The organism is Streptomyces humi (assembly GCF_001005085.2).
In the GTDB taxonomy this organism is placed as follows: Bacteria; Actinomycetota; Actinomycetes; order Streptomycetales; family Streptomycetaceae; genus Streptomyces; species Streptomyces humi.
In genome coordinates this window covers 57,672-240,393 of record NZ_LBMU02000021.1, presented here as the reverse complement: position 1 = coordinate 240,393, position 182,722 = coordinate 57,672, and the positions used below count along the sequence as shown (strand labels likewise).

Below are 182,722 nucleotides of genomic sequence, written 5' to 3'. Positions count from 1 at the left end.
CCACGCCATATGGCGTGGGCCTTTTCGCGTTTATGCTCGACCCCATGCGCTACGACCTGGTCATCTTCGACAATGACGGCGTTCTCGTGGACAGCGAGCCCATCTCCAACCGGCTGTTGGCCGCCTATCTCACCGAGTTGGGCCACCCCACCTCCTACGAGGACTCCATACGGGACTACATGGGATCCGCGATGCACCGGGTTCATGAGCTGGTGGAGGAGCGCACGGGACAGCGGCTGCCGGACCACTTCGACGACGTCTTCCACGCACGGGTGTTCGCGGCCTTCGAACGGGAGTTGAAGCCCATCACCGGGGTCGCGGAGGTACTGGAGAGGCTGACGGCGAACGGGGTGCCGTACTGCGTTGCCTCCTCCGGCAGTCATGAGCGGATCCGGGTGGGGCATCGCACGACCGGGCTCGACCGCTGGTTCGACGAGACGCGGGTGTTCAGTTCGGAGGACGTGGGGCGGGGGAAGCCGGCGCCGGATCTCTTCCTGTACGCGGCCGAGCGGATGGGGGTCGCGCCCGAGCGCTGTGCCGTCGTGGAGGACAGCCCACTGGGAGTACAGGCCGCCGTCGCGGCCGGGATGGACGTGTACGGGTTCACCGCCATGACGCCGGCCGACCGGCTGCGAGGGGCCACCCGACTCTTCTCCGAACCGGGGGACTTGACCGACCTGCTGGAATGACCGAGTGCACCGGGGCGGCGCTGACAATTGTCATGCCGAGCTCCGGACGATCGTTTCTACTGGGGAACCCCGCCCGGACGCGAAGCTGAGGGCATGACGAAGACGACGAACACCGGGTCCCAGAGCAAGCAGCAGCCCGGCGCGCTGGCGAACCTCCGGCCGCTGGTCGTGGATGTGGCGGTACCCCTCGGGTCGTACTACTTCCTCAAGGAGGCCTTCGGGACGAGCACCTTCGCGGCGCTCGCCTGGAGCAGCGTGGTGCCGGCCGCGCGGACGGTGTGGAGCGTGGTCCGGGAGCGTCAGGTCAACGCGTTCGCGGGGCTCGTCCTGCTGGTGAACGTGGTGTCGTTGGGGCTCAGCCTCGTCTCCGGTGACCCCCGGCTGATGCTCGCCAAGGACAGCGGGGTCAGCAGTGTCATCGGGATCGCGATCCTGGTGTCGGCGGTGCTGGGCCGGCCGATGATGACCGAGGGACTCAAGCCGTTCATCCTGAAGGGCGACCCGGCCAGGGCGGCGGCCTTCGAACGGCTGCGGTCCGGGTCCGCCGCGTTCCGGCGGGCGGAGCGGATGTACTCGCTCGTGTGGGGCGGGATCCTGCTCGCCGAGTGCGTGGTGCGGGTCGTGGGCGCGTACACGCTGCCCGTGGACACCATGGTCTGGCTCGGCTCGGTCGTCCTGGTGAGCGCGATCGGGATCGGGATCGTCGTCAGCGGCGGGCTCGCCGCGGAGCCGATGGCCCGGATGATCACCGCTGAGAACAGGGTGCGGCCCGAGGTGGCTGTCGCCGCCTGACACCACGTGAGGTAAAGCTGAAGGAAATTCATCTTTGGCTGGATCTACCCACGAGTACGCCGGGGCCCTACGCTCGCCGCCATGACAGATGTGCTGCGGCGCGGTAGGGCCTCGTTGGCGTTCAGCTTCTTCACGCAGGGCGCCACCTTCGCGCTGCTGGTGACGCGCATCCCCGCGATCCAGGACCGGTACGGCGTCTCCGACGCGCTGCTGCCGGTCTTCCTCGCCGCGGTGCCCATCCTGGCCGGCGTCGGCAGTGTCACCACCGAGCAACTGGTGAAGCGGGTACGGCCCAGCAGGCTGCTGCGCTGGTCCCAGCCCGTGGTGATGCTGGCGCTGCTCGGGGTCGGGGCCGGCGGGCACCTGGCCGAGCTGGCCGTGGCGCTCGGCGTGTTCGGCCTGGCCGTCGGGGCGCTGGACGCCTCGATGAACATGCTGGGAGTGAGCCTTCAGCGGACGTACGGGCGGAGCATCATGCTCAGCTTCCATGCCGCGTACAGCCTCGGCGGGATACTCGGGGCCTCGCTGGCGTGGGTGGGCGCGCACTGGCACCTCGCGCTGTGGGTGTCGTACCTGCCGGTGGTCGCGGTGCTGTTGCCGGCCGCGCTGGTGGGGAGCCGCTGGTACGTGGACGGCGGTCCGGCGCCGGTCGAGGAGGGGGCGCCCGCGGGTGGGGGCGGTGTCGTCTTCAAGCTGCTGCTGCCGCTGTGCCTGGTGATGACCTTCGCCTACATCGGGGACTCGACGGTCTCCAACTGGAGTGCGAAGTACCTGAAGGACGTGCTGGGCAGCAGTGAGCAGCTCGCGACCGTGCCGTACAACGTGTACATGGTGACCACGCTGGTCGGGCGGGCCATCGGGGACTTCGGGGTGCGCCGGTTCGGGGCGGTGACCGTCGTACGGCTGGGGGCGCTGGTGGCGGCGGTCGGGTTCGCCGTGGTGGCGGCGGCGCCCGGGGCGTGGGTCGGGATGGGCGGGTTCACTCTGCTGGGGCTCGGGTTGTGCGTGCTGGTGCCGCAGACCTTCGCGGCGGCGGGGCGGCTGTTCCCGGGGGCTTCGGACGCGGCCATCGCCCGGCTGAACATCTTCAACTATGTCGGTTTCCTGATCGGTTCGCCGTTGGTGGGGGCGCTGGGCGACGCCTGGAGCTATCGCGGGGCGATGCTGGTGCCGATGGTATTGGTGCTGGTGACCTTGGGGTACGCCCGTTCGTTCGCGACCGGCTCGGACCGATACGGTGGCGGGCATGAGCGGCCGCGCACAGCTGATGTGGGACGAGGCAGTAACGGGCTATGACTTCGGTCCGGGCCATCCGATGGACCCGGTCCGGCTGGCGTTGACCCGGAGTCTGGTGAACGCCTTCGGGCTCGACCGGGCGGTGGACGTGGTGGCGGCCAAGCCGGCCGGCGAGTCGACGTTGCGGCTGGTGCACCGGGAGGACTACGTCGAGGCAGTGAAGGCGGCTTCGGCGGAGCCCGCGGCGGCCGACCAGTCGTACGGCCTCGGGACGGTGGACGATCCGGCCTTCGCCGGGATGCACGAGGTGGCCGCGCTGATCGCGGGGCAGACGGTGGCGGCCGCGGAGGCGGTGTGGCGCGGGGACGCCGATCACGCGGTGAACTTCGCGGGCGGTCTGCATCACGCGATGCCGGGGGCCGCGTCCGGGTTCTGCGTCTACAACGATCCCGCGCTGGCGATCGCGCGGCTGCTGGAGCTCGGTGCCGAGCGGATCGCCTACGTGGATGTCGACGTGCATCACGGGGACGGCGTGCAGGCCGCGTTCTGGGAGGATCCGCGGGTCCTGACGATCTCGCTGCACGAGCACCCCCGGACGCTGTTCCCGCAGACGGGGTGGCCCGAGGAGACCGGGGCCGGCGCGGGGGAGGGGGCCGCCGTGAACGTGGCGTTGCCCGCGGGGACCGGGGACGCGGGGTGGGTGCGGGCGTTCCACGCCGTCGTGCCGGAACTGCTCGCCGACTTCCGGCCGCAGGTGCTGGTGACGCAGCACGGCGCGGACACGCACTTCGAGGATCCGCTGGCGCATCTGGCCGTCTCGCTGGACGCGCAGCGGGCCGTGCAGGTGGCGTGTCATGAGCTGGCGCACGAGTACGCCGGTGGGAAGTGGGTCGCGCTGGGGGGCGGGGGGTACGAGGTGGTGGACGTCGTTCCCCGGTCCTGGACGCATCTGGTGGCGATCGCGGCCGGGCGGGAGATCGAGCCGGAGACGCTGGTACCGGAGGGGTGGCGGCAGGAAGTGTTCGCCCGGACCAGGCAGTTGGGGCCGGGGCGGATGACGGACGGGCGCTGGCCGGTGGGGTGGGCGTCGTGGGACGCCGGGTACGATCCCGCGGACCGGCTGGACCAGGCGGTGCTGGCCACCCGACGGTCCGTGTTCCCGCTGCGCGGGCTGCTGGCCTAGGGGTTTTCCGCCCCCGCCGCCCCTACCCGTCCCGTCCTCCAGGGGGCGAGCCCCCTTCGACCCCTCGGGCAGGCGGGTCCGGCCGGTCCTGGGGGCTGCCGCCCCCAGCCCCCCGCTTCGGCCTGGACGGCCTCGTCCTCAAACGCCGGACGGGCTGGAGAGCGGGTGCCCGTCAGGCGGGCCGGGCAGCGAGCGGCCGTCGGACGGGCTGGAGAACGCGCGCCTGCCGAGCGGGCCGGCCGGCGAGCGGCCGTGGGACGGGCCGGCGAGCGGGTGTCGGACGGGCTGGAGAACGCGCTCCCGCCGAGCGGGCCGGCCGGCGAGCGGCCGTCGGACGGGCTGAAGAGCGGGTGTCCGTCGGGCGGGCCGGGCAGCGAGCGGGTGTCCGTCGGGGGGGTTGGGCAGGTTGGGCCAACCGTGGGGTGTTGGGGCGTTTTCCGGTTCTTTCGGGGGTGGGTCCGGCACCATCGCAGCCGTGTTGAGCGTTGGTGAGCTTCGTGCGTATCTGGTGGCCGTCCGGCTTGCCGGGGCGGTGGCCACTCCCCGGGAGCGGAGTCGGCGGAACTACCGGTTGTTCGCGGCTCGGGACCCCCGGGTGCTGATCGGGATCGATCCGCAAGGACGCTGGGGCGAGGCGGAGTTGGTTCGGTTGATGGCGGCCAAGTGTGGGGTTTCGGACGATCCCCGGTGTGTTTCAGGGCATGATGTGATCGATCCGGCACGTACGGTGGCCGCTCTGGACGCCTTCGCCGAGCGGGTGCGGGAGGTCGCCCGGCGGCGTGGGCCCGTGCTGTTCGGGACCGGGCATCCGCACCGGCTGATCGGCTTCTACGCCGGTCTCGCGGACGCGCTGTCGGCGGCGGGCTGTGAGGTTCTCACCCCGGCGCAGGGTCGCTGTGTCGACATAACGACCCGGTTCGGTCTACGTACCGGCGACCTCGATTACGTACAAGGTGTCGGGTTGGTGCGGGAGTCGGGAGGCGAACGCCCCGGTTGTGCGCCGGGGACGCACACGCATTCGCCGCTGCCGGTTCGGCTGGCCCTGGAGGCCGCGGCGAGGGGTGACGGGCCGTTGCCCGAGCTGGTGGTCGGCGACCACGGATGGGTCTGCGGTGCAGGTCAGCTCGGGTTTGAGGCCATTGGTCTGGCGGATACGGATGACCCCGCGGTCTTTGTGGGAGAGGCCGAGGGGGCCGTGTCGGTGGCCGTTCCGGTTGATGACGGCGTGCGGTCTGAGTACTACATGCCTCTCACCCGCTACGTACTCAATCGAGCGTGTCTGTCACAGTAGGCCGCCGATGGGTGCACCTCTTCCCCACTCGCATCACCCGCCCCTACATTGGGGAGTGAGCACGCAACGACGAAGAGTCACCGGAAGGGGAAGCCGGTGGCCCGTCGAGTGCGGAAGGTTCGGGTGTGTGACATGGGTGCAGACCAGAGGCCTCTGAACGAGGTTGTGTTCCTTACCGTGGCGGAGGTCGCCGCGGTGATGCGAGTGTCGAAGATGACCGTGTACCGGCTGGTGCACAGCGGTCATCTGCCCGCGATCCGGGTGGGGCGGTCCTTCCGCGTCCCCGAGCAAGCGGTACACGAGTACCTTCGCGAGAGCTACGTGGGGGTCGAGACCGCCTGACGGCGTGTTCCGGGGCACCCCGGAACACCTCGATTACGACCTCAGCGCTCGGGCGGGTAGGCTAGCCCCTCGTAGGTCGTATGGGCCCATGGCGCCCAGCACCGAGTGATGAGAAGTGAGCGAGGGTAGTCGTGGGCTCTGTTATCAAGAAGCGGCGCAAGCGGATGGCCAAGAAGAAGCACCGCAAGCTGCTCAAGCGCACGCGCGTTCAGCGCCGTAACAAGAAGTAAGTACGGCGCCGAGCCGCGAGAGCTTGTGTGTGGCCCCCCACCAGTACGGTGGGGGGCCACACGCATTTTCCGGCCGTTGCGGCGCGTCGTGGCCTGTCGGGGGTCATGCCGGCGCAACACCGACCCGCTAAGTTGGCCCGCGTACGGGAACACGGAAGAAAGGCGCTGATCTTGGGGAAGGTCGTGCTCGTGACCGGAGTGGCCCGTCAACTGGGGGGCCGGTTCGTACGACGCATTCAGCGTGACCCCGAAGTGGACCGCGTCGTCGCCGTGGACGCGGTGCCGCCCGAGCACCATCTGGGCGGGGCGGACTTCATCCAGACCGACATCCGGCAGCCGTCCATCGCCCGGGTGCTCGCCGAGAGCGGGGCGGACACCGTCGTCCACATGGACGTGACCGGGACGCCGCTGGGGAGCGGCAGCCGGGCCAGCGTCAAAGAGACCAACGTCATCGGGACCATGCAGCTGCTCGGCGCCTGTCAGAAGTCGCCGAACGTCAAGCGGCTGGTGATCAAGTCCAGTACGAACGTGTACGGCTCCGCGCCGAAGGACCCGGCCGTCTTCACGGAGACGACCCCGCCGAAGTCGCTGCCCAGCGGCGGGTTCGCGAAGGACACGGTGGAGGTCGAGGGGTATGTGCGCGGGTTCGCCAGGCGGCGGCCCGACGTGGCCGTGTGCGTGCTGCGGTTCGCCAACATCCTCGGCCCGACCGCCGACACCCCCCTCGTCTCCTACTTCTCGCTGCCCGTGCTGCCGACCGTGCTCGGCTACGACCCCCGGCTTCAGTTCGTGCACGAGGACGACGTCATCGACGTCCTGCGGATCGCCGCGCACGAGCCGGCCCGGGGCACGCTCAACAGCGGCACGTTCAACATCGCCGGCGACGGCGTGCTGCTGCTCTCGCAGTGCTCGCGGCGGCTGGGGCGGCCCACCGTGCCGTTGCTGCTGCCGGCGGTCACCTGGGCCGGCTCGCTGGTGCGGACGCTCGGCATGAGCGACTTCTCGCCCGAGCAGATCCGGCTGCTGACGCACGGCCGGGTGGTGGACACCGTCCAGATGCGCGAGACGCTCGGGTTCCGGCCCAAGTACACGACGGCGCAGACCTTCGCGGACTTCGTGCGGGCCCAGGCCCCCGGGCTGCTGCCGCCCGGGGCGGTGGCCGCGGCCGTCGACCGGATCGCCGCGTTGCCCGCGCTGCACGGCGGGCACACGGTGCCGAAGGACCCGACGAGGACCGCGACGAAGTCTTCGCCGAAGACCCCGTCCCAGAGCGCCAACTGAGGAGCGCAGCAACGATGGCGGACGCCAAGGTCATTCCGTTCGACGACGACCGGTCCCGCGGGGCCGCCGCGCAGCGGCCTGCCCGGCGCCGGAGTGCGGGGAGCCGCCGTAAGGGCGGCGGCGAGCAGGCGGCGGTGCGGGAGCAGGCGGGGGCGCGGGAGCAGGCGGGGGCGCGGGAGCCCGGGGCGGTGCGTGAGTCCGGGGCGGTGCGGGAGTCCGGGGCGGTGCGGGAGGTCCAGCCTCTCGCCGGGCGGATCCCCGCGCAGGAGGATGTGCATGTGACCCGGGAGAACACTGAGACGGGTGCGGAGCGGCAGCCGCACGACGAGGCCGGCCTGGAGCGGCGCGTCGCGCGCGGACTGGCGTTCCTGCGGCGGCGGCTGACCGGGGACTACGAGGTCGACGACTTCGGCTACGACGAGGAACTGACCGACCAGGTCCTGATGTCCCTGCTGCGGCCGGTGTACGAGAAGTACTTCCGCGTCGAGGTGAAGGGCATCGAGAACATCCCGGCCGAGGGCGGTGCGCTGATCGTCGCCAACCACTCCGGGACGCTGCCGCTCGACGGCCTGATGATGCAGGTCGCCGTGCACGATCACCATCCGGAGAATCGTCACCTCAGGCTGCTCGCGGCGGACCTGGTGTTCGTGCTGCCGGTGGTGAACGAACTGGCCCGCAAGCTCGGGCACACGCTGGCGTGCGCGGAGGACGCCGGGCGGCTGCTGGAGCAGGGGGAACTGGTCGGGGTGATGCCGGAGGGGTTCAAGGGCATCGGGAAGCCGTTCGGCGAGCGGTACAAGCTCCAGCGGTTCGGGCGGGGCGGGTTCGTGTCGACCGCGTTGCGGCAGGGGGCGCCGATCATCCCCTGCTCGATCGTGGGGGCCGAGGAGATCTACCCGATGATCGGCAACGCGAAGACGCTGGCGCGGGTGCTGGGGATCCCGTATTTCCCGTTGACGCCGACGTTTCCCTGGCTGGGGCCGTTGGGGGCGGTGCCGTTGCCGACGAAGTGGACGATCCAGTTCGGGGAGCCGATCGTCACGGACGGGTATCCGCCGGAGGCGGCGGAGGATCCGATGCTGATGTTCAACCTCACCGATCAGGTGCGGGAGCAGATTCAGCACACGCTGTACAAGCTGCTCGTACAGCGGAGGTCGGTGTTCTTCTGAGGGGTGCGACTTGTCTGCGGGCCGGTGGGGGCTGGTCGCGCAGTTACCCGTGCCCCCGGGGCGGCGGCTTCGCCGCCCCGGGGGCACGGGGATTCCTAGTTGCTGCTGTCCTCGCCGTCGATGCCCAGGCCCGGTAGCAGGCCGGGCAGGAGCGGGGGCAGGGTCACGTTCGGTTCGCTGGACGTGGTCTTCGACGGGGCCGGAGTGCTCGTGCCCGTCTTCGGGGGGTCCAGGAGGCCGCCCGTGGTGCCGCCGATCAGGCTGTCGTCCGCGCTGCCGGTCGCCGAACCGCTGGGTGTCCCGGTGCTGGACTCGTGGCCCGTGGACGAGCTGCCGGAGGACGTCGGAGCCGTCGACCGGTGGCGGCCCGAGGTGCCGGTGGACGCCGTACCGGAGTCCTGCTTGCCGGTGCCGCCGCCGGTGTTCTGGGGCGGCTGGGGAAGCAGGGACTGTAGCGGGCCGACCTCTTCGTCTATGGCCGCGAAGCCCGCCGACACCTGCTGGCTGACGTCCCCGAGCTGGACGGGGAGCCGGTCGCGCAGGGCGCCCCAGGCCTCGCGGTGGGACTGGGCGAAGGCCGACAGGGCCTGGATGGGTCCCAGCGAGTTCGGGTCGCGCTCGTAGGCCTCGTGGAGCAGCCGGTGGCCCTCGGTGACGTCGTGCTGCATGCCGGACAGCGTGCGGCGGATCTCACCGATCGACTCGTGGTCGAGATGGCCGCCGCGGTCCCGCTCCATCAGCCGGCGGGCCTCCATCAGCCGGGTCGAGGCCTGGTCGAGGTAGGTCTGGCCGCGCTGGTCGTCACCGTTGGACAGGTAGTTGAGCTGGAAGTCCTCGATGCCGCGCTTGAGGCCGTACAGCGAGTCGCCGGGCAGCGCGTCGGAGCTGGCGGCGGCGACCCCGCCGAAGGCTCCGGCGGCCACGCCGACGCTCAGGCCGCCCGCGGCGAGCCCCTTCGTGAGCCGGGAACGCGGTCGCAGTTTGCCCAGGGGACTGGCCCGGTGCGCGCCCTTGGACCGGCCGGCACGCTGCTCGGGCAGTGCCGTGTCCGCCGCCCCGCCCAGGGTGCCCTCCGCCAGCATGGCCTCCATCGCGGCCACCAGCTGAGCCCGCTGCACGACCTTGACCTCGGGGTCGAGCTCCGGTTTCGGCAGTGCGGCGAGATCCGTCGCCAGGGCCAACAGCTCGCCCCGCTCGGTCCGTTCGGCCCGGTCCGCTGTGACCGGTGGATCGCCCACCGGTCCCTCGGACGGCTCGGCCGCCGGATCCCGGCCGGGCTGCTCCTCCAGGGCCTGGGCGAAGGCGTTCGCCCGCCGGTGTGCCGATACGTTCGCGATCACTGGCGGCACCTCCTCTCGTCATGACGGTCGACTCCCCAGGGGGTCCTGAGGGTTGCACGCCCTCGACCGGACCACACGATCGTGTGATCAGGGTCTTGCTGGACGTGACCACAGGGAGCCTGTATCCCGCACAACGAGCGGCTCGGCACTTGGGTTACGGACGAACGGAGATCGGCTGAGAATGGCAACGGGCCTTCACGGAACGTGAGTTGAGTGTCGCCCGGAGTGCCCGCCTCAGCGGGCGTCCTCCGGGAGGAGCCGGGCGAGGGTGCGCACGGCCCGGTACTGGAGGGTCTTGATGGCGCCCTCGTTCTTGCCCATCACCCGGGCGGTCTCGGCCACCGAGAGGCCCTGGAGGAAGCGGAGCGTCACGCACTCCTGCTGCTGGGGGTTGAGGCGTCGTACGGCCTCGAGCAGGGCCGCGTTGGAGAGGGACTCCAGGACGGAGTCCTCGGGGGAGCGCTCCACCTCGTTGGCGTCGAGCATCTCGCCGGTGGTGACCTCCAGGCGGAAGCGGCTCGACTTGAAGTGGTCGGCGACCAGGTTGCGGGCGATGGTGACCAGCCAGGCGCCGAAGTCGCGGCCCTGCCAGGTGAAGGTGCCGATCCTGCGGAGCGCGCGCAGGAACGTCTCACTGGTGAGGTCCTCGGCGGTCGCCTTGCCGCCGACGCGGTAGTAGATGTAGCGGTACACGGTGTCGCTGTACTGGTCGTAGAGGCGGCCGAAGGCGTCGGACTCGCCGGCCTGCGCGCGCTCCACGAGATCCATCATCCGGGCGCTGTCGCTGTCCGCGGCCGGACGGCGGGCGGTGGTGGCGGTGCCGGTCGAACGGCCGCGTCTGCCCACCGCGGCGCCGCCGTCGGCCAGTGCGTAGCACGGGCCCACGGGGGCGGCGGTGGCGAAGGCGGGGACGGCGTACGCGGTGGGGACGAGGCCGCGCAGCGTCTCTTTGACCGTTGCGACTGTTGCGCGCAGCGTAGCCAGGCCCGAGGCGTCAACCCCGACGTGTGGGTACACGGGACTCCCAGAGGCAGAGCTTTCATCACGTGCAGTGCGGAACCGTTCACCCGTCGTAGCGACGGAGGGGTACCGGTTTGCGTCTGAGGAGAATAACGCTTCGTGCAGGCACTGCTACACCGAGTTGCTCAAATCGTCGATTGCGTCGCTTCTCTTACCGATTTGAGCCGGTTCAAGTGCCGCAGAGTGATTGATTGGTGATCAGAAAGGTGCGTGTTCCGGCGGAGTCGAGGGCGTGTTGGGGCACCCGCGCGATAATTCGGGCGCGCGGGGTCGGCCGCGGGTGTTCGGGTGCGTCCGGTCGCCGGGCATGGCCGGGCAGCGCCCCCGTCAGGGGCGCGCGGTGAGGTCCCTCCGGGTTACCGGCGCCGCCGGCTCAGCGCGATCGCCGCGGCGGTGCCGCCGGCGACCGCTCCCACCCCGGCCGCCGCCGGGATCCCCACCTTCGCCGCCTTGCGGCCCGTCCGGTAGTCGCGCAGCCGCCAGTCCATCTCCCGGGCGTGCTTGCGCAGCTTGGTGTCCGGGTTGATGGCGTACGGATGACCGACCAGGGACAGCATCGGGATGTCGTTGTGGGAGTCGCTGTAGGCCGCGCAGCGGGACAGGTCGAGGCCCTCGGCCGCGGCCAGCGCGCGTACCGCCTCCGCCTTGGCCGGGCCGTGCAGCGGCTCGCCGACCAGTTTGCCGGTGTAGACGCCGCCGACCGACTCGGCGACCGTGCCGAGCGCGCCCGTCAGGCCGAGGCGGCGGGCGATCACGCCGGCGATCTCCACCGGCGCCGCCGTGACGAGCCAGACCTTCTGGCCCGCGTCCAGGTGGGCCTGGGCGAGGGCGCGGGTGCCGGGCCAGATCCGCTCGGCCATGTACTCGTCGTAGATCTCCTCGCCGATGGTCTGGAGCTCGGCGACCCGGTGGCCCTTGACGATGGACAGGGCCGAGTCACGGGCCTCCTGCATGTGCTCGGGGTCCTCGACCCCGGCCAGCCGGAACCACGCCTGCTGCCAGGCGAACCGGGCCAGGTCGCGGGTCTCGAAGAACTTGCGCTTGTAGAGGCCCCGGCCGAAGTGGAAGATGGCGGCGCCCTGCATCACCGTGTTGTCCAGGTCGAAGAACGCGGCGGCCTTGTCGTCGCCGAGCACCGGGAACTCCGGTTCCGCGGCTTCGTCGACGGGCGCCGGCGCTTCCTGGTTCTTGCGCGCGGCCTCTGCCGAGGCCTCGCCTGCCAACACGCTCCGCGCCGTGGCGGAGCGCCTACGGGGAGTGAGCCATCCGAGAGCGGCCATGTCGTGAGCATAGCCAGTCCGTTCGGCGGTTCCGGAGTCACGGGAGTTCGATGGGTGTGAACTCTGCGCGACCGGGTCGTGAAGGCTGATGCGGAACGCGTGCAGAAGGCGGCGGGCGTGCCCTGCCAGGGGCGGGACAATGGACGACATGAGTCCCCTCTTCGGCCGGAAGGTGCCCGCGCCCCGTGTGCGGCTGGTCACCCTCATCCGTAAGCCCGGCTGCCATCTGTGTGATGACGCACAGGCCGTGGTCGAGAAGGTGTGCGGTGACCTCGGCGTCCCCTGGGAGCACCAGGACATCACCCAGGACCCGCGGCTGCACGACCTGTACTGGGAGCAGATCCCGGTCGTACTCGTCGACGGTGAACAGCACACCTTCTGGCGCGTGAACGAAGAGCGGCTGCGCAAGGCACTGACCGACTAGTCCAAACCGGCGGGAAAGTGGCTTAGGATCGACGGCGGCTTGGTCTCGGGGGGCGGGATTCGTAAGGAGCGTGTACGGTTTTGCCCCCATCGGAGAGGGAGCGCGAGAGGGAGCGCGAGAGGGAGCGCGAGCGGGTGTGCGCCGGTTCCGTGCGACTGCGCCGGGGGCGCGTGACCCCGGTCACGTTGGCCGGGCAAATCGGACACCATCTTTGTGCACGCGTTCACAAAGACATAGCCTGCTGTCGACGGGGCGGTCTGGGTACGAGTGACCGTCCGCAGCCCCGCTCAACCCGTTGGAGCACCGTGGCAACTGGCCGAACTCACCGACCGGCGACCCGCAGCCGAGGTATCCCCGAGGCCACCGTCGCCAGGCTTCCGCTGTACCTCCGGGCGCTGACCGCACTGTCGGAGCGCTCGGTGCCCACGGTCTCCTCCGAAGAGCTGGCCGCCGCCGCGGGGGTCAACTCCGCCAAGCTGCGCAAGGACTTCTCCTACCTGGGTTCCTACGGAACGCGCGGTGTCGGCTACGACGTCGAGTATCTCGTCTACCAGATCTCCCGTGAGCTGGGCCTCACGCAGGACTGGCCGGTCGTGATCGTCGGTATCGGTAACCTCGGCGCCGCCCTCGCCAACTACGGCGGGTTCGCCTCCCGTGGCTTCCGGGTCGCCGCGCTGATAGACGCCGACCCGGCGATGGCCGGCAAGCCGGTCGCCGGTATCCCGGTGCAGCACACCGACGACCTGGAGAAGATCATCCAGGACAACGGCGTCAGCATCGGCGTGATCGCCACCCCCGCCGGTGCCGCGCAGCCCGTCTGCGACCGGCTGGTGGCCGCCGGTGTCACCTCCATCCTGAACTTCGCGCCGACCGTGCTGACCGTCCCGGACGGCGTCGACGTGCGCAAGGTCGACCTCTCCATCGAGCTACAGATCCTCGCCTTCCACGAGCAGCGCAAGGCCGGCGAGGACCACGGGGGCACGGTGCCGCCGGCCGCCGCCCACCAGGAGCCCGGCGAGCAGGGACCCGACGGGGACGTACCCGCCGTGATGCCGGCATGAGTCTCCTCGTCGTCGGGCTGAGCCACCGCAGCGCCCCGGTCAGCGTGCTCGAACGGGCCGCGCTCGCCATGGACGCCCAGGTCAAGCTGGTCCAGGACACGGTCGCCGCCGAACCGGCCTCCGAGGCCGCGGTGCTCGCCACCTGCAACCGCATCGAGCTGTACGCCGACGTCGACAAGTTCCACGCCGGGGTCGCCGAGCTGTCCACGCTGCTCGCCCAGCACAGCGGGGTCGGGCTGGACGAGCTCACTCCTTATCTCTACGTGCACTACGAGGACCGGGCCGTCCACCACCTGTTCTCGGTGGCCTGCGGGCTGGACTCGATGGTCGTCGGCGAGGGGCAGATCCTCGGCCAGATCAAGGACTCGCTGGCCCGCGCGCAGGAGCTGCACAGCGCCGGGCGGCTGATGAACGACCTGTTCCAGCAGGGCCTCAGGGTCGGCAAGCGCGCCCACTCCGAGACCGGCATCGACCGGGCCGGGCAGTCGCTGGTCACCTTCGGTCTCGAGCAGCTGGCCGCCGGTGCCGATGTGCAGACCTGGGCCACGGGCAAGAAGGCGCTGGTCATCGGCGCCGGTTCGATGTCCTCGCTGGCCGCCGCGACGCTCGCGCGCGCCGGGGTGGCGGAGATCGTCGTGGCCAACCGGACGTACGACCGGGCCGAGCGGCTGGCGCGGATCCTCACCGAGGGCGACGACACGGACGTGACGGCCCGCGCGGTACCGATGGACGCGGTGCCGGGCGAGCTGACACGTGCCGACGTCGTGGTCTCATGCACCGGGGCGACGGGGCTGGTGCTGACGGCGGACGCGGTTGCGGCCGCCGTCGAGGGGCGCACCGGTGAGCCTGTCACCGAGATCGTCGCACCGGCGGCGCCGAAGCAGCCGGTCGCGGGCACGAGCCTCGGCGCCGACGAGAACTGCCCGCTCGACCTGGCCGCCGAGCAGAGTGGTTTCTCGGTGCTCGGCGAGGCCGCCGTCGCCGGGATGGCCGCCGCCGAGCTGGAGCAGCACGCGGCCTGGGTGGACAACGGGACGGTGGACATCCGGGAGGCCGGCCGCCGGACCCCCGAGACCGTCGAAGCCGACGCCGAGCTGATCGGCGCGCTCGCCGCGACCGCCGCCCGTACCGGCCGGATCCCCGAGCGGCGCAGGCCGGAGCCGGTCGCCGGGTTCACCCGTCCCGCCCCCGCGCTCTTCCTCCTCGACCTCGCCATGCCCCGTGACATCGACGCGGCCGCGCACCGGCTGGCCGGGGTCCGCCTGGTGGACATCGAGTCGCTGGCGGAGGCCTCCGCGGACGCCCCGATGGCGGCCGACGTGGACCAGGTGCGGCGGATCGTCGCCGACGAGGTGGCCGCGTTCGGCGCCGCCCAGCGGGCCGCGCACATCACACCCACCGTCGTGGCCCTGCGGACCATGGCCGCGGACGTCGTCGCCGGCGAGATCGCCCGGCTCGACGGGCGCCTGCCCGACCTGGACGAACGCCAGCGCGGGGAGATCCGCCAGGCCGTGCACCGGGTCGTCGACAAGCTGCTGCACGCGCCGACCGTACGGGTCAAGCAGCTCGCGGCCGAGCCCGGCGGCGCCGGGTACGCGGACGCGCTGCGGACCCTGTTCGACCTCGACCCCGAGACGGTGGCCGCCGTCTCCCGGGCCGTGGACAGCACGACCGAGAAGGACCGACCGGTATGAGTGACAATCCACTGCGACTGGGGACCAGGCGATCCAGACTCGCCATGGCCCAGTCCGGGCAAGTGGCGGAAGCCGTGAGCCAGGTGACCGGACGGCCCGTCGAGCTCGTCGAGATCACCACCTACGGCGACACCTCCCGCGAGCACCTCGCGCAGATCGGCGGCACGGGTGTCTTCGTGACCGCCCTGCGGGACGCGCTGCTGCGCGGCGAGGTCGACTTCGCGGTTCACTCGCTGAAGGACCTCCCGACCACCCAGCCCGAAGAGCTGGTGCTGGCCGCCGTGCCGGTGCGCGAGGACCCCCGGGACGTGATCGTCGCCCGGGACGCGCTGAAGTTCACCGACCTGCCGCGCGGGGCCCGCATCGGCACCGGTTCGCCGCGCCGCGCGGCACAGCTCAACGCGTACGCCCGCGCGCACGCGCTGGACATAGCGACCGTCCCGATCCGGGGGAACGTCGACACCCGGATCGGATACGTGCACGACGGCGAGCTCGACGCGGTGGTGCTGGCCGCGGCCGGCCTGAGCCGCATCGGGCGCATCGACGAGGTGACCGACTTCCTGTCGGTCGACACGGTTCTGCCCGCCCCCGGCCAGGGGGCACTGGCGATCGAGTGCGTCGCGGACAACGCGTCGCTGATCGCCGCGCTCGGGGAACTCGACGACCCGTTCACGCGGGTCGCCGTGACCGCCGAGCGGTCACTGCTCGCCGCCCTGGAGGCCGGCTGCTCCGCCCCTGTGGGCGCGCTGGCCGACCTTCTGGCCGACGGGCAGACTGTCAAGGAAATGCGCCTGCGGGCAGTCGTCGGCACGACCGACGGCACCCGGACGGTGCAGATGTCCACCACCGGTCCCGTGCCCGAGACATACGACCAGGCGACGGCGCTCGGTCGCGAACTCGCCACCGAGATGCTTGCCCAGGGCGCGGCCGGTCTGATGGGGGAGCGAGCACAGTGAGCCCCACCAACCTTCCCGCCGGCCTCGATCACGGGCACGTCACCTTCCTGGGTGCCGGACCCGGGGATCCGGGACTGCTGACCTTGCGTGCCGTGGAGGCACTGTCCAGCGCGGACGTCCTGGTCGCCGAGCACGACGTGCTCGACGTGATCAGGAGCCACGCCAGGCAGGGTGTCTCCGTCGTGCCCACGAACCCGGATCCCTCGTCGGATCCGTATCCGGGCACAGGCACGCCTCAACTCACGGTTGTTGACGGCGTGTCAGCAACCGCTTCCCTCCCGCCCGCGCGGGATGCGGCTCATCTTGTCATGGAGGCCGCGCGGGGTGGCAGGCGGGTCGTCCGTGCGGTGTCCGGGGACCCGGGACTTGATACGTACGCGACCGAGGAAATGCTCGCCTGCGCCGCCGCCGGTGTGCCCTTCGAGGTCGTGCCGGGTGTCGCGGCCGTGGTCGGGGTGCCGGCGTACGCCGGTGTGCCACTGCGGGACGCGCAGGGCACGGACGTCCGGTTCGTGGACGCCCGGACCGCCTCCGACCGGTGCTGGACCGAGGTCGGTGCCTCGGACGGCACGGTCGTGGTCTCCACGACGCTGGACTCGGTGGCCGCGGCCGCCGGGGAGCTGGTCGCCGCGGGCCGCAAGCCGGACACCCCGCTGACGGTCACCGTCGCCGGTACGACGACCCGGCAGCGGACCTGGACCGCCACCCTCGGCACCATCGCGCAGGCGCTCAAGCAGGCGAAGGTGCTGCCCTCGCCCGACGGCGGCCGGCCGGTGATAGCCGTGGTCGGTGAGCGGTCCTCCGCCGCCCAGCGCGACCAGCTGTCGTGGTTCGAGTCCAAGCCGCTGTTCGGCTGGAAGGTGCTCGTGCCGCGCACCAAGGAGCAGGCGGTGTCCCTCTCCGACCAGCTGCGGTCGTACGGGGCCGTACCGCACGAGGTGCCGACGATCGCCGTCGAGCCGCCGCGCACGCCCCAGCAGATGGAGCGGGCGGTCAAGGGGCTCGTCACCGGACGGTACGAGTGGATCGCCTTCACCTCGGTCAACGCCGTCAAGGCGGTCCGGGAGAAGTTCGAGGAGTACGGCCTGGACGCGCGCGCCTTCGCGGGCATCAAGGTCGCGGCGGTCGGCGAGCAGACCGCCAAGGCGCTGGTCGCCTTCGGCGTGAAGCCGGACCTGGTGCCGAGCGGCGAGCAGTCGGCCGCGGGCCTGCTGGAGGACTGGCCGCCGTACGACCCGGTCTTCGACCCGATCGACCGGGTCTTCCTGCCGCGCGCCGACATCGCCACGGAGACCCTGGTCGCCGGGCTGATCGAGCTGGGCTGGGAGGTCGACGACGTCACGGCGTACCGCACCGTGCGGGCGTCGCCGCCGCCGGCCGAGACCCGCGAGGCGATCAAGGGCGGCGGGTTCGACGCCGTGCTCTTCACGTCGTCCTCGACCGTGCGGAACCTGGTGGGTATCGCCGGGAAGCCGCACAACGTGACGGTCATCGCGTGCATCGGCCCGGCCACCGCCAAGACCGCGGAGGAGCACGGGCTGCGGGTGGACGTGATGGCTCCGGAGCCGTCGGTCGGCAAGCTGGCCGAGGCGCTGGCCGAGTTCGGCCTGCGGCGGCGCGCGAGCGCGCTGGAGGCCGGGGATCCGGTGACGCGGCCGAGCGAGCGGCGGCCGGGGGCGCGCAGGAGGCGTACCACTACGTGAGGTAGGGCGAGACACCACGTGAGGTAGGGCGAGAGGGGTCCGGGGCTGAGCCCCGGGCCCCTTTTCGACCATTCGCTGCGGGCCCCCGCGGGCCGGTGGGGCTGGTCGCGCAGTTCTCAGCGTCCCTGACGGGGCGCTTCCCCTTACGCCGTGTCGTTGGCGAGGATCTTTTTGAGGTCCGCTACCACCGTGGGGATCTCACGGTCGAAGGCCAGGCCGTCGATTCCCTCGTCCGTTACCACGGCCAGGAGGGCTCGGGTGCCCACCGCCGTGACGATGACGTGGCCGGCGCCGCACTGGGCCGTCAGCTGGCGCAGGGTTCCCGTGCCGCCCTGCTCCGCGAGGCGGTTGCCCAGGGAGAGGGCGGCCGAGGCCAGGGCGGCCATGGACTCGGGGTGGGTCTTGTCGGCGTCGGCGGCCACCACCAGCCCGTCGACGGTGGCCAGGACGGTCTCGGAGACGCCCATCACCCGCTCGCGCAACGAGACGAGGATGTCCTGCACGGGGTCGTTCATGGTGGCTTCTTCCTGTGCGGTCGTGCTCGGTGGTGCGGAGGCGACGGCCTCCCCGGGGCTCAGCGCTTGCGGCGGGGGAGCGGGGCCGCCGTGGGGTGCGGTGCCGCCGCCGTGGCGGCGGGTGAGGTGCGCGGGGCCGTGCTGGGGCGCGGAGCGGGAGCGGCGGCCGGGGACCGGAGGAACCCCTCGGCCAGCAGGTCGCGGAGGTCCAGCAGCACGGCGAACAGCCCGCGGCCGAGGGTGAAGGCGATGTCCCGGGGGGTCCGGCGGCCGTCGGCGGCGGTCAGTACGGTGCGGTGCCGGGCGGAGAGCCGCGCGACGCGTCGCGGGTCGCGGGCCTCCGGGGCCGGTTCCAGGCGGTCGCGGGCGAAGCGGGCGGTGGCGCCGCGCTCGTTCGCCAGCAGCCGGAGCCGGCGGGCGTTCTCGGTGACCAGACGGTCCGGGGACACCGCGGTGCCGGTGTCGAGAAGAGACCGGGGAGCGGTCACCTCCCAGCCGTCCGGGCTGGTCAGGGCCAGCGCGAAGGCCGCGTCGAACAGGGCGGCCCGGCCGGTGATCTCCAGTTCCGCGGCGCCCAGCAGACCTCCGGCGACCAGTTCCAGGGCCACCCGCGCGGGGTCGGCGCCGGTGGCACGGACGGCCGTCCAGTCCTCCTCCGCGATCCGGTGCGACTTGAGGAGGAGCACCTCCACACCGGGGGCGCCGGGGGTCTCCATGCCGACGACCATGCCGTCCCGGACGTGGATGGCACCGCCTGGCGTGCCCGACACCAGGACGGTCGCGGTGGCCTTCTCGGTGTGCAGACCGGCCAGCAGCGCAGGAACGTTTCGGGTGGTGGGTGCGTCCGGGGTCATGCGAGCAGCCGGCCCGTGTGCTCGGCCAGGTCCCGCAGCGCCCAGGTGATGTTCGTACGGTGCCGGTCCACCAGGGCGAACAGGAGCAGCGGGTCGCCCTGCCGCTCGACCCGGGTCGTCACATGATGGTGGGCGGTCGTGGTGACGACGATGCTCTCCAACTCGCCCGTGAAACCGGCGCGGTTGAGGTGTGTGCTCACCAAGTGGGCCGTTTCCTGGGCGTCCTGGGCCGGTCCCGGCTCGCCCCGCTCGGCGTAGGAGAGGCCCGTCACGCCGTCCAGGAGAGCCGCGGCGGTCACGCCGGGCGTCCCGACGACGCCGTCCAGGACGGTGTCGAGCGAAGCCATGAGTTCCCCCTCCTGACGCTCGCTTCGCACAGTACTTTATTGCCAACTCTTGCAACACTGGCCAAAGATGAGGCTTATTCGGACTCGGAGCGTTCGGGAAGCAACCCCTGTGGAGCTGCTTGCGTCCGAGTCGACCCACGCAAGGAATCGAGGGCAGCAGCGTGAACATCGAGACGACGCTCAAGGAAGCCATGGGCATCGACGGGGCCCTCGGAGTCGCCCTCGTCGACTACGAGAGCGGCATGTCCCTCGGCGTGCTGGGTGGCGGCCCCCACCTGGACCTGGAGCTGGCGGCGGCCGGGAACACCGAGGTCGTCCGCGCCAAGCAGCGCACCCTGAAGTCCATCGGCCTCGACGACGAGATCGAGGACATCCTGATCACGCTCGGCGGCCAGTACCACCTGATCCGGCCCCTGACCGGCGTCGGTGGCTCGCTCTTCCTCTACCTGGCCCTGGACCGGGCCCGCAGCAACCTCGCCCTGGCCCGCCACAGCCTCAAGAAGCTGGAAGGCCAGCTGGAGGTCTGAGGTCTGAGGTCTGAGGTCTGAGGTCTGGGGCTGAGGTCTGGGGCTGAGGTCGGAAGTCTGAGGCCTGAGCCGGTCCGGCGGTCCGGCTTCCGCGCGGGCGGGGAACGGGCGGGGAAGGGGTCGGGGCGCCGACGTCCCGTCGGCAAGCGGGGGCCGGGGACGGGCGTAGCGTGGAGGCCATGACGACGTACGGCTCCTTTCCCGGTACCCGGCCGAGGCGGCTGCGGTCCACCCCCGTCATGCGGCGCATGGTCGCCGAGACCCGGCTGCACCCCGCCGACTTCATCCTGCCCGCCTTCGTGCGGGAGGGCGTGAGCGAACCCGTGCCCATCACCGCGATGCCCGGGGTCGTCCAGCACACCCGGGACAGCCTGAAGAAGGCGGCGGCGGAGGCCGTCGAGGCGGGCATCTCCGGGATCATGCTGTTCGGGGTGCCGGAGGAGGGCAAGAAGGACGCCCTCGGCACACCCGGGACCGACCCGGACGGGATCCTCCAGGTCGCGCTGCGGGACGTGCGCGCCGAGGTCGGCGACGACCTGCTCGTCATGTCCGACCTGTGCCTCGACGAGACCACCGACCACGGGCACTGCGGGGTGCTGGACGCCGAGGGCCGCGTCGACAACGACGCCACCCTGGAGCGGTACGCCGAGATGGCCCAGGTGCAGGCCGACGCCGGCGCCCACGTCGTGGGACCCAGCGGGATGATGGACGGGCAGATCGGCGTCGTCCGCGACGCGCTCGACCAGATCGGGCGCGAGGACGTGGCGATCCTCGCCTACACCGCGAAGTACGCCTCCGCCTTCTACGGCCCGTTCCGGGAGGCCGTCGGCTCGTCCCTCAAGGGGGACCGCAAGACGTACCAGCAGGACCCGGCCAACGTGCGCGAGTCCCTGCGGGAGCTGGCCCTCGACCTGGAGGAGGGGGCCGACATGGTGATGGTCAAGCCGGCCGGGCCCTACCTCGACATCCTCGCGCGGGTCGCGGACGCCGTGGACGTGCCGGTGGCCGCCTACCAGATCTCCGGCGAGTACTCGATGATCGAGGCCGCCGCCGAGAAGGGCTGGATCGACCGCGACCGGGCGATCCTGGAGACGCTGACCGGCATCAGGCGGGCCGGCGCGCGGAACATCCTCACGTACTGGGCGGTCGAGGCCGCACGCATGCTGGACTGAGGGCGTTTCCACAGCAGTTGGGTGTTGGGTTGGCGGGCGTCCTCGCCGCCGCCCCGCACCCTTCGCCGACCGCGCCGCGGCCGCCGCCGGCCTCGCCGTCAAGGCCTGAGCGCTCCGGCCCCGTTCACCAGTCGAGGGCGTCGGCGCGGTTCTGCTGCCAGTACGTCACCTGGAGCGAGCTGTCGTAGTACACGCCCTTCGCCGGCAGCGACGGGAGCGCCGACGCCCCGCCGCTGCTGTTCGGCGTCATGCCCTGGAAGGCGACGGTCAGCTTGTGGCCGGTGGTGCCGCCGTCGCCGCTGCCGTCGGCCGCCGACAGCAGGACACCCGCGTACCCGGACTCGCCCGGCGCGAGCGTCGTGACCGCCTGCGGCTGGGTCTCCTTCGCGCCCTGCGGGGCCCACTGCATCTCGTCGAAGCGGAGGATCGGGTAGTACGTCAGGTCGCAGAGCTTGCTGCCGGTGTTGGTGACCGTGATCAGCATGTGGTTCAGGGGGCGGGAGAGCGACTGGACCCTGACGGCCGTGTTCGAGCCGTTGCAGAGGACGCGGTCGGCGGAGGCGTCGTCCTGGCCGCCGCCGGACTTCTTGGCGGTCGTGGTGCCGGCGGGGGTGCGTGCCGACTTGCCCGCACCCGTGCCCGTGCTCGTACCCGTGCCTGCCCCGGTGCTCGTTCCGGTGCCCGTCCCGGTGCTCGTACCGTCGGCCCCCTCCGAGGCCTTCGGCGTGGCCGCGGCCGACGCCGTGGTCGACGTGGCCGTGGCCGAGCCGGCCGTGCCCTCGTCCTTGGTGCCCGTGCCGTCCTGGCAGGCCGTCAGGGCGAGGGCGGCGACGGCCGTGCCGGTGGCGGCGAGCAGACGGAGGCGGCGGGTGGTGCGCATGGCGAATCCTCTTTCGAGTGACGGCGTGCTTGGATGGCCACAGCCTGTGGGCCGCCCCGTCCCGTCCGCCACAGCCGCCGGACGATCCGGGACACTGGAACGCCCACACCGGCTTTGACCTGGGAGAACAGCCCTTCCCTGGAACGGGGGAACGGGACGCGGGGGGACGGAGGAACGGTGTCGGACGGCACGGCTGGAAGCGGTTTCGCGGAGCTGCTGCGGGAGTTGAAGGACCGCTCGGGGCTCAGCTACGGCACGCTCGCCAAGCGGTTGCACATGAGTACGTCGACCCTGCACCGCTACTGCAACGGGGACGCGGTACCGACGGACTACGCGCCCGTGGAACGCCTCGCCCGGCTCTGCAAGGCAGGACCCGCGGAACTCGTCGAACTGCACCGGCGGTGGGTGCTGGCCGACGCGGACCGGGGGCGCAAGCAGGAGGCGGCGGGCCGGCGGGAGGAGCGGGCGACGCGGAACACGCGGGACGCGGGCCCGATGCCGGTGGCCGACGCCGAACCGGAGGGCGACGCCGCAGCGACGGTCGGCGCCGAACCCGCGGTGCAGGCCGGACCGTTGGCGGAGTCCGCACCGTCGGCCGAGTCCGAGTCCGAGTCCGATTCCGAGTCCGAGGCCGATTCCGAACCCGATCCCGAGTCCGAGTCCGGGGCCGGGGCCGGGGCCGAGTCCGGGATGGGGGCCGGAGGTGCGGTTCGGGCGGGTGGCGGTGGGCGTTCGCGGTGGGCTCTGCGGCCCGTGCTGCTCGCCGGGACCGTGGCCGTCGCGCTGCTCGGGGCCGCCGTGTTCGCCGTGGGGCTGCCCTCCGGCGGGAGCGGTGACGACAAGCACGCGGGCCCCGCGGGTGCCGCGACCCCGCTGACCCACGGCCCGCGGACGGCCACGCCGTCTTCCTCGGGCACGCCGTCCGGCGCCACCCCGTCCCGGTCCGCGTCCGCCTCCGCCTCCGTCACCGACCGGGCGACCGAAGCCGGTACGGCCCCCTCCTCGGCCGCCGGCGGGACCGGGACCGGCACGTCCGCCGTGCCGCCGCTCACGGTCAACACCCAGCCCTACTCCTGGGAGAGCCCCTGCTCCCAGCGCTACCTGATCGACCGGCCCCCCGCCGACGTGGCGCCGCCCCCCGTGGAGTCCGACGCGGCCGCCTGGGTGGCCGCGCACCAGGCCGTGTCCTCGGGAGAGCAGTACGTCACGCTGACCGTGCAGGGCACCGGCTCCGAGTCCGTGGTGCTGGAGAGCCTCACGGTCCGCACGGTGGACCGCGGCGCACCCCTCGCCTGGAACGACTACGCCATGGGCTACCCGGGCGTCGGCTGCGGCGCGGGCGTCCCCACCCGCTCCTTCACCGTCGCCCTGGACGCGATGCGGCCGGCGGTCGTGCCGGAGTCGGGACACCGGGACTTCCCGTTCAAGGTGAGCGAGTCGGACCCCGAGGTCTTCTACGTCAGGGCCGACGCCTCCGCGTACTCCGTGGGCTGGTACCTGGAGCTGGCCTGGTCCAGCGGGTCGCGGCACGGGACCCTGCGGATCGGCGACAAGGGGCGGCCGTTCCGCACGAGTGGCAACAACGGGCGGCCGGCCTACGAGTTCCCGCTGGGCGGCGAGGCCTGGCGGTCCGGTTCGCCGGCGTCGGCGGGCTGAGCGCGGACGGTCCCGGCGGCGCGGTCCGCGTCGCCGTCGGGCCGCAACCGGGCGGCGGCGGACGGACCTTCGTCGCGTACGCCCTGGCCGTCCCGGCATCCGCTCAGGGTGGTCACGGCGACCAGCGCCAGGGCGGCCGCCGTCAGGAGACGGCGCCTGGCGACGGCCGGGGTGCGGTGCGTGGCGGACATGCGGGTGCTCCCTTGACGATCTCGGCGCGGTCGAAGTGGTCGAGGTGGTCGACGTGGTCGGTGATCCCGAAGTGCCCTCAGCCTGCGCGGCGGTCGGCCCGAACCGCCAGGGCACCCCGGGAATTCGGGACGCCCGGACCTGGTCCACGCCGGTGACCTGCACGGATCCCGCCCCCTGGGACGGCGGTACGGGACGTTCGAGGACCGTCGGGAGGGTCTGGGAGGCGTCCGTCCGGATCGCGGAATCACAGGTGTAGACGGCATCTACCTCTCTAGGCTCCGGCCAGGACGACGATCAGCCCGAGGAGCCCGAGGAGCCCACCATGACCGCCACCCCAGCTTCCCCCGCCCGTGCCTCCGCCCCGCCTCCGCCGCTCGCGGCCAGGGCCCGGGCCGTCGGTGGTTCGCCGGTCCGGGAGATCCTCGCGGTGACCGCGCGCCCCGAGGTGATCAACTTCGCGGGTGGGCTGCCGGCTCCCGAACTGTTCGACCGGGAGGGCATAGCGGACGCCTTCCGGGCGGTCCTGGCGGAGACCCCGGAGCGGGCGCTTCAGTACTCCACGACGGAGGGCGAGCCCGCGCTGAGAGCCGGACTGGCCGCCCGTCTCTCCGCCCGGGGCCTGCCCACCGACGCCGACGACCTGCTCATCACCACCGGCTCCCAGCAGGCACTCTCACTGCTGGCGACCGCGCTGGTCGAACCCGGGGACACGGTCCTCGTGGAAAGCCCCTGCTACCTGGCGGCACTTCAGGTCTTCGGGCTGGCCGGCGCACGGGTGCTGGCGGTGCCCTGCGACGCGGACGGCGTCGACCCGGCGGCCCTGGCGGAGCTGATCCGCAGCGAGCGGCCCAAGCTCCTCTACCTCGTCCCGACCTTCCAGAACCCCACCGGCCGCACCATGCCGGCCGCCCGCCGCGCCGACCTCGCCGAGACCGCCGCCCGGCACGGCCTGTGGATCGTCGAGGACGACCCCTACGGCGAACTCCGTTACGACGGTGAGCCCGTCCCCTGGATCGCGTCCCTGCCCGGCGCCGAGGACCGTACGATCCTGCTCGGATCCTTCTCCAAGGTGATGGCCCCCGGTCTGCGCCTGGGCTGGCTGCGCGCCCCCGGCGGGCCGCGCCGCGCCTGCGCGGTCGCCAAACAGGCGGCCGACCTGCACACCCCGACCCTCAACCAGCTGGCCGCGGCCCGCTACCTGGACGTCCTGGACGGGCACGTCGCCAAGGTCCGTGCCGTGTACGGCGAACGCCGGGACGCCATGCTCGCGGGTCTCCCCGACGCCCTCCCGGCCGGCTCGGTGTGGAACCGGCCCGAGGGCGGCATGTTCCTCTGGGCGCGGCTCCCGGAGCCGTACGACACCACCGCGCTGCTGCGGCGCGCGGTGGACCACCTGGTGGCCTACGTCCCCGGCGAGCCCTTCTACGCCGCCGACCCCGACCGCTCGACCCTGCGCCTGTGCTTCGTGACGCAGACCCCGGAGGAGATCGGCGAGGGCCTGGACCGACTGGCCGAGGCCCTCAGGGCCTGATGCCGGTCAGTCCCACCAGAAGTGCCAGTACCGCTCGCCGAGCAGTTGCTCGGCGTACGACGTGAGGGTGTCGTCGGTGCCGGGCAGCACCGTGTAGGGGCAGAACGCGAAGTGCTCGACGGCGATCGCCTCCGCCGCGTCCAGGTCGGTGGGCGGGGAGGCGACGGAGACGGCGAGGTGGTCCAGGCCGAGGGCCACCACGCGTATCCCGAACCGGTCCTCCCAGGAGCGCAGCACCGAGCACAGCCGGGCCACGTCCTCCTCGTGGTTGACCGGGCCGCTCCAGCCGAGCGCCGCCGGTATGTCCGCGCTGCGCCGCGCCGGCACCAGCGCCAGGTGCGGCTCCTTCAGCCAGGGCCGCCCCTGGCTGAGCGCGTCCGCGACCTCGGCGGCCCGTGCGTCCGGGGCGGCGACCAGTGCGCCGGCGGGGGCCAGTCCCGGCCACTCCTCGTCCTCCGGAGGGTCCTCCTCCCAAAGGTCCTCCAGCACGTCCTCGGCGTGGTGGTCACCGGGGTACGAGGTCTCGGCGGGTGCGAAGTCCCAGTCGTCCAGCTCGGACACGTCGACGAGGACCGGCAGCAGGCCCGCCCGGCCGGCCTGCGCACCCAGCGCCGTCCAGGTGCCGGGCCCCGCGGGCTGACCCGCGTGCCACAACAGGGGTTCGTGCCAGGGCCCGTGGAGTGTCGCGTCGATCAGTCTCCCGGGCGGGAGCTGCAACCCCAGGGACCGACCACTCGGATCGGTCGCCAGCTTGGGCAGCGGGTTGGGAAGAGTCGCCATGGCAGTGAACTGTAGAGCCGCCCACTGACAACGCCGCCGGGCACGGTCACTTGAGGGCGGCGGTGAAGGCGGCCCAGGGAGCGGGACCGAGCGCGAGGGCCGGTGCGTCGGGGGAGGGGCCGTTCTTGGAGTCCCGGACGTGGACGACGTGGGGACAGGCGGCGACTTCGACGCACTGGCCGCCTTCGCTGCCGCTGTAGCTCGACTTCCGCCAGGCGACGGCCACTTCGAGGCAGGCGTCACCTTCCGGACCGCTGTAGCTGGACTTGAACCACTGGGGGGCCACGCTGGTCATTGCTCTCCTAGCAAGCGGTCAAGCAGGTCCATCGAGTCCTGGGTTGTCAGGGCCTGGGTCCGCAGCATCGCATACTTGCGCGCGAGCCTGGAGACCTCGTCCGCGTCGGAGACCCACTGGCTGCCGCGCTGGGATTCGGCGTACGCGAGGTGCTGGTGGTCCGGGGTTTCGAGGAGAGTGAAGGGCCCGTCGACCCCGGCGTGGTAGGGGCTGCTCAGAAGCAGGAACTGCAACGAGACGCAGGGCAGTTCGGCGATCCCGCGCAGGTGACGGAGCTGGGCCGTGCGCACCTGCGGTCCACCGAGTGCCATCAGCAGCACCGGTTCCCAGACGACGAAGCTCAGCGTCGGCGCGTTGCTGCGGTGCAGGATCTCCTGGCGCTCGAGCCGGGCCGCCGTCCGCGTCTCGACCTCGTCCCCGTCGTAGGCGGGCACGCGGTTGCGCAGGACGGCCCGCACGTAGGCCTCTGTCTGGAGCAGGCCGGGGAGGACCGCGTTGTCGTACCAGGACAGGGCGATCGCCTCGCGTTCGTGCTCCATGTAGACCTCGGCCCACATCGGGAACTGGTCGACGTCCGGCAGGTTGGCCACCCCCGCCGTCAACACATCTTTCGTGTCCAGCACTTCGTCCAGCAGGGCCGCCGTGTCCGGTTTCAGTGCCCGCCTGCCCTGTTCGATGGACGCGATCGTCTGGTCGTCGAGGCCCACCCGGAGACCCAGCTCGGTCTGTGTCAGACCGGCCGCCCGGCGGGCCGCGCCCAGTTGCTTGCCGAGCATCTTCAACGACGTCTGGTTCTTCGGCCGCGGTGGCTTCTTCGCGCTCATGTCGGTCTCAATCCCCTGGGGCACGCGTACGTCACCGGGTCGGGGCCCGTACAAAAAATCCGTACGGGTCCACTCCCTGCACCAGGCTGGTCACTCTGCGCGACATTCGTCCCGTGAACGACCGAAACGAACTCCTCTACCCGCGCGAACAGTTCTACGCCCGGGAGCGCCGATCCGTGCCCGCTGCCAGGCGGTTCGCCGGGCAGTCGCTCAGGTGCTGGGGGCTGGCGGGCTGGGTCCGCGCCGACGACATGTCGCTGTGCGTGAGCGAGTTGGCCACGAATGCCCTCCTGCACGGCGTGCCGCCCGGCCGTGGCTTCCTCCTGCGGCTGCGGTACGACGGTGAGGCCGTCCGCGTCGAGGTGCACGACAGCGGGCCGGGCCTGCCGACGGCCGCCGGGCAGGCGGACACCGTGGACGAGGGCGGCCGCGGGCTGCTGCTGGGCGGGGCGCTCGCCGACAAGTGGGGGGTGACCGAGCGACAGCTCGGCAAGGTGGTGTGGGCCGAGTTCGAGACCCCCGTCGTCGCGGGCGTCACCGCGGCACGGAGGTGACGCACTCCCGGCCGCCGTCCCCGGCGGGGCGGAAGCAGGTCCGGATCGTGGTGCCCGGGGCGGTCGCCGTCATCGGGGTGTACACGAACGCGTCCGCTTCGGCGGCCGTCCTGATCTCGGCGCCGTGCACCCGGCCGCCTGCCGTCACCTTCAGCCGGTCACCGACCCGCGTGCCCCACATGCGCGCCCAACTCGTCCCGCACTCCTTGCTGTAGCGCACCTCCAGCCAGGCGCCGCCGGCCGTGTGACGGGTGGCCAGCGTGACGGGGGAGGCGGCGCACCGCATGGCCATCGGGCTACGGCCCTCGCAGGCCGCGCCCCGGCAGTGCGGGGCGGACGGTGCGGGGTCCTGGTGCGGGGCCGCCTCCGCGGACGCGCGCGAAGCGCCGTCGGCGCCCGACGGCAGCAGTGCGACCGCCACCGCCACCGCGCCCACGGCCACCGCGCACACCGACGCCAGCACCGCCACGGCGACGACGCTCCGGTGCCCGGCGAGACGGGAGGCGGGCGCGGGCGCCGCGGTGGGCACCGCACCCGTGGCCGGGCCCGCGGCAATGGTCGTGGGCGAGCCCGTGGCAGTGGTCGTTGGCGTGGTCGTGGTCGTGGCAGTGGCAGTGGCAGTGGCAGTGGGCGTTGGCGTTGGCGTGGTCGAGGGCGTGGGTGTCGCCGTCGGTGCAGTCGGTTCCTTTCCCCGGCCGCTCCACTCCGATTCCGCGATCTCCCACAGGGCCAGGCAGCGCCCGTCCGGTTCGCCGGCCAGTCGGCACAGTTCCTGGACCGCCTGGCGCGGGGGCAGGGACTTGCCGTTGAGATAGCGCTCCCAGGACGACTTGCTGAAGGCCGTCTTCGTCGCGAGCGCCGCCATGCTCAGGCCGGTGCGGGCTCTCAACTCCCGCAGCGAGGCGGCCAGCCGGGTCCGTTCCGGGGTCATCCCCGCAGCGCCTTCCAGGTGCGCGGGCCCACGATGCCGTCGCCGACCAGCCCGGCCCGTTTCTGGAACCGCACCACCGCGCCCCGCGTCAGCGGGCCGAACATGCCGTCGATGCCGCCCGGCGAAACACCCGCCCGGCGCAGCAGGCACTGCACCTCCACGACGTCCGGCCCCGACTCGCCGTACCCCACGGTGGCGTCCCCGGTCCGGCTGCTGCCCGCGTACCAGGCTCCGTCGACCCGCTTCAGACGGCAGCCGTACGAGGGTGTCGAGGCCGGTGCCGACGCGGCGAGCGGAGCCGTCCGCGGCGTCTCGTCGTCGTCGGCGCCGGAGCGCCCGGTGAGCCATGAGGTCACCAGCACGGCCGACGACACCGCGAGTACCAGCGCCACCGCCCCGGCCGCGAGCGCGAGCCGCAACGACCGTACGGAGAGCCGTATTTCCCCGACGGGGCCGGGGGGATCGGCGGGAGCGGCGGGGCGGGCGAGTTCGGCGGGAGCGGCCGGTTGGGCGGGAGCAGCCGGTACGGCGGTTCCGCCGCGGTCCTTCCCGTTCTCCCAGGCCTCCGCCGCCACCTCGCGCAGCGTCAGCAGGCGGGTCGGATCATCCCCGCCGATCCGGGCCAGTGCCGCCACGGCCTCCCCGGGCGGCAGTGACCGGCCGCCCAGATACCGTTCCCACGACTTGGGGCTGTACCCCGTCCGCGCGGCGAGCTGCCGCACGCTCAGCCCGCTGTGGTCCTTCAGCCGGCGCAGACGCACCACCAACTGCCGTACGCGCGGATCCAGTTCAGCGGGCAGTGCTTTCCAGCGCGACATGTCCCCCCCCGATGCGGTCACGAACCGTGGTCAGCGGCCCCCCGCTCCGACCGCATTCTGCATGAGCATGGCCACCCCTGTACGGCCGTCCCGTCACTCCGTCCCGCGGGAGGGTGTCAGTGCAGGTCAGAGAAGGTGGCGTCCCAGGATGCCGCCACTTCGCCGACAGCCGTGGCGGGGCCGGCCGGGCGGCCCGCACCGTGGTGGCGGCACCGGCTCGCCGAACGGGCCGGGCGCCGGCCCACGACCTGAAAGAGGAACGCATGCGACCGAACGTTCTGGCCCGGACCCTCGTCGGAATCACCGCCGTCGCCGGTCTCGCCGCCGGTTCCCTGGCGACCGCCGGCACCAGCTTCGCCGCGCCGGTCTCGCAGCCGGCGGTGAGCGCGCAGGCCGCCACCCTGGCCTCCTACGAGAACTTCGGCCTGACCACCGCCGAGGCCAAGAACGTGCAGAACTTCCTGGCGGAGTACTGGGGCTACACCGACGGCATCGACGGCCAGCTCGGCCCCAACAGCTGGAAGGCGTTCCAGCGCTGCCTCACGAAGTACTGGGGCTACACCGGGGCCATCGACGGCGACCCCGGCACCAACACGATCAAGGCGCTCCAGCGGCTGCTGAAGGCCGACTACGGCTACACCGGTGACATCGACGGCATCGCCGGCTCGGGCACCCGCGCCGCCTTCAAGCGCTTCGCCGCCTGACAGCCGCGACAGCCGCACCATCCGAACAACGGCCTGTGGCCGCTCCTCCCCCGGGAGGAGCGGCCACAGGCCGTTGTCGCGGTGCAGACGCTCAGAGCCGCTCGGGCGTCCGGATGCCCAGCAGGGACATGCCCTGGTGCAGGGTGCGGGCCGTCATGTCGCACAGGAACAGGCGGTTCTCCACCTGGGCCGGGGTGTCGGCCTTGAGGACCGGGCACTTGTCGTAGAACGACGTGTACAGCGAGGCCAGCTGGTACAGGTACGCGGACAGCTTGTGCGGGGCGTACTCCGCCGCCGCCTCGAAGACCGTGTCACCGAACGCGTCCACGTGCAGGCCCAGCGCCCGCTCCGCCGTGTGCAGCGCCAGCTCGGGGTGGGCGGCGGGCCGCACCTCTCCCGCCTTGCGCAGGATCGACTGGATACGGGCGTACGCGTACTGGAGGTACACGGACGTGTCGCCGTTCAGCGAGACCATCTGGTCCAGGTCGAACTTGTAGTCCCGGTTCGCGGAGGTCGACAGGTCGGCGTACTTCACCGCGCCGATGCCGACCTGGGCGGCCCGCTCCTGGATCTCCGCCTCGGTGAGGTCCTGGGCCTTTTCGCGTACGACCTCCGCCGCCCGCTGCACGGCCTCGTCCAGCAGGTCCTCCAGCCGGACGGTCTCGCCCGCACGCGTCTTGAACGGCTTGCCGTCCGCGCCCAGCACCGTGCCGTAGCCCATGTTGTGCGCGGTGACGTCGTCGGTGAGCCAGCCCGCCCGCCGCGCCGTCTCGAAGACCATCTTGAAGTGCAGCGACTGGCGGACGTCCACGACGTAGATCAGGGACGTGGCGTGCAGGCCGGCGACCCGGTTGCGGATCGCGGTCAGGTCGGAGGCCGCGTAGCCGAAGCCGCCGTCCGCCTTCTGCACGATCAGCGGGACCGGCTGGTCGTCCTTGCCCCGGATGTCGTCGAAGAAGACCACGAGCGCGCCCTCGGAACGGACCGCGACACCGCTCTCCTCCAGGATGCGGGCGGTCTCCGGCATGCCGTCGTTGTACGCCGACTCGCCCACGATCTCGTCGTCCCGGATCTCCATGTCCAGCTTCTCGAAGACCGAGTAAAAGTAGACCTTCGACTCGTCCACGAACCGCTGCCAGAGGTCGAGGGTCTCCTTGTCGCCGGACTGGAGGGCGACCACCCGCTTGCGGGCCCGCTCCTTGAACTGCTCGTCCGCGTCGAAGACCGCCCGGGACGCCTTGTAGACCCGGTTCAGGTTCGACATGGCCTGCTCGCCGTCCGTGTCGGTCTCCGCGGACAGCTCGCCCGGGTTCTCGATCAGGTACTGGATGAGCATGCCGAACTGGGTGCCCCAGTCGCCGATGTGGTGCCGGCCGATCGTCTTCTCGCCGGTGAAGTCGAGCATGCCGCGCAGGGCGTCGCCGATCACCGCGGAACGCAGGTGGCCGACGTGCATCTCCTTGGCGACGTTCGGCTGGGCGTAGTCGATGACCGTGACGCCCGGGTCGGCCTTGGCGGCCACGCCGAGCCGGTCGCCGTCCGCGTACCGCGCGGCCAGGTTCTCGGTGATCGCCCGGTCCGCGAGGGTGATGTTGAGGAAGCCGGGGCCGGAGACCTCGACGTCCTGGATCAGGTCCGCGCCGGTGGTGATGTGCGAGACGACCTGGGTGGCCAGCTCCCGGGGGTTGGCCTTGGCCTTCTTGGCGGCGGCGAGGATGCCGTTCGCCTGGTAGTCGGCCCGGTCGCTGCGTCGCAGCAGGGGGTCCACGGAGGCCTCCGGCAGGGTGGCCGAGAGGGCGTTCGTGAGCTGCTGGTTGACGGAGTCGCTGAGGGACGTGACCGAGGCCATGGGGTGGGAGCCGTTCTCCTCGTGGGTGCTGGTAGACGGATCCAGTATTTCACGGGGGGTAAAGGGGTTTTTGCGGCTACGGGTGTGGGGGGCTCCGTACGCGGCCGGATGCGGGTGCGTCGTGGCTGGTCGCGCGGTTCCCCGCGCCCCCGGACGGCGGCTGTGCCGCCGAGTGGGGGCCAGGGGAACCTCGCGGTCCTTACAGGGCTCTTGTGTTATGGCGTTTTCATGGAAGGCGTAGTCCCTGGGACAATGGACGCGCCAGCCGTGCGACCGTACCGGCTGCCCCGTGTCTGAAAGAAGGACGTGCCGATCGTGGCTCAGAGCACCGAGACCACCGACTGGGTCTCCCGTTTCGCGGATGAGGTCATCGAGGAGTCGGAGCGTCGGGCCCCGGGCAAACCGGTCGTCGTCGCGTCCGGGCTGTCCCCCTCCGGGCCGATCCACCTGGGGAACCTCCGCGAGGTCATGACCCCGCACCTGGTCGCGGACGAGGTGCGGCGGCGCGGTCACCAGGTCCGGCACCTGATCTCCTGGGACGACTACGACCGCTACCGCAAGGTGCCCGCGGGCGTCGCCGGTGTCGACGAGAGCTGGGCCGAGCACATCGGCAAGCCGCTCACCTCGGTGCCCGCCCCGAAGGGGTCCGCCCACCCGAACTGGGCCGAGCACTTCAAGGCCGCGATGGTCGAGTCGCTGGCCGAGCTGGGCGTGGAGTTCGACGGGATCAGCCAGACCGCGCAGTACACCTCGGGCGTCTACCGCGAGCAGATCCTGCACGCCATGAAGCACCGGGGTGACATCGACGCGATCCTCGCCCAGTACCGGACCAAGCCGAAGACCGGCAAGAAGCCCCAGCAGAAGGCGGTCGACGAGGCCGAGCTGGAGGCCGAGGAGGGCTCGGGCGCGGCCGCCGAGGACGACGGGTCGTCCGGGTCCGCCGGGTACTTCCCCTACAAGCCGTACTGCGGCGGCTGCGGCAAGGACCTGACCACCGTCACGGCGTACGACGACGACACCACCGAGCTCACGTACACCTGCACCGCGTGCGGCTTCTCGGAGACCGTCCGGCTCAGCGAGTTCAACCGCGGCAAGCTGGTCTGGAAGGTCGACTGGCCGATGCGCTGGGCCTACGAGGGCGTCGTCTTCGAGCCGAGCGGTGTCGACCACTCCTCGCCCGGGTCCAGCTTCCAGGTGGGCGGGCAGATCGTCGGGATCTTCGGCGGCAAGCAGCCCATCGGGCCCATGTACGCCTTCGTGGGCATCAGCGGCATGGCCAAGATGTCCTCGTCCCGGGGCGGGGTGCCCACCCCGGCCGACGCGCTGAAGATCATGGAGCCGCAGCTCCTGCGCTGGCTGTACGCCCGCCGCCGGCCCAACCAGTCCTTCAAGATCGCCTTCGACCAGGAGATCCAGCGGCTCTACGACGAGTGGGACAAGCTGGACGGCAAGGTGGCGGAGGGATCCGCGCTGCCCGGCGACATCGCCGCGCACTCCCGTGCCGTGCGCTCGGCCGGCGGTGAGCTGCCCCGCACGCCCAGGCCGCTGCCGTACCGCACCCTCGCCTCCGTCGCCGACATCACCGCCGGGCACGAGGACCAGGCGCTGCGCATCCTCAGCGAGCTGGACCCCGCGAACCCGCTGACGTCGGTGGACGAGGCCCGCCCGCGGTACGACAAGGCCGAGGCCTGGATCAACACCCAGGTGCCGGCCGACCAGCGCACCATCGTCCGCGAGGAGCCGGACGCCGAGCTGCTGAAGTCCCTCGACGAGGCGTCCCAGCAGTCGGTACGGCTGCTGCTCGACGGCCTCGCCGAGCACTGGTCGCTGGACGGCCTCACCCACCTCGTGTACGGCGTGCCCAAGGTGCAGGCCGGGTTCTCCGCGGACGCGACGGCGAAGGAGCTGCCGGCCGAGATCAAGACGGCCCAGCGTTCGTTCTTCGCGCTCCTGTACCACCTGCTGGTGGGCCGGGACACCGGGCCGCGCCTGCCCACGCTGCTCCTCGCCGTCGGGCAGGACCGGGTCCGGCGGCTGCTCGGGGAATAGGCGGTACGGAAAGGGGGCCCTCCTCGGCGGAGGGCCCCCTTTCCGCTGCCGCGTGCCTCTCGGGCGGTGTGCGCTCAGGCGGTGTGCTCTCGGGCGGTGTGCGCTCAGGCGATGTGCTCGTCCGCCAGCTCCGCGTTGAGGCGGTTCGAGAAGCGGGTCACCATGCGCTTGGACTCGGTCTCGTCGAGGACGACGCCGTAGGTGGCCTCGACGTCGGCGATGAACCCGCGCGGGGTGGGCGCTCCGTTGCCGGTCTTGATCGACTCACGGAAGACCAGGTAGTAGTCCTCCTCCGACGGCGCCGGGGGCTCCGGGGGGCCGCCGCCCTCACCCAGCTCGCGGGTGCGGCCCGGGCCGGAGGGGATGGGGAAGCTGCCGGTCGTCTCCGACAGGGACTCCTCGGGGAGGGGCTGCCGGTCCTGCGGGAACTGCTCCTGCGGGAACTGGCCCTGGGGGAATTCCCCCTGCGGGAACTCGCCCTGCGGGAACTCGCCCTGTGGGAACTGCTGGTACTGCTCCTGCTGGTACTGCTGCTGCTGTGCCAGCCAGGCGGCGTACCGCGGGTCGTACGTCGGGTCGTAGCCGCCCTGGTACTCGATCTGCTGCGGGTCCCTGGCCTGTAGCCACGGGTTCGCCGGCTGCTCGGGTGCCTGCTCCGGCCCGTCCGCGGGCCGCTCGGCGCGGGGAGCGGGGACCAGCTCCGCGCGCTGCTCGCCCTGCGCAGCCGCCGCCGGGGCGGCGGACACCGGCGTGGCCGCCGGGGCCGGCAGGAGCACCGGGAGGTCTATGCCCGCCGCCGCCAGACCTTCCGGGGCCGTGTCCGCCAGCGGGACGCCGTAGCGTGCCAGGCGCAGCGGCATCAGGGACTCGACGGGGGCCTTCCTGCGCCATGCCCGGCCGAAGCGGGAACGCAGCCTCGCCTGATAGACGAGACGTTCCTGCTCCAGCTTGATGACCTGGTCGTAGGAGCGCAGCTCCCACAGCTTCATCCGGCGCCACAGCAGGAACGTGGGCACCGGGGAGAGCAGCCAGCGGGTGAGGCGGACCCCCTCCATGTGCTTGTCCGCGGTGATGTCGGCGATCCGGCCGATCGCGTGCCGGGCCGCCTCGACGGCGACCACGAACAGGATCGGGATCACCGCGTGCATGCCCACGCCCAGCGGGTCCGGCCAGGCCGCCGCGCCGTTGAAGGCGATCGTGGCGATGGTCAGCAGCCAGGCCGTCTGCCGCAGCAGCGGGAAGGGGATGCGGATCCAGGTCAGCAACAGGTCCAGGGCGAGCAGGACGCAGATGCCCGCGTCGATGCCGATCGGGAAGACATACGAGAAGTTCCCGAAGCCCTTCTTGATGGCCAGCTCACGGACGGCCGCGTACGAACCGGCGAAGCCGATACCGGCGATGATCATCGCGCCGGTCACGACCACGCCGATGAGAACGCGGTGCATCCGAGTCAGCTGCATTGGCGCGGCCACCCGTACTCCCCTCCCCTTGCGTGTTGTTGCGCGCAACAGGGTGGCACATGTGTGCGGCGCCCGTGTCGCCGGTCAGCTCTTCTTGGCCGACGACTTGCTGGGCGACGCGGAGGCGGAGGGGGACTCCGAGGCCGACTTCGAGGGTGTCGCCGCAGGTGAACTCGCGGGCGCACCCGAGCCGTTGGCGCTGGAGACCGATGTCACCGCCTCCTTCACGGCCTGCACCGCCGCCTTCGTGAGCGTGTCCGCGTCCGGCGTCTTCTCACCGGCCAGACCCGCGCCGTTGTAGTCGACGGTGACGACCACGTTCGCGACGCGCGCCACGACCGTCTGCTGCTTGAAGGCGCCTTCCTTCTTCTTCAGGTCGTAGCGGACGGCGGTGGCCTGGTCGCCGGCCCCGCTCACCGGCTCCGACCTGGTGTTCTTGGCGCCGGTCACGGACTGCGCCTCCCGCACCTGGCTCGTGTAGTACGTCTCGGCCTGCTTGTCGCCGCTGCCCCGGCCGGCGTCCGAGTCGAAGCGCAGGAAGGACACGTTCAGCCAGCGGAACTGGGAGCCCTTCACGCCGTTGTTGTCCAGGCTGCTCCAGGAGCAACTGCCGCGCGTGGCCACATCGTCCGACGTGCCCTCCTTGCCCGACTTCACGCCCTTCGGCACGAGTGAGGTGAGCGTCTTCTTCGACAGCACCGCGCACGGCTCGGGCAGCTTCTGGTACTTGGCCGCCTGGACGGTCGGGGAGGCGGCCGTGCCGCCGGCGGCCGTGGTGGCCGGGGTCGAGCCGGTGCCGGTGCCGGTCTCCTTGGCCGCGTTGTCGTCCGAGCCGGAGGAGCAGGCGGTCGCGAACAGTGCCACGGCGGGGACGGCGGCCGCGCAGACGAGGGAGCGGCGGAGGCGCCCGGTCCGTCGCTGTGCGTTCCGTTCGTTCCGGGCGCGCTGGTCGTCTCGCTGGACTGCTACTCGCTGCATGGTTCCTTCACTCATACGTTCGGGGTTCCTGCGGTCGGATCGGGTCCGAGGGGCCACGGTACGCGGTGAGGGAGCTGTGCGGTTTTGGTTCGCGTGCTTTGCGGGCGGGGTGCGCGGGGTGTGTCCGGGCCGTCAGCCGTTGAGGGCCTCGGCCAGCTGTGCGGCCAGATTCTGCGCCCTGTCCTGCATTTCCTTGCTGTCCGGGACCGTTCCGGTGGCCATCGGCTGCTCCTCGTACTCGATGGTCACCACGACGTTGGACGTGCGGAACACCACAGTCACCGTCCGCTGTTCGGCCGTCGAACCGGAGCCGTTGAGCTGGTCGTCGAGATACGCCTCGTCACCGAGGTCGGTGAGGACGCGGGGCTGTAGGTCGGCCGGGGTGGCCGACGGGGAGGCGGACGCGGAGGCCGAGCCGGCGGGGTCGCCGGACGCGGCGGAGGAGGTGGAGGCGGAGGCCGAGGGGGAGGCGGTCGAGGAGGGGGACGAGGAGGCGGAAGGGGACGGGGAAGCGGAGGAGGAGCCGGACGGCGACGGCGATTCCGTCGCGCTCGGAGGCGCGGACTCGGGGATGTCGGCCGCGGTCTCCAGCTGCGTGTAGATGGTCTGCGCCTCGTTGTCGTCGCTGACCGAGTTGTCGTACGACACCACGCGTTCGAAGTCGACGGACAGCCGGTCCGTGGCGTCGGTGGACTCGACCTTCCAGCGGCAGCCGACCTTGCGGTCCGTGTCGTAGGTGAGGGTGGCGTCGCCCTGGTAGGCCTTGTCGCGCTGGTCCGTGTCGGTGATCTGGGCGATACCGGGGAGCAGGGAGTCGAGGGTGTCGTGGCTGACCGCGCCGCAGGGCTCGGGGAGGGTGCGGTACTTGCCGGGCTGGGCGGCGGCGCTGGCGGTGCCGGTGTCCGCGTTCTTGTCGCTGGTGTCGTCCCCGCCGCTGGAACCGCTTGTGCAGCCGGCCAGCAGAGCCGCGAGAAGGGCGGCGGTGCCGGTTACGTACGCCTTCCGCTGCACGGTCAGGCTCCTTTCCGTTCACTGGGTCGCTCGGTCCTGCTCCAGTGTCCCCGCTGGTTAATCGCTTGCCGCAGTGGGGCGCCCGCTGGAGACAATGTGTATCGCACGCACTGCCGTGAACGCCGGTCCCCTGTCTGCTTTGGGTGTCCGTGGCCATGCATTTGCGCTCTGCCTGATTAATCACTTTTGTTCTTTTTGTCGTGCTGCCTGCGGGGGAATGAGGAAGTCATGTCGTACGTGGAGATACCGGGCGCGCAGGTACCGATCCGGATGTGGACCGACCCGGCGACCGTCGAGGACGTGGCGCTCCAGCAGCTGCGCAATGTCGCGACGCTGCCGTGGATCAAGGGCCTGGCGGTCATGCCGGACGTGCACTACGGGAAGGGCGCCACGGTCGGCTCGGTCATCGCGATGCGGGACGCGGTGTGCCCGGCGGCGGTCGGTGTCGACATCGGCTGCGGCATGTCCGCGGTGCGGACCTCCCTGACGGCGAACGACCTGCCGGGCGACCTGTCCCGGCTGCGCTCGAAGATCGAGCAGGCGATTCCGGTGGGCCGGGGGATGCACGCGGAGCCGGTGGAGCCGGGTGACTTCCACGGCCTGGCGACGGCCGGCTGGGGTGAGTTCTGGGGCCGGTTCGACGGGGTCGCGGACGCGGTCAAATTCCGTCAGGAGCGGGCGCACCAGCAGATCGGAACGCTCGGATCCGGAAATCACTTCGTCGAGGTGTGCACGGACACGACCGGTTCCGTGTGGCTGATGCTGCACTCCGGTTCCCGCAACATCGGCAAGGAGCTCGCCGAGCACCACATCGGCGTGGCTCAGAAACTCCCGCACAACCAGGGCCTGGTCGACCGCGACCTCGCCGTCTTCGTCGCGGACACACCGCAGATGGCGGCGTACGAGCACGACCTCTACTGGGCCCAGGAGTACGCGAGGTACAACCGGTCGATCATGATGGCCCTCCTCAAGGACGTGGTCCGCAAGGAGTTCAAGAAGGCCAGGGTCACCTTCGAACCCGAGGTGAGCTGCCACCACAACTACGTGAGCCGCGAGCGGTACGAAGGCATGGACCTGCTCGTGACCCGCAAGGGTGCGATCAGTGCCCGAGCCGGCGAGTACGGCATCATCCCCGGCTCCATGGGCACCGGGTCGTACATCGTGAAGGGCCTCGGCAACGAGAAGTCCTTCAACTCCGCCTCGCACGGCGCGGGTCGGCGCATGAGCCGCAACGCGGCCAAGCGGCGCTTCTCGACGAAGGACCTGGAGGACCAGACGCGGGGCGTGGAGTGCCGCAAGGACTCCGGGGTCGTGGACGAGATCCCCGGCGCCTACAAGTCGATCGACCAGGTCATCGACCAGCAGCAGGACCTGGTCGAGGTCGTGGCGAAGCTCAAGCAGGTCGTCTGCGTCAAGGGCTGACCGCGCGGTCCGTCACTTCGCGTGGCGGACCGCGTAGATCATGACGAAGGCGATGACATGGATACCGAAGAGGAAGTAGCCCAGGAAATACCAGACCTGGCGTTCGTCCTTCGTCTCCTGTGCCAGGCGGGCCTTCTCCAGGTCCGCCTGCGGGGCCTTCGTCGGGTCGTCGTCCGGGGTCACAGTTCCCGGTGGACCTTCGTGTTCGAGGCCTGGGCGCGGGGGCGCAGGACCAGGAGGTCGACGTTGACGTGGCTCGGGCGGGTCACCGCCCAGGTGATGGTCTCGGCCACGTCGTCCGCGGTCAGGGGCTCGGCGACGCCCTGGTAGACCTTCGCCGCCTTCTCCGCGTCGCCGCCGAAGCGGGTCAGCGCGAACTCGTCCGTCTTGACCATGCCCGGTGCGATCTCGATCACCCGGACCGGCCTGCCGACGATCTCCAGGCGCAGCGTCTCGGCGAGCACGTGGGAGCCGTGCTTCGCGGCGACGTAGCCGCCGCCGCCCTCGTAGGTGCCGTGGCCCGCGGTGGAGGAGACGACCACCACCGTGCCGTCGCCGCTCGCCTCCAGCTTGGGGAGCAGGGCCTGGGTGACGTTCAGGGTGCCGATGACGTTCGTCTCGTACATCGTGCGCCAGTCGGCCGGGTCGCCGGTGGCCACCGGGTCGGCACCGAGGGCGCCGCCCGCGTTGTTCACCAGGACGGCGATCGACTGGAACGCGGTGGCGAACTCGTCCACCGCGGCGCGGTCCGTCACGTCCAGCGGGAAGGCCGTGGCCTGGTGACCCGCCTCGGTCAGTTCCTTGGCCAGTGCCTCGATGCGGTCCTCGCGGCGGGCGGTGAGGACGACGCGGTAGCCGGCGGCGGCGAGGCCGCGGGCGGTCGCGGCGCCGATTCCGCTGCTCGCGCCGGTGACTACCGCGATGCGGGAGAGGGCCATGGGGGAGTGCTCCTCAGGGGGTTCGAGTGTGCGGGCCTGTTGGGGCAAGGATAGGTGGGGTGGCATTTCGGTCGTCGCGCCGGTGCGGGTGTGTGGGGGTTGATCGCGCAGTTCCTCGTGCCCCTGAAGGGGCGCTTTCCTCAGGTCAGTTTCGTGGGGCCCACATGATGAGTGCCATTCCGGCCAGGCAGATCGCCGCGCCCGCGAGGTCCCAGCGGTCCGGGCGGTAGCCGTCGGCCACCACGCCCCACAGGATCGAGCCCGCGACGAAGATGCCGCCGTACGCCGCCAGGATGCGGCCGAAGTGGGCGTCCGGCTGGAAGGTGGCGACGAAGCCGTACGCGCCGAGGGAGAGGATGCCGCCGGCGATCCAGAGCCAGCCGCGGTGTTCCCGCACGCCCTGCCAGACCAGCCAGGCGCCGCCGATCTCGAAGAACGCGGCGACGACGAACAGGGCGGCGGAGCGGAGGATCAGCATGTCCGCAGACTGTCACGTCCGGGCGGTGTCACCTGATGGAGGGCGCCTGCGGCGGGGGTCCGGTGGCATACATCCGTACGAACGGCCGGAGTCGGACCGGGCGGCACGGATGGAACGGACGGGTGGCATGGACGTACGTCGTTGGGGGTTCGCGGTGGCCGTGGGGGCGCTGGTGCTGGGCGGGGGCGGGACCGCCTGGGCCGGTGACGCCGACCTGGAGGTCCACGGGTCCGTCGTGATGAGCGAGGACCTGGCGGAGGTCCGGGTGACCCCGCTCGACCACGGGCCGGACGCGGTGACCGGTGCCAGTGTGCGGCTGCGCTGGTCGGCGCCGCTCGCGGACGACCAGCGGCTCCCGGACCGGTGCGCGCGCACCGGTGACCGGGAGGTGGTGTGCGGCACCGGTCCGCTGGCCGTGGACGTGCCCGGCGAGCAGCTGGTGGTTCCGGTACGGCTGCGGGAGCGGCCGGCGGAGGTGGTGCTCGAGGTGGACCTGGTGTGGGGCGGGGGCGCGGTCGACCACGACCGTACGAACGACTCGCAGCGGGTGCTGGTGCTGGCCACCGGGGACCCGTACGCCTTCTGACGCACGGGACCGGGGCGGCCGTCAGGTGCCGTTCGTGGTGCCGAAGGTCACCCGGTAGTAGCACTGGTGCTTGCAGGACATGGTCGCCGCGTCGTCGAAGGCGTACGAGTAGGCGTAGGGCGCGGCCAGTTCGAAGACCTGGGTGTAGTCGACCGGCCACTTGGCGGGGACGCAGTTCTCGCGGCCCGCCCAGGCGCCCCGGCAGCAGTAGGTGTCGCCGCCGAACGCCGCGCACGGGGGTTCGCAGCCGATCTCCTGGCCGTTCAGGAGGGCCCGCATCGCCTTGGGGCACTTGACCTCGGTGGTGCAGCGGCCCTGGTAGCAGCCCGCGGAGCTGACCGGGTCGACGGTCGTGGTGTGGGAGACGTTGATGTACATGGGCAGGTTCGAGCCGTCGACCATGCTGACGTCGTAGAAGTCCATGTCGTCGAAGGCGGCGAAGGTGAACTCGCCGAGGGTGGTGGGCGGGTCGGCGCCGGAGCAGACGCTGGTGCAGTCCCCGGAGGCGCACATGCCCGCGGCCGTGGTGGCGCAGCCGGTGCGGCCCCAGACGCGGCCGCCCCAGTCGTTCGCCACGGTCACCGACATGCTCTGGCCGGGGGCCAGCCTGTGGCCGGCCGGGTAGACGGCGGTGTTCGTGACGACGGCCCAGATCGTCTTCCGGGTCTTGTTGACGACGGTGATCAGACGTTTGCCGGCCGGGGCCGTGGTCGGCTGCTGCCCTGCTCGGCCCGGGGTGCCCGAGCCGGTGGCCGGTTTCCCGGTGGTCCGCGCCGACGCTCCGGCCGATGCCGTCGGCCTCGCCTTCGCCGACCGTGACGCGGAGGGCTCGGCGCTGCGGCTCGGTGCGGCCGACGGGGTGGGCGGGGCGGTCCGCGATCCGGACGGCAGCGCCTCGGTGGTCCGGGCGCGGTCCGCGGTGCCGAGGGTGCCGCCGCCGGACGGCGTCCAGGCGTTGTGGACGATCAGTACGGCCGCGACCGTGACGAGGGCCGCCACCGCGGCGTGCCACCAGCGGGGGCCTCGCGGTGGCCGCGCACCGTGTCTCCTGCGTCCTCGTGCCATCCTTGTGCCTTTCTCGGGCCGTGCCGGATGTGTGCCTTCCGCTCGGAGACCCCGTGGACGGGGTCCGTACAACACGAATTCCGGAGCCGGAACGGGTTCCGACGCCGATCCGCCGTTTTTCTGTTGTCCCCGTGAGCCTCGGGCGGTCTCCGTTCCGACAGCCGGATCCCTGCGTGGAGGAACAGACCCACATGATCGAGAACCATCGGAGGGGGCCCGACCCCGGCTTGGTCACGGCCGCCCGGGCGGGTGACGGACGGGCCCTGGAGGACCTGGTGAGCCGTTGCCTGCCGCTGGTCTACAACATCGTCGGCCGCGCCCTGAACGGTCACGCCGACGTCGACGACGTCGTACAGGAGACGCTGTTGCGCATGGTGCGCGGGCTGCCGAAGCTGCGGGATCCGTCCGCGTTCCGGTCCTGGCTGGTGGCGATCACGATCCGGCAGGTACGGAACCGGGAGCAGTCGCGGGCCACGGACCGGGACCGCAGGGCGCATCTGGACGACGCGGAGACGATCACCGATCCGGCCCTGGACTTCGCCGGGCTGACCATCCTGCGGCTGGGGCTGACCGAGCAGCGCCGTGAGGTCGCCGAGGCGACGCGCTGGCTCGACCCGGACGACCGGGAACTGCTGTCCCTGTGGTGGCTGGAGGAGACCGGCGAGCTGGAGCGCGCGGACCTCGCCGGCGCGCTGGGGCTGTCCGACCGGCACGCGGCGGTGCGAGTGCAGCGGATGAAGAAGCAGATGGAGATATCGCGGGGCGTGGTGCGGGCGCTGGGCGCCGAGCCGCGCTGTGCGGAGCTGGACCGGATCGCCGCGCCGTGGGACGGCACGCCGAGTCCGCTGTGGCGCAAGAGGTTCGCCCGTCATCTGCGCGGCTGCGGGGTGTGCGAGGGCCTGGAGCGGGGGCTGCTGCCGATGGAACGGCTGCTGGGCGGGCTGCCGCTGGTGGCCGCGCCGGCCAGTCTCGATCCGGCGCGAGTGCTCGCCCATGTCCGAGCGGCAGTCCGCGGCGCCCGTGCGGATCGCGTCCGGTGCGAAGAAGGGGGTCGGGGTGTGGACGTTCGACGGGGTGAGCCAGGCGCTCGCCGCGAGCGGGGCGAGCTGGTACTACACCTGGAACACCCAGCACCAGGGCGTGACGACCCCGGGGCCGGCGTCGTTCGTGCCGATGATCTGGGGCGCCGCGTCCGTCACCGACACGGCACTGGCGCAGGCCCGGGCCGCGGGGCCGTACCTGCTGGCCTTCAACGAACCCGACTTCGCGCAGCAGTCGAACATGTCGGTCGACCAGGCGCTCCAGCTGTGGCCGAAGCTGATGGCGGCCGGGAAGATCCTGGGCAGTCCCGCGGTCGCGACGGGCGCGGCGACGCCCGGCGGCTGGCTGGACCGGTTCATGGCCGGGGCGTCGGAGAAGGGGTACCGGGTCGACTTCGTCACGCTGCACTGGTACGGCGGTGACTTCCGCACCCCGCAGGCGGTCGGGCAGCTGAAGTCGTACCTGACGTCGGTGTACGCGCGCTACCACAAGCCGATCTGGCTGACCGAGTACGCGCTGATCGACTTCTCGCAGGGGACGCGGTTCCCGTCCGCCGCGCAGCAGGCGGCGTTCGTCACGGCGTCCGCGAAGATGCTGGACAGCCTGCCCTACGTGCATCGTTACGCGTGGTTCGGGCTGGGCGCGGACCCGTCGAAACCGAGCAGCGGGCTGTTCACGGCCGGTACGACGGCCACGGCGGCGGGCCGGGCCTTCCAGGCGGCGCGCTGAGCCGAGGGGGCCGGTGCGGCGGGTCGCGCGGTTCCTCCCCCAGCGTTCGGCCGGGGGTACCCCCAGCGCCCTTGCCGGCGCGCTTCCCCTGGGGGAATAGGTGGCGGTGGGGTCTCGTTCTGTGGGTATAGTTGAATCGTAAACAACCTGGAGGGTGAGCGAGCATGCAGTTCGGGATCTTCACGGTCGGCGACGTCACGCCGGACCCCACCACGGGGCGCACTCCGACCGAGCGGGAGCGCATCAAGGCGATGGTCGCGATCGCGCTGAAGGCCGAGGAGGTCGGGCTCGACGTCTTCGCGACCGGTGAGCACCACAACCCGCCGTTCGTGCCGTCGTCCCCGACCACCATGCTCGGCTACATCGCCGCGCAGACGGAGAAGCTGGTCCTCTCCACCTCCACCACCCTCATCACCACGAACGACCCGGTGAAGATCGCCGAGGACTTCGCGATGCTCCAGCACCTCGCCGACGGCCGGGTGGACCTGATGATGGGCCGCGGCAACACCGGTCCGGTCTACCCCTGGTTCGGGCAGGACATCCGGCAGGGCATCAACCTCGCCATCGAGAACTACGCCCTGCTGCGCCGGCTGTGGCACGAGGACGTGGTGGACTGGGAGGGCAAGTTCCGCAGCCCGCTTCAGGGCTTCACCTCCACCCCGCGCCCGCTGGACGGCGTCGCGCCGTTCGTCTGGCACGGCTCCATCCGCTCGCCCGAGATAGCCGAGCAGGCCGCCTACTACGGCGACGGCTTCTTCCACAACAACATCTTCTGGCCCGCCGACCACACCAAGCGGATGGTCGAGCTGTACCGGGCCCGGTACGCCCACTACGGGCACGGCACGCCGGAGCAGGCGATCGTCGGCCTCGGCGGCCAGGTGTTCATGCGGAGGAACTCGCAGGACGCGGTGCGCGAGTTCCGGCCGTACTTCGACAACGCCCCGGTCTACGGCCACGGGCCCTCCCTGGAGGACTTCACCGACCAGACCCCGCTGACCGTCGGCTCGCCCGAGCAGGTCATCGAGAAGACCCTGGCGTTCCGCGAGTACGCCGGTGACTACCAGCGTCAGCTGTTCCTCGTCGACCACGCGGGGCTGCCGCTGAAGACGGTCCTGGAGCAGCTCGACATGCTGGGCGAGGAGGTCGTACCGGTGCTGCGCGAGGAGTTCGCGAAGGGCCGCCCGGCGGACGTCCCCGAGGCGCCCACCCACGCCTCGCTGGTCGCGGCCGCGGCCGCCACCGCGGAGAAGGAGGAGGTCCAGGCATGAAGCTCGTCGTCGTCTCGGCAGGGCTGAGCGTGCCGTCGTCCACCCGGCTGCTGGCCGACCGGCTGGCCGCCGCCGTGGGCCGCGCCCCGGCCGGTGCCGGGGTGGAGGTGGAGGTCGTGGAACTGCGCGACCTCGCGGTGGAGATCGCGCACAACTTCACCAACGGGTTCCCGGGGCGGAAGCTGGCCGCCGCCCTGGACGCGGTGACGCGGGCCGACGGCGTGATCGCCGTGACCCCGGTGTTCACCGCGTCGTACAGCGGGCTGTTCAAGTCGTTCTTCGACGTGCTCGACAAGGAGGCGCTGGTCGGGAAGCCGGTGCTGATCGCGGCGACCGGGGGCACGGGCCGGCACTCGCTGGTCCTGGAGCACGCGCTGCGGCCGATGTTCGCCTACCTGCGGGCCGTGGTCGTACCGACGGGCGTGTACGCGGCGTCGGAGGACTGGGGCGCGGAGGGCCTGGAGGACCGCGTCGAACGGGCGGCGGGGGAGCTGGCGGCGCTGATGGCGGGGCTGTCGGGGACCGAGCCCCGGAAGCCCGACGGCGACGACCTCCAGGTGATCCCGTTCGCGGAACAGCTGGCGCGGCTCAGCGCTCCGTAGCGGCGCTGGAGGCACCCCCGGCTGAATGTCGGGGGGAGCCCGGGATAAACGCCGGGGGCACCCCGGGATGAACGCCGGGGGCACCCCGGGATGAATGCCGGGGGGCTCCCCGGGATGAACGCCGGGGGGAAGCCCGGGATGAACGCCGGGGGGGAAGACCGCGCGACCGGTCCCCACCCGGCGGCAGCCGAAGTCCGGCCCCACCGGTTGCCTCTGTGACGGTGAGAGGCAGGTAAAAAGGGTGATCGTAGGCCCGCTCACCCCGGCCGAAGCCCCGACGCCTTGGCAGACTGGGGACGTGCCCCAGACTGTGCTGCTCGCCGAAGACGACCGCGCCATCCGCCACGCCCTGGAGCGTGCCCTCAGCCTGGAGGGTTACGAGGTGACCGCGGTCGCGGACGGCGTGGAAGCCTTGGCGCACGCCCACCGCACCCACCCCGACGTCCTCGTCCTCGACGTGATGATGCCCGGCATCGACGGCCTCCAGGTCTGCCGGGTGCTGCGCGCCGAGGGCGACCGCACCCCGATCCTCATGCTCACCGCGCTGGTCGAGACCGCCGACCGGATCGCCGGCCTCGACGCCGGCGCCGACGACTACGTGGTCAAGCCCTTCGACGTCGAGGAGGTCTTCGCCCGGCTGCGCGCGCTGCTGCGCCGCACCTCCCCGGTCCCGGCCGGCGGCGGCGGCACCGGTGGCGGCGCCACCGTCGGCGCCGACCCGGGCCGCGAGCCGCAGATCTCCGACCGGCAGGTGGAGGCGGCCGGCCTGCGGATGGACCTCCAGGCCCGCCGGGCCTGGCGCGGCCGGCGCGAGCTGGAGCTGACCCGCACCGAGTTCGAACTCCTCGAACTGCTCGCTCGCAACGCGGGGATCGTCCTCGACCACTCCACGATCTACGACCGTATCTGGGGCTACGACTTCGGCCCCGGTTCCAAGAACCTCGCCGTCTACGTCGGCTACCTGCGCCGCAAGCTCGACGAGCCCGGTGCCCCGCAGCTGATCCACACCGTGCGGGGCGTGGGTTACGTGCTGCGGGAGGACTGAGTGGGCCGCCTCGGGCGGCCGGAGCGGATCGGACGGGCGCTGGCGCGGCGCCGGCCCAAGCTCGTCTCCCTGCGCACCACCTTCGTCGTCTCCTTCGCGGCGGTCACCGCGGCCGTCACGATCGTCGTCGGCATCCTGTCGTACAACGCCGCCGCCCGGCTGGTCCGCGTCGACCAGCAGTCGGTGTTCACCCAGGTCGTCTCCGACGTGCAGGACGAGGTCAAACAGCACCGGATGATGCCGGACGACTTCTCCTCCTCCCGGCCGGGGCACGACCTGGTCCGGCCGGCGCGCACCGACGTCCAGGTGCTCGGCACGCAGGGGGAGATCGTCGACCACGGCAGCCCGGTGCTGCCCGTGACCCCCGCCGACCGGGCGGCCGCCACCGCCAGGACCGCCGGGAAGACGGTCGAGCACAAGGACGTCCGGGTCGGCGAGGACCTGTTCCGGATCGCCACCGTGGCGCTCGGCGACGGACGGGGCGCGGTGCAGGTGGCGCAGGAGTTCAGCGACACCGAGGACCTGCTGCGGGCGCTCCAGCAGCGCACGCTGGCGCTGATGGCGGCGGTCGTGGTCGCCGCCGGGCTGTTCGGCTGGTGGCTGGCCCGCCGGATCACCCGCCGCCTGGTGATCCTCACCTCGGCCGCGGAGGACGTGGCCCGCACCCGGCAGCTCGGCATCCAGGTGCCGGTGACCGGACTCGACGAGGTGGGCCGCCTCGGCCGCGCCTTCGACCGGATGCTGGGCCGCCTCGCCCAGTCCGAGGAGGACCAGCGGCGCCTGGTCCAGGACGCCGGGCACGAGCTCCGCACGCCCCTCACCTCCCTGCGGACGAACATCTCGCTGCTCCGCCGCATCGACGAACTGCCGCCCGCCACCCGTGACGAACTCGTCGCCGACCTCGGGCAGGAGGCACGCGAGCTGACCGACCTGGTCAACGAACTGGTCGACCTCGCGGCCGGGCAGTCGGACAACGAGCCGCCGCAGCACGTGGACCTCGCCGACATCGCGGAGGACGTCGCGGGGCTGGCCCGCCGCCGTACCGGCCGCGAGATCCGGCTCAGCTTCAGCGGCGACACCACCACCGACGGCCGCCCCGGCATGCTGCAACGCGCCCTGTCCAACCTGGTGGAGAACGCGGCCAAGTTCGACCGGGGCGGCAAGGAGCCCATCGAGATCAAGGTCACCGGCCCCGCCCGGCCCGGCGCGGTCCGCGTGGAGGTCCTGGACCGCGGGCCCGGCATCGCGGCGGGCGACCTGATCCGCATCTTCGACCGCTTCTACCGCGCCGCTGACGCCCGTTCCCTCCCCGGCTCGGGCCTGGGCCTCTCCATCGTCCGCGAGGTCGCCATGGCCCACGGCGGCGCCCCCTTCGCCTTCCGCCGCGAGGGCGGCGGCGCGGTGATCGGCTTCACGGTGGGCGGAGGGATCGCCGGGGGCGGCACCGCCCGCCCGTGAACAGCGCCGGACGGGCCGCGGGCCCCCGGGCTCGTCATGAGCTCCAGGGGACCGTGAGGAAGCCCTCGGCGCGGGCGCTCGCCAGGCCGATTCTCGGGATGTCGCTGCTGCGGGCGAAGAGGAGGTAGCGGGGTTCCCAGATCGGGCGGTACTTCGCGTTCGCGCGGTACAGGGACTCGATCTGCCACCAGCGGGAGAAGAACGTGAGGGTGGCGTGCCACAGGCGCAGGACCGGGCCGGCGCCCAGGCGGGAGCCGCGTTCGAAGACCGAGCGGAACATCGCGAAGTTCAGGGAGACCCGGTCGACCTTCAACTCGGAGGCGCGCAGCAGCAGTTCGACCACCATGAACTCCATCAGGCCGTTCTCGGAGTCCCGGTCGCGGCGCATCAGGTCCAGGGAGAGGCCGTGCTCGCCCCAGGGCACGAAGCTGAGGAGGGCGCGGGGGGTGTCGTTCGCGTCCCGGCACTCCAGCATCACGCAGCGGCCGTCCGCCGGGTCGCCCAGGCGGCCGAGGGCCATGGAGAAGCCGCGCTCGGTGGCGCCGTCGCGCCAGTGGTCGGCCCGGTCGATGAGCAGCGCGAGCTCGTCCGCGGGGATGTCCTCGTGGCGGCGGATGCGGACCGTGTAGCCGGCCCGGCGGACCCGGTTGTGGGCCTGGCGGACGACCCGCATCGCCCGGCCTTCGAGGGTGAAGTCGGCGATGTCGACGATCGCCTCGTCGCCCAGTTCCAGGGCGTCCAGGCCATGGCGGGCGTAGACCGTGCCCGCCTCCTCGCTCGCGCCCATGACGGCGGGTGTCCACGCGTGCCGGCGGGCCTCCGTCAGCCAGGCGTCGATCGCGCCGGGCCAGGCCTCCGGGTCACCGATGGGGTCGCCGGAGGCGAGGCTGACGCCCCCGACGACGCGGTAGGTGACCGCCGCCTTGCCGGTCGGGGAGAAGATCGCAGCCTTGTCCCGGCGCAGCGCGAAGTAGCCGAGGGAGTCCCGGGCGCCCTGCTTGTCCAGCAGGGCGCGCAGCCGGTCCTCGTCCTCCGCGCTGAGCAGCCGGCGGCCGCGCGGCGAGCGGAAGCCCGCGTACAGGACCAGGCAGAAGGCGGCCGCGAGCAGGATGTTGATGATGATGTCGGTCCAGCGGGGGGCGTGGACCGCGGTCACGTGGTCGGCGAGCGGGCCGACGCTGACGCCCCGCAGCAGCGTGTAGGCGATCTCGTCGGGGAGGGTGGCGCCGGGGAGCTTGTTCGTCGCGTGCACGAGGAGGGTGCCGAGACCGCCCGTGACGAGGACCCCGCCCGCGCCCACCGCCAGCGCCGTCTTCGGGTTCGACGGGTCGCCGACCGCGTTGAACTCCCGGCGGCTGACCAGCAGCGCGGCCACGAAGAGGGCGGTCACGGCGGCGGAGACCCAGTTGAAGACATGGGCGCGGTACTCGTGCTGGGTGAGCGCGAGGACGTAGAGGGCGAGGAGCGGGGTGGACAGGACCAGGTTGACCACCCAGGCCGCCCGCTTGCGGCGGCGCATCACCAGCACGAAGAAGATGGCGAGCGCCGCCGAGACCAGGCCCGCGGTGGCCAGGTACGGCGTGAAGAACTGGCCGGAGTGGTGCGCGTGCTGCCGGTGCAGGTGCAGGGTGATGCGGCCGTTGTTGTGCTCGTCGACCTCCTGCCGGAACGGCAGCGACAGCACGGCCGCTATGTTCAGTACGGCGATCACGCGCAGGTACCAGACCGTGAAGTCGGCGGCGCGCCTGCGCAGCGCACCCCCGGATCCTGTCTCTGGGGTACGGCGGGCGTCGGACGCGCGCGAGGGGATCAGTGCCGACAGCTGTGGGGGCATGGGTGACCGGTCGCCTTGGGGACGGGGAACGGGATGACGGAGGGCTGACCCTACAGTCTGTAGGTTAGCTGTGGGGGACGGTGGAACCGCCTGCCACGGTAGGGAAAACGGTGTGAAACGGCGAGGGGTCCCTTACCGGTGCTCCCCGGTCGGCCACCGGTGCTCCCGTTCGGCCCGCCGCCGGGCCGCCAGCACCCACGCCAGGTTGCCGATCGCCGCCCCGGCCGCCACCGCCGCCACGATCACCCCGCCGGTCGCCAGCCCGTCGCTGAACAGGTGCGGGCGCCGGTCGAGGCTGTGCAGGCCGAAGCCGGACAGCTCGTACACGCCCACCGCGGCGATCAGCAGGCTCGCGACCAGCACCGTCACCGTGGGGGCGAGCGCGCGCCGTGCCTCCTGCGTGTCCGAGCCGTGCATGAGTACCCCCGATGAGCTGACGGGCCGCCGTGACCGATGGGGAACCTACAATACGTAGGGTCCGCGACGCCTCGGGACGTGCGTATCCGTATCAGCCCGGACATCGAGGACATCACTCCCTGCCGCCCGGCCGGTGTCCGGCCGGTGTCCGTCGGTGTCCGTCGATGTCCGCAGGCGCCGGGGTGCCCCGCACGGGTGACACCCCGGGGTGCGGCGGGGTGACGCTCCGAGTGCGCGGGGTGACGGTACGGGTGGACCGGCCGGTGCCGGGGCTCAGCCGAAGCGGCCCGCCACGTAGTCCGCCGTCCGCTGGTCCTGGGGGGAGCCGAAGACCGCGTCCGTGGCGCCGTGTTCCACGATGCCGCCCGGCGTGCCCTGCTCGGCCAGGAAGAACGCGCACTGCTGGGAGACGCGGGCGGCCTGCTGCATGTTGTGGGTGACGATCACGATCGTCACCTGGCCCGCGAGGTCCTGGATGGTCTCCTCCACGCGCCGGGTGGAGGTGGGGTCGAGGGCCGAGCACGGTTCGTCCATCAGCAGCACCCGGGGGCGGACCGCGAGGGCCCGCGCGATGCACAGGCGCTGCTGCTGGCCGCCGGACAGGGCACCGCCGGGCTGGCGGAGCCGGTCGCGGACCTCCTTCCACAGGCCAGCGCGGGTCAGGGACTCCTCGACCAGCATGTCCTTCTCCCGGCGGTTCGCCTTGGTACCGGTCAGCTTCAGGCCCGCCACCACGTTGTCGTAGATCGACATCGCCGGGAACGGGTTCGGCTTCTGGAAGACCATGCCGATCCTGCGGCGGGCGTCGGTCAGCCGCCAGGACGCGTCGTAGATGTCCTCGCCCTCGAAGAGCACCTCGCCGCCGAACTGCGCCGAGGGGATCAGCTCGTGCATCCGGTTCAGGGTGCGCAGGAACGTCGACTTGCCGCAGCCGGACGGGCCGATCAGCGCGGTCACCTGGCCCGCGGGCATGGTCAGCGAGACCTGGCTGAGCACCTGGTGCGAGCCGAACCAGGCGGAGACCGCCCGCGCTTCGAGGGCGGCGGGGGCGGGGCCCTCCACCACGGCGGGCAGCACGACGGTGTCGGCGGCCCCGGCGGCCCCGGCGGCCCCGTAGGTCTGGGTGGCCCCGGCGGCCCCGGTGGCCTCGGCGTTCTCGGCGATGTCGGGGTTCTCGGCGGTGTCGATCATGTCTGTCACTTCGATTACCTGGGTCGCTTCGGTCGCTTCGGTCGCTCGGGTCGCTTCGGTTGCCTGGGTCGCTTCGGTCACTTCACTCACCTCGGTCACAGCAGATTCGGCAGCAGTTCGGTGGTGCGCGTCGCGACCTGGAGGCCGAGCACCGCGACGACCGGGGCGAAGACGATCCACGTCTGGTGGCGGCCCCAGCGGTGCCAGGTCCAGACGGCGGCGACCGCGGCGAGCAGCAGCGCCTGGAGCCACATCACCAGCGGCCACGGCACCCCGGAGGGGCGGGCCAGCGGCTCCTCGGAGTTCGGCAGGGTGCCGGCCCGGATCACGGCCGCCGGGGTCTGGAACGGCGTGGAGACCAGGTCGGCGTCGACGCGCAGGACGCCCGAGGGCATGAACCTCGGGCCGGTCGCCGTGATGAGGACGATCCGGCTCTTGCCGGACGCGAGCGCCGTCGGCGCCGGGTCCCCGGCCCGTCGTACGTCGACGACCTGGAACTTCGCCTTGCCCTGGCCGGTGGTGACGGTGAACGTGTCACCGGTGGCGAGCCGCGAGAGCCCGCCGAACGGGCCGCCGTACGCGGCCGCCCGGCCCATCACCACGCTGGTGCCGGCCTGGCCGGGCATCGGGGTGTCCCGGCGGTGCCCGGGGCCGTCCGTCATGACGGAGGAGTCGGTGCCCTCCAGGACGACCTGGCTCAGGCCCAGTTCCGGTATCTCGACGAGCGCGACCGGGGTGCCCGGCGCCAGCAGCCTGCCGTCCTGCCCGGTCTGCGCCACCGGCGCGGTGCCGAGGGCGAGTTGCTCACGCAGCCGGTCGAAGTCGGCGTGCTGGGCCGAGTGTTCCTGGGCGCCGCTGACCACCAGCAGCTGGACGGTGATGCCGAGCAGCAGGGCGGCGAGGCTGAGCAGTCCGCCGCGCGAGAGGTGGCGGACGAAGGTGAGGCTGCCGACGGGCCTGCGCGGCACGGCCGGAGCCAGAGTTCTCGGTGTCGGTACGGCGACCGTCACGGCGGCCCGCCTCCTTCAGAGCTGCGTGAGGGGCCGCCGGGAGCCGTACGAGGCTCCCGGCGGGCCCGTCAACCGGTCAGGTGGACTTGATGGTGAAGTTGGCGCCGGACTTCGAGTTCACCGTCGAGGAACCGACGTAGAACGCGTGCAGGGTGTGCTTGCCCTTGGCCAGCTTCGGCAGCGTGATGGTGACCTTGCCGCCGCTCAGGGTGCCGGTGGCCAGCACCTTGGAGCCCTCGTAGATGCGGACGGTGCCGGTCGGGGTGGTGCCGGTGGCGGTGACCTTGACGGTGACCCTGCCCTTGGCGGTGTGGCTCACCGAGGTCGGCGCCGAGGTGCCGACGACCGGCGCGGCCTTGGTGATCTTCAGGGAGACGGTGGTGGACGACGCGTTCAGCTTGGTGCTGCCCGCGTAGGACACCGACAGGGAGTGCGTGGCGACCTTGAGGTGGTTCGACAGGCCGACGGTGACCTTCCCGGACGCGTCCAGGGTGCCGGTGCCGAGGGTGGTGGAGCCGTCCTTGACGGTGACCTTGCCGGTCGGCTTGACGCCGTGCGAGCCGGTGACGGTGACGGCGACCTTCGGGGTCTTGCCGTAGGCGGTGGTGGCGGTGGTGGCCGCCGTCCTGCTCGTGTACTTGACCGCGCCGGTCCAGGTGGCCGCGGCGCCGGTGCCGTTGAGGTTGTTGGCGGTGACCGTGGCGGTGTAGGTGCCGTTGGCCAGGTTGGTGAAGGAGTACGACGTGGTGCCGGCCGCGACGTCCTTGACGGCGACGACACCGCCGTCCGCGCCGGTCAGCGTGATCCGGTAGTCGGTGACCGGCAGCGCGGTGGCGGACGGAGCGGTCCAGGACAGCTTCACGCTCGCGTCGCCGACGGTGGCCTTCACCGTGGGGGCGCCGGGCACGGAGGCGTCGACGCCGGATTCCTCCAGGCCGCCGAGCTTGGCGTGCCTGGCCAGGGAGACGGAGCCGTTGTAGGACTCGTTGACGAAGCCGAACTTGGCGATGACCGACTCGGCGGCGTCCGACGCCAGCGCGGCGGTGTGGCTGCCGCTGGTGACGAAGACGTCGTACAGGTCCTTGTCGAAGAAGACGCTGCCGGTGTCGATGGCGCGGCTCGGCACGACGTTGTAGACGTCACGGCCGAAGGTGGCGTTGTCGTAGTAGGCGGTGACCGGGGCCAGCTTGCCGTTGACGGTCGTGATCGGGCTGGTGGCGCCGCCGGTGTCGCCCGGCAGCTGGACGGCGGCCAGGTGGCCGCCGGCCGCGGCCGCCGTCTTGCTGTAGTCGGGGGAGACGCCGTTGATCTGGGCGATCCAGGAACCGACCGAGAACGGGACGAGGGCGCCGTCCTCGGTGAGGGCCGCGTTGGCCTGGTTCTCCTGGACGGTGGTGACGTTCGGGGAGAGCGTCGCGTCGGTCAGGCCGATCGCCGCGAGGAAGAACTTGCGGGTGCCCGAGCCGGCCTGCGGGATCTTCGGGTGCACGGTCTGGCCGTTCACCGTGGTGAGCGTGCCCGAGTAGATGTCGTGCAGCTGGTCCGCGGTCAGCGTGTCCAGCGCCGAGCCCTTGACCGCGACGCCGACCGCGTCACGCGCCATCGGGATGTAGGTCAGCGCGGTGCCGGAGACGGACGGGCCGCCGGAGGAACGGGCGAAGTCGACCTGGCCGCTGATGGAGACACCGGCGCTGGTCGGGTACTTGTCGCCGGTCAGCGCCTCGCTCAGGGCGAGACGGCCGTTGCCGGAGCCGTTCGGGCGCAGGAAGGAGGGGCCGCCGGTACGGGTCTTGATGTTCGAGGTGGTGGAGCCGGTGCCGGGCTCGATCGCGTCGTACGACGCGATGCCCGCGCCGTTCGCCGACTTCACCGCGGTGGCGGAGTAGCTGGTGCCGTTGACGGTGTCGCCGGCCAGGGCGTTGAGCACGTCCTGGGTGGTGTCCGAGCCCACGCCGACCAGCTGGCGGAAGGCACCGGCGTCCGGGTCGGCGACCGCCGGGGTGGCGAGGGCGAGGCCGCCGGCCACCACGGCAGCGGCGACGAACGCCGCCGAAGAGCGCATTCTGCGCATCGAGAGTCTCCTGACAAGAGCTAGCTAGCTGGGTGTTGCCAGAGGATCTGGCAGGGTGGTGCGAACCGTCCGCCCCGACTGCCTTTCGGGGCGGACGGCCGTCTGTGGGGAGCGCCCCGTCAGGGGCGCGGGGCGTTATCCATTTGCGGCTCCGCCGCGTGGGCGCGACCAGCCACGACGCGCTCGCAGCCGACGTACCGCCGTCGTCATGGAAGCCATCGACAGCCGACGTCCGCCCGCGAAGGGCGCCCCGACCCCGGCGACGGCCCCGAGCGCGGCCCCGACCGGCACTGCGTAGCGCAGCGGAGTGGCCGGGTCCGCCGGGGTGTTCCCGGCCGCGGTGGTCTCCAGCGCCTTGCCGCCGTCGAAGGACGCCTTGGCGCTGGGCGAGGTGCCGGCGCCGTCGGTCGGCGTACCCGTTCCGGCGTCGCCGGTCGTGCCGCCGTCGGCCGCGGCGGTGGCACTGGGGGCGCCGCCCCCGCTCGTGTCGGTACCGCCGCCGTCGGCCGAGCCGGCGCTCGCCGAGGTCGGGCCGGTGTAGTCGAGCAGCGAGTTCGCCGCCTTCACGGTCTGGGCGCGCAGCTTCGCGGAGAGCGGGGCGTAGCCGTCGGGCAGCTTGCCCGGGTCGGCGCCCGGGGTCTGGCCGGTCGCGGCGACGTAGTGCAGCAGGGCCGCGTAGTCCCAGCGGGCGGCCTGGCTCACCTTGCCGGGCCGGACCGCCGCGTAGACCAGCTCGGAGAGCGGGTAGGCGGCCTTGGCCGTGGCGTTGGCCGGGGTGATCTCGGCGACACCGGAGCCGGTGGCGGTCGCGGCGGCCGCGCTCAGGCCGGCCGTGCTCGGGGCCACGTACGTGCCGGCGGTGTTCTTCAGCTCGGCGGTCTGAAGGCCGTACCGGGCCGCGGACGCCGTGTCCGTGATCGTGATGATGAAGCGCGAGCCGACCGTCTGCGGGCCCGGGCTCTTGTACGCCTGCGGGCTGGACAGCGCGTCCCACGTGGATTTCCACAGGGTGTCCGCGCGCCGGGTGTGCAGGGCGCCGGAATGCATGTCGTCCACGTAGGGGTGGAAGTCGGTCATGCACTGGGTGGCGGTGGACGGCGCGTCCGAGCCGGGCGGCACCGTGCACCACGGGTCGCTCTTCGGGTAGTCGTCGGTGCTCGACGGGTCGAAGGCGATACCGGTCGGGTTCAGGTCGGCGTTGGTGCTGTAGTACGGGTTGACCCGCATGCCGTCGTCGTCCGGGACACCCGCGAGGAACTGCCGGGCCTCCTTGTCGGCGAGGACCCACTGCCAGATCGCGCGGGCGGTGTCGGAGTGACCGAGCGAGGTGATCAGGTCGGTGTCGGTGGCCGGCGTCTCGGCGACCGACAGGTACTGGAACTCCGGGTTCAGGGCGATGAACTCGGGGTCGGAGGCGATACCGGCCGGGTTGTTCTTCGTCCAGCCGTACCCCTTGGCCGCCGTGCCGTTGACGACCGAGCCCCAGGTGGAGTTGCGGTACGACTCGGTGAGCAGCTTGGCGACCAGGCGCTGGTTCAGCTTGACGGACTCGACCTTGGTGCCGGCGAGCTTCGCGATGCTGTCCGGCGCCCCGGACTTGGGTCTGCGCTCGATCGTGAATCCGATGACGGCTCCGGAGAGCGCGACCGGTGCGTAGGTCGTGGTACCCGGCGGCGCGCTGGTGCCCGCGTCCGCGCCCAGTTTCCGGGTGGTGAAGGCCAGGCCCGTCGAAGAGGAGTCCGAGATCAGCCGGGACCGGGTGTCGGGCTCGCCGAGCTCCGTGTAGCCGTAGACCTTGCCGACCGAGCAGAGCTGGGCCTGCCAGCTGGTCATCGCGTCCGCCGCCAGCTCGCTGCCGGTGGTGGGGCGCTCCTCGGCGCCGAGGGCGCAGTTGCTGCCGACGCTGTTGAAGTCCAGCCTGACCGCGATCCGGTTCCGCCAGTTGGTGGAGGAGACCGGGGAGCCCGCGTTGACCTGGCTCTGGTCCGCGTACGGCTTGCCGTCCAGGTCGAGGTGCCCCTGCGGGACGATCACCAGCCAGCAGGAGCGGGGCCTGGTGACGCCGTCGGTGGTGACCGGGATGCCGCAGCCGAGGTGGGGTGCCTCGTTGGCGGTCTGGACCTCGAAGAACTCCTTGCCGGTGCCGTTGGTGCCGGTACGGGCGAAGTCGATCTCGTTGGTGGTGTTGTAGTTGAACAGCGCGTTGTTCTGGGTGTTGGTGGTGATCGTGGTGCCGTCCACCGACTTGAAGGGGACCTCGCCCGGGGCGTTCGGGTTGGCGGCGCCGTACCGGTTGTCCTGGCCGTAGTTGGTCGGGTCGGCGCTGTAGAAGATCTGCCGGGTGTCGTCCTGGCCGTTGCCCGGCCAGCTGGTGCGGTTGGTGGTCGGGGAGGCGCCGTACTGGCACTGGGTGCGCGACGGACCGGGGTTGGCCGGGACCGTGCCGTCGTCGTCGCCCCAGCACTGCATGATCTGCACGAAGTCGGTGTTGAACTGGGTGCCCGCGAAGGTGGTCGGCGTGCCGCCGGTCCAGCTCACGGTGACGGCCTGGCTGGTGAGGTCCTTGGTCTGGGAGACCGTGAACCTCATGTCCTTGAACTCGCCGCGCCCGGAGACGGTCACCGCGGAGCCGGTGGCCGCGGCGGCCGGGGGAGCGGTCTGGGCGACCGCGAGTCCGGCGAGGGCGCCGACGGCGGCGCCGGCCAGCAGGCGTATCAGTGCGTTGCGTGTCCGGGCGCGTCTCATCGCGAAGTCCCGTCGTCGGAGCGGCTGGTGCCGTTGTCCTGGGCGTTGCCGGCGGCCCTGCTGCCGACCAGGCGGGAGACCACCGAGGGCAGCAGGAGCAGACCGAAGACCAGGACCGCGGCCAGCAGCATCAGCGTCTGGGTGCCGGTCCAGCCGTGTGCGGTGGCGACGGCGACGGGCTGGGCGAGGGCCACCGTGCCGTCGGTGCCCGCGCCGGTACCGCCGGCGGCCGTACCCGTGGCGCCGCCGGGGGAGATGGTCTGGCCGGTGTCGGGGTCGACGGAGGGCTGGGCGCTGTTGCCGCCGGCCGAGCCGGAGCCGCCGGTGGTGGCACCGCCGTTGGAGCCGGTGCCGGTGGAGCCGGTCGAACCGCCGGAGGAGCTGCCGCCGCCACTGCCGTTGCCGGAGCTGGTCGTGGCGCCGCCGCTGCCGCTGGTGCAGGGTGCGGCGCCCTTCCGGTCACAGGCGGGCGGGTAGGGCGCGGTCTGCGCGAGCCGGTTCTCGCCGTTGGCGGTGAAGGTCGGGTTGTTGCAGTTCTTGATGTTGATGTTCTGCGTCTGCACGCCCGGGATCCGGCGGATCTGGTCGAAGCCGGCCTGGACGAGGTTGATCGGGAGCGGCGAGTAGCCGAGGTTCGGCGCCTGCTGCTGGCCCTGGCACATGAAGTAGTAGGAGAACGCGCCGAGCGTCTTGCCCTTGGCCTCGGTGAAGGTGCCCTGCACCTTCAGGGGCAGGATCATGTACGAGTAGCTGGACAGCGGGTAGTTGCGCTTGTCGGAGTCGTTGTAGACGCCGTCGAGCTGCTGGGTGAGGTAGTCCGCCGAGTTCCTGTCGGTGTTGATCCTCGCCTTGAGGAGCGAGACCGCCACGTTCTGCGGGGTCGGCTCGGTGTAGTAGCCCGCGTGGTTCAGGACCTTGGCGACCGGGTAGTGCGCGTTGAGCGCGTACGAGTAGTTGACGTACCCGATGGCGCCCTCGCCGTAGTTCTGGGCGACGTAGCCGGCCACCCCGAGGTCACCGGACTGGGCGATCATGCCGGAGACGGTGGGGTAGTACGACGTCTGTCCGCAGGATCCCGAGCGGCCGACCTTGGCGCAGTAGGCGTTCCACAGTGCCTTGTGCTGGTTCGCCATCCACATCGTGAACTGGGCGGTGGAGCCGGAGCCGTCGGAGCGGACGACGGGGACGATGGTGCGGTGCGGCAGCTGAAGGCCGGGGTTGTCGGCCTTGATCGTCGGGTCGTCCCAGCTCTTGACGACCCCGGTGAAGATCTTGGTTACCACGTCGCCGGAGAGGCGGAGGTTGGTGACCTTCTTGCCGTTGACCGTGAGGTGGTACATGAACACCGTGCCGCCGGCGACGATCGGCATGTAGGCGTACGAGCCCTTCGCGGGGCGTTCGGCCGCGCTGCCGTCGGTGGGGTTCGTCTGGAAGGGGATGTCGGAGACGGCGAAGTCCACGGTGCCGGAGAGGAACTGGCGCCGGCCGTCCGACGAACCGGTACCGGCGTAGCTGATGCGCATGCCGTTCTTGTTGACGTCACGCCGCCACTGGTCGACGGCGTTCTCGGCCCAGGTGGAGCCGGCGCCGGCGATGGGGGTGTAGGAGTCGGCCGAAGCGGGGGTGGCTGTGCTGAGGACGCCTATGAGTGCGGCCAGGATGCCCAGCCGTCTGAGGGCGTTGATGACGAGGCTGGACATCAGTGTGCGTCTCCTGTGGCAGCGTCTGAGTTCCCACCCGCACCACCCGTGCGGGTTTCGTTGTCGGGTGCGGGTGGCCCCTGTGGGGCGGGATCGCCGTCGGCGGGTGCGGGGGTGTTGTCCCGGGAGGCGGGATCGCCGTCGGCGGGTGCGGGTGCGGGTGCGGGTGCGGGTGCGGGTGCGTGGGGGCTGGGCGCGCCGTTCCCCGTGCCCCTTTCGGGGCGCTCGGTGTCGCCGTCGGTTCCGGAGGAACCGGTCGCGAACAACTCCAGTCCCGGGGTGTGGAGTTCGGTGAATCTCCGGGCGTCCCTGCGGGAGGCCCTGGCCGCTCTCCTCGCCTGGCGCTTGTTCTGGTGGCCGGGGCCGCGGCCACCGATCACGCGGGCGATCACGAAGAGCACCAGGACCAGCGCCATCAGGACCGCCGCCGCGCCGAAGCCGCGCGCGATCATCGTGGGCTCGGGAGACTTGACGAAGTTGAAGACGGCCAGCGGGAGGGAGATCATCGGGCCGTTCGTCGGGTCGGCGTTGAGCGCCGCCGTGAAGCCCGCGGTGAGCAGCACCGGGGACGTCTCGCCGATGCCGCGGGCCGTGCCGAGGATGACGGCGGTCGCGAGGCCCGAGCGCGCGGTGGGCAGGACCACGTGCCAGACCGTGCGCCAGCGCGGGGCGCCGAGCGCCTCGGACGCCTCCGTGAGGGTGCCGGGGACCAGGCGCAGCACCACGTCCGCCGCGCGGATCACGATCGGCAGCATCATCACGCTGATCGCGAAGCCCGCCGCCAGACCCGACTTCTGCATCCCCAGGTTGAGGATCCAGACGGCGTACACCATCAGGCCGGCCACGATGGACGGCAGCGCGGTCATCGCCTCGACGATCGTCCGCACGAAGCGGGAGAACCGGCCCGGGATCTGGTTCAGGTACACCGCGCAGGCCAGGCCCAGCGGCACCGTGATCGCCAGCGCGATGGCGATCATGATGAGCGTGCCGAGCATGGCGTGCGCGATGCCGCCGTCGGTCAGCGGGTCGAGCGGGCCCGCCGCCTGCATGTCCTGGGTGAAGAAGTTGGCGTGCGGCAGCGCCTCCCGGCCGCGCCAGGCGGTGAAGCCGACGACCATGGTGAGCGCGGCGAACATCAGCCCGCCCGCCGACCACAGGACGACGGTCATCACCCGGTCCCGTACCGCCTGCCCGTCCTCCTCCAGCCCCGTCAGCACCGCGTAGAGACCGAGGAACGAGAGGTACGCGGTGACGAAGAAGCCCAAGGCGCCCGAGAACGGCGCGAGTTCACCGAAGAGGAGGACGGCGACGCACAGTCCGGAGGCGGCGGCGCCGAACACCGACAGCACCCCGGAGCGGGTGACCCCGCCGATCCGGCGCGGTACGTCGGGGACCGCGGCGGCCACGGCCGGCCCGGCGGGAGTGCCCTCGGCGGCGGCCTCCCCAGGGGTGCCCTGCGGGGAGGCCTGCGGGGCGTCCTGCGAGGTGTGCTGCGAGGTGTGCTGCGGGGCGTCCTCGGGAGCGCCCTTCTCAAGGTCAACGACGGTCATCGTCACGCCTCGCTCTGTGCGCCGGACCGTGACCGCGCCACGATCGAGGAGGCGGTGAAGTTGACCGCCAGGGTGAGCAGGAACAGCGCCAGGCCGGCGGCCATCAGCGCCGACATGCCGAAGGTGGAGGCATCGCCGTAGTGCAGGGCGATGAGGGAGGAGACGGAGTTCGAGCCGGTTTGCAGGATGTGCGGCTGGATGGTGAAGACCGGGGAGATGATCAGGTAGACCGCGATGGTCTCGCCGAGCGCCCGGCCGAGGCCCAGCATGGTGCCGCCGATGATCCCGCCCATGCCGTACGGCAGTACGACCGCGCGGATCATGCCCCAGCGGGTGGCGCCGAGTGCGTAGGCGCCCTCCCGTTCCCCGGCCGGCGCCTGGGCGAACACCTCGCGCATCACCGAGCACTGGATCGGCGCGACCATCAGCGCCACGACGATGCCGGCGACGAAGGTGGAAGCGGTGTAGACGCTCTGGGAGGCGAGCGGTTCACCCGGCTGGGTGCCGTCGACGTGCAGGAAGGGGATCCAGCCGAACCAGTCCGACAGCCACCGGGACACTCCGATGACGTGCTGCTGGAGGAAGAACAGGCCCCACAGGCCGTAGACCACGGACGGCACGGCGGCCATCAGGTCGACCATGGAGACGAGCGTGCGGCGCAACGGGCGGGGCGCGATGTCCGAGATGAACAGGGCGGTCCCGAGGGCCAGCGGCACGCTGATCGTGACGGCCACGGCGGCGATCAGCAGGGTGCCGGTCAGTACCGCCGCGATGCCGAAGCGGTGGACGTCAGGCTGCCATTCGGCGGTGGTGAGGAAGCCCCAGACACCCCTGGTCCGCAGCGCCTGCGCGGCCCGGAGCAACAGGAAGAGCCCTACGGCGGCCATGATGGCGAGGACGATGACCCCGGAGGCCGTCAACTGGACCCGGAAGACCCGGTCCCCGAGCCCGCGGGCCGGCGACGGCCGCCTGGGCACGGGTCTTTCGGATTCCGCCCCGGCGGAATCCTTGAGCGCGGACACCACTGTGCCCCCCTATACGGAAACAGTTCTCCCCATGCGGCTCCGAAGCGGGGTGCCGCGCCCGAGAGTCAATGGCCGGTTCCTTGCGCACCAACGCGTCATATGTGGAGCCCAGGTGAACGGTTCATGCCATTTCAGTGGGGGAGATGTGGGTGCCTGTGTACCGGGGGGGTAGGGCGGGGCGGGGTGCGCGCGACCCCTCCCGGGCCGCCGCGTGCGGGGTTCAGCCGCGGGCCGCGCGGTTCAGGGCGTCCCTGGCGGCCTGCTCGCCCTGCCCCAGCAGCGCCTTCTCCAGGCTGTGGTCGGCACGCCGGGAGAAGCGTTCGCCCTCGGCCACGTCCTCCTTGCTCAGCACCCGCCCGCACCACTCACCCTGGTCGCCGGTGTGGTCGTCGAAGGGCACGGCGCCGCCCTCGCCGAGAACGGCCCAGCCGCCCTCGTGCCAGCGCAGGGCGAGCAGGTACGTGTGGCCGGCCTGGAGACGGGGTGCGTCGGTGGCCGTCTCGGCCACGCGGGTCCCGCTGGACCGGTAGACCTCCCAGCCGGGGGCGACCATGTCGAAGGAGGCGTCGAGGGTGTGCCGGGGCGAGCTGCGCGACCACAGCCTGCTGTCCGTCCTGAAGCTCACCAGCCGGTCCGTCGCGTACGCCACGGCCCCCTTGTCGTAGGTCCGCCGGTTGGTCTCCCGCTCCGCGGTCGGGCTGGCCACGACGACGTGATCGGCGTACGACACCCAGTCCTTCGCGGTCTGCGAGGGATACAGGTCCCCCGAGGTCCCGCACCCCACCACCGTCTCCAGCCCCGGCGCGCCGACCAGCACCCCGGCGACGATCCCGACGGCGGCGAGCAGCGCGGCGACGGGCCGCGTCGGCAGGCGCCGAGGCATGACGAAACGTTCCCCCATGATGAAAGACCCCCGTGTCCCCTGAATCCCCTGAATCCCCTGTGTCCCCCGGACGTGCGTCCCCGGTGTGCCGGTCCAGCTCCGGGAGGGGGCGGCGGAGACGGTCAGATCTCCAGGCCGTGTTGATCACTGTAGGTACGGCCGAACGGAAGTGGACAAGGATCACCCAGGCCCGGCACAGAACTGTGACGAGGACCTGCGGCTCCGTGACGAGGGCGGGCGGTTCGGCGGTCACGCGGCGGGCGGCGGGCGGCGGGCGGCGGGCGGCAGGCGGCGGGCGGCCAGGCAACCCGGCGGCCAGGCAACCCGGCAATCTGGCGGCCGGGCGGTCACGAGGTCAGGCGGCCTGGCACCTTGGCGGCCCGGCACCTTGGCGGCCCGGCAACCTGGTGGCCCGGCAACCCGTTCCGGTGATCGTGCCGGTCGTGCCCGTACCCCTGTGCCCGCTCCGGGCGGCCCGGGTATAGCGTCGCGCAGTGGGCCTGACGTGACCCGTTTCGTCCCGGAGCCGAAGGAGCGTGGACCCGTGACCGTGAGCCGGATGGCCGAGCTGACCGCCGGCCGGCTGCTGACGTCATGGCAGCTGGACGTACCCGCGCTGTTGCTGGTCCTGGTTCTGGGCGGCCTGTACGGCTGGGGCGTGGCGCGGGTGCGCGGCCGGGGCGGGGTCTGGTCCCCGGCCCGGACCGCCGCCTTCGCGTTCCTCGGCCTGGGCACGCTGGTCGTGGCGACGATGTCGAGCCTCGCCGTCTACGACCGCGTGTTGTTCTGGCCCGCGGCCGTGCAGAACATCCTGCTCGACCTGGTGGCCCCGCTCGGCCTCGCCCTGGGCGACCCGCTGCGGCTCGCGGTGACGGCGCTGCCCGCGGACGCGGCGGGCAGGGTGCGCCGGGCGACGACCGGGCGGGTGCTCCGGCTGCTGACCTTCCCCCTGGTCAGCACGGCGCTGGTGCTCGCCACCGAGCTGACGGTCTACTTCACGCCGTACTTCGCCACCGCGCTGCGGGTGGGCTGGCTGCACGAGCTGATGTACCTGCACCTGCTGGTGGCGGGCTGCCTCTTCGTCGTACCGGTGCTGACCCGCGAGGAGACCCTGCCGGCCTGGTGCAGCCACCCGGTGCGGGCGGCCCTGGTCTTCCTGGACGGGGTGATCGACGCGGTGCCCGGGGTCGTCGTGATGACCCACGGCACGCTGATCGCGGGTGCCTGGTACCTCCACCACCATCCGGCCTGGGCCCCCGACGTCCAGTACGACCAGCAGGTCGGCGGCGGTGCGATGGTGAGCATCGCCGAGCTGGTCGCGCTGCCGTTCCTGCTGACGATCCTCTTCCAGTGGGCGCGGGCGGAACGGATCCAGACGGCGGCCCTGGACCGGCGGCTGGACGAGCAACTGGCGGCGACCACGCCACCGGCTCCGCCGCCGCGCCCCACACCAGCTTCCGCATCAGCGTCCCCATCCGCTCCCGCGTCTGCATCCGCGTCCGCTCCCGCACCGGCCGCGGCGCGGGTCCGCCCCTGGTGGGAGACGGAGGAGAACGAGGTGGCCGCCCGGATCCGCCGCCAGCACGGCGAGCCGTGACGCCGGAGGGGCCGTGACGCTGGGGAGGTCGTGACGCCGGAGGGGCCGTGACGCTGGGGAGGCCGTGACGCCGGAGGGGCCGTGACGCTGGGGAGGCCGTGACGCCGGAGGGGCCGTGACGCTGGAGAGGTCGTGATGCCGGAGAGGTCGTGACGCCGGAGGGGCCGTGACGCCGGAGAGGTCGTGACGCCGGAGGGGCCGGACGCCGGAGGGCCTGGCGGGGGAGGGCCGACGCAGGGGCGGTTCTCAGGCCGACTTCCCGCCACTCCCCGCCGCTCCTCCCGCTCCAGCCGCTCCTCCCGCTCCAGCCGCTCCTCCCGCTCCTCCCGCTCCTCCCGCTCCAGCCACTCCTCCCGCTCCAGCCCCTCCTCCCGCTCCAGCCACTCCCCCCGCTCCCGCCACTCCCCCCCGCTCCCCCCGCGTCTGCCAGTTCCGTCAGCCTTCCCTGACGCGGATGATCGTCTTGCCGGGGACGCGGTGTCCGGGGGCGAACGCGGCGGGTGCCTCGGCCAGCGGGCGCACGGCGCCGACGACCGGCCGGAGCCGTCCGTCGCGCAGCCGCACCGCGAGGTCGGCGAGCCGGGCCCGGTCGGGTTCCACGACGAAGAAGACGGACCGCCCGTTCTCGGGCCGGACGGTGGGCGGCCGGGCGATGGTGACCAGGGTGCCGCCGGCGCGGACCAGGGCCGCGGAGCGGTCGAGGATCTGCCCGCCGATCACGTCGAAGACCACGTCGACCTGGCCGGCGTCGGCCAGTTCGTCGGCCTGGAGGTCCAGGAACGTGTCCGCGCCGAGTCCGAGGGCGGTGTCCCGGTCGGCGGCCCGGCCGGTGCCGATGACCCTGGCGCCCACCTCGCGGGCGAGCTGTACGGCGATCGAACCGACACCGCCCGCGGCACCGTGGACCAGGACGGTCTGCCCGGTGGCGAGACGTGCGTGATCGAACAGGCCCTGCCACGCGGTGAGCCCGGAGATCGGCAGGGCGGCGGCCACGGTGTGGTCGACGTCCGCGGGGAGCGGGGCGAGGTTGCGGGCCTCCACGGCCGTGTACTCGGCCAGGGAGCCGTCGCGGGCCCAGTCCGCCAGGCCGTACACGCGCTGGCCGACGGTCAGGCCCGTGGTGCCGTAGCCGAGCTCGACGACCACCCCCGAGAGCTCGTGGCCGGGCACGCTGGGCGTGCGGTCACGGCCGGCCCGGTCGGTCCAGGTGGCCGGCCAGGTCAGCTCCCCGGGGGTGAACCCGGCGGCGTGCACCCGCACGATCACGTCGTTCTCGGCGGCATGGGGACGGGGCAGCTCGGCGAGGGCGAGCCCGCCCACCCCGGCGTCCCGGTCGCGAACGGTGACGGCTTGCATGACGGGGTCCTTCCCGTGCGGGATGCGGCACAGCTCCAGAATGCTCCAGCCGCCCACCCGGCGCACCGGACGGCACCTCCGCGGCGACCCGCCCCGCACATGACGAGGGCGGAGCCCGAAAGCCCCGCCCGAACCCCGTGAGACCTCAGCTCACGGCCACACCAAGCAGTACGGCTGGTGTCCCGCCTCGTGCAGGCGGTGCGAGAAGTCCTGCCACTCGTGCAGCAGCTGGTACACGTTGAACGCGTCCCTCGGGCCGCCCCGGTCCGGGACCGTCGACCAGATGAAGGCGGCCGCGCCCACCGCTTCCTCGCCTATGCCGCGCAGCGGGTCGACCACCGTCATGGGGAGCTTGACCACCGCGTAGTCCGGGTGCAGGACGACCAGTTCGAGCGGCGGCACCTTGTGCAGAGGCACACCTTCGATGCCCGTCAGCACCATCGCGGCCATCGTCTCCGGCTTGATCTTGGTGAACATGCCGTTCATGCCGAGCTCGTCGCCGCCGAGTTCCTCGGGGCGCATCGAGATCGGGACGCGGGCCGCGGTCGCGCCGTCCGGTGCGCCGAAGTATTTGTACGTCACCCCCACCCGACCACCATTCCTGCTCCCGGTCTCGGGACGGTCGATTCCGCGATCGATCCGCCGGGCCCTCTGGTCCCGCTGATCGATACGTCGGTCACGCCGATCGGACTCACTCGGTACGCCGCCCTGTTCCCGACGTGCTGCTTCCGCCGCTTCCTCCGCGTCGCGCCGGTGCCTTCCCTGCCGGGCACGCCGAGGACCCAGGTCGTCAGTCCCCTCGCCCAGTCCGCCACCGCGATGCATATCTCCACCCGACTGCTTTTCTAGGACGCGTGGCCCCCGCCGCGCAACCCGATCATCGTGTCAGTGACCTCCCCCACGGCCGCCCGCCGAAACGTGCGTCGAAACATCAGTCCGCAGGATCTTTACAGCCTCCGGCCAGCTGCGTGCCGGATGAGCTGGGTGTATCGGATCACAGTCTCGCAGATGCCCCGACCACTACGGGAAGAACGCCGACCTCCGCCTACCCTGAGAAGGTCACCCAGCAACCGGAGTCCGAGAAGTCGGAGAAGTCGCACGTCATGAGTGCCCAGAGCGAAACTCCCTATCCCTACGACGCGCCCGTCTCGCAGGCGCTCTTCGACCGTGCCTCCGCCGTCACGCCCGGGGGCGTGAACTCGCCGGTGCGCGCCTTCCGTGCCGTCGGCGGCACGCCCCGTTTCATGGTGTCCGGCAAGGGGGCCTACCTCACCGACGCCGACGGGCGCGAGTACGTCGACCTGGTGTGCTCCTGGGGGCCGATGATCCTCGGCCACTCGCACCCCGAGGTCATCGCCGCCGTCCAGGAGGCCGTCGCCCGCGGTACCTCCTTCGGCACGCCCGGTGAGGGCGAGGTCGCCCTCGCGGAGGAGATGGTCGCCCGGATCCAGCCCCTTGAGCAGGTGCGGCTCGTCAGCAGCGGCACCGAGGCCACCATGAGCGCCATCCGGCTCGCCCGCGGCTTCACCCGCCGCACCAAGGTGATCAAGTTCGCCGGGTGCTACCACGGCCATGTCGACTCGCTGCTCGCCGCGGCGGGCAGCGGCGTCGCGACCTTCGCGCTGCCCGACACCCCGGGTGTCACCGGGGCGCAGGCCGGCGACACCATCGTGCTGCCGTACAACGACCTGGAGGCCGTGCAGGAGGCCTTCCACCGGCACCCCGGTGAGATCGCCTGCGTGATCACCGAGGCCTCGCCCGGGAACATGGGGGTCGTGCCGCCGGGACCCGGGTTCAACCAGGGGCTCAAGGACGCCTGCGCCAGGAACGGCGCGCTCTACATCTCCGACGAGGTCATGACCGGGTTCCGGACCAGCCGGGCCGGGTGGTTCGGGATCGACGGGGTGGTGCCCGACCTGATGACCTTCGGCAAGGTGATGGGCGGCGGGTTCCCGGCGGCCGCGTTCGGCGGTCGGGCGGACGTCATGGCGCACCTCGCGCCCGCCGGCCCCGTCTACCAGGCAGGCACCCTCTCCGGGAACCCCGTCGCCACCGCCGCCGGACTCGCCCAGCTGCGGCTGCTCGACGACGCGGCCTACGACAAGGTCGACGCCGTCTCCGCGCAGATCCAGGGGCTCGTCAGCGAGGCGCTGAGCAAGGAGGGCGTCGCGCACCAGGTGCAGACCGCCTCCAACATGTTCTCCGTCTTCTTCACCAACCGGCCGGTGCGCGACTACGAGGACGCGCGGGGCCAGGAGTCCTTCCGGTTCACGGCGTTCTTCCACTCCCTCCTCTCCGACGGCGTCTACCTGCCGCCGTCGTCCTTCGAGTCCTGGTTCGTCTCCACGGCCCACGACGAGCGGGCCATCCAGAAGATCGCCGACGCCCTCCCGGCGGCGGCCCGAGCGGCCGCGGAGGCCACGGCAGCATGAGCGAGCAGAGAGAGCAGGACATCACCGTCGTGCATGTGATGCGGCACGGCGAGGTGGAGAACCCGCAGGGGGTGCTCTACGGGAGACTTCCCGGCTACCACCTCTCCGAGCTCGGGCGGCAGATGGCCGACCGGGTCGCCGAGCACCTGGCCGGCCGGGACGTCACCCATGTCGTCGCCTCCCCGCTGGAGCGCGCGCAGGAGACCGCGACCCCGATCGCCAAGGCGCACGGGCTCGGCCTGGGCACCGACGAGCGGCTGATCGAGGCCGAGAACATCTTCCAGGGCAAGACCTTCGGGGTCGGCGACGGGGCGCTGAAGAACCCCGCCAACTGGAAGTACCTGGTCAACCCGTTCAAGCCGTCCTGGGGCGAGCCGTACGTCGAGCAGGTCGTGCGGATGAAGGGCGCGCTGGACTCGGCCCGGGACCAGGCACGCGGCCACGAGGCGGTGCTGGTCAGCCATCAGCTGCCGATCTGGATCCTGCGGTCCTACGTGGAGAAGCGCCGGCTGTGGCACGACCCGCGCAAGCGGCAGTGCACCCTGGCGTCCCTGACGACTTTCACATACGAGGGTGACAGGATCGTCTCCGTCGGGTACAGCGAACCCGCGATCGACCTGGTGCCGGTCCATCTGCGGGCCGGCGCCAAGCCGGTGCAGGGGCAGGGCAAGGCATTCGGGGCATAGAGCGTCAGAAAGCCCTGCGTCGAGGCTGCTCCGCGCCCGTCGAATCCCGCTTCATTAAATTAGTCTGAAAATATGAGGTTCCTTCAGGAACCTCCCCGTTCGTCCCGCCCTCTGAGTGGGTGACCACCAGAGGACGTGACGAATCGGGGAACCATGCGGACCTTCACCCGAAGGGGACTACTCGGCGTCGGCGCGGGCGCCGCGGCCGGACTCGGCCTCGCCGGCTGCGGCACGCACACACCGTCGGACGGTACGAACCACGCAGCCGGTTCCGGCAGGCAGCCCTCTAAGAAGCCGACCGCGACCGCTCGCCCCCTCGGCGACGGCTCCACCTCCCGCACCGGCAAGCAGCCCCACCAGCCCGCCGCCCCCGAGCCGCTGGAGCCCGGCCAGACCCCTCCGCAGTTCGTGATCTTCTCCTGGGACGGCGCCGGCGAGGTCGGCAACGGCCTGTTCCCGCGCTTCCTCGACCTGGCGAAGGAACACGGCGCGTCCATGACCTTCTTCCTCTCGGGCCTCTACCTCCTCCCCGAGTCCAAGAAGCGGCTCTACGACCCGCCGAACAACCCCCGCGGCGCCTCCGACATCGGCTACCTCACCGACGAGCACATCAGGGCGACGCTCACCAACGTCCGCCGCGCCTGGCTCGAAGGGCACGAGATAGGCACCCACTTCAACGGCCACTTCTGCTCCGGCCACGGCACCGTCGGCAACTGGACGCCCCAGCAGTGGCGCAGCGAGACAGACCAGGCGAAGGCGTTCGTGAAGGAGTGGCGGACCAACACCGGCTGGACGGACCTGCCCGCGCTCCCCTTCGACTACGACAAGGAACTGGTCGGCGGTCGTACGCCCTGCCTCCTCGGTCAGAACAACCTGCTGCCCACCGCCCGCGAGCTCGGCTGGCGGTACGACGCCTCCTCGCCCGGCGGCCGCCAGGTCTGGCCCGAGAAGAAGCTCGGCATCTGGGACCTGCCGCTCCAGCAGGTGCCGTTCCCCGGCCACAGCTTCGAGGTCCTGTCCATGGACTACAACATGCTCGCCAACCAGTCCGTGAACTCGACGAAGGCCCCCGCCTACAACTACCCCGGCTGGCGGCGCCAGTCGGCCCAGGCGTACATAGCGGGATTCGAGCGGGCATACACGACAAACAGGGCGCCGTTCTTCATAGGCAACCACTTCGAGCAGTGGAACGGCGGCATCTACATGGACTCCGTCGAGGAGGCCTTCAAGCACATCGCCCGGGAGAAGGAGAAGGGCGCCGACGTACGGATGGTCTCCTTCCGGCAGTTCGTGGACTGGATCGACGTGCAGAAGCCCGAGGTCCTCGCGAAGCTGCGCACCCTCGACGTCGGGCAGCGCCCGGCGGGCGGCTGGAAGGGCTTCCTCAAGCAGGGGACCGCGGCCTGAAAGGGGCCTTTCGCGGACCGAGGGGGGTGCGCAAGATCCCCAGAACGGGCATGCGAAACTTTTCACATGAGTACCCGTAGCCGCGCCCTCCTGCTCGGCGCCATGGCCGCCGCGGCGGCCCTGACCCTGTCCGCGTGCGGCAACGGCGGCACTTCCGGCGGAGGCGGCAACACCAACTTCGTCACCGGCAAGAACGGCATCGACACGGTCGCGAAGGGGCACCGCGCGGCCGCCCCCGACCTGTCCGGCAAGACCATCGACGGCAGGACGCTGGACGTCGCGAGCTACAAGGGCAAGGTCGTCGTCATCAACGTGTGGGGCTCCTGGTGCAGCCCGTGCCGCGCCGAGGCCCCCTACTTCGCCTCCGTCTCCAAGGAGTACGCGAACAAGGGCGTCCAGTTCGTCGGCATCAACACCCGCGACACCAGCACCGGTTCCGCGGTCGCCTTCGAGAAGCAGAACGGCATCGACTACCCGAGTCTGTACGACCCGACGGGCAAGCTGATGCTGCGCTTCAAGAAGGGCACGCTCAACCCGCAGGCCATCCCCTCCACCCTGGTACTCGACCGGCAGGGGAACGTCGCGGCGCGCTCGCTGGCGGCGCTCAGCGAGGAGAACCTGCTGAAGATGATCAAGCCGGTCGTCGCGGAGAAGTGACGTGAGCGCACTCCTCACGCTCGCGGCGGAGACGGGCAAGAACGAGACGGTGTTCAGCGGTGCCCTGCTGATCGCCCTGCCGGTCGCCCTGTTCGGCGGGCTCGTCTCCTTCTTCTCCCCGTGTGTGCTGCCCCTGGTCCCCGGCTACCTGTCCTACGTCACCGGGGTCGCCGGAACCGACCTGGCCGAGGCCCGGCGTGGCCGGATGGTGGCAGGCGCCTCCCTCTTCGTGCTCGGCTTCACCGCCGTGTTCGTGTCCGGCGGAGCACTGTTCGGCTACTTCGGCCAGACCCTCCAGGAGCAGTCCGGCACCCTCGGCAAGGTGCTCGGCGTCCTCATGATCGTCATGGGGGTGTTCTTCATGGGTCTGATGCCCTGGTTCACCCAGCGCGAGTTCCGCTTCCACAAGCGGCCGGTGACCGGTCTGATAGGGGCACCGGTACTCGGCGCGCTGTTCGGGATCGGCTGGACCCCCTGCATCGGCCCGACCCTGGCGTCCGTCACCGCTCTCTCCTTCAACCAGGCGAGCGCGGGACGCGGCGCCATCCTGACGGTCGCCTACTGCCTGGGGCTCGGCGTGCCCTTCGTGGTGGCCGCGATCGCCTTCCGCAAGGCGCTCGGTGCCTTCGGCTGGGTCAAGCGCCACTATGTCTGGGTGATGCGCATCGGCGGCACGATGATGATCGTGACCGGTGTGCTGCTGCTGACCGGGGCCTGGGACAGCCTCGTCCAGGAGATGCAGGGCTGGTCCGACGGCTTCACTGTGGGGATCTGATCGATGAGCAACACTGATACCGGGCACACCGGGCACACCGGGCACACCGGCAACACCGAGCCGGACCAGACGGACCTCGGCGAGGCGGGCTCCCAGCTCTCCACCGCCCCGGTCGAGCCACCCGTCGCCCCCGGCCTCGGCCTGATCGGCTGGGCCCGCTGGTTCTGGCGGCAGCTGACCTCCATGCGGGTCGCCCTGCTGCTGCTCCTGCTGCTGTCACTGGGCGCCATCCCCGGCTCGCTGATCCCGCAGACCGGCGCCGACATCAACAAGGTCGCCGACTTCCAGAAGGCGCACAAGACACTGGCGCCGGTCTACGACAGGCTCGGCCTCTTCCACGTCTACAGCTCGGTGTGGTTCTCCGCGATCTACATCCTGCTGTTCGTCTCCCTGGTCGGCTGCATCATCCCGCGCGCCTGGCAGTTCGTGGGCCAGCTGCGCGGCCGTCCGCCGGGCGCCCCGAAGCGGCTGAACCGGCTCCCCGCGTACACGACCTGGCGCACGGACGCGGCGCCGGAGGAGGTCCGCGAGGCCGCGCTCGCCCTGCTGAAGAAGCGGCGCTTCCGCTCGCACGTCGCCGGGGACGCGGTCGCCGCCGAGAAGGGCTACGTCCGCGAGTTCGGCAACCTCGTCTTCCACATCGCGCTGATCGTGCTGCTGATCGCCTTCGCGTCCGGCCAGATGTACAAGTCGGACGGCACCAAGCTGGTCGTCGAGGGCGACGGGTTCGCCAACTCCATCATCCAGTACGACGACTTCAAGTCCGGGTCGATGTTCAGCACCGACGACCTGGTGCCGTTCAGCTTCCACCTGCGGAACTTCAGCGCCGGCTACCAGACCGGCGGACCCAGCAAGGGCACCCCGACCACCTTCAGCGCCGACATCGACTACATCGACGGCGCGTACGGCAAGGCGAAGCGGACCACCGTCAAGGTGAACCAGCCGCTGCACATCGACGACGCCAAGGTCTACCTCGTCAGCCACGGCTACGCGCCCGTCATCACGGTCCGCGACAGCAAGGGCGACGTCGTCTACCACGACGCGGTGCCGCTGCTCCCGCTCGACGGCAACATCACCTCCCAGGGCGTGCTCAAGGTGATGGACGGCTACAAGAACGCGCGCAACGTCGGCGAACAGCTCGGCATCTCCCTGTTCTTCCTGCCCACCTACGGCGGCGGCTCCTCCGTCCTCTCGACCTTCCCGGCGCTGGACAACCCGGTGCTGAACCTGACGCCGTACCACGGTGACCTAGGGGTGAACTCGGGCATCCCGCAGAGCGTGTACCAGCTGGACAAGTCCCACATGAAGGAGTTCAAGGACTCCAAGGGAGCGCAGTTCCGCGACAACCTCAAGCCCGGCCAGACCATGCAGCTGCCGAACGGCGCCGGTTCCGTGACGTTCGAGAAGGGCGTCAAGGAATGGGCGGGCTTCGAGATCGTCCAGGAGCCCGGCAGCGGCTGGGCGCTCGGCGGCGCCCTCGCCGCGATCTTCGGCCTGGCCGCCTCGCTGTTCATCCAGCGCCGCCGCGTGTGGGTGCGCGCGGTGCCGGGCCCCGACGGCGTCACCGTCGTCGAGATGGGCGGCCTGGGCCGCAGCGAGTCCGCGAAGGTGCCCGAGGAACTGGGCGACCTCGCGGGCATCCTCTACGACCAGGCACCAGGGGCCCCCGCCCCCGGCGACACCACTGACGCCGACCCCGCAGAATCCCCCGACCCCGAAGTCGTACCTGCCGAAGGGGCTGAGAAGCGATGACTTCCGCCGCCGCAACGACCCTCGCCGCGACCAACGAGCACCTGGCGAGTATGAGCAACACGCTCATCTACTCCTCGATGGCCGTCTACACGCTGGCCTTCTTCGCCTACATCTTCGAGTGGCTGCTCGGCAGCCGCAGCCGGGTCGCGCGCACCGCCAACGCGCTGACGAGCAGGACGGAGGCGAAGCAGACCGGCCCCGCCGTCACGGTCAAGAAGGCCGGCGGCACCGCCGTGCTGGAGCGCCCGAAGGTCGTCGTCCGCGCCGCGGCCGGCTCCCGGGACGTCCCGGACGGCCCCGGCGCCCACGGCGGTGACGAGCAGGGCGACCTCTACGGCCGGATCGCGATCTCCCTCACCGTCCTCGCCTTCCTGGTGGAGCTGGCGGGCGTGGTCACCCGGGCGGCCTCCGTGCAGCGGGCCCCGTGGGGCAACATGTACGAGTTCAACATCACGTTCTCCACGGTCGCGGTCGCCGTCTACCTGACCCTCCTCGCCCTGAAGAAGAACGTCCGCTGGCTCGGTCTCTTCCTGATCACCACGGTCCTCCTCGACCTCGGCCTCGCGGTCACCGTCCTCTACACGGCGAGCGAGCCGCTGGTCCCGGCCCTGCACTCGTACTGGCTGTACATCCACGTCTCGACGGCCATCTTCTGCGGCGCCGTCTTCTACGTGGGCGCGGTCGCCACGATCCTGTACCTCTTCAAGGACTCGTACGAGAGCAAGCTGGAGAACGGCGGCAAGCCGGGCAGCTTCGCGACCTCGGTCCTGGAGCGCCTGCCCGCCTCCGCGTCCCTGGACAAGTTCGCGTACCGCGTGAACGCGGCGGTCTTCCCCCTCTGGACCTTCACGATCATCGCGGGCGCGATCTGGGCGGGCAGCGCCTGGGGCCGCTACTGGAACTGGGACCCCAAGGAGACCTGGTCCTTCATCACCTGGGTCGCCTACGCCTGCTACCTGCACGCCCGCGCCACCGCCGGCTGGAAGGGCCGCAAGGCCGCCTACCTGGCGATGATCGCCTTCGGCTGCTGGCTGTTCAACTACTACGGCGTCAACATCTTCGTGACCGGCAAGCACTCGTACGCGGGCGTCTGAGCCGCCGAGGGGCGACACTGGTCCCATGGCCGTCCTCCAGCTGCTGACCCGACTGCCGAGGCCGATGGACCAGGTCTGGCCCAGCCTCTCCACCCCGGAGGGCCTGGCCGCCTGGTTCACCCCGGCGGACGTCCTGCAACCGAGACTGGGCGGCACGGTCACCCTCGGCGAGCTGGGCACCGGCACGGTCACCGCCTGGGACGTCGACCGCATCGCCGAGTACACGGTCGACCCGGGCGGCAGAGTCCGCTTCCACCTGGAGCCGGACGGCGAGACGGCCAGCATCCTGCGCTTCACGCACGAGGGCGAGACCGAACCGGAGCAGGTATGGCGGAGGCGTTTCGAGCGCCTGGGTGAATCCCTGGGATGAAAACAGGCGTGAAGCGCCCCCTCGGGGGCGCTGGGGGCACCCCCGGCCGAAGACTGGGGGAGGAACCGCGCGACCAGCCCCCGCCGGGCCCGCGGCCTAGGACGGCGGCAGACACTCCGCGCCCGGCGGCTTCCCCTCCGGCCACGCGATCTGAACGAACCGCGACCCACCCCCCGGCCGCAGCTCCACCACCGGCACCGCCTTGTCGTACGGATTCCCGTGCACGTCGAGGCAGATCCACCCGCTCGCCCCGGACACCCGCAACGGTCCCTTCACCTGCGGCCACTGCAACCCCACATCGGCCAGCGTCGGCACCGACCTCCCCTCCGGCACCGCCTCCCGGATCCCGTGCACCGCGAGCCGCATCGCGTCGTACGCGATGATCAGCTGCCCGTCCTCCAGGGCCACCGGCCCGACCGGCCCCACCGGCGCACGCACCGCGCTCTTCAGCAGCTCGGTCAGCGCCGCCATGTCCGCCGCCGATCCGCCCGTCCGCGGGCTGCCCCTGCCCCACGCGTCCGGATGCGCCAGCGCGGTGTACCGGACGGTGAGCGTCGGCCCCAGCACGTCGCGGTGCAGGCTCCGTTCCCCGGTCAGGTACGACCCCTCGTCCCCGGTCAGCACCGTGAACTTCCGGTCCTGGCACCCCCGTGCGCCCAGCGCGTTGATGAACTGCCGCAGCTGGGTGTGGCGTCCGGCGAACAGGACCGTGTCGATGGACCGCGGGGTGCCGCAGATCAGCAGGGCGATCTGCCGGAACGTGTTCGCGGTCGTCCCCTCCTCGCTGCGGTCGGCCGGCGGGGTGAACGGCTGCGCCAGGTGCGGTGACCCCTTGATGAGCGCCTCGAACGAGGTTTGCAGCGTCCGTGTGTACGGGTCGCCCGGCCGGTCGTACACCAGCATCGCCCGGCCCGCGCTGACCTTCGCGAAGGAGGCGAGGGCGTGGGCCTCGTCGGTGTTGGTGGGCGACACCCGTGCCAGGCCCGGGTAAGGGTCCTTGCCCTGCTGCCCGTTGGCGAGGTCGTCCGCGGTGATCGACGACCCGATCACCGGAATCCCCAGCCGGGTCAGCTCCCTGACGGCCTTCATGTTGGCGTCGGTGCTCTGCCCGACCCCGGCCACCGCCCGCAGCCGGTCGGTGCCGCCGGTCATGGCGGCGAGCCGGGTGACCATCTCCCGCCAGTACCGGCTGGTCGCCCCGGGGTTGGCCAGCACCAGCCGGATCGCGGGGGACTCCCCGTTGGAGGCGTGGTTGGCCTGGTACTGGGCCAGGTAGGCGCCCTGGAGCTCGTGCTGGATGTCGGCGAGGTTCGCCGCCGCCGTCGAGGTGTACGGCAGCATCACCGCCACCGTGACGTAACTCCCGGCCTTCAGGCGGCCGTTCTCCCTGGCGATGGCCCGCACGGTGGGGCGCAGCTGCGGGTGCCCGAAGTCGTACGCCGTCGTCGCCACGCCCACGCACTCGTCGCTGCCCTCCGGCCGGGCCACCCCGGGCGCGCACGAGCGGTCGTCGTGGGTGAGTGTGCGGACACCGAAGAACAGGCCGGTCAGCAGGCACAGCGTGACCAGCAGGGCCAGATAGCGGCGCAGCGGGATCTCCCAGACGCCTTCACGCAACCACGTGCCCACGCCCCGCCCCGCCATCACGCCACCCCGCTCCGCTCGTCGTCGCCCTCGTCGTCGTCCGGTTCCGCCAGCGGCCGCCCCGCGAGCGCCGCCGCCGGCCAGTCCCGGGAGGCCCGCCACAGCAGCGCGTTGCCGGCCGGCCGCAGGTTGGACAGCTGCTCCAGTTCGAAGCGCAGCCGGTCGGCCACCTTCGGGTCGGGCAGCACCAGCGGATCGGCGAGCTGCCACACGGCGTGCAGCACCCGCCGTACCCGCAGGTGGAGTACGGCGTCCACGCCCTCCGGCACCGGCTGCTGCGCGTCCGTGCGGCCGAGCGCCACCGCCGCCCGCCGGTCGCCGTGGCCGGTGGAGTCGTGGCCCTCGGCGTCATGGGCGTGGAAGTAGGGGGCGGAGGCGATGAAGCGCAGGGTGCGCAGCCAGCTCCGGGCGTCCAGGAGCGCGAAGCCGTCGCGCAGGTGGTCCACCGCCGCTCCGGCCTTGCCGAGGGCCAGTTGGTGGTGGAGCCGGAAGGGGGCGAGCCGGTCGGTGCCCAGGTACTCGGCGTAGTGCGTGATCAGCGTCTCGTGGGCGGTGCGCCAGCCGCCGTGGTCGGCGTCCCGCAGGTGCAGCCGGAGCAGCAGGAGCGTGCGGACGAACGGGTCGCCGACGAACTGGCCGGGTGCGGCCGGCAGCCCCTCGCGGGTCAGCCGGCTCTGAAGCGCCCGTACGTCGGCGGGACCGAAGTCGTCCGGGAGCAGCGCGGCGGCCAGGGCACACGCGGAGTCGTGGTCGTGGGCGGCGGCGAGGACCGTCAGCTCCTCCAGCCGGTCCGCCGGGACCAGCCGGTCGAGGAGCTGGAGGTGCGCGGGCGCGGCCGGGCCCTCGTCGGTGAGCCGTACGCCGGCCGTGAGCAGCTCGCCGAGCGCGCCGGTGCGCTCCGGGTTCTGTACGGCCGCCTCGGCGAGCAGGGCGACGCCCAGCGGGTTGCCGCCGGTCAGCCGGTGCACGGCCGGTGCGAGCCGGGGCGCGCCGGGGGTGTCCACGAGGTGCAGGGTGTCGTCGGGGCTCAGCGGCGGGAGGGCGACCAGCAGGGCCCGGGAGGACGGCGCGGCCGCGTCCGGTGTCCACCCGGTACGCCGGGCGACCTCGGGCAGCTCCCGCCGTACGGCGTTGCGCAGCAGCTCGCGGCCGTCGCCGCGGACTGCGGCGACGAACGCCACGTGGTCGGCGACGCCGTCGGCGCGGTCGCGCAGCACCGCGTCCAGCAGGGCCGGTCCCGGTCCGGTCTGGGCGTTGTCGACCAGCACCAGCGGACGGCCGAGCCGCTGCATGCGCGGCAGCACCCCGGCGTAGGCCTCGGTCAGATCGGCGAGCAGGGCCCGGACGAGGTACCGCTCGGCGTGCTCGCGGGAGGTACCGCCGGCCCGGAAGTGCCCGGAGAGCAGGATCAGTCCGCGCTGGGCGTGGCCGCCCGCGTTCGGGTAGGCGCGGTACCAGACCGACGCCTTCTGGTGGCGGCGGCTGGCGAAGCCCTCGGCGACCGACTCCAGGGTGGCCTCGATGGCGCCGGAGACCAGCGGCCCGGTGCCGGTCGCGGCGGCCACCACCTTCGCGGCGACCTTCCCGGCCCACCGCCCGGCGAACCCGCTGATCCACGAGCCGCTCTCGCCCAGCAGCAGGATCCGTTCCACCTCGCGCCGGATCCGCTCCGAGTCGGCGTCGCCCCAGCCCCCGGCGGCCACCGCTACCAGGCCGGACATCAGCCGGGGGAAGGGGATCCGGCCGGCGCCCGTCACCGGTTCGGCGAGCTGTTCGGCGACGACCAGCAGGGCCTGCGCGAGCGGTGACCAGGACTCGGCGGGCCGCTCGGCGGGCGGCGCCGCGAACTGCGCCTCCGCGCAGTCGATCAGCGCGACCGGGGTGTGCCGCTGGTAGGCGTCCCGCAACTCGCCCAGCACCGCGCTCTTGCCGAGCCCCCGCGCCCCGGTCAGCACGACGAACGGCAGCTCGCCGGGGTGTTCCAGAGGATGGGTACGGTGCTGGTACGGCCGTAACCCGACGATTCTCGGCACGAGCCCGGCCGGCTCGACATCGAACAGCGCCCCTCGCCCGTGCAACCGTCTGTGCAAGGCAGTCCCCCCTCAACGCAAGTGTAGAAAGGGGGAGTTGCTTCGGGCCAGATCGCGTGATGACTGTTGGGTCACGAATCCTGACGCTATGGGATCAGCCGACGGTGATCGAGTTCAGTTTCTCCCTCAGGTAGACGTGTGAGTCCACCGGTGGATACGTCACCCGTCCGACCGGTGCCGGCACGGACTCGACGGTGGTGCCCGGGGTGCACTCGCCGAAGTACACGAGGGACATCAGCTCCTCCGCGGGGGCGTCGGCGGGCGGGGGGAGCACCCGGTGGCGGCCGGAACGCCAGCGGTCGCCGGTCCAGCGGGCCATCAGGTCTCCGATGTTGATGGTGAGGGCCGCCGGGTCGAAGGGCGCGTCCTCCCAGCCGCCGTCGTCGGTGAAGACCTGGAGTCCGCCCTTGCCGGCCTGCCGGTCCAGGATCGTCACCGTGCCGAAGTCGGTGTGCGGGCCGATCCGGAACTGCCCCGGCTCGGGCTCGCCGATGACGTCCGTCCCCGGGTACCAGTTGATGTTGAAGCCGTACGTCGGATGGTCCATGTGCCGGCTGAAGAAGTCCTGTTCCAGACCGAGCGCGTACCCCAGCAGGGACAGCAGTTGCTTCTCCAGTTCCGCCATCCGCTCCAGGTACTCCTCGCAGAGCGTGCGCAGTTCGGGGATCTCGGCCGGCCACACGTTGGGCGCGTACCACTCTGCGTTGACCACCGGGTCCGCGAACGGCTCGTGGGTCGCGAAGGTCAGCGACTCCTTCAGGTCCGGCGGGGTCTCGGTGCCCTCGGAGTAGCCGTTGGCCTCCGCCTTCGGGCCCAGCCACCCCCGACCGCCGACCTTCGCCTCGTACGCGGCCTTCGCCTCGGCGGGCAGCGCGAAGAACGCGCGGGCGGCCGCCCGTACCGCGTCGCGCAGCTCCGGGGCGACCCCGTGCCCGGTGACGAGCAGGAAGCCGGCGGTCCGCAGGGCCGCGTCGACGGTCCGGGCGGTCTCCCGCCGGCCGGCCTCGTCGCCGTCCAGCCAGGGCCGCAGGTCGATGGTGGGGATCCGGGGGCCGGAGCCGGAACTCGTGCTATTCACCGATGTCCTCGTTCCACAGAGCCGGGTGGGTGTTGATGAAGTCACGCATCAGTCCGACGCACTCCGGGTCGTCCAGCAGGACGATCTCCACCCCGTGCGCGGCGAGCCAGTCGTGGCCGCCGTGGAAGGTGGCCGCCTCGCCGATCACGACGCGCGAGATGCCGAACTGGCGGACCAGGCCGGAGCAGTACCAGCAGGGGGACAGGGTGGTCACCATGGTGGTGCCCCGGTACGTCCGCTGCCGTCCCGCCGCGCGGAAGGCGGCCGTCTCGGCGTGCATGGACGGGTCACCGTCCTGGACGCGCCGGTTGTGCCCGCGGCCGAGCGGTTCGCCGTCGGCGCCGTAGAGCGCGGCCCCGATGGGGATGCCCCCCTCGGCGAGCCCGGCGCGGGCCTCGGTGACCGCGGTGGCGAGCCAGGCGCGGGCCTGTTCCTGGTCCAAAGGCTTCATGACTTCACTCTCCTGTGGCCGAAACACCGGGGCAACGTGCGGAAAGTACCCTCCGGGCAACCCGCAGCCGGACGAAATGTCAGCGCCGCGCTCCGCGCCCTGGAGGTCCCCGTGCCCGCACTCACCCTCCGCGAAGTCCTGGCCCTCGATCTGGTGCTGGCGGCCCGCCCCGAACTGCTCGCCGGAGAGGACGCCCTCGACCGGCCCGTCCGCTGGGTCCACTCCAGCGAGGTCTACGAGGGCGCCAACTTCCTGGACGGCGGCGAACTGCTGCTCACCAACGGCTTCGGGCTGACCGACGCGGCCGAGGAGGTCCGCCGCCGTTACGTCCGGGAGCTGACGGCACGCGGCGCGGCCGGTCTCGCGGTGGAGATCGGCCGGGCGCTGCCGGCCATGCCCGCGGAGGTGACCGACGAGGCCCGCCGGCTCGGCCTGCCCCTGCTGGCCCTGCACCGGGTCGTGCCCTTCGTCAGGATCACGGAGGCCGCCAACCGGGCGATCGTCGCGCGCGGGCTGTCCGGGCGGTCGGCGGGCCGGCCCCGGGGCGACGACCACACGGCGGCCCTGCTGGCCGACCTGGCCGACCGGGCCGCGCTGAACCAGCCGGAGGTGGACGCCCGCGCGGCGCTCGCCGGGTTCCGTCCGAAGCCGGGGGCGCGCCTCATCGGGGTGTCGGTGCACGGGCCGCGGGAGACCGGCGCCGTGGACCGCGCGGTACGGCTGCTGGGCGGAGCCGCGGTGCTCCGGGCGGCGTTCCCCGGAGACGTCCTGGCCCTCCTCGCACTGCCGGCCGACGGCCGGGGCACGGCCGGCGGCCCCGGAGCGGGCGACCCGGTCCGCGCGGTACAGGAAGCCTTCCGCACGGCCACCGCACCCGGTTTCGGCACCACCTCGGGACTGGGCGCCGCTTCGGGACTGGGTGCCGTCCCCGGTTCCGGTGCCGCCTCCGGTTCCGGTGCTGTCCCCGGGCTCGGTGCTGCCTCCGGGGCCGCCGCCGTGCCCGGGATCACCGTCGCCGTCGGGCACGCGGTCGACGCCGGGGCGGGCTGGCTGCACTGGAGCGAGACCCTGCGGGCGGCGCGGGCCAGTCTGGAACTCGCCCTGACCGTGCCGCCGGCCGAACCCGGCCCGGCCAAGGGCCCGTTGGTGACGTCCGCCCGTGCCCTGGCCCTGGAGCGCGAGCTGACCCGGGGCGGGATCGCCGCCAACCGGGACCGCCTCGCCGCCCTGGTCCAGCACACCCTGGGTCCGTTGCTGGCCTGGGAGGCGGCACACGCCAGCGACCTGGTCCGCACCCTGGAGGTGCATCTGCGCCACGGCTGCTCGCCTACCCGCACGGCAGCCCTCCTGCACATCGGCCGCCAGTCCCTCTACCAGCGGCTGGAGCGCATCGAGTCGCTGCTCGGCCTGGAGATCGACGATCCGGACCTGCTGGGGGAGCTGCTGACGGCGGCCTGCGCGCACCGGGTGGTGCGGGGCACGGGCGCGGCCCGGTCACCGGGGCTGCGGACGGTGGCCTGAGACACCGGCCCGGAACCTCACCCGTTCGAGGCAGTTCCGCGCGGCACCCGAGGGCATCCGGGTGCGTGCTCCGGCCGCCGCGCACACGCTGGGAGCGTGGGCCACGGGACCGGCGGTGAGGCGATGATCGTGACGGTGGTGGCGGTGCCGGACGGCGACACCGCGCGCATCTCCGTGGCCGAGGCACGCCACCGGCTCGCCACGGACCCGTTCCTGCTCCTCGGTGTCGAACTGCCCGAGGAGGAGGGCCCGGCGGTGGATCCGGTGGTCCGGCGGCTCGGGCTGGACGACACCGACCTGGAGTGGTTCGGCCGGCAGGACGCGTCGCCGCGGGCCGAGTTCCTGGGCGACACCGCCGGGTTCGTCGTGCCGGTGGTCCACGAGGGCGGGGTCGCGTACGTGCACGCCCTGGCCTCCGACCGCTACCTGCTGATCGTTCACTGGGGCCGGCGGGCCGGACTGGAGCGGGCCGTCACGGCCCAGGTGCGGCGGGAACGCCCGCACGACCCCGTGGCCACGCTGTTCCTGCTGCTCCAGGAGGCGCTCACGACGTTCCGCCGGGCCGCGGTGGACGCCCTGCTCCAGGTCGAGGAGCTGGAGGACGACATGTTCGAGGCGCGGCGCCCCGAGCAGATCTACCGGCTCTCCCAGCTGCGCCGCCGCTCCGCCGTCCTGCACCACGCGCTGCTGCCCTACCTCCAGGGGATCGACGAAGTGATCACCCGCAGGATGATGAGCCGTGACTTCCCGGCGGATCGGCAGCGGCTGGCCCAGGAGTTCCAGCGGGCGGGGCGCCTGGTCCTCGCGGACATCGAGTCCCTCCAGGACGCCACCCGCCGGGCCTTCGCGAGCTACGGGTCCCTGGTCGCGGGCGAACAGAACGGCGTGATCAACCGGCTGGCCATCGTGTCCGTGATCTTCCTGCCGCTGTCGTTCCTGACCGGGTTCTTCGGCATGAACTTCGAGTTCCTGACGAACCGGCTGGAGACCAGGGACGAGTTCTGGCTGCTCGCCGTGGGCCTCCAGCTGGTCGCCGTGCTCGGTTCGCTCTTCCTGCTGCACCGCAGCCGCATCTGGCGCCGGCTGAGGGACGACGACTAGGCCTGCCGGGGCGCCGACGAGCGGGTGCGGCTGCGCAGGGCCGTGTAGAGGAGGGCGCTCACCGCGAAGCCGACGAGAGGGGTGATGTCCCCGAAGGCCGGGTGGTGCTCGGGCACCCAGCCCACGTAGTCCTCCTGGTTGGAGAAGAGCGGGACGGAGACCGCGACGCCGGCCGACAGGGATGCCAGTCCTGGCCGGTTGGTGAAGGCGCGGTCGGTCAGCCGGGCGGCCAGCTCCTCGTCGGTCGCGGTGCGGCCCTGCAACCACCGCTCCACCAGGACCACACCCAGCCAGGGCGCCACCCAGTACGCGATGACCAGCAGGAACGCCTCGTAGGCGGCGCCCGCGTCGTCGAGCGAGGCCCAGGCCGCCGCCGTACCGGCGATGCCCGACACCACGACCAGCGTGCTACGGCTGAGCCAGGTCGGCAGCCGCAGGCCGAAGGAGGCGATGGAGATCGCACCGGAGTACACGTTGAGGGCGTTCGCCGAGATCCCGCCGAGCATGATGGCGATCAGCACCAGGTCGCCCAGCCAGCCGGGCAGGTGGCCGGTGAAGGCGGCCGTCGGGGTGGCGTCCTTCGGAGCGGCGAGGGTGGCCGAGGCCGCGCCGATGACGGCGACGACCGAGACGGACACGAACAGGCCGACGGCCGGCCACAGCACGGTCCGCACCTTGTCCGCCGTACGCGGCAGGTAGCGCGCGTAGTCGGAGGCGTACGGGTTCCAGCCGGCCGCGTACCCCCAGGCCGCGCTGAACGCGAGCAGGAAACCGCCGACGCCGCCGCCGGAGCCGCCCCCGCCGAGGTCGGCGTCCTTGAACGTCCACACCCCGGCGAGCAGGAAGACGACCGCGAGCGCGGGGAACGCGTACTTCTCGAAGGTGTGCACGAAGTTGTGGCCGATGAACCCGATCAGGATCTCCGCGACCACGACGAGGAGGAGGGCGGGGAGCGGGCGCAGGCCGGTCAGGGTGTTCAGGGCGAAGGCCGCGCTCACGCTGTTCACCGCGAACCAGCCGACGCCCGCGAGGAGTCCGTTGGCGGCGGCGGGCAGGATGTTGCCGAGGCGGCCGAAGGAGAAGCGGCCGATCACCATCTGCGGGACGCCGAACCGCGGGCCGTCCAGCGACAGCACGCCCTGGGTGAGCGCGCCGAGCGCGGTGCCCAGCAGGATCGCGGCGGTCGCCGTCCAGAAGCCGAGGCCGAAGAAGAGGACCGCGATCACGCCGATGTAGACGGTCGCGAACTCGATGTTGGGAGAGGCCCAGGTCCACAGCAACTGGAGGGGGCTGCCGTGGCGTTCGGCGTCGGGGATCGGTTCCGAGCCCGCCGCCTCCACGGCGATGACCCGGTCGCCGTACGCGGGGGCGACACTGCTGGTGGAACCGGCGGGAGCTGTCGTCATACGAGGTAAGTGTCGGGTTCGCCCCCGCCCCGGCCCAGGGGCGCACTGTCCGTTTCGGACGGCTCATCGGCGTACAACCTGCACGCACAGAGAAGTTCCGGAGGGCGCGTCGTCCTCCGGAAGTCCTCTGGCGGTCCCCGCGGACCGGTCAGCCGTTGGTGCAGGCGTTGCCGGTGGCCGGGTTGAGCAGGCCGATCAGGTCGATGCTGTCGCCGCACGCGTTGATCGGGACGGAGACCGGGACCTCGACGACGTTGCCCGACAGCAGGCCGGGACTGTTGGACGCGGTGCCGGTGGCGTCCGCGCCGTTGTCGGCGAAGGCGGCGGTGGTGCCGCCGAGGGCGAGGGCCGCGGCGACGGCGCCGGTGACGGCGAGGGAACGGATGCGCATGACTGCCTCCTGGGGCGTCGGGGTGGGAACGCGTCCATCACAACCGCCCGCCACCGGGGCCGCATGCGCTGCTGGGCCGATCGGTGCAATCGGCCCTGCCCGCCGGGAAGGGCCGCGACCTACGCGGCGAGACGCTCCGCCAGGTCCTTCGCCTTGCCGGCCGCCTCCTGGAGGGCGCGGTCGCGGGACGCCTCGTAGAGCGGCACCAGTTCCGCCATCGCCGGGTTCTGCGGGGCCATGGTCAGCTCCGGAACGATGAAGTCGACCTCCAGGCCCAGGGCTTCGCCGAGGAGGGCGGCCAGGTAGTTCTGCACGTACTCGAACGGCTCGCGCGGGGTGCCCGGCGCGTACGAACCGCCGCGGCTGGCCACCACGGTGACCGGGGTGCCCTTGGCGGACGGGTTCTCACCGCCGGTGCGGCCGAACAGCACGATGTTGTCCAGCCACGCCTTGAGCGTCGAGGGGATCGTGAAGTTGTACATCGGGGCGCCGATGAGCACCGCGTCCGCCTGCTCCAGTTCCTCTATCAGGCGCACGCGGGCCGCGAAGGCCTCGGCCTGCTCGGGGGTGTGCGTGGCGGGGTCGGCGAAACCGGCGAGGTGGGAGGCCGCGGTGATGTGCGGCACCGGCTCCGCCGCCAGGTCGCGGTAGATCACCGTGCCGTCGGGGTGCTGCTCCTGCCACGCCTTGCGGAAGGCGTCGGTGACGGTGCGGGAGGCGGACATCTCGCCGGGGAGGAGCGAGGAGTCGATGTGGAGAAGGGTGGCCATGGGGGAACTCCAGACAAACGGGGCAGACAGCCCGACGCGAGACCGCCGTGCTGAGGATTCGTACTTAGCTATAGATAGCACAGGTACTTACTTTTTTTCAGCCCCACCTCGTGGTGGGGCTGTACCCTGATCCCATGGCGGTGGAGCAGGCCCATGACCCGGAACAGTGCAAAGGCGTGGACGTCGGCATCACGCGCGTCTTCCAGGTGCTCGGCAAGCGCTGGAACGGCCCGATCCTGTCGGTCCTGATGGATCAGCCCACCCACTTCGCCAGCCTGCGCCGCGCCATCCCCGGCATCAGCGAACGCATGCTCTCCGACCGCCTCGCCGAACTCGGTGCCGCCGGACTCGTACTGCGCGAGGTCGACGAGGGCCCCCCGCTGCGCGTCGCCTACCGCCTCACCCCGGCGGGCGCCGCCCTGGAGCCCTCCCTCAGGGAACTCGGCCAGTGGGCGAAGGACCACCTGCCCGACGGCCCCGGCCCCTGCTAGGGCCTGTCTGACAGTTCCCGTCTGCCTCGCGAACCGTCGGACAGACCCTGGGCCGCGCCCCGGTCCTCGGCCGAACCGCGGCGGACCCGCGCTCGCCCACCGCAGGTCCCCAAGGGCAGACCCGAGGGCAACTTGCCCCGCACGGACCGGAATCGGCCGACCGCCGCTCCCGGCGGTCCTATGCTGACCGGGTCTCAGGGGGAGCGGGTCGGCGTGGGAGGGATCGTGGCAGCTCTGGAGCCGGGCGACCCCCGCTCCGTCGGCGAGTACCAGTTGCTGAGGCGGCTCGGCGCCGGCGGGATGGGCCGGGTCTTCCTGGGGCGGTCACCGGGCGGGCGGGCCGTCGCCGTGAAGGTCGTGCACGCCGAACTGGTCGCGGGCCAACCCGAGTTCCGGAGTCGGTTCCGCCGCGAGGTGGCGGCCGCGCGCAAGGTCAGCGGTGCCTTCACCGCCCCCGTCGTGGACGCCGACCCGGACGCCCCGCTGCCGTGGCTGGTGACCAGCTACATCGCGGGGCCCTCGTTGCAGCAGGCGGTGACCGAGCGGGGGCCGCTGCCCGCCGCCGAGGTGCTCGCGCTCGCCGCCGGGCTGGCCGAGGCGCTCACCTCCATCCACGCGGCCGGGCTGGTCCACCGCGACCTCAAGCCGTCGAACGTGCTGCTCGCCGAGGACGGGCCACGGGTCATCGACTTCGGGATCGCCCGCAGTGTCGAGTCGGCGACGATCACCCGGGCCGGGCTGATGGTCGGCTCGCCCGGGTTCATGTCGCCGGAACAGGTCGCGGGCGGCGAGGTGACCGGCGCGAGCGACGTGTTCTCGCTGGGCGCGGTGCTCGCGTACGCGGCGACGGGCGGCAACCCGTTCGGTGACGGGCCCACTCCGGCGCTGCTCTACCGGGTCGTGCACGACGACCCCGACATCAGCGCCGTCACCGACCCGGCGCTCGCCGAACTCGTCGCCGCCTGCCTGGTGAAGGACCCGGCGCGACGGCCGTTCCCGCGCGAGATCCTGACCCGTGTCGGGCCGGCGCCCGACACCACGGCCCTCCTCGCGAGACCCGCCGCGGACACAGGGGCCGACCACGAACGCCCGCCCGCGGACCCCCGGGACGAAGTCACGCATCCGGACCCCCGGGACGAAGTCGCGCATCCCGTCCCCTGGGACGAAGTCGCGCATCCGGTCCCCTGGGACGAAGTCACGCATCCGGTCCCCCAGGACGAAGTCACGCCCGCGGTCCCCCGGGGAGCCGCCGCCCACCCGGCCACCCGGCTCGACCCCGCCCGGCACCCGGTGTCGTACCAGCAGAAGCCGGGCACGAGCCGTCGTACCCTGCTGTTCTCCGGGGGAGCCCTCGCCGTCGCCGCGCTGGCGGCCGTGCCGGTCGCGCACCTCGTGAACCGGGGCGGGAGCAAGAAGTCCCCGCCACGTCCCGGCCGTTCGGTCTCCGTGCCCTCGCCGGTCGACGCCTGGCCGCTGGAGGAGACCTCGGGCACCGTCGCCGCCGACGACACCGGCCGGTACGACGGCACGGCCACCGCGGTCGGCTGGGGGCGGGGCAAGGACGGGGCCGCGCTGTTCGACGGCGGCACCAGTCAGATCATGACCGCGGGCCCGGTGCTCCGCACCGGCAGGGGCCACGGCTTCACCGTCTCGGCGTGGGTGTCGCTCAGCAGACTGCCGGCGTTCTTCGCCACCGCCGTCAGCCAGGACGCCGGTGACGTCAGCGGCTTCTACCTCCAGTACTCGGCCGCCGAGAACCGCTGGGCCTTCGCCCGCCCCGACCTGCGCGCCCTGTCGTTCACCGTGCCCGAGCCGGACGTCTGGACCCATCTGGTCGGCGTCTACGAGGGCCGGCGCAACCAGCTCCTCCTGTACGTCGACGGCGTCCAGGAGGCCGGCATCGACGACGGCGACCCGGTCGCCGCCGACGGCCCGCTGGTGATCGGCCGTGCCACGGCCGGTGCCGCCCCGTCCGACTGGTTCCCCGGCTCGATCAGGCAAGTGCAGGTGTTCCAGCAGCCGTTGACCGCGGCACAGGTGAAGGCCCTGTTGTGACGGCGACGGCCGCCCCGGTGGCGTGGGGAACAGCCCACCGGGACGGCACGTGCGCGGGTGCGGCCGAGAGCGGTCAGCCGGCCGCGCCCACCGCGACGTCGTCGGGACGCAGCTCGCCCTCCTCGTCGACGTCCGGCGGGATCGTCGAGAGCGCGCTGGCGTGCAGGTCCTGCGTGCGGATCAGGGCGAACCCGATGAACGCGGCGGTGAAACCGAGGATCGCGCACAGGGTCATCGCGCTGTGGAAGGCCGACATGAACGCGTCCCGGCCGGCCGCCAGCACCTGGTCCTGGAGCGCGCCCGCACCCTGGGCGACCGCGCCGAAGGAACCCGCGCTGATGCCGTGGGCGGCCTGCTCGGCGGTGTCGTGCCCCAGCTGCCTGCCGACCGCGGACGAGGTGAACTCGTCCGTCACCCGGTTCTGGAAGAACGCGCCCACCCCGGCGATGCCGACCGCGATGCCCACCTGCTGGAAGGTCTCGTTGATGCCGGAGGCCACACCGGACTTGGCCGGCTCGGCCACCCCGATGGCCAGCGCCGCGCGGGCCGGGTTGAAGGCGCCCATGCCGAAACCGGCGACCACCATGCTCGGGATCAGCACGGTCCAGGACGAGTCGGCGTGCGTCAGGGTGAGGAGCAGCAGCCCCACGCCCATGACCGCGGTGGAGCCGCCCAGCAGGATCCGGAAGGGGACCTTGCCGATCAGTCCGCCGCCGAGCGCGCCCGCCACGAACATCGCGCCGGTCAGCGGCAGGAACCGCAGGCCCGCGCCCCACGCGTCGTTGCCCAGCACGTTCTCCAGGTAGCTGGTCTCGAAGAACACCGAGGGCAGCGCGCCGGCGTTGCCGATCATCGCGACGAGCGAGATGCCGACGAAGGTCGGGCTGCGGAAGAACGCGGGGTCGATCATGGCGCGCTCGCCGAGCCGGCGCTCGATCAGCACGAAGACGGCCAGGAACACCGCGCTGACCGCGTAGAGCGTCAGGGTCTGGGCGCTCGTCCAGCCCTCCTCGGGGGCCCGGATGGTCGCGAAGACCAGGGCGCCGAGCGCGATGCTGAAGGTGGTCAGGCCGGCCCAGTCGGTGGGATGGGCCCGTTTGTTGAGCGATTCGCCGACCTTCACGGCACCGACGAGCAGCGCGGCGACGCCGACCGGCACGTTGATGTAGAAGATCCAGCGCCAGGACAGCGCGTTGATCAGCGACCCGCCGATGAGCGGGCCGGCGGCGACCGCGAGGCCGACCGCGGCACCGAAGGCGGTGAACGCCGTGGCGCGCTCCTTGCCGTGGAACTCGGCGCTGAGCAGCGCGGGTCCGACGGCGAACATGATCGCGGCGCCGACGCCCTGGACGGCGCGGAAGCTGCTCAGCAGGGTGGCGTCACCGGCCAGACCGCAGGCCAGCGAGGCCACGGTGAAGATGGCGAAGCCCACCTGGAACACCTTCTTGCGGCCCACGCGGTCGGCGATCGAACCCGCCGCCACCAGGAAGATCGCAAGGGTGAGGGCGTAGGCGTCGAACACCCACTGGAGGTCGGAGAAGCTGCTGTTCAGTGACTTGTGGATCTGTGGGAGCGCGATGGACACCACGCTCAGATCCAGCATCAGCATGAACGAGCCCAACGCGACGATCCCGAGTGTCCACCACCTCGTGGGCGACGGTGCGCGTTCTGCGGACATGCCAAGGGCTCCAATCAACAGGATCCGTAGATGATGGAAATCTAGATGATTGGAATGCTGGTGGTCAATGACTCCAGTGATCGGACAGCTCTACGGTCGGTGATCCGGTCGGTGATCCGGTCGGTGATCCGGTCGGTGATCCGGTCGGAATCCGGTCCGTCCGGGAGCGGGCGCACGGAAGCGGGGGCGGTGCTCGGCCGGTGGGTCGAGCGCCGCCCCCGCGAAGGGAACCGGAGTCGGGTCAGTCGGTGCAGACGGACGCGGGCCAGCGGCCCGCCAGCATGGTGCCGAGCATGTCCCGCAGCAGGTCGCGCTCGCCCTCGGGCAGACAGCTGAAGAACGCCGACTCGGTCTCGGTGACCACCTTGTCGGCCGCCGCCAGGGCCTCACGGCCGGAGTCGGTGAGGATCAGGTTGTAGCGCCTGCGGTCGGCGGGGTTGCGTCGGCGCTCGACATGCTGGTTGCGCTCCATCTCGTCGATCACCGTCACGACCGTGGTCGGATCGAGGTTGAGCAGCCGGCTGAGGTCCTGTTGGGAGAGTTCGGGTCCGCCGGCCAGTGCGGCCAGCACGAAGAAGTACCGCATCCGCATGCCGAGCGTGGCCAGCGCCTTCTCGACGTCCTCGACCAGCACGAGCCCGGCCTTGTGCAACAGGTAGCCGGGGCGTTCGGCGATGAGGAAGTCCTTCCGGGGTGACAGCCGTTCCCCGGCCGGCTCGGCGTTCCCGCTGGGCGCCATGCGCGTGCTCCCTCCAACCGTTTGATTCTCCACGATCGAAGATACCAACGCTTCGGGCAAGACGACAGCGCCGGGTCTCGTGGGTGGCCAGGGGTGGGCAGGGCGGGTCTCGTGGGTGGGCCGGGCCGGTTCGTGGGTGACCGGGGGGTCCGGTGGGGCGGATGGTGGCGGGTGGCGGGTTTCGGTGTGGGCGGCGGTGGGGCTCGGGGTGGTCGGTGGCTGGTTGTGGGAGTGTCCGCGCCCGGAGTCCACGGCCCGGTCCGTCGACGGCTGTGGAATCCCGCGGGCCGCCGGTGGTGGGGCCGGGCGGCGGGAGCGGAGGGCCGAGGGGGGCGCGTCGGTGGGGCGTGTGAGGGGTGTGCATGAGGGATCCGGAATTCGCCGGTCTCTTGCGGAATTTAATCGTCCTTAACCTCTATTGGCGCCCTGGGCAACGGTCGCGCAGGCGATGTGATGCGCGTCACATGGCTCGGGGTTGATTCTCTGTTACTGTCCAGAACATAGCGCTCGGATGAGGGATCGTCAGCCGACATGGGGGTCGGTTGAAAAGATGAACCTTCACCGACAGATCGTTTCGAATTCAACGGGGGAAACATGAACGGTTGTCGTTTCGGGCCCGCCTAGCGTCCCGGATCCATAAATCACCGGCCCTTCGGGCTGTCTTCGGTGCGGCGCACCCGTGCGTCCGTGTCCCTTCGTCATGCCTGTTCACAGACGTGCGCTGAGACCCTTGCGTCGCCCTGTCGCTTTTCGGTACCGGCTGCCCCGCTCGGGCTGCCCGGTTTCATCGTGATGTCCGCGTGGAATTCCGCGCCGACATTTTCACGGCGCCTCGGTGCGCCGATCCCTGGGGGAGAAGAATGCGTAGGACCACTGCTGCGGCCGGTGAATCCGCAGCGCTGGCTGAGGAATTCGAAAAGTGGCTCGGTGATCCGGAACTGGCCACCAATTCCGTGTCGTTCCGGCGCGGCCTCGAACTGGACGAACTGGACGAGCTGCCGGCCGACGGAATCGACCAGGTCCGTGCCTTCGGATTCAGCCGCTATTTCGTGCCCGAGTCGCTGGGCGGCGAGCTGCGGACCACCGAGGACATCCTGATGCTCACCCGGGTGCTCGCCCGCCGGGACATGAACGTGGCGGTCAGTGAGAGCACCCAGGTGTGGACCATGCTCGCCTGGATCGCCGGGGACGCCGAACAGCGGGCGAAGACCGCCGCCACCCAGCTGCGCGGCGGCATGGTGCCCTGCCTCGCCTACTCGGAGAACGGCCACGGCGCCGACCTGGCGGGCAACGAGTTCACCGCCGTCCCGGACGCCGGCCAGTACGTGCTCACCGGCGAGAAGTGGCCCATCAACCGGGGCCGCACCTCCACCCACGTCGTGGTCCTCGGCACCACGGGCGACGCGGACACCCCGGCCAAGCGGCAGCAGTCCCTGTTCCTCGTCGACCGGGAGCAGATCGTCTCCGGCACGGTCGCCGGCGTCCCCCGCGTCCCCACCTACGGCCTGCGCGGCTGCGACATCAGCGGGGTCGCCTTCGACCACGTCCGGGTGGACGCCTCCGCCCGGCTCGGCGCCGAGGGCGAGGGCCTCGAACTCGCCCTGCGCGGCCTGCTGGTCACCCGCACCTTCTGCACCGGACTCTCCCTCGGCACCGGCGACACCATGCTCCGCACGGTCGGCGGCTTCCTCGCCGGCCGACAGCTGTACGGCGGCCCCGCCGGCGACATCCCGTACGTCACCGAATCCCTCGCGGGCGCCTACCTCAGCCTGCTGGTCGCCGAGTGCGAGAGCCTCGTGGCGATGCGCGGACTCCACCTGTACACCGAGGAGTTCAGCATCTGGGGCAACCTCGCCAAGGTGCAGGCGGCCCGGCTCGTCGACACGAGCGCCAAGGTGCTCGCCCGCGCGCTGGGGGCCCGGTACTTCATGCGGGCTCCCGAACACGCCGGGATGTTCCAGAAGATGCTCCGGGACGGCGCCGTCGTGTCCGTCTTCGACGGCAGCGAGCCCGTCTGCCTGGACAGCATCGCTCTCCAGTTGCTGGCCATGGCCAAGGCCCACACGCAGCCCCGGGACGAGGACTGGAGCACCCTGTACGACCTGCGGGCCCCGCTGCCCGCCTTCGACCCGGCCCGGGTGAGCGTCTTCGGCCGCGGCCGGGACGCCACCTTCGCGAGCCTGCCCGCGCTGATCGCCCGGCTCGCCGGGACCGCGGCCACCGACGGCTGCCCCGAGTCCCGCCTCGCCGCGCTGCGGGAGAGCGCCGAAGAGCTGCGCCGGGACCTCGACGCGCTGTACGAACGGGCCGGGGAGATCCGCCGGTCACCGGCGGCCCGCACCCCGCAGCCCTCGGAGACCGCCAAGACCACCTCACCGCGGCTCATCCGGGTCGCCGAGGAACTGTGCTCCCTGCACGCCAAGGTCGCCGCGCTCGGCATCTGGCTGTACAACCGCGACCACCTCGACGCGTTCTTCGCCGACGGCACCTGGCTGGCGGCCGCCCTCGCCCGCGAGGAGATCCACCGGTACGACGCCGGCGACCTCGACCCCGTCGCGGCCCGGCAGCTCCTCGACCGGATGACCGCGCAGCGGGACGGCAACGAGCTCTTCTCGCTGCGCACCGTGCGCCTCGCGGACCCCGGCACGCCCCAGGCGGGCGGGGACACCGGGCCCGCCGTCGCGTGACCGCCCCACCCGTCCTCCACACCGGACCAGCCGGACCAGCCGGACCAGCCGGACCAGCCGGACCAGACGAACCAGCCGGACCAGACGAACCAGCCGAACCAGCCGAACAAGACGGACCAGCGGAAGGTCTCGACCAGCCATGAGCACGAAGAACCTGACGATCGACGACGTGAAGAACGTACTCGTCCGCGCGGTGGCCACCGAGGCCGGTCTCGAACCCGCGGAACTCGCGACCGACCAGCCCTTCACCTCGTACGGCCTGGACTCCATGGCCGCGCTCGCCGTCGGCATGGAGATCGAGGACGCCCTCGGACTCACCGACCCGCCGGTGGACCTGCTGTGGGACCACCCCACCGTGGACGCCCTGACCGAGGCGCTCTGGAAACTGCTGGCCGGCGAGTCCGTCCCGACCGCCGCGGACGGCCGGCGATGAACGACACGGCACCCGGCGCCACCGGGTCCCCGGCGACCGCCCCGCCCCGCCTCAACGCCCAGCAGGCCGGCCTCTGGTTCATCCACGAGGCCGACCCCGGCTGCGCCGCGTACCACATCGTGTTCGGGGCCGAGGTCACCGTCGACGCGGAGTCCGACGCCGCCTCCAGGGCCGGGCGGGTCCTGGACGACCTGATGCGCGAGCACGACGCCCTGCGGATCGCCTTCCGGCCGGGACCCGACGGCCCGGTCCAGTGGGTGCACGACTCCGTGCCCGTGGACGTCCGGGGCACCGACGCCCGCGACCTGGACCCCGCAACGCTGCGGGCCCGGGTCAGGACCGACAGCCGCGTCCCGTTCGACCTGTCCCGCCCGCCGCTGTGGCGCCTGCACCTCTACCGCACCGCCGAGCGCACCTGGGTGTTCACCGCGGTCGTCCACCACGCGGCGGCCGACTTCTGGTCGCTGGCCCTGCTGATCTCCGAGGTCCGCTCCCGCCTGGCGGGCGAGACCGGCCCCTTCGCCCTCGACGGCACCGCCTTCGCCGCGTACGCCGAGGAGCAGCACGACTTCCTCGGCAGCGACCGGGCGCGCGCCCTGCTCGACCGGGAGGCCGAGCGGCTCGCGGACGTGCCGCCCGGCCTCGACCTGTACGGCGACCGGCCCCGGCCGCCCGCCCCGTCGTACGACGGCGGTTCGACGCCGTTCACGGTGCCCGCCGAAGTGACCGAGGCGGTAAGGCAGTTGGCGCGGGACACCGCGACCACGCCGTACATGGTGCTGCTGGCCGCCTACTTCGTGCTGCTCAGCAGGCTCAGCGGCCAGTCCGACGTCCTCGTCGGCACCCCCACCTCGGGGCGGCTCCAGCGCAGGATGCGCGACGCCATCGGCAACTTCGTCAACACCGTCGTCGTCCGCGGCGAGGTCGACGAGGAGTCGACGTACCGTCAGCTGCTCGGCTCGGTGCGCGCCCGGGTGCTGGAGGCGACGCGGGCCCAGGAACTGCCCTTCCCGTGGCTGGTACGGGAGCTGGCGCCGCCGCGCGACCCCAGCCGGACCCCGCTCTACCAGGCCGGGTTCGCCTGGGACCGACTGCCGTTCCTCACCGACATGGACGAGTTCTTCCTGCTGGAGCCCGGCCCGGACGCCGGGCTCACCGTGGCGGGCGCGGCGCTGCGGCCGTACCCGCTGCCCCAGCAGGAGGGGCAGACCGACCTGTGGATCGAGATGGGCGCCGAACGCGCCGGTGCCTACGCCGGTGTGCTGCGCCACAACACCGACATCTACACGGCGGACACCGCCCGTGAGATCGCCGCCACCTTCGTCACCACCCTGGAGACGCTGGTCGGCCGCCCGGACGAGCCGCTGCGCGACCTCGCCCGCGGGGACGCCCGGCAACTGGCCGGGCTCGCGGAGTGGGGGACGGGACCGGAGCGCGAACTGCCCGCCGCCCGGCTCCCGGACCTCGTCCGGGACAGCGCCCGGCGGACACCCGACGCGATCGCGGTGGCCGCCGACGGCACGGAGTGGGACTACGCCCGGCTGCTGGCCGAGACCGAGCGGGTGGCGGCGGCCCTGCGTGCGGCGGGTGTCGCGGCCGGCGACCGGGTCGCGGTGCTGGCGGAACGCGGCGCACCGCTGGTGGCCGCCCTGCTGGGCGTCCTGGAGGCGGACGCGGCCTATGTCCCGCTGGACCCGGGGCTCCCCGCCGAACGCCTCTCCTACATGGCCACCGACTCCAGGGCCCGCCTCCTCCTCACCCAGACCCACCTCCGAACCAGCTGGCCCACCTCCCTCCCGACCCTCCACCTCGACGACCTGGAGGCGGGAACCGAGGGCACGACACCACCGGCCCGCACGGACCCGCCCGACACGACCGTCCCGGTCCCGGCGTTCACCGCCGGCACCGCCGCTCCGGTCACCGGGGAGTCGGGTCTCGGCGGCGGGGGCGCGGACTCCGGGGGCCGCCAGGTCCCGGCCGACAGCCCGGACCTGGCGTACATCCTCTACACCTCCGGTTCCACCGGGCGGCCCAAGGGGGTGGCGATTCCGCACCGGGCGTTGGTCAATCTGCTGCTCGCCCTGCGGGAGGAGACCGGGTTCGGGGCGTCCGACAGTCTGCTCGCCGTCACCACGGTGTCCTTCGACATCGCCGGGCTCGAGCTCTTCATGCCGCTGGTGGCCGGGGGCCGGGTCCTCGTCTGCGACAGCGCGACGGCCGCCGACGGGGCCGCCCTCGCCGCCCGCATCGAGGACTCCGGCGTCACCTGGATGCAGGCCACCCCCACCTCGTGGCGCATGCTCCGGGACGCCGGCTGGACCGGTGCCGCCCGCCTGAACGTGCTCTGCGGCGGTGAGGAACTGCCCCTGGACCTCGCCGAGTTCCTGACCGCCGGGACCGCGAGCGTACGCAACGTCTACGGCCCGACGGAGACCACCATCTGGTCCTCCGCCGGCCCCGTCGACCCGGCCGCCGGCGTCGACATCGGCGCCCCCGTCGCCAACACCCGGCTCCACGTCCTCGACCCGCAGGGCCGCGCCGTCGAGCCCACGTTCCCGGGCGAGCTGTGGATCGGCGGCGACGGCCTCGCCGTCGGCTACTGGGACCGGCCGGAACTGACCGCGGAACGGTTCGTCACCGGCCTGCCCGCGGCTCCCGGCGAACGCCTGTACCGCACCGGCGACCGGGCCCGCTGGACCGCCGACGGCCGGCTGCTGCACCACGGCCGCCTCGACCACCAGGTCAAACTCCGCGGCTACCGCATCGAACTCGCCGAGGTGGAGACCGTCGTCAAGGCCGTCGACGGGGTCTCCACGGCCGTCGTCGTCGTACGCGACGACCGGCTCGTCTGCTACCTGGTGCCCGAACCCGGCGCCGAGCCGAAGCCGGCCGACGTCAGGGCGGCCGCGGCCGTGTCCCTGCCGCAGTACATGGTGCCGTCCATCGTCGTCGTCCTGGACGAACTCCCGCTGACCGCCAACAAGAAGATCGACCGCAACCGGCTGCCGGAACCCGCCGTCACCTCGGACGCCGTCTTCGAGAAGCCGCGCGACGCCACCGAGATCACGCTGGCCCGGATGTGGACCGAGATCCTCGGCATCCCCGAGGTCGGCGTCCACGACGACTTCTTCGACGTCGGCGGCCACTCCCTGCTCGCCGTCCGGCTCAGCGCGGCCATCCGCGACGAGTGGGACGTCGACATACCCATCTCCGAACTGCTGCGCCACGGCACCGTCGCCGAACTCGCCACCATCGTCCGGCGCGGCGGCCAGGACACCCCCCGCGGACCGATCGTCACCCTCCGGGAGGGCGGCCCCGGGCAGCGCCCGCTGTTCCTGTTCCACCCCTTCGGCGGCACCGTCTTCTGCTACGTCGAACTCACCCGGCACCTGCCCGAGGGCCGCGCGGTGCTCGCGGTGGAGGCGCCCGGCATCGAGAACGAGGGCGAGGCCGAGATCAGCGTGGAGGCCATGGCCGCCCGCTACCTGGAGCACATCAGGGAGATCCAGCCGCACGGCCCGTACGCCCTCGGCGGCTGGTGCTTCGGCGGGGTGATCGCCTACGAGGCGGCCGGACAGCTGCGCGCCGCCGGCGAGCAGGTCGACCTGCTCTTCGGCATCGACAGCCGGGCGCCGATCGAGGAGAACATCCCGGAGTCCTCCGACGACGCGACGATCCTCTCCTGGTTCGCGCGGGACCTCGCCGTGCCCTACGGCAAGACCCTCGACATCCCGGCGGAGCTGCTGCGCGAACTCGGCGGCGAGGCCGCCTTCGACCACATCCTGCGGGAGGCCGCCGCCCTCGGCGTGCTGGCCGAGGACGCCGACCGGGCGCAGATCCTGCGCTACTTCGAGGCCTACCTCGCCAACGGCATCGCCCTTCAGACCTACCTTCCCGAACCGAACGACCTCGACTACCTGCTGCTGCGCGCGGTCGACGAGCCCGCCGGGTACGGGCCGCAGCTCGGCTGGGACGCCCTGGTCAAGGGCGCGCTGCGGGTCGTCGACGTCGCCGGGGACCACAACTCGGTGATGTACCCGCCGCACGCCGCCGTCGCCGCCCAGGCCATCAGCCCGCACCTTGGAGCCTCCGATGATCACAGCTGAGTACTCGTTCGACCTTCCGGTGCCGCCCGAGACGGCGTTCGCGCTCGTCTCCGACCCCGAGCAGGACCCCGTGTGGCAGGCGGCCTGCGTGGAGTCGCGGCTGCTGAACGGACCCGCCCGGGAGGGCTGCCGGTACGAGATCACCTTCGCGCTGGTCGGCAAGCGGATGACCTTCACCGTCGAGATCGACAGCTACGAACCCGGCCGCGTCTCGAAGTTCCACGTACTGGACGGCCCGTTCACGTACTACGGCACCTACGCGTACTCCGCTGGACCGGCCGGCACCACCGTGGACTGGACGTTCGACGTCGAGCCCGGGGACTACTTCGGGATCATGCCCAAGTCCCTGCTGCGCAAGGTGCTCGTCAACTCCGTCAAGAAGGACTCCGCCAAGCTCGCCGAGAAGCTCCGGCAGGAGGCCGGCAGCCGCTCCTGAACGGCCCGCCCCACCTCACGCAGACCTCCTGGAAGGGAGAGGCAGACCATGTCGGAACAGCACACGGGACGAGACACGGCACCGGACCGGACCGGCCGTACGAAGGTCGTCGTCACCGGTCTCGGCACCATCACCCCGCTCGGCGGTGACGTCGCCGGCACCTGGGAAGCGATGGTGCGCGGCCGGAGCGGCGTCCGCCGCCTCGACGCCGAGAGCCGGCCGGAGTCCTGGACACAGGAACAGGACGACATGCCCCCGCAGCTCGGCGCGCCCGTGGCGGTCGAGCCGGGGAGCGGCCTGGAGCCGATGCAGCGCCGGCGCCTGAGCAGGTCCGCCCAGCTCGCGGTCACCGCCGCGGAGGAGGCGTGGCACGACTCCGGGCTCGACACCGCACTGGTGGTGCCGGACCGGGTCGCCGTGATCGTCTCCGCCGCCCTCGGCGACATGACCGCGATCATCAACGGCTGGGACGCGCTGCGCTCGCGCGGCTGGAACCGGGTGCCGCCGCTGACCGCGCCGATGTCCATGGGCAACGGCGCCGCCTCGGCCGTCAGCATGCTGGTGAACGCCCGCGCCGGCGTCAACACCACCGTCAACGCCTGCTCGTCCGGCACCCAGGCGCTGGCGACGGCCGCCGACATGATCCGGCGCGGCACCGTGGACGTCGTGGTGGCGGGCGGCGCCGAGGCACCGCTGCACCCGCTGGTCCTCGCCTCGTTCGGGGCGATGCGGGCGCTGTCCAAGCGCGTCGACGACCCGGCCGGCGCGGCCCGCCCGTTCGACGCCGCGCGGGACGGGATGGTGCTCGGCGAGGGCGCCGGCATCCTCGTCCTGGAGTCCGAACGGCATGCCCGGGAACGCGGCGCGCGGGTCTACGCCGAACTCGCCGGTGTCGGCATCACCTCGGACGCCTACCACGTCGTCCAGCCCGACCCGACCGGCGCGGGCACCGTCCGGGCGGTCCGGGCCGCGCTCGCCGACGCCGGTGTCACCCCCGCGGACGTCGCCTACTTCAACGCCAACGGCACCGCCAGCCAGGCCGGTGACGCGGCGGAGGCGCGGGCGATCCAGGCCGTGTTCGGGGCTGCCGGGCAGGGACCGGCGGTCTCCGGGACCAAGGCGATGACGGGTCACAGCCTCGGCGCAGCCGGCGCCATCGAGGCCGTCACCACGGTCCTGTCCCTGCACCACGGCCTGGTGCCGCCGACCCTCAACTTCAACACGCCCGACGAGGGCGTCTCGATCGACGTGGTGCACGGCAGCGCGCTGAAGCTGGGCAGTGAGCAGCTCGTCGCGGTGAAGAACTCCGCCGGGTTCGGCGGCCACAACGTGGCGCTGACCTTCCGGGGGAGCGCCGCTCCCCGCGGTGCGGAGGGGAGCTGAGGTGCGGCTCGCCGAACAGACCCGGACCCGGCCCGCGGGGCGCGGGTCCGGGCGGCCCCGGGCCTCGCTGATCGTCGCGGGCAGGGACCGGCCGGGCATCGTCGCGGCCGTCGGCGCGGTGCTCAGCGACCACGGCGCGAACATCGTCTCCCTGGACCAGTACTCCGACGACCCGCAGGGCGGCGCGTTCTTCCAGCGCACGGTCTTCGGCCTCGACGACCTGCCGGCCGCCCTGCCCGCCGTCCGGGACGACCTGACCGCGCTGACCGCCGGGGGCTTCGACCTCGACTTCACCCTGCGGGACCTCGGGGTGCCCGGCCGGGTGGCGATCTTCGCCTCGAAGGCCGACCACTGCCTGCTCGACCTGCTGTGGCGGCACCGCAGGGGCCAGCTGCCGGTCTCGGTCGCCATGGTGATCTCCAACCATCCGGACACGGCCGAGGAGGTGCGCTCCTTCGGCATCCCCTTCTTCCACGTGCCGTGCTCCGGGCCCGACAAGTCCGCCGCCGAGGCCGAGCAGCTGCGGCTGCTCAAGGGCAACGTCGACTTCGTCGTGCTGGCCCGCTACATGCAGATCCTGTCGGGCGACTTCATCCGGCAGGCCGGTGTGCCGATCATCAACATCCACCACTCCTTCCTGCCGGCGTTCATCGGTGCCGGGCCCTACGCCAGGGCCAAGGAACGCGGCGTCAAACTCGTCGGCGCCACCGCCCACTACGTCACCGAGCACCTGGACGAGGGGCCGATCATCGAGCAGGACGTGGTCCGGGTCAGCCACGCCGACACCGCGGCCGACCTGCAACGACGCGGTGCCGACGTGGAGCGGGCGGTGCTCTCCCGGGCGGTGCTCTGGCACAGCGAGGACCGCGTGATCCGGCACGGCAACCACACCATCGTCTTCTCCTGACCGGCCCCGGACCACCGGGCGGCAGGGGAGTTCACAAGACCGAGAGAGGGCGGCTGATGAGCCGGGACAGTGACGTGCTCGTGACCGGGCTGGGGGCGCTGACACCACTGGGCGGGAGTGCGGCCGAGTCGTGGCAGGGGCTGCTCGACGGCCGGTCCGGGATACGCGCGCTGGGCGGGGACTGGCCCGCCGAACTGCCGGTGGGGATCGGCGGGCCGCTCACCGCGGACCCGGTCGAGGCGATCGGCCGCGTCCTCGCGCGCCGCCTCGACCGCACCGAGCAGATGGCGGTGGCGGTGACCCGGGAGGCCTTCCAGGACGCCGGGAGACCCGAGGTGCCGCCGGAACGGCTGGCGGTGGTGATCGGCACCGGCATCGGCGGGCTGCTGAGCACGCTGGCGCAGAACGCCGTGTACGAGGAGCACGGCATGCGCAGACTGTCGTCCTACGCCGTGCCGATGGTGATGCCGAACGGCCCGGCGGCCTGGGCCGGCCTGGACCTGGGGGCGCGGGCCGGAGCGCGGGCGCCGGTCAGCGCCTGTGCCTCGGGCGCCGAGGCCGTCGCCCTCGGGCTCGACCTGATCCGGCTGGACCGCGCCGACGTCGTGGTCGCCGGCGGCACCGACGCCTGCCTGACCCCGTTCATGGTGGCCGCGTTCACGCAGATGAAGGCACTGTCCCAGCGGGGCGGCGACCCGGCCGCGGTGTCCCGGCCGTTCGACGCCGCCCGTTCGGGTTTCGTCATGGCCGAGGGCGCGGCCGTCATGGTCCTGGAACGCGGCACGTCCGCCCGGGCCCGGGGCGCCCGGGTCTACGGCGCGGTGGCCGGCGCGGCGGTCACGTCCAGCGCCCACCACATCTCCGCGTCCGAACCCGAGGGACAGATCACGGCGATCCGGGCGGCGCTGCGGGACGCGGACCTGGCCCCCGCCGACATCGGGCACGTGCACGCCCACGCCACCTCGACCCCGGGCGGCGACCTCGCCGAGGCCGAGGCGGTGGCGAAGGCCGTCGGCGCGCACCCGGTGGTGACCGCGACCAAGTCGATGACCGGTCACATGCTGGGCGCCTCCGGCGCGTTCGGCGCCCTGGCCGCCCTGCTGGCGCTGCACCACGGCGTGGTCCCGGCCACCCGCAACCTGGACGAACCCGACCCGGGGGTGGGGCTCGACGTGGTCGCCGGCGCCGCCCGCACCGGCCGCTGGGAGGCCGCGCTCGCGAACTCCTTCGGCTTCGGCGGCCACAACGTCAGCCTGGTGCTGACCCGCGCGACCTGACACACGGCAACGGAGAACGGGCAGACCGGCTACGGGGGGACAGGACGACCATGACGATCGGGGTACTGGGAACGGGCCGTATCGCCACCACGCTGGCGGTGCTGTTCGCCCGCGCCGGACACCAGGTCCGGCTGGGCTCGGCGGACGCCGGGCACGGGCGCGGGACGGCGGCCCGGCTGGGCTGTCCGGAGCTGACCGGCGGCTCCTGCGAAGAAGCCGTCACAGGGGCGTCCGTGGTGATCCCCGCGGTCCTCGGCGTACCGGGGGCGGTGCAGGTGCTCAGGCCCTGGCGGGCGGCCGTGCGCGGGAAGATCCTGGTGGACGTCACCAACCCGTTCACCGGGGACCACACCGACTTCGTCGGACCCTGGGCCCGCGGCGGGACCGCGGACCTGGCGGCCGCGTTCCCCGGGGCCCGGCTGGTGGGGGCCTTCAAGAACGTGTGGTGGGAGCACCTCGCCGACGGCGACGCGTCCGTCGTCCCGGACATCCAGGTGGTCTCCGACGACGCGGAGGCGAAACAGGCCGTCCTGCGCCTGTGCGCCGCCACCCCCTACCGCTACGCCGACGGCGGCGGCCTCGACCAGGCCGGCCGGGTGGAACGCATGGCCCTCTCGGGATCCCGCACCGGGAGGGGTTTCGCGGCCTGACCCGGCCCGGGCGCGGACCGCCCGTCCGGTGGCGGATCCCCGGCCCGTTCCTCAGCCCGTCCCTCAGCCCGTCCCTCAGCCCGTTCCTCAGCCCGTTCCTCAGCCCGTTCCTCAGCCCGTCCCTCAGTCCGTGCGCGGATCGTCCGGCTTCAGGGACTTCAGGAACTCCGGGTTGTCGTCCGGCGCGACCCACCGCTCGCGGGGCTGCCGCGCCTTCCCCGCGACCAGCCAGGCCACCGGGCCGACCAGGACCTCCCCGAAGAGCAGGATGACCAGCACCCACGCCAGTTTCGGCAGGGCGCGGACCTCGTCCTCGGGGGTGTTCAGGCAGTCCACGAAGGCGTAGATCCACAGTGCGAGGACCAGCAGGAAGGGCAGATACCTGAGCATGGCGGCCAGGGTAGCGGGTGGGTGACGTCCGGTCCCGGGGGCACGGGCATGATGGTCACCTCGACCGGGCCGCGACCAGGAGGGGACCCTGATGACACGCCCGAGGACCCGCTGGGGCTGGGCGGTGGGCGTGGCCGGCCTGCTGGCGGGTGCCGGACTGGTGGCGGGCGAACTGGACTCCCCGGTGTTCGGGCTGGCCCAGGGCCCGCTGGCGAGTGACCCGGCGTGCACCCGGCTCGCCGCCCGCTACCCCGACCGTCTCGGCGGCGCCACCCGCGACCGGGTCACGTTCGCGGGTCTCGCCGTGTGGGGCCGCGGTGCGGTGGAGCTGCGCTGCGGTGTGCACCCGCCGGGCCCGACGACGGACGCCTGTGTCCGCGTGGACGGCGTGGACTGGGTCTGGCGGGAGCGGGCCGGGGACCGTGAGTACCTGGTCACCTTCGGCCGGAGCCCGGCCGTGGAGATCTCGGTCGCGGACTCCGTGCCCCACCTGGACGCGGTGCTGCCGGACCTGAGCCGCCTGGTCTCACCGATCGGACCGGCCGGCAGCTGCGCCTGAACCATTCCGGCCCGCGGCGCGCTCAGCCGGGTGCCGAGTTCTCGCCCGGTGGCCGGCGCAGCAGGTGCAGACAGACGACCGAGGTGACGACCGTCCGCCGCTCGGAGGCGTCGAGGCCGGGGTCCGTCTCGACGACGTACCGCTGGAGCCCGCGCCACCTGTCGGCGGTGCTCACCGTGACCCGGCCGAGGGTCTCCGGAGCGGGGTTCTGGTCGGGGTCGGTCTCCGTGAGCAGCCATTCGACGGAGACGAGGGCCCGCCGGGTGAGGAAGAGCCGGCGCCCCGCCGCCGTCCGCAGACTCAGCTGCCGGGTCCTGACGCGTCCGGGGGCCTCGGCGGTGCCGGTCTCCCGGCCGGCGGCGTCGGTGAAGCGGAACAGCGCCGGTCCGGTGCGCAGGACGCGGACGACGAGCTCCCCGGACGCCCCCGTGAGCAGGGACTGTGTGTCGTCGGTGTGGGTGACCCGGGCGAGCCGGTTCCCCGCCGCGGTGGACACCGCCAGCGCCGGATCCGTGTGTCTGCGCCGCCACGCCTGCTTCAGCTGCTCCACCACGACGGTCTCCGGCGCGAACGGACCGGGCTCCGTCATCGGCTCTCCCTCCCCCGCCACGGTTCCCCCTCGGCCGAGCACGTCCACTATGACCGAGGGCCGCGGGACGGGAGAAGGCCCTTGCCGGAGGCGGGGAGCCGGTCAGGCCTGCTCGGCGAGCAGCGGCCGGGTGACGGCGCGGACCTCGGCTTTGGTGAGCGGGCTCAGGTACCGCGCGGCGATCCTCCCCCGCCGGTCGATGAAGAGGGTGTACGGCAGCGCCTGCGCCTTGTACCCCCGGGGCAGGCGCAGGAGCTGGCGGCTCGCGGGGTCGTGCAGGCTCGGGTAGGACAGCCGGTGCTCCTCCTGGAACGCCCGTCCCTTCGCCCGCCGGGCGTCCATGTCCACGCCCAGCACCTGCACGCCCTCGGCGGCCAACTCCCGCTGCACCTCGGAGAGTTCCGGTGCCTCGGCACGGCAGGGGCCGCACCAGGACGCCCAGACGTTCAGTACGACGACCTTGCCCCGGTAGTCGCCGAGCCGGACCGTGCGGCCGTCCAGGTCGGCGCCCGTGAGGTCGGGGGCGGTCTCCCGGTCGGCGGCCGCCACCCGGACCAGCGGGGAGACCGCGGAGCCGCCGGACTCCTGCGGGGGCGAGCACGCGCCCGAGGAGACGGCGATCAGCAGGGCGAGCAGCGGTAACCGGCGGTGGACTGTCACGGCCGACGAGTATCGCAGGGGGCGGTGACCGGGCCCGCACCCCGGGTGGCCGATACTGGGACACATGGCTTACGACGATCTTCGCTCCCTGCTCAGGGCCCTGGAGCGCGAGGGCGACCTCAAGCGTGTCAAGGCCGAGGTCGACCCGTATCTGGAGGTCGGGGAGATCGTCGACCGGGTCCAGAAGTCCGGCGGGCCCGCGCTGCTCTTCGAGAACGTCCGCGGCTCCGCGATGCCGCTGGCGATGAACGTCTTCGGCACCGACCGCAGGCTGCTGAAGGCGCTCGGTCTGAAGTCCTACGGCGAGATCTCCGAGAAGATCGGCGGGCTGCTGCGCCCCGAACTGCCGCACGGGTTCGTCGGGGTGCGCGAGGCGTTCGGGAAGCTCGGCGCGATGGCGCACGTACCGCCGAAGAAGGTGAAGTCCGACAGCGCGCCGGTGCAGGAGGTCGTCCTCAAGGGCGACGAGGTGGATCTGGACCGGCTCCCGGCCCTCTTCACCTGGCCGCAGGACGGCGGCTCCTTCTTCAACCTGGGGCTCACCCACACCAAGGACCCGGAGAGCGGGATCCGCAACCTGGGTCTGTACCGCCTCCAGCGCCACGACCGGCGCACCATCGGCATGCACTGGCAGATCCACAAGGACAGCCGCAACCACTACCAGGTGGCCGCCCGGCGCGGCGAGCGCCTCCCGGTGGCCATCGCCTTCGGCTGCCCGCCCGCCGTCACCTACGCGTCCACGGCCCCGCTCCCCGGCGACATCGACGAGTACCTGTTCGCCGGGTTCATCGCGGGCAAGCGGATCGAGATGGTCGACTGCAAGACCGTCCCGCTCCAGGTCCCGGCGCAGGCGGAGGTCGTCCTGGAAGGCTGGCTGGAGCCCGGCGAGATGCTGCCGGAGGGCCCCTTCGGCGACCACACCGGCTTCTACACCCCGCAGGAGCCGTTTCCGGCGCTGACCATCGACTGCGTGACGATGCGCCGCCGCCCCCTGCTCCAGTCGATCGTCGTCGGCCGCCCCCCGACCGAGGACGGCCCGCTCGGCCGCGCCACCGAACGCTTCTTCCTCCCCCTCCTGAAGATCATCGTCCCGGACATCGTGGACTACCACCTCCCCGAGTCCGGCGGCTTCCACAACTGTGCGATCGTCTCGATCGACAAGAAGTACCCGAAGCACGCGCAGAAGGTCATGCACGCCGTCTGGGGCGCGCACATGATGTCCCTCACCAAGCTGATCGTGGTGGTCGACTCCGACTGCGACGTCCACGACCTGCACGAGGTCTCCTGGCGGGCCCTCGGCAACACCGACTACGCCCGCGACCTCACCGTCGTCGAAGGCCCCGTCGACCACCTGGACCACGCCTCCTACCAGCAGTTCTGGGGCGGCAAGGCGGGCATCGACGCGACGCGGAAGTGGCCCGAGGAGGGCTACACCAGGGACGGGGGCTGGCCGGAGATGGTCCTGTCGGACCCGGATACGGCGGCCCTCGTGGACCGCCGCTGGAAGGAGTACGGCCTGTGAGCTCCGCCTCCGCAGCACTCCCGCAGCCGGGACGCACCAAGGCGTTCCTCCGGCTGGTGATGATCGAGCACTCGGTCTTCGCGCTGCCCTTCGCGTACATCGCCGCGCTGACCGCGATGTTCGAGCTGGACCGGAACATCCACTGGGGCCGGTTGCTCCTGGTCACGATCTGCATGGTCGGCCTGCGCACCTTCGCGATGGCGGTCAACCGGATCATCGACCGTGAGATCGACGCCCGGAACCCGCGCACCGCCCACCGTGAGCTGGTCACCGGCGCGATGAGCGTGAGGCACGCCTGGACCGGCGCGCTGATCGCGGTGGCGGTCTTCCTCGGCTCCGCGGCCCTGCTCAACCCGCTCTGCCTGGCGCTCGCGCCGGTCGCCGTGATCCCGATGGTGGTCTACCCCTACGGGAAGCGGTTCACGAACTTCCCGCAGGCCATCCTGGGTCTCGCCCAGGCCATGGGCCCCATCGGCGGCTGGCTGGCGGTCACCGGCGAGTGGTCCTGGGACGCGGTGATCCTGGGCCTCGCCGTGGGCATCTGGATCGGCGGCTTCGACCTGATCTACGCCTGCCAGGACGTGGAGACCGACCGCGAGATCGGAGTCATGTCGGTGCCGGCCCGCTTCGGCATCCCGGCGGCGATCCGGGGCGCGCGGGTCTGCCACACGCTCGTCACGGCCCTGTTCGTCTGGTACGCGGTGGCGACGCACGCGGGCGCCTTCTTCTGGCTGGGCCTGGTGGTCGTCGCCGGCGCCTTCCTCTACGAGCACTCCATCGTCCGCCCCCACGACCTCTCCCGCCTCAACCGCGCCTTCTTCAGCGTCAACGGCTTCATCGGCATCGCCCTCTTCGCCTGCGCCCTCCTCGACCTGCTGGTCCGCGGGCTGTCGGTCTGACCGGCGCGGGCCGACCATGGACCCGTCCTGAAGTCGGGCGGGCGCGCCGGTACGCTCAAGGTGTGAACGCAGGAGAAACGCAGCGCGTGCCTTGGATCGTGGGGGTGTCCGGGGCGTCCGGTACGCCGTATGCCGCCGCTGTGCTGCGTGCCCTGCTCGACGCGGGGGAGAGCGTCGACCTGGTGGTCAGCCGGGCCTCGCGGCTCACCCTGCTGGACGAGACCGGGATCTCCTTCCGGGACGCGCACTGGCGCGACGACCTGCGCGAATGGCTGACGCGTGGCGCCGACGGCAAGCCCGGGACCTTCGCGGTCGACCTGACGCGGGTGCGGTACTGGAGCGCCGGGGACCTGGCCGCGGGGCCGTCCTCGGGGTCGTACCCGGCCAAGGGCATGCTGATCGTGCCGGCGTCCACCGCCGCCGTCGCCGGGGTCGCCCTCGGGCTCTCCAAGGACCTGCTCCAGCGGACGGCCTCCGTCACCCTCAAGGAGCGCCGCCCGCTCGTCGTCGCCGTCCGCGAGACACCGCTGGGCGGACAGACGCTGCGCCACCTCGTCACCCTGGACGACCTGGGGGCGGTCGTCGTCCCCGCCTCGCCGGCCTTCTACGCGGGCGCCACCCACATCCAGGACCTGGTCGACTTCGTCGCCGGGCGCGTACTGGACGCGGCGGGTGTCGGACACCGGCTCTACCGCCGCTGGGAGGGCGACCTCGGCGGCGGCGCGGGCCGGTAGCGGTACCCCTGCACCACCTCTCATCTACTTCGGGAACTTTCAGCGGAAGGCTTCGATCGCATGGACGCCGTGGACAGGCAGCTCATCCAGGCCCTGAGGGAGAACGGCCGGGCCTCGTACGCTGAGCTGGGCCGTCTCGTCGGACTGTCGGGACCCAGCGTCACCGACCGCATCAACCGGCTGGAGGCGGCCGGGGTCATCACCGGCTACCGGGCCACCGTGAACGCGGCCTCGCTCGGTCTCGGCGTGATCGCCCTGATCGGCATCTCGCTCTCCGACGCGGCCGACCACGAGGACGTGGCCCAGCGGCTGCGGGACCTGCCGGAGATCGAGGACTGCTGGTTCATCGCCGGTGACGACTCCTTCATGCTCAAGGTGCGTTCGACGGACGTCGACGGCCTGGAGAAGACCATCCGGCGGCTGTCCGGCACGAAGGGCGTCTCCCGGACCCGGACCACGGTCGTGCTCTCCACGAAGTGGGAGAACCGGGTGGGGGACCTGCCCGAGGAGGTCTAGGGATACCGTGGGGCGAGTTGTCGTGGAAAGGGTGAGGCATGGACGTCGGGCTCAAGCGTGAGCTGGAGGAGAAGGTCCGCTCCGGCGAGCGGCTGTCCCGCGAGGACGGCATCGCGCTGTACGAGTCGGACGACCTGGCCTGGCTGGGCGGTCTCGCCCACGAGGTGCGCACGCGCAAGAACGGTGACGTCGTGCACTTCAACGTCAACCGGCACCTCAACATGACGAACGTGTGCACCGCGTCCTGCGCGTACTGCTCGTTCCAGCGCAAGCCGGGCGAGAAGGACGCGTACACGATGCGCATCGAGGAGGCGGTGAAGCTCGCCAAGGCGATGGAGGGCGAGAACCTCACCGAGCTGCACATCGTCAACGGCCTGCACCCGAACCTGCCGTGGCGCTACTACCCGCGGTCGCTGCGCGAGCTGAAGGCGGCCCTGCCGAACGTCTCCCTGAAGGCCTTCACGGCCACGGAGATCCACCACTTCGAGACGATCAGCGGCCTGTCCGCGTCGGAGATCCTCGACGAGCTGATCGACGCGGGGCTGGAGTCGCTGACCGGCGGTGGCGCGGAGATCTTCGACTGGGAGGTCCGGCAGCACATCGTGGACCACCGCACCCACTGGGAGGACTGGTCCCGGATCCACCGCCTGGCGCACGAGAAGGGTCTGAAGACCCCGTGCACCATGCTGTACGGCCACATCGAGGAGCCCCGCCACCGCGTCGACCACGTGCTGCGGCTGCGCGAGCTCCAGGACGAGACGAACGGCTTCCAGGTCTTCATCCCGCTCCGCTACCAGCACGACTTCGTGGACATGAAGGACGGCAAGGTCAGGAACCGGCTCCAGGCCCGGACCCAGATGGCGACCGGCGCGGAGGCCCTGAAGACCTTCGCGGTCTCCCGTCTCCTCTTCGACAACGTGCCGCACGTCAAGGTCTTCTGGGTCATGCACGGCGTTCAGACCGCGCAGCTGGCGTTGCAGCACGGCGCCGACGACATGGACGGCTCGGTGGTCGAGTACAAGATCACCCATGACGCGGACAACTACGGCACGCCGAACAAGCTGACCCGCGAGGACCTCCTCGACCTCATCCGCGACGCGGGCTTCCGCCCGGTGGAGCGCAACACGCGCTACGAGATCATCCGCGAGTACGACGGCCCGGACCCGGCCCGCCGCGAGTCCCCCCAGCCGATGCGGGTGTGACCAGCCGACTGAGGGTGCGTCTCCGGGTGCGGGTGCGTCGTGGTCGCTCGCGCAGTTCCCCGCGCCCCTGAAGGGGCACGTACTGCAACGCCCCTTCTTTCAGGGGCGCGGGGAACTGCGCGACAAGCCCCCAACGCTCCCGCGGCCGGAGACGAATCCGCAGCTCCACGGCGGGTACCCGGCGCTCATGGCCACCACCGGCGCTCCGGAGGAGGCGTACACCGCGACCCCCTTCCTCCCCGACGCCCGGACGCCGAGCCTCGCCGCTCTCCGCCGGGCCGCCGCCGGCTGCCGCGGCTGCCCCCTGCACCGTGACGCCACCCGGACCGTCTTCGGCAGGGGGCCGGCGCACGCGCGCCTCATGCTCGTCGGGGAGCAGCCCGGTGACCAGGAGGACCGGCAGGGCGAGCCCTTCGTCGGCCCGGCCGGGAAGCTGCTCGGCCGGGCCCTGGCGGACGCCGGCCTCGACCCGGCCGACGCCTATGTGACCAACGCGGTGAAGCACTTCAAGTTCACCCGGACCGAACCCCGCAAGCGCCGCATCCACAAGGCCCCCACCCTCCGGGAGATGTCGGCCTGCGCCCCCTGGCTCGCCGCCGAGCTGACCGTCGTGGCCCCGGAGCTGATCGTCGTCCTCGGCGCCACCGCCGGGAAGGCCCTGCTCGGGTCGTCGTTCCGGGTCGGCGAGGCGCGCGGGACCGTGCTGGAACGGGAGCTCCACGGCCGCCCCGAGCGGCTCGTGCCGACGGTCCACCCGTCCTCCGTCCTGCGGTCGGACGACCGTGAGCAGGCCTACCAGGGGCTCGTCGCCGATCTGCGGGTCGCCGCGCGAACACTGTCGTCCTAGCGGCAGGTAATGGTCACGGCAGGTAATGGCCACGAGAGGTAATGACCACGAGAGGTAATGGCTACACTGCACCGGTGCCTCTTACTTTCACCCTCGATCCCGCCGTCACCCCCGCCCTCCGTGCCGGTGTCCTCGACCTGTGGACGGACGTGTCCAACGCCCGCGGGGCCGTCGGCTTCGTCCCGCCGGTGACCCCGGAGGAGATCCGTCCGGAACTGGTCCGGCATCTCGTCGCCATGGCCGAGGGCCGCAACCGGCTCCTCGTCGGCCTCGACGAGTCCGGCACCGTCGCCGCCACCGCCTTCTTCTCCTTCAACACCCACCGCCTGATGAAGCACTGGGTGTGGCTGTACACGGTGATGGTGCACCCCAAGCACCAGGGCCAGGGCTACGGCCGGGACCTGCTCGCCGCGGCCGCCGCCGAGGCCCGCGGCTTCGACGGCATAACCGCGATACGGCTCACCTGCCGGGGCGGCCACGGGCTGGAGGACTTCTACGGCTCCTGCGGCTACCGGGAGGTCGGCCGCGTCCCCGGCGCGATCCGGGTCGCCCCCGGCGACGACCGAGACGACATCACCATGCTGCTCACCCTGGCCTGAGCCGACCCCGCTGCAAGATCGGTGCCGTGCCGTGCTTCACTGGACGGTGCCCCTTTTCGTCGTCGGAAGACTGGATTGAGATGCTCCGCTACACGCTGATGCGCCTCGGTATCTTCGCGGGCTGCCTCCTCGTCGTCTGGGGCCTCGTCTACGCCGGTGCGTTCCCCCGCGGCTTCGGCGACTCCAACCCGCTGTGGGTGCTGCTGCTGTCCCTCGTCCTGTCGGCGCCGATCAGCTTCGTGGTGCTGCGCAAGGAGCGGGACCGGGCGTCCGTGCAGGTCTCGCAGCGGGTGGAGCGGATGAAGGCCAACATCGAGGCCAACCGCAGCCAGGAGGACGAGGTGGCCGAGGCGGCCGAGGAGACCCCGGCGCCGGCCCAGGGCCAGGCCTCCTGACGTACACGCGCGTCTCCCAACCCCCGCGCCCGAACTAGGCTTTGACCTCATGGGTGCCGTGAAGACCAAGCGGATGCCGCGGGCGGTCCGGGAGCAGCAGATGCTGGACGCCGCCGTGCGGACCTTCGGCCAGCGCGGCTACATGGCCGCGTCCATGGATGAGATCGCCGAACTCGCCGGTGTCTCCAAGCCGTTGGTCTACCTCTACCTCAACTCGAAGGAAGACCTCTTCACGGCGTGCATCCGCCGTGAGGCCGCCGCGCTCGCCGAGGCGGTCCGCACCGGGGTCCGCCGGGAGCTGCCCGCCGACCGCCAGCTCTGGGACGGGCTCCAGGCGTTCTTCGCGCACACCGCCGCCCACCCCGACGGCTGGTCGGTGCTGCACATCCAGGCCCGTACGCACGGCGAGCGGTTCGCCTCCGTGGTCGCGGCGATGCGCGAGGAGATCGTCGCGTTCGTCACCCAGCTCATCGCCGTCGCCGCCCGCGAGGCGCACCGCGATCCCGACCTGGCGGAGGGGGAGGTGGCGGGCCTCGCCGAGGCCCTGGTCGGCGCCGCCGAGTCCCTGGCCGCCTGGGCCAACGCCACCCCCGGGGTGACCGCGCACCAGGCGGCTGCGACCCTGATGAACTTCGCGTGGGCGGGCCTGGGCAACCTGATGGAGGCCCGGCCCTGGACCCCGCCGCTCCCGGACCCGCCCGGCACGGCTCCCACGCACCCGCGGGCCCGGTAGCGCCGGCCCGGTCTCACACGGCGCCCCAGCGGCGCAGGGCGGGTGCGAGCCGCTGGTGGCCCAGGCGGTACAGCTTGCCGGCCCCTCGCCCGGCCACCCTTCGTACGGTCGTCCGGACGAATCCGGTGCCGCCGACGGCCGACGGCAGCGGCAGCGGGCGGCCCGAACCGTCGAAGCCGTTGTTCCGGAGGATGCCGTCGAGGTAGAGGCCGGCGGTCCGCGCGGTGTAGTAGGGGCGCAGCGGCGGCAGCGGGCCGGCGGCGCGCAGCGCGGTGACGCGGGCGCGGGCCGCCGCGTACGGGTCGCTCTTGCCGATGCCCTGCGCCGCCGCCCACTCCGGGGCGGGCTGCGGAAGCGCGCCCGCGTCGATGTCGTCCCAGGAGGCCAGGCAGCCGGAGTGCACGAAGTAGTGGTTGCCGTGGGCCTCCCGGACGCCGAAGTCGGTGAGGATCGCGGTGGGGATCCGCCGGTGCATCGACTCCAGCGCGGCCGTCGAACTCACCGTGACCAGCAGGTCGGTGCGGTCCAGTACGTCGCCCATGTTGCCGTAGGCGAGCCGGAGGTTGGCCGGGGCGGGTGCGGCGAGCTGCTCGACCAGGTGCTGGTACGGGTCGGCCTCGACGTGGGTGGTCTGCTCGCCGGGCAGGCTGCGCAGCTTCATCAGCACGAGCCGCTCCGGGTGCGAGCGGGCGTGCGCGGCGGCCCGCTCCAGGAGCCCGAGCCGGGACCGGCGGTCCTTGGGCACGGAGGGCTGGACCGCGAAGGTGACGGTGAACGGCCGCTCGTCGGACGGCCGGTAGGGCTCGCCGCCGAGGAAGGGCAGCGCGCACTCGACCACCGACCCGGGGTCCACGCCGACGCCCGCGAAGACGGCGCGGAACCGTTCGGCGTCGTGACCGGAGTTGGCCAGCACGATGTCCGTGCCGGCGCGGGTCAGGAGACCGTCGACCATCTTCTCGTAGACCACGCCGACATACCCGCTGACCGTGACCGGCCGGTGCTCCCGGCCCGCCCAGGCCGCTCCCAGGCCGTGCGCGAGCGCCAGGACGGTGCCGCCGGCGACCGCCAGCACGACGATGCCGGCGTCCGCCAGTGCCTCGTCGTCGACCAGTTCCGCGGCGCGCAGTTCCCGCCTGGTGTCGGGCACGATGCCGATCTCGGCGAGCTGCCGTTCGGTGGGGGTGGACCTGGCCCGCAGGAAGTACGCGTCGAGCGCGTGTCCGGGGGCGAGCTGCCGGGCCACCGAGGCACCCCACTTCCAGCGGGTGTCCGAGTCTGCGACGACGGCGATGCGTCTGGGGCTGGGAGACATGCCGGGAATGTAAGAAGGAGGTTTGAGCAGGGCCTGAGAGCTTTCTGGGAAAACGCCTCCTTTTCTCTGTGCCCGCCATGAACTTGACCGTCCCGTACGGGTTTCATGGAACGCCGGACACCGGAGGTTGGCCGAGATTTCACGCGGTGAGCGCGCCCGCCTCCCCGCTCACGTACGTCCTCCCCTGGTCTCCGCGCAGTTCGAAGCGCCCCGAGGCGTCCGCCGCGTACAGCACCGTCCCCGGCAGCAGCACCGGCGCCCGGAACTCCGCCGCCACCCGGACCCGCTCGGGCACCCCGTGCGCGGCCAGACACCTCGCCACGGTCCACATGCCGTGCGCGATGGCCCGGGGGAAGCCGAAGAGGCGTGCGGTGAGCGGGTGCAGATGGATCGGGTTGCGGTCCCCGGAGGCGGCCCCGTACCGCCGTCCCACGTCCCCGGCGATCCGCCACTCGTCCACCACGGGCAACGGCTCCCGCTCCGCACGGGCGGCCGGCGCACCGTCGTCGTACGAGGTCCGGTGCCGCGCCAGGTACGTGCTCCGGGACTCCCACACGACGGCCCCGGCGGCCCGCACCTCGGTGACGACGCGGGCCTCCGTGCCGCGCCGGTGCGGGCTCAGCCGGTCGACGTGGACGGCGATGTCGTACGCCCCGTCGGCGGGCAGCTCGGCGTGCCGCACGATCTCGATCGAGGTGTGCACGAGCCCCAGCAGGGGGAGCGGGAACGCGCGCGCGCTCATCAGCTTCATGGCCAGCGGAAACCCGAGCACGTGCGGATAGGTGACCGGCAGCCCCTCGTTCCCGGTGGCGAACCCGCAGACACGTTCGTACGCGGCGAGCCTCGGCAGCTCGGGCCGGACGGCGGGGAGAAGGAGACGGGTGCGGGGGAAACCGGCATCGGCGGACGGCTTCTTGAAGGGGGACAGCATCGCGCCCCGTGCGAGCAGTGGCCCCAGGGCAGGGGCGCTGTCAAGGACGATCACAGAGGTTGCCTTCCGGTTCCGCCGGTGAGGACGTGCCCCCCGAAGGGGCACGAGGTCGTGTTCGGCATGCGGCTCCGCCGCGTGGGCGCGACCAGCCACGACGCGCCCGCGGCCGTCGGACGACGGCTACGCCCCCAACAGGCTCTGCCCACAGACCCGCACCACCTGCCCGTTGACCGCCTCCGACCCGGGCTGCGCCAGCCACCCCACCGTCTCCGCCACATCCCCCGGCACCCCGCCCTGTCCCAGCGAGTTCATCCGCCGCCCTGCCTCCCGGATGAACAACGGCACCGCGGCGGTCATCCTCGTCTCGATGAACCCGGGGGCGACGGCGTTCACCGTCACCCCGTGCTCGGCGAGCGCCCGGGGCGCGAGCCCCCGCACCAGCCCGACGATCCCCGCCTTGCTCGCGCCGTAGTTCGTCTGCCCCGCGTTGCCGGCGATCCCGGCGATGGACGCGGTGCCCACGATCCGCCCGCCGCGGTTGACCGCCCCGCGCTCCAGCAGCGCGTCCGTGGTGCGCAGCACGCTCCCGAGGTTCACGTCGAGCACCGAACCCCAGCGGTCGGCGGGCATGTTGACCAGCCGCCGGTCCCGGGTGATCCCCGCATTGTGGACGAGGACGTCCAGCCCGTCCGGCAGCGCGTCGGCGATCCGCGCCCCCGCGTCCGCGTCGGTGATGTCGAGCGTGAGCGCCTGCCCGCCGAGCCGTTCGGCGACCGCGCGGGCGTCCGCCTCCGCCGCCGGCACGTCGAGGACGACGACCCGCGCCCCGTCCCGCGCCAGCGTCCCGGCGACGGCCGCGCCGATCCCGCGCGCCGCACCGGTGACCAGCGCGGTGTGGCCCGCGAGCGGCCGTTCCCAGTCGTCCGGTACGGCGAAGGCGCCCGCGCCGACCTCGATCACCTGCCCGCTGACGTAGGCCGAGCGCGGCGAGAGCAGGAACCGCAGGGTGGACTCGGCGGCCCGCGCGTCCCCGCCGAGCCGGACGAGGTTGACCGTCCTGCCCCTTCCGATCTCCTTGCCCAGGGACCGGGTGAACCCCTCCAACGCCTGTTGCACCGCCCACTGGTGATGGTCCGTCGGGTCCGGCGGAGCGCCGAGCACCACGATGCGGCCGCTCGCGGCGACCGAGCGCACGACGGGATGCAGGGCCGCGTGCACCTCGCCGAGCGCTTCCACGTCCCGTACGCCGGTGGCGTCGAGGACGACGGCGACGGGGGAACCGGCGCGGGAGCCGGCGCGGGGGTCGGCGCCGGGCCGCAGGCCGGTGCGGGCCAGTACCGGCGCCAGCTCCGCGTCCAGGTCCGGCTTCCCGGCCGTCAGGTGCAGCAACTCGCCGGTGAAGAAGGGGCGTTCGGTCGACCACCGGACCAGTTCCGCGGGCTGCGGCAGCCCCAGCCGCCGGGTGAGGAATCGCCCGGGCGCGGTGCCGGCGAAGCTCAGATAGCGGTCTGCCATGTCCAGCCCCCACTTGCTTACTCTGGAGTAAGGTTACCGGAGGTAAGCCTACGTCACGGCATATGGAGAGGTCGAGATGACTGCCATGGGGTTCCCTCGTCGGGTCGCGGTGATCGGCGGCAGCCGGATTCCCTTCGCGCGCTCCGACGGCCCGTACGCCACCGCGTCCGACCAGCAGATGCTGACCGCCGCCCTGGACGGCCTCGTCGACCGGTACCGGCTCGAACAGCCGGGCTCGGTGGGTGAGTTCGTCGCCGGTGCGGTCCTCAAGCACAGCCGGGACTTCAACCTCGCCCGGGAGACCGTCCTCGGCTCGAAACTGGACCCGCGTACCCCGGCCTACGACATCCAGCAGGCCTGCGGCACCGGGTTGCAGGCGATCGTCGCGGCCGCCAACAAGATCGCCCTCGGCCAGACCGAGTCGGCCGTGGCCGGCGGCGCGGACACGGCGAGCGACGCGCCCCTCGGCGTCAACGACGACCTGCGCCGGATCCTGCTCGCGGCCCGCCGGGCGAAGTCCCTCGGCGGCCGGCTCGCGGCCCTCGCCCGGATCCGGCCCGGCCACCTCGTCCCCGACATCCCGCGCAACGCCGAGCCGCGCACCGGTCTGTCGATGGGCGAGCACGCGGCGGTGACCGCACGGGCCTGGGGGATCGGCCGGCACGCGCAGGACGAGCTGGCGGCGGCCAGTCACCAGCGGCTGGCGGCCGCCTACGAACGCGGCTTCTTCGACGACCTGGTGGTCCCGTTCCGCGGCCTGGAACGTGACCAGAACCTGCGCCCCGACTCCACGGTGGACAAACTCGCCCGGCTCAAGCCGGTGTTCGGCACCGCGGAACCCGATCCGACCATGACGGCGGGCAATTCGACCCCGCTGACCGACGGCGCCGCGCTCGTGCTGCTCGCCTCCGACGACTGGGCGGCCGAACGTGGCCTGCGACCGCTGGCGTATCTGACGGCCTACGAGACCGCCGCCGTCGACTTCGTACACGGTGACGTGGCGGGCGGCGAGGACGGCCTGCTGATGGCGCCGGCGTACGCGGTACCGCGCATGCTGGAGCGGACCGGACTGGACCTCGCCGCGGACTTCGACCTGATCGAGGTGCACGAGGCGTTCGCCTCCCAGGTGCTGGCCACCCTGGCGGCCTGGGAGAAGCGGGGGCTGCCCGCCGTCGACCGCGACCGGCTGAACGTCACCGGATCGTCGCTGGCCACCGGGCATCCGTTCGCCGCGACGGGCGCCCGGATCGTCGCCACCCTTGCCAAGTCCCTCGCCGAGAGGGAGGGTTCGGGACGGGGACTGATATCCGTCTGCGCGGCGGGCGGCCAGGGGGTGACGGCGATCCTGGAACGGCCATGACCTGTCCGTGCCGGGGCTAATGTGAGAAACCCTCACGTAACCTCCGGGAATGCACAGGCCCGGCCCCGTACCATCCCGGAAACCTCACAACGCCGCCACAGCGGCCCCGTACGCTCTCCTGTCTAACCGCCGGTAACCCCTTTCCGAGGTCCGGCCCCGGTGAACGCCTCGCCGTACGAGGCACGTACGTGATGCAGCAAGCAGTTCACCGCTGCACGCCCGAGGAGCCGCCCCGTGTCCACTTCGTCTTTCCAGAACACCGCCCCGGTCTCCTCCGGTGTCACGATCAACGCCGTCGACTACGACGGGAAGCCCGTCCTGGTCGAGCCCCTCGTCCAGCGGCTGGACGGGGCGGTGCGGGAGGCGTACGTACCGCCGTTCGCCCCGCCGATACGGCACGGCTCGCTCGCGGACCTGCCGTTCGAGAACGCCGAGCGGGAGCCGGACGCGGTGGTCCTCAGCCGCAAGCCCGCGGAGGGCGAGGGCCGTTGGGAGAACGTGACCGCGGCGGAGTTCGCGGCCCAGGTGCTGGCGGTGGCGAAGGGGCTGATCGCGGAGGGTCTGATGCCGGGCGACCGGATCGCGGTCATGGCCCGGACGACGTACGAGTGGACGCTCCTCGACTTCGGCGCCTGGGCGGCCGGTCTCGTGACCGTCCCGGTCTACCCGACCTCCTCCGTCTTCCAGACCCGGTGGATCCTGCACGACTCCGGCGCGGTCGCGCTGGTCACCGAGACCTCCGCGCAGGCCGCCGCGCTGGGCCCGGAACTCGACCGGCTGCCCGACCTGAGGCACCTGTGGGTGATGGACAAGGGGCACGTCGACCGGCTCGCGGAGGCGGGCGGTCACGTCCAGGACGCCGAGGTCGGCGTGCGGCGCGGCATGCTCGGCCCCGACACCCTCGCCACCCTCATCTACACCTCGGGCACCACCGGCCGCCCCAAGGGCTGCGCCCTCTCGCACGGCAACTTCTTCGCCGAGGTCGACAACGCGATCGAACTCCTCTACCCGATCTTCAAGGCGCGCAACGACGAGGAGGTCTCCATCCTCCTCTTCCTCCCCATGTCCCACGTGTTCGGCCGGATGGTGGCGATCGCCTGCGTCCGCGCCCGGGTCCGCCTCGGCCACGCCCCCAGCCTCAAGGCCGAGGACCTGCTCCCGGACCTCGCCGCCTTCAAACCGACCTGCCTGCTCACCATCCCGTACATGCTGGAGAAGGTCTTCAACACCGCCCGTGCCAAGGCGGAGGCGGGCGGCCGGGTCGCCGTCTTCGACCGCGCCACCGGCGTGGCCCAGCGCTACGGCGAGGCGCTGGAGGCCCGGCAGACCGGCACCGGCAGCGGCCCCGGGCGCGCCCTGAAGACCGCCCGCACCTTCTACGACCCGCTCGTCTACCGCCGTATCCGCACCGCCATGGGCGGCCGCGTCCGCCACATCATCTGCGGGGGCTCACCGCTCGGCCGCAGCCTCGCCGCGTTCTACGCCGGCGCGGGCATCGAGATCTACGAGGGCTACGGCCTGACCGAGACCACCGCCGCCACCACCTGCACCCCGCCGCTCAAACCCCGCCTGGGCACGGTCGGCTGGCCGATGCCCGGCACCAAGGTCCGCATCGCCGCCGACGGCGAGATCCTGGTTGCCGGCGACCACGTGCTGCGCGGCTACTGGGATCCCGCGGCGGGCGGGGTCGTCCCGGCCACCCGGGACGGCTGGCTGGCCACCGGTGACATCGGCGAACTCGACGACGAGGGCTACCTCACCATCACCGGCCGCAAGAAGGAGATGCTGATCACCGCGGGCGGCAAGTCGGTGGCCCCGGCCCCGCTGGAGAACTGGCTGCGCTCGCACCCCCTGATCTCCCAGGTGATGCTGGTCGGCGACGGGCTGCCGTACGTCAGCGCACTGGTCACCCTGGACCGGGACGGCCTCACCCACTGGCGGCAGATGCACGGCAAACACCCGGTGCCGCCGGAACTCCTGCTGGACGACGCCGAGTTGCGGGCCGTCCTGCAACGGGCCGTGGACGAGGCCAACAAACTCGTCTCACGCCCCGAGTCCATCCGCCGCTTCACGATGCTCCCGGTCGACTTCACCGAGGAGGCGGGCCACCTGACCCCGTCGATGAAGCTCCGCAGAGAGACGATCATGAAGGACTTCGCGACAGAGATCGAAAGCCTGTACGCCAAGTAGCCGACGCCGGTCGGTAGCGCCCCTGACGGGGGGCTGGGGTACCCCCGGCCGAAGGAACCGCGCGGTCGACCACGACGCTCCCGCACCCGGCCGGCCGCCGGCTCACCCCTCCTCGGCCAGCCGGTCGAGCCACTCCCGCAACAACTCCCGCTCCGCCCCGCTGAGCACCGTCTGCTCAGGAAGCCCGGCCCGCAACGCCCGCGCCGCACCGGCCGGCCCCGCGGCGCGCACCGCCGGTTCCTCCGTGGTGATCGCCGTGACCATCGCCTCCCGGAGCGTGGTCAGCAGCGCCGGGTCGCGGTCGGGCTCCGGCATGGACAGCCAGGTGAGGACGGCCCCCCGGGCCGTGGCGTGGATGACGTTCGCCGCGAGCGCCTCGCCGACGCGCAGCAGACCGCCGACGGCGAGCCGCCGGACCCGGCCGCGGAGGATCTCCAGACCGGTCCGGAAGGCGGGCGAGTCACTGCGGGCGACGTCGCCGTACATCAGGGAGTACAGCGCGGGGTTCTCCAGGCCGAACCGGACCGCCAGGTCCCAGCTGTCCCGCAGGTCCTGGATCGGGTCCTCGGGGTCCGGGACCACGCGTTTGCTCGCGAGGAACGTGGCGAAGCCGTGCTCGGCCACCGCCTCCAGCAGCCCCTCCTTGTCACCGAACAGCCGGTAGATCGCCGGGGGTTGCAGACCGGCGGCGACGGCGACCGCCCGGGTGGTGACGGCGTCCCGCCCCTCGCGCTCCAGCAGCCCGATGGCGGCGTCGACGACGCGTCGCCGGGTGTCCGTGTCACGTGCTTCCGAGGCCATGTATCAACGATATCGCGCTCTTGCTTCCGTCGTTAGTATCGATGTTACGCTGAAGCTGTTTCCGTCGATACCAGCGCCTGGTGTCGATGCTCTCACCGTGCTCACTGGAGGACATCGTGATCATCGTGACCGGAGCCACCGGACGGCTCGGCGGCCTCATCGTGGCTCGCCTGCTGGACCGGGTGCCGGCCGGACAGGTCGGCGTCAGCGTCCGCGACCCGAAGAAGGCACAGGCCCTCGCCGACCGGGGAGTACGGGTACGGCAGGGCAGCTTCACCGAACCGGCCGGGCTCGCGCACGCCTTCGAGGGCGCGTCCCAGATCCTGCTCGTCTCCGTCGACCGGATGGGCGAGGAGACCGTCCGGCAGCACCGCACCGCCGTCGGGGCGGCCGTCGCGGCCGGCGCCCGCCGGATCGTCTACACCGCGCAGATGGGCGCGAGCCCCGTGTCCCGCTTCCAGGCCTGCCGCGACCACGCGGCCACCGAACGGGACCTGGCGGCCTCCGGGCTCTCCTGGACGTCCCTGCGCAACGGCTTCCACGCGGCCAGTGGGCTCGACTTCCTGGCCCGCGGCCTGGAAACCGGACAGGTGGCCCTGCCCGCCGACGGCCCGGTGTGCTGGACGGCCCACGAGGACCTGGCGGAAGCCGCCGCCGTCGTGCTGGCCGACGAGGGCCGCTTCGAGGGGCCCACGCCGTCGCTGACCGGCTCCGAGGCGCTCACCTTCGCCGACCTCGCCGAGCCGGCCGGCGCCACCAGGACCACGGTGCCCGACGCCGACTTCGTCCGCCACCTGCGGGCCGACGGCGTCCCCGCCGAGACGGCGGACCAGCTCCTCGGCATCTTCACCGCGGCCCGCGAGAACGAGTTCGCGACCCCGGGCCCCGCCCTGGCGGAACTGCTCGGCCGCGAACCGGTCTCGATACGCACACTGCTCCGGGAGCGTCTGACGGCGTGATCCCGCGGTCTGGGCCCCGCGGGTCAGGCGACGGCGATCAGGAACGCCTGCGGGCTGGACTCCCCGAGCTGCTCGTCCGCCTCGCGCACGGTGCTGGAGTGCGGGGTGAAGCCCGCCCGGGCCAGCAGGGCGGCCATCCGCTCCGGGCGCCGGCGCTCGAAGTCCAGCGCCACCGGATGCCCCCAGGGGTCCTCGAACCGCCGTGCCACGTCACCCACCTGGAACGCGAGGAGCAGGTGGCCCCCCGGCCGCAGCACCCTCCGGAACTCCGCGAACAGCGCCGGCAGGTGATCGTCGGGGATGTGGATGGACGAGTACCAGCACACCACTCCGTCCAGCGCCCCGTCCGCGGTCTCCAGCTCCAGCATCGAGCCCTGTACGAAGCGCAGGCCGGGGTTCTCGCGGCGGGCGACGGCGAGCATCGACGCCGACAGGTCGAGGCCGGACACCGAGAGGCCGAGCGAGGCCAGCCGGCCGGTGGTCCGGCCGGGCCCGCAGCCCAGGTCCGCCACCGCACCCCCCGCCCCCACCAGCTCGGCGTACGTGGCCAGCAGGGCCCGTTCCAGCGGCCGGCCGGCGAGTTCCGCACGGAAGTGCTCGGCGTAGTCCTCGGCGATCGTGTCGTAGAAGGTACGGGTGGCGGCGAGGAAGTCTGCGGTCATGCCGGTGGACCCTAACGGCCCCCACTGACAACCCGGGGCGGGAAAGGCAGGAGCCCCGTCGCCTGACGGCGCGGGGCTCCTTGGGTACTGCACTCAGTCTGCGATCAGACTTGGTTTGTCTGGGATCAGACGGGGGTGACGTTCTCCGCCTGCGGACCCTTCGGGCCCTGCGTGACGTCGAAGCTCACCTGCTGGTTCTCCTCGAGGGAGCGGAACCCGCTGGCGTTGATCGCGGAGTAGTGGACGAAGACGTCGGGGCCGCCGCCTTCCTGGGCGATGAAGCCAAAGCCCTTTTCGGCGTTGAACCACTTCACGGTTCCGGTAGCCATAAGCCCTCCTTGGGCTCAAAAGGGTCGCCCTGCTCCAGAACCTGCAAGTGTGAAAACAAACTAAGTGCCGCACAACTGCATATGTCTGAAAACGACGAGAGCCCGCGGTTACATGCTCCGCAGGCTCTGTACTGCAAGGGAAACCAAACTGCAACTTGCGGCGAGCCTAGCATGTGGGCAGCCGAAAGCAACAGAGGCCAAGATCACGTCACCCGGACGTTTGAATGATCCCTCGGTTGCCTTGACGGCGGGGGCGGTCTCAGCACCGTACCTCATGGGGTCTAGTCTCGCGATGTGGACAATTCTCGCACCCGGCCGCGCGTCGGACACATCCAGTTCCTGAACTGCCTGCCCCTCTACTGGGGGCTCGCGAGAACCGGCACCCTCCTCGACTTCGAGCTGACGAAGGACACCCCTGAGAAGCTCAGCGAGCGGCTGGTGCGCGGCGACCTCGACATCGGCCCCATCACGCTCGTCGAATTCCTCCGCAACGCCGACGACCTGGTCGCCTTCCCGGACATCGCCGTGGGCTGCGACGGCCCGGTGATGTCCTGCGTGATCGTCTCGCAGGTCCCGCTGGACCAGCTGGACGGCCGCCGGGTCGCCCTCGGCTCCACCTCGCGCACCTCGGTCCGCCTCGCCCAGCTGCTGCTCGCCGAGCGCTACGGCGTCCAGCCCGACTACTACACCTGCCCGCCCGACCTCAGCCTGATGATGCAGGAGGCGGAGGCGGCGGTGCTCATCGGCGACGCGGCCCTGCGCGCCAACCTGCTGGACGGCCCGCGCTACGGCCTGGAGGTCCACGACCTCGGCGCGCTGTGGAAGGAGTGGACGGGCCTGCCCTTCGTCTTCGCGGTCTGGGCGGCGCGCCGCGACTACCTGGAGCGCGAGCCGGGCATCACCCGCGAGGTGCACACCGCCTTCCTGGAGTCCCGCAACCTCTCCCTGGAGGAGGTCGGCAAGGTCGCCGAACAGGCCGCCCGCTGGGAGGCCTTCGACGAGGCGACCCTCGCCCAGTACTTCACCACCCTCGACTTCAGCTTCGGCGCGCCGCAGCTGGCGGCGGTCACCGAGTTCGCCCGCCGGGTGGGTCCGACGACCGGGTTCGCGGCGGACGTGCAGGTCGCTCTGCTGGAGCCCTGACAGGCAATAGGCTGCTGCGTGGGCTCCGGGGGGTCCGGACTCTCTGGGGGGTGGGGCGCATGCAGCCGCTCGCGGGTGACGAACCGACGGCCGTGGGGCCCTACCGGCTGCTCGGCCGGCTCGGCTCCGGCGGGATGGGCCGGGTCTACCTCGGCCGGTCGGCCGGCGGCCGCACGGTCGCGGTCAAGATCGTGCATCCGCACTTCGCGCTGGACGAGGAGTTCCGGGCCCGGTTCCGCCGCGAGGTGGCCGCGGCCCGGCGGGTCGGCGGCGCCTGGACGGCACCCGTCCTGGACGCCGACCCGGACGCGCCGGTGCCCTGGGTCGCCACCGCCTACGCGGCCGGCCCCTCCCTGACGGCCGCCGTGACCGACGGCGGCCCGCTGCCCGCCCACACGGTACGGGCGCTGGGCGCCGGGCTCGCGGAGGCGCTGGCGGCGGTCCATGAACTGGGCCTGGTGCACCGGGACGTGAAGCCGTCCAACGTGCTGCTCACCCTGGACGGGCCGCTGCTCATCGACTTCGGCATCGCCCGTGCCACGGACGGCACCGCCTCGCTCACGTCGACGGGGGTGTCGATCGGCTCGCCGGGATACATGTCTCCCGAGCAGATCCTCGGCAAGGGCGTCACGGGCGCAGCCGACATGTTCTCCCTGGGGGCGGTGCTGGCCTACGCGGCGAACGGGCAGCCGCCCTTCCGCGGTGACTCCTCGGCCGCGCTGCTCTACCAGGTCGTCCACGAGGAGCCGGAACTCGGGTCGCTGAGCGGAGAGTTGCGGGCGGCTGCCGAGGCGTGTCTCGCCAAGGAGGCGGGCGGCCGCCCGGAGCCCGCGGAGCTGGCCCGGCGACTGGCTCCGGAGGGGGCCGCACGACTGATGACCGGCGGCTGGCTGCCCGGGGCACTGGTGGAACGGGTGAGCCGGAGCGCCGTACAGCTGCTGAACCTGGACGCGGCGGAGGCGGATCCGGCGGCCGGGACGCCACCCGGGGCGGCGGGCTCTTCGGCGGATGCGTCGGCGGGCCCCGCGGCGGTGTCGGCGTCCGGGGCGGCGGGTGCTTCGGTGGTGTCGGCGTCCGGGGCGGCGGGCCCTTCGGCGGGGCCGTCGGCGGTGCCGGCTTCCGGGCCGGTGGCGTTCAGCGCCCCGTCCGTCGGCGGGCAGTTCGGGCCGGCCCCGACGGTGCCGCCCGCGGTCGTACCGGCGGCTCCCTTTGCCGTACCGGCGGTGCCCTCTGCCGTACCGGCGGCTCCCTTTGCCGTACCGGTGGCTCCCTCTGCCGTACCGGTGGCTCCCGCGACCGTGTCGGTGTCGCCGGAGCCGCGTGACGACGTGCCGTCGGTGCCCGGGAAGGTGTCCGTGAGTGTCGCCGCGACCGCCGTACCCGGCGAGGGCGGACGCGGGCGCCGGGTGAGCTGCACGGTCGCGCTCGCGGTGGCCGGCGCGCTGGCGGTGGTCACCGTGGGGGTCGGGTTCCTGGTGAAGCCGTTCCTCGGGACCGGCGGCGACGGGCCGAGCAGTGATTCGGGCGCCGCCGCCACACCACCCTCGACCGCGGCCTCCTCGTCGTCCTCGACCTCGGCGTCCGCCTCCGGCGCGGGGGTGATCCCGGCCGGCTACCTCGGCACCTGGGAGGGCTCGGCCACCGCCCTGGACGGCAACCTGCCCGTCGGTACCTTCCGGGTCACCGTCGAACAGGCGGCCGTCGGCGCCGAGTTGGGCCGACTCCGCCAGACGGACCAACTGGGCGGGGTCTGTACGGACATCCTCACCCTGAAGTCGGTGACGAGGACGAGGCTCGTCGCCTCCTCGACCGGCGCCAAGGGCAACCACGACGGCTGCGACCCCGCCACGAACACCGTCTACCTGACCCCGGCCCACGGCGACCTGGTCTACACGTCGGACAGTTCGGCGGAGGGCAATCCGACGGCGGTGATGTCGAAGGCGGGGGACTGACGCCGGATCCCCCGCTCCGCCGCCGCTACTGCGGGGTCGTGACGGTGACGTGCTCCCCGCTGCCCAGGTGCAGCATGCCCTTGCCGGGCTGGATCGGCCCGCCGACCATGGCCCGGGTGGTCCGGATGCCGATCAGCTCGCCGGAGCCGGACTCCTGCGGGGAGAGCAGGATGCCCCGGCGGGCCTTCTTGGCGTCGACCTGCCAGCCGGAGAAGCCGTCGCAGATCTCGTCCTCGTCACCCGCGATGACGACGGCCAGACCCTCCTCGGCACCCCGCTCCACGATCCGCTTGAACACGTCCTCGGCGTCACAGTCGTCCAGCACCTCGGCGTCGTCCACGAGCACGACGACCGGATCGGCCGGGGTGGCCGTGTTCACCAGTTCCTCCAGTTCGTCCTCGTCGACGTCCCGTCCGGTGAACACCTTCAGAACGCCGTCCTGGCCGTCGAGTTCACGCAGCGGTGACTGCCGGGGCGCCGCGACGACGATGCGCACCCCCTTGGCGAGGTACGAGCGCGCGAAGCCCAGCAGGGTCGTGGAGCGGCCGGACTTGGCGGGTCCGCCGATGACGAAGGCGGGCACGCCCTGCGCCAGGTCCGGCCCGAAAGCGGTGAGTTCGTCGCCGCCGACCCCCACCAGGGCCCACAGCGGGGAGGCCGTCGTCGCCGGGTCCCGCATGGCCCAGGCGTCCTCGAAGGAGATCCGGCCGGGCAGCACGTCGACCCGGAACGGACGCCGGGAACGCGGCACGTCCGCGTCCCGGGCCGCCGCGGACTCGCCGATCGCGGCGATCGCGGCGGCCTGCCCCTGGCCGGTGGTGTCCGCGGCGAGCAGCGCGAACTGCGTCTCCGCGGCCGTCTCGCTGCGGAAGGCACGGCCCGGCGGGATCTCCTCCGGAACCTTGCGGGAGTTGATGTCCAGCATGGAGAAGTCGGCGCGGTCGGCGAGCCGCAGCCCGTACTTGTCCTCGGTGAGGGAGGAGATCCGGCCGGCCAGGATCTGCCGGTCACCGGTGAGGACGAGATGGATGCCGACGCTGGCGCCCTCCCGCATCATCACCATGATCTGGTCCGTGAGGTCACCGTGGTTCAGTTCGCCGAGGGTGGGCAGCCAGCCCTCCCAGCGGTCGAGCAGCAGCACGATGTGCGGCAGCCGCTCCGCCTCCGGCACCGCCGCGCGCTGCTCACCGATGTCCGCGAACCCCCGGTCGGCCAACAGCTCCTGACGGCGGCTCAGCTCGCCGGACAGGCGGGCCATCAGGCGCTCCACCCGCTCCGTCTGGTTACGGCCGACGACCGCCCCGCAGTGCGGCAGCCGGGTCAGCGCGTTGAGCGCGCCGTTGCCGCAGTCGATGCCGTACAGGTGGACGTCGGCACAGGAGTTGGTGCGGGCCAGCGAACCGGCGATGGTGCGCAGCACCTGCGAACGCCCGGTCCGCGGGGCACCGGCCACGATCAGGTGCCCGAAGGTCGCGAAGTCCACGGCGACGGCCCGGCGGGCCTGCTCGGCGGGCAGGTCCTCGACACCGTACGGCGCGGCGGGCAGCGCGCCCTGCGCCCGCACCGCCGGCACGTCGTCCAGCAGGAGCGTGTCGTCGAGGGCGGGCAGCCACGGGGAGTGCTGGGCCGGTACGGCGAGCGCGGTGTTGGCCTCGCGCACCGCGTCGACCAGCACCTTCAGGTCCGTGATCTCGTCGTCCTCCTTGGTCTCGGACTCGGGCTTGCGCAGTGCGGTCCGTCCGAGGTCCTGCCAGCTCAGCGCGCCGGCCCAGGGGGCGAGCGTGGCCGGGTCGGCGGCGCCCGGCCGCCGGCCGCCCACCCGCCCCGACTGGAAGGGCACCAGCGAGGCGTGCCCCAGCCGGACGTACGCCCGGCCCGGGGTGCTCTTCGCGATGTGCCCGGCGTCGGGCGCGTCGATGACGTCGGTCGACTCACCGGCGTCGGTCACGCGCAGCGCGATCCGGAGGTTGGTGTTGGCGCGGATCTCGGGGGAGACCACACCGGAGGGCCGCTGGGTGGCGAGGAGGAGATGAATGCCGAGGGACCGGCCCCGCTGGGCGATGTTCACGAGTCCCGTGACGAAGTCGGGCAGGTCGCGCACCATGGACGCGAACTCGTCGATGACGATGAGGAGCCGGGGCACCGGGGAGTGGGAGGGGTCTCTTCTGACGAGGTCCTGGTAGTCCTCGATGTCCTTGGCGTCGGCGGCGGCGAGGATGTGCTCGCGGCGCTTCAGCTCGGCGCCCAGGGACTCCAGGGCGCGCTCCACGAGATGGGCGTCGAGGTCGGTGACCATGCCCACCGTGTGGGGCAGCTTCACACAGTCCTTGAACGCCGAGCCGCCCTTGTAGTCCACCAGGACGAAGGTCATGTTCTCGGGTGTGTTGGCGACGGCGAGTGCGGCCACGATGGTCTGGAGCAGCTCCGACTTGCCGGAACCGGTGGTACCGGCGATGAGCCCGTGCGGCCCGTCGCGCCGCAGGTCGATGCCGAACGGACCGTCGTACGACTCCCCGATGACGGCCATGGTCGACTGCCCGCCCATCCGCCACCGGGCGGCGATCGCGTCCCGCGTGGGCGGCTCCAGCTGGAGCACGTCGAGCAGCCGGCTGGCGCCGGGCAGTGCGGAGTCCTCGGTCTCACCGCTGATGTCACGGAGCGGCGAGAGGGAGCGGGCGAGCCGGGCGCACCAGGCGGCGGAGACGAAGTCGGGCCGGACGCCCCGCTTGCGCAGCGCCCCGCTCTGCTCGACGCGCAGCCGCAACTCCAGGTCCTGCGGCGCCTGTTCCTCACCGGCGCCGGCCTGGGGATGCCAGGCCTGGAAGGAGGGGAAGCCGCCGGCCGCCTGCTGCGGTACGGGCGTCGCGGGCGCGGTCTCGCCCGCCACCGGTTCGGCGACGACGACACCCTGGCACTCCCCGGGCAGGAACCGCTCCTCCTCGTCGAGGCAGATGGAGCGGATCGCCACCCCCGGGCCCTCCCGGAGCAGCCGTACGACACCGGGCATGGACCGCAGCCGCCGCGAACCGTCCCACACCACCACGATGTCCGGGTCGGCGAAGGCGGGCCCGTCGCCCTTGTTGCGGCCGCCCTGCTGGAGGGCCTTCTGCCGGCCGTCGAGGAGCTGGGTGAGTTCGCCGACGCGGGCACCGACGGTCTCCGAGTCGGTGCCGATGAGCACGTTGACGTCCTGACCGCCGCCGGGCCGGGAGTGCGGCAGCCAGCGGACCCAGTCCCAGCGGGTGCCGGCGTCGTGGTCGGTGAGGACGTAGAACTGCACGTCCATGGGGCTGTGCAGGACGGCGGTCTGGGCGACCGCCCAACGCCCCAGCGAGTGCGCGGAGTCACCGGGTCCGGCGACGCCGACGACCCCGAGGTCACGCAGCGACAGCGCGACCGGGGCGTCCTCGATGTACCAGCGGACCTTGCGCTTGTGCTCGTCCTGCTCGGGGTCGTCGAGCTCGACCTCGGAGGGCACGCGGCCGGTGCCGAAGCGGATCAGCAGGTGGTCGGCGTCGGTGCGGCGCCGTTCCCACAGCCGGGTGCGGGGCCCGGTCCCGAACGTCAGCACGGCCGCCGGGTCGGGCACCGCGGCCCGCCGCTCGGTGCGTTCGGCGACCAGTGCCTCCTGGGCCTCCCCGTCGATCCGTGCCTTGTGCTCCTTGTACTCCTTGAGCTGCTTCGCATGGGACTTGCGCCCGTGCTTCTTGTCCATGAAGTAGTTGCCGAAGAGCATGACCGGGCTCATCAGCGCCATGATCAGGTAGTACCAGCGCCCGAACATCATCACGGAGACGACGGCACCGACGAGCGGCAGCACGGCCATCAGCCAGGGCAGCGGCCGGGCCTCGTAGTCACCGGGCGGGTTGGGCAGCGAGAAGTGCGTCTGCCGGTCGGCGGGGCGCAGCCGCGGGGGCCGGTTGTAGTCGAGTCCGGCACCGTCGTCGGACCACTTGAGGGCGGCGTTCGGGGGCGCGTACCCGGTGATCTCGAACAGACTGTTTCCGAGGGCGAGTTGGGCTCCGAGCGGCCAGTCGCCGTCGCTCTTGAACTCCTCCCCGTCCAGCTTGGCGTCCGCGGTGTGCGCCTGGACCTTGCAGGTGCCGTCGATGGCGATGGCGAGGGTGGCGGCGCGGGCGGGCAGTTCGGGATCCTCGACGCGGATGTGGGAGGCAGCCCCGGTGCCGATGTCGTACCGCCCGACACCGAGCCGGTGCACCGCGCCGGCGGCCGGACCGCCGGCGACCCGGAACTCCACGATGCCGGTGGGCTCGCCCATCAGGCAGCCGGCGGGATCGTGCAGGGAGACGACGACACCGTCGCGCAGCGGCGAGCCGACGACGGTGGCGGCGGGGTCGAGGGCGTACCCGTCGACGTAGGCGAGCGGACCGGACACCTGGAAGGGGGCGGGCTGTTGGCGGTGCGCGCCGATGGGGATGACCTGGGCGCCGCCCTCGTCGGCGGCGGGGTACCCGGAACCGACCTGCCGGGCCAGTTCCCGGGCGACGTCACCGACCGTCGACTCGGGATCCGCGTCGAGCACGACGTCGGCGGTGGCGCCGCCGACCGGATCGACGACCGTCAGACTCAGGCGCACGTTGTCTCCCCCTCGCAGGCCCGGCACATCCGCTGTGACCTTAGCCGGACCATATCCGCAGGGGCTTTCCCGGGTGCAACGGGATTGCACCGGTTCACGATTCCCTCGCACAGGGCCCCTGCGGTCACACCTCTCCCACCCGTAGGATCTTTGCTCGTGCGGACGGACGGCCATGTCCTGGCCACCGGTCCGCGCGACCGGTGCCACGGGGGAAGGCCCTGCGGCCACACGAACGGGAGGGGGCCGTCATGGCCAGCAAAGACACCGATCTCACATATGCCGAGATGGAGAAGGTCGCGGGCGACCTGATCAAGGACATGCACGAGCTCGAGGACAAGATCAAGAACGTGGAGAAGCGGGTCAGCGCCCTGGTGGAGAACGGCTTCACCACCCAGAAGGCGTCGGGCGCGTACGACGACTCCATGAAGGACTTCACCAAGGGCGCCACGAAGACGATCCAGGGCCTGCACGGCCTCTCGGACTTCCTGAAGAAGGCCAAGGAGGCCTACGAGCAGCTGGACGACCAGCTGGCGAAGCAGGCCAAGGGTTAGTAAAGTCCGAGGTCGTCGGACGACCGGGTGCGGCGGAGCGCGCGACGTGCTCCGTCGCACCCGGCTGTCAGGCCTCGGATGCCCGGACCCCGTCCGGCTGCTGATGGCCCGTCAGGTAGGTGTGGAGCTCGCTGCGCCACTCCTCGGTCTCCAGCCTGAGCCACGACCCGTCCTTGAACCGCAGGAGCAGTTTGCCGGTCTCGTGGGCGGGGAGCGGGTCGACGAGGACGGCGTCCCCGGCGGGGAGCTCCGCGACGACCTGCGTGAGGGCGTCCCGGCGGACGGACACGCGCCGGGGCGGGGCGGCCAGCAGGATCCGGTTCCCGGCAAGGGCGACCAGGCGTTGGTGGTGGGAGGAATGGCCGTACCACTGCAAGAGGAGCCGGCCCGCGGCTGCGTTCCAGTCGCCGTCGAAGGTCCTGTCGAGACCGAGTTCGGCGACGGCTTCGTCCCGCCGCTTCCTGTCGAGCTTCGCGGCGCGGTGCCGCTCCTGCTCCCCGGTCGTCGACAGCATGCGGCGCAGGGCCTCTTCACCCGAGGCGAGGAGACCGAAGAACTTGCCGACGTACAGCAGGGGCGTGCCGACGGCGACGCCGAGCATGCCGAGCGGCCTTCTGGACGCGGGACGCAGGGGTGCCGATCCGGCGGCCCGGTGCACGTCGGCCGGTGGTTCGGGGATCTTGCCGATGGTGCACCAGGCCGCCGCGTCGGGTGTGACGCCGAGCCGGTCCCGTATGGTGCGGTCGGTGCTCGTGGACAAACCCGTCCCACCTTCCAGGTCGTTTGTCGAAGGAAGCTTCGCGGCAGTGTCTCATGTCCATGATGGGGGATTTTTTCAATGGCGGACAGAATCAGGTACGACCTCGACATGATCAAGGGGTGTTCACGCACGCTGGGGAAACTCCACAACGAGTTTGACCAGCACGGGAATCCCTCGGACGGTTACGAGGACGAACTGGGACACGAAGGTCTGAAAGACGCCTTCGATGATTTCGGTACCACCTGGAAGAAGACGCGCAAGAAACTGTCGAAGGAACTCAAGAAGCTGGCCGACTACACCGGTGCGGCGGCCGAGAAGTACGAAGAGATCGATCACGAGTTGGCCAAGGCCATTGCCGAGAACACGGGGAAGGGCAAGAAGTGAGCAGGCGATCCAGTGACTGGCCGCCGTTGTGGGACGGGGATCCCACCCCGGGGGACCCTGACGAAGTCGCCGCTCTCGGGCGGAAGCTGCGGCAGATGGCCGACACGATCGACGAACAGGCCCGCGTGATCAAGGCGTTGTCATCCGTGGAGGGCTGGGACAGCGACGCCGGCCGGGCCTTCAACGAGATCGCCGACGGCGCCGGTGACCGGCTCAAGAAGGCGTTCGAGCGGTACGACGAGGCGTCCAAGGCGCTCGGCACCAAGGTGGCCGAAGGTGAATCAAAGGAATTCGCCGGCGAGTTGCACCGGGCCCAGAAGCAGGCCGACAGGGCCCTGGCGGATTACCGCGAGGCGAAGTCCGATCACGATCTCGCCGACCGGGAGGTGAAGAAGTTCACGGACAAGTACCCCGTCAGTCAGATTCCCGAGGCGGACCGGCCCGAGTACGAGCGCTGGGAGAAGAAGCGCGACGAGGCGCTGCACCGTATCGGGGGAGCGCGCAAGAAGGTCAAGGACGCCAGGGACATCTTCGACGACGCCGGAGACCGGGCCGCCCGCCATATCAAGGACGTCGTCCACCACGACGCGGTGCGTGACCCGGGCGGATTCATGAACTGGCTCGCCGACTGGGCGGACATGTTCTCCAACATCTCCGCGATCCTGTCCGTTCTGGCGGTCGTGTGTGCCTTCATCCCCCCGTTGCAGTTCCTCGTTCCCATCTTCGCCACCCTCGCGGTGCTCACCAGCGCCGCCGCCCTGGCCGGGCACGCCTACGACATGACCGTGCGCGGTGGGAAGGTCAACTGGCTGAAGCTGGGCACCGACTTCCTCGGCGTCCTGCCCGGTCTCGGCGCGCTCAAGGGCTTCAAGGCCGTCGGCAAACTCCGGGGACTCGCCAAGCTCAGGGCCTTCGGCAGGGCCGGTACCTGGGGTGAGGCTTCCCTGCGGGGGCTCGACGGCATCGGGCACAACTTCCTCAACGGCCTCAGCGTGGGGCTGACGAACAAGGTCCTCGCCCAGGGACTGAAACTCGGGCAACGGCTCAACGTCGGTGGTCTTCCCGAGAAGTTCGTACCCATCGGCGGAAAACAGATCACCGGTGTCATCAAGGGCAACGGTCTCGCGAGCGCGCTGCACCGGATGTTCAGCGGCGAGAACGGCGGGACCACCGGATACCAGGAACCGGAGACGGCCGAACCGGCTCCGACTCCCGGCCCGACTCCGTCCCCGTCGCCCCAGCCTTCGCCGAAGCCCTTCCACGCGGCCCTGGCCGCGTAGGGGATGGTCCGCGTGGACGACTCGAGTGACCTCGGCGAATGGGAGTTCGTCGGCCGCAGGGGCACGGATCCGGTGCGCCTCGTACCCGGCGGGGTGATCGCGGCCACCCCGGCCGCCAAGGAACTCGCCGAACGGTCGGGCGGCGAACTGCGCTTCGACTTCCTGGACGACCGGGCGGTCCTCCGGATGCTCCGGCTCCGGCACCGCGACGAGGTCGCGATGTTCAACGCCGGACTCAGGATCGGAGCACCTCTCGCGATCGTCGGTTTCGGCGCGGCCGTGTACGGGGGCGGAGTGGTCCAGTACTGGGCGTCGGCTACGGCACGTATCGCCTACGCGTCCGTCGCCACCGCGGTCGTACTGATCCTGCTCGCCGGCTACGTACGCACCGCCGCGGCCCACTGGGGAGACCCCGTGCGGCAGAACCTTCGTGCCCGGGCCCGGCGATATCGAGAGCTCGCGCATCTCGCGCGCAGGGAGGGGGCGGACGTACCCGCCCACTACCCGCACTACGGGCCGTATCCGTTCGCGGCCAGGTTCCACCCCGAAGCGGATGAAGCAGAGACCACCGATGGAGAAGGCCTGTCGTGAGCGCCATAGCAGCCGAGGAGAACGTCCAGGGCTCGATCGGTGGTCCTGGCATAGACGTGCGCTGGATCGTGCCGGAGGGGTTCTTCGAGATCCCGATGGAGGCGGAGAGCCTGGACGAGACCGCCGAGCAACTCGTCGAGCTGGCCCGCGCCGTGATGCCGGAGGCCACCTTCGAGGTGCAACTTGAGTGGGCGGTCATGGTCGCCGCGCACTACGACTCGTTCGCCGAGGCCGGGATCCAGTACTCCGGCTTCGTCATGACGGAGGTGGACGGGGAGCGGTGCACGGCGACCGTCACCGTCAGCATGATCGACCTGGACGAGAGGGCCGGCCCCCGTCCCGTCGGGTTCCTGGGCTCGACGATGCGTCACCTCGGCATGGGGCAGGTCAGCGAGATCGCGCTGCCCTGCGGCCCGGCCGTGTCCTGCATCGGAACCCGGAAGGGGAGCATGCCCGGCAGCCTCACCGCGTCCGGTGCCGACGAGCCGGTGGTGACCTCCTTCATCCAGGTCCAGATACCGCTGAGCAACGCCACGGTTCTGGTCCTGGAGATGGGTACGCCCACACCGCGGGCCTGGGACGTGTTCTCGGCGATGTTCGCCGGCGTCGTGAAGAGCGTCCGCCTGTTCAGTGATGCGGGCAAGCCGATGGTGATGCCGGGATGACCGCGAAGCCCGACGTCACGGCACCGCCCAGGGACTACCGGCTCCTGGTGCCCCGGGACTGGTTCCGCGTCGACCTCACCCAGGACCGCTGGCGCGCCCAGCTGAAGACGTTCGTGGACCACCAGGCCGAGGGCAGGAACGTTCCCGCCGAGCTCAAGCAGGAGACCTGGGCGACCCTCCGCAACACCGCCGAGGCCGCGGTCAGGGCAGGTGCGCTGGAGTTCTTCCTCAGGCCGGAACTGGAAGGCGGCGGCATCCTCCCCGCCTCGCTCCTCGTCTCCCTGGTACCTCGGCGCGGAGGGCCGGCCCCCCGCGAACTGGAGAACGCGCTCGCGGCCGAGCGGCGGGGGAACGCCTCCGCCACGGAGGTCTCGACCGTCGTCCTGCCGGCCGGCGAGACCGTCCGGGTCCTCGGCCCGACGACGCTGGACCTGTACGTCCGGATGCCCGGTGACGTCGGCTACCTGGTCCTGGCGTTCGCGGTGCCGCTGAGCGGGGTGACCGGACCCATGGGCAGACTCTGCGACTCGATCGCGCAGTCACTGCGGTGGATCACGTGAGACCCGGGCGCCCCGGGCCTACAACGAATCCTTCGATACCCGAGCCGCCATCTTCGTCGCGACTCCGGGAGGAATCCTGCCCATCCGGCCCTCGGACTTCGAGGTGACCGACGTCAATTCCGTTCTGGATGTCGTCCTGACCGTCCATCATGGAGAAGTGGAGTCCCGGGGTCTTTTCTGGAAGGATTTCCACAGCGTGTAGAGCAGCTTGCGCCGTTGTTCCTCCAGGGACGGGGGATCGGTGATACCGGCTTCCTTCGCACGCCGCCAAGCTGTCTCACTCACCGTGGGCGGCTTGGTGCCGTCCCTTCCGAGATGCAGATGCTGGGGACGCACAGTAAGCAGCCTCCGAAGGCCAGGCGATGCGACCACGCAGGCATACCGCGGATCACCGGCGAACGTAAACCCGGCTGACCTGGCCTCCTCAACAGCGCGCTGCCAAGACCTGCCCGTGCCGTATCGACGGAAAGCCACTTGGACGTTCTTCTGTGGTTTATCAGGGTCAGGGAGGCGGAAGTACTCGATGCCTGCGGGGGATTCCACCCCTAGTGGAGGACAGTGCTGCCAGGGATATGCCTTCAGTACGGCTCTCATCTTGCCGAGATGTTCCCAGCGTACGGAGGCGAAACCGATCCCCACCGCGATCACAAAGACCACGGGGAAGGAGAAGGCGATCGCGAGGGGCTTGCCTGTCCAGTTCTCCGCCGTTCCGAGGAACGCTGCGAAGCCCAGAAGGCAGAAGATCCAGAAGAACAGGCCCGTCAGCGAGCGGCGGCGTTCTTTCCGCCAAGCACGGGCAGTCGCCGCATCGGCGAACGCCGTCTTGGGTACGTCGTCGGTCACTGCTCTACCTTCCCGGTGAGGTGCTGTGTTCCGGCAGGGACTCCGTCCGCGGCCCGTAATCATCCTGGAAAAACAACACTGGCTCTGACGCTATTCGAGCCACTCCTGGGTTCGGATCGCGTCGGCCGTGGGGCGGCCTGAAGGGTGCAAACCGCCCGGGCCCGATCAGCGGTTGACGGCCTGGATTTCCTGGACTGTGACGTCCTGCGTCGTCCCGAAGGTGCCGTTGGGCAGGTCTCCTCCTGCGCCGCCGGTGCCCGCCCAGGAGATCTGCCAGGTGATCGTCGCCCGGAGCTTGAAGACACCGTTACCGGAAGAACGCAGGTACCTGATTCCGCAGGGCGGTGTCCTGCTCGCGTCTCCCTTGGCATAGGGCCTACCGATGGAGCCGTCGGCGTTGATGGCGCACTCGCCTGAGGCGGGGAAGGTCTCGGCGTCCGCGGTGCCGGGTTCCAGTTTGAGGGAGACGGGCTTCGCGGTGGTCGTGGCCCGGATGGCGAAACCGGGGACGTCGAGGGCCGCCGTGGCCTGGACCTCGTCGAAGACAGCCTTGTCGAGCCAGGCCCAGGTCGGCAGGTTCACCTTGGTGGTGGCCTCAGGGGCGAGGGTCACCTTCGTGTCGGGAAGCTGCATGCGCTGGTACGCGAGGGCTGCGAGGATCCGCGGGGTGACGGCCTCCTTGTACCGGGCCGGCGGGGTGTCACCGTTCTCGACCCAGAAGGGGAGTTCGTTGCACGAACTGCGCTTGAGGATGTCAGGTTCGTCGGGGTTCTCGACGGCCGCCCAGAACATCCCCTCGCCGTCCTTGTCGACGTTGTAGTCCTTGTAACCAGGGGTGTCGGTCCAGCCGTAGTCGTCCTCGTAGTGGCGCTGCATCTCGCCGATCGCCGCACCCGCCGTGCCGCCCATTCCGGGCGTGTTCTTGGCGCTCTCGATCTGCGTGGACATCTTCTTCTTGAAGTCCTTGGCACCCAGGTACGGCGCGTACCAGCAGGGCGGAGGCGTCCAGTTGACGTCAGAGGATGTCACGTTCCCGGCGCTGCCGTCCTTGGCTACGGCGCCGGAGTACTGGATGCGGGCGGCGGCGTAGACGGCGTTCGAGTCTCGGCCGCCTGACTGCTCTGTGTCGGCGCCCTTGCCGGTACCAACGCCCGTTGCCGCGTGAGCGGGGCCTGTGATGACGAGGGTGCCGAGAGCCAGCGTCAGTGCTGCAGTGGCGAGGAGTGGGCGGCGGGCTTCCCTCACTGGCACTTTGTCGCCCCCGTCTCGACATACACCTTGGACGCCTGCCACAGGTCGGTACTCGTGGGGTACTTGACCATGATGATTTTGAAGTAGTCGAAGTCCTTGATGCTGGGATCGGTCTTGAGGACCTTCCCGGTCTTGGTCTCCTTGCCGTAGAACTTGCTCGAGTCCGAGCAGAATGCCACCTCCACCGACTTGCCGTTCGTGGCGGAGCGTGTGGTGGCGTCGTAGTGGCGCCGGGTGCCGATGACCGTCCAACCGCCCTCGATATAGGCGTTGATCTGCGTATCCGCGTACTTCAGCCCACCGTCGGTGGCGTACGTGGCGACGGCCGCATCCTTGGTCGTGCGCTTGTCGACGCCTCGATAGATGGCGCGGAGGAAGTTCGCGGCATCATCCATCGCCGCTGCCTCGTTTGTGTCCTTCGGCTTCTTCCAGTCGAAGACCAGGTTCACGTCCTTGGGCAGCGACACGTCCACGCCGTCCGGCTTGTCCGCCGCCGGCGCTCCCGAAGCGGATGCCGAGGCCGTCGGCGTCCTCGTCCCCTGGTGGGCTCCGGCGATCTTGTCGTTATCGCTTCCCTCGTCGTCCCCGCCGCCGCAGGCGGTCAACAGCAGTGCTGCGGTTGCCGCCAGCGCGGCAACGGCGGGCAGAGTACGGCGCTTCACAGTGAACTCCCCGTGAGACAACAGTCCATTCAAGAGGTCCGACGCTATCGGGGAGCTTCCCGGTTTCGCCAGCGCGAACTTCGCTGTGAATGGTGATAATCCGGGGCGCTTGGCGTGCTGGAGGGTGTGACCTGTGTCCTGATCGTGCCTGAATGGATGACATCGTCGGCCGCGCTTGAGTGCCGTGTGCGTGGCGCCGTACGGCGGGAGTTCCGTTGCGTTACCGCCGCACCTTGCTGCTCGGGCGGGGCGCACGGCTGGCATGTCGATGTGTGAGGCACTACGCGAGGCGGATGTCGGCGTAGCGGACTTCCGTGTATGACGACATCGGGTCGTCCAGCACCTGGCGAGCGTGGGCAAGGACGTCGGTGCCGGTGGGAGCTGGGTGGCCTCGATGCCCAGGCGGACGGAGGCTGGGGCGTGCGCGTTGCCGCTTGCCTATCACCTTCGTCGTCGAACAGCCGACTGTTGACGCACCGGAAGACGGTGAATCGAACACCCGAAGAGGTTGAGCGTTGCGTCGCCCGACCCTATGGGCTGGCTTCTTCTCAGGACGCCGCAGCAGGGCTTGCCTGTCTACGCGTGTGTGGGGCTATCCCTCATCGCCTTCAAGGGTGGGGAAGGACACGGTCCGTAGGATCGCCACTGTTCCGTCGCAGAACTCACCCCAGTATTCGGTCGATGCCGTATGAAGGGTGAAGACGGCGGTGTACGGGCCGGTCGGGAAGGGGACATGGGCCTCGATCTGGCCGGTCAGCAGCTTTTTGGGCTGACCGTCGGCCGTGATCGCCGGGTTGAGGCTCAGCTCCCGCAGGGTGACGCAGGAGATCGCAGGGCCACAAGGCAGGTCCATCCAGCGGGCGTCGTTCAGAGGGTCGCTGCTGAGTGTGGCGAGGATGCCCTGCGCCGCGATCTCCGGATCCGTCTGGTCTGTCCGAACCGCGGCCACAGTGAAAGCGCATTGAACGACACCGCCGTCGTCTGTGGAGAACAGGCCCAACGCCGAGTATGCGAGTCCGCTGTCCGACAGATATTCGGCGATCGCCTCGAAGTAAGGCGCCGCAGGGGTCCAAATAGTCTCGTCGCCCCGGGAATACAGCTCGCGCACGAAGGAGTGAGCAAGTTCTGCGCGCTCCTCCGCGGTACCGGCGAGGGGGAGCGCGAAGAAGCCTTCCGGGGTGACGAAGTTCATCGGAGGTATGGGGCCGTCACCCATGTCGCTGACGACGGGGGCGGCGTCCGTGGGAGTGGCCATGAAACCTGTCCTGGGTGGGAGTCGGTCAGAAGTCGTAGTCGCCGGGTTGCGGCGGGACCTCTTCGCCGTTGAGGTCCATCAGCTTTTCCACGGTGATGCGCCCACCGACCGGAGGGTCCTCCGGCCCGAGTTGTTCGACGAGGAAGTTTCCGCTTGGGCGGCGGCTGATCACCGGAGGTGCCTCGAACCCGCTCTCGGCGACCAGCGCGTCGACAGTGTGGCACTGGCCTGGAGTAAGGACGGCTCGTGACACCACTTCGTTCGGGATGGCGAGGTATCGGAACCACTGGCCGCTGTGCACGTGAAGTCTGCACCAGGAGCCGTCGGTGAAGCGGATGATGGTATCCGCCTTGTCTCTGCTGTACGTCTTTCGCTCAACCGCTGCGACATCGCTGCGCTCGCACTCCCACAGGACATCGGAGTCGTCGGCGCGGCCTCCCGGGTACCCGATGATGACGATGCGTTGGTCCGTGACGAAGGCCTTGGTCCGATAGGAGGCCTGCCGACGGTCCCGATCGAGTTGCCAGGGCAGCGTACGGGCGACGGTAGCCGGTGCGGCACACATGACCGGGAAGTCCTCGACCTCGCTCTCCGGATCCTCGGGAGGCGTCTTGACCGGGCTGGAGGGACCCTTGATGGCACTGCCGGATCCGGCCAGACTCTCAAGCCCACCCACGACCACTGCGAAGAGCGCGGTGAGACCGGTTCGGCCCGTGGAACGAGCGCGACCGCTGCCCTCGCTACGAGGTGTGTAGACCGGCCCCTCGGGCCAGCCCGGAAGCTCGCCCTGAATGTCGTTCCCATGGACGTCGCGGAACCAGCGCATTCCGGCGACCTTGGGCGCGACACCGGTGGCGAATGTCACGAGACACCGGGTGAGCAACAGTTCGCCCGGTCGTGGCTGCCATGCAGTCATGGGATGGGACCTCAGCAGTTCAGTGGGAAGTTGCGGCTTGGTCGAAGCGATCGCCTGCGTTGACGGGTTCCTTGGCCTGTGTGTAGATACTGAACGCCTTCGGGGCAATCTTGATTGTTCCGTCGATGCCTCGACCCAGTTTGCTCAAGGGGTCGACGTTCAGTTTCTCGGGAGTGAGCAGATTCCAGCCCTTAGTGCCCATTGTCTGCCCCTGTCGGTAACCGGCGTTCATGACTCCGGCCAGTCGGTTCAGTTTTGAGCTCTCGCTGCCCACCAGCTGCGTTTCCTTCGTCCCCCAGAGAGTGACCGACTTTCCGAAAGTCGTCAGGGACTTGCCGCCGGTCACCGACTCCGCCTTCTCGCCGAAGGCGATCAGGTTCCGGCCCGTCCGGGGGCCCAGGTCCCTGAATGCCGCGCCGAAGACCTTGGCCTCGGCCGCTGCATCCACACCCTTCCCGACCATCACTCCCTCCTTGCCGAAGGCGCCGATGCCCGGCAGCAAACCGAGCGCGTCCGTCCCGAGCTCCATCCAGGTGACGTCTGCCCCTGCCGCCATGGCAATCGAGTGGGACAACAGGGCCAACCCACTGGTGAGGACCGCTGCCGCACCAAAGATCGCTCCCAGAGGTTCGAAGGGGAGCGTAATGATGGCCAGCAGGCCAAGCACTGCCGTGAGATCGCTCAGAATGTCGCCGACCATCTTGATCAGGTCCGCATGGTCTTCCAGCCACTTCCCCGTGGCGTTCCACCCATCCGCGATGCCATGGCCCAGCTTGTCCCAGAAGCCTGGCTCGTTCGGGGCGATGTCGCCGGCCTTGTCCAGGTCCTTGCTGACCTGGCGGGCGGCTGCCCGGTAATCGTCCTCCAGTTCGTGGACCTTCTGGATGACGCCGTCCACGGCGCTGGAGGCCTTGGCGAGGTCATCGCTGCCCTTGCCGTCGGCCTTTCCTTCGGCCTTGGCCTTCGAGTCGAGCTTGTCCCCGGCGCTCTTCTCCAGTCGGTCGGCCCGGTCCTGGAAGCCCTGGAGATCGTCGGCCCAGCGGTGCAGGGCGCGGGAGGCCTTGTCGAAAGAGTCGTGGCTCTTGCGGATGAGCGGAGTGACGTCCTTGCCGATGTACTCGGTGAACGCGATCGCGGTCTTGCCCTTCCAGGCCCCGCACTCGATACGTTCCAGCTCGTGCAGTGCCGTGCCGAGCTCGCCGGCCAGCTTGCCGAGCTGTTTCGCCAGGTCACGGGTGTCTTCCACGGACCCCGGCGTGGGATCCCAGCCTATGTGCGGGAAAGCGGGCCGCCGCTGCCCAGCCACGTCACTTGCCTTTCTGCTTCGGAGCCTTGAGGGACTCGGCGAGGTCCAGGTCCAGCTTGCCGAAGCTCTCCTCGATCTTGTTGATCATCTTCACGGCGCCGTGGGTGTGCTTGCCGAGCTGCTTGATGCCGTACTCCCAGTCGTCGGCGAAGTCCTGCACGTCTTCGACGAGCTGCCTCTCGCCGACGGCCGATGCGTCCGCGCTGCGGAGTGTGCGGCGAGTGGTCTCCATCCGGTCGCTGATGGACGAGAAGGTCTTCTTCAGGTCCTGGAAGACCGTGTCTTCGAGGCGTAGGTCACTCATGTCGGGTCCGGGTCTCCTGAAGCGGCTAGTAGCTCGAGCTCGGCTGAGTTCGCCCACGTGACCTGGACTCCCCCGTGAGGTCGAAGTTCGGCAAGTGTGCAAACGGTATCCGTCAGATCTCGGGTTTCGCCACCGCGAACTGTGCTGCGAATGTGGCGATCGGCCGTGTTCTCGGAGCCTTGGCCGGATCAGCGGCGCGCCGCGGGACTTCTCCGTCCCCCGGCCTGGCGTCATCCCCTTCCTTGGGGCTCCCTTTGCGGTTCGTTGGTTGTGGGGTGGAAAAGGGTCGACAGACAGTGACCGTGGCCCTCTGCGTGTCGTGGGGCGGTCGGGCAGGCAGGCGTTCACGGGGGTCAGTGGTGGCGGATCACGTCAAGGTGTCCACGAGTGAGTTGCGGGAGATCAGCAGATCTGTCGCGAAGTTGAAGTCCAGCTTCGAAAACGCGAAGGATCTCGTCGACTCGTACGGCCCCGAGATCGGGTCCGGTGACGTGGCCGACGCGCTCGGGGACTTCGCCGACGACTGGAAGAAGAAGCGCCAACAACTCTGTGACGGGCTGGAGTTCCTCGGGAAGACCGCGGGTGAGGCGGCCAAGGCGTACGACGGGCTGGATCAGCACCTCGCGGACGCGTTGCTCAAGGCGCAGCCGGGGGACAAGTGAGCGACCACGACTTCTCCGGTGTCGACTGGCAGACGGCCCGGTACGACGACAGGGAGTTCACGCCCGGCGACCCGTACGAGGTGGCCCGGCTCGGGAAGCGGATCTCCGACACCGCCAGGCTGATCGAGGAGCAGGCCGGCAAGCTCCACAACCTCGTCGACGGGAACGGGTGGGACTCGGACGCCGGCCGGGCGTTCACCCAGAAGACCGGGGACACCGTCAAGCTGCTCAGCCAGTCGCATCAGCGGTATGCGGCGGCCGGCGCGGCGCTCGGGTCCTCCGTACCGTACGAGCCCATCGCCGACCAGGTGCGGGAGAACTGGGCCACCGCGCTCAACCACGCCCAGAACCGCGTGCGTTCGGCGCTGAAGAAGGCGGCCGCCGCCGACGCCGACAGCAGCAGCTACCAGAAGCAGCTCGACCAGCATCCGTCGAGTGACGACAGCCATCCCGACAAGCAGAAGCTGAAGCGGCAGAAGGAGGCCTCCGACGGGGACCTCGACGCCGCCAAGCGGGAGCTGCGGGCCGCGCTCGACTACCGCGACACCCAGGCGGGGTACGCGGCGAAGGCGATCAGGGACGCCGTCGAGCACGACGGGCTGAAGGATCCCAAGCACCACTGGTGGGACGACTGGAAGGACTGGGTGGCCAATATCGGGCACTGGGCCGGGGTGATCGCCGGGGTGCTGTGCGTACTGGCCCTCGTCCTGAGCTGGGTGCCCATCCTCGGTGAGGTGCTCGGTGCGCTGGCGCTGGTCGCGTCCGTGGTCGCCCTCGTCTGCGACACCGTCTCCGCCCTCGACGGCAAGGGCACCTGGCTGGACGTCGCCATCGACCTGGTCGGTGTGCTCTCCTTCGGCGCCGGACGGATCCTCGGTACGACGGCGAAGGAGGCCGCCCTCGCGGCCCGCGGCTCGTCCGCGCTGAAGGACGTCCAGGCCGCCCGTGAGCTCGGCCTCGGCAAGGAGTTCGCCGCGGACATCGCCGAGTCGCTCTCGGGTGTGAAGCCCGGCAAGATCGGCGAGGCGCTGGCGAAGGGCCCGGCGAGCCTGCTGCCGAGGATGCGGTCGGTCGTGAAGGAGTCCTTCGACATCAAGTCGTACTTCACCGCCATCGGCAAGGGCGAGGACATCGGCGAGGGCATCGTCCGTGGCGGCAAGCTCCCCGGGCTGCGGCTGCTGTCCGACTCCGGTTTCAAGACGATGGCCCGTTCCGCCGGCGGTCTCTACTGGGCGAGCCAGACCGTGCCGACCGCCGCGGGGATCCTGAACCTGGCACCCACGCAGGGCTGGGAACAGCCCTTCGAGGCCGATCTGTTCGGCGGCCTCAAGAAGAGCGTCCCAGGCCTCGGCGCCAACGGGATCCCCTTCTACAACGGGCATTTGACCGTCCAGGGCTGACAGGCGGGGCTGACCATCCAGGGCTGACCATCCAGGGCTGACCATCCAGGGCTGACGGGGCCGAGCAGACGGGGCCGAGCAGACGGGCGGCGCCCGACCAACAGGGCGACCGGGACAACACGGCGACCGGGACGACACGGCGACCGCGACAACACGGCGACCGCGACAACACGGCGACCGGGACGACACGGCAACCGGGACGACCGGGCTAGCAGAGAACGAGGCATGGGACGTGGCAGGAGAAGACGGCGGCGGGAGCGTCGACGAGCAGTTCGCCCGGCTTCCGCAGAGCGCACGGGACGCACTGGAGGAGAGCGGACTCGGTCTCCCGCAACTGCGCCGGATGGCGGCGGAGGAGGGCGGCGAGCGCCGGGTGCGGCACATCCTCTCCGAGTTCGCCCCGTCCGGCTCCTCCGGCACCGCCGGCTGGTGGGAGTACGGCGGTGACCTCGACGGCCGCCACCGCGCCCCGGTGTGGCCCTGGCTGCGGCTGCTGCTCGTCGCCGTGGCCGGAGTCGCCCTGTGCCTGCTCAGCACGTACTGGCTGGACCGGCAGGCCCTGTTCGTCGGCGGCGCCCTCGCCCTGGCCGTCGTCTGGGCCGGGTACCGGACCCGCTGGTCGCGTGGCGGGTTCGTGGTGTGCGGGCTGGTGGGGGCGGCGTATCTGGCCCTGGTCTGGATGGGGTCCTACTACGCCGGCGAGTGGTACCTGCACCTGCGCGGGCGGGAGACCACGGTCACCTACGTGGAACCCGTGCACGAGCAGGCGTCGCACGGCGTCCGCGTCACCTACTGCCGGGTCAGGCTCCCGGACAAAACGGTCCGCAGGGTGTTCGAGAACGACGCACGGTGCACGGACCCGGACACGGCCGGCACCAGGGTCACCGCGGTGATCGACCCGACGGACCACTACCGCCCCGTCCTGGGCCGCGCGTCCGACATCGGGGGCACCGTCCAGGGCTATGTCTGCCTCGGCGCCGCCGCCGTACTCGTCCTCGCCCCGCTGTCCGCCGCCGCCCTGAGCCGGGCCGACGAACGGCGCGGCGGGCGGGGCGACGGGCGAGGCGGCCGGAGCGGCCGGACGAGCGGAGCCGCCATATGACCGGCTCCGGCGAGGGGAGCGCCGTGGACTCCGTGCCGTCCACCGTCCCGGCCCCCTCCGACTACCGCCTCGCCGTCCCCGAGGGCTGGGAGCGGATCGTGCTCGACAGCCCCGACCGGTGGACGCACCGCGTCGACAAACTGGTCAAGCGGGGACTGCGGCGTACGAAGGCCACCCCGCAGCTGGAGGCCGCGCTCGCGGCGCGGATGCGGGCCCAGGCCGAGGCCGCGCACGCCAACGGCGGCGTGGAGATGTACTTCGTCCAGCAGGTCGTCGGCCAGGTCCCGGTCTCCGCCGGCCTGGTCGTGACCGTCCTGCGCCCGTTGTCCGGCACCGAACCCGGTGACCTCGCCGACATCGCACGCTCCCTCGCCCTCGGCATGCCAGGCGAGGACGACGTCACCCTCGTGGACCTGCCCGCCGGTCCCGCCGTACGCCACCGCCACCTCCGCAGGCCCGCCCCCGACGACCCCGACGGCAACAAGCTCGCCGTCGTCCACCTGGACGTCTACCTCGCCGTCCCGCACAGCGACCAGCGGCTGCTGTTGTCGTTCTCCACGCCCACGGCACCGCCGATGGAGCCGCTCGTGGAGGCCCTGGTCACGCTGTTCGACTCCGTCGCCCGCACCCTGCAATGGATGGCCTGATGCCCGAGTTCGCCGCCGCCACGGTCCGTCTGCGGACCCCCGAGCACGCCGTCGCGCTGCCCGTGCGGACGCCCGTCGACCTGGCGGCCTGGGCCGCGGCGGCCGCCCGGGGGCTGGTCGGCCCGGACGGCGACGAGCCGAAGCTGCTCGACGCGCTCGCCCACGAACTCCGCGAGGCCGCCGCCGACTCCCGCGAGCGGGGCCCGGTCACGGCGCTGTCGTACGTGCCGGAGCCGCGGCTGGGCGAACTCGCCCGGATCGAGCTCTCCGCGCTGGTCGCCGACGAGAGTCACCCGCGCCTGACCGTCGACCTCCTGCGGCGCTACCTCGCCGCCCCGACCCCCGACTCCTACCGCCCACCCGAGGCCGAGCTCCGCACCCTGCCCGCAGGCCCGGCGGTGCGGGTCAGGCACGCGTACGTCCAGGACGTCGGCCGGGACGGACTGGGGACGGTGCTGGAGACCTGTGCGTACGGCATCCGGGCCGACGAGACGTGGGGGCTCGTCCTGCTCGTGTCCTGGCGGTCGTCGGCGTACACGGACGCCCTGTGCGAACTCACCGACGATCTGGCCCGAACCGTCCGGGTCACGTCCTGACCGGCTTGGCGTGCCGTGCCGGGACGCCGTCAGCGGGCGGGGCGGGTTCTCACCCTCCGGGGCGTTCCCGGCAGCGAAGCTCCGCCCGGCCGGGCGCTCCCGCCCGGACGACGCCGCGGGTGACGCCGCCGGCCGGCGGTCGCGGCGCGGACCGGCGGCGGGGGGTGAGCAATTCGTGCAGGCCTCATGGGTGCGTGGTGACGGTCAGGGCCACGGGCGGTGCCCGAACGGGCCGTTGTGGATTCGCCGGCGCACAGCCCGGCCGGTCGTCGCGCCCCCGTGTTCCCAACCGCCGCACAGGTCAGCGTCGTTGCAGATCGCAACGACGATTTCGGTGAGGTCAAGGAGTCCGGGCGTGCCTTGAGGGGCTTATGTGCGGCTGATACGGTGCGAGCGCTTGACACTCACCCCCCACCGGAGTATTCGCCCGAGTCGGGGTGTTTCGTGTCGAGTTCGGAAGTTCTTGACAGACACAGTCTGGGTTAACGGGGAGCGGTTGCGTGAAGATCCAGGAGCGTACGGGGGCGGGCGCCGGTCGTTCCGCCGGTCCGGTTCAGCCTTCGGTCGGTGACCGCCTTCCCACCGCGCCCCGCGAGCGCAAGCCGGCGCTGGCCGCGCTCGCCGTGCTGCTGATCCTGCTCGGCGCGCTGGGCGCCACCACGCTGGTGCTACAGGCCGGTGACCGGATCGAGGTCATCAAGACCACCGCCGAGATCCCCGCCGGTTCCTCGGTGACCAACGACAACGTGACGTCCGTGATGGTCGCGGCCGACGACAGCATCAACTACGTCAAGTGGTCCCAGCTGGGCGCCCTGCGGAAGCTGAAGGCCGTCAACACCATCCCCAAGGGCGTGGTCGCCGTCGGCGAGATGTTCGGCAGCGGCAGCGCGCTGGCCGACGGGAAGGCCACCGTCGGCCTCTCCCTCAAGCAGGGCCAGTACCCGAGCGGCCTCGAGATCGGTGACGTCGTCGCCGCCTACCGCGTGACCAGCGGCGGTTCCTCGTCCTCCAGCGGCTCCTCGTCGTCCAGCGGTTCCTCGTCGTCCGGCGGCGGCTCCCCGATCGTCGGCCGCGCCACCGTCAGTTACGTGCCGGACGGCAAGAGCAGCGACACCGACTTCGTCAGCAGCACCAACCTGGCCGTCACGCTCACCGTCGACGACGACGAGGCCGCCGCGCTCGCGCAGGCCGCGTCCAACGGCGAGGTCGCCCTCGTCCGTGTTCCCGGCGTATCCGGCAACGGCAACTAGAAGGCGGCTCCCACCCCATGGCGCTCATCGCAATCGCCGCCGACAAGGGTTCCCCCGGCGTCACCACCGCGGCCGTCGCGCTGGCCGCGGTCTGGCCGCGCCGGGTCCTGCTCGCCGAGGCCGACCCGGCCGGCGGCGACCTGGTCTACCGCAGTGCCGCCGCGCACGGCGGACCGCTGAACCCGAACACCGGCATGCTCTCCATAGCCGCCACCGCGCGACGAGGGCTCGTACCCGACCAACTCTGGGACCATGTGCAGCCGTTGAGCGGCGGCCTGGAAGTGCTGGTCGGTCTGGGCGTCGCCGAGCACGCGGCCGGCCTGGCCGGGCTGTGGCCCACCCTCGGGCACGCCTTCGCCTCGCTCGCCGACTCCCCGAACGCCCCCGCCGACGTGATCGCCGACTGCGGACGGATCAGCGGCGACACCCCGGCCGTGGAACTCTTCCCGCACGCCGCCCTGGTGCTGCTCGTCTCGCGCACCGAGCCCGAGTCGCTCGCCCGGGTCCGGGACCGTGCCGCCGCGCTCGCGCAAAAGCTGCACGGGGGTCCGCGCGGCGCCGCCGCCCTCGCCACCCCGCTGATCGGCGTCGTCCTGATCGCCGACCCGTCGAGCTCCGGCAAGCTGGTCAACCAGGTCAACGACATGCTCGTGCACGCCCAGACCGGCGCCCGGGTGGTCGGCACCATCGCCGACGACCCGGCCGGCGCCGACCAGTTGGCCGGCCGCAAGCGGGGGCGCCTCGACAAGTCGCTGCTCATCCGCTCGGCCCGCAAGGTCACCGCCGACGTCCACCAGCAGTACGGCGCCGCCTGGACCGTACCGACCCAGACACCCCACGCGGGGGCCGGCCGATGACCGCTGTCGACCACCAGTTGGTCAAGCGGTTCCGGCAGGACGCCGGTGACCGGATCGCCGAGCAGCGCCGGCAGGACCAGGCGTCCGGCGTGACGCCGATGTCCACCGAGGACGAACGGCAGTACGCCCGCGCGGTCATAGCCCAGATCCTGGAGGAGTACGCCCGCGCGGAGATCAACGCCGGGCGCACCCCGCTGGACGCGGAGACCGAGGAGCAGTACGCCGCCGCCGTGCACGCGGCGCTGTTCGGCGTGGGCCGGCTCCAGCCGCTGCTGGACAACCCCGAGGTCGAGAACATCGACATCAACGGGAGCGACCAGGTCTTCGTCGGCTACTCCGACGGGCGGGAGGCGAAGGTCGACCCCGTCGCCGAGACCGACGAGGAGCTCATCGAGCTGATCCAGGTCCTCGGCGCCTACTCGGGCCTGTCGTCCCGCCCGTTCGACTCCGCCAACCCGCAGCTCGACCTCCGCCTGCCCGACGGCTCGCGGCTCTCGGCCGTCATGGACGTGACCCGGCGGCCCGCGCTCTCCATCCGCCGCGCCCGGATGGGCAAGGTCTTCATCTCCGACCTGGTCGGCAACGGCACCCTGACACCCGAGGTCGCGCACTTCATGGCCTGCGCGGTCCGCGCCCGCAAGAACATCATGATCGCCGGGGCCACCAACGCCGGCAAGACGACCCTGCTGCGCGCGCTCGCCAACGAGATCCCGCCGCACGAGCGGCTGATCACCGTCGAGCGGGCCCTGGAACTCGGCCTCGACACCTTCCACGACCTGCACCCGAACGTCGTCGCGTTCGAGGAGCGGCTGCCCAACTCGGAGGGGCAGGGCGCCATCGGCATGGCCGAACTGGTCCGCCGCTCGCTGCGCATGAACCCCTCCCGGGTCATCGTCGGCGAGGTCCTCGGCGACGAGATCGTCACCATGCTCAACGCGATGTCGCAGGGCAACGACGGCTCGCTGTCGACGATCCACGCCAACAGCTCCAGCGAGGTCTTCAACCGCATCTCCACCTACGCGCTCCAGGCGTCCGAGCGGCTGCCCATCGAGGCCAGCCAGATGCTGATCGCGGGCGCGGTGAACTTCGTCGTCTTCATCCAGCGGCGCAACAACTACCAGACCGGCGGCCGGCTCCAGCGCATGGTCACCTCCGTGCGCGAGGTCAACGGCGTCGACGGCCGGGTGCTGTCCAGCGAGGTGTTCGCGGAGACGCCCGACGGCCGGGTCGTACCGCATGCGCCCATAGCCTGCCTGGAGGACCTGATGGCCTACGGCTACCAGCCGCACGGGGCTTGGGGGTGACGTGACATGAAGCTGGGTTCACTGGACTCCCTGGGCTCCATGGGCGGGCTCTTCTCCACCTCGGTCCTCTTCGCCCTCGGCTGCGGAGTCGCCGTCGGCGGCGGACTCGCGCTGCTGATCCTGGCGATCCGCGGCCTGCCCGCCAAACCCGAGCACGAGAAGCAGAAGGCCAACGAACGGGCCGCCGAGCTCCTCCGGTTCGCCGGCCGGCGCGGCTCCCTGGCCGCCATCATCGGCCTGGTCGTGCTGCTGCTCACCCGCTGGGCGGTGGCCGGCATCGCGGCAGGTGTCCTCGTCTTCTTCTGGGACAAGCTGTTCGGCGGCGCCGCCGAGGAACGCGCCGCGATGAAGCGGGTGGAGGCCCTCGCCTCCTGGACCGAGTCGCTGCGCGACACCATCGCCGGCGCGGTCGGCCTGGAGCAGGCCATCCCCGCCTCGGCACGGGCCGCGGCGCCGATCCTGCGCCCGCACCTCGACGCCCTCGTGGACCGGCTGCGCGCCCGCACCCCGCTGCCCGACGCGCTCCAGCACCTCGCCGACGAGATCGACGACGCGTCCGCCGACATCATCGTGGCCGCGCTCATCCTCAACGCCCGGCTGCGCGGCCCCGGTCTGCGCCAGGTGCTCGGCGCGCTCGCCAAGTCGGCCCGCGAGGAGGTCGACATGCGCCAGCGCGTGATGGCCCAACGCGCCTCCACGCGCCGCTCGGTGCAGATCGTGGTGGCCGTCTCGATCGCGTTCGTCCTCGGCCTGTCCGTCTTCAACCGCGAGTTCGTGGCGCCGTACGGCACCGCCGTCGGCCAGCTCGTACTCGCCCTGGTCTGCGCCCTGTTCGCACTCGGCTTCTGGTGGCTGCGCAAGCTGTCCACCATCGAGACCCCGGAACGGTTCCTGGTCCGCGACCAGTCCTCCGTCCAGTTCGTACGACCGCCCCGCACCGCCCCCGGCCAGCCGGGCCAGCCCGGTCAGCAGCCGCTGCCCACCGAGGAAGGGGCACGCCGATGAACCTCACGATGCCGATCGTCGTCGGCGTGACCCTGGGGCTCGGCGTCTACGCCCTGATCCGCGCGCTCATGCCCAGCAAGCGCAGCGCGGTCGCGCAGGTCGCCCGGATCGACGCCATGCGGGCCCGTGGCGCCGCCTACGAGTCGGCCCGGGGGACCCAGGACACCGGCCGGTTCGGCTCGCTGCGCGCCGAAGTCGGCGACCGGGTCGCCGAGTTCTACCGGCAGCAGGGCTGGGAACAGCGCTCGCTCCGCGCCGACCTCGCCGTCCTGGACCGCGGCTGGGAGAAGTTCCTGGCCACCAAGGTGCTGCTCGCGGCGGCCGGCCTGGTCTTCGGCCCGTTCCTGTTCGCCGTCGTCTACACCATGGGCTTCGGCCGCAGCCCGGTCATCCCGGTCTGGCTGTCCCTGGTCTGCGCGGCCCTGTTCTTCTTCCTGCCCGACCTGGAGGTACGACGGGACGCGGCCGAGAAGCGCCGGGACCTCAGGCGGGTCATCGGGGCGTACCTCGACCTGGTGTCGATGAGCCTCGCCGGCGGCCGCGGCCTGCCCGAGGCCCTGATGGCGGCCGCCGAGGTCTCCGACGGCTGGGCCAACCAGCGCATCCGCAACGCCCTCGCCGACGCCCGGATCACCGGCGTCAGCCAGTGGCAGGCGCTCGGCGCGCTCGGTGAGGAGCTGGGCGTGGAGGAGCTGAAGGACCTGTCGGCCTCGCTGGCCCTGGTCGCGGACGACGGCGCCAAGGTGCGTGAGTCCCTCGCCTCCCGAGCCGAGACCATGCGGCACCGCGAACTCGCCGAGATCGAGGGCAGCGCGGGCGAGAAGTCCCAGTCGATGCTCGTCGCCCAGCTGCTGCTGTGCGCCGGCTTCCTGGTGTTCCTGATCTTCCCGGCGGCGATGCGGGTGTTCCAGGTCTGATCTCCCTCCACAACCGCGAACCCTTTCGAGAGGACAACACATCATGAACGGACGGAACTTCAGCACCGGGATCCCGGCGGTGGACTTCCTCGTCACCTTCCTGCGGGGCCGGGTGCAGCGCGCCCGCTCCGGCGAACTCGACCGCGGCGCCTCCGCCGTGGAGTGGGTCATCATCTCCGCGGTCGTCGTCGCGATCGTCGGCGTCGTGGCCGCCATCATCAACGCCGCGCTGAGCGACGGCGCCAACAAGGTCGGCGACTGCATCAAGGGCGCCAGCGCGAGCAAGACCTGCTGACCAGGCGTACGACGGGGACGAAACGGGGATGACGGGGGTCTTTGTGGACGTGAACGCATGGCTGCGCCGCCGGGCGGCCGCCGCGCGCGGCGACTCGGGCGACTCGGGCATGACGGCCATCGAGTTCGTGCTGCTCACCCCCGTTCTCTTCTTCATGATCTTCGCGACCGTGCAGTTCGCGCTGTACTTCTTCGCCGACCACGTGGCCCAGGCGGCGGCCCAGGCTGGCGCCCGCAAGGCCCGCGCCACCGCCGACGCGGAACCCGGCGCCTGGCGCGGCGAGGCCCGGGACGTGGTCGACTCCTACATCAGCCAACTCGGGCCGCAGCTGGTCCTGTCGCCCGACGTGAAGATGCTCCAGCCGGAGCAGGACACGGTCGGCGTCGAGATCTCGGCGCGCATCCCGACGGTGTTCCCGGGCCTGGACCTGACGGTGCACGCGCAGTCGTCGGGGCCGGTCGAGCGGTTCGTGGAGGACAACTGATGACCTCCGAAGTACGCGAGACCGTAGTGCGCCGCACCGTAGTGCGCGAGACCGTAGTGCGCGGGACCGAGAGGCGTGGGACGCCGGACGACCGGGGGCTGTCGACCGTCGAGGTCGTCATCCTCGCTCCCGTCATGATCCTGTTCATTCTCGTGCTGGTCGCCTTCGGCCAACTCGTGGACGGCCGGGGCGCGATCGACGGCGCCGCCCGTGACGCGGCCCGCGCCGGCTCCATCCAGAAGGATCACGCCACGGCCATGTCGGAGGCGCGGAAGGCCGCCGACGCCGACCTCTCGGACGTCTGCTCGGGGCCGGTCTCCGTCGTCCAGACCAGCCAGGGCTTCGAACCCGACAGCATCTTCACCGTCGAGGTGAGCTGCGAGGTGCGCGGCCTGGCCATGCTGGGCCTGGACATCCCCACGACGCTCACCGCGAGTTTCTCCTCACCGCTCGACCCGTTCCGGAGGGCGGCATGAGCCTCGCCGTGCTGCGCGCCTGGTGGACCGCCCGGCGGCTCCGCCTGGACGACCGGGGCTCGGGCGCCGGTGCGGTCATCATCTTCGCCCTGGTCTTCCTGTCGCTCTCCGCCTTCGTCATCGACGGCGGCCTGTCCATCTCCAAGCGCGAACGCGCCGCCGACATCGCCGAACAGGCGGCCCGTTACGCGGCCCAGGACATCGACCTGGACGAGCTGTACGAGGGGCAGGGCACCGCGCCGATCAACTTCCAGGACTGCGACGCACGGGTGAAGACCTTCGCCCGCGAGATGGACATGTCCGCCGCCGACATCGCGGGCACGCACTGCACCGCCGCTGACGCGCAACAGGTGCGGGTCGAGGTCCAGTTGACCTACGAGCCGGTCTTCACGGGCATGTTCTACGGCGGCGCCATCGTGGTCCACGGCGAGGCAACCGCAGAGAACGAGGTCGGCTGAGCCTGCGGGCGTGCTGCCTGCGGGCCTGCTGCCGGTGGGTCACGGAGCGGATGGGTGCGGCCGGTGTCGCGCGGGGGGCTGTTCCACGTCCCCGGCACCGTCGGCTCTGCCTTTGCCGCCGGGCTTCGTGCCGTCGCCGGTGTCACCGTGCCCGGGCGGGCAGTCGTCGTCACCGGGCGGTGGGTCCACAGGAGCGGGGTCGGTGGGTCCGGCCGGGGGAGTGGGGTCCGTCGGCTCGGCCGGTGGCGTGGGGTCCGTCGTGGCCGGTGGGGTGGTGGCGGGTGGTGTGGGGTCGGTGGTGGCGGGTGGTGTGGGGTCCGTCGTGACCGGTGGCGTGGACGGTGGGGCGGGGTCCTTGGTGGCCGGTGGTGCCGGTTCCGGCGCGGTCGGCGGCGCGGTGTCGGTGCCCCCGCCGCCGTTTCCGTCTCCGTTCCCGCTCCCGTCTCCGCTCCCGTCGCCGTCACCGCTCCCGGACCCGTTTCCGGCTCCGGTTCCCTCCGACGTCGGGGGGACGGCCGTACCGACCGGGGCGGTGGCGTCCGCGGTCGTACCGCCCCCGTCACTCCCGCCCGTGGCGGTCTCCGGCGCGGTCGGGGACGGGGTGCTCGCCGGTGCCGCGGGCGCCTCGGTCACCGGTACCTGGGCGGCCGGCGCGTCGGCGACCGGGGTCCGCTGGGCGGGGGCCGGCGAGGCCTGGCCCGGGCCGAGGACCAGGACCAGGGCCGCGGCGCCGGCGGCCATCGCACCCGCGGCCGCCACCACCGGCGTCTTCGTACCGCCGATGCCGGTGGCCTGCCGTATCCCGTGCAGCAGCCCGCTCCCGCCCCCGTGCGCGCCCGTCGAGGCCCCGGCGGCGGTGAGGGTGAGCAGGAACCTGCCGGCCGTACCGCCGACCGCGAACACCAGGAGGGCGGGGCCGACGAGTGCGGGGAGCCGGTCGTTGGCCCGCATCAGGGCGGCGAGCCGGGTCCGGCAGTCCTCGCAGCCGTCCACGTGCCCGAGCAGCCGGTCGGACTGCCGCTCGGTGGCGGCCCCGCGCACGTACGCGGGCATCCGGCTCCAGTGGACCTGGCAGGCGGGGTCGTCCGGCGCACCGGTCTGGGTGCGCAGGAAGGCCTGCCGCATCCCCTCGCGGGCGCGGTGCAGCAGTACGGCGGTGGCCCCGTCCTTGGTGCCCAGCTGCGGCCCGATCTGAGCGAGCGGCTGACCCTCGGCCTCGGCGAGCCAGAGGGCCTTGACCCAGCGTTCGGGCAACTGGCCCAGCACCCGCACGAGGAGGTCGACGGAGGAGACGCGGTCGGCCGGGTCGTCGCCGTCCCGGCCGGCCACCGCCTGCTCGGCGTCGTGCGGATCCCGGGGCGTCTCGCGCACGGCACCGCCGGCCGCGTAGGCCAGGTGCCGGACCGTCGTCGTCAGGTACGCCGACACGTTGTCGATCTCGTGCCCCTCGGCGAGCCGCCGCCAGACCCGGAAGTGCGCCTCGGCGACGAGGTCTTCGGCGACCCAGGTGTTCCGCGTGAGGGAACGGGCGTACGCGACCAGACGCGGCTGCTGTTCCTCGTAGATCCGGGTGTAGGCGGCGGTGCTGATGAGTGCAGAGGAACCGTCGTGCATGGCGGAACGCTCCAGTTGCCGGCGGAGTGGCGGGGAAAGGGTTTGTCAGAGTAGATGACAAAACTTTCAAGCAAAGTTTCGCGTGCGTCAGGAAGTGACGCACATCACCCAAGTTGCTTGTGTTTCCGGCGTAATGAGAGGCCCGCAACGCGCTCAGAGGAGTAGGACGGCCCACCACCGCACCGCACTCCGGGAGAAGACCTGTGCCCATCACCGTCGAACAGCCCACCGGCGCCCGCCTGCTCACCGCCGACGAGCAGGAGGTGGCGGTCCCCGCGACGCTCCGCTACACCTCGGCGGACCCGCAGGCGGTGCACTTCGTCTTCCCGCCCTGGATCTCCCTGGACGGCGAGGAGGTCACCTGGACCTTCGCCCGCGCCCTGCTGGAGGAGGGCCTGGCGGCGCCGGCCGCGCTCGGCAACGTCCAGGTGCGCCCCTACGGAACGGCGCGCACGGTCGTGGAGTTGAGGGCGGAGGAGGGGGTGGCCGCGATCACCTTCCCCACCTCCGCCCTGACCCGTTTCCTCCTGTCGTCCCTGCGGATCGGCGGTTGACGGAGGGGATGCGCCGGGCGGTGACGTCGTGGTGTGTGGACCCCGTGCAGGTATGTCCGGCCAATCGGGCAGGGGTTGCGGGACCGGGAGGAAGCGGGCGGCAGTTGGCCGTTCTCCCCCTTCGACGCTGTCGGTGCCAGTCAATAGGATCGTCAAGGGGACCTCGACAGACTCGTTGCGCCCCTGGCCCACTCCGTCCCCACACGACCCCAGGACACCCGCCATGGCGCGACGCAGCACATCAGGCTCGACGGGAAGACCGACGGGGAGCCCGTCGGGTCCGCGGAACCGGACCCCTCAGCCGGTGCGGATGCGTCGGCGTTCCTTCGGGGACTTCGTCAAGGCCTTCCTCGCCTTCGTGGTGCTGCTCGTCCTCGTCGTCGGCGTCCCCGGCGCCCTCGCCGTGACCGTCGGCTGGCCGCTGCCGCGCAGCGCCCCCAGCATGGACTGGCTGTCGCAGCCGATCGGCGTGGAGACGTTCCTGAACGCGCTGACCGTCATCGTCTGGCTGGCCTGGGCCCAGTTCACCGCCTGCGTGCTGGTGGAGGTCAAGGCCGCCGTCTCCGGCGTCGGCCTGCCCGGCCGCGTCCCCGGCGCCGGCCCCAGCCAGCTGCTCGCCCGCCAGCTGGTCGCCGCCCTGCTGCTGGTCGGCGCCACCGCCGCCAGCCTCACCCCGGGCCTCTCGCAGCTCGGCCACAGCCTGGAGGGCAACCAGAAGGGCACGGTCGCCGCCGCGCAGGCGACCCCCGGCATCCTCGCCCAGCAGCAGGAGCAGGCCAAGAACACCGCGGCCGCGCTCGCCGAGCAGGCCGGCCATGTCGCGGCCCAGGCCGAGCACGGCGGCACCGGCGCGCACGGCGCCACGAAGTACTACCGGATCCAGCCGCCCGAGGGCCGCCACCACGACTCCCTCTGGGAGATAGCGCAGCGCCACCTCGGCGACGGCCGCCGGTACAAGGAGATCTACGAACTCAACAAGGACCGCATCCAGCCCGACGGCTCCCGGCTCTCCGAGGCCAGTCTGATCCGCCCCGGCTGGATCATGGAGATGCCCGGTGACGCGCACGGCGGCGAACTCGTCGAGAACCCCGACGCGCACGTCTCGCCCGAGGTCCGGGAGCAGATCGGCGACTACGCGAAGACCGGCGACCACGCCCAGCAGCAGCACCAGGAGCAGCAGCACCAGGAGCAGGGCGGCGGGCAGCACGCGGACCAGGACGGCGCCACGGCCCGGATCAGCGTGCCGAGCCGGCGCCCGGCCGGTGACGCCGGCACCCCCGCGACACACGTGCAGGAGTCCGGCAGCGACTCCTCCGGTCACTCCGCCGGTCCTTCCTTCGGTCACTCCTTCGGCCTGCCCGAGGCCCTCCTCGGCTCCCCCCTGCTCGCCGCCGGCCTGCTCGCCGCCCTCGGCCGCCGGCGCCGGCAGGCCCTGTGGCAGTCGGCGCTGGGTGCCGTCGGCGGCCGGCGCGGCATGGAGCCGCCGACCCCGACCGGCGACGCCCAGGACGTGCAGGACGCGCTGCTGGTCGGCGCGGACCCGGAGGGCGTACGGCTGCTCGACCTGTCGCTCCGCGGACTGGCCGCCGCCCTCACCGCCGAGTCCCGTTCGCTGCCTGTCGTCTACGCGGCCTGGCTCAGCCACGGCGACCTCCATCTGCAACTGGCCCAGCCGGCCGGCAAACCCCCGGCGCCCTGGCAGCTCGGCCAGGACCAGACCTTCTGGACGCTGTCCCGTGCGGACGCCGAGCGCTACGAGGACACCGACGCCGCCGCGCCGTACCCCGGTCTGGTCAGCCTCGGCACCATGGACGACGCACGGCTGCTGCTCAACCTGGAGGCCGTGCCCGGCATCGTCTCGCTGAGCGGCCGGGAGGCCGACCGGGCCGCCGTGTTCGCCTCCGTCGCCGCCGAACTCGCCACCAACGGCTGGTCGGACCGGATGACCATCACGCTCGTCGGCTTCGGCGCGGACCTCACCCCGCTCGCCCCCAGCCGACTGCGCCACCTCGACGACGTGGACGCCCTGTTCGAGACGATGGAGGCCGAGACCCGGCAGCGCCGGGGCGCGCTCGGCGCGGCCGACCACCACTCGGTCCTCACCGGCCGGACCGGGCCCGCCCAGCACACCCGCTGGGCGCCGAACCTGGTCCTGCTCGCCACCCAGCCGTCCGCCGAGGACGCGGTGCGCCTGGCCGAACTCGCGGCCGACGCCGCCCGGCTGGGCATCGGCTACCTGGTCGGCACCGAGAGCGGTGACCTGCCCGGCGCCGCCTGGGCGATGGAGATCACCCCGGACGGCAGGCTCCTCGCCCCGCTGCTCGGCCTCGAACTCCAGGCCCAGCTGCTGCCCGCCGTCCAACAGCGCGCGGTCGTCGAGCTGTTCGTGGAGGCCGACCCCGAGGGCGACCCGGACGGTCCGACCAACGCCCCGCCGTTCCTGGTCGACATCAGCGAACAGGGCCGTCCCGCGGTGTACGCGCGCCTCGTCGGGCCGTACGAGATCATCGGTCTCGACAGCCCGGAGGGGGACCGCAGCGCCCTGCTCCACGAGGCCCTGGCGCTGCTCCTGCTGCACCGCGAGGGCGTGCACCCGCGCGTGCTGTCGTCCGCGCTGTGGCCGCGCGGGGTGACGGAGGACGTCCGTGACGCCCTCCTGGAACGGCTGCGCGGCTGGCTCGGCACCGACCCGGACGGCAGCCCGCGCCTGCGGACCGACGCGACCGGCCGGCTCGTGCTCGCCAAGACCGTCGTCTCCGACCTCGACGTGCTGCGCTCCCTCTACCACGAGGCCACCCAGGGCAAGGGTGTAGACAGCCGCGCGGTCCGCGGCCGGCTCCTCACCGACGCGCTCGTCCTGGTCCGCGGCCCGCTGCTCGCCGACCGAGCGGAGGGCCGCTACCGCTGGCTCACCCACGAGATCATCGACGCCCAGCTGCCGCTGCTGGTCGCCGACATCGGCCTCGCCCTGTCCGCGTTCCACCTGGAGAAGGACCGTGCGGAGAAGGCCATCGAGGCGCTCGGCGCGGCACTGAAGACCGCCCCGGCGGACGAGCGCCTGTGGAACGAGCTGCTGCGCGCCACGCACGCCACGGGCGACTCGGACCGCGTCCGTGCCCTCGCGGCCGAACTCGTCGCCCGCAGCGGCGCGCGCGGTCTGCCCCCGCGTACCGAGGCCCTTCTCGACGAACTCCTCCCGACCTGGCGCGACGGCGCCGCCGCGACGGGATGACCACCGCGCCGGACGTGGCGCTCCCGGCCGCCGCAGCCCTCTGGGGCGCGGCGGCCGGCGCCCTGCTGCCCCGCGCCGCGTACCGCTTCTCGGCACCGGCGGGAGAGCAGTGGCACAGCGAGTGCCCGGCGGGCCACCGGATCGCGGGCTGGCTGGGACCCGCCCGATGCGCACCGTGCACGCGGGACGCCGAGACCACGGACCCGCGGCACGGGAGGTACGGTTCCCGTGCCACCCCCCTCGGTCTCGCGACCGCTCTGGTCTGTACCGCGCTGGCCCTCGCCACGGGTACCCGTCCGGAGCTGGGCGTCTGGCTGCTGCTGGCCCCCGTCTGCGTGCTGCTCGCGGCCGTCGACTTCCGGGTGCAGCGCCTCCCCGACCCGCTGACCCTGCCCCTCGCGGCCGCCGCGCTCGCCCTCCTCGGGGTGGCCGCGCTGCTCCCCGAGCACGCCGGGCACTGGCTCACCTCCCTCTACGCGGCCCTCGCCCTCGGCGCCGGATATGTGGTCCTCTTCCTCATAAACCCTGGCGGCATGGGCTTCGGCGACGTCAAGCTGGCGCTCGGCACGGGTGCCGTACTCGGCTGGTACGGCTGGCCCACCGTGCTGCTCGGCACCTTCGCCGGTTTCGTCCTGGGCGCGTTGTACGGCGGCGCGCTCGTCGTCGTACGGCGGGCCGGACGCAAGACGGCGATAGCGTTCGGTCCTTTCCTGATCGCGGGGGCGTTCGCGGGACTGCTGATCGGTGCGTACACGGCCTGAGGTCGGGCGGCCGGAGGGGCTGGCGTAGGCTGGTTCGGTCCGTCCACAAGCCTTGACGAAAGGGACGCGCCCGGTGACCGAGAAGGCCGACCTTCAGTCCGTCCTCGACCGTGCCGCAGCCGGTGGGCGGATCACCCCGGAAGAGGCGCTCGCCCTCTACCGCGACGCCCCGCTGCACGCGCTGGGGGCCGCCGCCGACGCCGTGCGCCGCCGCAGGTACGCGGGCATCGAGCACATCGCGACGTACATCATCGAGCGGAACATCAACTACACGAACGTGTGCGTCACGGCGTGCAAGTTCTGCGCGTTCTACGCGGCACCCAAGGACAAGGACAAGGGCTGGACCCGCGACCTCGACGACATCCTGCGCCGCTGCGCGGAGACGGTCGAGCTCGGCGGCACCCAGATCATGTTCCAGGGCGGCCACCACCCGGACTACGGCGTCGAGTACTACGAGAAGCACTTCAAGGCGATCAAGGACGCGTTCCCGCAGCTGGTCATCCACTCCCTCGGCGCCTCCGAGGTCGAGCACATGGCCCGGATCTCCGGTGTCTCCGTCGAGGAGGCCATCACCCGCATCCACGAGGCCGGCCTGGACTCCTTCGCGGGCGCCGGCGCGGAACTGCTGCCCGCGCGCCCCCGCAAGGCCATCGCGCCCCTCAAGGAAAGCGGCGAGCGCTGGCTGGAGATCATGGAGACGGCGCACAGGCTGGGCGTCGAGTCCACCTCGACCATGCTCATGGGCACCGGCGAGACCAACGCCGAACGCATCGAGCACCTGCGGATGATCCGGGACGTCCAGGACCGCACCGGCGGTTTCCGGGCCTTCATCCCGTACACCTACCAGCCCGAGAACAACCACCTGAAGGGCCGCACGCAGGCCACGCTCTTCGAGTACCTGCGGATGATCGCGATCGCCCGGGTCTTCCTCGACAACGTCCAGCACATCCAGGGTTCCTGGCTCACCACCGGCAAGGAGGTCGGCCAGCTGTCCCTGCACTACGGCGCGGACGACCTCGGCTCGATCATGCTGGAGGAGAACGTCGTCTCCTCGGCCGGCGCCAAGCACCGCTCCAACCGCCTGGAGATCATCGACCTGATCCGCAAGGCGGACCGGGTCCCCGCGCAGCGCGCCACGACGTACGAGCACCTCGTCGTGCACGACGACCCGGCGAACGACCCGGTCGACGAGCGCGTGATGTCCCACATCTCGTCCACGGCGATCGAGGGCGGCACCGCCCACCCCGAGCTGAAGCTGCTCAGCGCCAACTGACGTCGAGGTGCTGACGATCCACGCGGCCGACGAGGTCCGCCACGACTGGGACGACGTCGGCGTCGAGGCCGGCGCCGTCGTCGTCGAGGGCGGCCGGATCGCCGCCGTCGGGACCCTGGCGGAACTGCGGGACCGCTTCCCGGCCGCCCGGCTGCGGACCTGGCCCGGCGTGCTCGGCCCGGCCCGCGTCCACGACGGCCCCCTCCCGGACGCCCCCAGCCCGCGCGAACGCGTGCACGCCGTACTGAAGCTGGGGGCGACGACGGTCCTGGAGCGGTACGCCGACTCGCCCGAGCTACGAGCGGCGGCGGACCGCAACGACGTGGCGGTGCTGCGGGGCACGCCCCGGAAACCGGCCCTCGTGGAAACGGGCCGGGCCGACCTGGCGGTGTTCGACGAGACAGGGGCGTGCATCGCGACGGTGTGCGCGGGCCGCCTGGTCCACAGGCGCAAGTAGCGAGCGTCCCTTCAGGGGCGCGAGAAACCGCACGACCAGCCCCCACTCGCAGACGACGCCACCCGCAGACGACGCCACCCGCAGCCCCCACTCACCCGCAGCCCCCACTCAGCCCGCGAACGCCTTCCCGAACGCTCCCGAACTCTGGTCGACGCCACTGCAATTGGTCGCGGCGTCATCGGATCCTGAATTCCCGCTCTCGCACTGCACGTCCCGGAACGTCGACCACATCGACACCCACGCGATGTCCTTCTCCTCAGCGAACGCCCGCACGTCCTTCGCGTCGGCCAGTGTGAGGGTCTCCCCGTCCACGTCGTTCACCCCGATCATCGAGGTCAGCGCCATCCCGCCCCACGCGTCCGCGTCCGACAGCCCGAAGACCTTCCTCAGCTGCTTCTGCGTGGCCTTCGCCGAGGTGACCGCGTAGTCGCCCATGTCCCCGTCGTAGGACTCGCCGTAGTTCATGGTCATGATGTTGACCGTCGAGACCTGCACGTCGTACTTGTTCGCGGACTCCAGCAGCGCGAGGCTGTCGGAGTCGAGCCCCGAGGGCATCACCGGCAGGGTGAAGGAGACCTCCAGGTCCGGCCGTTCCTTCTGGAGCAGCGCGATCGCCTCGGAGCGCAGGGCGACCGAGTCGGAGTCGGTCAGCGTGCTGCCCTCGATGTCGAAGTCGGCCTGGGTGGAGCCCGCGGCGTCCAGCGCGGCGCCGTACGCCGCGGCGAGTTCGGACGCGCTGGAGCAGGTCGTCGCCAGTTCCTTCCCGGAGGCCCCGCCGAAGGACACCCGGACGGTCGCGCCGCCCTCCGTCAACGCCGAGATCCGCGTCTTCACCGTCGAACTCCCTATCGCCGCCGTCCCGTTCCACTTCGGCGTACAGGTGCTGCCGCCGGCGATCACGAAGGCCAGGTTGTACGTCGACGGCGTGCCCGAGTCGTCGGTGCCGGAGGCCTCCGTCGCGCTGACGTAGGGGGCGTACGACGTGCCGGACGTCCCGGAGGAGCCGGACGCGCCCGATGTGCTCGACGCCGACGGGGTCTTCTTCGGGGGCGAGGGCGCCGCGTCCGACGTGCCGTCGGAGCCCGAGGAGCATCCCGTGACTGCCATGGCAAACAGGAGGGTAAGCCCGGCAGTCGGCCTCAGGAAACCCCGCATTACGATGCACCCGCTCTCGTGATTTGTGTCTCAGGATCGAAACAAAGCCTGATTCCAAAGGAAAACGTCTCACACGCACGCGGTGTTCAACGACTCGATCAATACATAGAAAACTCATGGAAGGAAGCGCGCGGATCGGACCAATAGGTCGGAGCAAAAGGGGTGGATAGGTGGTTTCCCCTCCCCGGTGGCCACCGCAGGTGTTCATAGAATCTCTCAGCGAAAAGACAGGTTAAGGCGTTTCTCATGGGCGCCTCACAAGAACCCCGAAGGCGGTCACATAAAGGCTCCCTAATATCTGTGGAATGCAATCCGAGCCTGCCATCGAAAGCCGCGCCGCCGGGCGCGGTCGCCGCCGCAAACAAGGCAACGGGTCTGCCGAGGGGCCCGTGTTCGTCGACTCCTCCGGACGCCGGTCCAAGGTGCTGCGCCGCGTCGGTCTTCTCCTCGGCGTCGTCTGCCTCGCCTACACGGGCGTGCTCGGCGCCGCCTTCATGGGCTGGGGCACCTCGCTCACCCCGTCCTCGCTGATCCCCGACTTCGCGCGCGGCGGCAACGCCCCCGGCGGCGAACGTCCGCAGGGCGGTATCGGCCGTCAGATCGGCGCGCCCTCCGGTAGGCCGTCGGCGCAGCCCTCGACCGCCGCCACCCCGTCCGTGTCCGTGTCCGCCTCCGCCACCGCCAACTGACCGGAACGCAGGCCTCTCCCCATGACTACACCGACGTCCTCACGCGGCCGCAGGCGCGCCCCTTCCCGTATCGAACGGGCGGCGGGCCGGGCCGCGGCGTTGCAGAAACCACGTGTCATCCTGGCTCTGCTGCTCCTGCTGGCACTGACCTGCGTGATGCTGCTCGACGGCTACCTGCGCGCAGAGGTCGGCGGAGACCAGCGGGTCCGTACCGGCGCCAGCTCCGGCAAGGTCCCCGACAAGATCCTCGACGGCGGCCCGATCCTCACCTTCCGGGGCGGCCAGGCCACCACCGTCTCCGTCCCCGCCAAGACCATCGCGCTCACCTTCGACGACGGCCCGAACCCGACCTGGACCCCGCAGGTCCTCAAGATCCTCGAGCAGTACGACGTACCGGGCACGTTCTTCCTGGTCGGTTCGATGGTGTCGCGCTACCCGGGCATCGTGAAGTCGATGGTGGAGCAGGGCAACGAGGTCGGCATCCACACCTTCACGCACGTCGACCTCTCCTACCAGAGCGACGCCCGGGTCAACCGTGAGATGCAGCAGACCCAGCTCGCGCTCGCGGGCGCGGCCGGCATCACGACGACGCTCTTCCGCGCCCCGTACTCCTCCGAGACGGACGCCATCGACAACTACAGCTGGCCGGTCTACCAGAAGCTCGGCAAGGAGGGCTACACCAGCGTCTTCGTCGACACCGACAGCGACGACTGGAAGCGGCCCGGCGTCTCGAAGATCATCAAGTGGGCCACGCCGAAGAAGAACAAGGGCGCCTCGGTGCTCTTCCACGACGCGGGCGGCGAGCGTTCGCAGACGATCAAGGCGCTGCCGACGTACATCAAGAAGATGAAGGCGAAGGGCTACACCTTCACCACCATCAGCGGTGTGGTCGAGAAGCAGGGTGCCGCAAGCCGTGAGGCCGCCGCTTCCACCGGCAGCACGAACGGCGGGACCGGCACGGGAGTCGCCGAGGCCGGCGCGCTCACCGGCACGGGGTCCGCCTCCGGTACGGGGTCCGCCTCCGGTACGGGGACGGGTACGGGCAGTGGCTCGGGCAGCCAGCCGGGCGGCACCGTGCCGAACGGCGAGAGCGCCCCGAACGGCGGGAGCGGCGGGACCGCCGGGAGCGGCGGGAGCGGCACGGGCAGCACCGTCCGGCGCCTCCAGGCCGCCCACCGTACGGCCACCGGGATGACCCTCTACGAGGGCAAGGCGCTCATCGTGGCGGTCGCGATCGCCGAATGGGCCCTGCCGGTCCTGTCCTACCTGCTGCTGGTCGTCGGCATCGCCGTGATGGGCCGCTTCGGCATGATGCTGCTCATCGCCCGCCGCCACTACAGACAGCGCAACAAACGCCGCTTCAGCTGGGGTCCGACGGTCACCGGCCCGGTCAGCGTGATCGTCCCGGCGTACAACGAGAAGGAGTGCATCGCCAACACCCTGGAGTCACTGGCGCAGAGCACCCACCCCATCGAGATCCTCGTCGTCGACGACGGTTCCACGGACGGCACCTCCGAGATCGCCCGGGCCGCCGCCGACAAGCTCGGCATGACCAACGTCCGGGTCCTCCGCCAGGAGAACGCGGGCAAGCCGGCCGCCCTCAACAACGGCGTGCGCAACGCGAGTTACGACATCGTCATCATGATGGACGGTGACACCGTGTTCGAGCCGGACGCGGTGCACCAGCTGGTGCAGCCGTTCGCCGACCCCGAGGTCGGCGCGGTCGCCGGCAACGCCAAGGTCGGCAACCGCAACACGATCATCGGCGCCTGGCAGCACATCGAGTACGTGATGGGCTTCAACCTGGACCGCCGGATGTACGACCTGCTGCGCTGCATGCCGACGATCCCCGGCGCGATCGGCGCGTTCCGCCGGGACGCGGTCCTCCAGGTCGGCGGCATGAGCGAGGACACCCTCGCCGAGGACACCGACATCACCATCGCCATGCACCGCGCGGGCTGGCGGGTCGTCTACCAGGAGCACGCCAAGGCCTGGACGGAGGCACCCGGTTCGCTCAAGCAGCTGTGGTCCCAGCGCTACCGCTGGTCGTACGGCACCATGCAGGCCCTGTGGAAGCACCGCAAGTCCCTGACGGACAAGGGTCCTTCGGGCCGCTTCGGCCGAGTGGGCATGCCCCTTGTCGTGCTCTTCCAGATCGTCACACCGGTCTTCGCCCCTCTCATCGACGTCTTCACGGTCTACTCCATGATCTTCGTCGACTTCGAGGCGGCCCTGCTGGCCTGGCTCGCCGTCCTCGGTATCCAGCTGGCCTGCGCGGCCTACGCGTTCCGCCTGGACAAGGAGCAGTACCGCTACCTCCTGATGATGCCGCTCCAGCAGCTCGCGTACCGTCAGATGATGTACCTGGTCCTCATCCACTCCTGCATCACGGCCCTCACCGGCGGCCGCCTGCGCTGGCAGAAGCTGAAGCGGACGGGCGAGGTCGGCACCCCGGCCGGGGTGAGCGGCTGATGACCTGGGACCAGCAGAACCCGTACCAGCAGAACCCGCACCCGCAGAACCCGTACCAGCCGAGCCCGTACCAGCAGGGCTACAACGGCCATGCCCACAACCCTTACACCGGCCAGCAGCAGTACGCCCAGCAGCCGTACCCCGATCACACCTACACCCCGGCACCGGACCAGACGGCCCCCCTGCCCCTGGTGGAACCAGAACCGGAGCCGCAGCCGGAGCCGCAGCCGCGGTCGGAAGCGACCGCGACCGCTGTGGGCAGGCGTTCGGCACGGCGGAACGGGCGGGTGCAGCCGGCGGCGCCGGGCACCGAGGCGACAGACGCCAAGGACACCGACCCGAATCAGCGGCCCAAGCTCCTCGCACGGGACCGCTACTTCGACACCCTCCGCGCCGTCGCCCTGATCCGCGTCGTCACCTATCACACGTTCGGGTGGGCCTGGTGCGGCATGGTGTTCCCGTCGATGGGCATCATGTTCGGCCTCGCCGGCACTCTCATGGCGAAGTCCCTGGAGCGCCCCGCGGTGAAGGTGGTCAAGAGCCGCCTGCGCCGCCTGCTGCCCCCCTTCTGGTTCTGGGGCTTCTTCGTCGTCCTCGCGATGCTGATCCACGACTGGCTGCCCGGCTGGCAGATCGTCTACTGGATCGTGCCGCTCGGCGACCCGCCGGGCAACGCGTGGGGCGAGCAGGCCTGGGAGATCCTCTGGTACCTGCGCACGTACCTCTGGTTCGTCCTCCTCTCCCCGGCCCTGCTGTGGATCTTCCGCAAGGCCCCGGTCCCGGTGCTGCTGGGCTCACTCGCCCCGATCCTGGTCCTGAACTTCGCCTGGTCCGGCCCCGACAACCGCTTCGGCAGCGCCCTGTGGGACCTGTCGACGTACCTCTTCTGCTGGATCCTCGGCTTCGCGCACCGCGACGGCGTGCTCCAGCGGATGAAGCCGGCCCTGGTGGTCGTGGGCTCGCTCGCCGCGCTCGGCTACGGCGGCTGGTACGCCTTCTCGCACCAGGCCGACTTCGGCACCTACGACCTCGACGAGAACCCCCTCGCCCAGGCCTTCTGGTCGGCCGGTTTCGTCCTGCTGCTGATGTGGGCGAAGGCCTACTTCAAGATCGACTTCGCCTGGCTGACCCGCTTCAAGAAGCTCGACCGGACGGTCACGGTCTTCAATGCCCGGGCGGTGACGATCTATCTCTGGCACGAGATCGCGCTGATCCTCGCGGTCCCGCTGATCGACCGGATGTGGGACGTGCCCGCCTTCGAGAAGTGGCTCCCGCTGGACAGCCAGTGGTTCATGTTCGGCGTCGGCTGGATCCTGATCGCGGTCTTCGTCCTGCTGTGCGGCTGGGTGGAGGACGTGGCCGGGAAGAAGAAGCCGAAGCTGCTGCCCTAGGAGCGTGCTGCAAGAATGACGGGCGTGACCCGCGCCTCCCTGAACAAGCAGCCGCACGAAGTCGCCTCGATGTTCGACGACGTGGCGGAACGGTACGACCTGACCAACGACGTGCTGTCGCTCGGCCAGGACCGGCACTGGCGGAAGGAGGTCGCCAAGGCCGTCGACGCGCGCCCCGCGCAGAAGGTCCTGGACCTGGCGGCCGGCACGGGGACCTCCTCCCAGCCGTTCGCCCGGGCCGGCGCCTATGTCGTGCCCTGCGACTTCTCGCTGGGGATGCTCCAGGTCGGCAAGAAGCGCACCGGCTGGATGCCCTTCACCGCCGGGGACGCGACGCGGCTGCCGTTCAAGGACGACACCTTCGACGCCGTGACGATCTCCTTCGGGCTGCGCAACGTCCAGGACACCGACGCGGCCCTGCGGGAGATGTACCGGGTGGCCCGGCCCGGCGGCCGGGTGGTGATCTGCGAGTTCTCGCACCCCACCTGGACCCCCTTCCGGACCGTCTACACCGAGTACCTGATGCGCGCGCTGCCGCCGGTGGCCCGCGCGGTCTCCTCCAATCCGGACGCCTACGTGTACCTCGCCGAGTCCATCCGCGCCTGGCCCGACCAGCCCGCGCTGGCCGCACGGCTGCGCGGCGCGGGCTGGTCGAAGGTGGCCTGGCGCAACCTCACCGGCGGGATCGTCGCCCTGCACCGGGGCTTCAAGGAGGCCTGAGTCCCGTCCGGGGGCCCTGGAGACCGCCTGGGTCCCGGAGGCCCCTTGGGTCCCGGAGACCCCCTGGGCCCCGGAGGCCCCTTGGGTCCCGGAGGCCTCGGACGCTTCGGGGACTCATGGGCTGCTCACCTCGAAGGCGTCCCCGGGCCGGTCCAGCTCCCGTTGCAGTCCGCCGTGCGGTGGCCGCGGGATGCGCGGCTCGCGCACGCCCCCGCCGCCCTCGCCCTCACCGAAGTCGAACCACACGTAGACCATCGAGTCCCGTGGCACCTCGGCGCCGGGCTGCGGGAACTGGCGTACGACGTAGTCGACGACCGTGAGCGAGAAGTCCGGCCGGTCCGGCGCGTTGAGGAACAGGCCCCGCGCCTGGGCGGTCTCGCGCGCGTCCACGGCCATCAGTCCGACCAGTCGCGGCACACGCACTTCGGGTGTTTTGGGCGTTATATACACAGATGTCACCCCCAGCGGTACTGGAAGGGTAACCCCCCGCTCGCGCCTGCCGGAAGCGCCAAGTGTCTTTCTGTAACAGATCGTTACTCTGAGTCACCATCCTGAGTCATCATTCTGAATCGTCATTCCGGAGGTCCAGCCGGAAACAGAGTGCCTCCTCCGCCAGCCGCGGATGCGGGTACGTCCCGGCCGGCTCCATCCCGAGGCGCCGGGTGACCGCGACGGACCGCTCGTTGCCCGGCCGCACCATCGCCACCACCTTCGGCACGCCGGCCGCCCGCAGCCGCTCCAGCGTCAGCAGCGCCGCCGCCGTCACGTATCCCTTCCCCCAGTACGCCCGCCCGAGCCGCCAGCCGATCTCGATCTCCCCCCTCGGCCCCCAGTCCGGCGCCCACGGCTGCGCACCGGTGAAGCCGATGACCTCCCCGGCCTCGTCGGTCATCGTCCACAGGCAGAAGCCGAGCTCCGCGTCGTGCCGGCGCTGGCGGGCGGTGAGCTCCTCGTAGACGGACAGCTCCGCGGACCGGCCGCCGTAGAACTCCATGACCTCCGGGTCGTCGAAGGCCCGATGCCAGGCGAACGCGTCCTCGTGCGTGGGCACACGCAGCCGTACCGCGGGGAGAGCTCGGTTCACGGGGCAGCCCTTCAGCCGGGTGATCAGTACCGCTGAATAGACTGCCCATGTCCAGTGCCCGTCGGCACGCAGATTTCGAGCCTTGGGGAGACCCTGTCGTGACCGAGCCCCTCTCCGAAAACACCGCCGATGTCATCGTCGTCGGCGCGGGGCCAGCCGGCTCCACGACGGCGTACCACCTCGCCAAGTCCGGTCTGGACGTGCTGCTCCTGGAGAAGACCGAGTTCCCGCGCGAGAAGGTGTGCGGGGACGGACTCACCCCGCGCGCCGTCAAGCAGCTGGTCGCCATGGGCATCGACATCTCCGAGGAGGCCGGCTGGCTGCGCAACAAGGGCCTGCGCATCATCGGCGGCGGCACCCGCCTCCAGCTGGACTGGCCGGATCTCGCCTCCTTCCCCGACTACGGTCTGGTCCGCAAGCGCGACGACTTCGACGAACAGCTCGCCCGCCAGGCCCAGAAGGCCGGCGCCCGGCTCTTCGAGCGCTGCAACGTCGGCGCCCCGATCGTCGACGACCGCACCGGCCGGATCACCGGCGTGCACGCCAAGCTCGGCGAGGAGAAGCGCGAAGTCACCTTCCACGCCCCCCTCGTGGTGGCCGCCGACGGCAACTCCACCCGGCTCTCCCTCGCGATGGGCCTGCACCGTCGCGAGGACCGCCCGATGGGTGTGGCCGTCCGGACCTACTTCACCTCCCCCCGTCACGACGACGACTACCTGGAGTCCTGGCTGGAACTCTGGGACCGCCGCGGCCCCCAGGACCGCCTCCTTCCCGGCTACGGCTGGATCTTCGGTATGGGCGACGGCACCTCCAACGTCGGCCTCGGCGTCCTGAACACCTCCGACTCCTTCAAGGAGCTGGACTGGCGCGAGGTCCTCAAGGCCTGGTGCGCCTCCATGCCCGAGGACTGGGGCTACACCCCCGAGAACATGACCGGCCCGATCCGCGGCGCCGCCCTCCCCATGGCCTTCAACCGCCAGCCCCACTACACCCGCGGCCTGCTCCTCGTCGGCGACGCCGGCGGCCTGGTGAACCCCTTCAACGGCGAGGGCATCGCCTACGCCATGGAGTCCGGCCAGATCGCCGCCGACGTCATCGTGCAGGCCCACGCGCGGGCCACGTCGAGTGGCCGCGAACTGGCCCTCCAGCGCTACCCGCGCGTCCTCAAGGACACCTACGGCGGCTACTACACGCTGGGCCGCGCCTTCGTGAAGCTCATCGGCAACCCGAAGGTCATGCAGATCGCCGCCCAGCGCGGCCTGACCCACCCGCTGCTGATGAAGTTCACCCTGAAGCTCCTCGCGAACCTCACCGACCCGACCGGCGGCGACGCGATGGACCGCATCATCAACGGCCTGAGCAAGGTGGCCCCGAAGGCGTGAGCACCGCTGCGGGTGCCGTCACGAGGTGAGTGCCTCGACGGCCTCGATGTTGGCGAACCGGCGGGCGTGGACGTCCGCCCGGCGGTCCGTCACCTGCCGCAGCGCTTCCTTCCGCTCCCGCTTCGAGAGCCGGTCGAGATACACGCGTCCGTTCACATGGTCGGTCTCGTGCGCGAGACAGCGGGCGAAATACCCCGTTCCCTCGATGGTGATCGGATTGCCGTCCTTGTCCTGTCCGTGCACGACCGCCCGGTCCGGCCGCGGCACCTCCATCACCGCGCCCGGCACCGACAGGCATCCCTCGTGGTCGTCGAGCAGCCGCCGGTCGGCCGGATCCAGGGCCTCCAGGACGGGGTTGACGACGTGCCCGACATGCCGGACACCGTCGTCGTCGGGGCAGTCGTAGACGAACAGCCGCAGGCCGACCCCGACCTGGTTCGCCGCGAGGCCGGCGCCCTCGGCGATGTACATGGTGAGGAACATGTCGTCGACGAGCGCGGCGAGGTCGGGCCCGAACTCGGTGACGTCCCGGCACGGCTTGTGCAGGACGTCCTCACCGGCCTCGGTGATGCGGCGCACCGAACCGTGCCGGGCCTCGGGGGCGTGCCGGGGGTAGTGGTCCACGGGGTTGCCCTGGACGAAGACGCGAGGCATCGCGGCCCTCCTTCTCGGATCTCGGACCGCTCCGTGCGAGCGGCCCGAGTCGAGGATGGCAGGAGGAGCCGAATCGTGGGCGCCCTGTGGAAAACCTCGCGCGGCGCCTGTGGAGAACCAGGGCCGGGGGCGGGAGGCCCGGGAAGTGGAGTCCATGGCGGACGTCCGGGAGGTGGAGTCCATGGCGGACGTCCGGGAAGTGGAGCCATGGTGGACGTCCGGGCAAGCCGGAGGGGCCGCTGCCCCCGAGCGGCTGCGGCCCCCACCGTGCTTGCGATATGCCCGAGTTATTCGGGTTGTCCGGGTTGCCCGGTTCGGTCAGAGCACCCGCACCGCGCCGGTCGGCGGGTCGTACGACAGCGGGTGCTCCCCGACGCCGCTGGACGGGTTCTGCGCGCCGACGAACATCCCGTCGCCCACGTACACCGCCACGTGGTACGCGCTGCCGGCGCTGCCCCAGTAGAGGATGTCGCCGGGCTGGAGGTTGCTCAGCGAGACCTGGGTGCCCTGCGTCGACTGGTCCTGGGAGACGCGCGGCAGGCTGACACCGACCGACTTGAAGGCGGCCTGCACGAGACCCGAGCAGTCCCACGAGTTGGGGCCCGTGCCGCCGGAGACGTAGGCGTCACCGATCTGCGCCTTCACGAAGGCGACCACGGCGGCGGCCGAGCCGGTGGCCGTGGACGTGCTCGTGGAGCTGCTGGAGCTCGCGGAGGTGGCGCTGAGGGTGGTCCGCTCGGCGCTGCGCGAGGCGGCCTGCTCCGCGGCGGCCTTGCGGGCCGCCTCGGCCTTCTTCTTGGCCTCGGCCTTCTTCTTCGCGTCGGCGAGGTCCGCCTTGGCCTGCTTCGCGGCCTTTGCGGCGGCCGCGTCGCGCTCGGCCTGGAGGGAGTAGTTCGCCGCGGCCTGCTGCGTGGCGTCGGCGGACTGGGCCACCTGGGTGGCCACATCGGCCGTCAGGATGGGCAGTTCGAGCGTCTGCGTCACGGGTTCGGCGGCACTCGCCGAGGCCGCGCCCGCCGCTGCCATGCCGAGGACGCCACTGGCAACTCCGGCGCGCACGGCGATGTTTGTCGTCGCGCTGCGGCGGGGCTTCCGGTGGCTGCGTATGTGAGCGGTGTGGGACATGGGAACAACCGGTATCAGGGGCTCCTTCATATCTTCAAGAAACGTGTGCTGCGCCACAGTTGCTCAATCCGAGCCGTAAATCCCTCGCGTGTCCTTCTTTATTGACGCCGTAACGGACATTGCGGACGCCCGTGATCAGGCCTGTGATCACGTTCTTTCGCCATTACGCCCGAATTGCCCGCGACCTACCATCGGTTGAGGTCGTTGGCCAAGCCCCGTTCTCAGGCGCCTCTCATGGATGTGGCGGAGGTCACGGAACGGTCACCAGGAGGGGCGCGTCTCGCGCGGGGATCGGGGCAGGAGCGAGGGCCGCCGAGTTCGTGAACGCGTGCACGCGTCCACATCGCGCCCCGCGCCTCCCTCTGATGTGTGAACGCGGCTCTCTATCAGGGCGCCCCGTCCACCACCAATTTGCATGCAGAGGAACCTTCTTGATATAGAGACGCTCACCCTGGACCCCCTCCCGCCTGCGCCGACGATCGAAAATGTCACTTCTCGTGATCAGCTGAACGCTTCGAGTGTGAAGATCACTACTCATCCGACTTCATGATCGATCGTCAGGTGGTGGAGATCACAAAGCTTGTGTAATACCCCGTGTCGCAGATCACAGAGCGGCGGGCATAAGATGCGAGGCAGTTGGGCTTGTGACCTGCTTCACATGTTCGCGATCTTCGCCCGGGACGCGCGGGGTTCGTGTGACGGACGGGGCAGGTGAGCCCAGCCGAACCGCCACCAGTCAGTGCCGACTGAGAGGAGCGAGGAGCGGTGAACGCCTATGCGCCCATCCTCGTACTGGGAGCCCTCGGGGCAGGCTTTGCGATCTTCTCCGTGGTCATGGCCACGCTGATCGGTCCGAAGCGGTACAACCGCGCCAAGCTCGAAGCCTACGAGTGCGGTATCGAGCCGACCCCCACGCCGGCCGGCGGCGGGCGTTTCCCGATCAAGTACTACCTGACGGCGATGCTCTTCATCGTCTTCGACATCGAGATCGTCTTCCTCTACCCGTGGGCCGTCACCTTCGACGCCCTGGGTGTTTTCGGGCTCGTGGAGATGCTGCTCTTCGTGCTCACCGTCTTCGTCGCGTACGCGTACGTATGGCGGCGCGGCGGCCTGGAATGGGACTGAGGGGCCTTTAGACATGGGACTCGAAGAAAAGCTGCCGAGCGGATTCCTGCTGACCACCGTCGAGCAGGCCGCGGGCTGGGTGCGCAAGGCTTCCGTCTTCCCCGCCACCTTCGGCCTCGCGTGCTGTGCCATCGAGATGATGACCACCGGCGCCGGCCGTTACGACCTGGCCCGCTTCGGCATGGAGGTCTTCCGCGGCTCACCCCGCCAGGCCGACCTCATGATCGTCGCCGGCCGGGTCAGCCAGAAGATGGCACCGGTGCTGCGGCAGGTCTACGACCAGATGCCCAACCCCAAGTGGGTGATCTCCATGGGCGTCTGCGCCTCCTCGGGCGGCATGTTCAACAACTACGCGATCGTCCAGGGCGTCGACCACGTCGTCCCCGTGGACATCTACCTCCCCGGCTGCCCGCCGCGCCCCGAGATGCTGATGGACGCCATTCTCAAGCTCCATCACAAGATCCAGAACTCCAAGCTCGGCGTCAACGCGGAGGAAGCGGCCCGCGAGGCGGAGGAGGCGGCGCTCAAGGCCCTGCCCACGATCGAGATGAAGGGGCTGCTGCGGTGAGCGACGCCAACGGCCACAACGGGGTCAACCCCGAGAAGGACCTGGCCGCCGACAACCTGCCCGGCCAGCGGGGCCAGGGCGGTGAGGAGATCCGCGTCCAGCGCGGCATGTTCGGCGCCAACAACGGCGGCGACACCTCCGGGTACGGCGGGCTGGTCCGCTCCATCCGCCTCCCGGGACCGGCGAGCCGGCCCTACGGCGGCTGGTTCGACGAGGTCGCCGACGAACTGGAGGGCGCCCTGGAGGAGCAGGGCCTGCTGCCGGACAACGCCGTCGAGAAGACGGTCGTCGACCGCGGCGAGATCACCTTCCACATCGAACGCGAGCACCTGGTCCGCGTCGCCCGCACCCTGCGCGACGACCCGGCGCTCCGCTTCGAACTGTGCACCGGCGTCAGCGGCGTCCACTACCTGCACGACAAGGGCCGCGAGCTGCACGCCGTCTACCACCTGCGGTCGATCACCCACAACCGGCTGATCCGCCTCGAGGTCAGCGCCCCGGACGCCGACCCGCACATCCCGTCCCTGGTCTCCGTGTACCCGACCAACGACTGGCACGAGCGGGAGACCTACGACTTCTTCGGGATCGTCTTCGACGGTCACCCGGCCCTGACGCGGATCATGATGCCGGACGACTGGCAGGGCCATCCGCAGCGCAAGGACTACCCCCTCGGCGGCATCCCCGTCGAGTACAAGGGCGCCCAGATCCCGGCTCCGGACCAGCGGAGGTCGTACTCGTGAGCACGTCACACGCTTCCCCTCGCGAGACCACCGAGGGCACCGTATACACGGTCACCGGCGGCGACTGGGACGAGATCGTCCAGTCCGCGGCCCGCGCGGACGACGAGCGCATCGTCGTCAACATGGGTCCCCAGCACCCGTCCACCCATGGAGTGCTCCGGCTCATCCTGGAGATCGACGGCGAGACGGTCACCGAGGCCCGCTGCGGCATCGGCTACCTCCACACCGGAATCGAGAAGAACCTCGAATTCCGCACGTGGACGCAGGGCACCACGTTCGTGACCCGCATGGACTACCTGACGTCCTTCTTCAACGAGACCGCCTACTGTCTCGCCGTCGAGAAACTCCTCGGCATCGAGGACGAGATCACCGAACGCGCCAAGATCATCCGGGTGCTCCTGATGGAGCTGAACCGGCTCTCCTCCCACCTGGTGTGCATCGCCACCGGCGGCATGGAACTCGGCGCCACCACGATCATGATCTACGGATTCCGCGATCGTGAAATGATTCTCGACCTCTACGAACTCATCACCGGCCTGCGCATGAACCACGCGTACATCCGCCCCGGCGGACTCGCGCAGGACCTGCCGCCCGGCGCCGTGGACCAGATGCGCGAGTTCGTGAAGAAGATGAAGAAGAACCTCCCGGAGTACGACAAGCTCGCCACCGGGAACCCCATCTTCAAGGCCCGCATGCAGGACGTCGGCTACCTGGACCTGGCCGGCTGCATGGCCCTCGGCGCCACCGGCCCGATCCTGCGCTCCACCGGCCTTCCGCACGACCTGCGCAAGGCCCAGCCCTACTGCGGCTACGAGACCTACGACTTCGAGGTCGCCGTCGCCGACACCTGCGACTCCTACGGCCGCTTCCTGATCCGCCTGGAGGAGATGCGCCAGTCCCTCCGGATCGTCGAACAGTGCCTGGACCGGCTCCAGCCCGGACCGGTCATGGTCGCCGACAAGAAGATCGCCTGGCCCGCCCAGCTCGCCCTGGGCCCCGACGGACTCGGCAACTCCCTCGACCACATCAAGAAGATCATGGGCACCTCCATGGAGGCCCTGATCCACCACTTCAAGCTGGTCACCGAGGGCTTCCGGGTGCCGCCCGGCCAGGCCTACGCGGCCGTCGAGTCACCCAAGGGCGAACTCGGTGTGCACGCCGTCTCCGACGGCGGCACCCGCCCCTTCCGGGTCCACTTCCGCGACCCGTCCTTCACCAACCTTCAGGCCATGGCGGCGATGTGCGAGGGCGGCCAGGTCGCCGACGTCATCGTCGCCGTCGCGTCCATCGACCCCGTGATGGGAGGCGTCGACCGGTGACCACCTCTTCCTCGGAGCGCGGCATCAGCCTCGGCATGCCCGAGCTGCCCGCTCCCGCGTATCCGGACGACGTCCGGGCCCGGCTGGAGGCCGACGCGCGCGAAGTGATCGCCCGCTACCCCGACTCCCGGTCCGCCCTGCTGCCGCTGCTCCACCTCGTGCAGTCGGAGGAGGGCCACGTCACCCGCACCGGGATGCAGTTCTGCGCGGACGTGCTGGAACTGACCACCGCCGAGGTCACCGCGGTCGCCACCTTCTACACCATGTACCGGCGCCGGCCCTCCGGCGACTACCAGGTGGGCGTCTGCACCAACACACTGTGCGCGGTCATGGGCGGCGACGCGATCTTCGAGACGCTCCAGGAGCACCTGGGCGTCGGCAACGGCGAGACCACCGACGACGGCAAGGTCACCCTGGAGCACATCGAGTGCAACGCGGCCTGCGACTACGCGCCGGTCGTGATGGTCAACTGGGAGTTCTTCGACAACCAGACCCCCGCCAGCGCCAAGCGCCTGGTCGACGACCTGCGCGCGGGACGGGACGTCGAACCCACGCGCGGGGCCCGGATGTGCACCTTCAAGGAGACCGCCCGGATCCTGGCCGGCTTCCCCGACGAGCGGCCCGGTGCCGTCGAGGAGAGCGGGAGCGCCGGACCCGCGTCACTGGTGGGCCTGCGCCTGGCAAGGGGAGAGGCCGCACCCGCGCGTGTGGTCCATCCACGCGGAGGCCCGCAGGACGCGGTGCAGGGCCGGACGGTGCACGAGCCGTCGCCGACCGAGCACCTCAGTTCCCATGACGCACCGCAGGAGACCTCGGCCTCCGACCCGTCGCACCCGGCAGGGCCTGCCACCGAGGAGGGGGAGTGATGACGGTGGTACCCGACCTCAAGGACACCAGCCCCGAGAAGCTGCTCGCACCCGTGCTGTCGGCCTTCTGGGACGAGGACCGGTCGTGGACGCTCGACGTCTACCGAAGGCACGAAGGCTACGAGGGGCTCCGCAAGGCGCTCGCCATGTCACCGGACGACCTGATCGCCTACGTCAAGGAGTCCGGACTGCGCGGCCGCGGCGGCGCGGGGTTCCCGACCGGGATGAAGTGGCAGTTCATCCCGCAGGGAGACGGCAAACCGCACTATCTAGTTGTCAACGCCGACGAATCGGAGCCCGGGACCTGCAAGGACATCCCGCTCCTCTTCGCGAACCCGCACAGCCTCATCGAGGGCATCGTGATCGCGTGCTACGCCATCCGGTCTTCGCATGCCTTCATCTATCTGCGTGGTGAAGTCGTCCCCGTCCTGAGGCGGTTGCACGAGGCCGTGCGCGAGGCCTACGAGGCCGGCTACCTCGGCGAGAACATCCTCGGCAGCGGTCTCGACCTCACCCTCACCGTGCACGCCGGCGCCGGCGCGTACATCTGCGGTGAGGAGACCGCGCTGCTCGACTCGCTCGAAGGCCGCCGTGGTCAACCGCGGCTACGTCCCCCCTTCCCTGCTGTCGAAGGGCTCTACGCCTGCCCGACTGTTGTGAACAACGTCGAGTCCATCGCCTCGGTTCCCGCCATCCTGCAAAAGGGCAAGGAGTGGTTCAGGTCGATGGGGAGCGAGAAGTCACCCGGCTTCACGCTCTACTCCCTCAGCGGCCACGTCGCGAGCCCCGGCCAGTACGAGGCGCCGCTCGGCGTCACCCTGCGCCAGCTCCTCGACATGAGCGGCGGGATGCGCACCGGCCACCGCCTGAAGTTCTGGACGCCCGGCGGCTCCTCGACGCCCATGTTCACCGACGAGCACCTCGACGTCCCCCTCGACTACGAGGGAGTCGGCGCCGCGGGCTCCATGCTCGGCACCAAAGCACTCCAGTGCTTCGACGAGACCACCTGCGTGGTCCGCGCCGTCACCCGCTGGACCGAGTTCTACGCCCACGAGTCCTGCGGCAAGTGCACCCCCTGCCGCGAAGGCACCTACTGGCTGGTGCAACTGCTGCGCGACATCGAGGCCGGCAAGGGCGTCATGTCCGACCTGGACAAGCTGAACGACATCGCCGACAACATCAACGGCAAGTCCTTCTGCGCCCTCGGCGACGGCGCCGCTTCCCCCATCTTCTCCTCGCTGAAGTACTTCCGCGAGGAGTACGAACAGCACATCACGGGCCGGGGCTGCCCCTTCGACCCGGCCAAGTCGACGGCCTGGGCGGACCGCCCGGAGGTGAACGCATGACCGTGACCACGAGTTCCCCCTCCTCGGGGGGAACGGCGGCGGTCCCGCCGGAGGACCTCGTCACGCTGACGATCGACGGCGCCGAGATCAGCGTGCCCAAGGGCACCCTCGTCATCCGCGCCGCCGAGCAACTCGGCATCGAGATCCCGCGCTTCTGCGACCACCCCCTGCTGGACCCGGTCGGCGCCTGCCGGCAGTGCATCGTCGAGGTCGAGGGCCAGCGCAAGCCCATGGCCTCCTGCACGATCACCTGCACGGACGGCATGGTGGTGAAAACCCACCTCACCTCCCCCGTCGCCGAGAAGGCCCAGCACGGGGTGATGGAGCTGCTGCTCATCAACCACCCCCTGGACTGCCCGGTCTGCGACAAGGGCGGCGAGTGCCCCCTGCAAAACCAGGCGATGTCCCACGGCAACGCCGAGTCCCGTTTCGACGGCAGGAAGCGCACCTACGAGAAGCCCCTCCCGATCTCCACCCAGGTGCTCCTCGACCGCGAACGGTGCGTCCTGTGCGCGCGCTGCACCCGGTTCTCCAACCAGGTCGCCGGCGACCCCATGATCGAGCTCCTGGAACGTGGCGCGCTCCAGCAGGTCGGCACCGGCGAGGGTGACCCGTTCGAGTCGTACTTCTCCGGGAACACCATCCAGATCTGCCCGGTGGGCGCGCTGACCTCGGCGGCGTATCGCTTCCGCTCCCGTCCCTTCGACCTGATCTCCTCGCCGTCCGTGTGCGAGCACTGCTCGGGCGGCTGCGCCACCCGCACCGACCACCGGCGCGGCAAGGTCATGCGGCGGCTCGCCGCCAACGACCCCGAGGTCAACGAGGAGTGGATCTGCGACAAGGGACGCTTCGCGTTCCGGTACGCGCAGCAGAAGGACCGCCTGGAGACCCCGCTGGTCCGAGGCGCCCAGGGCGTCCTCGAACCGGCCTCCTGGCCGGAGGCCCTCGAAGCCGCCGCCCGGGGCCTGGCCGCCGCCCGCTCCCGGGCCGGCGTCCTCACCGGCGGCCGGCTCACCGTCGAGGACGCCTACGCGTACAGCAAGTTCGCGCGCGTGGCGCTCGACACCAACGACATCGACTTCCGCGCGCGCGTGCACAGCAGCGAGGAGGCCGACTTCCTGGCCGCGCGGATCGCCGGCCGCGGCCGTGACCTCGACGGCACGGGCGTCACCTACACCGCCCTGGAGAAGGCGCCCGCCGTCCTGCTGGTCGGCTTCGAGTCGGAGGAGGAGGCACCCGGTGTCTTCCTGCGGCTGCGCAAGGCCTGGCGCAAGCGCAAGCAGAAGGTGTACGCGCTCGCCACGCACGTCACGCGCGGGCTGGAGAAGGCCGGCGGCACCCTGCTGCCCGCCGCACCCGGCACCGAGACCGAATGGCTGGACGCCCTCGCCGGCGGCGTCGGCCTGGAGGAGTCCGGCACCCAGGCCGCCGAGGCACTGCGCGCCGACGGCGCGGTCATCGTCGTAGGCGAGCGGCTGGCGTCGGTCGCCGGCGGACTCACCGCCGCCGTACGGGCCGCCACCGCCACCGGCGCCCGGCTGGTGTGGATCCCGCGCCGGGCCGGCGAGCGCGGCGCGATCGAGGCGGGCGCGCTGCCGTCGCTGCTGCCGGGCGGCCGCCCGGCCACCGACCCGCGCGCGCGTGAGGAGGTCGCCGCTGTCTGGGGCGTGTCCGAACTCCCACTACGCTACGGCCGCGACACCGGCCAGATCGTCGAGGCCGCCGCCCGCGGCGAACTCTCCGCGCTGCTGGTCGCGGGCGTGGAGGTCGCCGACCTGCCCGACCCGGCACGCGCGCGTGAGGCACTCGAAGCCGTGGGTTTCCTGGTCTCCCTGGAGCTGCGGCCCAGCGAGGTCACCGAGCACGCCGACGTCGTCCTCCCGGTCGCCGCCGTCGCAGAGAAGGCCGGCACCTTCCTCAACTGGGAGGGCAGGGCGCGTCTCTTCGAGGCCGCCCTCAAGCCCGACCAGATGACCCGGCGGCTCCCTCCCACCGACACGCGCGTGCTGCACATGCTCGCCGACGCCATGGACGTCCACCTCGGTCTGCCCGACCTGCGCACCACGCGCGCGGAGCTGGACCGGCTCGGCGCCTGGGACGGGTCGAAGGCCTCGGATCCGCTGGAGACCGGCACACCGCTGCCGCGACCGGCCGTGGGAGAGGCCGTGCTCGCCGGGCACCGGCTCCTCCTCGACCAGGGCGTCCTCCAGGAGGGCGACGAAGCGCTGGCCGGTACCCGGCACGCCGCCCACGCGCGCGTGTCCGCGGCGACGGCAGCGGAGGCGGGCGTCGAGGACGGCGGTCTCATCGCCGTCACCGGACCCGCCGGCAGCGTCGAGCTCCCGCTCCGGATCACCGAGATGCCGGACCGCGTGGTCTGGCTCCCGCTGAACTCGGTGGGCGGCGGCGTCGCCTCCGACACCGGGACGCAGCCCGGCTCCCTCGTCCGCATCGGCCCGGCGGCCACCGCCGGTGAGGCCCCCAAGGAGGTGGAGGCATGAGCCCGTACCTCGCCGCTGAAGACCTCTCGATGTTCGGCCGCGACCCCTGGTGGCTGGTCGTCATCAAGGCCGTCTTCTGCTTCGCCTTCCTGATGGTGACCGTGCTGATCTCCATCGTGATGGAGCGCAAGGTCGTCGCCTGGATGCAGTTGCGCGTCGGCCCCAACCGGCACGGCCCCTGGGGCATGCTCCAGTCGCTCGCCGACGGCATCAAGCTGATGCTCAAGGAAGACCTGGTCGTCAAACGCGCCGACAAGGCCGTCTACATCCTGGCGCCGATCGTCGCTGCCATCCCGGCGTTCATGGCCATCGCGGTCATCCCGTTCGGCCCCGCCGACAACGAGATCTCGATCTTCGGCCATCGCACCACGATGCAGCTCACCGACCTGCCGATCGCGATGCTGTACATCCTCGCGGTCGCCTCCGTCGGCATCTACGGCATCGTCCTGGCCGGCTGGAGCTCCGGGTCGACGTACCCACTCCTCGGCGGTCTGCGCTCCTGCGCGCAGATGATCTCCTACGAGATCGCCATGGGCGCCGCGTTCGCCTCGGTGTTCCTGTACTCCGGGTCGATGTCGACGTCCACGATCGTCGCCCAGCAGCAGAACCGCTGGTACATCCTGCTGCTGCCGGTCTCGTTCATCCTGTACGTCGTCACCATGATCGGCGAGACCAACCGCGCCCCCTTCGACATGCCCGAGTCCGAGGGCGACCTCGTCGGCGGCTTCAACACCGAGTACTCGTCGATCAAGTTCGCGATGTTCATGCTCGCCGAGTACGTCAACATGGTGACCGTCTCGGCCGTGTCGACCACGCTGTTCCTCGGCGGCTGGCGGGCCCCCTGGCCGATCAGCACCGTCTGGGCGGGCGCCAACCACGGCTGGTGGCCGATGCTCTGGTTCGTCGCCAAGGTCGTCGTGCTGCTGTTCGTCTTCGTCTGGGTGCGGGGCACGCTCCCGCGCGTGCGCTACGACCAGCTGATGAAGCTCGGCTGGAAGGTCCTCATCCCGGTCTCCGTCGTCTGGCTGATGCTCGTCGCGACCGTACGGACCCTTCGCAACGAGAACTACGGCTTCGCCGACATCGCCCTGTACGTCGGCGGCGGAGTGCTCGCCCTGCTGCTCCTGTCCTTCGTCGTGGACATCTTCCGCGACAAGGGCAAGGAGGACGGACGGCCCGTCGCGGAGCCGGCCGGGTTCGACCCGATGGCGGGCGGATTCCCGGTACCGCCGCTGCCCGGCCAGGAGTTGCCGCCGGTGCCCCGGCGCAGCCCCCGCAGGGAGCGGGAGCTGATTGTCAGTGGCGGCACGGACACTGTCAGTGACGGATCTTCGGATGGAAAGGAGGCGTCCGATGGCTGAGGAGCCCAAGGAGACCAAGCCCGGTTTCCAGAACCCCGTGGCCGGCTTCGGCGTGACCTTCAAGGCCATGTTCAAGAAGCGGCTGACCGAGCAGTACCCGGAGCAGAAGAAGACCACGGCCCCGCGGTTCCACGGACGGCACCAGCTCAACCGCCATCCGGACGGCCTGGAGAAGTGCGTCGGCTGCGAACTGTGCGCCTGGGCCTGCCCCGCCGACGCCATCTACGTGGAGGGCGCGGACAACACCGACGAGGAACGCTACTCGCCGGGCGAGCGCTACGGCCGCGTCTACCAGATCAACTACGCCCGCTGCATCCTGTGCGGCCTGTGCATCGAAGCGTGCCCCACGCGCGCGCTGACGATGACCAACGAGTTCGAACTGGCCGACAGCAGCCGCGCCAACCTCATCTACACCAAGGAACAGCTGCTCGCCGGCCTCGAAGAGGGCATGGTCGACTCCCCGCACGCGATCTTCCCGGGGACCGATGAACAGGACTACTACCGGGGCCTGGTCACCGAGGCCGCGCCCGGGACCGTACGCCAGGTCGCCGTCTCCAAGGGCGAGAAGCCCGAGGACCGGGAAGAGGAGGTGGAGGCATGAGCCCGCAACTCGCCGCCTACACCACCTCCACCGGTGAGGCCTTCCAGTTCTGGGTCCTCGGCACCGTCGCCGTGATCGGCGCCCTGTCCACCGTCTTCATGAAGAAGGCCGTGCACAGCGCGCTCTCACTCGCCGGCACGATGATCATCCTGGCGGTGTTCTACCTCGCCAACGGCGCCTACTTCCTCGGGATCGTGCAGATCGTCGTCTACACCGGCGCGATCATGATGCTGTTCCTCTTCGTGGTGATGCTGGTCGGCGTGACCGCCGCCGACTCCCTGAAGGAGACCATCAAGGGCCAGCGCTGGCTGGCCCTTCTGTGCGGGGTCGGCTTCGGCGTCCTGCTCCTCGCGGGCATCGCCAACGCCTCCCTGAAGCAGTTCAACGGCACCGGCCAGGCCAACGCCAACGGCAATGTGCAGGGCCTCGCCGCCCTCATCTTCACCAAGTACGTGTTCGCCTTCGAAATCACCGGCGCCCTGCTCATCACCGCGGCCGTCGGCGCCATGGTGCTCACCCACCGCGAGCGCACCGAACGCCCCAAGACCCAGCGCGAGCTGGCCGAACAGCGGGTCCGCGAGGGCAAGCACGTACCGCCGCTGCCGGCCCCCGGCGTCTACGCCCGGCACAACGCCGTGGACGTCGCGGGCCTGCTGCCCGACGGCACCCCGTCGGAGCTCACGGTCAGCAAGACGCTGCGCGACCGCGGCCAGGTCCGTGACGTGTCGACGGAGGCCCTCAACGACCTGCGGGCCCTGGAGCAGCGCGCGGAGGAACGGCTGGAGCGCACCCCGGTCGAACCCGCCCACCGCAAGCAGAGCGAGGAGGCGTCGAAGTGAACCCGGTCTACTACCTCTACCTCGCCGCCCTGTTGTTCACGATCGGCGCCACCGGTGTGCTGATCAGACGAAACGCAATCGTCGTCTTCATGTGCATCGAGCTGATGCTCAACGCCTGCAACCTCGCGTTCGTCGTCTTCTCCCGGATGCACGGCAATCTCGACGGCCAGATCATCGCCTTCTTCACGATGGTCGTCGCCGCCGCGGAGGTCGTGGTCGGGCTCGCGATCATCGTGTCGCTGTTCCGTACCCGCCACTCGGCCTCGGTCGACGACGCCAGCCTGATGAAGCTGTAAGGGGCGCTGGACCGTATGAACGCAGAGAACCTGATCGCGCTGCTGATCGCGGCGCCCCTGCTGGGAGCGGCCGTCCTCCTGCTCGGCGGCCGCCGTCTGGACGGCGTGGGCCACTGGATCGGCACGCTCCTGTCGACGGCGTCCTTCGTGTTCGGCGTGATCCTCTTCGCCGACCTGCTGGGCAGGAACGCCGAACACCGCACACTCACCCAGCACCTGTGGACGTGGATCTCCGTCGGCAGCTTCCAGGCGGACGTCACGTTCCGCCTCGACCAGCTGTCGATGACGTTCGTCCTGCTGATCACCGGCGTCGGCTCGCTCATC

171 protein-coding genes and 1 pseudogene (1 of these 172 running past the window's edge) are annotated in these 182,722 nt (G+C 71.4%); 106 read left to right on the top strand and 66 right to left on the bottom strand.

Going from position 1 to position 182,722, the window contains the following annotated elements; genetic code table 11:
* The first annotated feature begins 44 nt into the window (after positions 1 to 44).
* The 9 genes from AAW13_RS08620 to AAW13_RS08580 all read left to right on the top strand — a co-directional run bounded on the left by AAW13_RS08620 (position 45) and on the right by AAW13_RS08580 (position 8,213).
* On the top strand, positions 45 to 689 hold the full coding sequence (locus AAW13_RS08620; protein WP_046734177.1) for an HAD family hydrolase: 645 nt from the start codon (positions 45 to 47) through the stop codon (positions 687 to 689).
* Positions 690 to 782: 93 nt separating this feature from the next.
* Complete coding sequence (locus tag AAW13_RS08615; protein WP_046734173.1) at positions 783 to 1,481, top strand: VC0807 family protein; 699 nt, start codon at positions 783 to 785, stop codon at positions 1,479 to 1,481.
* A gap of 81 nt (positions 1,482 to 1,562) precedes the next feature.
* Positions 1,563 to 2,777: an MFS transporter gene (locus AAW13_RS08610; RefSeq protein WP_046734172.1), complete on the top strand. Its 1,215-nt coding sequence runs from the start codon at positions 1,563 to 1,565 to the stop codon at positions 2,775 to 2,777.
* Complete coding sequence (locus AAW13_RS08605) at positions 2,728 to 3,900, top strand: acetoin utilization protein AcuC (RefSeq protein ID WP_046734171.1); 1,173 nt, start codon at positions 2,728 to 2,730, stop codon at positions 3,898 to 3,900. The genes AAW13_RS08610 and AAW13_RS08605 overlap by 50 nt, the downstream gene beginning before the upstream one ends.
* A 475-nt stretch (positions 3,901 to 4,375) precedes the next feature.
* A complete protein-coding gene (locus AAW13_RS08600) occupies positions 4,376 to 5,191 on the top strand; it encodes a phosphatase (RefSeq protein ID WP_046734170.1) in 816 nt (271 codons plus the stop codon).
* 132 nt (positions 5,192 to 5,323) lie between these two features.
* On the top strand, positions 5,324 to 5,533 hold the full coding sequence (locus tag AAW13_RS08595; RefSeq protein ID WP_046734176.1) for a helix-turn-helix domain-containing protein: 210 nt from the start codon (positions 5,324 to 5,326) through the stop codon (positions 5,531 to 5,533).
* A 131-nt stretch (positions 5,534 to 5,664) separates the two neighbouring features.
* Positions 5,665 to 5,763, top strand: a complete 99-nt coding sequence (locus tag AAW13_RS08590) for a 30S ribosomal protein bS22 (RefSeq protein WP_003948845.1) — start codon at positions 5,665 to 5,667, stop codon at positions 5,761 to 5,763.
* A 171-nt stretch (positions 5,764 to 5,934) separates the two neighbouring features.
* Entirely contained in the window at positions 5,935 to 7,044 is a 1,110-nt protein-coding gene (locus AAW13_RS08585) for an NAD-dependent epimerase/dehydratase family protein (protein WP_046734169.1), read from the top strand.
* Positions 7,045 to 7,058: 14 nt separating this feature from the next.
* Entirely contained in the window at positions 7,059 to 8,213 is a 1,155-nt protein-coding gene (locus tag AAW13_RS08580; protein WP_046734168.1) for a lysophospholipid acyltransferase family protein, read from the top strand.
* A 95-nt stretch (positions 8,214 to 8,308) separates the two neighbouring features.
* Here the strand turns inward: AAW13_RS08580 and AAW13_RS08575 are convergent, their stop codons facing one another.
* From AAW13_RS08575 to AAW13_RS08565, 3 genes are all read right to left on the bottom strand, one after another.
* Positions 8,309 to 9,553 (bottom strand): DUF5667 domain-containing protein, encoded by a 1,245-nt coding sequence (locus AAW13_RS08575; protein ID WP_046734167.1) that lies wholly within the window; start codon positions 9,551 to 9,553, stop codon positions 8,309 to 8,311.
* Between the two features lie 234 nt (positions 9,554 to 9,787).
* Entirely contained in the window at positions 9,788 to 10,570 is a 783-nt protein-coding gene (locus tag AAW13_RS08570) for an ECF subfamily RNA polymerase sigma factor, BldN family (RefSeq protein ID WP_046734166.1), read from the bottom strand.
* A gap of 359 nt (positions 10,571 to 10,929) precedes the next feature.
* Positions 10,930 to 11,853: an HAD family hydrolase gene (locus AAW13_RS08565; protein WP_071659480.1), complete on the bottom strand. Its 924-nt coding sequence runs from the start codon at positions 11,851 to 11,853 to the stop codon at positions 10,930 to 10,932.
* A 139-nt stretch (positions 11,854 to 11,992) separates the two neighbouring features.
* On the opposite strand from AAW13_RS08565, the gene AAW13_RS08560 reads away from it, so the two are divergent.
* The 5 genes from AAW13_RS08560 to AAW13_RS08540 all read left to right on the top strand — a co-directional run bounded on the left by AAW13_RS08560 (position 11,993) and on the right by AAW13_RS08540 (position 17,691).
* On the top strand, positions 11,993 to 12,277 hold the full coding sequence (locus AAW13_RS08560) for a glutaredoxin family protein (RefSeq protein WP_206306172.1): 285 nt from the start codon (positions 11,993 to 11,995) through the stop codon (positions 12,275 to 12,277).
* Between the two features lie 305 nt (positions 12,278 to 12,582).
* Positions 12,583 to 13,338: a redox-sensing transcriptional repressor Rex gene (locus tag AAW13_RS08555; RefSeq protein ID WP_046734164.1), complete on the top strand. Its 756-nt coding sequence runs from the start codon at positions 12,583 to 12,585 to the stop codon at positions 13,336 to 13,338.
* Positions 13,335 to 15,032: a glutamyl-tRNA reductase gene (locus AAW13_RS08550; protein WP_046734163.1), complete on the top strand. Its 1,698-nt coding sequence runs from the start codon at positions 13,335 to 13,337 to the stop codon at positions 15,030 to 15,032. The genes AAW13_RS08555 and AAW13_RS08550 overlap by 4 nt, the downstream gene beginning before the upstream one ends.
* The gene (hemC, locus tag AAW13_RS08545) at positions 15,029 to 15,988 is read left to right on the top strand and encodes a hydroxymethylbilane synthase (protein WP_046734162.1); all 960 of its coding nucleotides are present in this window, start codon (positions 15,029 to 15,031) and stop codon (positions 15,986 to 15,988) included. Before AAW13_RS08550 ends, hemC begins: the two co-directional genes overlap by 4 nt.
* Positions 15,985 to 17,691 carry a bifunctional uroporphyrinogen-III C-methyltransferase/uroporphyrinogen-III synthase gene (locus tag AAW13_RS08540; protein WP_046734161.1) on the top strand — a complete coding sequence of 569 codons (1,707 nt, stop codon included), beginning with the start codon at positions 15,985 to 15,987 and terminating at the stop codon, positions 17,689 to 17,691. Before hemC ends, AAW13_RS08540 begins: the two co-directional genes overlap by 4 nt.
* Positions 17,692 to 17,834: 143 nt before the next feature.
* On the opposite strand, the gene AAW13_RS08535 is transcribed toward AAW13_RS08540, so the two are convergent.
* The 3 genes from AAW13_RS08535 to AAW13_RS08525 are packed head-to-tail and all read right to left on the bottom strand — an operon-like array spanning position 17,835 to position 19,407.
* Positions 17,835 to 18,206: a roadblock/LC7 domain-containing protein gene (locus AAW13_RS08535; protein ID WP_046734160.1), complete on the bottom strand. Its 372-nt coding sequence runs from the start codon at positions 18,204 to 18,206 to the stop codon at positions 17,835 to 17,837.
* A 59-nt stretch (positions 18,207 to 18,265) separates the two neighbouring features.
* The gene (locus AAW13_RS08530; protein WP_071659479.1) at positions 18,266 to 19,060 is read right to left on the bottom strand and encodes a hypothetical protein; all 795 of its coding nucleotides are present in this window, start codon (positions 19,058 to 19,060) and stop codon (positions 18,266 to 18,268) included.
* Entirely contained in the window at positions 19,057 to 19,407 is a 351-nt protein-coding gene (locus tag AAW13_RS08525) for a hypothetical protein (RefSeq protein ID WP_052768750.1), read from the bottom strand. Before AAW13_RS08525 ends, AAW13_RS08530 begins: the two co-directional genes overlap by 4 nt.
* A 161-nt stretch (positions 19,408 to 19,568) precedes the next feature.
* Here AAW13_RS08525 and AAW13_RS08520 point away from each other — a divergent pair, with 161 nt between their 5' ends.
* Complete coding sequence (locus AAW13_RS08520; protein WP_046734158.1) at positions 19,569 to 19,934, top strand: hypothetical protein; 366 nt, start codon at positions 19,569 to 19,571, stop codon at positions 19,932 to 19,934.
* Positions 19,935 to 20,113: 179 nt separating this feature from the next.
* Entirely contained in the window at positions 20,114 to 21,106 is a 993-nt protein-coding gene (gene hemB, locus AAW13_RS08515; protein ID WP_046734157.1) for a porphobilinogen synthase, read from the top strand.
* Between the two features lie 124 nt (positions 21,107 to 21,230).
* Here hemB and AAW13_RS08510 read toward each other — a convergent pair whose 3' ends face one another.
* Positions 21,231 to 21,986 carry a DUF4232 domain-containing protein gene (locus AAW13_RS08510; RefSeq protein WP_046734156.1) on the bottom strand — a complete coding sequence of 252 codons (756 nt, stop codon included), beginning with the start codon at positions 21,984 to 21,986 and terminating at the stop codon, positions 21,231 to 21,233.
* Between the two features lie 177 nt (positions 21,987 to 22,163).
* Between AAW13_RS08510 and AAW13_RS08505 the strand changes: the two genes are divergently transcribed.
* Positions 22,164 to 23,642 (top strand): helix-turn-helix domain-containing protein, encoded by a 1,479-nt coding sequence (locus AAW13_RS08505; RefSeq protein WP_046734155.1) that lies wholly within the window; start codon positions 22,164 to 22,166, stop codon positions 23,640 to 23,642.
* On the opposite strand, the gene AAW13_RS08500 is transcribed toward AAW13_RS08505, so the two are convergent.
* The gene (locus AAW13_RS08500; protein ID WP_046734154.1) at positions 23,582 to 23,833 is read right to left on the bottom strand and encodes a hypothetical protein; all 252 of its coding nucleotides are present in this window, start codon (positions 23,831 to 23,833) and stop codon (positions 23,582 to 23,584) included. The genes AAW13_RS08505 and AAW13_RS08500 overlap by 61 nt on opposite strands.
* Positions 23,834 to 24,156: 323 nt before the next feature.
* Between AAW13_RS08500 and AAW13_RS08495 the strand changes: the two genes are divergently transcribed.
* The gene (locus tag AAW13_RS08495; RefSeq protein WP_071659478.1) at positions 24,157 to 25,365 is read left to right on the top strand and encodes an aminotransferase-like domain-containing protein; all 1,209 of its coding nucleotides are present in this window, start codon (positions 24,157 to 24,159) and stop codon (positions 25,363 to 25,365) included.
* A 6-nt stretch (positions 25,366 to 25,371) separates the two neighbouring features.
* Here the strand turns inward: AAW13_RS08495 and AAW13_RS08490 are convergent, their stop codons facing one another.
* Genes AAW13_RS08490 through AAW13_RS08480 form a run of 3 tightly spaced genes read right to left on the bottom strand, consistent with a single transcriptional unit; the run spans position 25,372 to position 27,264 of the window.
* Positions 25,372 to 26,145 (bottom strand): DUF4253 domain-containing protein, encoded by a 774-nt coding sequence (locus AAW13_RS08490; protein WP_046734116.1) that lies wholly within the window; start codon positions 26,143 to 26,145, stop codon positions 25,372 to 25,374.
* A 46-nt stretch (positions 26,146 to 26,191) separates the two neighbouring features.
* On the bottom strand, positions 26,192 to 26,440 hold the full coding sequence (locus AAW13_RS08485) for a DUF397 domain-containing protein (protein ID WP_046734117.1): 249 nt from the start codon (positions 26,438 to 26,440) through the stop codon (positions 26,192 to 26,194).
* A complete protein-coding gene (locus AAW13_RS08480; protein ID WP_046734118.1) occupies positions 26,437 to 27,264 on the bottom strand; it encodes a helix-turn-helix domain-containing protein in 828 nt (275 codons plus the stop codon). Before AAW13_RS08480 ends, AAW13_RS08485 begins: the two co-directional genes overlap by 4 nt.
* A gap of 113 nt (positions 27,265 to 27,377) precedes the next feature.
* Here AAW13_RS08480 and AAW13_RS08475 point away from each other — a divergent pair, with 113 nt between their 5' ends.
* A complete protein-coding gene (locus AAW13_RS08475; RefSeq protein ID WP_046734119.1) occupies positions 27,378 to 27,818 on the top strand; it encodes an ATP-binding protein in 441 nt (146 codons plus the stop codon).
* On the opposite strand, the gene AAW13_RS08470 is transcribed toward AAW13_RS08475, so the two are convergent.
* Together AAW13_RS08470 and AAW13_RS08465 are read right to left on the bottom strand one after the other, a co-directional pair.
* Positions 27,799 to 28,749, bottom strand: coding sequence for a helix-turn-helix domain-containing protein (locus AAW13_RS08470; protein ID WP_046734120.1), 951 nt, complete (start codon positions 28,747 to 28,749; stop codon positions 27,799 to 27,801). The genes AAW13_RS08475 and AAW13_RS08470 overlap by 20 nt on opposite strands.
* Entirely contained in the window at positions 28,746 to 29,567 is an 822-nt protein-coding gene (locus AAW13_RS08465; protein ID WP_071659477.1) for a peptidoglycan-binding protein, read from the bottom strand. Before AAW13_RS08465 ends, AAW13_RS08470 begins: the two co-directional genes overlap by 4 nt.
* Positions 29,568 to 29,830: 263 nt before the next feature.
* Between AAW13_RS08465 and AAW13_RS08460 the strand changes: the two genes are divergently transcribed.
* The gene (locus AAW13_RS08460; protein ID WP_046734122.1) at positions 29,831 to 30,271 is read left to right on the top strand and encodes a peptidoglycan-binding domain-containing protein; all 441 of its coding nucleotides are present in this window, start codon (positions 29,831 to 29,833) and stop codon (positions 30,269 to 30,271) included.
* 91 nt (positions 30,272 to 30,362) lie between these two features.
* Here the strand turns inward: AAW13_RS08460 and argS are convergent, their stop codons facing one another.
* Positions 30,363 to 32,120 carry an arginine--tRNA ligase gene (gene argS / locus AAW13_RS08455; RefSeq protein WP_046734123.1) on the bottom strand — a complete coding sequence of 586 codons (1,758 nt, stop codon included), beginning with the start codon at positions 32,118 to 32,120 and terminating at the stop codon, positions 30,363 to 30,365.
* Positions 32,121 to 32,426: 306 nt separating this feature from the next.
* Between argS and lysS the strand changes: the two genes are divergently transcribed.
* The gene (gene lysS, locus AAW13_RS08450) at positions 32,427 to 34,169 is read left to right on the top strand and encodes a lysine--tRNA ligase (protein WP_046734124.1); all 1,743 of its coding nucleotides are present in this window, start codon (positions 32,427 to 32,429) and stop codon (positions 34,167 to 34,169) included.
* 104 nt (positions 34,170 to 34,273) lie between these two features.
* On the opposite strand, the gene AAW13_RS08445 is transcribed toward lysS, so the two are convergent.
* The 3 genes from AAW13_RS08445 to AAW13_RS08435 form a co-directional block, all read right to left on the bottom strand.
* The gene (locus AAW13_RS08445) at positions 34,274 to 35,614 is read right to left on the bottom strand and encodes a DUF2637 domain-containing protein (RefSeq protein WP_046734125.1); all 1,341 of its coding nucleotides are present in this window, start codon (positions 35,612 to 35,614) and stop codon (positions 34,274 to 34,276) included.
* Between the two features lie 99 nt (positions 35,615 to 35,713).
* The gene (locus AAW13_RS08440) at positions 35,714 to 36,607 is read right to left on the bottom strand and encodes a DUF3558 domain-containing protein (protein ID WP_240528571.1); all 894 of its coding nucleotides are present in this window, start codon (positions 36,605 to 36,607) and stop codon (positions 35,714 to 35,716) included.
* Between the two features lie 132 nt (positions 36,608 to 36,739).
* Positions 36,740 to 37,618: a hypothetical protein gene (locus tag AAW13_RS08435; protein WP_046734126.1), complete on the bottom strand. Its 879-nt coding sequence runs from the start codon at positions 37,616 to 37,618 to the stop codon at positions 36,740 to 36,742.
* Positions 37,619 to 37,846: 228 nt separating this feature from the next.
* On the opposite strand from AAW13_RS08435, the gene AAW13_RS08430 reads away from it, so the two are divergent.
* Positions 37,847 to 39,040 (top strand): RtcB family protein, encoded by a 1,194-nt coding sequence (locus AAW13_RS08430; protein ID WP_046734127.1) that lies wholly within the window; start codon positions 37,847 to 37,849, stop codon positions 39,038 to 39,040.
* A gap of 12 nt (positions 39,041 to 39,052) precedes the next feature.
* On the opposite strand, the gene AAW13_RS45820 is transcribed toward AAW13_RS08430, so the two are convergent.
* From AAW13_RS45820 to AAW13_RS08420, 3 genes are all read right to left on the bottom strand, one after another.
* Positions 39,053 to 39,223 (bottom strand): hypothetical protein, encoded by a 171-nt coding sequence (locus AAW13_RS45820; RefSeq protein WP_167391688.1) that lies wholly within the window; start codon positions 39,221 to 39,223, stop codon positions 39,053 to 39,055.
* Complete coding sequence (locus AAW13_RS08425; RefSeq protein WP_046734128.1) at positions 39,220 to 39,978, bottom strand: SDR family NAD(P)-dependent oxidoreductase; 759 nt, start codon at positions 39,976 to 39,978, stop codon at positions 39,220 to 39,222. The genes AAW13_RS45820 and AAW13_RS08425 overlap by 4 nt, the downstream gene beginning before the upstream one ends.
* Before the next feature lie 145 nt (positions 39,979 to 40,123).
* Complete coding sequence (locus AAW13_RS08420; RefSeq protein ID WP_046734129.1) at positions 40,124 to 40,456, bottom strand: YnfA family protein; 333 nt, start codon at positions 40,454 to 40,456, stop codon at positions 40,124 to 40,126.
* Between the two features lie 127 nt (positions 40,457 to 40,583).
* Between AAW13_RS08420 and AAW13_RS08415 the strand changes: the two genes are divergently transcribed.
* A complete protein-coding gene (locus tag AAW13_RS08415; protein ID WP_046734130.1) occupies positions 40,584 to 41,042 on the top strand; it encodes a hypothetical protein in 459 nt (152 codons plus the stop codon).
* Between the two features lie 21 nt (positions 41,043 to 41,063).
* Here AAW13_RS08415 and AAW13_RS08410 read toward each other — a convergent pair whose 3' ends face one another.
* Positions 41,064 to 42,041 (bottom strand): thaumatin family protein, encoded by a 978-nt coding sequence (locus AAW13_RS08410; RefSeq protein WP_046734131.1) that lies wholly within the window; start codon positions 42,039 to 42,041, stop codon positions 41,064 to 41,066.
* 257 nt (positions 42,042 to 42,298) lie between these two features.
* On the opposite strand from AAW13_RS08410, the pseudogene AAW13_RS47740 reads away from it, so the two are divergent.
* The 5 genes and pseudogenes from AAW13_RS47740 (at position 42,299) to AAW13_RS08385 (ending at position 48,250) form a co-directional block, all read left to right on the top strand.
* Positions 42,299 to 43,877 (top strand): annotated as a pseudogene (locus AAW13_RS47740) (sigma-70 family RNA polymerase sigma factor).
* A gap of 164 nt (positions 43,878 to 44,041) precedes the next feature.
* Positions 44,042 to 45,145 carry an LLM class flavin-dependent oxidoreductase gene (locus tag AAW13_RS08400; RefSeq protein WP_046734134.1) on the top strand — a complete coding sequence of 368 codons (1,104 nt, stop codon included), beginning with the start codon at positions 44,042 to 44,044 and terminating at the stop codon, positions 45,143 to 45,145.
* On the top strand, positions 45,142 to 45,747 hold the full coding sequence (locus tag AAW13_RS08395; protein WP_046734135.1) for an FMN reductase: 606 nt from the start codon (positions 45,142 to 45,144) through the stop codon (positions 45,745 to 45,747). Before AAW13_RS08400 ends, AAW13_RS08395 begins: the two co-directional genes overlap by 4 nt.
* Before the next feature lie 310 nt (positions 45,748 to 46,057).
* Positions 46,058 to 46,792, top strand: coding sequence for a response regulator transcription factor (locus tag AAW13_RS08390; protein WP_046734136.1), 735 nt, complete (start codon positions 46,058 to 46,060; stop codon positions 46,790 to 46,792).
* On the top strand, positions 46,793 to 48,250 hold the full coding sequence (locus AAW13_RS08385) for a sensor histidine kinase (RefSeq protein WP_240528570.1): 1,458 nt from the start codon (positions 46,793 to 46,795) through the stop codon (positions 48,248 to 48,250).
* Between the two features lie 34 nt (positions 48,251 to 48,284).
* On the opposite strand, the gene AAW13_RS08380 is transcribed toward AAW13_RS08385, so the two are convergent.
* From AAW13_RS08380 to AAW13_RS08335, 10 genes are all read right to left on the bottom strand, one after another.
* Positions 48,285 to 50,084 carry a phosphatidylglycerol lysyltransferase domain-containing protein gene (locus AAW13_RS08380; RefSeq protein WP_046734137.1) on the bottom strand — a complete coding sequence of 600 codons (1,800 nt, stop codon included), beginning with the start codon at positions 50,082 to 50,084 and terminating at the stop codon, positions 48,285 to 48,287.
* A 132-nt stretch (positions 50,085 to 50,216) separates the two neighbouring features.
* Positions 50,217 to 50,501, bottom strand: coding sequence for a hypothetical protein (locus tag AAW13_RS08375; RefSeq protein WP_046734138.1), 285 nt, complete (start codon positions 50,499 to 50,501; stop codon positions 50,217 to 50,219).
* 273 nt (positions 50,502 to 50,774) lie between these two features.
* On the bottom strand, positions 50,775 to 51,692 hold the full coding sequence (pstB, locus tag AAW13_RS08370; RefSeq protein WP_240528569.1) for a phosphate ABC transporter ATP-binding protein PstB: 918 nt from the start codon (positions 51,690 to 51,692) through the stop codon (positions 50,775 to 50,777).
* Positions 51,693 to 51,787: 95 nt separating this feature from the next.
* Positions 51,788 to 52,702 carry a sortase gene (locus AAW13_RS08365; protein WP_052768747.1) on the bottom strand — a complete coding sequence of 305 codons (915 nt, stop codon included), beginning with the start codon at positions 52,700 to 52,702 and terminating at the stop codon, positions 51,788 to 51,790.
* Positions 52,703 to 52,778: 76 nt separating this feature from the next.
* The gene (locus tag AAW13_RS08360) at positions 52,779 to 54,773 is read right to left on the bottom strand and encodes an Ig-like domain repeat protein (protein WP_079178743.1); all 1,995 of its coding nucleotides are present in this window, start codon (positions 54,771 to 54,773) and stop codon (positions 52,779 to 52,781) included.
* 135 nt (positions 54,774 to 54,908) lie between these two features.
* On the bottom strand, positions 54,909 to 57,518 hold the full coding sequence (locus AAW13_RS08355; protein WP_052768748.1) for a hypothetical protein: 2,610 nt from the start codon (positions 57,516 to 57,518) through the stop codon (positions 54,909 to 54,911).
* Entirely contained in the window at positions 57,515 to 59,218 is a 1,704-nt protein-coding gene (gene pstS, locus AAW13_RS08350) for a phosphate ABC transporter substrate-binding protein PstS (RefSeq protein WP_046734140.1), read from the bottom strand. The genes AAW13_RS08355 and pstS overlap by 4 nt, the downstream gene beginning before the upstream one ends.
* Positions 59,218 to 60,768 carry a phosphate ABC transporter permease PstA gene (gene pstA / locus AAW13_RS47375; RefSeq protein WP_063777114.1) on the bottom strand — a complete coding sequence of 517 codons (1,551 nt, stop codon included), beginning with the start codon at positions 60,766 to 60,768 and terminating at the stop codon, positions 59,218 to 59,220. Before pstA ends, pstS begins: the two co-directional genes overlap by 1 nt.
* Positions 60,769 to 60,770: 2 nt before the next feature.
* Positions 60,771 to 61,745, bottom strand: a complete 975-nt coding sequence (pstC, locus tag AAW13_RS08340) for a phosphate ABC transporter permease subunit PstC (RefSeq protein ID WP_046734141.1) — start codon at positions 61,743 to 61,745, stop codon at positions 60,771 to 60,773.
* 268 nt (positions 61,746 to 62,013) lie between these two features.
* Complete coding sequence (locus AAW13_RS08335) at positions 62,014 to 62,676, bottom strand: hypothetical protein (RefSeq protein WP_240528568.1); 663 nt, start codon at positions 62,674 to 62,676, stop codon at positions 62,014 to 62,016.
* 559 nt (positions 62,677 to 63,235) lie between these two features.
* On the opposite strand from AAW13_RS08335, the gene AAW13_RS08330 reads away from it, so the two are divergent.
* Complete coding sequence (locus AAW13_RS08330) at positions 63,236 to 64,273, top strand: cytochrome c oxidase assembly protein (protein ID WP_046734149.1); 1,038 nt, start codon at positions 63,236 to 63,238, stop codon at positions 64,271 to 64,273.
* A 435-nt stretch (positions 64,274 to 64,708) separates the two neighbouring features.
* On the opposite strand, the gene AAW13_RS08325 is transcribed toward AAW13_RS08330, so the two are convergent.
* Positions 64,709 to 65,629, bottom strand: coding sequence for an alcohol dehydrogenase catalytic domain-containing protein (locus AAW13_RS08325; protein WP_046726551.1), 921 nt, complete (start codon positions 65,627 to 65,629; stop codon positions 64,709 to 64,711).
* 150 nt (positions 65,630 to 65,779) lie between these two features.
* On the bottom strand, positions 65,780 to 66,454 hold the full coding sequence (locus AAW13_RS08320; protein WP_206306169.1) for a hypothetical protein: 675 nt from the start codon (positions 66,452 to 66,454) through the stop codon (positions 65,780 to 65,782).
* Between the two features lie 278 nt (positions 66,455 to 66,732).
* Between AAW13_RS08320 and hemL the strand changes: the two genes are divergently transcribed.
* The 8 genes from hemL (at position 66,733) to AAW13_RS08275 (ending at position 74,802) form a co-directional block, all read left to right on the top strand.
* On the top strand, positions 66,733 to 68,061 hold the full coding sequence (hemL, locus tag AAW13_RS08310; RefSeq protein WP_046726525.1) for a glutamate-1-semialdehyde 2,1-aminomutase: 1,329 nt from the start codon (positions 66,733 to 66,735) through the stop codon (positions 68,059 to 68,061).
* A complete protein-coding gene (locus tag AAW13_RS08305) occupies positions 68,058 to 68,747 on the top strand; it encodes a histidine phosphatase family protein (RefSeq protein ID WP_046726524.1) in 690 nt (229 codons plus the stop codon). Before hemL ends, AAW13_RS08305 begins: the two co-directional genes overlap by 4 nt.
* A gap of 153 nt (positions 68,748 to 68,900) precedes the next feature.
* Positions 68,901 to 70,154, top strand: a complete 1,254-nt coding sequence (locus AAW13_RS08300) for a polysaccharide deacetylase family protein (RefSeq protein WP_046726523.1) — start codon at positions 68,901 to 68,903, stop codon at positions 70,152 to 70,154.
* A 66-nt stretch (positions 70,155 to 70,220) separates the two neighbouring features.
* Positions 70,221 to 70,811 carry a TlpA family protein disulfide reductase gene (locus AAW13_RS08295; RefSeq protein ID WP_046726522.1) on the top strand — a complete coding sequence of 197 codons (591 nt, stop codon included), beginning with the start codon at positions 70,221 to 70,223 and terminating at the stop codon, positions 70,809 to 70,811.
* Between the two features lies 1 nt (position 70,812).
* A complete protein-coding gene (locus AAW13_RS08290; RefSeq protein WP_046726521.1) occupies positions 70,813 to 71,586 on the top strand; it encodes a cytochrome c biogenesis CcdA family protein in 774 nt (257 codons plus the stop codon).
* Between the two features lie 3 nt (positions 71,587 to 71,589).
* Positions 71,590 to 73,338 (top strand): cytochrome c biogenesis protein ResB, encoded by a 1,749-nt coding sequence (gene resB, locus AAW13_RS08285; protein ID WP_046726520.1) that lies wholly within the window; start codon positions 71,590 to 71,592, stop codon positions 73,336 to 73,338.
* Complete coding sequence (gene ccsB / locus AAW13_RS08280) at positions 73,335 to 74,432, top strand: c-type cytochrome biogenesis protein CcsB (protein ID WP_046726519.1); 1,098 nt, start codon at positions 73,335 to 73,337, stop codon at positions 74,430 to 74,432. The genes resB and ccsB overlap by 4 nt, the downstream gene beginning before the upstream one ends.
* 25 nt (positions 74,433 to 74,457) lie before the next feature.
* On the top strand, positions 74,458 to 74,802 hold the full coding sequence (locus AAW13_RS08275) for an SRPBCC domain-containing protein (RefSeq protein WP_046726518.1): 345 nt from the start codon (positions 74,458 to 74,460) through the stop codon (positions 74,800 to 74,802).
* A 96-nt stretch (positions 74,803 to 74,898) separates the two neighbouring features.
* Here the strand turns inward: AAW13_RS08275 and AAW13_RS08270 are convergent, their stop codons facing one another.
* The 4 genes from AAW13_RS08270 to AAW13_RS08255 all read right to left on the bottom strand — a co-directional run bounded on the left by AAW13_RS08270 (position 74,899) and on the right by AAW13_RS08255 (position 80,065).
* On the bottom strand, positions 74,899 to 76,446 hold the full coding sequence (locus AAW13_RS08270) for a type 1 periplasmic-binding domain-containing protein (RefSeq protein ID WP_046726517.1): 1,548 nt from the start codon (positions 76,444 to 76,446) through the stop codon (positions 74,899 to 74,901).
* A complete protein-coding gene (locus tag AAW13_RS08265; RefSeq protein WP_420855443.1) occupies positions 76,446 to 78,479 on the bottom strand; it encodes a hypothetical protein in 2,034 nt (677 codons plus the stop codon). Before AAW13_RS08265 ends, AAW13_RS08270 begins: the two co-directional genes overlap by 1 nt.
* A gap of 151 nt (positions 78,480 to 78,630) precedes the next feature.
* On the bottom strand, positions 78,631 to 79,614 hold the full coding sequence (locus tag AAW13_RS08260; protein WP_046726515.1) for an isopenicillin N synthase family dioxygenase: 984 nt from the start codon (positions 79,612 to 79,614) through the stop codon (positions 78,631 to 78,633).
* Positions 79,607 to 80,065, bottom strand: coding sequence for a nucleoside deaminase (locus AAW13_RS08255; protein ID WP_046726514.1), 459 nt, complete (start codon positions 80,063 to 80,065; stop codon positions 79,607 to 79,609). The genes AAW13_RS08260 and AAW13_RS08255 overlap by 8 nt, the downstream gene beginning before the upstream one ends.
* Positions 80,066 to 80,176: 111 nt before the next feature.
* Here AAW13_RS08255 and AAW13_RS44755 point away from each other — a divergent pair, with 111 nt between their 5' ends.
* The gene (locus tag AAW13_RS44755; RefSeq protein WP_046726513.1) at positions 80,177 to 81,586 is read left to right on the top strand and encodes a PucR family transcriptional regulator; all 1,410 of its coding nucleotides are present in this window, start codon (positions 80,177 to 80,179) and stop codon (positions 81,584 to 81,586) included.
* Between the two features lie 96 nt (positions 81,587 to 81,682).
* A complete protein-coding gene (locus AAW13_RS08240) occupies positions 81,683 to 82,687 on the top strand; it encodes a magnesium transporter CorA family protein (protein WP_240528567.1) in 1,005 nt (334 codons plus the stop codon).
* On the opposite strand, the gene AAW13_RS08235 is transcribed toward AAW13_RS08240, so the two are convergent.
* From AAW13_RS08235 to AAW13_RS08225, 3 genes are all read right to left on the bottom strand, one after another.
* Positions 82,684 to 84,093 (bottom strand): purine-cytosine permease family protein, encoded by a 1,410-nt coding sequence (locus AAW13_RS08235; RefSeq protein ID WP_046726512.1) that lies wholly within the window; start codon positions 84,091 to 84,093, stop codon positions 82,684 to 82,686. The two genes, AAW13_RS08240 and AAW13_RS08235, sit on opposite strands and share 4 nt — an antisense overlap.
* 148 nt (positions 84,094 to 84,241) lie before the next feature.
* Entirely contained in the window at positions 84,242 to 84,484 is a 243-nt protein-coding gene (locus tag AAW13_RS08230; RefSeq protein WP_046726511.1) for a chaplin, read from the bottom strand.
* Positions 84,485 to 84,603: 119 nt separating this feature from the next.
* Complete coding sequence (locus AAW13_RS08225) at positions 84,604 to 85,254, bottom strand: FMN-dependent NADH-azoreductase (protein ID WP_046726510.1); 651 nt, start codon at positions 85,252 to 85,254, stop codon at positions 84,604 to 84,606.
* A 134-nt stretch (positions 85,255 to 85,388) separates the two neighbouring features.
* Between AAW13_RS08225 and AAW13_RS08220 the strand changes: the two genes are divergently transcribed.
* The gene (locus AAW13_RS08220; RefSeq protein WP_046726509.1) at positions 85,389 to 85,745 is read left to right on the top strand and encodes a winged helix-turn-helix transcriptional regulator; all 357 of its coding nucleotides are present in this window, start codon (positions 85,389 to 85,391) and stop codon (positions 85,743 to 85,745) included.
* Positions 85,746 to 85,925: 180 nt separating this feature from the next.
* Entirely contained in the window at positions 85,926 to 87,800 is a 1,875-nt protein-coding gene (locus tag AAW13_RS08215) for a protein kinase domain-containing protein (RefSeq protein ID WP_167391691.1), read from the top strand.
* A 73-nt stretch (positions 87,801 to 87,873) separates the two neighbouring features.
* Here the strand turns inward: AAW13_RS08215 and AAW13_RS08210 are convergent, their stop codons facing one another.
* Together AAW13_RS08210 and AAW13_RS08205 are read right to left on the bottom strand one after the other, a co-directional pair.
* Positions 87,874 to 89,478, bottom strand: coding sequence for an MFS transporter (locus AAW13_RS08210; RefSeq protein ID WP_046726508.1), 1,605 nt, complete (start codon positions 89,476 to 89,478; stop codon positions 87,874 to 87,876).
* Positions 89,479 to 89,719: 241 nt separating this feature from the next.
* Complete coding sequence (locus tag AAW13_RS08205) at positions 89,720 to 90,217, bottom strand: MarR family winged helix-turn-helix transcriptional regulator (protein WP_046726507.1); 498 nt, start codon at positions 90,215 to 90,217, stop codon at positions 89,720 to 89,722.
* 860 nt (positions 90,218 to 91,077) lie between these two features.
* On the opposite strand from AAW13_RS08205, the gene AAW13_RS08200 reads away from it, so the two are divergent.
* The 8 genes from AAW13_RS08200 (at position 91,078) to AAW13_RS08165 (ending at position 102,096) form a co-directional block, all read left to right on the top strand.
* Positions 91,078 to 92,904, top strand: a complete 1,827-nt coding sequence (locus tag AAW13_RS08200) for an acyl-CoA dehydrogenase family protein (RefSeq protein WP_046726506.1) — start codon at positions 91,078 to 91,080, stop codon at positions 92,902 to 92,904.
* Between the two features lie 139 nt (positions 92,905 to 93,043).
* On the top strand, positions 93,044 to 93,337 hold the full coding sequence (locus tag AAW13_RS08195; RefSeq protein WP_046726505.1) for an acyl carrier protein: 294 nt from the start codon (positions 93,044 to 93,046) through the stop codon (positions 93,335 to 93,337).
* On the top strand, positions 93,334 to 97,443 hold the full coding sequence (locus AAW13_RS08190) for a non-ribosomal peptide synthetase (RefSeq protein ID WP_046726504.1): 4,110 nt from the start codon (positions 93,334 to 93,336) through the stop codon (positions 97,441 to 97,443). The genes AAW13_RS08195 and AAW13_RS08190 overlap by 4 nt, the downstream gene beginning before the upstream one ends.
* The gene (locus AAW13_RS08185) at positions 97,430 to 97,879 is read left to right on the top strand and encodes an SRPBCC family protein (protein ID WP_046726503.1); all 450 of its coding nucleotides are present in this window, start codon (positions 97,430 to 97,432) and stop codon (positions 97,877 to 97,879) included. The genes AAW13_RS08190 and AAW13_RS08185 overlap by 14 nt, the downstream gene beginning before the upstream one ends.
* A 48-nt stretch (positions 97,880 to 97,927) precedes the next feature.
* Entirely contained in the window at positions 97,928 to 99,262 is a 1,335-nt protein-coding gene (locus AAW13_RS08180) for a beta-ketoacyl-[acyl-carrier-protein] synthase family protein (RefSeq protein ID WP_046726502.1), read from the top strand.
* A 1-nt stretch (position 99,263) separates the two neighbouring features.
* Positions 99,264 to 100,169 carry a formyltetrahydrofolate deformylase gene (gene purU / locus AAW13_RS08175; RefSeq protein ID WP_046726501.1) on the top strand — a complete coding sequence of 302 codons (906 nt, stop codon included), beginning with the start codon at positions 99,264 to 99,266 and terminating at the stop codon, positions 100,167 to 100,169.
* 56 nt (positions 100,170 to 100,225) lie between these two features.
* Positions 100,226 to 101,446 carry a beta-ketoacyl-[acyl-carrier-protein] synthase family protein gene (locus AAW13_RS08170; RefSeq protein ID WP_046726500.1) on the top strand — a complete coding sequence of 407 codons (1,221 nt, stop codon included), beginning with the start codon at positions 100,226 to 100,228 and terminating at the stop codon, positions 101,444 to 101,446.
* Between the two features lie 50 nt (positions 101,447 to 101,496).
* Positions 101,497 to 102,096: an NADPH-dependent F420 reductase gene (locus AAW13_RS08165; protein ID WP_052768413.1), complete on the top strand. Its 600-nt coding sequence runs from the start codon at positions 101,497 to 101,499 to the stop codon at positions 102,094 to 102,096.
* Between the two features lie 123 nt (positions 102,097 to 102,219).
* Here the strand turns inward: AAW13_RS08165 and AAW13_RS08160 are convergent, their stop codons facing one another.
* Positions 102,220 to 102,486: a PLD nuclease N-terminal domain-containing protein gene (locus tag AAW13_RS08160; RefSeq protein ID WP_046726499.1), complete on the bottom strand. Its 267-nt coding sequence runs from the start codon at positions 102,484 to 102,486 to the stop codon at positions 102,220 to 102,222.
* Positions 102,487 to 102,577: 91 nt separating this feature from the next.
* Between AAW13_RS08160 and AAW13_RS08155 the strand changes: the two genes are divergently transcribed.
* Entirely contained in the window at positions 102,578 to 103,045 is a 468-nt protein-coding gene (locus AAW13_RS08155) for a DUF3515 family protein (RefSeq protein WP_052768412.1), read from the top strand.
* Positions 103,046 to 103,067: 22 nt separating this feature from the next.
* On the opposite strand, the gene AAW13_RS08150 is transcribed toward AAW13_RS08155, so the two are convergent.
* Both AAW13_RS08150 and AAW13_RS08145 read right to left on the bottom strand, forming a co-directional pair.
* Positions 103,068 to 103,634 carry a hypothetical protein gene (locus AAW13_RS08150; RefSeq protein WP_046726497.1) on the bottom strand — a complete coding sequence of 189 codons (567 nt, stop codon included), beginning with the start codon at positions 103,632 to 103,634 and terminating at the stop codon, positions 103,068 to 103,070.
* A 102-nt stretch (positions 103,635 to 103,736) separates the two neighbouring features.
* Complete coding sequence (locus tag AAW13_RS08145) at positions 103,737 to 104,294, bottom strand: TlpA family protein disulfide reductase (protein ID WP_240528566.1); 558 nt, start codon at positions 104,292 to 104,294, stop codon at positions 103,737 to 103,739.
* A gap of 64 nt (positions 104,295 to 104,358) precedes the next feature.
* On the opposite strand from AAW13_RS08145, the gene AAW13_RS08140 reads away from it, so the two are divergent.
* From AAW13_RS08140 to AAW13_RS08100, 9 genes are all read left to right on the top strand, one after another.
* Complete coding sequence (locus AAW13_RS08140) at positions 104,359 to 105,816, top strand: menaquinone biosynthesis decarboxylase (RefSeq protein ID WP_046726496.1); 1,458 nt, start codon at positions 104,359 to 104,361, stop codon at positions 105,814 to 105,816.
* On the top strand, positions 105,813 to 106,715 hold the full coding sequence (mqnP, locus tag AAW13_RS08135) for a menaquinone biosynthesis prenyltransferase MqnP (protein ID WP_046726495.1): 903 nt from the start codon (positions 105,813 to 105,815) through the stop codon (positions 106,713 to 106,715). The genes AAW13_RS08140 and mqnP overlap by 4 nt, the downstream gene beginning before the upstream one ends.
* An 86-nt stretch (positions 106,716 to 106,801) precedes the next feature.
* Positions 106,802 to 107,449: a UbiX family flavin prenyltransferase gene (locus tag AAW13_RS08130; protein ID WP_046726494.1), complete on the top strand. Its 648-nt coding sequence runs from the start codon at positions 106,802 to 106,804 to the stop codon at positions 107,447 to 107,449.
* A gap of 60 nt (positions 107,450 to 107,509) precedes the next feature.
* Positions 107,510 to 107,965 (top strand): Lrp/AsnC family transcriptional regulator, encoded by a 456-nt coding sequence (locus AAW13_RS08125; RefSeq protein WP_046726493.1) that lies wholly within the window; start codon positions 107,510 to 107,512, stop codon positions 107,963 to 107,965.
* A gap of 38 nt (positions 107,966 to 108,003) precedes the next feature.
* The gene (mqnE, locus tag AAW13_RS08120) at positions 108,004 to 109,167 is read left to right on the top strand and encodes an aminofutalosine synthase MqnE (protein ID WP_046726492.1); all 1,164 of its coding nucleotides are present in this window, start codon (positions 108,004 to 108,006) and stop codon (positions 109,165 to 109,167) included.
* A gap of 187 nt (positions 109,168 to 109,354) precedes the next feature.
* On the top strand, positions 109,355 to 110,014 hold the full coding sequence (locus AAW13_RS08115) for a UdgX family uracil-DNA binding protein (RefSeq protein WP_046726491.1): 660 nt from the start codon (positions 109,355 to 109,357) through the stop codon (positions 110,012 to 110,014).
* A gap of 74 nt (positions 110,015 to 110,088) precedes the next feature.
* On the top strand, positions 110,089 to 110,613 hold the full coding sequence (locus tag AAW13_RS08110; RefSeq protein WP_046726490.1) for a GNAT family N-acetyltransferase: 525 nt from the start codon (positions 110,089 to 110,091) through the stop codon (positions 110,611 to 110,613).
* Positions 110,614 to 110,693: 80 nt separating this feature from the next.
* Positions 110,694 to 111,008: a DUF4229 domain-containing protein gene (locus AAW13_RS08105; RefSeq protein WP_046726489.1), complete on the top strand. Its 315-nt coding sequence runs from the start codon at positions 110,694 to 110,696 to the stop codon at positions 111,006 to 111,008.
* A 49-nt stretch (positions 111,009 to 111,057) separates the two neighbouring features.
* Positions 111,058 to 111,741, top strand: a complete 684-nt coding sequence (locus AAW13_RS08100; protein ID WP_046726488.1) for a TetR/AcrR family transcriptional regulator — start codon at positions 111,058 to 111,060, stop codon at positions 111,739 to 111,741.
* A gap of 13 nt (positions 111,742 to 111,754) precedes the next feature.
* Here AAW13_RS08100 and AAW13_RS08095 read toward each other — a convergent pair whose 3' ends face one another.
* From AAW13_RS08095 to AAW13_RS08085, 3 genes are all read right to left on the bottom strand, one after another.
* A complete protein-coding gene (locus tag AAW13_RS08095; protein WP_071659474.1) occupies positions 111,755 to 113,053 on the bottom strand; it encodes a DUF6716 putative glycosyltransferase in 1,299 nt (432 codons plus the stop codon).
* 139 nt (positions 113,054 to 113,192) lie between these two features.
* Entirely contained in the window at positions 113,193 to 113,984 is a 792-nt protein-coding gene (locus AAW13_RS08090; RefSeq protein WP_079178748.1) for a MaoC/PaaZ C-terminal domain-containing protein, read from the bottom strand.
* 180 nt (positions 113,985 to 114,164) lie between these two features.
* Positions 114,165 to 115,499 (bottom strand): 3-oxoacyl-ACP reductase, encoded by a 1,335-nt coding sequence (locus AAW13_RS08085; RefSeq protein ID WP_046726485.1) that lies wholly within the window; start codon positions 115,497 to 115,499, stop codon positions 114,165 to 114,167.
* Positions 115,500 to 115,575: 76 nt separating this feature from the next.
* Here AAW13_RS08085 and AAW13_RS08080 point away from each other — a divergent pair, with 76 nt between their 5' ends.
* Both AAW13_RS08080 and AAW13_RS08075 read left to right on the top strand, forming a co-directional pair.
* A complete protein-coding gene (locus tag AAW13_RS08080; protein WP_046726484.1) occupies positions 115,576 to 116,859 on the top strand; it encodes an acetyl-CoA C-acetyltransferase in 1,284 nt (427 codons plus the stop codon).
* Positions 116,860 to 117,144: 285 nt separating this feature from the next.
* Positions 117,145 to 119,049: an AMP-dependent synthetase/ligase gene (locus tag AAW13_RS08075; RefSeq protein WP_046726546.1), complete on the top strand. Its 1,905-nt coding sequence runs from the start codon at positions 117,145 to 117,147 to the stop codon at positions 119,047 to 119,049.
* Positions 119,050 to 119,151: 102 nt separating this feature from the next.
* Here AAW13_RS08075 and AAW13_RS08070 read toward each other — a convergent pair whose 3' ends face one another.
* Positions 119,152 to 119,850, bottom strand: coding sequence for a TetR/AcrR family transcriptional regulator (locus tag AAW13_RS08070; protein WP_046726483.1), 699 nt, complete (start codon positions 119,848 to 119,850; stop codon positions 119,152 to 119,154).
* Positions 119,851 to 119,966: 116 nt separating this feature from the next.
* On the opposite strand from AAW13_RS08070, the gene AAW13_RS08065 reads away from it, so the two are divergent.
* A complete protein-coding gene (locus AAW13_RS08065) occupies positions 119,967 to 120,809 on the top strand; it encodes an NAD(P)H-binding protein (protein ID WP_046726545.1) in 843 nt (280 codons plus the stop codon).
* A 23-nt stretch (positions 120,810 to 120,832) separates the two neighbouring features.
* Here AAW13_RS08065 and AAW13_RS08060 read toward each other — a convergent pair whose 3' ends face one another.
* Both AAW13_RS08060 and AAW13_RS08055 read right to left on the bottom strand, forming a co-directional pair.
* Positions 120,833 to 121,471, bottom strand: a complete 639-nt coding sequence (locus AAW13_RS08060) for a class I SAM-dependent DNA methyltransferase (protein ID WP_046726482.1) — start codon at positions 121,469 to 121,471, stop codon at positions 120,833 to 120,835.
* A 125-nt stretch (positions 121,472 to 121,596) separates the two neighbouring features.
* A complete protein-coding gene (locus tag AAW13_RS08055) occupies positions 121,597 to 121,800 on the bottom strand; it encodes a cold-shock protein (protein WP_003992177.1) in 204 nt (67 codons plus the stop codon).
* A 294-nt stretch (positions 121,801 to 122,094) separates the two neighbouring features.
* Between AAW13_RS08055 and AAW13_RS08050 the strand changes: the two genes are divergently transcribed.
* Both AAW13_RS08050 and AAW13_RS08045 read left to right on the top strand, forming a co-directional pair.
* Positions 122,095 to 122,943: a menaquinone biosynthetic enzyme MqnA/MqnD family protein gene (locus tag AAW13_RS08050; protein WP_046726481.1), complete on the top strand. Its 849-nt coding sequence runs from the start codon at positions 122,095 to 122,097 to the stop codon at positions 122,941 to 122,943.
* Between the two features lie 59 nt (positions 122,944 to 123,002).
* Positions 123,003 to 124,895, top strand: a complete 1,893-nt coding sequence (locus tag AAW13_RS08045) for a serine/threonine-protein kinase (protein ID WP_046726480.1) — start codon at positions 123,003 to 123,005, stop codon at positions 124,893 to 124,895.
* A gap of 25 nt (positions 124,896 to 124,920) precedes the next feature.
* On the opposite strand, the gene AAW13_RS08040 is transcribed toward AAW13_RS08045, so the two are convergent.
* Complete coding sequence (locus AAW13_RS08040; protein WP_046726479.1) at positions 124,921 to 129,492, bottom strand: FtsK/SpoIIIE domain-containing protein; 4,572 nt, start codon at positions 129,490 to 129,492, stop codon at positions 124,921 to 124,923.
* A 248-nt stretch (positions 129,493 to 129,740) separates the two neighbouring features.
* Between AAW13_RS08040 and AAW13_RS08035 the strand changes: the two genes are divergently transcribed.
* The gene (locus tag AAW13_RS08035) at positions 129,741 to 130,043 is read left to right on the top strand and encodes a WXG100 family type VII secretion target (RefSeq protein WP_046726478.1); all 303 of its coding nucleotides are present in this window, start codon (positions 129,741 to 129,743) and stop codon (positions 130,041 to 130,043) included.
* A 67-nt stretch (positions 130,044 to 130,110) separates the two neighbouring features.
* On the opposite strand, the gene AAW13_RS08030 is transcribed toward AAW13_RS08035, so the two are convergent.
* Positions 130,111 to 130,803, bottom strand: a complete 693-nt coding sequence (locus AAW13_RS08030) for a hypothetical protein (protein ID WP_240528565.1) — start codon at positions 130,801 to 130,803, stop codon at positions 130,111 to 130,113.
* Between the two features lie 78 nt (positions 130,804 to 130,881).
* Between AAW13_RS08030 and AAW13_RS08025 the strand changes: the two genes are divergently transcribed.
* From AAW13_RS08025 to AAW13_RS08005, 5 genes are read left to right on the top strand one after another with little or no spacing between them, the layout of a single operon-like run.
* Entirely contained in the window at positions 130,882 to 131,187 is a 306-nt protein-coding gene (locus AAW13_RS08025; protein WP_046726477.1) for a hypothetical protein, read from the top strand.
* Entirely contained in the window at positions 131,184 to 132,467 is a 1,284-nt protein-coding gene (locus AAW13_RS08020) for a putative T7SS-secreted protein (protein ID WP_046726476.1), read from the top strand. Before AAW13_RS08025 ends, AAW13_RS08020 begins: the two co-directional genes overlap by 4 nt.
* Before the next feature lie 3 nt (positions 132,468 to 132,470).
* Positions 132,471 to 133,058, top strand: a complete 588-nt coding sequence (locus AAW13_RS08015; protein ID WP_046726475.1) for a hypothetical protein — start codon at positions 132,471 to 132,473, stop codon at positions 133,056 to 133,058.
* Positions 133,055 to 133,723 (top strand): hypothetical protein, encoded by a 669-nt coding sequence (locus tag AAW13_RS08010; protein WP_079178739.1) that lies wholly within the window; start codon positions 133,055 to 133,057, stop codon positions 133,721 to 133,723. The genes AAW13_RS08015 and AAW13_RS08010 overlap by 4 nt, the downstream gene beginning before the upstream one ends.
* Positions 133,720 to 134,283, top strand: a complete 564-nt coding sequence (locus tag AAW13_RS08005) for a hypothetical protein (RefSeq protein WP_046726474.1) — start codon at positions 133,720 to 133,722, stop codon at positions 134,281 to 134,283. Before AAW13_RS08010 ends, AAW13_RS08005 begins: the two co-directional genes overlap by 4 nt.
* Positions 134,284 to 134,430: 147 nt before the next feature.
* On the opposite strand, the gene AAW13_RS45525 is transcribed toward AAW13_RS08005, so the two are convergent.
* From AAW13_RS45525 to AAW13_RS07975, 7 genes are all read right to left on the bottom strand, one after another.
* Complete coding sequence (locus AAW13_RS45525; RefSeq protein ID WP_143144988.1) at positions 134,431 to 135,126, bottom strand: hypothetical protein; 696 nt, start codon at positions 135,124 to 135,126, stop codon at positions 134,431 to 134,433.
* A 165-nt stretch (positions 135,127 to 135,291) separates the two neighbouring features.
* Positions 135,292 to 136,371, bottom strand: a complete 1,080-nt coding sequence (locus AAW13_RS08000) for a hypothetical protein (protein WP_420855442.1) — start codon at positions 136,369 to 136,371, stop codon at positions 135,292 to 135,294.
* Entirely contained in the window at positions 136,368 to 137,039 is a 672-nt protein-coding gene (locus AAW13_RS07995; protein WP_071659473.1) for a hypothetical protein, read from the bottom strand. Before AAW13_RS07995 ends, AAW13_RS08000 begins: the two co-directional genes overlap by 4 nt.
* Positions 137,040 to 137,631: 592 nt before the next feature.
* The gene (locus tag AAW13_RS07990; RefSeq protein ID WP_240528562.1) at positions 137,632 to 138,231 is read right to left on the bottom strand and encodes a hypothetical protein; all 600 of its coding nucleotides are present in this window, start codon (positions 138,229 to 138,231) and stop codon (positions 137,632 to 137,634) included.
* An 88-nt stretch (positions 138,232 to 138,319) separates the two neighbouring features.
* Complete coding sequence (locus AAW13_RS07985; protein WP_071659472.1) at positions 138,320 to 139,210, bottom strand: hypothetical protein; 891 nt, start codon at positions 139,208 to 139,210, stop codon at positions 138,320 to 138,322.
* Between the two features lie 19 nt (positions 139,211 to 139,229).
* A complete protein-coding gene (locus AAW13_RS07980; protein WP_240528561.1) occupies positions 139,230 to 140,456 on the bottom strand; it encodes an enoyl-CoA hydratase/isomerase family protein in 1,227 nt (408 codons plus the stop codon).
* Positions 140,457 to 140,517: 61 nt separating this feature from the next.
* Entirely contained in the window at positions 140,518 to 140,820 is a 303-nt protein-coding gene (locus tag AAW13_RS07975; protein ID WP_046726471.1) for a hypothetical protein, read from the bottom strand.
* A 359-nt stretch (positions 140,821 to 141,179) separates the two neighbouring features.
* Between AAW13_RS07975 and AAW13_RS45805 the strand changes: the two genes are divergently transcribed.
* The 14 genes from AAW13_RS45805 (at position 141,180) to AAW13_RS07905 (ending at position 152,273) form a co-directional block, all read left to right on the top strand.
* Positions 141,180 to 141,482, top strand: coding sequence for a type VII secretion target (locus AAW13_RS45805; RefSeq protein WP_046726539.1), 303 nt, complete (start codon positions 141,180 to 141,182; stop codon positions 141,480 to 141,482).
* Complete coding sequence (locus AAW13_RS07965; RefSeq protein ID WP_046726470.1) at positions 141,479 to 142,882, top strand: hypothetical protein; 1,404 nt, start codon at positions 141,479 to 141,481, stop codon at positions 142,880 to 142,882. Before AAW13_RS45805 ends, AAW13_RS07965 begins: the two co-directional genes overlap by 4 nt.
* Positions 142,883 to 143,114: 232 nt before the next feature.
* Positions 143,115 to 143,984 carry a hypothetical protein gene (locus AAW13_RS07960; RefSeq protein ID WP_046726469.1) on the top strand — a complete coding sequence of 290 codons (870 nt, stop codon included), beginning with the start codon at positions 143,115 to 143,117 and terminating at the stop codon, positions 143,982 to 143,984.
* On the top strand, positions 143,981 to 144,631 hold the full coding sequence (locus tag AAW13_RS07955) for a hypothetical protein (protein WP_046726468.1): 651 nt from the start codon (positions 143,981 to 143,983) through the stop codon (positions 144,629 to 144,631). The genes AAW13_RS07960 and AAW13_RS07955 overlap by 4 nt, the downstream gene beginning before the upstream one ends.
* Positions 144,631 to 145,227 (top strand): hypothetical protein, encoded by a 597-nt coding sequence (locus AAW13_RS07950; protein ID WP_046726467.1) that lies wholly within the window; start codon positions 144,631 to 144,633, stop codon positions 145,225 to 145,227. Before AAW13_RS07955 ends, AAW13_RS07950 begins: the two co-directional genes overlap by 1 nt.
* A gap of 500 nt (positions 145,228 to 145,727) precedes the next feature.
* Positions 145,728 to 146,477 (top strand): hypothetical protein, encoded by a 750-nt coding sequence (locus tag AAW13_RS07945; protein ID WP_046726466.1) that lies wholly within the window; start codon positions 145,728 to 145,730, stop codon positions 146,475 to 146,477.
* 17 nt (positions 146,478 to 146,494) lie between these two features.
* A complete protein-coding gene (locus AAW13_RS07940; protein WP_046726465.1) occupies positions 146,495 to 147,334 on the top strand; it encodes a hypothetical protein in 840 nt (279 codons plus the stop codon).
* On the top strand, positions 147,331 to 148,638 hold the full coding sequence (locus AAW13_RS07935; protein WP_046726464.1) for a TadA family conjugal transfer-associated ATPase: 1,308 nt from the start codon (positions 147,331 to 147,333) through the stop codon (positions 148,636 to 148,638). The genes AAW13_RS07940 and AAW13_RS07935 overlap by 4 nt, the downstream gene beginning before the upstream one ends.
* A 39-nt stretch (positions 148,639 to 148,677) precedes the next feature.
* A complete protein-coding gene (locus AAW13_RS07930; RefSeq protein WP_079178747.1) occupies positions 148,678 to 149,643 on the top strand; it encodes a type II secretion system F family protein in 966 nt (321 codons plus the stop codon).
* A complete protein-coding gene (locus AAW13_RS07925; protein WP_046726462.1) occupies positions 149,640 to 150,560 on the top strand; it encodes a type II secretion system F family protein in 921 nt (306 codons plus the stop codon). The genes AAW13_RS07930 and AAW13_RS07925 overlap by 4 nt, the downstream gene beginning before the upstream one ends.
* A 43-nt stretch (positions 150,561 to 150,603) precedes the next feature.
* On the top strand, positions 150,604 to 150,855 hold the full coding sequence (locus AAW13_RS07920) for a hypothetical protein (RefSeq protein WP_046726461.1): 252 nt from the start codon (positions 150,604 to 150,606) through the stop codon (positions 150,853 to 150,855).
* 28 nt (positions 150,856 to 150,883) lie between these two features.
* On the top strand, positions 150,884 to 151,339 hold the full coding sequence (locus tag AAW13_RS07915) for a TadE family protein (protein WP_046726460.1): 456 nt from the start codon (positions 150,884 to 150,886) through the stop codon (positions 151,337 to 151,339).
* Positions 151,339 to 151,815, top strand: coding sequence for a TadE/TadG family type IV pilus assembly protein (locus AAW13_RS07910; protein ID WP_240528560.1), 477 nt, complete (start codon positions 151,339 to 151,341; stop codon positions 151,813 to 151,815). Before AAW13_RS07915 ends, AAW13_RS07910 begins: the two co-directional genes overlap by 1 nt.
* Positions 151,812 to 152,273 (top strand): TadE/TadG family type IV pilus assembly protein, encoded by a 462-nt coding sequence (locus AAW13_RS07905; protein WP_046726459.1) that lies wholly within the window; start codon positions 151,812 to 151,814, stop codon positions 152,271 to 152,273. Before AAW13_RS07910 ends, AAW13_RS07905 begins: the two co-directional genes overlap by 4 nt.
* Before the next feature lie 39 nt (positions 152,274 to 152,312).
* Here AAW13_RS07905 and AAW13_RS07900 read toward each other — a convergent pair whose 3' ends face one another.
* Positions 152,313 to 153,887: a sigma-70 family RNA polymerase sigma factor gene (locus AAW13_RS07900; protein WP_052768409.1), complete on the bottom strand. Its 1,575-nt coding sequence runs from the start codon at positions 153,885 to 153,887 to the stop codon at positions 152,313 to 152,315.
* Positions 153,888 to 154,090: 203 nt separating this feature from the next.
* Here AAW13_RS07900 and AAW13_RS07895 point away from each other — a divergent pair, with 203 nt between their 5' ends.
* The 5 genes from AAW13_RS07895 to AAW13_RS07875 all read left to right on the top strand — a co-directional run bounded on the left by AAW13_RS07895 (position 154,091) and on the right by AAW13_RS07875 (position 160,164).
* Positions 154,091 to 154,441 (top strand): SsgA family sporulation/cell division regulator, encoded by a 351-nt coding sequence (locus AAW13_RS07895; RefSeq protein ID WP_046726458.1) that lies wholly within the window; start codon positions 154,091 to 154,093, stop codon positions 154,439 to 154,441.
* A 223-nt stretch (positions 154,442 to 154,664) separates the two neighbouring features.
* Entirely contained in the window at positions 154,665 to 157,673 is a 3,009-nt protein-coding gene (locus AAW13_RS07890) for a BTAD domain-containing putative transcriptional regulator (RefSeq protein WP_046726457.1), read from the top strand.
* Positions 157,670 to 158,434, top strand: a complete 765-nt coding sequence (locus tag AAW13_RS07885) for a prepilin peptidase (RefSeq protein ID WP_046726456.1) — start codon at positions 157,670 to 157,672, stop codon at positions 158,432 to 158,434. The genes AAW13_RS07890 and AAW13_RS07885 overlap by 4 nt, the downstream gene beginning before the upstream one ends.
* Before the next feature lie 73 nt (positions 158,435 to 158,507).
* A complete protein-coding gene (mqnC, locus tag AAW13_RS07880; RefSeq protein ID WP_046726455.1) occupies positions 158,508 to 159,707 on the top strand; it encodes a cyclic dehypoxanthinyl futalosine synthase in 1,200 nt (399 codons plus the stop codon).
* A 7-nt stretch (positions 159,708 to 159,714) separates the two neighbouring features.
* Positions 159,715 to 160,164: an imidazolonepropionase-like domain-containing protein gene (locus AAW13_RS07875; protein WP_046726454.1), complete on the top strand. Its 450-nt coding sequence runs from the start codon at positions 159,715 to 159,717 to the stop codon at positions 160,162 to 160,164.
* A 108-nt stretch (positions 160,165 to 160,272) separates the two neighbouring features.
* Here AAW13_RS07875 and AAW13_RS07870 read toward each other — a convergent pair whose 3' ends face one another.
* A complete protein-coding gene (locus AAW13_RS07870; RefSeq protein ID WP_046726453.1) occupies positions 160,273 to 161,319 on the bottom strand; it encodes a chitinase in 1,047 nt (348 codons plus the stop codon).
* A gap of 389 nt (positions 161,320 to 161,708) precedes the next feature.
* On the opposite strand from AAW13_RS07870, the gene AAW13_RS07865 reads away from it, so the two are divergent.
* The 4 genes from AAW13_RS07865 to AAW13_RS07850 all read left to right on the top strand — a co-directional run bounded on the left by AAW13_RS07865 (position 161,709) and on the right by AAW13_RS07850 (position 166,591).
* Positions 161,709 to 162,008 carry a hypothetical protein gene (locus tag AAW13_RS07865; protein WP_046726452.1) on the top strand — a complete coding sequence of 100 codons (300 nt, stop codon included), beginning with the start codon at positions 161,709 to 161,711 and terminating at the stop codon, positions 162,006 to 162,008.
* A gap of 21 nt (positions 162,009 to 162,029) precedes the next feature.
* Positions 162,030 to 164,480 carry a bifunctional polysaccharide deacetylase/glycosyltransferase family 2 protein gene (locus tag AAW13_RS07860; protein WP_046726451.1) on the top strand — a complete coding sequence of 817 codons (2,451 nt, stop codon included), beginning with the start codon at positions 162,030 to 162,032 and terminating at the stop codon, positions 164,478 to 164,480.
* Positions 164,481 to 164,767: 287 nt separating this feature from the next.
* The gene (locus AAW13_RS07855; RefSeq protein ID WP_046726536.1) at positions 164,768 to 165,871 is read left to right on the top strand and encodes an acyltransferase family protein; all 1,104 of its coding nucleotides are present in this window, start codon (positions 164,768 to 164,770) and stop codon (positions 165,869 to 165,871) included.
* 24 nt (positions 165,872 to 165,895) lie between these two features.
* The gene (locus tag AAW13_RS07850; protein ID WP_046726535.1) at positions 165,896 to 166,591 is read left to right on the top strand and encodes a demethylmenaquinone methyltransferase; all 696 of its coding nucleotides are present in this window, start codon (positions 165,896 to 165,898) and stop codon (positions 166,589 to 166,591) included.
* A gap of 114 nt (positions 166,592 to 166,705) precedes the next feature.
* Here the strand turns inward: AAW13_RS07850 and AAW13_RS07845 are convergent, their stop codons facing one another.
* Together AAW13_RS07845 and AAW13_RS07840 are read right to left on the bottom strand one after the other, a co-directional pair.
* The gene (locus AAW13_RS07845; protein ID WP_071659471.1) at positions 166,706 to 167,014 is read right to left on the bottom strand and encodes a PASTA domain-containing protein; all 309 of its coding nucleotides are present in this window, start codon (positions 167,012 to 167,014) and stop codon (positions 166,706 to 166,708) included.
* 136 nt (positions 167,015 to 167,150) lie between these two features.
* Complete coding sequence (locus AAW13_RS07840; protein WP_046726450.1) at positions 167,151 to 167,675, bottom strand: GNAT family N-acetyltransferase; 525 nt, start codon at positions 167,673 to 167,675, stop codon at positions 167,151 to 167,153.
* A gap of 47 nt (positions 167,676 to 167,722) precedes the next feature.
* Between AAW13_RS07840 and AAW13_RS07835 the strand changes: the two genes are divergently transcribed.
* Positions 167,723 to 169,057 carry a geranylgeranyl reductase family protein gene (locus AAW13_RS07835; RefSeq protein ID WP_046726449.1) on the top strand — a complete coding sequence of 445 codons (1,335 nt, stop codon included), beginning with the start codon at positions 167,723 to 167,725 and terminating at the stop codon, positions 169,055 to 169,057.
* Positions 169,058 to 169,075: 18 nt separating this feature from the next.
* Here the strand turns inward: AAW13_RS07835 and def are convergent, their stop codons facing one another.
* Both def and AAW13_RS07825 read right to left on the bottom strand, forming a co-directional pair.
* Positions 169,076 to 169,711 (bottom strand): peptide deformylase, encoded by a 636-nt coding sequence (gene def, locus AAW13_RS07830; RefSeq protein ID WP_046726448.1) that lies wholly within the window; start codon positions 169,709 to 169,711, stop codon positions 169,076 to 169,078.
* A gap of 318 nt (positions 169,712 to 170,029) precedes the next feature.
* Positions 170,030 to 170,836, bottom strand: coding sequence for a C40 family peptidase (locus AAW13_RS07825; RefSeq protein ID WP_071659470.1), 807 nt, complete (start codon positions 170,834 to 170,836; stop codon positions 170,030 to 170,032).
* 765 nt (positions 170,837 to 171,601) lie between these two features.
* Here AAW13_RS07825 and AAW13_RS07820 point away from each other — a divergent pair.
* The 12 genes in view from AAW13_RS07820 to nuoL are tightly spaced (at most 15 nt apart) and all read left to right on the top strand, a layout consistent with a single transcriptional unit that may run on beyond the window.
* Entirely contained in the window at positions 171,602 to 171,961 is a 360-nt protein-coding gene (locus AAW13_RS07820) for an NADH-quinone oxidoreductase subunit A (protein WP_007383963.1), read from the top strand.
* Between the two features lie 13 nt (positions 171,962 to 171,974).
* Positions 171,975 to 172,529 carry a NuoB/complex I 20 kDa subunit family protein gene (locus AAW13_RS07815; protein WP_030572779.1) on the top strand — a complete coding sequence of 185 codons (555 nt, stop codon included), beginning with the start codon at positions 171,975 to 171,977 and terminating at the stop codon, positions 172,527 to 172,529.
* A complete protein-coding gene (locus tag AAW13_RS07810; protein WP_046726447.1) occupies positions 172,526 to 173,269 on the top strand; it encodes an NADH-quinone oxidoreductase subunit C in 744 nt (247 codons plus the stop codon). The genes AAW13_RS07815 and AAW13_RS07810 overlap by 4 nt, the downstream gene beginning before the upstream one ends.
* On the top strand, positions 173,266 to 174,588 hold the full coding sequence (locus tag AAW13_RS07805) for an NADH-quinone oxidoreductase subunit D (protein WP_046726446.1): 1,323 nt from the start codon (positions 173,266 to 173,268) through the stop codon (positions 174,586 to 174,588). The genes AAW13_RS07810 and AAW13_RS07805 overlap by 4 nt, the downstream gene beginning before the upstream one ends.
* On the top strand, positions 174,585 to 175,454 hold the full coding sequence (nuoE, locus tag AAW13_RS07800; RefSeq protein ID WP_046726445.1) for an NADH-quinone oxidoreductase subunit NuoE: 870 nt from the start codon (positions 174,585 to 174,587) through the stop codon (positions 175,452 to 175,454). Before AAW13_RS07805 ends, nuoE begins: the two co-directional genes overlap by 4 nt.
* On the top strand, positions 175,454 to 176,800 hold the full coding sequence (gene nuoF, locus AAW13_RS07795) for an NADH-quinone oxidoreductase subunit NuoF (RefSeq protein ID WP_046726444.1): 1,347 nt from the start codon (positions 175,454 to 175,456) through the stop codon (positions 176,798 to 176,800). Before nuoE ends, nuoF begins: the two co-directional genes overlap by 1 nt.
* On the top strand, positions 176,797 to 179,301 hold the full coding sequence (locus AAW13_RS07790; RefSeq protein ID WP_046726443.1) for an NADH-quinone oxidoreductase subunit G: 2,505 nt from the start codon (positions 176,797 to 176,799) through the stop codon (positions 179,299 to 179,301). The genes nuoF and AAW13_RS07790 overlap by 4 nt, the downstream gene beginning before the upstream one ends.
* Positions 179,298 to 180,662: an NADH-quinone oxidoreductase subunit NuoH gene (gene nuoH, locus AAW13_RS07785; protein ID WP_046726442.1), complete on the top strand. Its 1,365-nt coding sequence runs from the start codon at positions 179,298 to 179,300 to the stop codon at positions 180,660 to 180,662. The genes AAW13_RS07790 and nuoH overlap by 4 nt, the downstream gene beginning before the upstream one ends.
* Positions 180,655 to 181,263: an NADH-quinone oxidoreductase subunit NuoI gene (gene nuoI, locus AAW13_RS07780; RefSeq protein ID WP_046726441.1), complete on the top strand. Its 609-nt coding sequence runs from the start codon at positions 180,655 to 180,657 to the stop codon at positions 181,261 to 181,263. The genes nuoH and nuoI overlap by 8 nt, the downstream gene beginning before the upstream one ends.
* The gene (locus tag AAW13_RS07775) at positions 181,260 to 182,102 is read left to right on the top strand and encodes an NADH-quinone oxidoreductase subunit J (RefSeq protein WP_046726440.1); all 843 of its coding nucleotides are present in this window, start codon (positions 181,260 to 181,262) and stop codon (positions 182,100 to 182,102) included. Before nuoI ends, AAW13_RS07775 begins: the two co-directional genes overlap by 4 nt.
* Entirely contained in the window at positions 182,099 to 182,398 is a 300-nt protein-coding gene (gene nuoK, locus AAW13_RS07770; RefSeq protein ID WP_046726439.1) for an NADH-quinone oxidoreductase subunit NuoK, read from the top strand. The genes AAW13_RS07775 and nuoK overlap by 4 nt, the downstream gene beginning before the upstream one ends.
* Positions 182,399 to 182,413: 15 nt before the next feature.
* On the top strand, positions 182,414 to 182,722 hold the 5' end (the start) of the coding sequence (gene nuoL, locus AAW13_RS07765; protein ID WP_046726438.1) for an NADH-quinone oxidoreductase subunit L. It continues 1,644 nt past the right edge of the window; only the first 309 of its 1,953 coding nucleotides appear in the window; the start codon lies at positions 182,414 to 182,416; the stop codon falls past the right edge of the window.

Bases quoted from the DNA above. Each gene is read 5' to 3' on its own strand.
- AAW13_RS08620 (WP_046734177.1), top strand. From the start codon at position 45: ATGCGCTACGACCTGGTCATCTTCGACAATGACGGCGTTCTCGTGGAC.
- AAW13_RS08615 (WP_046734173.1), top strand. From the start codon at position 783: ATGACGAAGACGACGAACACCGGGTCCCAGAGCAAGCAGCAGCCCGGC.
- AAW13_RS08610 (WP_046734172.1), top strand. From the start codon at position 1,563: ATGACAGATGTGCTGCGGCGCGGTAGGGCCTCGTTGGCGTTCAGCTTC.
- AAW13_RS08605 (WP_046734171.1), top strand. From the start codon at position 2,728: ATGAGCGGCCGCGCACAGCTGATGTGGGACGAGGCAGTAACGGGCTAT.
- AAW13_RS08595 (WP_046734176.1), top strand. From the start codon at position 5,324: ATGGGTGCAGACCAGAGGCCTCTGAACGAGGTTGTGTTCCTTACCGTG.
- AAW13_RS08580 (WP_046734168.1), top strand. From the start codon at position 7,059: ATGGCGGACGCCAAGGTCATTCCGTTCGACGACGACCGGTCCCGCGGG.
- AAW13_RS08565 (WP_071659480.1), bottom strand. From the start codon at position 11,853: ATGGCCGCTCTCGGATGGCTCACTCCCCGTAGGCGCTCCGCCACGGCG.
- AAW13_RS08560 (WP_206306172.1), top strand. From the start codon at position 11,993: ATGGACGACATGAGTCCCCTCTTCGGCCGGAAGGTGCCCGCGCCCCGT.
- AAW13_RS08550 (WP_046734163.1), top strand. From the start codon at position 13,335: ATGAGTCTCCTCGTCGTCGGGCTGAGCCACCGCAGCGCCCCGGTCAGC.
- hemC (WP_046734162.1), top strand. From the start codon at position 15,029: ATGAGTGACAATCCACTGCGACTGGGGACCAGGCGATCCAGACTCGCC.
- AAW13_RS08535 (WP_046734160.1), bottom strand. From the start codon at position 18,206: ATGAACGACCCCGTGCAGGACATCCTCGTCTCGTTGCGCGAGCGGGTG.
- AAW13_RS08530 (WP_071659479.1), bottom strand. From the start codon at position 19,060: ATGACCCCGGACGCACCCACCACCCGAAACGTTCCTGCGCTGCTGGCC.
- AAW13_RS08525 (WP_052768750.1), bottom strand. From the start codon at position 19,407: ATGGCTTCGCTCGACACCGTCCTGGACGGCGTCGTCGGGACGCCCGGC.
- hemB (WP_046734157.1), top strand. From the start codon at position 20,114: ATGACGACGTACGGCTCCTTTCCCGGTACCCGGCCGAGGCGGCTGCGG.
- AAW13_RS08510 (WP_046734156.1), bottom strand. From the start codon at position 21,986: ATGCGCACCACCCGCCGCCTCCGTCTGCTCGCCGCCACCGGCACGGCC.
- AAW13_RS08500 (WP_046734154.1), bottom strand. From the start codon at position 23,833: ATGTCCGCCACGCACCGCACCCCGGCCGTCGCCAGGCGCCGTCTCCTG.
- AAW13_RS08495 (WP_071659478.1), top strand. From the start codon at position 24,157: ATGACCGCCACCCCAGCTTCCCCCGCCCGTGCCTCCGCCCCGCCTCCG.
- AAW13_RS08490 (WP_046734116.1), bottom strand. From the start codon at position 26,145: ATGGCGACTCTTCCCAACCCGCTGCCCAAGCTGGCGACCGATCCGAGT.
- AAW13_RS08485 (WP_046734117.1), bottom strand. From the start codon at position 26,440: ATGACCAGCGTGGCCCCCCAGTGGTTCAAGTCCAGCTACAGCGGTCCG.
- AAW13_RS08480 (WP_046734118.1), bottom strand. From the start codon at position 27,264: ATGAGCGCGAAGAAGCCACCGCGGCCGAAGAACCAGACGTCGTTGAAG.
- AAW13_RS08470 (WP_046734120.1), bottom strand. From the start codon at position 28,749: ATGACCCCGGAACGGACCCGGCTGGCCGCCTCGCTGCGGGAGTTGAGA.
- AAW13_RS08465 (WP_071659477.1), bottom strand. From the start codon at position 29,567: ATGTCGCGCTGGAAAGCACTGCCCGCTGAACTGGATCCGCGCGTACGG.
- AAW13_RS08460 (WP_046734122.1), top strand. From the start codon at position 29,831: ATGCGACCGAACGTTCTGGCCCGGACCCTCGTCGGAATCACCGCCGTC.
- argS (WP_046734123.1), bottom strand. From the start codon at position 32,120: ATGGCCTCGGTCACGTCCCTCAGCGACTCCGTCAACCAGCAGCTCACG.
- AAW13_RS08445 (WP_046734125.1), bottom strand. From the start codon at position 35,614: ATGCACCGCGTTCTCATCGGCGTGGTCGTGACCGGCGCGATGATCATC.
- AAW13_RS08440 (WP_240528571.1), bottom strand. From the start codon at position 36,607: ATGCAGCGAGTAGCAGTCCAGCGAGACGACCAGCGCGCCCGGAACGAA.
- AAW13_RS08430 (WP_046734127.1), top strand. From the start codon at position 37,847: ATGTCGTACGTGGAGATACCGGGCGCGCAGGTACCGATCCGGATGTGG.
- AAW13_RS08425 (WP_046734128.1), bottom strand. From the start codon at position 39,978: ATGGCCCTCTCCCGCATCGCGGTAGTCACCGGCGCGAGCAGCGGAATC.
- AAW13_RS08420 (WP_046734129.1), bottom strand. From the start codon at position 40,456: ATGCTGATCCTCCGCTCCGCCGCCCTGTTCGTCGTCGCCGCGTTCTTC.
- AAW13_RS08415 (WP_046734130.1), top strand. From the start codon at position 40,584: ATGGACGTACGTCGTTGGGGGTTCGCGGTGGCCGTGGGGGCGCTGGTG.
- AAW13_RS08400 (WP_046734134.1), top strand. From the start codon at position 44,042: ATGCAGTTCGGGATCTTCACGGTCGGCGACGTCACGCCGGACCCCACC.
- AAW13_RS08395 (WP_046734135.1), top strand. From the start codon at position 45,142: ATGAAGCTCGTCGTCGTCTCGGCAGGGCTGAGCGTGCCGTCGTCCACC.
- AAW13_RS08380 (WP_046734137.1), bottom strand. From the start codon at position 50,084: ATGCCCCCACAGCTGTCGGCACTGATCCCCTCGCGCGCGTCCGACGCC.
- AAW13_RS08375 (WP_046734138.1), bottom strand. From the start codon at position 50,501: ATGCACGGCTCGGACACGCAGGAGGCACGGCGCGCGCTCGCCCCCACG.
- pstB (WP_240528569.1), bottom strand. From the start codon at position 51,692: ATGATCGACACCGCCGAGAACCCCGACATCGCCGAGAACGCCGAGGCC.
- AAW13_RS08360 (WP_079178743.1), bottom strand. From the start codon at position 54,773: ATGCGCAGAATGCGCTCTTCGGCGGCGTTCGTCGCCGCTGCCGTGGTG.
- AAW13_RS08355 (WP_052768748.1), bottom strand. From the start codon at position 57,518: ATGAGACGCGCCCGGACACGCAACGCACTGATACGCCTGCTGGCCGGC.
- pstS (WP_046734140.1), bottom strand. From the start codon at position 59,218: ATGTCCAGCCTCGTCATCAACGCCCTCAGACGGCTGGGCATCCTGGCC.
- pstA (WP_063777114.1), bottom strand. From the start codon at position 60,768: ATGACCGTCGTTGACCTTGAGAAGGGCGCTCCCGAGGACGCCCCGCAG.
- AAW13_RS08335 (WP_240528568.1), bottom strand. From the start codon at position 62,676: ATGCCTCGGCGCCTGCCGACGCGGCCCGTCGCCGCGCTGCTCGCCGCC.
- AAW13_RS08330 (WP_046734149.1), top strand. From the start codon at position 63,236: ATGGCCGAGCTGACCGCCGGCCGGCTGCTGACGTCATGGCAGCTGGAC.
- AAW13_RS08325 (WP_046726551.1), bottom strand. From the start codon at position 65,629: ATGCAAGCCGTCACCGTTCGCGACCGGGACGCCGGGGTGGGCGGGCTC.
- AAW13_RS08320 (WP_206306169.1), bottom strand. From the start codon at position 66,454: ATGCATCGCGGTGGCGGACTGGGCGAGGGGACTGACGACCTGGGTCCT.
- hemL (WP_046726525.1), top strand. From the start codon at position 66,733: ATGAGTGCCCAGAGCGAAACTCCCTATCCCTACGACGCGCCCGTCTCG.
- AAW13_RS08305 (WP_046726524.1), top strand. From the start codon at position 68,058: ATGAGCGAGCAGAGAGAGCAGGACATCACCGTCGTGCATGTGATGCGG.
- AAW13_RS08300 (WP_046726523.1), top strand. From the start codon at position 68,901: ATGCGGACCTTCACCCGAAGGGGACTACTCGGCGTCGGCGCGGGCGCC.
- AAW13_RS08295 (WP_046726522.1), top strand. From the start codon at position 70,221: ATGAGTACCCGTAGCCGCGCCCTCCTGCTCGGCGCCATGGCCGCCGCG.
- resB (WP_046726520.1), top strand. From the start codon at position 71,590: ATGAGCAACACTGATACCGGGCACACCGGGCACACCGGGCACACCGGC.
- ccsB (WP_046726519.1), top strand. From the start codon at position 73,335: ATGACTTCCGCCGCCGCAACGACCCTCGCCGCGACCAACGAGCACCTG.
- AAW13_RS08275 (WP_046726518.1), top strand. From the start codon at position 74,458: ATGGCCGTCCTCCAGCTGCTGACCCGACTGCCGAGGCCGATGGACCAG.
- AAW13_RS08270 (WP_046726517.1), bottom strand. From the start codon at position 76,446: ATGGCGGGGCGGGGCGTGGGCACGTGGTTGCGTGAAGGCGTCTGGGAG.
- AAW13_RS08255 (WP_046726514.1), bottom strand. From the start codon at position 80,065: ATGAAGCCTTTGGACCAGGAACAGGCCCGCGCCTGGCTCGCCACCGCG.
- AAW13_RS08235 (WP_046726512.1), bottom strand. From the start codon at position 84,093: ATGACGACAGCTCCCGCCGGTTCCACCAGCAGTGTCGCCCCCGCGTAC.
- AAW13_RS08230 (WP_046726511.1), bottom strand. From the start codon at position 84,484: ATGCGCATCCGTTCCCTCGCCGTCACCGGCGCCGTCGCCGCGGCCCTC.
- AAW13_RS08225 (WP_046726510.1), bottom strand. From the start codon at position 85,254: ATGGCCACCCTTCTCCACATCGACTCCTCGCTCCTCCCCGGCGAGATG.
- AAW13_RS08220 (WP_046726509.1), top strand. From the start codon at position 85,389: ATGGCGGTGGAGCAGGCCCATGACCCGGAACAGTGCAAAGGCGTGGAC.
- AAW13_RS08215 (WP_167391691.1), top strand. From the start codon at position 85,926: ATGCTGACCGGGTCTCAGGGGGAGCGGGTCGGCGTGGGAGGGATCGTG.
- AAW13_RS08210 (WP_046726508.1), bottom strand. From the start codon at position 89,478: ATGTCCGCAGAACGCGCACCGTCGCCCACGAGGTGGTGGACACTCGGG.
- AAW13_RS08205 (WP_046726507.1), bottom strand. From the start codon at position 90,217: ATGGCGCCCAGCGGGAACGCCGAGCCGGCCGGGGAACGGCTGTCACCC.
- AAW13_RS08200 (WP_046726506.1), top strand. From the start codon at position 91,078: ATGCGTAGGACCACTGCTGCGGCCGGTGAATCCGCAGCGCTGGCTGAG.
- AAW13_RS08195 (WP_046726505.1), top strand. From the start codon at position 93,044: ATGAGCACGAAGAACCTGACGATCGACGACGTGAAGAACGTACTCGTC.
- AAW13_RS08190 (WP_046726504.1), top strand. From the start codon at position 93,334: ATGAACGACACGGCACCCGGCGCCACCGGGTCCCCGGCGACCGCCCCG.
- AAW13_RS08185 (WP_046726503.1), top strand. From the start codon at position 97,430: ATGATCACAGCTGAGTACTCGTTCGACCTTCCGGTGCCGCCCGAGACG.
- AAW13_RS08180 (WP_046726502.1), top strand. From the start codon at position 97,928: ATGTCGGAACAGCACACGGGACGAGACACGGCACCGGACCGGACCGGC.
- AAW13_RS08170 (WP_046726500.1), top strand. From the start codon at position 100,226: ATGAGCCGGGACAGTGACGTGCTCGTGACCGGGCTGGGGGCGCTGACA.
- AAW13_RS08165 (WP_052768413.1), top strand. From the start codon at position 101,497: ATGACGATCGGGGTACTGGGAACGGGCCGTATCGCCACCACGCTGGCG.
- AAW13_RS08160 (WP_046726499.1), bottom strand. From the start codon at position 102,486: ATGCTCAGGTATCTGCCCTTCCTGCTGGTCCTCGCACTGTGGATCTAC.
- AAW13_RS08155 (WP_052768412.1), top strand. From the start codon at position 102,578: ATGACACGCCCGAGGACCCGCTGGGGCTGGGCGGTGGGCGTGGCCGGC.
- AAW13_RS08150 (WP_046726497.1), bottom strand. From the start codon at position 103,634: ATGACGGAGCCCGGTCCGTTCGCGCCGGAGACCGTCGTGGTGGAGCAG.
- AAW13_RS08140 (WP_046726496.1), top strand. From the start codon at position 104,359: ATGGCTTACGACGATCTTCGCTCCCTGCTCAGGGCCCTGGAGCGCGAG.
- AAW13_RS08125 (WP_046726493.1), top strand. From the start codon at position 107,510: ATGGACGCCGTGGACAGGCAGCTCATCCAGGCCCTGAGGGAGAACGGC.
- mqnE (WP_046726492.1), top strand. From the start codon at position 108,004: ATGGACGTCGGGCTCAAGCGTGAGCTGGAGGAGAAGGTCCGCTCCGGC.
- AAW13_RS08115 (WP_046726491.1), top strand. From the start codon at position 109,355: ATGGCCACCACCGGCGCTCCGGAGGAGGCGTACACCGCGACCCCCTTC.
- AAW13_RS08105 (WP_046726489.1), top strand. From the start codon at position 110,694: ATGCTCCGCTACACGCTGATGCGCCTCGGTATCTTCGCGGGCTGCCTC.
- AAW13_RS08100 (WP_046726488.1), top strand. From the start codon at position 111,058: ATGGGTGCCGTGAAGACCAAGCGGATGCCGCGGGCGGTCCGGGAGCAG.
- AAW13_RS08095 (WP_071659474.1), bottom strand. From the start codon at position 113,053: ATGTCTCCCAGCCCCAGACGCATCGCCGTCGTCGCAGACTCGGACACC.
- AAW13_RS08090 (WP_079178748.1), bottom strand. From the start codon at position 113,984: ATGCTGTCCCCCTTCAAGAAGCCGTCCGCCGATGCCGGTTTCCCCCGC.
- AAW13_RS08085 (WP_046726485.1), bottom strand. From the start codon at position 115,499: ATGGCAGACCGCTATCTGAGCTTCGCCGGCACCGCGCCCGGGCGATTC.
- AAW13_RS08080 (WP_046726484.1), top strand. From the start codon at position 115,576: ATGACTGCCATGGGGTTCCCTCGTCGGGTCGCGGTGATCGGCGGCAGC.
- AAW13_RS08070 (WP_046726483.1), bottom strand. From the start codon at position 119,850: ATGGCCTCGGAAGCACGTGACACGGACACCCGGCGACGCGTCGTCGAC.
- AAW13_RS08060 (WP_046726482.1), bottom strand. From the start codon at position 121,471: ATGACCGCAGACTTCCTCGCCGCCACCCGTACCTTCTACGACACGATC.
- AAW13_RS08055 (WP_003992177.1), bottom strand. From the start codon at position 121,800: ATGGCTACCGGAACCGTGAAGTGGTTCAACGCCGAAAAGGGCTTTGGC.
- AAW13_RS08045 (WP_046726480.1), top strand. From the start codon at position 123,003: ATGCAGCCGCTCGCGGGTGACGAACCGACGGCCGTGGGGCCCTACCGG.
- AAW13_RS08035 (WP_046726478.1), top strand. From the start codon at position 129,741: ATGGCCAGCAAAGACACCGATCTCACATATGCCGAGATGGAGAAGGTC.
- AAW13_RS08025 (WP_046726477.1), top strand. From the start codon at position 130,882: ATGGCGGACAGAATCAGGTACGACCTCGACATGATCAAGGGGTGTTCA.
- AAW13_RS08015 (WP_046726475.1), top strand. From the start codon at position 132,471: ATGGTCCGCGTGGACGACTCGAGTGACCTCGGCGAATGGGAGTTCGTC.
- AAW13_RS08005 (WP_046726474.1), top strand. From the start codon at position 133,720: ATGACCGCGAAGCCCGACGTCACGGCACCGCCCAGGGACTACCGGCTC.
- AAW13_RS07990 (WP_240528562.1), bottom strand. From the start codon at position 138,231: ATGAACTTCGTCACCCCGGAAGGCTTCTTCGCGCTCCCCCTCGCCGGT.
- AAW13_RS07985 (WP_071659472.1), bottom strand. From the start codon at position 139,210: ATGACTGCATGGCAGCCACGACCGGGCGAACTGTTGCTCACCCGGTGT.
- AAW13_RS07975 (WP_046726471.1), bottom strand. From the start codon at position 140,820: ATGAGTGACCTACGCCTCGAAGACACGGTCTTCCAGGACCTGAAGAAG.
- AAW13_RS07955 (WP_046726468.1), top strand. From the start codon at position 143,981: ATGACCGGCTCCGGCGAGGGGAGCGCCGTGGACTCCGTGCCGTCCACC.
- AAW13_RS07950 (WP_046726467.1), top strand. From the start codon at position 144,631: ATGCCCGAGTTCGCCGCCGCCACGGTCCGTCTGCGGACCCCCGAGCAC.
- AAW13_RS07940 (WP_046726465.1), top strand. From the start codon at position 146,495: ATGGCGCTCATCGCAATCGCCGCCGACAAGGGTTCCCCCGGCGTCACC.
- AAW13_RS07935 (WP_046726464.1), top strand. From the start codon at position 147,331: ATGACCGCTGTCGACCACCAGTTGGTCAAGCGGTTCCGGCAGGACGCC.
- AAW13_RS07930 (WP_079178747.1), top strand. From the start codon at position 148,678: ATGGGCGGGCTCTTCTCCACCTCGGTCCTCTTCGCCCTCGGCTGCGGA.
- AAW13_RS07925 (WP_046726462.1), top strand. From the start codon at position 149,640: ATGAACCTCACGATGCCGATCGTCGTCGGCGTGACCCTGGGGCTCGGC.
- AAW13_RS07920 (WP_046726461.1), top strand. From the start codon at position 150,604: ATGAACGGACGGAACTTCAGCACCGGGATCCCGGCGGTGGACTTCCTC.
- AAW13_RS07915 (WP_046726460.1), top strand. From the start codon at position 150,884: ATGACGGGGGTCTTTGTGGACGTGAACGCATGGCTGCGCCGCCGGGCG.
- AAW13_RS07910 (WP_240528560.1), top strand. From the start codon at position 151,339: ATGACCTCCGAAGTACGCGAGACCGTAGTGCGCCGCACCGTAGTGCGC.
- AAW13_RS07905 (WP_046726459.1), top strand. From the start codon at position 151,812: ATGAGCCTCGCCGTGCTGCGCGCCTGGTGGACCGCCCGGCGGCTCCGC.
- AAW13_RS07900 (WP_052768409.1), bottom strand. From the start codon at position 153,887: ATGCACGACGGTTCCTCTGCACTCATCAGCACCGCCGCCTACACCCGG.
- AAW13_RS07890 (WP_046726457.1), top strand. From the start codon at position 154,665: ATGGCGCGACGCAGCACATCAGGCTCGACGGGAAGACCGACGGGGAGC.
- AAW13_RS07885 (WP_046726456.1), top strand. From the start codon at position 157,670: ATGACCACCGCGCCGGACGTGGCGCTCCCGGCCGCCGCAGCCCTCTGG.
- AAW13_RS07870 (WP_046726453.1), bottom strand. From the start codon at position 161,319: ATGCGGGGTTTCCTGAGGCCGACTGCCGGGCTTACCCTCCTGTTTGCC.
- AAW13_RS07860 (WP_046726451.1), top strand. From the start codon at position 162,030: ATGACTACACCGACGTCCTCACGCGGCCGCAGGCGCGCCCCTTCCCGT.
- AAW13_RS07835 (WP_046726449.1), top strand. From the start codon at position 167,723: ATGTCCAGTGCCCGTCGGCACGCAGATTTCGAGCCTTGGGGAGACCCT.
- def (WP_046726448.1), bottom strand. From the start codon at position 169,711: ATGCCTCGCGTCTTCGTCCAGGGCAACCCCGTGGACCACTACCCCCGG.
- AAW13_RS07825 (WP_071659470.1), bottom strand. From the start codon at position 170,836: ATGTCCCACACCGCTCACATACGCAGCCACCGGAAGCCCCGCCGCAGC.
- AAW13_RS07815 (WP_030572779.1), top strand. From the start codon at position 171,975: ATGGGACTCGAAGAAAAGCTGCCGAGCGGATTCCTGCTGACCACCGTC.
- nuoF (WP_046726444.1), top strand. From the start codon at position 175,454: ATGACGGTGGTACCCGACCTCAAGGACACCAGCCCCGAGAAGCTGCTC.
- AAW13_RS07790 (WP_046726443.1), top strand. From the start codon at position 176,797: ATGACCGTGACCACGAGTTCCCCCTCCTCGGGGGGAACGGCGGCGGTC.
- nuoH (WP_046726442.1), top strand. From the start codon at position 179,298: ATGAGCCCGTACCTCGCCGCTGAAGACCTCTCGATGTTCGGCCGCGAC.
- nuoI (WP_046726441.1), top strand. From the start codon at position 180,655: ATGGCTGAGGAGCCCAAGGAGACCAAGCCCGGTTTCCAGAACCCCGTG.
- AAW13_RS07775 (WP_046726440.1), top strand. From the start codon at position 181,260: ATGAGCCCGCAACTCGCCGCCTACACCACCTCCACCGGTGAGGCCTTC.